General features: G+C 63.1%; 198 protein-coding genes, 5 tRNA genes, 3 other RNA genes, 15 pseudogenes and 1 riboswitch (2 of these 222 running past the window's edge). Of the genes and pseudogenes, 116 read left to right on the forward strand and 105 right to left on the reverse strand.

Annotation, left to right across the window (positions count from 1 at the left end; all coding sequences use genetic code 11):
- The 6 genes from dut to RBRH_RS02265 all read right to left on the reverse strand — a co-directional run.
- Positions 1–49, reverse strand: partial view of a dUTP diphosphatase gene (gene dut / locus RBRH_RS02240; RefSeq protein WP_041753076.1) — the 5' end (the start) only. It extends 398 nt beyond the left edge of the window; the window shows 49 of its 447 coding nt (coding positions 1–49); it begins with the start codon at positions 47–49; the stop codon falls past the left edge of the window.
- Positions 50–158: 109 nt separating this feature from the next.
- Complete coding sequence (locus tag RBRH_RS02245; protein ID WP_013434306.1) at positions 159–386, reverse strand: luciferase-like monooxygenase; 228 nt, start codon at positions 384–386, stop codon at positions 159–161.
- A 68-nt stretch (positions 387–454) separates the two neighbouring features.
- Entirely contained in the window at positions 455–1,657 is a 1,203-nt protein-coding gene (coaBC, locus tag RBRH_RS02250) for a bifunctional phosphopantothenoylcysteine decarboxylase/phosphopantothenate--cysteine ligase CoaBC (RefSeq protein WP_041753078.1), read from the reverse strand.
- 59 nt (positions 1,658–1,716) lie between these two features.
- The gene (lspA, locus tag RBRH_RS02255; protein ID WP_013434308.1) at positions 1,717–2,223 is read right to left on the reverse strand and encodes a signal peptidase II; all 507 of its coding nucleotides are present in this window, start codon (positions 2,221–2,223) and stop codon (positions 1,717–1,719) included.
- Positions 2,224–5,061 carry an isoleucine--tRNA ligase gene (gene ileS, locus RBRH_RS02260; RefSeq protein ID WP_013434309.1) on the reverse strand — a complete coding sequence of 946 codons (2,838 nt, stop codon included), beginning with the start codon at positions 5,059–5,061 and terminating at the stop codon, positions 2,224–2,226.
- A 147-nt stretch (positions 5,062–5,208) separates the two neighbouring features.
- Entirely contained in the window at positions 5,209–6,321 is a 1,113-nt protein-coding gene (locus RBRH_RS02265) for a bifunctional riboflavin kinase/FAD synthetase (RefSeq protein WP_013434310.1), read from the reverse strand.
- A 110-nt stretch (positions 6,322–6,431) separates the two neighbouring features.
- Between RBRH_RS02265 and purN the strand changes: the two genes are divergently transcribed.
- Genes purN through RBRH_RS02280 form a run of 3 tightly spaced genes read left to right on the forward strand, consistent with a single transcriptional unit; the run spans position 6,432 to position 9,731 of the window.
- The gene (gene purN, locus RBRH_RS02270) at positions 6,432–7,073 is read left to right on the forward strand and encodes a phosphoribosylglycinamide formyltransferase (protein ID WP_013434312.1); all 642 of its coding nucleotides are present in this window, start codon (positions 6,432–6,434) and stop codon (positions 7,071–7,073) included.
- Complete coding sequence (locus RBRH_RS02275; RefSeq protein ID WP_013434313.1) at positions 7,070–8,356, forward strand: RsmB/NOP family class I SAM-dependent RNA methyltransferase; 1,287 nt, start codon at positions 7,070–7,072, stop codon at positions 8,354–8,356. The genes purN and RBRH_RS02275 overlap by 4 nt, the downstream gene beginning before the upstream one ends.
- A gap of 1 nt (position 8,357) precedes the next feature.
- Positions 8,358–9,731: a mechanosensitive ion channel family protein gene (locus tag RBRH_RS02280; RefSeq protein ID WP_013434314.1), complete on the forward strand. Its 1,374-nt coding sequence runs from the start codon at positions 8,358–8,360 to the stop codon at positions 9,729–9,731.
- 55 nt (positions 9,732–9,786) lie between these two features.
- On the opposite strand, the gene RBRH_RS19615 is transcribed toward RBRH_RS02280, so the two are convergent.
- On the reverse strand, positions 9,787–9,981 hold the full coding sequence (locus RBRH_RS19615; RefSeq protein ID WP_162145537.1) for a hypothetical protein: 195 nt from the start codon (positions 9,979–9,981) through the stop codon (positions 9,787–9,789).
- On the opposite strand from RBRH_RS19615, the gene RBRH_RS02285 reads away from it, so the two are divergent.
- The 3 genes from RBRH_RS02285 to nadC all read left to right on the forward strand — a co-directional run bounded on the left by RBRH_RS02285 (position 9,968) and on the right by nadC (position 13,391).
- Positions 9,968–11,164: a DesA family fatty acid desaturase gene (locus RBRH_RS02285; protein WP_013434316.1), complete on the forward strand. Its 1,197-nt coding sequence runs from the start codon at positions 9,968–9,970 to the stop codon at positions 11,162–11,164. The two genes, RBRH_RS19615 and RBRH_RS02285, sit on opposite strands and share 14 nt — an antisense overlap.
- A 167-nt stretch (positions 11,165–11,331) precedes the next feature.
- Positions 11,332–12,471: a quinolinate synthase NadA gene (gene nadA, locus RBRH_RS02290; RefSeq protein ID WP_041753079.1), complete on the forward strand. Its 1,140-nt coding sequence runs from the start codon at positions 11,332–11,334 to the stop codon at positions 12,469–12,471.
- Positions 12,468–13,391, forward strand: a complete 924-nt coding sequence (gene nadC / locus RBRH_RS02295) for a carboxylating nicotinate-nucleotide diphosphorylase (protein ID WP_013434318.1) — start codon at positions 12,468–12,470, stop codon at positions 13,389–13,391. The genes nadA and nadC overlap by 4 nt, the downstream gene beginning before the upstream one ends.
- A gap of 39 nt (positions 13,392–13,430) precedes the next feature.
- On the opposite strand, the gene nadB is transcribed toward nadC, so the two are convergent.
- From nadB to radC, 4 genes are all read right to left on the reverse strand, one after another.
- Positions 13,431–15,029: an L-aspartate oxidase gene (nadB, locus tag RBRH_RS02300; protein WP_041753082.1), complete on the reverse strand. Its 1,599-nt coding sequence runs from the start codon at positions 15,027–15,029 to the stop codon at positions 13,431–13,433.
- 210 nt (positions 15,030–15,239) lie between these two features.
- Positions 15,240–15,407 carry a 50S ribosomal protein L33 gene (gene rpmG, locus RBRH_RS02305; protein WP_013434320.1) on the reverse strand — a complete coding sequence of 56 codons (168 nt, stop codon included), beginning with the start codon at positions 15,405–15,407 and terminating at the stop codon, positions 15,240–15,242.
- An 11-nt stretch (positions 15,408–15,418) separates the two neighbouring features.
- Positions 15,419–15,652 (reverse strand): 50S ribosomal protein L28, encoded by a 234-nt coding sequence (gene rpmB / locus RBRH_RS02310; protein WP_041753083.1) that lies wholly within the window; start codon positions 15,650–15,652, stop codon positions 15,419–15,421.
- A 133-nt stretch (positions 15,653–15,785) separates the two neighbouring features.
- Complete coding sequence (radC, locus tag RBRH_RS02315) at positions 15,786–16,505, reverse strand: RadC family protein (protein ID WP_013434322.1); 720 nt, start codon at positions 16,503–16,505, stop codon at positions 15,786–15,788.
- Between the two features lie 91 nt (positions 16,506–16,596).
- Here radC and RBRH_RS02320 point away from each other — a divergent pair, with 91 nt between their 5' ends.
- The 7 genes from RBRH_RS02320 (at position 16,597) to RBRH_RS02350 (ending at position 22,653) form a co-directional block, all read left to right on the forward strand.
- Positions 16,597–17,052 (forward strand): FKBP-type peptidyl-prolyl cis-trans isomerase, encoded by a 456-nt coding sequence (locus RBRH_RS02320; protein WP_041753084.1) that lies wholly within the window; start codon positions 16,597–16,599, stop codon positions 17,050–17,052.
- A gap of 8 nt (positions 17,053–17,060) precedes the next feature.
- Entirely contained in the window at positions 17,061–18,014 is a 954-nt protein-coding gene (gene ispH, locus RBRH_RS02325) for a 4-hydroxy-3-methylbut-2-enyl diphosphate reductase (RefSeq protein ID WP_013434324.1), read from the forward strand.
- A 579-nt stretch (positions 18,015–18,593) separates the two neighbouring features.
- Positions 18,594–18,758, forward strand: a complete 165-nt coding sequence (locus RBRH_RS18595) for a hypothetical protein (protein ID WP_157864323.1) — start codon at positions 18,594–18,596, stop codon at positions 18,756–18,758.
- A 205-nt stretch (positions 18,759–18,963) separates the two neighbouring features.
- The gene (locus RBRH_RS02335; protein WP_041754047.1) at positions 18,964–19,914 is read left to right on the forward strand and encodes a branched-chain amino acid ABC transporter permease; all 951 of its coding nucleotides are present in this window, start codon (positions 18,964–18,966) and stop codon (positions 19,912–19,914) included.
- Between the two features lie 22 nt (positions 19,915–19,936).
- A complete protein-coding gene (locus RBRH_RS02340; protein ID WP_013434327.1) occupies positions 19,937–21,115 on the forward strand; it encodes an ABC transporter permease subunit in 1,179 nt (392 codons plus the stop codon).
- A 19-nt stretch (positions 21,116–21,134) separates the two neighbouring features.
- Positions 21,135–21,911, forward strand: a complete 777-nt coding sequence (locus RBRH_RS02345; protein WP_041753087.1) for an ABC transporter ATP-binding protein — start codon at positions 21,135–21,137, stop codon at positions 21,909–21,911.
- A gap of 25 nt (positions 21,912–21,936) precedes the next feature.
- The gene (locus tag RBRH_RS02350; RefSeq protein ID WP_041754048.1) at positions 21,937–22,653 is read left to right on the forward strand and encodes an ABC transporter ATP-binding protein; all 717 of its coding nucleotides are present in this window, start codon (positions 21,937–21,939) and stop codon (positions 22,651–22,653) included.
- Between the two features lie 178 nt (positions 22,654–22,831).
- Here the strand turns inward: RBRH_RS02350 and RBRH_RS02355 are convergent, their stop codons facing one another.
- Together RBRH_RS02355 and RBRH_RS02360 are read right to left on the reverse strand one after the other, a co-directional pair.
- On the reverse strand, positions 22,832–24,019 hold the full coding sequence (locus RBRH_RS02355; RefSeq protein WP_013434330.1) for an acetylornithine transaminase: 1,188 nt from the start codon (positions 24,017–24,019) through the stop codon (positions 22,832–22,834).
- Between the two features lie 303 nt (positions 24,020–24,322).
- Positions 24,323–25,354 carry a CDP-6-deoxy-delta-3,4-glucoseen reductase gene (locus RBRH_RS02360; protein WP_013434331.1) on the reverse strand — a complete coding sequence of 344 codons (1,032 nt, stop codon included), beginning with the start codon at positions 25,352–25,354 and terminating at the stop codon, positions 24,323–24,325.
- 666 nt (positions 25,355–26,020) lie between these two features.
- Here RBRH_RS02360 and RBRH_RS20050 point away from each other — a divergent pair.
- A complete protein-coding gene (locus RBRH_RS20050) occupies positions 26,021–26,641 on the forward strand; it encodes an NAD-dependent epimerase/dehydratase family protein (protein WP_232509323.1) in 621 nt (206 codons plus the stop codon).
- Positions 26,642–26,648: 7 nt separating this feature from the next.
- On the opposite strand, the gene RBRH_RS02370 is transcribed toward RBRH_RS20050, so the two are convergent.
- The 3 genes from RBRH_RS02370 to RBRH_RS02380 all read right to left on the reverse strand — a co-directional run bounded on the left by RBRH_RS02370 (position 26,649) and on the right by RBRH_RS02380 (position 29,225).
- A complete protein-coding gene (locus tag RBRH_RS02370; protein WP_041754049.1) occupies positions 26,649–26,840 on the reverse strand; it encodes a hypothetical protein in 192 nt (63 codons plus the stop codon).
- A 135-nt stretch (positions 26,841–26,975) separates the two neighbouring features.
- The gene (locus RBRH_RS02375; RefSeq protein ID WP_013434336.1) at positions 26,976–28,352 is read right to left on the reverse strand and encodes an IS4 family transposase; all 1,377 of its coding nucleotides are present in this window, start codon (positions 28,350–28,352) and stop codon (positions 26,976–26,978) included.
- A 171-nt stretch (positions 28,353–28,523) separates the two neighbouring features.
- Positions 28,524–29,225, reverse strand: coding sequence for a 16S rRNA pseudouridine(516) synthase (locus tag RBRH_RS02380; RefSeq protein ID WP_041753089.1), 702 nt, complete (start codon positions 29,223–29,225; stop codon positions 28,524–28,526).
- Between the two features lie 217 nt (positions 29,226–29,442).
- On the opposite strand from RBRH_RS02380, the gene RBRH_RS02385 reads away from it, so the two are divergent.
- Positions 29,443–30,753 carry a hemolysin family protein gene (locus tag RBRH_RS02385; RefSeq protein ID WP_013434338.1) on the forward strand — a complete coding sequence of 437 codons (1,311 nt, stop codon included), beginning with the start codon at positions 29,443–29,445 and terminating at the stop codon, positions 30,751–30,753.
- 1,061 nt (positions 30,754–31,814) lie between these two features.
- Here RBRH_RS02385 and RBRH_RS02395 read toward each other — a convergent pair.
- Positions 31,815–32,759: a CysB family HTH-type transcriptional regulator gene (locus RBRH_RS02395; RefSeq protein ID WP_013434340.1), complete on the reverse strand. Its 945-nt coding sequence runs from the start codon at positions 32,757–32,759 to the stop codon at positions 31,815–31,817.
- 217 nt (positions 32,760–32,976) lie between these two features.
- Between RBRH_RS02395 and RBRH_RS02400 the strand changes: the two genes are divergently transcribed.
- The 6 genes from RBRH_RS02400 to cobA are packed head-to-tail and all read left to right on the forward strand — an operon-like array spanning position 32,977 to position 39,199.
- The gene (locus RBRH_RS02400; RefSeq protein WP_013434341.1) at positions 32,977–34,659 is read left to right on the forward strand and encodes a nitrite/sulfite reductase; all 1,683 of its coding nucleotides are present in this window, start codon (positions 32,977–32,979) and stop codon (positions 34,657–34,659) included.
- Positions 34,660–34,667: 8 nt separating this feature from the next.
- The gene (locus tag RBRH_RS02405) at positions 34,668–35,237 is read left to right on the forward strand and encodes a DUF934 domain-containing protein (protein ID WP_041753090.1); all 570 of its coding nucleotides are present in this window, start codon (positions 34,668–34,670) and stop codon (positions 35,235–35,237) included.
- Entirely contained in the window at positions 35,234–35,998 is a 765-nt protein-coding gene (locus tag RBRH_RS02410) for a phosphoadenylyl-sulfate reductase (protein ID WP_013434343.1), read from the forward strand. Before RBRH_RS02405 ends, RBRH_RS02410 begins: the two co-directional genes overlap by 4 nt.
- Before the next feature lie 26 nt (positions 35,999–36,024).
- Positions 36,025–36,987 carry a sulfate adenylyltransferase subunit CysD gene (gene cysD, locus RBRH_RS02415; RefSeq protein ID WP_041753091.1) on the forward strand — a complete coding sequence of 321 codons (963 nt, stop codon included), beginning with the start codon at positions 36,025–36,027 and terminating at the stop codon, positions 36,985–36,987.
- Between the two features lie 46 nt (positions 36,988–37,033).
- Entirely contained in the window at positions 37,034–38,350 is a 1,317-nt protein-coding gene (locus RBRH_RS02420) for a sulfate adenylyltransferase subunit 1 (protein ID WP_013434345.1), read from the forward strand.
- A 45-nt stretch (positions 38,351–38,395) separates the two neighbouring features.
- Positions 38,396–39,199: a uroporphyrinogen-III C-methyltransferase gene (gene cobA, locus RBRH_RS02425; RefSeq protein ID WP_083813420.1), complete on the forward strand. Its 804-nt coding sequence runs from the start codon at positions 38,396–38,398 to the stop codon at positions 39,197–39,199.
- A gap of 141 nt (positions 39,200–39,340) precedes the next feature.
- Here cobA and RBRH_RS02435 read toward each other — a convergent pair whose 3' ends face one another.
- The 3 genes from RBRH_RS02435 to lptF all read right to left on the reverse strand — a co-directional run bounded on the left by RBRH_RS02435 (position 39,341) and on the right by lptF (position 42,059).
- Positions 39,341–39,739 (reverse strand): sirohydrochlorin chelatase, encoded by a 399-nt coding sequence (locus tag RBRH_RS02435; protein WP_013434347.1) that lies wholly within the window; start codon positions 39,737–39,739, stop codon positions 39,341–39,343.
- Positions 39,740–39,809: 70 nt separating this feature from the next.
- On the reverse strand, positions 39,810–40,958 hold the full coding sequence (gene lptG, locus RBRH_RS02440; RefSeq protein ID WP_013434348.1) for an LPS export ABC transporter permease LptG: 1,149 nt from the start codon (positions 40,956–40,958) through the stop codon (positions 39,810–39,812).
- Between the two features lie 3 nt (positions 40,959–40,961).
- The gene (gene lptF, locus RBRH_RS02445; RefSeq protein WP_013434349.1) at positions 40,962–42,059 is read right to left on the reverse strand and encodes an LPS export ABC transporter permease LptF; all 1,098 of its coding nucleotides are present in this window, start codon (positions 42,057–42,059) and stop codon (positions 40,962–40,964) included.
- A 220-nt stretch (positions 42,060–42,279) separates the two neighbouring features.
- Between lptF and RBRH_RS02450 the strand changes: the two genes are divergently transcribed.
- Positions 42,280–43,797 carry a leucyl aminopeptidase gene (locus RBRH_RS02450; protein WP_013434350.1) on the forward strand — a complete coding sequence of 506 codons (1,518 nt, stop codon included), beginning with the start codon at positions 42,280–42,282 and terminating at the stop codon, positions 43,795–43,797.
- A 55-nt stretch (positions 43,798–43,852) separates the two neighbouring features.
- A complete protein-coding gene (locus RBRH_RS02455; RefSeq protein WP_013434351.1) occupies positions 43,853–44,269 on the forward strand; it encodes a DNA polymerase III subunit chi in 417 nt (138 codons plus the stop codon).
- A 195-nt stretch (positions 44,270–44,464) separates the two neighbouring features.
- On the opposite strand, the pseudogene ilvD reads toward RBRH_RS02455, so the two are convergent.
- Positions 44,465–46,139: pseudogene (gene ilvD, locus RBRH_RS02460) on the reverse strand (dihydroxy-acid dehydratase).
- 117 nt (positions 46,140–46,256) lie between these two features.
- Here ilvD and RBRH_RS02465 point away from each other — a divergent pair.
- Both RBRH_RS02465 and lgt read left to right on the forward strand, forming a co-directional pair.
- Positions 46,257–47,177 (forward strand): LysR family transcriptional regulator, encoded by a 921-nt coding sequence (locus RBRH_RS02465; protein ID WP_013434354.1) that lies wholly within the window; start codon positions 46,257–46,259, stop codon positions 47,175–47,177.
- Between the two features lie 26 nt (positions 47,178–47,203).
- Complete coding sequence (lgt, locus tag RBRH_RS02470; RefSeq protein WP_013434355.1) at positions 47,204–48,115, forward strand: prolipoprotein diacylglyceryl transferase; 912 nt, start codon at positions 47,204–47,206, stop codon at positions 48,113–48,115.
- 108 nt (positions 48,116–48,223) lie between these two features.
- Here the strand turns inward: lgt and RBRH_RS02475 are convergent, their stop codons facing one another.
- The 5 genes from RBRH_RS02475 to RBRH_RS02490 all read right to left on the reverse strand — a co-directional run bounded on the left by RBRH_RS02475 (position 48,224) and on the right by RBRH_RS02490 (position 50,618).
- Positions 48,224–48,988 (reverse strand): SIMPL domain-containing protein, encoded by a 765-nt coding sequence (locus tag RBRH_RS02475; protein WP_049786338.1) that lies wholly within the window; start codon positions 48,986–48,988, stop codon positions 48,224–48,226.
- A gap of 182 nt (positions 48,989–49,170) precedes the next feature.
- Positions 49,171–49,638 (reverse strand): EVE domain-containing protein, encoded by a 468-nt coding sequence (locus RBRH_RS02480; protein ID WP_041753095.1) that lies wholly within the window; start codon positions 49,636–49,638, stop codon positions 49,171–49,173.
- A 62-nt stretch (positions 49,639–49,700) separates the two neighbouring features.
- A non-coding RNA gene (gene ssrS, locus RBRH_RS16670) (6S RNA) lies at positions 49,701–49,882 on the reverse strand.
- A 68-nt stretch (positions 49,883–49,950) separates the two neighbouring features.
- Positions 49,951–50,271, reverse strand: coding sequence for a cell division protein ZapA (locus RBRH_RS02485; RefSeq protein ID WP_013434358.1), 321 nt, complete (start codon positions 50,269–50,271; stop codon positions 49,951–49,953).
- A complete protein-coding gene (locus RBRH_RS02490; RefSeq protein WP_013434359.1) occupies positions 50,268–50,618 on the reverse strand; it encodes an ATPase in 351 nt (116 codons plus the stop codon). Before RBRH_RS02490 ends, RBRH_RS02485 begins: the two co-directional genes overlap by 4 nt.
- Positions 50,619–50,737: 119 nt before the next feature.
- Positions 50,738–50,993: riboswitch (cobalamin riboswitch) on the forward strand.
- Between the two features lie 91 nt (positions 50,994–51,084).
- Here RBRH_RS02490 and RBRH_RS02495 point away from each other — a divergent pair.
- From RBRH_RS02495 to RBRH_RS21245, 4 genes are read left to right on the forward strand one after another with little or no spacing between them, the layout of a single operon-like run.
- A complete protein-coding gene (locus tag RBRH_RS02495) occupies positions 51,085–53,112 on the forward strand; it encodes a TonB-dependent receptor plug domain-containing protein (protein ID WP_041754054.1) in 2,028 nt (675 codons plus the stop codon).
- A 17-nt stretch (positions 53,113–53,129) separates the two neighbouring features.
- Entirely contained in the window at positions 53,130–54,152 is a 1,023-nt protein-coding gene (locus RBRH_RS02500; protein WP_232509324.1) for a FecCD family ABC transporter permease, read from the forward strand.
- Entirely contained in the window at positions 54,149–55,006 is an 858-nt protein-coding gene (locus tag RBRH_RS02505) for an ABC transporter ATP-binding protein (protein ID WP_013434362.1), read from the forward strand. Before RBRH_RS02500 ends, RBRH_RS02505 begins: the two co-directional genes overlap by 4 nt.
- On the forward strand, positions 54,987–55,127 hold the full coding sequence (locus RBRH_RS21245) for a hypothetical protein (protein WP_157864324.1): 141 nt from the start codon (positions 54,987–54,989) through the stop codon (positions 55,125–55,127). The genes RBRH_RS02505 and RBRH_RS21245 overlap by 20 nt, the downstream gene beginning before the upstream one ends.
- A 101-nt stretch (positions 55,128–55,228) precedes the next feature.
- On the opposite strand, the gene RBRH_RS02510 is transcribed toward RBRH_RS21245, so the two are convergent.
- The 3 genes and pseudogenes from RBRH_RS02510 to RBRH_RS02515 form a co-directional block, all read right to left on the reverse strand.
- Positions 55,229–56,242: a cobalamin-binding protein gene (locus tag RBRH_RS02510; protein ID WP_013434363.1), complete on the reverse strand. Its 1,014-nt coding sequence runs from the start codon at positions 56,240–56,242 to the stop codon at positions 55,229–55,231.
- Positions 56,239–56,343: pseudogene (locus tag RBRH_RS16970) on the reverse strand (bifunctional adenosylcobinamide kinase/adenosylcobinamide-phosphate guanylyltransferase); the annotation flags it as partial. The pseudogene RBRH_RS16970 and the gene RBRH_RS02510, both read right to left, overlap by 4 nt.
- An 11-nt stretch (positions 56,344–56,354) precedes the next feature.
- Positions 56,355–56,606, reverse strand: a pseudogene (locus RBRH_RS02515) (PaaI family thioesterase); the annotation flags it as partial.
- A gap of 114 nt (positions 56,607–56,720) precedes the next feature.
- On the opposite strand from RBRH_RS02515, the gene RBRH_RS02520 reads away from it, so the two are divergent.
- Entirely contained in the window at positions 56,721–57,344 is a 624-nt protein-coding gene (locus RBRH_RS02520) for a ParA family protein (RefSeq protein WP_041754058.1), read from the forward strand.
- A gap of 36 nt (positions 57,345–57,380) precedes the next feature.
- Here the strand turns inward: RBRH_RS02520 and panD are convergent, their stop codons facing one another.
- The 4 genes from panD to RBRH_RS02540 form a co-directional block, all read right to left on the reverse strand.
- Positions 57,381–57,773, reverse strand: coding sequence for an aspartate 1-decarboxylase (gene panD, locus RBRH_RS02525; protein ID WP_041753098.1), 393 nt, complete (start codon positions 57,771–57,773; stop codon positions 57,381–57,383).
- Between the two features lie 108 nt (positions 57,774–57,881).
- On the reverse strand, positions 57,882–58,715 hold the full coding sequence (gene panC, locus RBRH_RS02530) for a pantoate--beta-alanine ligase (protein WP_013434367.1): 834 nt from the start codon (positions 58,713–58,715) through the stop codon (positions 57,882–57,884).
- A gap of 29 nt (positions 58,716–58,744) precedes the next feature.
- Positions 58,745–59,620, reverse strand: a complete 876-nt coding sequence (locus tag RBRH_RS02535; protein WP_013434368.1) for a segregation and condensation protein A — start codon at positions 59,618–59,620, stop codon at positions 58,745–58,747.
- Position 59,621: 1 nt separating this feature from the next.
- Positions 59,622–59,807, reverse strand: coding sequence for a DUF3460 family protein (locus RBRH_RS02540; RefSeq protein ID WP_013434369.1), 186 nt, complete (start codon positions 59,805–59,807; stop codon positions 59,622–59,624).
- Between the two features lie 217 nt (positions 59,808–60,024).
- Here RBRH_RS02540 and RBRH_RS02545 point away from each other — a divergent pair, with 217 nt between their 5' ends.
- Both RBRH_RS02545 and RBRH_RS02555 read left to right on the forward strand, forming a co-directional pair.
- Complete coding sequence (locus tag RBRH_RS02545) at positions 60,025–61,845, forward strand: autotransporter assembly complex protein TamA (RefSeq protein ID WP_013434370.1); 1,821 nt, start codon at positions 60,025–60,027, stop codon at positions 61,843–61,845.
- Between the two features lie 253 nt (positions 61,846–62,098).
- On the forward strand, positions 62,099–66,025 hold the full coding sequence (locus tag RBRH_RS02555) for a translocation/assembly module TamB domain-containing protein (RefSeq protein WP_157864325.1): 3,927 nt from the start codon (positions 62,099–62,101) through the stop codon (positions 66,023–66,025).
- A gap of 24 nt (positions 66,026–66,049) precedes the next feature.
- Here RBRH_RS02555 and metG read toward each other — a convergent pair whose 3' ends face one another.
- Both metG and RBRH_RS02565 read right to left on the reverse strand, forming a co-directional pair.
- Positions 66,050–68,164: a methionine--tRNA ligase gene (gene metG / locus RBRH_RS02560; protein ID WP_041753101.1), complete on the reverse strand. Its 2,115-nt coding sequence runs from the start codon at positions 68,162–68,164 to the stop codon at positions 66,050–66,052.
- A 295-nt stretch (positions 68,165–68,459) separates the two neighbouring features.
- Complete coding sequence (locus tag RBRH_RS02565; protein WP_041753102.1) at positions 68,460–69,122, reverse strand: YiaD family glycine zipper/OmpA-like lipoprotein; 663 nt, start codon at positions 69,120–69,122, stop codon at positions 68,460–68,462.
- A 333-nt stretch (positions 69,123–69,455) separates the two neighbouring features.
- Between RBRH_RS02565 and apbC the strand changes: the two are divergent.
- The 4 genes and pseudogenes from apbC to RBRH_RS02590 all read left to right on the forward strand — a co-directional run bounded on the left by apbC (position 69,456) and on the right by RBRH_RS02590 (position 74,225).
- Positions 69,456–70,545 (forward strand): annotated as a pseudogene (gene apbC / locus RBRH_RS02575) (iron-sulfur cluster carrier protein ApbC).
- 89 nt (positions 70,546–70,634) lie between these two features.
- Positions 70,635–71,162, forward strand: a complete 528-nt coding sequence (locus RBRH_RS02580; RefSeq protein ID WP_013434377.1) for a superoxide dismutase family protein — start codon at positions 70,635–70,637, stop codon at positions 71,160–71,162.
- A 102-nt stretch (positions 71,163–71,264) separates the two neighbouring features.
- Entirely contained in the window at positions 71,265–71,834 is a 570-nt protein-coding gene (gene dcd / locus RBRH_RS02585) for a dCTP deaminase (RefSeq protein ID WP_013434378.1), read from the forward strand.
- A gap of 105 nt (positions 71,835–71,939) precedes the next feature.
- Positions 71,940–74,225, forward strand: coding sequence for an arginine/lysine/ornithine decarboxylase (locus RBRH_RS02590; protein WP_041753106.1), 2,286 nt, complete (start codon positions 71,940–71,942; stop codon positions 74,223–74,225).
- Between the two features lie 73 nt (positions 74,226–74,298).
- Here RBRH_RS02590 and argH read toward each other — a convergent pair.
- The 3 genes and pseudogenes from argH to ppc all read right to left on the reverse strand — a co-directional run bounded on the left by argH (position 74,299) and on the right by ppc (position 79,863).
- Positions 74,299–75,709, reverse strand: a pseudogene (gene argH, locus RBRH_RS02595) (argininosuccinate lyase).
- Between the two features lie 64 nt (positions 75,710–75,773).
- Complete coding sequence (locus tag RBRH_RS02600; protein WP_370645061.1) at positions 75,774–76,733, reverse strand: helix-turn-helix transcriptional regulator; 960 nt, start codon at positions 76,731–76,733, stop codon at positions 75,774–75,776.
- Positions 76,734–76,887: 154 nt separating this feature from the next.
- On the reverse strand, positions 76,888–79,863 hold the full coding sequence (ppc, locus tag RBRH_RS02605) for a phosphoenolpyruvate carboxylase (protein WP_041754060.1): 2,976 nt from the start codon (positions 79,861–79,863) through the stop codon (positions 76,888–76,890).
- 131 nt (positions 79,864–79,994) lie between these two features.
- Here ppc and hemC point away from each other — a divergent pair, with 131 nt between their 5' ends.
- From hemC to ppa, 4 genes are all read left to right on the forward strand, one after another.
- Complete coding sequence (gene hemC / locus RBRH_RS16135) at positions 79,995–80,963, forward strand: hydroxymethylbilane synthase (protein WP_157864457.1); 969 nt, start codon at positions 79,995–79,997, stop codon at positions 80,961–80,963.
- Entirely contained in the window at positions 80,935–83,310 is a 2,376-nt protein-coding gene (gene hemDX / locus RBRH_RS02610) for a fused uroporphyrinogen-III synthase HemD/membrane protein HemX (RefSeq protein ID WP_255743447.1), read from the forward strand. The genes hemC and hemDX overlap by 29 nt, the downstream gene beginning before the upstream one ends.
- Before the next feature lie 3 nt (positions 83,311–83,313).
- A complete protein-coding gene (locus RBRH_RS02615) occupies positions 83,314–84,507 on the forward strand; it encodes a heme biosynthesis protein HemY (protein ID WP_013434384.1) in 1,194 nt (397 codons plus the stop codon).
- Positions 84,508–85,024: 517 nt separating this feature from the next.
- Entirely contained in the window at positions 85,025–85,555 is a 531-nt protein-coding gene (ppa, locus tag RBRH_RS02620) for an inorganic diphosphatase (protein WP_013434386.1), read from the forward strand.
- 158 nt (positions 85,556–85,713) lie between these two features.
- On the opposite strand, the gene RBRH_RS02625 is transcribed toward ppa, so the two are convergent.
- From RBRH_RS02625 to RBRH_RS02635, 3 genes are all read right to left on the reverse strand, one after another.
- On the reverse strand, positions 85,714–86,169 hold the full coding sequence (locus RBRH_RS02625) for a DUF3331 domain-containing protein (protein WP_041753107.1): 456 nt from the start codon (positions 86,167–86,169) through the stop codon (positions 85,714–85,716).
- A gap of 152 nt (positions 86,170–86,321) precedes the next feature.
- On the reverse strand, positions 86,322–86,585 hold the full coding sequence (locus tag RBRH_RS02630) for a GIY-YIG nuclease family protein (RefSeq protein ID WP_049786340.1): 264 nt from the start codon (positions 86,583–86,585) through the stop codon (positions 86,322–86,324).
- A gap of 1 nt (position 86,586) precedes the next feature.
- On the reverse strand, positions 86,587–87,813 hold the full coding sequence (locus RBRH_RS02635; protein WP_013434389.1) for a GNAT family N-acetyltransferase: 1,227 nt from the start codon (positions 87,811–87,813) through the stop codon (positions 86,587–86,589).
- Positions 87,814–87,822: 9 nt separating this feature from the next.
- Between RBRH_RS02635 and RBRH_RS02640 the strand changes: the two genes are divergently transcribed.
- Together RBRH_RS02640 and RBRH_RS02645 are read left to right on the forward strand one after the other, a co-directional pair.
- Complete coding sequence (locus RBRH_RS02640) at positions 87,823–89,502, forward strand: NAD+ synthase (protein ID WP_013434390.1); 1,680 nt, start codon at positions 87,823–87,825, stop codon at positions 89,500–89,502.
- A gap of 140 nt (positions 89,503–89,642) precedes the next feature.
- Positions 89,643–89,981 carry a P-II family nitrogen regulator gene (locus RBRH_RS02645; RefSeq protein WP_013434392.1) on the forward strand — a complete coding sequence of 113 codons (339 nt, stop codon included), beginning with the start codon at positions 89,643–89,645 and terminating at the stop codon, positions 89,979–89,981.
- A 45-nt stretch (positions 89,982–90,026) separates the two neighbouring features.
- On the opposite strand, the gene RBRH_RS02650 is transcribed toward RBRH_RS02645, so the two are convergent.
- The gene (locus RBRH_RS02650) at positions 90,027–90,806 is read right to left on the reverse strand and encodes a Smr/MutS family protein (RefSeq protein ID WP_013434393.1); all 780 of its coding nucleotides are present in this window, start codon (positions 90,804–90,806) and stop codon (positions 90,027–90,029) included.
- Between the two features lie 49 nt (positions 90,807–90,855).
- Complete coding sequence (gene trxB, locus RBRH_RS02655; RefSeq protein ID WP_041754062.1) at positions 90,856–91,851, reverse strand: thioredoxin-disulfide reductase; 996 nt, start codon at positions 91,849–91,851, stop codon at positions 90,856–90,858.
- 494 nt (positions 91,852–92,345) lie between these two features.
- On the opposite strand from trxB, the gene RBRH_RS02660 reads away from it, so the two are divergent.
- The 5 genes from RBRH_RS02660 to RBRH_RS02680 all read left to right on the forward strand — a co-directional run bounded on the left by RBRH_RS02660 (position 92,346) and on the right by RBRH_RS02680 (position 98,532).
- Positions 92,346–94,661 (forward strand): DNA translocase FtsK, encoded by a 2,316-nt coding sequence (locus RBRH_RS02660; RefSeq protein ID WP_041753108.1) that lies wholly within the window; start codon positions 92,346–92,348, stop codon positions 94,659–94,661.
- Positions 94,662–94,765: 104 nt separating this feature from the next.
- Positions 94,766–95,440 (forward strand): outer membrane lipoprotein chaperone LolA, encoded by a 675-nt coding sequence (gene lolA, locus RBRH_RS02665; protein WP_232509327.1) that lies wholly within the window; start codon positions 94,766–94,768, stop codon positions 95,438–95,440.
- A gap of 106 nt (positions 95,441–95,546) precedes the next feature.
- Complete coding sequence (locus RBRH_RS02670) at positions 95,547–96,863, forward strand: replication-associated recombination protein A (protein ID WP_013434398.1); 1,317 nt, start codon at positions 95,547–95,549, stop codon at positions 96,861–96,863.
- Between the two features lie 172 nt (positions 96,864–97,035).
- A complete protein-coding gene (gene serS / locus RBRH_RS02675; RefSeq protein WP_013434399.1) occupies positions 97,036–98,328 on the forward strand; it encodes a serine--tRNA ligase in 1,293 nt (430 codons plus the stop codon).
- A 113-nt stretch (positions 98,329–98,441) separates the two neighbouring features.
- Positions 98,442–98,532: transfer RNA gene (locus tag RBRH_RS02680), tRNA-Ser, on the forward strand.
- A 596-nt stretch (positions 98,533–99,128) separates the two neighbouring features.
- Here RBRH_RS02680 and RBRH_RS02685 read toward each other — a convergent pair.
- Positions 99,129–99,758, reverse strand: a complete 630-nt coding sequence (locus RBRH_RS02685) for a DUF3005 domain-containing protein (RefSeq protein WP_013434401.1) — start codon at positions 99,756–99,758, stop codon at positions 99,129–99,131.
- Between the two features lie 166 nt (positions 99,759–99,924).
- On the opposite strand from RBRH_RS02685, the gene minC reads away from it, so the two are divergent.
- From minC to minE, 3 genes are all read left to right on the forward strand, one after another.
- Positions 99,925–100,707, forward strand: a complete 783-nt coding sequence (minC, locus tag RBRH_RS02690; protein ID WP_041753109.1) for a septum site-determining protein MinC — start codon at positions 99,925–99,927, stop codon at positions 100,705–100,707.
- A gap of 77 nt (positions 100,708–100,784) precedes the next feature.
- Positions 100,785–101,600: a septum site-determining protein MinD gene (gene minD / locus RBRH_RS02695; protein WP_013434403.1), complete on the forward strand. Its 816-nt coding sequence runs from the start codon at positions 100,785–100,787 to the stop codon at positions 101,598–101,600.
- A 9-nt stretch (positions 101,601–101,609) separates the two neighbouring features.
- Positions 101,610–101,864: a cell division topological specificity factor MinE gene (gene minE / locus RBRH_RS02700; RefSeq protein WP_013434404.1), complete on the forward strand. Its 255-nt coding sequence runs from the start codon at positions 101,610–101,612 to the stop codon at positions 101,862–101,864.
- 63 nt (positions 101,865–101,927) lie between these two features.
- Here the strand turns inward: minE and RBRH_RS02705 are convergent.
- A pseudogene (locus tag RBRH_RS02705) lies at positions 101,928–102,354 on the reverse strand (chloride channel protein); the annotation flags it as partial.
- Positions 102,355–102,705: 351 nt separating this feature from the next.
- Between RBRH_RS02705 and RBRH_RS02710 the strand changes: the two are divergent.
- Together RBRH_RS02710 and RBRH_RS19735 are read left to right on the forward strand one after the other, a co-directional pair.
- Complete coding sequence (locus tag RBRH_RS02710; RefSeq protein WP_013434406.1) at positions 102,706–103,923, forward strand: OpgC domain-containing protein; 1,218 nt, start codon at positions 102,706–102,708, stop codon at positions 103,921–103,923.
- Between the two features lie 535 nt (positions 103,924–104,458).
- Complete coding sequence (locus tag RBRH_RS19735; protein WP_173362418.1) at positions 104,459–104,617, forward strand: hypothetical protein; 159 nt, start codon at positions 104,459–104,461, stop codon at positions 104,615–104,617.
- A gap of 106 nt (positions 104,618–104,723) precedes the next feature.
- Here RBRH_RS19735 and RBRH_RS02715 read toward each other — a convergent pair.
- The 6 genes and pseudogenes from RBRH_RS02715 to rph all read right to left on the reverse strand — a co-directional run.
- Positions 104,724–104,915 (reverse strand): annotated as a pseudogene (locus RBRH_RS02715) (porin); the annotation flags it as partial.
- A gap of 67 nt (positions 104,916–104,982) precedes the next feature.
- Positions 104,983–105,396 (reverse strand): hypothetical protein, encoded by a 414-nt coding sequence (locus tag RBRH_RS02720; protein ID WP_013434409.1) that lies wholly within the window; start codon positions 105,394–105,396, stop codon positions 104,983–104,985.
- A gap of 385 nt (positions 105,397–105,781) precedes the next feature.
- Positions 105,782–105,869 (reverse strand) — tRNA-Ser (locus RBRH_RS02725).
- 189 nt (positions 105,870–106,058) lie between these two features.
- Complete coding sequence (gene hemW / locus RBRH_RS02730) at positions 106,059–107,339, reverse strand: radical SAM family heme chaperone HemW (protein ID WP_013434411.1); 1,281 nt, start codon at positions 107,337–107,339, stop codon at positions 106,059–106,061.
- Entirely contained in the window at positions 107,333–107,953 is a 621-nt protein-coding gene (rdgB, locus tag RBRH_RS02735) for an RdgB/HAM1 family non-canonical purine NTP pyrophosphatase (protein ID WP_013434412.1), read from the reverse strand. The genes hemW and rdgB overlap by 7 nt, the downstream gene beginning before the upstream one ends.
- Entirely contained in the window at positions 107,950–108,681 is a 732-nt protein-coding gene (rph, locus tag RBRH_RS02740) for a ribonuclease PH (RefSeq protein ID WP_013434413.1), read from the reverse strand. Before rph ends, rdgB begins: the two co-directional genes overlap by 4 nt.
- 191 nt (positions 108,682–108,872) lie before the next feature.
- Between rph and RBRH_RS02745 the strand changes: the two are divergent.
- From RBRH_RS02745 to RBRH_RS02760, 4 genes and pseudogenes are all read left to right on the forward strand, one after another.
- Positions 108,873–109,816: pseudogene (locus RBRH_RS02745) on the forward strand (YicC/YloC family endoribonuclease).
- 9 nt (positions 109,817–109,825) lie between these two features.
- Positions 109,826–110,509 (forward strand): guanylate kinase, encoded by a 684-nt coding sequence (gene gmk / locus RBRH_RS02750; protein WP_013434416.1) that lies wholly within the window; start codon positions 109,826–109,828, stop codon positions 110,507–110,509.
- A gap of 25 nt (positions 110,510–110,534) precedes the next feature.
- Positions 110,535–110,738: a DNA-directed RNA polymerase subunit omega gene (rpoZ, locus tag RBRH_RS02755; protein ID WP_013434417.1), complete on the forward strand. Its 204-nt coding sequence runs from the start codon at positions 110,535–110,537 to the stop codon at positions 110,736–110,738.
- A 50-nt stretch (positions 110,739–110,788) separates the two neighbouring features.
- Positions 110,789–113,257 (forward strand): RelA/SpoT family protein, encoded by a 2,469-nt coding sequence (locus tag RBRH_RS02760; protein ID WP_013434418.1) that lies wholly within the window; start codon positions 110,789–110,791, stop codon positions 113,255–113,257.
- 161 nt (positions 113,258–113,418) lie between these two features.
- Here the strand turns inward: RBRH_RS02760 and RBRH_RS02765 are convergent.
- A tRNA-Arg gene (locus RBRH_RS02765) sits at positions 113,419–113,495 on the reverse strand.
- 162 nt (positions 113,496–113,657) lie between these two features.
- Here RBRH_RS02765 and greB point away from each other — a divergent pair.
- On the forward strand, positions 113,658–114,218 hold the full coding sequence (gene greB, locus RBRH_RS16680; protein ID WP_013434419.1) for a transcription elongation factor GreB: 561 nt from the start codon (positions 113,658–113,660) through the stop codon (positions 114,216–114,218).
- Between the two features lie 160 nt (positions 114,219–114,378).
- Here greB and RBRH_RS02775 read toward each other — a convergent pair whose 3' ends face one another.
- Positions 114,379–115,482: a porin gene (locus RBRH_RS02775; RefSeq protein WP_041754070.1), complete on the reverse strand. Its 1,104-nt coding sequence runs from the start codon at positions 115,480–115,482 to the stop codon at positions 114,379–114,381.
- A 1,319-nt stretch (positions 115,483–116,801) separates the two neighbouring features.
- Between RBRH_RS02775 and RBRH_RS02785 the strand changes: the two genes are divergently transcribed.
- Both RBRH_RS02785 and RBRH_RS21250 read left to right on the forward strand, forming a co-directional pair.
- Positions 116,802–117,005, forward strand: coding sequence for a cold-shock protein (locus RBRH_RS02785; RefSeq protein WP_013434424.1), 204 nt, complete (start codon positions 116,802–116,804; stop codon positions 117,003–117,005).
- A 174-nt stretch (positions 117,006–117,179) separates the two neighbouring features.
- A pseudogene (locus tag RBRH_RS21250) lies at positions 117,180–118,467 on the forward strand (exonuclease domain-containing protein).
- On the opposite strand, the gene RBRH_RS20070 reads toward RBRH_RS21250, so the two are convergent.
- The 6 genes from RBRH_RS20070 to pepN form a co-directional block, all read right to left on the reverse strand.
- Positions 118,437–118,775 carry a chorismate mutase family protein gene (locus RBRH_RS20070; protein ID WP_049786344.1) on the reverse strand — a complete coding sequence of 113 codons (339 nt, stop codon included), beginning with the start codon at positions 118,773–118,775 and terminating at the stop codon, positions 118,437–118,439. The pseudogene RBRH_RS21250 and the gene RBRH_RS20070 overlap by 31 nt on opposite strands.
- Positions 118,756–119,055, reverse strand: a complete 300-nt coding sequence (locus RBRH_RS20075; RefSeq protein WP_049786345.1) for a chorismate mutase family protein — start codon at positions 119,053–119,055, stop codon at positions 118,756–118,758. Before RBRH_RS20075 ends, RBRH_RS20070 begins: the two co-directional genes overlap by 20 nt.
- A 264-nt stretch (positions 119,056–119,319) precedes the next feature.
- Positions 119,320–119,466 (reverse strand): hypothetical protein, encoded by a 147-nt coding sequence (locus RBRH_RS19740; RefSeq protein WP_013434428.1) that lies wholly within the window; start codon positions 119,464–119,466, stop codon positions 119,320–119,322.
- A gap of 505 nt (positions 119,467–119,971) precedes the next feature.
- A tRNA-Thr gene (locus RBRH_RS02805) sits at positions 119,972–120,047 on the reverse strand.
- Between the two features lie 117 nt (positions 120,048–120,164).
- Positions 120,165–121,187, reverse strand: coding sequence for a class 1 fructose-bisphosphatase (locus tag RBRH_RS02810; protein ID WP_013434429.1), 1,023 nt, complete (start codon positions 121,185–121,187; stop codon positions 120,165–120,167).
- Positions 121,188–121,388: 201 nt separating this feature from the next.
- Positions 121,389–124,097 (reverse strand): aminopeptidase N, encoded by a 2,709-nt coding sequence (pepN, locus tag RBRH_RS02815; protein ID WP_013434430.1) that lies wholly within the window; start codon positions 124,095–124,097, stop codon positions 121,389–121,391.
- A 231-nt stretch (positions 124,098–124,328) separates the two neighbouring features.
- On the opposite strand from pepN, the gene RBRH_RS02820 reads away from it, so the two are divergent.
- Positions 124,329–125,060, forward strand: a complete 732-nt coding sequence (locus RBRH_RS02820; RefSeq protein WP_049786440.1) for a DUF4136 domain-containing protein — start codon at positions 124,329–124,331, stop codon at positions 125,058–125,060.
- Between the two features lie 60 nt (positions 125,061–125,120).
- On the opposite strand, the gene RBRH_RS02825 is transcribed toward RBRH_RS02820, so the two are convergent.
- The 7 genes from RBRH_RS02825 to RBRH_RS02850 all read right to left on the reverse strand — a co-directional run bounded on the left by RBRH_RS02825 (position 125,121) and on the right by RBRH_RS02850 (position 131,915).
- A complete protein-coding gene (locus RBRH_RS02825; RefSeq protein WP_041753115.1) occupies positions 125,121–125,702 on the reverse strand; it encodes a TMEM165/GDT1 family protein in 582 nt (193 codons plus the stop codon).
- 86 nt (positions 125,703–125,788) lie between these two features.
- The gene (gene guaD / locus RBRH_RS02830; RefSeq protein ID WP_049786346.1) at positions 125,789–127,126 is read right to left on the reverse strand and encodes a guanine deaminase; all 1,338 of its coding nucleotides are present in this window, start codon (positions 127,124–127,126) and stop codon (positions 125,789–125,791) included.
- 23 nt (positions 127,127–127,149) lie between these two features.
- Entirely contained in the window at positions 127,150–128,520 is a 1,371-nt protein-coding gene (locus tag RBRH_RS02835; RefSeq protein ID WP_013434434.1) for an NCS2 family permease, read from the reverse strand.
- A 32-nt stretch (positions 128,521–128,552) separates the two neighbouring features.
- Complete coding sequence (locus RBRH_RS02840) at positions 128,553–129,590, reverse strand: adenosine deaminase (RefSeq protein ID WP_041753117.1); 1,038 nt, start codon at positions 129,588–129,590, stop codon at positions 128,553–128,555.
- Positions 129,587–129,715: a hypothetical protein gene (locus RBRH_RS20080; protein ID WP_370645060.1), complete on the reverse strand. Its 129-nt coding sequence runs from the start codon at positions 129,713–129,715 to the stop codon at positions 129,587–129,589. The genes RBRH_RS02840 and RBRH_RS20080 overlap by 4 nt, the downstream gene beginning before the upstream one ends.
- Positions 129,716–129,949: 234 nt before the next feature.
- Positions 129,950–130,468, reverse strand: coding sequence for a disulfide bond formation protein B (locus RBRH_RS02845; protein ID WP_013434436.1), 519 nt, complete (start codon positions 130,466–130,468; stop codon positions 129,950–129,952).
- A gap of 55 nt (positions 130,469–130,523) precedes the next feature.
- Entirely contained in the window at positions 130,524–131,915 is a 1,392-nt protein-coding gene (locus RBRH_RS02850; protein WP_041753118.1) for an amidase, read from the reverse strand.
- Positions 131,916–132,118: 203 nt separating this feature from the next.
- On the opposite strand from RBRH_RS02850, the pseudogene RBRH_RS02855 reads away from it, so the two are divergent.
- Positions 132,119–133,207 (forward strand): annotated as a pseudogene (locus RBRH_RS02855) (gamma-glutamyl-gamma-aminobutyrate hydrolase family protein); the annotation flags it as partial.
- A gap of 28 nt (positions 133,208–133,235) precedes the next feature.
- On the forward strand, positions 133,236–134,522 hold the full coding sequence (tcuC, locus tag RBRH_RS02860) for an MFS transporter (RefSeq protein WP_041753120.1): 1,287 nt from the start codon (positions 133,236–133,238) through the stop codon (positions 134,520–134,522).
- Here the strand turns inward: tcuC and RBRH_RS02865 are convergent.
- Positions 134,519–135,445, reverse strand: a complete 927-nt coding sequence (locus tag RBRH_RS02865) for a glycosyltransferase family 9 protein (RefSeq protein ID WP_157864326.1) — start codon at positions 135,443–135,445, stop codon at positions 134,519–134,521. The two genes, tcuC and RBRH_RS02865, sit on opposite strands and share 4 nt — an antisense overlap.
- Before the next feature lie 112 nt (positions 135,446–135,557).
- On the opposite strand from RBRH_RS02865, the gene RBRH_RS02870 reads away from it, so the two are divergent.
- Positions 135,558–137,387 (forward strand): FAD-dependent oxidoreductase, encoded by a 1,830-nt coding sequence (locus RBRH_RS02870; protein ID WP_041754076.1) that lies wholly within the window; start codon positions 135,558–135,560, stop codon positions 137,385–137,387.
- 3 nt (positions 137,388–137,390) lie between these two features.
- On the opposite strand, the gene crcB is transcribed toward RBRH_RS02870, so the two are convergent.
- From crcB to RBRH_RS02895, 5 genes are all read right to left on the reverse strand, one after another.
- On the reverse strand, positions 137,391–137,771 hold the full coding sequence (gene crcB, locus RBRH_RS02875; protein WP_041754077.1) for a fluoride efflux transporter CrcB: 381 nt from the start codon (positions 137,769–137,771) through the stop codon (positions 137,391–137,393).
- Positions 137,772–138,021: 250 nt separating this feature from the next.
- A complete protein-coding gene (locus RBRH_RS02880) occupies positions 138,022–138,279 on the reverse strand; it encodes a formate dehydrogenase subunit delta (RefSeq protein ID WP_013434443.1) in 258 nt (85 codons plus the stop codon).
- A 12-nt stretch (positions 138,280–138,291) separates the two neighbouring features.
- Positions 138,292–141,231, reverse strand: coding sequence for a formate dehydrogenase subunit alpha (fdhF, locus tag RBRH_RS02885; RefSeq protein WP_013434444.1), 2,940 nt, complete (start codon positions 141,229–141,231; stop codon positions 138,292–138,294).
- A 42-nt stretch (positions 141,232–141,273) separates the two neighbouring features.
- Positions 141,274–142,890, reverse strand: a complete 1,617-nt coding sequence (locus tag RBRH_RS02890; RefSeq protein ID WP_041753121.1) for a formate dehydrogenase beta subunit — start codon at positions 142,888–142,890, stop codon at positions 141,274–141,276.
- Entirely contained in the window at positions 142,890–143,468 is a 579-nt protein-coding gene (locus RBRH_RS02895; RefSeq protein ID WP_013434446.1) for an NAD(P)H-dependent oxidoreductase subunit E, read from the reverse strand. Before RBRH_RS02895 ends, RBRH_RS02890 begins: the two co-directional genes overlap by 1 nt.
- 126 nt (positions 143,469–143,594) lie before the next feature.
- Here RBRH_RS02895 and RBRH_RS02900 point away from each other — a divergent pair, with 126 nt between their 5' ends.
- Positions 143,595–144,671, forward strand: a complete 1,077-nt coding sequence (locus RBRH_RS02900) for a substrate-binding domain-containing protein (protein WP_041753124.1) — start codon at positions 143,595–143,597, stop codon at positions 144,669–144,671.
- A gap of 146 nt (positions 144,672–144,817) precedes the next feature.
- On the forward strand, positions 144,818–145,633 hold the full coding sequence (locus RBRH_RS02905) for a hypothetical protein (RefSeq protein WP_157864327.1): 816 nt from the start codon (positions 144,818–144,820) through the stop codon (positions 145,631–145,633).
- Positions 145,634–146,093: 460 nt separating this feature from the next.
- Here the strand turns inward: RBRH_RS02905 and ssrA (RBRH_RS16690) are convergent.
- Together ssrA (RBRH_RS16690) and RBRH_RS18605 are read right to left on the reverse strand one after the other, a co-directional pair.
- Positions 146,094–146,452, reverse strand: a transfer-messenger RNA (tmRNA) gene (gene ssrA, locus RBRH_RS16690).
- A gap of 135 nt (positions 146,453–146,587) precedes the next feature.
- Positions 146,588–146,791: pseudogene (locus RBRH_RS18605) on the reverse strand (HAD family hydrolase); the annotation flags it as partial.
- 42 nt (positions 146,792–146,833) lie between these two features.
- Here RBRH_RS18605 and RBRH_RS20085 point away from each other — a divergent pair.
- On the forward strand, positions 146,834–147,058 hold the full coding sequence (locus RBRH_RS20085) for a hypothetical protein (protein ID WP_041753128.1): 225 nt from the start codon (positions 146,834–146,836) through the stop codon (positions 147,056–147,058).
- Positions 147,059–148,257: 1,199 nt separating this feature from the next.
- On the opposite strand, the gene ssrA (RBRH_RS16695) is transcribed toward RBRH_RS20085, so the two are convergent.
- From ssrA (RBRH_RS16695) to ompA, 4 genes are all read right to left on the reverse strand, one after another.
- Positions 148,258–148,616: a transfer-messenger RNA gene (gene ssrA / locus RBRH_RS16695) on the reverse strand.
- Positions 148,617–148,729: 113 nt separating this feature from the next.
- On the reverse strand, positions 148,730–149,443 hold the full coding sequence (locus RBRH_RS02920; RefSeq protein ID WP_049786441.1) for an HAD family hydrolase: 714 nt from the start codon (positions 149,441–149,443) through the stop codon (positions 148,730–148,732).
- Positions 149,444–149,454: 11 nt separating this feature from the next.
- Positions 149,455–150,159: a bifunctional 2-polyprenyl-6-hydroxyphenol methylase/3-demethylubiquinol 3-O-methyltransferase UbiG gene (gene ubiG, locus RBRH_RS02925; RefSeq protein WP_041753129.1), complete on the reverse strand. Its 705-nt coding sequence runs from the start codon at positions 150,157–150,159 to the stop codon at positions 149,455–149,457.
- Positions 150,160–150,394: 235 nt separating this feature from the next.
- Complete coding sequence (ompA, locus tag RBRH_RS02930; protein WP_013434457.1) at positions 150,395–151,126, reverse strand: outer membrane protein OmpA; 732 nt, start codon at positions 151,124–151,126, stop codon at positions 150,395–150,397.
- Positions 151,127–151,696: 570 nt separating this feature from the next.
- On the opposite strand from ompA, the gene gyrA reads away from it, so the two are divergent.
- The 16 genes from gyrA (at position 151,697) to cysM (ending at position 169,682) form a co-directional block, all read left to right on the forward strand.
- Positions 151,697–154,300, forward strand: coding sequence for a DNA gyrase subunit A (gene gyrA / locus RBRH_RS02935; protein ID WP_013434460.1), 2,604 nt, complete (start codon positions 151,697–151,699; stop codon positions 154,298–154,300).
- Positions 154,301–154,382: 82 nt separating this feature from the next.
- Positions 154,383–154,982 carry a DUF2059 domain-containing protein gene (locus tag RBRH_RS02940; protein WP_041754081.1) on the forward strand — a complete coding sequence of 200 codons (600 nt, stop codon included), beginning with the start codon at positions 154,383–154,385 and terminating at the stop codon, positions 154,980–154,982.
- A 187-nt stretch (positions 154,983–155,169) separates the two neighbouring features.
- Entirely contained in the window at positions 155,170–156,252 is a 1,083-nt protein-coding gene (serC, locus tag RBRH_RS02945) for a 3-phosphoserine/phosphohydroxythreonine transaminase (protein WP_041754082.1), read from the forward strand.
- Between the two features lie 45 nt (positions 156,253–156,297).
- Positions 156,298–157,380 carry a prephenate dehydratase gene (pheA, locus tag RBRH_RS02950; RefSeq protein WP_041753130.1) on the forward strand — a complete coding sequence of 361 codons (1,083 nt, stop codon included), beginning with the start codon at positions 156,298–156,300 and terminating at the stop codon, positions 157,378–157,380.
- Between the two features lie 242 nt (positions 157,381–157,622).
- Positions 157,623–158,543 carry a prephenate dehydrogenase gene (locus RBRH_RS02955; protein WP_013434464.1) on the forward strand — a complete coding sequence of 307 codons (921 nt, stop codon included), beginning with the start codon at positions 157,623–157,625 and terminating at the stop codon, positions 158,541–158,543.
- Between the two features lie 14 nt (positions 158,544–158,557).
- On the forward strand, positions 158,558–159,874 hold the full coding sequence (gene aroA / locus RBRH_RS02960) for a 3-phosphoshikimate 1-carboxyvinyltransferase (protein WP_041753131.1): 1,317 nt from the start codon (positions 158,558–158,560) through the stop codon (positions 159,872–159,874).
- Between the two features lie 79 nt (positions 159,875–159,953).
- Positions 159,954–160,685 carry a (d)CMP kinase gene (gene cmk, locus RBRH_RS02965; RefSeq protein ID WP_013434466.1) on the forward strand — a complete coding sequence of 244 codons (732 nt, stop codon included), beginning with the start codon at positions 159,954–159,956 and terminating at the stop codon, positions 160,683–160,685.
- A 178-nt stretch (positions 160,686–160,863) separates the two neighbouring features.
- Positions 160,864–162,597, forward strand: a complete 1,734-nt coding sequence (gene rpsA / locus RBRH_RS02970) for a 30S ribosomal protein S1 (RefSeq protein ID WP_332415119.1) — start codon at positions 160,864–160,866, stop codon at positions 162,595–162,597.
- 6 nt (positions 162,598–162,603) lie between these two features.
- Positions 162,604–162,933 carry an integration host factor subunit beta gene (locus RBRH_RS02975; RefSeq protein WP_013434468.1) on the forward strand — a complete coding sequence of 110 codons (330 nt, stop codon included), beginning with the start codon at positions 162,604–162,606 and terminating at the stop codon, positions 162,931–162,933.
- A 302-nt stretch (positions 162,934–163,235) separates the two neighbouring features.
- On the forward strand, positions 163,236–163,529 hold the full coding sequence (locus RBRH_RS02980) for a LapA family protein (RefSeq protein WP_041753133.1): 294 nt from the start codon (positions 163,236–163,238) through the stop codon (positions 163,527–163,529).
- Between the two features lie 36 nt (positions 163,530–163,565).
- The gene (gene lapB, locus RBRH_RS02985) at positions 163,566–164,741 is read left to right on the forward strand and encodes a lipopolysaccharide assembly protein LapB (protein WP_013434470.1); all 1,176 of its coding nucleotides are present in this window, start codon (positions 163,566–163,568) and stop codon (positions 164,739–164,741) included.
- A gap of 85 nt (positions 164,742–164,826) precedes the next feature.
- Entirely contained in the window at positions 164,827–166,227 is a 1,401-nt protein-coding gene (locus tag RBRH_RS02990; protein ID WP_013434471.1) for a UDP-glucose dehydrogenase family protein, read from the forward strand.
- Entirely contained in the window at positions 166,196–167,254 is a 1,059-nt protein-coding gene (gene rfaE1 / locus RBRH_RS02995) for a D-glycero-beta-D-manno-heptose-7-phosphate kinase (RefSeq protein WP_083813422.1), read from the forward strand. The genes RBRH_RS02990 and rfaE1 overlap by 32 nt, the downstream gene beginning before the upstream one ends.
- 42 nt (positions 167,255–167,296) lie before the next feature.
- On the forward strand, positions 167,297–168,283 hold the full coding sequence (gene rfaD / locus RBRH_RS03000; RefSeq protein ID WP_013434473.1) for an ADP-glyceromanno-heptose 6-epimerase: 987 nt from the start codon (positions 167,297–167,299) through the stop codon (positions 168,281–168,283).
- Positions 168,284–168,363: 80 nt separating this feature from the next.
- Complete coding sequence (locus RBRH_RS03005; RefSeq protein ID WP_049786348.1) at positions 168,364–168,693, forward strand: ComEA family DNA-binding protein; 330 nt, start codon at positions 168,364–168,366, stop codon at positions 168,691–168,693.
- 86 nt (positions 168,694–168,779) lie between these two features.
- Positions 168,780–169,682: a cysteine synthase CysM gene (gene cysM, locus RBRH_RS03010; protein WP_041754087.1), complete on the forward strand. Its 903-nt coding sequence runs from the start codon at positions 168,780–168,782 to the stop codon at positions 169,680–169,682.
- A 3-nt stretch (positions 169,683–169,685) separates the two neighbouring features.
- Here cysM and mltB read toward each other — a convergent pair whose 3' ends face one another.
- Positions 169,686–170,879, reverse strand: coding sequence for a lytic murein transglycosylase B (mltB, locus tag RBRH_RS03015; protein ID WP_049786349.1), 1,194 nt, complete (start codon positions 170,877–170,879; stop codon positions 169,686–169,688).
- A gap of 294 nt (positions 170,880–171,173) precedes the next feature.
- Here mltB and RBRH_RS03020 point away from each other — a divergent pair, with 294 nt between their 5' ends.
- From RBRH_RS03020 to RBRH_RS03045, 6 genes are all read left to right on the forward strand, one after another.
- A complete protein-coding gene (locus tag RBRH_RS03020) occupies positions 171,174–172,097 on the forward strand; it encodes a histone deacetylase family protein (protein ID WP_041753134.1) in 924 nt (307 codons plus the stop codon).
- Positions 172,098–172,392: 295 nt separating this feature from the next.
- Positions 172,393–173,427, forward strand: coding sequence for a methionine ABC transporter ATP-binding protein (locus tag RBRH_RS03025; RefSeq protein WP_041753135.1), 1,035 nt, complete (start codon positions 172,393–172,395; stop codon positions 173,425–173,427).
- A complete protein-coding gene (locus tag RBRH_RS03030; protein WP_013434479.1) occupies positions 173,417–174,070 on the forward strand; it encodes a methionine ABC transporter permease in 654 nt (217 codons plus the stop codon). The genes RBRH_RS03025 and RBRH_RS03030 overlap by 11 nt, the downstream gene beginning before the upstream one ends.
- A gap of 88 nt (positions 174,071–174,158) precedes the next feature.
- Positions 174,159–174,953, forward strand: a complete 795-nt coding sequence (locus RBRH_RS03035) for a MetQ/NlpA family ABC transporter substrate-binding protein (protein ID WP_013434480.1) — start codon at positions 174,159–174,161, stop codon at positions 174,951–174,953.
- A 406-nt stretch (positions 174,954–175,359) separates the two neighbouring features.
- Positions 175,360–176,109: an electron transfer flavoprotein subunit beta/FixA family protein gene (locus tag RBRH_RS03040; protein WP_041753137.1), complete on the forward strand. Its 750-nt coding sequence runs from the start codon at positions 175,360–175,362 to the stop codon at positions 176,107–176,109.
- A 24-nt stretch (positions 176,110–176,133) separates the two neighbouring features.
- Positions 176,134–177,066, forward strand: coding sequence for an electron transfer flavoprotein subunit alpha/FixB family protein (locus RBRH_RS03045; protein ID WP_013434482.1), 933 nt, complete (start codon positions 176,134–176,136; stop codon positions 177,064–177,066).
- Between the two features lie 187 nt (positions 177,067–177,253).
- Here RBRH_RS03045 and RBRH_RS03050 read toward each other — a convergent pair whose 3' ends face one another.
- Complete coding sequence (locus RBRH_RS03050) at positions 177,254–178,546, reverse strand: D-amino acid dehydrogenase (protein ID WP_041753138.1); 1,293 nt, start codon at positions 178,544–178,546, stop codon at positions 177,254–177,256.
- A gap of 128 nt (positions 178,547–178,674) precedes the next feature.
- Here RBRH_RS03050 and RBRH_RS03055 point away from each other — a divergent pair, with 128 nt between their 5' ends.
- Together RBRH_RS03055 and RBRH_RS03060 are read left to right on the forward strand one after the other, a co-directional pair.
- Entirely contained in the window at positions 178,675–179,163 is a 489-nt protein-coding gene (locus RBRH_RS03055; RefSeq protein WP_013434485.1) for a winged helix-turn-helix transcriptional regulator, read from the forward strand.
- A 37-nt stretch (positions 179,164–179,200) separates the two neighbouring features.
- Positions 179,201–180,367, forward strand: a complete 1,167-nt coding sequence (locus RBRH_RS03060; RefSeq protein ID WP_041753139.1) for a PA0069 family radical SAM protein — start codon at positions 179,201–179,203, stop codon at positions 180,365–180,367.
- Between the two features lie 46 nt (positions 180,368–180,413).
- Here RBRH_RS03060 and RBRH_RS03065 read toward each other — a convergent pair whose 3' ends face one another.
- Positions 180,414–180,923, reverse strand: coding sequence for an NINE protein (locus tag RBRH_RS03065; protein WP_041753140.1), 510 nt, complete (start codon positions 180,921–180,923; stop codon positions 180,414–180,416).
- Between the two features lie 97 nt (positions 180,924–181,020).
- Positions 181,021–181,389: a hypothetical protein gene (locus RBRH_RS18610; protein ID WP_013434488.1), complete on the reverse strand. Its 369-nt coding sequence runs from the start codon at positions 181,387–181,389 to the stop codon at positions 181,021–181,023.
- Between RBRH_RS18610 and rpsP the strand changes: the two genes are divergently transcribed.
- The 6 genes from rpsP (at position 181,379) to RBRH_RS03100 (ending at position 185,542) form a co-directional block, all read left to right on the forward strand.
- On the forward strand, positions 181,379–181,633 hold the full coding sequence (gene rpsP, locus RBRH_RS03075) for a 30S ribosomal protein S16 (protein WP_013434489.1): 255 nt from the start codon (positions 181,379–181,381) through the stop codon (positions 181,631–181,633). The genes RBRH_RS18610 and rpsP overlap by 11 nt on opposite strands.
- 93 nt (positions 181,634–181,726) lie before the next feature.
- Positions 181,727–182,386, forward strand: coding sequence for a ribosome maturation factor RimM (gene rimM / locus RBRH_RS03080; RefSeq protein WP_013434490.1), 660 nt, complete (start codon positions 181,727–181,729; stop codon positions 182,384–182,386).
- Positions 182,387–182,397: 11 nt separating this feature from the next.
- Positions 182,398–183,171: a tRNA (guanosine(37)-N1)-methyltransferase TrmD gene (gene trmD / locus RBRH_RS03085; RefSeq protein ID WP_041754088.1), complete on the forward strand. Its 774-nt coding sequence runs from the start codon at positions 182,398–182,400 to the stop codon at positions 183,169–183,171.
- A gap of 124 nt (positions 183,172–183,295) precedes the next feature.
- Complete coding sequence (rplS, locus tag RBRH_RS03090) at positions 183,296–183,685, forward strand: 50S ribosomal protein L19 (protein WP_041753143.1); 390 nt, start codon at positions 183,296–183,298, stop codon at positions 183,683–183,685.
- Positions 183,686–183,748: 63 nt separating this feature from the next.
- The gene (locus RBRH_RS03095; RefSeq protein WP_013434493.1) at positions 183,749–184,423 is read left to right on the forward strand and encodes a CoA pyrophosphatase; all 675 of its coding nucleotides are present in this window, start codon (positions 183,749–183,751) and stop codon (positions 184,421–184,423) included.
- 180 nt (positions 184,424–184,603) lie between these two features.
- The gene (locus RBRH_RS03100; protein WP_041753145.1) at positions 184,604–185,542 is read left to right on the forward strand and encodes a CobD/CbiB family protein; all 939 of its coding nucleotides are present in this window, start codon (positions 184,604–184,606) and stop codon (positions 185,540–185,542) included.
- A 40-nt stretch (positions 185,543–185,582) separates the two neighbouring features.
- Here the strand turns inward: RBRH_RS03100 and RBRH_RS03105 are convergent, their stop codons facing one another.
- From RBRH_RS03105 to RBRH_RS03115, 3 genes are all read right to left on the reverse strand, one after another.
- Positions 185,583–185,906 carry a putative signal transducing protein gene (locus RBRH_RS03105; protein ID WP_013434495.1) on the reverse strand — a complete coding sequence of 108 codons (324 nt, stop codon included), beginning with the start codon at positions 185,904–185,906 and terminating at the stop codon, positions 185,583–185,585.
- Positions 185,907–186,041: 135 nt separating this feature from the next.
- Positions 186,042–187,016: a ribosome small subunit-dependent GTPase A gene (gene rsgA, locus RBRH_RS03110; RefSeq protein WP_013434496.1), complete on the reverse strand. Its 975-nt coding sequence runs from the start codon at positions 187,014–187,016 to the stop codon at positions 186,042–186,044.
- Positions 187,013–188,266 carry a M48 family metallopeptidase gene (locus RBRH_RS03115; RefSeq protein WP_013434497.1) on the reverse strand — a complete coding sequence of 418 codons (1,254 nt, stop codon included), beginning with the start codon at positions 188,264–188,266 and terminating at the stop codon, positions 187,013–187,015. The genes rsgA and RBRH_RS03115 overlap by 4 nt, the downstream gene beginning before the upstream one ends.
- A 110-nt stretch (positions 188,267–188,376) precedes the next feature.
- Here RBRH_RS03115 and orn point away from each other — a divergent pair, with 110 nt between their 5' ends.
- Positions 188,377–188,991: an oligoribonuclease gene (orn, locus tag RBRH_RS03120; protein WP_013434498.1), complete on the forward strand. Its 615-nt coding sequence runs from the start codon at positions 188,377–188,379 to the stop codon at positions 188,989–188,991.
- A 46-nt stretch (positions 188,992–189,037) separates the two neighbouring features.
- Here the strand turns inward: orn and mog are convergent, their stop codons facing one another.
- A complete protein-coding gene (gene mog / locus RBRH_RS03125; RefSeq protein WP_370645063.1) occupies positions 189,038–189,670 on the reverse strand; it encodes a molybdopterin adenylyltransferase in 633 nt (210 codons plus the stop codon).
- Positions 189,651–190,280, reverse strand: coding sequence for a ribosome biogenesis factor YjgA (gene yjgA / locus RBRH_RS03130; protein WP_041753148.1), 630 nt, complete (start codon positions 190,278–190,280; stop codon positions 189,651–189,653). Before yjgA ends, mog begins: the two co-directional genes overlap by 20 nt.
- A gap of 67 nt (positions 190,281–190,347) precedes the next feature.
- On the opposite strand from yjgA, the gene pmbA reads away from it, so the two are divergent.
- Complete coding sequence (gene pmbA, locus RBRH_RS03135) at positions 190,348–191,730, forward strand: metalloprotease PmbA (protein WP_013434500.1); 1,383 nt, start codon at positions 190,348–190,350, stop codon at positions 191,728–191,730.
- Positions 191,731–191,743: 13 nt separating this feature from the next.
- Here the strand turns inward: pmbA and RBRH_RS03140 are convergent, their stop codons facing one another.
- The 5 genes from RBRH_RS03140 to RBRH_RS03160 all read right to left on the reverse strand — a co-directional run bounded on the left by RBRH_RS03140 (position 191,744) and on the right by RBRH_RS03160 (position 198,315).
- A complete protein-coding gene (locus RBRH_RS03140) occupies positions 191,744–192,241 on the reverse strand; it encodes a dihydrofolate reductase (protein ID WP_041753151.1) in 498 nt (165 codons plus the stop codon).
- Positions 192,242–192,411: 170 nt separating this feature from the next.
- Positions 192,412–193,248, reverse strand: a complete 837-nt coding sequence (locus RBRH_RS03145) for a thymidylate synthase (RefSeq protein WP_013434502.1) — start codon at positions 193,246–193,248, stop codon at positions 192,412–192,414.
- A 227-nt stretch (positions 193,249–193,475) separates the two neighbouring features.
- Positions 193,476–194,873, reverse strand: coding sequence for a class II fumarate hydratase (gene fumC, locus RBRH_RS03150; protein WP_041753153.1), 1,398 nt, complete (start codon positions 194,871–194,873; stop codon positions 193,476–193,478).
- Positions 194,874–194,937: 64 nt separating this feature from the next.
- Complete coding sequence (locus RBRH_RS03155; protein ID WP_370645064.1) at positions 194,938–196,539, reverse strand: phospholipase D family protein; 1,602 nt, start codon at positions 196,537–196,539, stop codon at positions 194,938–194,940.
- Between the two features lie 369 nt (positions 196,540–196,908).
- Positions 196,909–198,315 (reverse strand): MATE family efflux transporter, encoded by a 1,407-nt coding sequence (locus RBRH_RS03160; RefSeq protein WP_013434506.1) that lies wholly within the window; start codon positions 198,313–198,315, stop codon positions 196,909–196,911.
- A gap of 317 nt (positions 198,316–198,632) precedes the next feature.
- On the opposite strand from RBRH_RS03160, the gene RBRH_RS03165 reads away from it, so the two are divergent.
- Positions 198,633–199,034, forward strand: a complete 402-nt coding sequence (locus tag RBRH_RS03165; RefSeq protein WP_049786350.1) for a hypothetical protein — start codon at positions 198,633–198,635, stop codon at positions 199,032–199,034.
- Between the two features lie 202 nt (positions 199,035–199,236).
- The gene (locus RBRH_RS03170) at positions 199,237–199,434 is read left to right on the forward strand and encodes a hypothetical protein (RefSeq protein ID WP_041753154.1); all 198 of its coding nucleotides are present in this window, start codon (positions 199,237–199,239) and stop codon (positions 199,432–199,434) included.
- Positions 199,435–199,672: 238 nt separating this feature from the next.
- Here RBRH_RS03170 and RBRH_RS03175 read toward each other — a convergent pair whose 3' ends face one another.
- Positions 199,673–200,149, reverse strand: a complete 477-nt coding sequence (locus RBRH_RS03175) for a CreA family protein (RefSeq protein ID WP_370645065.1) — start codon at positions 200,147–200,149, stop codon at positions 199,673–199,675.
- A gap of 552 nt (positions 200,150–200,701) precedes the next feature.
- Between RBRH_RS03175 and RBRH_RS03180 the strand changes: the two genes are divergently transcribed.
- A complete protein-coding gene (locus RBRH_RS03180; RefSeq protein WP_041754091.1) occupies positions 200,702–200,950 on the forward strand; it encodes a hypothetical protein in 249 nt (82 codons plus the stop codon).
- Positions 200,951–201,598: 648 nt separating this feature from the next.
- Here RBRH_RS03180 and RBRH_RS03185 read toward each other — a convergent pair.
- The 5 genes and pseudogenes from RBRH_RS03185 to fdxA all read right to left on the reverse strand — a co-directional run.
- Positions 201,599–202,236, reverse strand: a pseudogene (locus tag RBRH_RS03185) (transposase); the annotation flags it as partial.
- Between the two features lie 107 nt (positions 202,237–202,343).
- Positions 202,344–203,114 (reverse strand): hypothetical protein, encoded by a 771-nt coding sequence (locus tag RBRH_RS03190; protein ID WP_157864328.1) that lies wholly within the window; start codon positions 203,112–203,114, stop codon positions 202,344–202,346.
- Positions 203,111–203,701 carry a hypothetical protein gene (locus RBRH_RS18615; protein ID WP_013434515.1) on the reverse strand — a complete coding sequence of 197 codons (591 nt, stop codon included), beginning with the start codon at positions 203,699–203,701 and terminating at the stop codon, positions 203,111–203,113. The genes RBRH_RS03190 and RBRH_RS18615 overlap by 4 nt, the downstream gene beginning before the upstream one ends.
- Before the next feature lie 777 nt (positions 203,702–204,478).
- Positions 204,479–204,554: transfer RNA gene (locus RBRH_RS03195), tRNA-Asn, on the reverse strand.
- 106 nt (positions 204,555–204,660) lie between these two features.
- Positions 204,661–204,984 (reverse strand): ferredoxin FdxA, encoded by a 324-nt coding sequence (fdxA, locus tag RBRH_RS03200; protein WP_041753157.1) that lies wholly within the window; start codon positions 204,982–204,984, stop codon positions 204,661–204,663.
- Positions 204,985–205,256: 272 nt separating this feature from the next.
- Between fdxA and pncB the strand changes: the two are divergent.
- The 5 genes and pseudogenes from pncB (at position 205,257) to RBRH_RS03225 (ending at position 210,614) form a co-directional block, all read left to right on the forward strand.
- Positions 205,257–206,453, forward strand: a pseudogene (gene pncB, locus RBRH_RS03205) (nicotinate phosphoribosyltransferase).
- A gap of 205 nt (positions 206,454–206,658) precedes the next feature.
- Entirely contained in the window at positions 206,659–207,321 is a 663-nt protein-coding gene (locus RBRH_RS03210; RefSeq protein ID WP_041753159.1) for a LutC/YkgG family protein, read from the forward strand.
- Between the two features lie 23 nt (positions 207,322–207,344).
- The gene (locus RBRH_RS03215) at positions 207,345–208,766 is read left to right on the forward strand and encodes a sodium:proton antiporter (RefSeq protein WP_041753161.1); all 1,422 of its coding nucleotides are present in this window, start codon (positions 207,345–207,347) and stop codon (positions 208,764–208,766) included.
- A gap of 139 nt (positions 208,767–208,905) precedes the next feature.
- Positions 208,906–209,124: pseudogene (locus tag RBRH_RS03220) on the forward strand (D-glycerate dehydrogenase); the annotation flags it as partial.
- Positions 209,118–210,614, forward strand: coding sequence for a DNA recombination protein RmuC (locus RBRH_RS03225; protein WP_013434522.1), 1,497 nt, complete (start codon positions 209,118–209,120; stop codon positions 210,612–210,614). The pseudogene RBRH_RS03220 and the gene RBRH_RS03225, both read left to right, overlap by 7 nt.
- A gap of 110 nt (positions 210,615–210,724) precedes the next feature.
- On the opposite strand, the gene RBRH_RS03230 is transcribed toward RBRH_RS03225, so the two are convergent.
- The 5 genes from RBRH_RS03230 to RBRH_RS03250 all read right to left on the reverse strand — a co-directional run bounded on the left by RBRH_RS03230 (position 210,725) and on the right by RBRH_RS03250 (position 217,813).
- Positions 210,725–211,000: a hypothetical protein gene (locus RBRH_RS03230; RefSeq protein ID WP_013434523.1), complete on the reverse strand. Its 276-nt coding sequence runs from the start codon at positions 210,998–211,000 to the stop codon at positions 210,725–210,727.
- A gap of 142 nt (positions 211,001–211,142) precedes the next feature.
- Positions 211,143–212,438, reverse strand: coding sequence for a molybdopterin molybdotransferase MoeA (gene moeA, locus RBRH_RS03235; protein WP_041753164.1), 1,296 nt, complete (start codon positions 212,436–212,438; stop codon positions 211,143–211,145).
- 56 nt (positions 212,439–212,494) lie between these two features.
- The gene (gene mobA, locus RBRH_RS03240) at positions 212,495–213,169 is read right to left on the reverse strand and encodes a molybdenum cofactor guanylyltransferase MobA (RefSeq protein WP_013434525.1); all 675 of its coding nucleotides are present in this window, start codon (positions 213,167–213,169) and stop codon (positions 212,495–212,497) included.
- 27 nt (positions 213,170–213,196) lie between these two features.
- A complete protein-coding gene (gene moaA / locus RBRH_RS03245) occupies positions 213,197–214,288 on the reverse strand; it encodes a GTP 3',8-cyclase MoaA (RefSeq protein WP_041754092.1) in 1,092 nt (363 codons plus the stop codon).
- A 222-nt stretch (positions 214,289–214,510) separates the two neighbouring features.
- Positions 214,511–217,813 (reverse strand): Rne/Rng family ribonuclease, encoded by a 3,303-nt coding sequence (locus RBRH_RS03250; protein ID WP_013434528.1) that lies wholly within the window; start codon positions 217,811–217,813, stop codon positions 214,511–214,513.
- Between the two features lie 718 nt (positions 217,814–218,531).
- Here RBRH_RS03250 and RBRH_RS03265 point away from each other — a divergent pair.
- The 4 genes from RBRH_RS03265 (at position 218,532) to RBRH_RS03280 (ending at position 221,664) form a co-directional block, all read left to right on the forward strand.
- The gene (locus tag RBRH_RS03265; RefSeq protein WP_013434530.1) at positions 218,532–219,542 is read left to right on the forward strand and encodes an RluA family pseudouridine synthase; all 1,011 of its coding nucleotides are present in this window, start codon (positions 218,532–218,534) and stop codon (positions 219,540–219,542) included.
- Positions 219,523–220,182, forward strand: coding sequence for an HAD-IA family hydrolase (locus tag RBRH_RS03270; RefSeq protein WP_013434531.1), 660 nt, complete (start codon positions 219,523–219,525; stop codon positions 220,180–220,182). Before RBRH_RS03265 ends, RBRH_RS03270 begins: the two co-directional genes overlap by 20 nt.
- 70 nt (positions 220,183–220,252) lie before the next feature.
- Positions 220,253–220,651 (forward strand): Rieske (2Fe-2S) protein, encoded by a 399-nt coding sequence (locus RBRH_RS03275; RefSeq protein WP_041753168.1) that lies wholly within the window; start codon positions 220,253–220,255, stop codon positions 220,649–220,651.
- Complete coding sequence (locus RBRH_RS03280; RefSeq protein ID WP_013434533.1) at positions 220,648–221,664, forward strand: S49 family peptidase; 1,017 nt, start codon at positions 220,648–220,650, stop codon at positions 221,662–221,664. Before RBRH_RS03275 ends, RBRH_RS03280 begins: the two co-directional genes overlap by 4 nt.
- Positions 221,665–221,779: 115 nt before the next feature.
- Here the strand turns inward: RBRH_RS03280 and RBRH_RS03285 are convergent, their stop codons facing one another.
- Together RBRH_RS03285 and RBRH_RS03290 are read right to left on the reverse strand one after the other, a co-directional pair.
- The gene (locus RBRH_RS03285; RefSeq protein ID WP_013434534.1) at positions 221,780–222,490 is read right to left on the reverse strand and encodes an SAM-dependent methyltransferase; all 711 of its coding nucleotides are present in this window, start codon (positions 222,488–222,490) and stop codon (positions 221,780–221,782) included.
- Positions 222,487–223,273: pseudogene (locus tag RBRH_RS03290) on the reverse strand (Maf family nucleotide pyrophosphatase). Before RBRH_RS03290 ends, RBRH_RS03285 begins: the two are co-directional and overlap by 4 nt.
- A 70-nt stretch (positions 223,274–223,343) precedes the next feature.
- On the opposite strand from RBRH_RS03290, the gene RBRH_RS03295 reads away from it, so the two are divergent.
- The 6 genes from RBRH_RS03295 to fabG form a co-directional block, all read left to right on the forward strand.
- Positions 223,344–224,018 carry a YceD family protein gene (locus RBRH_RS03295; protein ID WP_157864329.1) on the forward strand — a complete coding sequence of 225 codons (675 nt, stop codon included), beginning with the start codon at positions 223,344–223,346 and terminating at the stop codon, positions 224,016–224,018.
- A 118-nt stretch (positions 224,019–224,136) separates the two neighbouring features.
- The gene (gene rpmF, locus RBRH_RS03300) at positions 224,137–224,316 is read left to right on the forward strand and encodes a 50S ribosomal protein L32 (protein WP_013434538.1); all 180 of its coding nucleotides are present in this window, start codon (positions 224,137–224,139) and stop codon (positions 224,314–224,316) included.
- Between the two features lie 117 nt (positions 224,317–224,433).
- Positions 224,434–225,576: a phosphate acyltransferase PlsX gene (gene plsX, locus RBRH_RS03305; protein ID WP_013434539.1), complete on the forward strand. Its 1,143-nt coding sequence runs from the start codon at positions 224,434–224,436 to the stop codon at positions 225,574–225,576.
- The gene (locus RBRH_RS03310) at positions 225,576–226,565 is read left to right on the forward strand and encodes a beta-ketoacyl-ACP synthase III (RefSeq protein ID WP_041753170.1); all 990 of its coding nucleotides are present in this window, start codon (positions 225,576–225,578) and stop codon (positions 226,563–226,565) included. Before plsX ends, RBRH_RS03310 begins: the two co-directional genes overlap by 1 nt.
- 80 nt (positions 226,566–226,645) lie before the next feature.
- Positions 226,646–227,578: an ACP S-malonyltransferase gene (fabD, locus tag RBRH_RS03315; protein WP_013434541.1), complete on the forward strand. Its 933-nt coding sequence runs from the start codon at positions 226,646–226,648 to the stop codon at positions 227,576–227,578.
- A 49-nt stretch (positions 227,579–227,627) separates the two neighbouring features.
- Positions 227,628–227,690: the 5' end (the start) of a 3-oxoacyl-ACP reductase FabG gene (gene fabG, locus RBRH_RS03320; protein WP_013434542.1), read on the forward strand. Its footprint extends 687 nt past the window's final position; the window shows 63 of its 750 coding nt (coding positions 1–63); its start codon is at positions 227,628–227,630; its stop codon lies beyond the right edge, outside the window.

Raw genomic sequence — 227,690 nt, forward strand, 5'->3', positions numbered from 1 at the left:
GCAGGGCATCGCGCATGCGCGGGTCGAGAATCTTAAGGTCGATGTTCATTAGTGAGTAGTGAGAGCAGCGTGCTGGCATCGCGGTATGCGTTATGACGCGCCGTCGCGGTGCTGGCGCGGTACGACGCGATGGCACCGCAAGCACGCAAAAGACTCGATTATGCCGTCTCGTGCGTTTGTGCGGCTAGATCGAATGCTTGTGCAAGCAATTCATACGAGCGCAGCCGTGCCTTATAGCTGGCCGCGACGGTGAGCACAATCAACTCGTCGGCGTTGAACTGCTGCTGAACGGCAAGCTGCGCAAGCTCGACGGTGGCGGCAATGGCGTCGGCGACCGAATAGCCGTCGATCACCGGCGTTTGATCGAGTACTGACAGTCGAGTCATGTGAGAACAAGATAGCGAGCCGTACGCGTGGCGGGCCGAGACCAGGACGCCGCCCGCGCGGGCGTGACTTACGCGAAAAGACTGCCCGGCACGCGCTGCGCAATCTCGTCGACCAACGTGCGCGCGAGTGATTGCTTGTCCGCGCGCGGCAACGGTGTCGAGCCAGTTGTTTCGAATAGTACGACTTCGTTGTCATCCTTGCCGAATGTCTTTGGCCCCAGGTTGCCAATCAGCAGCGGGACGTTCTTGCGCCGCCGCTTCGCTTCACCGTTCACGCCAAGCTCGCTACTTTCCGCCGCGAAGCCGACGCAGTAAGGCGGCGAGGGTAGCGCGGCGACACTAGCGAGGATATCCGGGTTCTCGATGAAGTCCAGCGGCGGCGCCGGCTGACCGGCAGCCTTCTTCAGCTTGTGCTTGGATACCTGAGCGACACGCCAGTCGGCGACCGCGGCGACGGCGATGAAAATGTCGGTGTCGGCGACGGCCGCCATGACCGCGTCGTACATTTGCTGCGCGGTCTGCACGTCCTCGCGGCTCACGCCCCACGGCGTGGCGAGTGCGACCGGGCCGGCGACCAGGTGCACGTGCGCACCGGCCTGCGCCGCGGCGCGCGCGAGCGCGAATCCCATCTTGCCGCTCGAACGATTGGTGATGCCGCGGACCGGATCGATCGGCTCGAACGTGGGGCCCGCCGTGATCAGCACGCGTTGTCCCGCCAGCTTCTTCGGCTGAAAAAAGGCGATGATCGCTTCGTACACCGCTGCAGGTTCGAGCATGCGGCCGTCGCCGATCTCGCCACACGCCTGTGGGCCGGAATCCGGACCGAGCACTGTGATGCCATCCGCGCGCAACTGGGCGACGTTGCGTTGCGTCGCTGGGTTTTGCCACATCTGGCGGTTCATCGCCGGCACGACCAGCAACGGGCAGTCGCGCGCCATGGCCAGCGTGGACAAGAGATCGTCGCACAGCCCATTGGCTAGCTTGGCGATGAAGTCAGTCGACGCGGGGGCGATGACGATCGCGTCCGCACGGCGCGACAGATCGATGTGCGGCATGTTGTTATCGATCCGTGCGTCCCACTGGCTGGTGTAGACCGGATGGCCGGACAGCGCCTGCATCGTGACCGGCGTGATGAATTGCGTGGCCGCCTGCGTCATCGCCACTTGGACGGTGGCGCCGGCTTGGGTCAGCATGCGCGTAAGCTCGGCCGACTTGTAGCATGCAATGCCGCCTGTCAGTCCAAGCACCAGGTGTTTGCCCGCAAGGTCCATATCGTTCCTTCCGCTATTGCGTGTGTCCGGTGCCGGCATTGTTTCTTGATCCGGGTTTTTCAGCGTGCCGCGCGCACGCGCCTAAGCTCGTCGAGCACCAGCAGTACCGCACCGATCGTGATGCCGCTGTCAGCAATGTTGAACGCCGGCCAATGCCAGCCGCCGACATGAAAATCAACGAAGTCGATCACATGGCCGTGCACCAGCCGGTCAATAACGTTGCCCAGCGCGCCGCCAAGAATCAGCGCCAGCGCGGTGCAAAACAGTTTCTGCCCGCTATGGCGCTTGAGCAACCAGGCGATCACCAGCGCGGCGACGATGCCCAAGGCGGTGAACGCCCAGCGCTGCCAGCCGCCGGCGGTCGCCAGAAAACTGAACGCGGCGCCGCGGTTATAAACCAGCATTAGATTGAAGCATGGCGCAACCGGATGCGGGTCGCCGTACACGAACAGGCGCGATACCGCGAGCTTGGACAACTGGTCGAGCAGGATCACGATTAACGATATGCCTAGCCACGGCATGAGCGTTGCCGAACGGGCGACGTTGCGGGATAAGATCTTCGCCATTTATGCAATGCTCCGGTGTTCGCCATCCCCGAATAGGTTCGCCGTGCAGCGCCCACACAGCGTCGGATGCTCAGCGTTCGCGCCCACTTCCTCGCGGTAATGCCAGCAGCGCTCGCACTTCAGGTACCGGGACGCGACCACGTCGATTGCTTCGTCGGCCTCGTTGTCGACCTTGATCACCCGCGCCGCGGAGGTGATTAGCACGAACTTCAAGTCGTCACCCAGGCTCGCGAGGGTATCGTAGCGTGCGCCATGCGCACGGATCTCGACTTCGGCCTGCAACGACGAGCCGATCCGGCCGGCTTCGCGCGCCGCTTCGAGCGCCTTGGTGACATCACCGCGCAATTGGCGCACGAGCGCCCATTTATCTAACAACGCCGCCCCTTCGGGCAGCGGCGGATAGACGTAGTACGTTTCAGTAAAGATCGTCGTGTGCCCCGGCTGGAAGATCTTCCACGCTTCCTCCGCGGTGAACGACAGGAAGGGCGCGATCAGCCGCAGCAGCCCCTGCGTGATGTGGTACAGCGCCGACTGTGCGCTGCGTCGCGCGGGCGAGTCAACCGCCGACGTATACAACCGGTCCTTGAGCACATCGAGATAGAAGCCGCCGAGGTCCTCTGAGCAGAAGGTTTGCAGCTTGGCCACGACCGGGTGGAATTCGTACGCGTCGTAGTGGTCGAGCACCTCCTTTTGCAGCGCGGCGGCGCGCGCGAGCGCGTAGCGGTCGATCTCGAGCCACTGCTCGGACAGCACCCTGTTGCGGTTCGGGTCGAAATCCGACAGATTCGCCAGCAGAAAGCGCAGCGTGTTGCGGATCCGGCGGTAGCTTTCCACCACGCGCTTTAGGATCTCATCGGAGATTGACAGTTCGCCGGAGTAGTCGGTCGAGGCCACCCACAGGCGAATGATTTCGGCGCCGAGCTTGTTTGAGACTTCTTGCGGCGCGATCACGTTACCGACCGATTTCGACATCTTCCGGCCCTGTCCATCGACCGTGAAGCCGTGCGTCAACAGCGCCTTGTAGGGGGGCCTGCCATCGAGCATCGAGCCGGTCAGCAGCGACGAATGGAACCAACCGCGGTGCTGATCCGAGCCTTCGAGGTACAGGTCGGCGGGCCACTGCAGCTGCTGGGCGTGCGAGCCGCGCAGCACATGCCAGTGCGTCGTGCCGGAATCGAACCAAACGTCCATTGTGTCGCGGTTCTTTTCATACAGGTCAGCGTCGTCGCCGAGCAGCTCGCGCGCATCGAGCGACTGCCAGGCCTCGATGCCGTGTTGCTCGACGCGTTGCGCGACCTGTTCGAGCAATTCCAGCGTGCGGGGGTGCAGCTGGCCCGTCTCCTTGTGCACGAAGAAGGCCATTGGCACGCCCCACTGGCGCTGGCGCGACAATGTCCAATCGGGTCGATGCGCGATCATGTTATGCAGTCTCTGCTTGCCCCACGCCGGATAGAACGTGGTGGCCTCAATGCCGTCGAGCGCGGTCTCGCGCAGCGTCTTGCCGCCACCGACGGGCGTCAGGTCCATGCCGGCAAACCATTGCGACGTCGCGCGGTAGATGATCGGCGTCTTATGCCGCCAGCAATGCATATAACTGTGCGCGTAATGGTTCGTGTGCAGCAATGAGCCGGCATCGCGCAACGCGTCGACGATCCTCGGGTTTGCCTCCCAGATCGACAGGCCGCCGAACAGCGGCAACGATTCGATATAGCGGCCGTCGCCCATGACCGGGCTTAGGATGTCGCCATCGTCGATGCCATGCGCCTTGCACGACTGGAAGTCCTCGATGCCGTAGGCCGGCGACGAATGTACGACGCCGGTGCCGGAGTCGATGGTCACGTAGTCGCCGAAATAGACCGGCGCAGTGCGCTTGTAGCCCGGGTGCAGGTTGGCGAGCGGATGGTGGAAGCAGATCCCGCCAAGCGCGGCGCCTGGCGCCGACGCGATCACCGTGCCGTCCAGGCCGTACGTAGCCAGGCACGGCTCGACGCGCTCGGAAGCCAGGATCAGCAAGCCGCGCGGCGTGTCCACGAGGCTGTACGACAGTTCGGGGTTCACGTTCAGCGCTTGGTTCGCGGGAATGGTCCACGGCGTGGTGGTCCAGATCACGATCGCGCCGTCGGCACTGGGCAGCGACGGCAGCCCGAATGCGCCGGCGATCCGGTCGGGCTCGGCAAACGGAAACGCGACGTCCACGGCGGGATCGACACGGTCCTTGTATTCGACTTCTGCCTCGGCAAGGGCCGAGCCGCAGTCAAAGCACCAGTTCACCGGCTTCAAGCCGCGAAACACATAGCCTTTCTCGAGGATGCGCGCGAGCGCACGGATTTCGTTCGCCTCGTTCGCGAAGTTCATCGTGCGATACGGGTTGTCCCAATCGCCGATTAACCCAAGCCGGCGAAAATCGGCCTTCTGGCGCTCGATCTGCTCGGCGGCATACTCGCGTGCGTTACGTTGCACCAGCTCAACCGGCAGCGACTTGCCAAAGCGCTTCTCGATCTGGATTTCGATCGGCATGCCATGACAATCCCATCCGGGCACATAGTCCGCGTCAAAGCCGGCCATGTTGCGCGCCTTGACGATCATGTCCTTTAGGATCTTGTTGACTGCGTGTCCGATATGGATATCGCCGTTCGCATAGGGCGGGCCGTCGTGCAGCACGAACTTTGGCCGTCCCCGGCTGGCCTCGCGAATCGCTTCGTACACCTTGTTCTGTTGCCATTCTTGGACCCATTGCGGTTCGCGCTTGGGCAAGTCACCGCGCATCGGAAACGGCGTGTCGAGCAGGTTCACAGGGTATTTGGAAGGCTGCTTGGAATCGGTTTTCTTGTCACTCATGATCGGGATGGTGGAGAAGTTCGGTGGCCGCTAATGGCGCATGCCGGCCGCATCAGCGAAGCACGGCATGTCGCGCGGGCACGGGGCACATGTCGTCGGCCCCGACACGCGTCGCCGCGCACCTTACCGGTACGCGACGACCCAGCGCTATCTAATTCGGTCGGTGGCGGAGGTCGCAAAATCGCCGCCTGGGCCGGGGCCGCCACGCTGCTCGGGCTGCGTGGCGGGGTTGGCCGGCGCCGCCGTCCAGTCGGCGTGGGTCGGCGCTGCCGCCCGGTCGCCTTGTGTGGCGAAGTATTCACGGGCGGCGGCGACATCGCACGCGATCGCGCGGCCGAGCGCCTCCAGATCCACAAACTTCTGTTCGTCGCGCAATTTTTCAAGAAATTCGACCCGCACCAGCTTGCCGTATGCGTCGCCATGCCAGTCCAGTAGATGCACTTCCAACAGGACGCGGCCGGAATCGTCCACGGTCGGGCGCCAGCCCAGGCTGGCTACGCCAGGCAACGGGCCCGCCTCGATGCCGTGCACCCGCACGATAAAGATGCCGGCCAGCGCGGGACGCTTGTGCGAGATCGGCAGATTCAGCGTCGGAAAGCCTAGGTCGCGTCCCAGTTTCATGCCATGCACGACGTGGCCGCTGATCACGATCGCACGGCCGAGCGCAGCGCGAGCCGCCGCGAGGTCGCCCGCCACGAGCGAGGCGCGCACGGCCGAGCTGGAGATGCGCGCGCCGCACGGGTCCGCCACAGTGGGCATCTGCTCGACCTCAAAGCCATACTGCGCGCCGGCCGCCTTCAGCGACAGGAAGTCACCGGCGCGCTTTGCCCCGTATCGGAAATCATCGCCGATCATCACCCAGCGCGCGTGCAATCCGTTGACGATGATGTGCTCGACGAACGCGGCCGGCGACTGGCTGGCGAACGTGTGGTTGAAATGCTCGACCACGATCCGGTCCACGCCGTTGCGCCGCAATGCCTCGAGCTTGTCGCGCAGCATCGTGATGCGCGGCGGTGCGCCGGCTGGATCGAAGAACTCGCGGGGGTGCGGTTCGAACGTCATCACGCAGACCGGTAGCGCGCGCGCGGTGGCAGCGGCGCGCACCTGCGCCAGCAACGCCTGGTGGCCGCGATGCACGCCGTCGAAGTTGCCGATCGTCAACGCGCAGGGCGCGCGGCTCTCGGCATTTGGAAGACCCCTGAAGACTCTCACGATGATTGGCCGGTCGGGCTGCGGCGTTGGATGGCCGCGCCGACGCATCGCGCCGGCACGTTGCCGCAAAGCCCATAATTATAAACGCTCGCACCCGATTTCGGCGGGAACCGGCGGATCGGCGCAGGCGGCAGGGGTGCCGATGATAAAATCCATGGATGAAAAAACTCGTTATCCTGATTTCCGGACGCGGCTCCAACATGGAAGCGATCGTGCGCGCGTGCGCCGCGCAGCGGTGGCCGGCGCGCGTTGCCGCGGTCGTGTCCAACCGACCCGACGCCGCGGGCTTGGCGTTCGCTGCCGCGCACGGCGTCACCACGGCGGTTGTTGACCACACACGGTTTGATGGGCGCGAGGCGTTCGACGCGGCGCTGGCGCAGGTACTGGACGCGCACGAGCCGGACCTCGTCGTGCTGGCCGGCTTCATGCGCGTGCTAACGCCAGCGTTCGTTGAGCGCTATGCGGCTCGCATGATGAACGTGCATCCATCGTTGCTCCCCAGCTTCACGGGTCTGCATACGCATCAGCGTGCGCTGGACGCCGGCGTCGCGGTGCATGGCGCCACGGTCCATTTTGTGACCGCTGAACTGGACCATGGCCCGATCATTGCGCAGGGCGTGGTGCCGGTGCTTGCCGGTGACGACGCCGCTGCGCTTGCTGCACGGGTGCTGCGCCTGGAGCACGCGCTTTATCCGCGCGCGGTGCGCTGGTTTGTCGAGGACCGGCTGCGCGTGCGTGACGGCCGGGTGGAGCTGGCGGCCGCCGAGCCGCGGCTGGTGTTTGGCGGGGATACAGTATGAAGCTACATGGATTTTTGATCGGCCAGACCGAGACGTTGCTCGCCGACGTGCTGAAGTTTGCCGGTCCGGCTGACGCGGCCGCGAGCCGATTCTTTCGCGCGCATCCGAAGCTCGGCCACGCCGAGCGCGGGGTGATCGCCGAGACGGTATTCGCGGTACTGCGCCGCAAGATGGAATATGGGCATTTGGCCGAGAGCGGCAGCGGCACGCCGGCACGTCGGCTGACGCTGCTCGGCCTGATGCAGATCGCCGGCCTGAACGCATTGCGTGCGCATCTGTCGCCACAGGAATTTGCGTGGCTCGACCATGTGTCGAAGATCGATCCGGCGAGCCTGCCGGCGCGCGTGCGCACAAACCTGCCGCTCTGGATCGAGTCTGCGTTGGGCGCCCGTTTGGCCACTCCCGATGCCGGGCCGGATGCGGTGGCGCAGGAGTTGGCGCGGCTCGCTGCGGCGCTGAACTATCCGGCGCCGCTGGATCTGCGTGCCAATCCGATCCGCACCAATCGCGATGCGGTGCTCGCCGCGCTGGTGGAGGCTGGCGTGCAGGCGGAGCCGACGCCGTATGCGCCGCTGGGCATTCGGGTGGCCGGCAAGCCCGCGATCCAGACGTTGGCCGCTTTTCGGCAAGGATGGTTCGAGGTACAGGACGAGGGCAGCCAACTGCTGTGCCAGCTGGTCGCGCCGCGCCGCGGCGAGATGGTCGTCGATTTTTGCGCCGGAGCGGGCGGCAAGACGCTCGCGTTGGGTGCGATGATGCGCTCGTCCGGACGGCTGTACGCGTTCGATGTGTCCGACAAGCGGTTGGGCAAGCTCAAGCCCAGGCTCGCGCGCAGCGGCTTGTCGAACGTGCACCCGGTCGTCATCGACAGCGAGCATGATGTGAAGATCAAGCGGCTGGCCGGCAAGATCGATCGCGTGCTGGTCGATGCGCCGTGCAGCGGCTTGGGTACGCTGCGCCGCAACCCGGATCTCAAGTGGCGCCAAACGCCGCAATCAGTCGCTGAGTTGGCGGTGAAACAGGCATCGATCCTCGCCGCCGCCGCGCGACTGCTCAAGCCGGGCGGGCGGCTTGTCTACGCGACGTGCAGCTTGCTTGGTGACGAGAACGAGGGCATCGTCGAGCCATTTCTCGCCGCTCACCCGATGTTCGAGCGCGTGCCGGCGAGCCAGGTGCTGGCCGAGCAAAAGATCGCGCTCGATACGGGCGATGACCTGACGCTGTGGCCGCACCGGCACGGTACCGATGGCTTCTTTGCGACGGTGATGCAACGGGTAGCGTGACATGCAGGATCAAGTACTGACGCACCTGTTCGGCGACTTAATGCGCGAGATCGGCCAGCCGATGCGTGACCTCGGCCAGCCGGCGGTGCTTTGGCAAGTCGTTGCGCTGATCGGCGCGCTAGCGCTGGCATGGGTGCTTGCCGGTTACGCGCGCCAGCGGCTGGACGCGTATCGCCGCGCCCGCAACGCGGCGGTGCGCTTTGGCGCGGATGGGCTGAACAAGGCGTTGTTTCCGTTCCTCGGCTGGTTGATCGTTGACGGCACGGGGCTCGTGCTGGGCCAGGCGATGAAAACGCCACTACTGGACCTGGCGCGGGTGCCGCTGTTCGGTATAGCGCTGATCTATGTGGCGTTGTACCTAATGCGCCGGGTGTTTTCCCAGGACGGGCACCTGCACGGGCTCGCGTACCTGGTTGAGAAAATCGTCACCGTGCTGGTATGGGCCGGCATGGCGCTGACCGTGGTGGGCATTCAGCACGACGTGCTGCACTGGATGGCCAGCGTGGAGTTTCGCGTGGCCAACGCGCATTTGACGCTGCTGTCGCTGTGCAATGGCTTGCTGTGGGTCATGATCACGTTGATCGGCGCGCTGTGGGCTGGCCGCACGCTGGACGAGCGGCTCATGCAGGCCAATTCACTCGATGCGAATCTGCAGGTTGTGCTATCGCGCCTCGGCCGGGCGTCATTGATTCTGGCCGCGGTGCTCGTGAGCCTGTCGATCGTCGGCATCGATATCACCGTGCTCGGCGTATTCGGCGGCGCGCTTGGCGTCGGGCTGGGCTTTGGCTTGCAGAAGATTGCCAGCAACTACGTGTCGGGGTTTATCATCCTGCTGGACCGCTCACTGCGGCTCGGCGACACCATTTGCGTGGGCGGCCTGCAAGGCCGGGTCACGCAGATCCGCACCCGCTACACGGTGGTGCGCAGGCTGGATGGCGTTGAGACGCTGGTGCCGAACGAAAAGCTGATCACCGACATTGTGCAGAATCAGTCGTCGTTCCTCACGCGCGGCTGGACTAAGGTGTCGGTCCAAGTGGCGTATGGGACGGACGTGGATCTCGCGATGCGCGTGCTCGTCCAAGCTACGCAGGGCGTGGAGCGCGTGTTGCAGGATCCGGCGCCTCGCCCTTATCTTGCCGGATTCGGTGCCAACGGGATCGACCTGGAGCTAGGTTTCTGGATCGCCGACGCGGCGCTCGGTACCGCGTCGGTGCGCTCGGCCGTCAACTACAATATCTGGGCGGGGTTCAATGCGCACGGTATTCGTGTTCCGCGCGCGCAGCGCGAGGTGCGCATACTCAATGCCGCGGCCATCGAACCGTTGTCTGCTGCTATTGAACCGATGCCGGTTGCCGCAGTCGAAACAGCCAATTAGCTTGATTCCTCTGATTTCTCCTTTCCTATGCCATGCACTAGTCCGATGTCATGCACTAGCGTATGTCGCGCCTCAAGGGCTGCGACTGTGTGCCGCGCAACAGGGAATCATTTTGTGACAGGCACTTGCGGCTGATCAGGTAGAATCTTGAATCAGCCCTTTCGCGGCCGCCGCGATAGGTCACGTCCGATACTCCAATCGGGCGTTTTTTCCGATTTTGTTTTCCGGGTATTAATTTGCTGAATTTCATGCTTGATTTCGTTGCACATGGCCTGCTGAACTGGTCTTGGTGGCAAATCGTGCTGTATACGCTCGTGATGACGCACATCACGATCATCGGTGTCACTGTTTACCTGCATCGGCACCAGGCGCACCGCGCGTTGGACTTGCATCCGATTGCCAGCCACTTCTTCCGCTTCTGGCTATGGTTGACCACGGGCATGGTCACCGGCCAGTGGGCGGCGATTCATCGCAAGCATCATGCGAAATGCGAGACCGACGAGGATCCGCACAGTCCGCAGACGCGCGGGATATGGAAAGTGCTGCTCGAGGGCGCCGAACTGTACCGCACCGAGGCGAAGAACGAGCAAACGCTGAAGAAGTATGGGCACGGCACGCCGGACGATTGGCTCGAGCGGCATGTCTACGCCAAACATGCGGTGCTCGGCGTGACGATCATGGCGTTGATCGACTTGGCGCTGTTCGGCATCGTTGGCATTTCGGTGTGGGCCATCCAGATGGTGTGGATTCCGTTCTGGGCCGCTGGCGTGGTCAATGGCCTCGGCCATTTCTGGGGCTACCGCAATTTCAACTGTGCGGACGCGAGCACGAACCTGTTCCCATGGGGCATCCTGATTGGGGGGGAGGAGCTGCACAACAATCACCACACCTATGCGACGTCGGCAAAGTTGTCGAACAAGTGGTACGAGTTCGACATCGGCTGGATGTACATCCGACTCATGTCGGCATGCCGACTCGCGAAGGTGAAGAAAATTGCGCCGACGCCGAAGCTGGCGGCGCGCAAGGCGGTGCCCGACCTAGACACATTGCACGCGGTGCTGGCCAACCGCTACGAGGTGATGGCGCGCTACGCGAAAACGGTCAAGCGGGCGTACCGGCAGGAGTTGGCGCACTTGAAGGAATTGGGCGCGCGTGAGAAGTACGCGCTGATCAAGGGCGCGCGCGAGTGGATTCACAAGGATGAGGCCGGCCTGGACGAGCCGCAGAAAAGGCAACTGATGCAGATCTTCGCCAGCAGCCAGCGCCTGCGCACGTATTATCAGTTGCGGGTGGAACTGGCGCAGATATGGGATCGCTCGAACGCGTCACGCGAGCAATTGTTGTCGCACTTACAGGATTGGTGCCATCGCGCGGAGCAAAGCGGCATCAAGGCATTGCAGGAGTTCGCACTGCGCCTGCGCCGCTACGCGTAAAGGCGGGCATCGGTAAATTCCGTTACACTTGAAGTCCGTCTTGCCACAAAAACCCCGCATAGGCGGGGTTTTTCGTTTCGGCACACCATGCGGCCACCAGCGTGCGTTAATTGGGAGGCTCGCGGGTGGTGGCGCGGGCGGTCATACTGAGCCGTGAGAGGATGACAATGAACCAGCGTTCAATTAGGACGGTCGAGTTCGACAAGCCGGTGATGCCTGGCGGAGCTTGCAGCGTCGGGCAAGCTTGGGCGCGCGTGCCGCACAGCCTATCGGCGGCCGAGCGCGCCGAGCTGCGCGTGCGTGTTCGCGAGTTGCTGGCGCAGCAGCAGGCCGTGCTGGTCGCCCATTATTATGTTGATCCGGAGCTGCAGTCGCTCGCGGAGGAAACCGGAGGGTGCGTCGCCGATTCGCTGGAAATGGCCCGGTTCGGCCGTGATCACGATGCCCGTACACTGGTCGTGGCCGGTGTGCGTTTCATGGGCGAGACCGCGAAGATCCTGAGCCCCGAAAAGCGTGTGTTGATGCCGGACCTAGATGCGACGTGCTCGCTCGATCTAGGCTGTCCTGCCGACCAGTTTGCCGCGTTCTGCGATGCCCATCCCGACCGCACCGTCGTTGTCTATGCGAACACGAGCGCGGCGGTCAAGGCCCGTGCGCACTGGATGGTGACTTCGTCAATTGGGTTGGATATCGTTGCCGCGCTGCATGCGCGCGGCGAGAAGATCTTGTGGGCGCCGGACCGCCATCTGGGCAGCTACATCCAGCGCAAGACCGGCGCCGATATGCTGATGTGGCAGGGCTCGTGTCTCGTGCACGACGAATTCAAGGGGATCGAGCTTGACTTGTTGCGCGCCGAGCATCCAGACGCTAAGGTACTCGTGCATCCGGAGTCGCCGGAATCGGTCGTTGCGCAGGCCGACGTGGTCGGCTCGACCACGCAACTGATCGACGCGGCGAAGGCGCTTGACGCGACCCGCTTCATCGTGGCCACCGACCAGGGCATCCTGTACAAGATGCAGGCGGCGGCGCCGGGCAAGACGTTTATCGCCGCGCCGACCGCGGGCAACAGCGCAACGTGCAAAAGCTGTGCGCATTGTCCATGGATGGCGATGAACAGCCTGACCAATCTCGCCGCCGTGCTGCAGTCCGGTGCAAACGAGATATTGGTCGATCCGGCCATCGCTCAGCGTGCGCGGATGCCGATCGACCGCATGCTGGACTTCGCGGCGCAGAAAAAGCGCAATGTACGAGCGAGCGGTGACCTGGCGCGCGATGATGCGTTGTTTCGACATATGGGGGCGGCGTGATGGGCGTTACCGGGAGCCGCGAGATCCGCACGGTGGCGGTGCCGCAGTGGGACGGCTATGAGCAAATCTGTCAGCACTACGGCGACGCGTTCACGGCCGCACTGCACCGGAACGTGCAAGACGCGCTGGCCGAGGATGTGGGCGCGTGCGACTGGACGGGCTTGCTCGTGCCCGCCCACGACGTGTTCGACGCTCGGATCATCGTGCGTGAGTCCGCCGTGCTATGCGGTGTACTCTGGTTTGTTGAAGTGATGCGCCGTGTCGATGCCCGTATCGAACTGTCATGGCATTATCGTGAAGGCGAATGGATGCACGCCGATACGCCAGTGTGCTCGTTGCGCGGCCCCGCGCGCGCGCTGTTGACGGCCGAGCGCAATGGCTTGAATTTTCTGCAATTGCTGTCCGGCGTCGCGACGGCCACGCGCCGATATGTCGATGCGATTGCCGGTACCCGGGCGCGGATTCTCGATACGCGCAAGACGCTGCCTGGCCTGCGGCTGGCGCAAAAATATGCTGTTCGGGTTGGCGGCGGCGATAACCAGCGGCTGGCGCTGTATGACGGCATCCTAATTAAGGAAAATCATATTGCGGCCGCGGGCGGTGTTGCCGCCGCGCTGCAGGCGGCGTATGCGTTGCAGGCGAGCGTGCCGGTGCAGGTCGAGGTCGAGACGCTCGAACAGCTACAGGTGGCACTGGCGCATCGTGCTCAATCGGTGTTGCTAGACAACTTCACGCTGGACATGATGCGTGATGCGGTTGCGCTGAACGATCATCGGGCCCTGCTTGAGGTCTCCGGGGGCGTTGGCTTGGACACGGTGTGCGATATCGCGGCGACCGGCGTGGATCGGATATCGATTGGCGCACTGACCAAGGACGTGCGCGCGACCGACTATTCGATGCGGATCCTCGATCGCGCGTAGCCGCCGGCGCCAGGCCGTCGCGGGCGCGGCCACGGGCAATCAGATCGAGTGGTTGCGGACTCGCTTCGGGCTCAGCACCGTTGGCATTGCTTTAGGTAACACCTGCTCCCAGTCGCGGCTGAAATGTAAGCCGCGGCTTTCGTGCCGGGAGCGGGCACTGTCGACGATCAGTAACGCAACATCGACTAAGTTACGCAATTCAAGCAGGTCGCGGCTGATACGAAAATTCGCATAGTACTCGTGGATCTCATCGCGCAGCAGTGCCAGCCGGTGCTTCGCCCGCGCCAGCCGCTTGTCGGTTCGCACGATGCCGACATAGTTCCACATCAGCCGCCGCACCTCATCCCAGTTGTGGGCCACGACGACCTCTTCGTCGGCATCGGATACGCGGCTCTCATCCCACTGCGGCAATTTGAGGCTGTGCACGGCATGAAACCCTGCGTCTTCGATGACTCGTGCCGCGGCCCTGCCGATTACCAAGCACTCCAGCAGCGAATTGCTTGCAAGCCGGTTGGCGCCATGCAAGCCCGTATAGGCGGTTTCACCGACCGCGTAGAGTCCGGCGAGGTCGGTTCGGCCGGCCAGGTCGGTCACAATACCGCCGCATGTGTAATGGGCGGCCGGCACGACGGGGATCGGGGCGCGCGTGATATCGATGCCGAACTGCTGGCATCGGGCAAGGATTGTCGGGAAATGCTTGTGCAAGAATGCAGCCGGTTGGTGACTGATATCGAGATAGACGCAATCGATACCGCGCTTTTTGATTTCAAAGTCAATTGCGCGGGCGACGATGTCGCGTGGTGCCAATTCCGCGCGCTCGTCATGCTGCGACATGAAGCGGGTACCGTCCGGCAGCTTCAGCAATCCGCCTTCGCCGCGCACCGCCTCGGAAATAAGGAACGAGCCGGCATACGGATGGTACAGGCAGGTCGGATGGAATTGAATGAACTCCATGTTCGCCACCCGTGCGCCGGCCCGCCAGGCCATCGCAATGCCGTCGCCGGTCGCGGTATCCGGATTCGTCGTGTATAAGTAAACTTTGCCGGCGCCGCCGGTGGCTAGCACGGTGTGCGGTGCCCCGATCGTCAGTGTCTTGCCGCTTTCAATGTCCAGCACGTACAGCCCGAGGCAATGCCGGCCCGGCAACCCGAGCCGGTCTGACGTGACCAGGTCGATTGCGCAGTGATGCTCGAGCAGGGTGATGTTTGGGCGTCGGCGGGCTTGTTCGACAAGCGTTGACAGCACCGCATGGCCGGTGGCATCGGCCGCATGAATGATGCGCCGATGGCTGTGTCCGCCCTCGCGCGTCAGGTGAAACCCCAGTTCGGCGTTATCGTCTTTGGTGAACGGCACGCCTTCGCCGACCAACCATTCGATCGCCGAGCGTCCGTTCTCGACGATGAAGCGCGTCGCGGGCTCGTCGCATAGGCCTGCGCCGGCGACCAGCGTATCGCGGACATGGCTCTCGATGCTGTCTGCCGAGTCCAGTACCGCTGCGATGCCCCCTTGCGCCCAATTGCTGGCGCCGTCGGACAGGGCCCGCTTCGCGATGACGGCGACCCGGCAGGTGGGCGCCAGATTCAGCGCCACGCTCAACCCAGCCAGCCCACTACCGACGATGACGACGTCGAAATTCATTGGGATGGTCTCCTCATACCATACGTGACGGGCCCGAACCCGTACGCGGAAACGAAGGAGCATACCCCGATGCGACACGACGTGCAAAAAGACGTGCAAAAAGCAAAAGACCCCGGAGACCGGGGTCTTTTGCTCTTCGTCAGGCTCCACAGTCTTGAGAGAGACGTTGAGCTTCCGACCGGCGGGCCGATCGGAGGTCCCGCAGATCTATTACTTGATCTTCGTTTCCTTGTATTCCACGTGCTTGCGCGCGACCGGGTCGAACTTCATGATCGCCATCTTTTCAGGCATCGTGCGCTTGTTCTTCGTCGTGGTGTAGAAGTGACCGGTTCCGGCCGTCGATTCCAGCTTGATCTTGTCGCGAGCGCCTTTGGCCATGTCGCAGCTCCTTAAGCTTCACCGCGCGCACGCAGGTCTGCGAGCACGGGATCGATGCCATTCTTGTCGATCAGGCGCAGGCCCGCGTTCGAAACGCGCAGTCGCACCCAGCGATTTTCGCTTTCCACCCAGAACCGGCGGCTTTGCAAGTTCGGGAGGAAGCGACGCTTGGTCTTGTTGTTCGCGTGGGAAACATTATTGCCGACCATCGGCGCTTTCCCAGTAACTTGACATTTGCGTGCCATCAGAGCACTCCTAATACGCTTAAATTCGGGTGATACGAAAGGGTTGGTACGGGCAAACCGCAATCCTAGCAGAAAAAGACAAGGAAAATCAACCCGTTTTGTGTCATCTGCGCTGGCCGTCGCGCGCGTCCGGCTATAGTAGTCCGTGGCGCGCGAGTGACAGAATGGTGTCCGATGTCACAATGAAATGATCGAGCAGCTTGATGTCCATCAAGCACAACGCATTCTTGAGCGTGCGTGTCATCGACAGGTCCGCTGCACTGGGCTGCGCCGCGCCAGATGGGTGGTTATGCGCGATGATCAACGCGGCGGCGTTGGTCTCCAGCGCGCGTCTGACGACTTCGCGCGGATAGACTGCGGCATGCGACAAAGAGCCGCGGGACAGCTCTTCCGCATGAATCATGCGCAGCCGAGTGTCGAGGAACAAGCAAACAAACACCTCATAGGGCCGGGTGCCAATCATCAGGCGCAGATAGTCTTCGACGATCTCGGGGTGATCCAGTGTCGCTTGCTCGCGCGATTGCTCGCCCAGCGCGCGTCGCGCGATCTCCGTGGCCGCCTGCAATCGTGCGATCTTTGCCGGTCCGATGCCGGTGACCTGAATCAACTCGTCATGGGACGCGCTGAACAACCCGCGCAGTGAGCCAAAGCGCGCCAGCAATTGCTGACCCAGTCCGACTGCATCGCGCCCGCGACTGCCGCTGCCCAGGTATAGTGCGACCAGCTCCGCATCGCTCAAGGCACTCGCACCGGCAACGAACAATCGCTCCCGTGGCCGCTCATGTTCCGGCCATTGGCGGATCGGGATCGGCACATGTCGGCGCGCCGTCGGGTTGTCGGTTCCGGGTTGCATTGATTAACCTCCCTGTTGGTGTCGCTGCGGTGGCTTACAATGACAGCTTGCGCGGTCGCAGTCCGCGACGCGCGGTATTCGAAATTTGCGCATGAGCATCATTGATATTTCCGAGGTGAAGCCCGGTTCCCATGTCACGCTGCACTACCGGCTTTCGCTGGAGGGGGGCGCGGACATCGTCAACACGTTCGACGACAAGCCTGCGACGCTGTTGCTCGGCGCGGGACAGCTCGCGGGACCACTGGAAGACATTCTGCTCGGCATGAAGGTTGGGCACCACTCGACCATTCGGCTAACACCGGAGCAGGCATTTGGCTTGCGTAATCCGGAACTGGTGCAGAAGGTTTCGCTGGCCACGCTGCGCGAAAATTCGATGATTGGCGAGAATTTCTCCCCTGGCGATTTGGTCGAATTCAACGCCCCTAGTGGAGCGCGCTATGCCGGCGTGCTCAAGGAGGTCGGCGAGACGTACGCGCTGTTCGACTTCAATCACCCGCTGGCCGGCCAACATCTGACCTTCGAGGTCCAGATCATCGGCATTCTGTAGGAAGCGCCATGACCGCAACAACCGGATACCCGAGCGAAATACTGCTGGCACAGCCGCGTGGATTCTGCGCGGGCGTTGATCGGGCGATCGAGATCGTCGAGCGTGCGTTGACGCTGTTCGGTTCGCCGATCTACGTGCGTCACGAGATCGTGCACAACGCCTATGTCGTGGATGACCTGCGTCGCAAGGGCGCGATATTCGTTGAATCGCTCGACGATGTCCCGGACGGCGCGACGCTGATCTTCAGCGCGCACGGCGTGCCAAAGGCAGTGCGCACCCGCGCGATCGACAGAGGATTGCGGGTCTTTGACGCCACTTGCCCGCTGGTCACCAAGGTGCACATGGAGGTGGCCAAGCTGCGTGCCGAAGGCTTCGAGATTGTGATGGTGGGCCATCGCGGCCATCCGGAGGTCGAAGGTACGATGGGGCAGGCCAGTGCGGGCATGCACCTAGTCGAGACCGCGGCGGACGTTGCTGCGCTAAAGCTCGCCGATCCCGACCGGCTTGCATACGTGACGCAGACCACGCTGTCGATCGACGATGCAACGGAGGTGATCGGCGCGCTGAAGGCGCGCTTTCCCGCCATTCGCGAGCCGAAGAAGCAAGACATCTGCTACGCGACGCAGAACCGGCAAGATGCGGTGAAATTCATGGCGCCGCAGTGCGATGTCGTGATCGTCGTCGGCAGTCCGAACAGTTCCAACTCGAACCGTCTACGCGAAGTAGCGCAAAAGCGTGGCGTGCCGGCCTACATGGTTGATGCGCCGGAGCAAATCGATCCGGCTTGGCTGGACGGCAAGCAACGCGTCGGCGTGACGGCGGGCGCYTCGGCTCCCGAGGCACTGGCGCAGGCGGTTGTCGAGCGGCTGCGTCAATTGGGTGCTTCCTATGTCCGGACGTTGGATGGCGTCCAAGAAAACGTCTCCTTCCCGTTGCCCAAAGGACTGGCGCTGCCAGCCTAAGCGCACTGCGCCGACGCTTTGCGCCTGAGGCGGGCGTCGCGCGTAGTGTTTCGCGTGCGGCCTTGTGTGCCGCCAGCAAACTTCGCCGCCGCATGGGTGCTGGATTCATTCTCTAATCAAATGACTTCAAAGAAAGCCCCGCTTATCGAATACGGTGGTGCAATTGCGCTCGATATGGGTGCGGCTTGGGCGCAGCTTTAGAGATGAATTGAGTGCAACCAAGTTGCACGTTTTTCTGCTTATGGCGCACAAAATTAAGGTTGCAATGCAGGAAAACCCTGGCAGTTTTGAATATTGCCCGATGCGGAAATGGAGTTACAATGCGCGCGTTCGTGACCCGCTCAGGGGCGAAAGTCGTCTTGCTATCAGGCGCGGGAGACCTTCTTAATGCAGAATCGATTTGCTGGCACGGTATCCGGGACGCGCTTGCGGTGCAGACCAATCGCATGCAGCAGAATAAAGCGAAGGCTGGCAAATTTTGCGGCATCGTTCTATTCGGAAAGTAGGACTGCTATTCGCACGAGGCAGAAAATCCGTTGCCCCCTGCCGAAAATGGCCTGTCACTTAAATGCTGCCCCAGTGGCTCATCGGGCAATCGGCATTGAGCTAGCCCGTCGCAGGTTATGCGTGCGCAGCGGTTTTTGGGCCGCTGCCTACATGCAGATCGCGGCGTCAGGCCGTGTGCGGTTCACTGACTACAGCGGGGTGATGCGCCACATCGAACTGGCTGGCAACGGCGTATAACGCTGCGGCACTGAGGTAGCCCTCGGTGCCGTTTTCGTATCCGCCATGCACATTCGCGTATTCCCATGATGAATACGTCCATGTCGCCGGCGGTAGATCATGATCGGTTCATTTAGGGTACCAGGAGCACCGTGCGCTTCGCCTCGCCATGCCGCATCACCTGCGGCCCGGCTGCGTGCCTGGCGTACAGTCCAAGGAGCATTCGATGGATATTTTCATCCAACAGATCTTGAACGGTCTGGTGCTGGGCAGCGTCTATGCGATCATTGCGTTGGGCTATACGATGGTGTATGGGATCCTGGGCATCATCAACTTCGCGCATGGTGACGTACTGATGGTGGGCGCGATGGTCGCGCTCTCGGCGATCAGCGTGCTGCAGACACATTTTCCCGGGCTGGGCAATGTACCCACGTTGGTCATTGCACTGGTGATCGCCGCAGCCGTATGTGCGTGCCTCGGTATTACGATCGAAAAGGTGGCGTACCGGCCGCTGCGTCGTGCGCCGCGACTGGCTCCGCTGATTACCGCCATCGGCGTTTCCATCCTATTGCAGACGTTAGCGATGGTCATTTGGGGACGCAATCCGCTGTCGTTCCCGCAGTTGATTTCCACCGATCCGATCAATGTCATCAAGGCCACCGATACGTCGCCCGGCGCCGTGATCTCGCCCACAGAAGTGGTGATCATCGTCACGGCGTTTGTCGTGATGGTCGCTCTGCTGCTGCTGGTGCACAAGACCAAGCTCGGACGGGCAATGCGCGCGATCGCGGAGAACCCGAATGTGGCCAGCCTGATGGGCGTGAACCCGAACTTCGTGATCTCGGCGACGTTCATGATCGGCTCGGCGCTGGCTGCATTGGCTGGCGTGATGATCGCCTCCGAGTACGGCAACGTGCACTTCTACATGGGCTTCATTCCGGGCCTCAAGGCATTCACGGCAGCGGTGCTAGGGGGCATCGGCAATCTGGGCGGCGCAATGGTGGGGGGCGTGCTGCTGGGGCTGATCGAGCAACTGGGCGCCGGTTACATCGGCGATTTCACTGGCGGAGTGATTGGCAGTAACTACCAGGACGTGTTCGCGTTCGTGGTGCTGATCCTCGTGCTGGTCTTGCGTCCGTCCGGCTTGTTGGGCGAGCGCGTTGCCGATCGTGCTTGACGCGTCTTGAGGAGCAGTCGATATGCGTTCCATTCAACCTATCGAGCCGTCCATGACACGGGTTTCGATCAAGAAGACGGCGAAGGACCATGTGGTCATGCTGCTGGTGACAGCGTTGGTCGTGTGCGCGCCACTGCTCATTGGCGCCGCAGGCGGGCCTTACTGGGTGCGCGTGCTGGACTTCGCGATGCTATACGTGATGCTGGCGTTGGGGCTGAACGTGGTGGTGGGGTTCTGCGGACTGCTGGACTTGGGCTATATCGCATTCTATGCCGTGGGCGCTTATACGGCCGCACTGCTGTCCTCGCCTCATCTCACCACCCAATTCGAGTGGATTGCGCATCTGGCGCCCGGCGGGCTGCACGTATCGATTCTGCTGATCGTGCCGGTGGCGATGGCTTTGGCCGCCGTGTGCGGCGTGTTGCTCGGCGCGCCGACGCTGCGTCTGCGGGGCGACTATCTGGCGATCGTCACGCTGGGCTTTGGTGAAATCGTGCGGATCTTCATGAACAACATGGATCGTCCGGTGAATGTGACCAACGGTCCAAAGGGCATCACGGGCATCGATCCGGTGCAGATCGGCGGCTTTAATCTCGCGCAGACCCACGAACTGTTCGGCCTGAAGTTCCCGACGGTCTACCTGTATTACTACTTGTTCGTGCTCTGTTCGCTGTTCGTGGTTTTCGTCTGCACGCGGCTGCAGCACTCGCGTATCGGCCGCGCGTGGGCCGCGATTCGGGAAGATGAGGTCGCCGCGAAGGCGATGGGCATTAACACACGCAACGTGAAGTTGCTGGCGTTTGCAATGGGTGCCTCATTCGGCGGGCTGTCCGGTGCGATGTTCGGTGTGTTCCAGGGATTTGTGTCACCGGAGTCGTTCACCTTCTGGGAATCGGTAGTGGTGCTCGCGTGCGTGGTGCTTGGCGGCATGGGGCATATTCCCGGCGTGATCCTCGGCGCGGTGCTGCTCGCGGTATTCCCAGAATTCCTGCGCTCGACGATGGGACCGTTGCAGAACGCGATCTTTGGCCATCCCATCCTCGACACGGAAGTGATCCGACAGTTGCTATACGGCCTGGCGATGGTGGTCATCATGCTGTATCGGCCGGAGGGGCTGTGGCCGGCGGCCAAGCATGAGGACAAGCTCGCCAAGCCTGCGCGGCGCAACGGCAAGAAGGCCTTGCGCGCGTGGCGCGCCTAGAGACACGGAGTCAATAGCAATGAGTGAGCAAACGATTCGGCTATCCGTGAAGGGCGTCAACAAGCGCTTTGGCGGCCTGCAGGCACTTTCCGATGTGGGGCTGGAGATCCGCTCGGGCGAGATTTATGGGCTGATCGGCCCGAACGGAGCGGGCAAGACCACGTTCTTCAACGTGATTACCGGGTTGTACACGCCGGATTCGGGCGAGTTCGTGCTGGACGGCCGTCCGTACACGCCAACCGCGGTCTACCAGGTGGCCAAGGCCGGCATCGCGCGCACTTTCCAGAACATCCGGCTGTTCGGCGGGATGACGGCGCTGGAGAACGTGATGGTCGGGCGTTACGTGCGGACGCGCCACGGGTTGATCGGCGCGATATTGCAAACGCCGGCCGAGCGGCAGGAAGAGCGCGAGATCAAGGCGCGCGCGCTGGAACTGCTGGATTATGTGGGCGTGCTGCAGTACGCCGACTACACGGCCCGCCATTTATCATACGGTCACCAGCGGCGGCTGGAGATTGCGCGGGCGCTGGCGACCGACCCGAAGCTGCTGGCCCTGGACGAGCCGGCCGCGGGGATGAACGCGACCGAGAAAGTCGAACTCACGCGACTGCTGGAGAAGATTCGCGACGATGGCAAAACCATCTTGCTGATCGAGCACGACGTGAAGCTGGTGATGCACTTGTGTAACCGCATGACCGTGCTGGATTACGGTAAGGTCATCGCGCATGGTCTGCCGCAGCACGTGCGGAAGGACCCGAAGGTGATCGAAGCCTATTTGGGCGCAGGAGTGCATTGAGATGGCCGCGAGCGACGTGCGCACAATGAACGGGGCAATGCTGGAGATCCAGGGACTGCGGGTGGCCTACGGGGGCATTCAGGCGGTCAACGGAGTGGACCTGAAGGTCGGGCAGGGTGAGCTGGTCACGCTGATTGGTGCCAATGGCGCGGGCAAGACCACGACGATGAAGGCGATCGCCGGGATCAAGGAATGGGCCGGGGGCGATATCCTCTATCTGGGGCAGTCGATCAAGGGCGTGCCCACGCACGAATTGCTCAAGCGGGGCTTGGCGATGGTGCCGGAGGGCCGGGGCATCTTCGCGCGCATGTCGATCCTGGAAAACATGCAGATGGGCGCGTATCTGCGTACCGATTCGGATGGCATCAAGGCCGATGTAGAGCGCATGTTCGGTTTCTTCCCACGCTTGAAGGAGCGCGCCACGCAGTTGGCGGGCACGCTGTCGGGCGGCGAGCAGCAGATGCTGGCGATGGCGCGCGCGCTGTTGTCGCGGCCCAAGCTGCTGTTGCTCGACGAGCCGTCGATGGGCCTGTCGCCGATCATGGTGGAGAAGATCTTCGAGGTGGTGCAGGCGATTTCCTCGGAAGGCATGACGGTGTTGCTAGTCGAGCAGAACGCCCGCCTCGCGCTGCAGGCGGCCAACCGCGGCTACGTCATGGACTGCGGTGCGATTACGATGTCGGGCGACGCCAAACAGATGCTGGACGATCCCAAGGTGCGCACCGCCTACCTCGGTGAGTGAGCCAACTGGGCACCGGCCGAGCCTCGACGTGTGGCCCGCGCCGGCACTTCGGGCCGGCGCGGGTGGGCATCCCACCGATACCGCGGGTGGATCCCATTGATTTTTAAGGACGAGGGGCGCAGCCCATACTGCCGGCAATCGGGCGCCGGCCCGCATATCGGCCTCGCCCCCCCTGGGCTCACAGCACCTGGTCCAGCACGTTGTCGAGCATCGTGAGCATCTGGTCGATCTCGGCGCGCGTCACGTTCAATGCCGGCATGAAGCGCAGCAGGCTAGGGCGGGCGGCATTCAGTAGCAGGCCTTCCGGCGCCAACTCGCGTGCTTTCTGGACGATTTGTGGCCCGACGTCCCGGCCGAGCAGCAACGCGCGCAGCATGCCTTCGCCACGCTCGCCGGCCAGCCCGCGCGCGTCGGACAGCGCGAGCAACCGCTCGCTCAGGTAGCGGGCGTTCTCGCGCACGTGTTCGAGAAAGCCCGGCGCGACGAGCTGCGATATCACCGCTTCGCCGACCGCGGTCATCAACGGGTTGCCGTTATACGTGCCGCCCTGGTCGCCGGCCTCGAAGCACGCAATCTCGTCGCGGGCGAGCAACGCGGCCAGCGGCACGCCACCGCCGATACCCTTACCCAGCGTCATGATGTCCGGCTCAATGCCGCTGAGCTGATAGGCGAACAGCGTGCCGGCGCGGCCGCAGCCGCTTTGCACTTCGTCAACAATCAGCAGCACGCCCCGTTCGCGCGTGAGGGCCCGCAATTGCTGCATGAACTCGCGCGACGCGGGAACCACGCCGGCTTCGCCTTGTATCGGCTCGAGCATCACCGCAACGGTCTTGTCGGTGATCAGCTTCTCGACGGAGCCGATATCGTTGAACTCGGCCTTCGGAAAGCCGGGTACCTGCGGCGCATATAGCGTATCCCAGCCGGGCTTGCCGCTGGCCGACATCGTCGCCAGCGTGCGACCGTGGAAGCCGTGGTGGAACGTGATGATTTCGTAGGCGCCGCCCTTGAACTTACGGCCCCACTTGCGCGCGAGCTTGATCGCACCCTCATTGGCTTCGGCGCCGCTGTTGGCGAAGAACACTTTGTCAAAGCAACTGTTGTCGGTCAGCAACGTCGCCAGCCGTGCCATCGGTTCGTTGTAGAACGCCGGACTCGGGTTGATCAACAGTCGCGCCTGCCGGTTCAGCGCGTCGATCATCGCGTCGTTGCCGTGCCCAAGCGCATTGACCGCCCAGCCCTGGATGAAGTCCAGATAGCGCTTGCCATTGTTGTCGTATAGCCACGATCCGTTGCCGTGCGTGAAAACGATATCGGGACGATCGGTGATGTACATCAGCGACTGGATTGGGTAATCCTGGAAATTCATGGCAAGTCTCTCCGCTCAACGGGAATGCGATCGCACGCAACGACCAACGGGAACAAAGGATCCGGAAAAAACAAAAGCCACGGAAGTCCGTGGCTTGGTAATCCGGTGCGCGGCAATTCTGCGCGACAGTCCGGGACGAGCCAGCGGCTTCCCTATAGAAGCAGCAAGCAACGACGTCGCAGATGGGCTTGAGCGCGAATCWYCCGCGAAGAATACGCGACGCAAGCGCCGGTTGTAAACCGGAAATTGCGTCGCGCTTGCTCAGCATGCGGCTCGGTGCGGGCACGCCGCCATGCGACCCGGTCAGACCGCGTTCGCCAGATCCGCTGCGCTGGTGAACGAGTCTGCATAGAACTCGTCGGCTGGCAAGCCGTGATGCGCGGTGAAATCGCGCTGCGCGGCCTCGACCATCACCGGGGCGCCGCATGCATATACTTGATAGCCCGACAAGTCTGGCAGATCCTCGACAACGGCACGATGAACGAAACCCGTGCGGCCCTGCCAGCCGTCGGCCGGATCGGGTTCGGAGAGCACCGGCACGAACTTGAAGTTGGGCACGTCGCGTGCCCATTGCTCGGCCAGGCTTGCCAGGTACAGATCGCCGCGCCGGCGGCCGCCCCAATACAGCGTCATGGGCCGTGTCATGCCCTTGAAGATGGCATGCTCGATAATTGCCTTGATGGGCGCAAAGCCGGTTCCAGAGGCGAGCAGCACGATCGGCTTGTCGGCGTCCTCGCGCAGGAAGAATGTGCCGAGCGGACCCTCGAAGCGAAGGATGTCGCGCTCCTTCATCGCACCGAACACGTGGTCGGTGAACACGCCGCCCGGCATGTGCCGGATATGCAGCTCGAGCGGGCCTTCATGGTGTGGCGCGCTCGCCATGGAATAGCTGCGGCGTGTGCCGTCCTTCAAAATGAACTCGATGTACTGGCCCGCCAGATATTGCAGCCGTTCATTGGCCGGCAGTTGCAGCTTGAGCACGATCACGTCGTGCGCCACGCGCTCCAGTGCATTGACGCGGCACGGCAGCTTCTTTACTTGCATGTCGCCCACGCCGGCGATCTCACGGATATCGATTTCCAGGTCCGATTGCGCGGTGGTGCAACAAAATAGCGCCATGCCGCGGGTTCTTTCGTCGTTCGACAGCGCCGATGACGAATGCGAACGCTGCTCGATACTGCCGCTCACGAGCTGGCCCTTGCATGAGCCGCATGCGCCATTCTTGCAGCCGTACGGCAAGCCGATACCCTGACGCAGTGCCGCGCTCAAAACCGGTTCGTCGGCTTCGACCTGGAATTGCTTGCCGCTTTGTCGGATCGTTACGTTGAATGCCATAGTTCAATCGAGTAATAACAAAAACGTCTGATCGGCCGGCCCGTTACAATGTACCCGATGACCCTTTCTAGCCGATCTTTCCAATCGTGCGCCACGCCGCCGCACGTAGTAGACACTGCTTCCGCCGCCGCCTCGCCCGTGCGCAGCGGCGGTGGCGCGCCTGTGCGGCCAGCCGTGCTGCCGCGCCGCCGTGCTTTTGGCCGCCCCCGCATCCTGGTGGTCGGCTGCGGCGATATCGGGTTGCGCTGCGCAGCATGGCTGCGCGAACGCTTTTCGCGTGTTCGCCCTGACGACTCARCCGGCCCGTTTCGCCTCGCTGCGCTCGGCCGGGCTCGTGCCGCTGGCTCGGCGATCTTGACRACCGGGGCTYGCWRGCGCGTTGAACGCRAKYKKGSCGSKRSMRRWRCYSSATWYGCGCGCCAGCCTGCTCAGCGTGGYACGGGTRCGMYWGATCGCCGCACTGCCGCGCTATTGGCTGCGTTGGGCGCGCGGCGGGGTCCGCGGCGCGCTACCCGCGCACCGCGCGTCGCCATCGGTGCGCCAAAAGTCGTGACGCGTCTGGCCGGTGGCGGGTCGCACACAACTGCCAGACGCGGCACGACCGAGAGCGTCATTGTACCCGAGCGGCCACCGCGTGCCGCGTGGCACCGGCGGTGGCAGCCGGGTATGCTGCGCCAGCCGTCGCCGGTACGCATTGTCTATATGAGCACCACAGGGGTCTATGGCGATTGCGATGGCGCGCTCGTCGATGAAACGCGGCCCGTGCGGCCGGTCAACGCGCGCGCGGTGCGCCGTGCATCAGCTGAGCGCCAATTGCGTCGCGCCGGCTCACGAGGGGTTGTTAGGGTGTCGATTCTCAGGGTGCCCGGGATCTACGCCCTCGAGCGGCTGCCCGTGGAGCGGCTGCGACGCGGTACGCCCGCTTTGTGCGATGTGGACGACGTCTATACCGGTCACGTCCATGCGCACGACCTCGCCACTATCACGGTCCGGGCGTTGTTCCGCGGCCGAGCGCAGCGCGTCGTTCACGCGGTCGACACTACGCATTGGAAAATGGGTGAGTACTTCGATCGTATCGCCCGCGCATGCGACTTGCGCCCGGTGCCGCGCATCACGCGGCAACAGGCCGAGACCACACTGGATGCGTCATTATTGTCGTTCATGCGCGAATCCCGCCGCCTGGCTAACCGACGTTTGCGCGATGAACTCATGGTTAAGTTGCGCTACCCGAGTGTCGAGGACTTTTTGCGCGAGCACGCGCGCCAATTGTCGAGCGTGCACCGCTGAACGCCGTTCACGATGCGAGCATCGGCATGGCCTCAATGATCGCGAAACACAGCAGTGCGCCAAGGATCGCGCCGATCAGATTGGGATGGTACTTGCGCTTTAGATGAAGTGCGGTCAGCAGTGCCCCGATCAGTATTGCGCCGAGCAACGCGAACGCAATCGTGATATAGGTGATCTCGAAGGTGTCGCTGATGATCATGGTGCCGTCCCTCCACAGCGTACGCCTGATGGCGTTCTTACTGGTCAGTATAGACATATGACTGCGGAAAGCATGTTGCGGTGCAGCAATGGCACCCCCGGGCTGACACATCTGAGGTTTACCCACAAATATGGGTCACTCGTTTTGCCTGAAGATGCGATACATCTTGGTGACTTCGTGCAGGATGAGAAAGCCACGCCACAGAACAGTTGGCCCGGGGGGACGATCATGCTTGCGCGCGAGATAGCCGCCGAGCTTAGCGACCCAGCGCACCACTTGCGCCAGCGATGGAGGCTCGTTGGGCAGTTTGGTGGTGCTATGCACGCGGCAATACAGCGCGCGCCACTCGATAGGCTGGAACAAGACTTCGCACGACAAGTGGCCATCCAGTCGGGCCAGCAACGTTGCATACAAGATACGCCAACTGATCACGGCAAACAGCGCGGTCGCCCGTACGAATCGATCCAAATTGCCGAATTGGCGTGCCTCGACGCGACAGCCGCTTTTGAGCACGCGATGCCACGATTCGATCGTCCAACGACGCGCGTACCACGCCAGGCGCTCCAGCGCTTCTTCATGAGTATGGGTGGGCACCGACGTCAGTAACATCCATTCAAGCGGCTCGAGCCCTTCGGGCACCGCTGCTTCCAGGACATGGATCACAAAGACTTCAACATCCGATACGCCTTTGCAGCGCCGGTAGCGCGGCGGGCGCAAGCGCACCTGAGCGCATCGCAGCCTCAGGCGTGCAGTGCGCGCTATCGTGCGGCCCGAGCCCGGGATCTGCAATTCGGTTTGGCCCACCAACGGCGCTGTGGCCATCGCTTCCCACAAATACTTCTCGGGATGATCCACGCTGCGATTCCAACTCGCGCGAACCAGCCAATCAACGCCAGCGGGGCGTTCGGCGACAAATACATCATAGACATCGCCCTCGCGATCGCATACACCAACGATATGCGTTTGAGGGCAATGCTCTTTGAGCGCCGACAGATGTTCAAAGCCCTCGAGCCACTTAACGCTTTCCTTATCGCCAATGGTGCGCTGCTTACGCGACAGCCCTTTGCCAAGTTCTTCGGGTGGGCGAATCCAAGTCTTCATGCCCAGCACACCGAGCGGCAAGCCCTGTGGTGTCACGGCCAGCACGCTATGCATCATGAAGCCGCGCAGATTATGTCCGCTGCCATAGCCCAGGCCTTCCGTTGCCGGCAGATGACTGAGGTTGAATTCAGTCGTGTCTTGCACGGCCAATACAATTGGCACCTGCCGCATGCGGCCCAGTGTTTGGCCAATATGCGGATTGAGCACGCCGTCGGTGTCGACCTTCGGATTGTCAAAAAAGCGGTACCCGGCTTTGAGTTCGGCGACATCCAGGCACTGCGGAAACGAGCTTTGTGGAGCGTGCGAGAGCCGTTGCGCGAGTGCGATCAGACGCCGCCTCAGGCGAGCGTCGCCCAACTGCGCGGCGCCAAACTCATCACTGGCCCAGTCATCATCGTTCGCGTCAGACAATGTCGCTCTTCACCCAAAGAAAATTGTCCAAGAGAAAAGTTAACATCGGGCGCGCCAGCTTACAAGCCGCGCCACGCCGAGATGTGGGTAAAGATCAGGCTGACACATACGGGTGGTCCATAGTTTGCTAGTGTGCCGAAGTTGGATCGAAGTTCGGTTATACCGCTCGTTTCATCCCGTCAACATGCCCAGTTCGTCGGCTTCGAGCCACCACCACTGCCCCGGCGCGAGCGCCGCGGGCAGTACGAGTGCTCCGATGGCTTCGCGATGGAGTTGCTCGACGCGGTTGCCGGCGGCGGCGATCATCCGCTTGACCTGGTGGTATTTCCCCTCGGTGAGCACCAACTCGATCGTGTGTTCATCACGCAGCCGTGCCGAGCGCGCCACGCTCACCGCTGGCTCGCCGTGCAATTGCACCCCCTGACGCAGCGCATCAAGTTGGGCGTCCCGCACCGGATGGCGCGTGGTGGCTACGTACGTCTTCGGTATCTTGTGCTTGGGCGAGCTCAGCCGATGGATGAAGGCCCCATCGTCGGAGAGCAGCAATAAGCCCGTCGTATCCGCATCGAGGCGGCCCACGCATTGCACACCGCGCGTGATCAGCGCCGGGGGAAGCAGGCTATAGACGCTCGGATGGTGCTGCGGTGCGTGCGAGCACTCATACCCAGGTGGTTTGTGCAAGACCAGATAAGCCTGGTGCCGATACGCCCAGCGTACGCCGTCCACGTGGAATACCAGCCCTGCCGGCTCGAAGACGGCATCCGGATCGTCACAGCGCTGCTCGCCAATCGTGACCGCGCCTCGGATGACGAGCGCTCTGCACTCGCGCCGCGATCCGAAGCCTTGGGAAAAAAGAATGTTCTCGAGGTTCATGCGTTGGAATTCTAACAATGCCATCGTCGCGACGCGGTTGGTGTAGGCCGCGCCCGTTATCGTGTGCGTGGGCACCGGCGCGTCGCGGCTTGCCGGTGTGCGGGCCGTGTCAGCGACTGCGCAACACCTGTGCGCTAGGCCGATCCAACATCGTCACCGCGCTGACATACAATGGCCCTTTGTTCCCGCGCGTCGGTGAGCTGTTTCGATTTTTCTGATGCAGACATTTCTTGCGTTTGTCGCCGCCCTACTGCTGGTCTTTCTCAATGGTTTCTTCGTTGCCGCGGAATTCTCGCTGGTCAAGCTGCGCGGCACGCGGGTCGCGGCCATTTCCCGGCACTACGGCTGGCGGGGCCGCGTATTGGCGCGCGTGCATGCCCACTTGGATGCTTACCTGTCGGCTTGCCAACTCGGCATCACGCTGGCATCGCTTGGGCTGGGCTGGTTGGGAGAGCCGGCGTTTGCCCATTTGCTGGCCCCGCTGTTCAGCATGCTGCAAATCGTGCCGCCGCTTGCCGACGCGATCGCGCTGGCGCTAGCGTTCCTGATCATTTCGTTTCTGCATATTGTGGCAGGTGAGCTTGCGCCGAAATCGCTCGCTATCCGGATGCCGGAGCGCGCCGGCCTGCTGACTGCCGTGCCGCTATACCTGTTCTACTGGATCATGTATCCGGCCATTGCATTGCTCAATGTCAGCTCGAACCGGATGCTCGCGTGGTTTGGCCTGTCGGATGCCGGACAGGCCGAAGCGCCGTATGGTCGTGACGAGCTGAAGCTGATCGTGCGCGCGAGCCGGTCGCATCGGCAGTTCTCGAGCGACGAGCTGAGTACGTTGTCGCACTCGCTGGAGTTCGGCGAGCTGACTGCATCGGACCTGATGCGTCCGTTGCGCGACGCGGTGAGCTTTAACGTGGGTCTGTCATTCGACGCAAACCTGGCGTTGGCGGCAAAGAGTCGCTACAGCCGGTATCCGCTATTCGACGAAAGTGGCGACAAGGTGCTTGGCATGGTCGACGTGAAAGACTTGCTGTTTCGTCGTCTCGAAGGGCATACATCGCGCGACCTACGCGAGCTTGCGCGCCCCGTGCTCGAGGTGTTGCCGGAGATGCCCGCGCTCGAGTTGCTGCGGCGCTTTCGCTCGGGTGCGCCTCACTTTGCGGTGATTGGGCGTCCCGGGCTCAAGCCGGTCGGTTTCGTCACGTTGCCGGACCTGCTTGCGGCGCTGGTCGGCCAAATCCGGGACGATACGCGCGCCACTGACGTGGAATGGCAACGGCAGCCGGATGGCAGCGTGATCGGTCGCGGCAGCCTGTCGATCGTCTCGCTCGAGCACCTGTTGGGCGTGGACTTTGGTGAGCAGTCGGCCGAGTCGGTCGGCGGCATGATCCTGGACAAACTGGGCGAATTGCCGCAGCAGGGGCAGAGCGTGGACTTTGGCTCATGCCTGATTACCGTCAACGAACGGGTCGGTCCGCGCATCGTGACGGTCAAGGTCTGGCCGAAAGCGCCGCAGGGCGCGCAAGCTTAGCAGCGCCGATCGCCATTGATCCCGTCAGCCTGCCGGGTTTCACGCCGCCGGCCGGGCCATCGAGTTGGCACATCGACGAAAGAAAACCCCGTGAGACGTTGATCTCACGGGGTTTGTCCGCATACTGCGGCCTATGCCGAAATACTGTTGGTGCCCGGGGCCGGAATCGAACCGGCACGCCTTGCGGCGGGGGATTTTCTTCCCACTTCGGCTTTCGCCGCCGCCCACTCGGAGAGAGGACGTTCGTGGTCTGGAGCACGCCTTCACCTTAGCCTATTGGCCTTAGGTGCCCGCSGTCTGCTCTCTACACCTTCCAAGACGCCTCACGGCGCCAAGGCTTGGCTCGGCATTAGCTCGGACTCGCGTCCAGGGCCTTCACCGAGTTTGACGGGCTTCACCTCCGGGGTTTCCCCCGAAGGGCTCAAATTTGGTCTGAGTCCCCTGCGTCTACCAATTTCACCACCCGGGCAAAACGGTGAAGCAGCTTGCAACACTACCTCACACTCACTATCCGTGAGCGATGCTGATCCGCGTAGGATCGAAGTCACCACGCGGCGCAAACCGTGATTATGTCGTAATTCGACACGCTCGGCAAGCATGTCGGTCATGAGTGTCGTGAGCCCATGCATTGTCCGGGTCTGTAGCACGTCATGTGTCCGGTTTGGAGGGGCATAGGGCGCCACCGGTGAGCGGGGCACGTTGCTGAAAGGAAACCCGGAAGATGAGATTCGAAGCAGTCTACAGCGACTGGTAGAACAAGCGGCTCACGCAGGCTGAGGAGGCGGCACGGCTATTGAGGGTTGGCGAGTGCACGTTTGGGCGGCAGAGGGGCGCGACGAGGCCGATGGCCTGCACGGGCTAATCGACAAACGACTATGTCAAGTCTCGCACAAACGCTTACCGGCGCATGCGCCAGTGATCAGCGACAACCCGTTGCTTTGTGCTGCGGTATGGCGTCACCGTACGGCGCCTTTTGTTGTATTCAGTCATGCGGTTTTCCTGAGGATGGCGATGGCGTGTAGCGCGATGTCGCGCGAAGCATGACGCGGTAAGAGGCCCGCTCACCATGCATACAAATCGGCGTTGCCCCGCATCGCCTGCTCAATCAGCTTGCGGTTCAGTGTCGGCGAGAGCAATTCGATAAATGTATAGATGTAGCCGCGCAGGTAGGTACCTTGCTTCAATGCAACCCGTGTGGTGTTGGTGCCGAACAGGTGGCCAACAGGAATCGCGCGTAGCGGCCGGTCGCGCTGCGCGTTGAATGCGACGTCAGCCATGATCCCCACGCCCAGGCCCAGTTCGACATAGGTCTTAATGACATCCGCGTCGATCGCCTCAAGGATGATGTCGGGTGTGAGTCCACGCAAAGCGAACGCTTGGTTAATCTTCGAGCGCCCCGCGAACGCGTTGTCATAGGTGATCAACGGAAATTGCGCGAGATCGTCCAGCGTGATCTGCTCCTTTTTGTCAAGCAACGCATGTTCGGGCGGTGTGACCGCCAAATGATGCCACTGGAATGCCGGCAGCGAGACCAGGTCCTTGTACGTTGAGATGGCCTCGGTTGCGATGGCTAGGTCAGCCTGGTCGTGCAGGACCATTTCGGCGACCTGGGTCGGGTTGCCTTGCAAAATCGACAGGTGCACCTTCGGAAACCGCTTTTTGAATTCGGCCACCGCCCGCGGCAGTGAATACCGCGCCTGCGTGTGGGTAGCGGCGATCACCAGATTGCCTTGGTCCTGCGCTGCGTAATCCTTCCCGACTCTTTTTAGGTTTTCGACCTCTTGTAGGATTTTTTCCACCGAGGACAAGATGATCCTGCCGGGTTCGGTCAACGAGCGCACGCGCTTGCCGTGCCGGGTGAAGATCTCGACGCCAAGCTCGTCCTCCAACTCGATGATCGCCTTCGATACGCCGGGCTGCGAAGTGTACAAGGCCTTGGCCGCCTCAGTTAAGTTGAAATTCTGACGGACGGCCTCGCGCACGAACCGGAACTGATGCAGGTTCATATATAACCCTTCCGCATAAGGACAGAATTTTTTAGTCGTTTGACGTATAAAGCGAGTCTATTACGATTTCCCAGTTTTCCCAATATCGATATCTGTTTTTGTGCTTTGCAAATGGCGGATTATTCGAACGGGACGGCGGCGCGCAGGGGGTCCCAGGAAGGGTGGACCGGCGCAGTGCACCGTCGGCGCGCAACGCACATGAAAGACTGGGGCCCCCATGTATCAATACGACCAGTACGACCAGACAAGCGTCGACGAGCGTGTCCGGCAGTATGCCGACCAAGTCCGCCGGCGTTTGTCTGGAGAACTGACCGAGGAAGAATTCCGCCCGCTGCGATTGCAAAACGGGTTGTACATGCAGCGGCACGCCTATATGCATCGTATTGCGGTTCCGTACGGCAACCTGCGCAGCGACCAGCTGCGGATGCTGGCGCGCATTGCACGCGAGCACGATCGCGGCTACGGCCATTTCTCGACGCGCTCGAACATGCAGTTCAACTGGATCAAACTGGAGGAAACGCCGGAGATCCTGAGCAAGCTCGCGTCGGTGCAGATGCACGCGATCCAGACCTCGGGCAACTGTATCCGTAACATCACCGCTGACCAGTTCGCCGGCGTCGCGCCGGACGAGATCGTCGATCCGCGGCCATGGGCCGAGTTGCTGCGCCAATGGTCCACATTCCATCCCGAATTTGCGTGGCTGCCGCGCAAGTTCAAGATCGCCGTTGCCGGCGCGACGCAGGATCGTGCCGCTGTGCAGTTGCACGACCTAGGCGTTTATCTGAAGCGCGATGCTGATGGCGAGGTGATGTGCAGCGTGTTGGTGGGTGGCGGCATGGGCCGCACGCCAATTCTGGGCTCGATCATCAAGGAAGATCTGCCGTGGCAGCACCTGCTGACGTATTGCGAGGCCGTGCTGCGGGTGTATAACCGGTTCGGCCGTCGCGATAATTTGTTCAAGGCTCGGATCAAGATCCTAGTTAAGGCGCTCGGCAAAGACAAGTTTTCGCAGCAGGTGGAGCAGGAGTGGCAGCACTTAAAGGACGGCCCGTCGACGCTGACCCGCGACGAGGTGCAGCGCGTCGCGCAGCATTTCGCGCCGCCCCCGTATGAAAAGCTGTCCGATACCGACGCGTCGTTCGAACAGCACTTACTGGAGAACCGGGCATTCGCACGCTGGGTCGAGCGCAATGTGTCCCCCCATCGCGTGCCGGGCTATGCCGCGGTGACGTTGTCGTTGAAGCCTGGCGCCATGTGGAATTATCAGCCGCCGGGCGACGTGACCGATACGCAGATGGAAGCGCTCGCCGATTGGGCCGATGTGTACAGCTTCGGTCAGCTGCGCGTATCGCACGAGCAAAACCTGATCCTTGCGAACGTGAAGCAGCGCGATTTGTACACGCTATGGGAAAAGGCCCGCGAAGTCGGCTGCGGCGCGCCGAACGTCGGGTTGCTTACCGACATCATTGCCTGTCCGGGCGGTGATTTCTGCTCGCTGGCCAACGCGAAGTCGATCCCGATCGCGCAGGCAATCCAGCAGCGCTTCGACGATCTGGATTACGTGTACGACCTGGGCGAGCTGTCGTTGAACATCTCCGGCTGCATGAACTCGTGCGGCCACCATCACGTCGGCAATATCGGCATTCTGGGCGTGGACAAGGATGGCTCCGAGTGGTACCAGGTCTCGCTTGGCGGTGAGCAGGGCAACGCATCGGCACTGGGCCGGGTGATCGGGCCGTCGTTCGCCGCCGACGAGGTGCCAGAGGTCATCACCAAGGTGATCGATACGTTCGTCGAGCATCGTGTCGAGGACGAACGTTTCATCGATACGTATAAGCGGATCGGCATGGCGCCGTTCAAGCAACGGGTGTACGCGGCGCGTCAACCGGCGCATGCGTGAGGTGGAAGATGACTCAAGCCATTGAAAAAATCATCCGACAACGCCAGGTCGTGGACGACGACTGGAGCGTCGTGCGTGTCGCGCAGGACGGCTCGCTGCCGGTCGTCCGGTCATTGCCGGCGGGCCGCGTTATCGTGCCGCTGCCCTACTGGCAAGCCGAGCGTGACGCGTTGCTCGCCGCACGCGACAAGTCGCAGCGCGGCGTGTGGCTCGCGCCGGACAGCGAGCCGGCCGAGTTGGCCGACGACCTAGAACACATTGCGCTGGTCGCCGTGGATTTTCCGGTGTTCCGTGACGGGCGGGGCTATAGCATCGGGCGGCTGTTGCGCGAGCGCTATGGCTGGAAGGGGCAGTTGCGGGCGATCGGCGATGTGTTGCGCGATCAACTGCTGTACCTGTCACGCTGCGGCTTCGATGCGTTTGCGGTGCGTGCGGACAAGGATATCCATGACGCGTTGAAGGCGTTCGACGAGCTGAGCGTATGCTATCAGGGCGCGTTCGACGAGCCGCGCCCGTTATTCCGGCGCCGCGCGCAAGCCGCGGCGGTCAGCCACGCGAGCGCGGTGGGCCAGCCATGAGCGAAACCGTCGTCACGTTCGGGCGTGCGGCGCCGAGCGATCCGCTCGTACACGCCGAGTCGCTCACGCCGCAGCGCGAGCAGCGCATCGAGAGGCTCGATGCGCTGCTCGCCACGATTGCGGCGAGCCACACGTGTGTGAAGTTTGCCAGTAGCCTGGCCGCCGAGGACATGCTACTGACCCATGCGATTCTGTCGCGCAACCTGCCGATTATCATTTTCTCGCTGAATACGGGCCGGCTGCATGCCGAAACGGTCAGCATGATCGAGCAGGTCCGGCAGCGTTATGGCTACGTCATCGAACAATGGCATCCGCAGCAGGGGGCGGTCGACGCGTATATCAGCGAGCATGGGCTGAATGCGTTTTACGACAGCATCGAGCTGCGCAAGCGGTGTTGCGAGATCCGCAAGGTCGAGCCATTAAATCACGCGCTGGCTGGCGCGCAAGCGTGGGTGACCGGGCAGCGGCGTGAGCAATCGGTCACCCGTGCGCAACTGCCTGAACGAGAGCAGGATGGGGCACGCGGCATCGCAAAGTACAACCCGCTCGCCGACTGGACCGAGGCCGACGTCTGGGCCTATCTGAAGGCGTACGACGTGCCGGTCAATCCATTGCATGCGCGCGGTTACCCAAGCATCGGCTGCGAGCCGTGCACGCGCGCGATCCGCGCCGGCGAGGATCGTCGCGCCGGACGCTGGTGGTGGGAAAGCCGCGACTCGAAGGAGTGTGGGCTGCATCCGGGCGCGCCAGCCCGAGCTTGAACCGAATCGAAGCATTGAGGACGACTATGAGCACGTTGCTCGAACCGACGGACACCACCCCGCGCCACAACACGGCCACGCGCCTAGACCACCTGGATTGGCTTGAGGCGGAATCGATCCATATTCTGCGCGAGTTAGTGGCCGAATGCGCAAGGCCGGCGCTGCTGTTCTCCGGCGGCAAGGATTCGGTCGTCGTGCTGCATCTCGCACTCAAGGCCTTCGGCCTCGGCTCCGGGCGCCGCACGCAGTTGCCTTTTCCGCTGGTGCATATCGACACGGGGCATAACTACCCCGAGGTCATTGAGTTCCGGGACCGCCGGGCCGCGCAGATCGGCGCGCAACTGGTCGTGGGCCACGTCGAGGACTCGATCCGGCGCGGCACGGTGCGGCTGCGGCACGAAACCGATTCGCGCAACGCCGCGCAGGCGGTGACGTTGCTGGAGACGATTGACGCACACCGCTACGACGCGATGATCGGCGGCGCGCGCCGCGACGAAGAGAAGGCTCGGGCAAAGGAGCGGATTTTCTCGTTTCGGGACGAGTTCGGCCAATGGGACCCGAAAGCGCAACGGCCGGAGCTGTGGCGCTTGTTCAACACGCGCCTGCATCCGGGCGAGCACCTGCGTGTGTTCCCGATCTCGAATTGGACCGAACTTGACGTGTGGCAGTACATCGCGCGTGAAAACCTCGAATTGCCGTCGATCTACTATGCGCACGAGCGCGAGATCGTTCGCCGCAACGCTCTGCTGGTGCCGGTCACACCGCTCACGCCCAAGCGCGACGGAGAAACCAGCGAGTCCTTGCGGGTGCGATTTCGCACCGTCGGCGACATCAGTTGCACCTGCCCCGTCGCCAGCGACGCGGACACGGTCGAAAAGATCATTGCCGAGACCGCGGTGACGCAGATCACCGAACGCGGCGCGACCCGAATGGATGACCAAACCTGCGAGGCGGCGATGGAGCAGCGCAAGAAGCAAGGATATTTTTGAGTGCCTGACTGGTCCCCTGACCCGATACGAATTGACGTAAAACACCATGAGCCTGAACCAGACCGAAGACCTCGGCGTACTGCGTTTCATCACCGCCGGCAGTGTCGATGACGGCAAGAGCACGCTGATCGGGCGCTTGCTGTATGACAGCAAGGCCGTATTGTCCGACCAGTTGTCGGCCCTGTCGCGCGCGAAGAACAAGCGCGCCGTCGGTGAGGACATCGACCTGTCGCTGTTGACCGATGGACTGGAGGCCGAGCGTGAGCAGGGGATCACGATCGATGTGGCATACCGGTACTTTGCCACTGTCAAGCGCAAGTTCATCATCGCGGACACGCCGGGGCATGAACAATACACGCGCAACATGGTGACGGGTGCGTCAACCGCACACGCGGCGATCATCCTGGTAGACGCGACGCGGGTGAGTGTGAACGATGCGGCGCGCACGCAGCTGCTGCCGCAGACCAAGCGCCATAGCGCGATCGTCAAGTTGCTGGGCTTGCCGCACGTGATCGTCGCGGTCAACAAGATGGATCTAATCGAGTTTAGCGAGGCACGCTTCAATCAGATTCGCGATGCGTACGTTGAGCTGGCCGCGCAGTTGGGCCTGGCCAACGTGCGCTTTGTGCCGGTTTCGGCGCTCAAGGGCGACAACGTTGTCGCCGCGAGCGAGCGCATGCCGTGGTATGCCGGCGAGCCGCTATTGGATATGCTGGAGTCGCTGCCGGTGGACCAGCAGGTGAACGCGGCGCTGCGTCTGCCGGTGCAGTGGGTCGCGCGGCAGGACGGCGCGCAGGCGGACGATTTTCGCGGCTACATGGGGCGCGTCGAATCTGGCGAGATCGAGGTCGGGCAGACCGTGGCCGTGTTGCCGGCCCAGCGCCGGGCGAGCGTGGTGCAGATCATCGTGCCGGTGTCAGGTGGCACCGCCTCGGTTGACCGGGCGTTTGCTGGCCAATGCGTGACGGTGTGTCTGGCCGAGGATATCGACGTATCACGTGGCGATACGCTGGTGGCCGCGGACGATGTCCCGACGCCGGCCCGCAAGCTGCAGGCGGACCTGTGCTGGTTCGACGACGCGCCGTTGTCGCTGCAACGCAAGTACCTGCTCAAGCAGACGAGCGCGACCGTGTTTGCACGCGTCAGTGCGATCGAGCGGGTGCTCGACGTGCATACGTTGTCGCATGCCACTGGGCGGGATGCATTGGCAATGAACGATATCGGCACGGTGTCCCTGACGCTGCAAAAGCCGGTAGTCGTGGATACGTACGATAGTCATCCGGGTACCGGGGCGTTCGTGCTGATCGACGAGGCGACCCACCAGACGGTCGCTGCTGGCATGATCCGTGCCTATTCGGCGTGATGTATCCTATTGTGATCCGGTGATCGCGAACGGACAGGAGCGATGATGGGTAAAGTGTACTTGATCGGTGCGGGACCCGGTGCGTCGGATCTCATCACGGTGCGCGGCGCACGCATGCTGGGCATCGCCGATGTGGTGCTGCATGATGCACTGGTCGAGCCGGGCATGCTCGAGCACGCGCCGCAGGCCCGTAAGATCGCGGTCGGTAAGCGGTGCGGCCAGCGCTCGAGTGCACAGCATTTCATCAACAAGCAGCTCATCGATGCGGCGCGCGAATACGCACGGGTCGTGCGGCTCAAGGGCGGCGACCCGATGCTGTTTGGCCGCGCCGACGAAGAAATCCGTGCGCTGGAGGCAGCTGGCATCGACTACGAGATCGTGCCCGGTATCACTGCTGCACTGGCCAGCGCGGCGACGTTGCGCCGGTCATTGACGCTGCGCGGTGTCGCGCGCAGCGTCGCATTCGCCACGCACAGCCGGGCGCCCGGGTCCGACGAGATCCGCGAGCGCGTCAATGCGGATTCGCTGGTCTACTACATGGGACGCGACAGTGCCGCGACGATTGCGCGGCAACTGATCGATGCCGGCCGTTCGCCGTGCACGCCGGTGACGATCGTCGAGGCGGCGACCACCGAACGTGAGCGTACGCTGACATTGACGCTTGGCGAGATGGCGCACGGCCGCGCGCAGCCTTGGTTCGACCCTTCCCAGCCGAGCCTGCTGATGATTGGCGACGCGTTTGCGCCGCGCGAGGCCTTCGGTACAGGCGGCGTCATCGATACCGCATCGCAGGCACGGCCGGTCACACCGCCGGCACTGCCACTGCCGGTGCTGCAATTCGCCGCATGAGCCGCGTGTTCGGCGGCATCATGCCCGGCATGAGCTTGCCGCTGTTCGCGCACCGCCGCACCGGCGCGGTGACGCTTCACTCGTTGCACGCTTCACCGGTGGTACGTGCTTGCGCGGTGCTACGTCGCGTAGTGGTTAGCGTTAGCGGGATTCGTGCAGGGCGCGCTCGCAGCATGCCGCGATCGCGAGCAACACCGCTTCGTCCTCGCCGATGGACGACGCGCAATCGATCCGCACGTGCGGATGGGTGAGGCGAGCCTGATTGAGCAACGGCGGCAAGTCGCGTCGCACGTGGCCGCCCTGGCCCATCAACACCGGCACAATGACGATCCGGTCGCATCCGCGAGCGACCTGCGCTGCAATCGCGGCCTGAAGCGACGGTTGCATCAGTCCCAAGAATGCGAGTGACACCGGGCCCTCGTCCTGCTGCGCGCGGCGGCGCGCCCTCACTAGCGACGCGACCCGCTCGAACGGCTCGGCCCAGCGCGAATCGCGTGCGCCGTGGCCGAGCAAAATTAATCCGCTACTTGATGCTGACATGACGATACTCTTAGTCGATCACGTACCGCGCCGGCACGATGATGCTATCGAGATGACACCGGCGCGGGCGTCAGTGGCGATCGGCCCAGCGCAGCGCGAATAATCCCAACGCAAGATAGATCAGGCCGGGTGTTGCGGCGGTCAACGGCGCGGGCCAGGTGTTGAGTGTGCCGATGTGCGAGAACAGCGTGTTGAACAACTGGAAGCTCATGCCAAGCATGATGCCGCCGAATACCTTGACGCCGACGACGCCCGCACGCGTATGCAGGTAGGCAAACGGCAGCGACAGCACCAGCATTACCAATACGGCGAACGGATAGAGCACCTTGCGCCACAGCGCAATCACATAGCGTTGCGCATCCTGGTGATTCTCGCGCAAATGCTGCACGTACGAAAACAGGTTGGTCATCGACATCCGGTCCGGCGCGACCAGCAATACCGACAGGATCTGCGGGGTCAGCTCGGAGCGCATCGGGTACTCCGGCATCGAGACCTGCGCGGACTTATACACGGGATTGAGCACGTCCTTGGCTGTCGCGGCGGCTGGCGCCACATCATGCAGCTGCGTTTCCGTCACGCCCTTGAGCAGCCACTGGCCCGGCCGCATGTAGCGGCCGCTCTGCGCCGTGCGCACGTCCGCAAGACGGAATTGTGAATCGAATTCATAGATCCGCACGTTCGAAATGGTCGCGTCCGGCTTCAGTTCTCCCACGTTCACGAACCGCGTGACCTGTGCGGTGGCGCCATTGCCCGGCACTGTATCCTTGACCCACACGCCCGATTGGAAATTGCTTGATACCGACGAGCCGAGCGCCTCTAGGCGCACGCGCTCGGACAACTGGTCGGTGTAGGGGCCGATGATTTCGCCGATCACGAAGGTCAGCACGACGATCGGCACGCCGATTTTCAGCAATGAGCCGAGCGCGCGATGCGTGGACAGCCCTGAGACGCGAAAAATCGTGAATTCGGAACTGGCCGCCATCTGCGCGAACACGTAGATGGCGCTGATCAGTGCGGCGACCGGGATGATCTCGTAGAACCGCGACGGCGTCTGCAGCATCACGCGCAGCACCGCATAGCTGAACTTGTAGTTGCCGTGCCCGACGGCGTTCAGTTCGCTGATCAGGTCGAAGAAGAAAAACAACCCTGAGAACGCGAACAGGATGAATGCAAAGGTTAGGTAGACCTGCTTGGCAAGGTACCTTTCGTAGAGGCGCATCGTTCAGCCTCCGGATGCCGCGCGCAGCGCCGGGCGCCGCAGCAGCGGACGGTTGCGCACGCGCAACCAGAATACGAAGACGACGATTGCCGAGACGATCACGTGCAGTCCCAGCAGCCCGGGCACGAACGCGACCTTGCCTTGCTCGATCCAGGCCTGAACCAGGTTCATCAGGTTCGAATACGTTAGGTAGATAAGCACTGCGAGCACCAGATTGATTGTGCGGCCGCGCCGCGGGTTCTGGTACGCGAGTGGAATGGCCAGCAGCATCAGGTTCAGCGCAGTCAACGGCAGGCCGGCCCGCCACGCGAACTCGGCCAGATGGGTAGGGTTGGGCTCGCGCAGCAGCGTGGCCGTCGGCAGGCTGGTGGTCGTCGGCCGGTTCACCAGTTGTCGGCTTTGGATCTTCACCCCGTAGCGCGCGAATTCCATGATGCGGAAATCGGGTTTGCCCGGCTCGCCATCGTAGCGGCGTCCGTTCTCCAACACGACGAAGCGGTCGCCATTCGGGTGGATTTCCGTATGGCCGGTCTTGGAGACAACGACGTTGACTTTGCCGTTTTCCGTGCTCGTCACAAATACGTTTTCGACGCGTCCTTGATCGGGACTCATCTTCTCGATGAAGAACACCCGATGGTTCGCGGCGGATTCGCGAAATTGGCCGGGCGCGAGCAGCGACACCTCGTCGCGCTGCTGAAAGCGCTCGCGGATCAGCTTGCTTTGCTCGTTCGCCCACGGCCAGCCGACGAAGGCAAAAAAGGCGATCAGCACGACGATCGGCGCGGCAAACGTGGCGATCGGCTTGATCAGCCGGGTCAGGCTCACGCCGCACGAAAGCCAGACCACCATCTCGGAGTCGCGGTACCAGCGCGTGAGCACGAACAGGATTGACACGAACAGCGTCGCAATCAGCATCACCGCCACATAGCTGATCATCGTCAAGCCGATCAGCACGACGACATCGCGGGGATCGATCTGGCCCGAGGCGGCAAAGCCGACGATGCGGATCATCATCGTCGTCAGCACGAGGGTGAGCAGCACGAGGAAAACCGCGCCGGCCGTATAGGCGAGTTCGCGCTGCAAGGAGCGTTCAAGAATCATCTGGTCACATCATGTTCGTGTCCCGGCTGCCGGCTTGGACCACGATGGCGAGTCGGGATTCACCGCCCGTCCACGACGGGCGTTTGCACGCGCGTGACGCACGTGGACCGGTCCATCGAAGGAGGAGATCCGGCGCCAGCCACGCCGCGGCAGGAAAAATAGCGGATAATTGCGGCTTGGTTTGACTAACAGCCCAGGATTCTAGCCAAGGACGAGCGCGATGGACTTTAGCACAAAAGCTTGTGATTGGAACAAAGCCGCGGACAGCGCGTTGCTGAACGCAAAGTCGGATTGCATCGTGGTCGGCGTATTCGATGCGCGGACGCTGTCCGGCGCCGCACAAAAGCTTGATGCCGCGACCCAGGGGCTGGTCAGCCGCCTGGTCAAGAGCGGTGACCTGGATGGCAAGGCCGGCTCGACGCTGATGCTGCATGCAGTGGCCGGCATTGGCGCGTCGCGCGTGTTGCTAGTGAGCCTAGGCAAGCAGGACGCGCTGGGCCCGAAGACGTTCACCGATGCGGCGCGCGCGGCGTGGCGTGCAGTGTTGGCCACGCGCGCGGTGAGCGTGACATGGGCGCTCGCGCAGGTGGCGGTCAACGACCGTGAGGCCAGCTGGAGCGCGCGTGTGAGCGCGTTGACGCTGCGCGAGCTGACCTATCAATACACGCAGACTAAGTCCAAGTCGGCGACCGACGCGGCCCATGGCGGCGCAGTGAAGAAGGTGATCGTGGTGGTGGACCCGGCACACGAGAAGGCGGCGCGCGTCGCGTTGAAGCAGGGCGTGGCGATCGCTAATGGCATGGATTTGACCCGTGAACTGGGCAACCTGCCCAGCAATATTTGCACGCCAACGTACCTGGCCGGTGTCGCGAAACAACTGGCGAAGGACTGGAAGCTAAAGGTTGAGGTGCTGGGCCAGAAGCGGATCGAGGCGCTGAAGATGGGCGCGTTTCTGTCGGTCGCCAAGGGCTCGGCGCAGCCGCCGCAGTTCATCGTGCTGCAGCACCATGGCGCTGGGGCGAAGCAGGCGCCGGTGGTGCTGGTCGGCAAGGGCATCACATTCGACTCGGGCGGCATCTCGATCAAGCCGGGTGAAGGCATGGACGAGATGAAATACGACATGTGCGGCGCCGGCTCGGTGCTCGGCACGTTCCGCGCGATCGCCGAGATGGGGCTGAAGCTGAACGTCGTCGGCCTAATCCCGACGTGCGAGAACATGCCCAGCGGCAGTGCGAACAAGCCGGGCGACATCGTGACCAGCCTGTCCGGCCAGACGATCGAGATCCTGAACACCGACGCCGAGGGACGGCTAATCCTGTGCGATGCGCTCACGTACGCGGAGCGCTTTAAGCCGGCTGCCGTGATTGACATCGCGACGCTGACGGGCGCCTGCGTGATCGCGCTGGGACACCATAATAGCGGCTTGTTCTCGAAGGATGACGCGTTGGCCGATGCGTTGCTCGCGGCCGGCCGTCACGCGTCGGATCTCGCGTGGCGGTTGCCGCTGGACGACGAATACCAGGAGCAGTTGAAGTCGAATTTCGCGGACATGGCCAACATTGGTGGGCGGCCAGCCGGCAGCGTAACGGCCGCGTGTTTTCTCGCGCGTTTTGCGCAGGCCTACCCGTGGGCGCACCTGGACATCGCCGGCACCGCGTGGAAGAGCGGCAGCGCAAAGGGCGCAACGGGCCGCCCCGTGCCGCTGCTCACGCAATTTTTGATCGATCGCGCGAAGTGATGCTCGCCGAAGCACACCGCGCCGCATCCATGAACCAGCGAGGGTTGGGCTGTCGATGACCCGTGTGGACTTTCACACCCACGTCGCGGATCCACTGAGCTATGCGTGCCGGCTGGCGCGCAAAGCCTACCAGGCCGCGCAGCCGCTCGTCGTGCTGGGCGAGCCCGCCGTGCTGCGCGCCTTCGACGAGCGGCTGTGGACGTTCTCGCCGCTGGACTTCATCCCGCATTGCATGGCCGACTCGGCGCTGGCCGGCGAGACGCCGGTGGTGCTGACCACTGATCTGGATCAGGCGCCGCACTACGCAATTTTGCTCAACTTAGGCAGCGCGGTGCCGCCGCAATTCGCGCGCTTCGAACGGTTGCTCGAGGTTATCGGCAATGACGAGCACGGGCTCGCGGCTGGGCGCGAACGGTACCGTTTCTATCGGGACCGCGGCTACACGTTGAACATGTACAAGCAAGGCGAGTGACGCACGCATTGTGCCGCCGCATGCGCCCGCGCGATGCACATGACACGGGCAGTGCAACGCGCAGCAACGCTGGAAGCGGTCCAATGCGCGGGATGCCGATCAGCGCTTTCGTCATTCCCCGTTTTATTGTGGTCGGTGGTGTGACGTGAGGATACGGGTCCCGGCGCGAGGCCGCCGGAACCTGCGCTGCGCGGTTCAGCCGGTGACCGCGCCTTTGTCGGCCGGGCGCGCGAGCGCGGCATACTTGGCCAGCACGCCGCGGGTATAACGTGGCTTGGGCGGAGTCCATGCGGCGCGGCGACGCGCCAGTTCGGCCTCGTCGACGTTTAATTGCAGCAGGAGCTGGTGCGCGTCGATCGTGATCGAGTCACCTTCCTGTACCAGCGCAATTGTGCCGCCTGCGAAGGCTTCCGGCGCTACGTGGCCGACCACCATGCCCCAGGTGCCGCCGGAGAAGCGTCCGTCGGTGATGAGCCCGACCGATTCGCCCAGCCCCTTGCCGATGATGGCGGAGGTCGGCGCGAGCATTTCCGGCATGCCGGGCCCACCCTTGGGGCCGAGATAGCGCAGCACCATTACGTCACCGGCCTTAATCCGGTCCGCCAGAATCGCCTCGAGCGCACTTTGCTCGTCATCGAACACGCGGGCTGGCCCCGTGATGACGGGGTTTTTCAGGCCGGTGATCTTCGCGACCGCGCCGGACTCGGCCAGATTACCTTTCAGGATCGCCAGATGCCCCTCGCTATACAGCGCCTTGTCGATCGGGAAGATCACCTGCTGGTCCGTGCGGGGCTGGCTCGGCACGTCCTTCAGTTCGTCAGCGATCGTCTTGCCGGTGATCGTCATGCAGTCGCCGTGTAGCAGGCCGGCGTCCAGCAAGATCTTCAGCACTTGCGGAACGCCGCCGGCGCGATGCAGGTCGGTCGCCACGTATTGGCCGGACGGCTTCAGATTGCAGAGCACCGGCACGCGCTTGCGGATGCGCTCGAAGTCATCGATCGTCCACTCGACCTCGGCGGCGTGCGCGATGGCCAGATAGTGCAGCACCGCGTTCGTCGAGCCGCCGGTCGCCATGATCAGCGAATACGGCGTTCTCGATCGATTGGCGCGTGATGATGTCGCGCGGCTTCAAGTCGTTTTTTACCGCTTCGACGAGCACGCGCGCCGATTCGGCAGCGGACGCGACCTTCTCGTCGTCCGGATTGGCCATCGTCGACGAGTACAGCAGTGACATGCCCAGCGCCTCGAACGACGAACTCATCGTGTTCGCGGTGTACATGCCGCCGCACGAGCCGGTGCTCGGACAGGCGTTGCGCTCGACCCCGTCAAAGTCCTTTTGCGTCATGCGTCCCGCGGTGAACTCGCCGACCGCTTCGAACGACGACACGATCGTCAAATCCTTGCCTTTCCAGTGACCCGGACGGATCGTGCCGCCGTAGACATAGATGCCTGGCACGTTCATCCGGGCCAGCGCCATCATGCCACCCGGCATGTTCTTGTCGCAGCCGCCGATGACCACCACACCATCCATCCACTGCCCCTGCACGCAGGTCTCGATGGAATCGGAGATCACTTCGCGCGACACCAGTGAGTACTTCATGCCTTCCGTGCCCATCGACATGCCGTCCGAGATCGTCGGCGTGCCGAACGTCTGCGCATTGGCGCCGGCGTCCTGGATCGCGCCGACTGCCGCGTCGGCGAGCCGTTGCAGTCCCGCGTTGCACGGCGTGATCGTTGAATGCGCGTTGGCAATGCCGATCATCGGCTTGTCAAAATCTTCCTTCTTATAGCCGAGCGCGTAATACATCGAGCGGTTTGGCGCACGGGCGACGCCTTGAGTGATGTTCTTTGAACGACGGTTGTACGGCATGGGGGCACCTCCTATAGCTTTGCGTGACAGCATGCAGCGTCGCGAATCAAATGTCCAATATATTATTTGAGGCTAATAAAGTCGTAAAATGTATCAGTTTCCACTCTGCCTTCGCGTATGTCCTTCGATTTGCGCCAATTGCGCTACTTTGTCACGCTGGCCGAGGAACAGCACTTCAGCCGGGCGGCGGCCCGGCTCGCGATGACCCAGCCGCCGCTGTCGCAGGCGATTCGCTTGCTGGAGGACGCACTCGGCGTGCGTCTGTTCGAGCGCACCAAACGCTCGGTCGAGTTGACCCCGGTGGGTGCCGCGCTGCTGCCCGAAGTGCGGCGGGTGCTGGCCGCCGCCGATGCGTTGGCGCCGCTCGCGCGCAGTCTGGCGCAGGGCGAGACCGGGGTGCTTGCGCTGGCGTTCGTGTCGAGCGCCGACTATGGGCTGCTGCCCGGCCTGTTGCGGCAATTCGGCGAACGTTTTCCGCGCGTCAGGCTTCAGTTGCTCGAGGCGACCAGTGATGTGCAGATTGACGAACTGGTGGCCGGACGTATCGACGCGGGCATTGTGATCCCACCGATTCCGCCCCGTCATGCGGCCGCGCTGTCGTATCTGCCGATCGCGCGTGAGCCATTGATCGTCGCCATGTCGTGCGACCTGGCCCAGGCGCTGGACACGGCGCACGACCAGGCGGAAATCGAGTTGGCGCAGTTCGCCGACGTGCCGCTGGTGATTTTCCCGCGGCGTTTGGCGCCCGCGTTTTATGACATCATAATGGGCTGCTACAAGGCTGCGGGCGTCGTGCCGCGGATCGGCCAGGAAGCGATCCAAATGCAGACGATCGTCAGCCTTGTGTCGGCCGGCATGGGCGTTGCGCTGGTGCCGCAATCGCTTCACAACTTGCGGCGCACGGGCGTCGTCTACCGAGCGCTGCGCGGTGCGCTGCCGGTCGTCGAAACGGGCCTGGTATGGCGCACGGGCGATGTCAGCCCGGTACTGGCGGGCTTCATCGACGTCGTGCGCGCGCATGCGCTATCGATCCCTTGACCTCCCACTGATCTCAGATTCCTATCGTGCTGATTCATCCGAATTTCGACCCCGTCGCGATCCACCTCGGTCCGCTCGCGGTGCGCTGGTACGGGTTGATGTACCTGGTCGCGTTCATCGCGGCGATCGTTGTCGGCCGGTTGCGGCTGCGCCTGCCGCATGTCGCGGCGCAAGGCTGGACGTTGCGCGACATCGACGACATGCTGTTCTATGGCGTGCTAGGCACGATCTTCGGTGGCCGCCTCGGCTACGTGCTGTTTTACAAAGCCGACTTCTATCTGGCCCATCCGCTTGACATCTTCAAGGTTTGGGAGGGTGGGATGTCGTTCCACGGTGGCTTTCTCGGCGTGACGCTCGCGATGGCCGTGTTCGCGTACCAACGCAACCGCACGTGGCTGCAGGTCACCGATTTCGTCGCGCCGATGGTGCCGACGGGGTTGGCAGCCGGTCGGTTTGGCAATTTCATCAACGGCGAACTGTGGGGGCGTGTTACGGCACCGGATGCCCCGTGGGCGATGGGATTTCCCGGCGCGGTCAATGAAGATCTGGGGTGGCTCGCGTCGCATCCGCTGCAAGCCGCGCAATGGCACTTGCTGGAAGTGTTCCAGCGCTACCCTATGCTGCCGCGCCATCCGTCACAGCTTTATGAGGTCGCGCTGGAGGGCGGTGTGCTGTTCGTTGTGCTCTGGTGCTTCACGCGCAAGCCGCGTCCGATCGGCGCCGCCTCGGCGCTCTTCCTGCTCGGCTATGGCATGGCGCGCTTCACGGTCGAGTTCGCGCGCGAGCCAGACGACTTTCTCGGATTGCTCGCGTTCAACTTATCGATGGGGCAGTGGCTTTCCCTGCCGATGGTCGTTGTCGGCGCACTGTTGCTCGTCTGGTCCTACAAGCGGGATGCGCGTTTGCTCAGTGCCCGCTCAGCGGACTCGGCCGGCTGACGCACGCTGCGCCGCGCACACGCCCGGGTGCTGGCGCCACGACACGCGTGCGCGGCGAGGGCAGGGGCGGGGGCGGGCAGCGGGCCGGCCGGCGATGATACGTCAGCCTTAGCGCGTCATCTGGATCGAGCCGGATACGTCGACCGTCACCATGCGCTTGCCCGCCTCGATCGGCAGCGGCGCTGTGGCCTTCGCTTCGGCTCTCGCGGGCGCGGCCATCATCATGAACGGTCGCGGGCCACCGCCGGCGCCCCGGTTGATGCGCACTTCCCGGATCGTGTAGCCGCCATAGCCGAACGCTTGCGCGGCGGCTTGCGCCTGGTCGCGGAACGCCGCAATGGCACCCGAGGTCAGCTTGGTTTCCGCGTCGCGGCGCGCCTGCGGTGATAACGAGAACGCCACATTATCCACTTGCATCGTATTGCTCAACTGGCCCGCGAGCCGCGACGCGGCACCGAAGTCGCACGATTCGAGCACGATCTCGGTTCGACCGCGCCAGGCGGCGATCTTGCCGTCGTGGTTAGTCGACGGATAGATCGTGAAGGCGCCGGTTTGCACGGTCACGTTGCTGTCGCGGCGCGCCTGCCGCAGCGCATCGTTGGCGTGCTTGTTCAGTGCCCGGGTCAGGGCGGCAGCATCCTGGCCCTCTTGCTCATAGAACAGTGTGATGCGCACGACGTCCTCTTGCACGTCGATGCTTTGCTCGACGCTCAGCGACAGCACGCCGGATGGCTGTACCACTGGCGCGGCCTGCGCAAGCGCGGCGCCGGGCGCTAAGCTCAGCGTCAGCGGAACACTCACAAGCGCGCATGCAGCCACGATGCCGCGCACACGACGCGCGAGGCGCCGCGAGGGTATGGACTGATTGATCATTCTTAGACTCCCAACGAGGTTGTCGGCTCCGTCGCAGCCCATGCGGCGGACTGTGTCCTATTAGGCAATGCGTGCGGCGGATCGTGCGCTATGAGTTGAGCGTGCGCGATGCGAAGTTCCACGAAACAAAGGCGGGGTCGCACTGCGCCGGTTTTGAGCGGGTGTGGTGCCTCGCGATCTCGCTATCTGGCCTTAGCCAGCGTGTCGGTGATATAGCGCCATTGATCGGGCGTAACTGGCGTAATCGACAGACGGTTGCCGCGCGCCAGCACCTGCATGTCGGCCAGTGCCGCGTGCGTGCGCAACTCGCTCAGCGGAATCAGTCGCAGCTTCTTGACGAAGCGCACATCGACCAGTAGCCAACGTGGTGCGTCACGACGCGACTTGGGATCATAGTAAGGACTGGCGGCATCGAATTGTGTCGGGTCCGGATACGGGCCCGACGCAACTTCGGCCAGGCCCGCGATGCCCGGTTCGGCACAACTGCTGTGATAGAACAGCACGCCGTCGCCGGGCTGCATGCCGTCGCGCATGAAATTACGCGCCTGGTAGTTGCGCACGCCGGTCCACGGCAATGTGCGGGTAGGAGACGCGGCAAGATCGTCGATGCTCGCTTCGTCGGGTTCGGACTTCATCACCCAGTAGTGCATCGCCGTGGGGGACGCTCGAATGAAAAAACGGCATCGAACCACAAAGTTCGATGCCSCCGAATAAGGTCCCCGCCTTGGCCGCTAGGCCGGCATCCTGAACCTAAGGTTCAGAATTGGTCGCAGTTAGCAGCACTTCGGGTACGTCAGACAGAGTGACGCGCACGCCCATGCTGCAAATTTCCGCAACCGTGCACATGGCATTGGTTCAAGGAGTCTATGACCTTGGCGAACCAGGCAGGGAAGCCAAAAAGAACGTATAAGCCGTATCGCTCGTGAACCGCGGTCTGCACAAGCTACGCAACGTGGCGCGGCCTATGCTTGCGTCAAATCATGCTGGCGGATGACTGCCGCGAGCTGATCATTCATTTGACGCATTGTACGCTGGATTTCCTCCGCGGGGAATGCCTCACCGTGCCGCACGCTCTTTTGCAATTGCAGTAGTTCAGAGGCGATCGACAGGGCGGCCATCACCGCGATTCGGTCATGGCCGCGCACGCTGCTCGCGGCGCGGACCTTGTTCATTTCTCGGTCCACGCGCTCGGCCGCCTCGCGCAGCGCGGGCTCGTTTTCGGGCGAGGTAGCGAGCCGATATGATTGGCCGAGAATCGACACTTCGATCTGTTTCGTCGTCATGCGGTTTCTCCTTGGCGATCGTTTCCGGGCGCGGGCGACGGTATGTCACTGGCTTGCGATGGCTGCACATCGAGCGGGGGATCCGGCAGTCGCGGGTGCGGCAGTTTTTCCAGGATCGCGTTCAAGCGGACCTGGGCATCGTCAATCTTCGCGGACAACGTGTCACGTTCGATGCGCAGCGCGTCGCGTTCGCGCTGCGCCTGTTCGAGTTGTGCCCGCAGTGCGTCGCGTTGCGCACGTGCGGCCTCGAGTTGCTGTTCGACGGCTAGCCGCGCTTGACGGTTCCGGTCGCTGATCTCGACCAGTCGACCGATGTTCTGGGACAAATTTTCAAGTTCGGTGAGCATCGTTGCGTCCTCTGCAGAACCGGCATTTTAGCGCGGTTCTGGTGGCGCTCGATGCCCTAGCTCGTATCCAGACGTAACAGTGGCGTGTTTCAGCCATTGACGCCCTGCATGGTGCTACCTACACTTGCGGCACTTTCGGTGCCCATGCGCACGGTTCACGCGCGGGGTTAAACGGGAAACAGGGAGCGAAGTTCGCCACGAACTGGCCAACCTGTGCTGTCCCCGCAACGGTAAGCGACCCGCTTTTTTTGCACATCGAACCGCCCACCGCCGCACGCGTTAGCGTGCGGCGGTGCGTGCCACTGCGCGTAGAGCGTGGGAAGGCCGGGCCGATGCGTCGCCAGCCCGGATACCGGCCGAGAGCGCGAAGCGCATGGTGTGGCGGTGGATTGCCGCGCCGCGCTTCATGGTAGCGCGTGGCCCGCGGGGGACGGGCGTCGCGCAGTCGCACAACAAGGAAAATATTATGCGTACGCCTATTGCAGCGGCAGCGCTGCTCGCGTTCGCCAGCTTGCCGCACGTCGCCACGGCGCAGCTTGTCCAGACTATCGACGATGACCGCCGGACAGGTGCGGGCGCAGACAGTGAGCTTGGCTCTGCCACGCGCTCCGGCATGGCGGCCCACGTCGATCCAGCGAAGGATGCCGACACTGCGGCGAATGCCGGCACTGCTGTGAGCACCGGTGCCCCGGCAACCGAAGCCCGGTCTTGCGCCGGTGATGACGCGGCGCGGCACGGCGCGCTGGTGCCGATTGTGGTGAGCGCCGCGCGCAATGCGCAGGCGTTGCCGGACGCGCTGCCGCAAACGACGCTGTTCGACCGGCGTGCCATCGAGGACAGCAGCGCGACGGATCTAGCCGGGCTGCTGCAATTCGCGCCGGGTGTGCAGATTACCCGCAACGGCGGCGCGGGCCAGGCGGCGGGGCTGTTCATGCGCGGCGCGCCGATCGCGCAGACATTGGTGATGATCGACGGCGTGCGCGTGGACTCCGCGGCGCTAGGCGCGACGCAAATCGCTCAGATTCCAATGGATCAGGTCGAGCGCGTCGAGGTCGTCAACGGCAACGTGTCGGCGCTGTACGGATCGAGTGCGATTGGCGGCGTCGTGCAGGTATTCACGCGTGACGGTGGCAATGATCCGCCGCGCTTCACGCTGGATGGTGAGTATGGCAGCTATCACACGCAGCGCCAGCATGTGGGTGTGAACGGGGCGCTCGACGTGGCCGGCGTGACAACGCTCAGTGTCGATGCGTCGCGCATGAAGACCGATGGTTTTTCTTCGATTGATCCGAACCGGGCCTCGGTGAATCCGAATGCGAACGGCACGTTCAACGAGAGCGTGAGTGCGTCGTTGAAGCACCGCTTCAGCGCGGGCTGGGACGCGGGTATCCGCTACTTTCAATCATTCTCAAAGACCAGTTTCGACAATCCGTTCGGCATGCCAACCAACTTGAACGAAGAGCGAGATCGCGTCGGGCAAGTCTCCGTATTTGTTAATGGCGGCCTGACCGAGCGTTGGAGCACGCATCTGAGCGTCGCGCAGGGCACCGACCGCTCGCAGATCCTCGTGAACGGGCGGCAGACTAGCCGCTACGACACGATGAATTACCAACTGGATTGGCAGAACGACTATGCCATCGCCGCCGGCCACAAGCTGGTGTTCGGCTACCAGCACGTCAATCAGGACCTGGACGCGTCGGACTTCACCACGCCCGCGCGGCGCGTGAATTCCGGCTACGTCGGCTATAACGGCGAGCTGGGCCGCAACGAGGTGCAACTGAACCTGCGGCGCGATCAGTATTCGGATTTCGGCGGCGCCAACAGCTACTTCATCGGCTATGGCTACCGATTCACCGATCACTGGAAGACCATTGTCAACTATTCCGATGCATTTCGCGCACCGACCTTCAACGACCTGTATTTTCCCTTTTCCGGTGACCCGAGCTTGAAACCAGAGCAGGCGCATTCGCTCGAAGCGGCGTTGCAATATGCGTCGCCGGTGTTTGGCGTGGCGCGCGTCACCGCGTTCCAGACCCGCTATCGGAATCTAATCCAGTACGCGCTTGCGGACCATGGGCGGTATGTTGCGCAGAATGTGGGCCGGGCAAAAGTCCAAGGTATCGAGGCCTCATGGGCGGGGCAGATGGGCCGTACCGACGTGCGCGCCAGCTTCACGTTCCAGAATCCCGTCGACGAGGTTTCGGACCGGGATTTGACGCGGCGGCCACGTCGCTTTGCCACCGTGTCGGCGAACCATAGCTTCGACGGTTGGCGGGTCGGCGGGCAATGGCTGTTGACTGGCGCGCGCCACGACAACGGCCAGCCGCTGGGCGGATATGGCGTGGTCAATCTGAGTGCCCGATACAATATCACTAAATCGTGGTATGTCGCGGCGCGCGTCGAGAACCTGTTCGATAAGGATTATGAGACGCTCTATACGTACAACACGCCAAAGCGTGGCGCGTATCTCACGCTTGGTTGGCAGCAGCAATAGCGCGGGGCGCGCGAACCATGAGCGCGGGGTCTAGCGGCAGCGCCCGCCCGATGTCGCCGCGCCGCGCGGCGGCGATTTGGCTCGCGCTGGCCGCCGCCGCCGGCTTGCTGCTGGTGATCTCGCTTGCCACGGGCAGCGTGCGGATTGCGCCAGCGCGCGTGCTTGCCGCATTGGCCGGCAACCCCGGCTTTGACGCGGATATTGTGCGCACGCTGCGGCTGCCGCGCGCGCTCGCGGGCTTTGCCTGCGGCGCGCTGCTGTCGCTGGCCGGCGCGTTGCTGCAGGTGCTGTTGCGCAATCCGCTTGCCGATCCGTACGTGCTTGGCGTATCGGGCGGCGCGGCGGCATTCGCGGTGGCCGCGATGTTGCTGGGCGTGCCGTGGTGGGGCACGCAGGTGGCCGCGTTCGCCGGCTCGCTGGCGTCGATGGGCATCGTGTTCGGCCTTGCGCGCCGCGCGTTGTGGCTGGGTGAGCCGCGCGACGCCTCGCCGCGGCTGCTGCTGACCGGCGTCATCGTGGCCGCGGGCTTCAGTGCGGCCACCGCTTTAATGATGACGTTCAGCCCCGAGCGCGCATTGCGCGGCATTGTGTTCTGGCTGCAAGGCGATTTGAACGGCACTGGCATGCCGTGGTTCGCGCTGGCCGTGCTGGCGATGCTGGTCGCCTCGTGCGTGCCGGCCACGCGCCAACTCAATGCGCTGGCCCGCGGCGATCAGTTTGCGCAGGCGCTGGGCGTGCCGGTCGTGGCGTTGCGCGCGCGCGTTTATGTGATGGCGTCGTTGGCTGCGGCGGCGGCCGTTACCACGGCCGGCACGCTTGGCTTTGTCGGTCTGGTGGTGCCGCATTTGGTGCGGCTGGCGTGGGGCAACGACCAGCGTATGCTGGTGCCCGCGTCGATGCTCGGCGGCGGCGCTGCCGTGATGGGCGCGGACCTGGTCGCGCGCAGTGCCTTCGCGCCGGCGCAATTGCCGGTGGGCGTGGTGACCGCGTTGGTCGGCGTGCCGCTGTTCCTCTGGATGTTGTTGGGGCGCAGACGATGAATCGGGCGGGCGGGTCGGGGCCGGGGTCGGCGCCGTTGAGCGTACAGGCACTGACGCTGCAGGTGGGCAGCCGCACGCTGCTCGACGCACTATCGCAGCGCTTCGAGCCCGGCGAGCTGTGGTGCATTGCCGGACCGAACGGCGCCGGCAAGTCAACCTTGTTGATGACCCTCGCCGGATTGCGTACCCCCACGCGCGGCAGCGTCGCATTCGATGGCGTGCCGCTCGCTCAGTGGCCGGTCCATCGGCTCGCGCGGCATCGGGCGTGGATGACCCAGCAGCTTCACGATGCGTTCAGCGCAACGGCCCTCGATACGGTACTGCTGGCACGCTATCCCCACCTGTCGGGCTGGGGCTGGGAGCGCGACGTGGATCGCGCCGCGGCCTATGAGGCACTGGCGGCGGTCGGCCTAGCCGGGTTTGCCGCGCGCGACGTGCTGTCGCTGTCCGGCGGCGAGCGGCAACGTGTGGCCCTTGCCGCCGCCCTCTGCCAGGACGTGCCACTGCTGTTGCTGGACGAGCCGCTGGCGCATCTGGATTTGCACCATCAGATCGATGCGGTGACATTGCTGGCGAAATGGGTGGGCGCAGCGCCCCGCACAGTGGTGTTCTCGTGCCACGATCTTACGCTGGCACGGCGGTTTGCAACGCACGCGTTGTTGATCGACGGGCGGGGGCGCGCGTGGGCTGGGCCCGTGCGTGACGTGCTGACACCCGCCCTTGTCAGTCACGCGTTTGGCTATCCGCTGGTGCTGTTGCGCGACGGCGCGCACGAGGCGCTGATACCTGCGCTGGCGCCGGCGCGGGGCGATGCACCTGTTTTGAGTGGGCGAGATGGCAATGATCTCTGGTGAGGCGCCCGCGGCGATCGAGCCGCTCGACCCATCTGGCACTGCGCTGCATACGTCGCTGCAACGCGCATCGGCGGCGATACCGGCGATTGCCTGCGCCTTGCGCGGCAGTTGTTCGAGTTGACGATCTACGTGATGGCTGCCGCATGGACGTCGTCCTGATGCATCATCCCGCGGTCGTGGTGCCGGCCCCGCTTTCGCGTTGGAGCTGGGCTGCTGGAACCGTTAGGGGTGGCGTGAGCCGGCGGGGCTTCGCGACGGGGCGCGCTGGCGGACTTGTTCTAACTGCTGGCATAGCAACGCTGTGGCGTCGGCTAACCGTGGGCCGGGACGGCTGATCAGGTCCGCCTCGACGGTGAACAGGCTGCCGCGCGCGACCGCGCGCATGCCCGGCCAGCGCTGCCATCCGCGCAGCGCTGGGTCGTCGCCGCTTGGATTCGTGGGCTGCGCAACCCGGTGCGCGCGTGCAGGTTCCGGCCGTGTGGCAATGATTGCGTCAGGATCGACTGCAATTACCGCTTCGGTTGACACCGTCGGCACCTGTTCGCTCAGCGAGCCGAACAGATTACGCCCGCCGCAGACGCAGAGCACGTCGCTGATGATATGCGTGCCGTTCAGCGTCATCAGCGGGTCATCCCATATTTGGAAAAAAACCGAGACGGGTGGCCGGCTCGCGTAGCGCTGTCGCAGCGCGGCGATACGCGTGTCAAATGCCCGGGCGGCCTCGCGCGCCTGCGGCTCGGTGCCAAGCAGCGTGCCCAAGCGGATCAGCGTCGAGCTAATGTCGGCCAGCCGATGCGGTTCACTGTAGAACAGCGGTACGTGCAGCGCCTTCAACCGTTCGACCTGGCGCTGTGGATTGCCGTGCCACCAGACGACGATCAAATCCGGGTGCGTCGCCGCAATCCGTTCGAGGTCCAGTGCCGTGTTGCTGCCGATGACCGGCACGTCGCGAGCGGCGCTCGGGTAATCGCTGAAGCTGACCGTGCCGACCAGCCGGCTGCCGCCGCCGGCTGCGTAGATCAGTTCCGTGACGCTGGGCGCCAGGCTCACGACGCGCCGTGCCGGCGCATTCAATGTTACGCGCGCACCGCTGTCGTCTAACACTTGCACTGGTGCGGCCGCGCAAGCCACGGGTGTGCCGGCGCCTAACAGCGCGAGCAGTAGACTCACCAACACGCCGCTTGCGCGCCGTGTGCGGCGCCGGGGCCACACGACAGGGGACCGACGGGCGATCATGCCTTCACCATGACTGGAATGCTGGCGACCATTAGCGTGACCCGCGTGGCCAGTGCGGCGACGCGCGGGTTCAACCGGCTCAGCTCGTCAACATACTGGCGCATGCTGGCCTCGTCGTGAACCCGCGCGCGTTCTCCGGCAGTTGCGCAACGCACGCATAGCCGCATGCGGTGTCCGCCAGCCCAACGACCGTGGCAGCATGCCAGTACCCGTTCGGCGCGAGCAGTTCCGCGCGCACCGCCAACTCGGCGACCAAGCGGTCCTGCTGCAACTCGCGCACGCGCAGGCCGAGCAGTTCGGGAAGCCGGCCTTGCTGGCGCGCCGCCAGCGATTCGATAAAAACGTCCGGGCACAATGAACTCATTAAAGATCCTGAAAGAAGTGCCGAATGGGTCAAGTTCTTTGATAATAGCTGGATTCGGCTGAGTAATTGGATGGGCCTAACGGCTATGTCAAGCCATTGATCCTGGGGGAATTCATGACGGTCATCGTTGTCGCTAATCCCAAAGGCGGTGTGGGTAAGAGCACGCTGTCGACGAATCTAGCAGGCTATTTCGCGTGGCGCGGCGAGTGGGTGGCGCTTGCCGATCTGGACAAGCAGCAATCATCGCGATTATGGCTGGATCTGCGGCCCGACACGCTGCCCAGGATCGAGCCGTGGGACATGAGCGGGGAGCGCAGTACCCGGCCGCCAAAGGGATTCGAGCATGCGGTCGTCGATACGCCGGCCGGCTTGCACGGCCCACGCCTGAACCTGGCGCTGTCCGTCGCCGACAAGGTGTTGGTGCCGCTGCAACCGTCGATGTTTGACATTCTCGCCACACAGCACTTCCTGCAGCGACTGGCGCATGAGAAGGGCGGGCGTAAGGGCGGCATCCAGATCGGCGTGGTCGGCATGCGCGTGGACGCCCGCACCCGTTCGGCGGAGCAGTTGCATCGATTCGTCGACGGGCTCGGCCTGCCGGTGCTTGGCTACCTGCGCGATACGCAAAACTATGTGCAGCTGGCTGCGCATGGCCTGACGTTATGGGATGTGGCGTCGAGCCGGGTCGACAAGGACCTGGAGCAGTGGCAGTCGGTCGTCGCGTGGGCCGAGCAATGAGCCGCAGGGATGGCGCGGGACGCCCGGCCGCATCGCTCAGCGCGCGTCCCAGTTCTGCGTCGGTACGTGGTCCCGGGTGTCCTTGATCGTATTGCGTTCGTCGCAGAACACCAGGTTCGGCTTGAAGCCATGACGCACGTCGGCGTCGTCGACCAGCGCGAAAGCGGCGATGATGATGAGGTCGCCCACCTGCGCGCGGCGCGCGGCGGACCCGTTCAGTGAGATCATGCCGCTGCCCCGTTCGCCGCGGATCGCGTAGGTGGTCAAGCGTTCGCCGTTATTGATGTTCCAGATGTCGATCTGCTCGTTTTCCGCGATGTTGGCGGCCTCGAGCAGATTTTCGTCGATCGCACAGGAACCTTCATAGTGCAATTCACAGTGCGTGACGGTGGCGCGGTGAATCTTCGATTTGAGCATCGTACGTTGCATGAGGGTCTCCGGTAAGGGGGGGCTCCGGTACTGCGGTGTGCCCCGTGCCGTGCGTTTCGGATAGGGCACGGCGCGCGAGCAAAGGGGCCAGCGGATCGGCGTGGGCGGTCAAATCTCCAGGTTATCAATGAGCCGGGTCGCACCAAGCTGTGCCGCGGCGAGCACGACCAGCGGTTCATGCCCTTCGTGCGGTTGCGGCGAGCGCAGATTGGCGCGCTTGCGAATCGCAATGTAGTCGGGCTTCCAGCCGCGCTTGATCAACGTCTCGAACGCGGCTAGCTCGATCTGAGCAAAATCGCGGTGACCCGCGAGCACACTGTCGCGCACGTGCTGCAGTGTGCGATACAGGGTTGGTGCCTCGGCACGCTCCGATGGCGTCAGATACACATTGCGTGACGACAGCGCGAGCCCGTCCGTGTCGCGCACCGTCTCGGCGGCGACCACTTCGACGGGCAGCGCGAATTGCTCACACATCTGCCGCACGATCATCAACTGCTGGTAGTCCTTCTTGCCGAACACCGCGACGCGCGGCTGCACGCACGACATCAGTTTCATTACAACTGTGCAGACGCCGTGAAAAAACCCCGGTCGGAACTCGCCCTCGAGAATGTCGCCCAGATCATGCGGCGGATGCACGCGATATTCCTGCGCACGCGGGTACATGTCCTGCTCGGTCGGCGCGAACAGCACGTAGACGTTTTCCCGCTGCAGCTTGTCGATGTCGGTCTCGAGCGTGCGCGGATACTTGTCGAAATCCTCGTTCAGCCCGAATTGCAGCCGGTTCACGAAGATGCTGGCGACCACGGGGTCGCCGTGCTGGCGCGCCACGCGCATCAGCGACAGGTGCCCTTCGTGCAAGTTGCCCATCGTGGGCACGAACGCGACGCGGTTCTGCCCGCGCAGCTGGTCGCGCAATTCGTTGATCGAGCTAATGACTTTCATGTAGCGAAAAAGGATCGCTGAGCGGATCCTTAGGTCGGTGAGTACGCCAGCCGGACGTAGATCGGTGCGAATGGCTCGGCCTGCGTGATTTCGAGCAACGATTCGCGGGAAAGCTCCAGCATCGCAATGAAGTTGACGACCACCACGGGCACGCCACGCGATACATCGAACAGTTCGGTGAATTCCATGAAACGCGCGTGCTGCAGCTTGCGCAGGATTTGGCTCATGTGCTCGCGCACCGACAGTTCCTCGCGGGTGATCTTGTGATGCTGCACAAGCTTGGCGCGCTTGAGCACGTCGGCCCACGCGCCGCGCAAGTCATCCGCGTTGACGTCCGGCCAGCGTGGCGTCAGATTTTGCTCGATATACACTTGCGCGCGCAGGAAGTCACGCCCATGCTGCGGCAGGCGGTTCAACTGCTGCGCGGCAAGCTTCATTTGCTCATACTCGAGCAGCCGGCGTACCAACTCGGCGCGCGGGTCCTCGGCATCCTCGCCGGTACCGGCCTTTTTCACCGGCAGCAACATCCGTGACTTGATCTCGATCAGCATGGCCGCCATTAGCAAGTATTCGGCCGCCAGCTCCAGGTTCGTCGCGCGGATTTGGTCGATGTAGCCCAAGTACTGCGCGGTAACGTCCGCCATCGGAATGTCGAGCACATTGAAATTTTGCTTGCGAATCAGGTAGAGCAGCAGATCGAGCGGACCCTCAAATGCTTCTAGAAAGACTTCGAGCGCGTCCGGCGGGATGTACAGGTCCTGCGGCACCTTGAACAGCGGCTCGCCGTATAGGCGCGCGAACGCGACGCCGTCGACCGTGCCCGGCGTCGAGTCAGTGGCCGGCGCGCACAGCACGACCTCGGATGCCTGCTGGCCCGCCTCGTCCGGTGCCGGAACGGCGCTCACGTTAGAAATTCTGGTAGTACACGTAGGGCGTCTGCGGCACGCGTGCCTGTTGCTGGCGCGTGCGCTCGTCCAGATCGATCGGCGCCTTATCCCACAGCAGTGCGCGGCCGTTGCGTTGCTGTTCCTCGAGCTCCGGATGTTGCTGTTTGAGCTGGGTCAGGAATTGGGTGATGTCCGACTGATACATGACAATACTCCGCGAACCAAAAAATCCGATCCCAGATTTTACCGCAAGCTTCCAGGCCCGGAACAAAGGGGGCGGGCTGCTGCTCCAATGGCGCAACCTGGCACCGGCCAGCGCAGGGCGTCGGTCATGCCTGAGCTCCTGGCGCGTGTGGTATGTTTCAATATAGGTTTGTCCATTCGCGCCACCACCGCTGCCACGCTGACCGCCATGCTCAACGATGGAGTTCGATTTGCCACGTAGTTCTCCCGGGCTGCCTTGCGGTGTCACGCGATGCGTGCGAGCAATACGCACGCGAACGCATGCGGCGTGCCGGGCGCTGCGATGCGCTGCAATGGTCGTGCCACTGATGGTGCCTGGCGCCGCCTTGGCCAAGTACGACGTGGATATCGACGCGCCGTCCCATTCGCTGCGCAAGCTGCTGCGCGCTCACCTGGATGTGTCGCGTTTCGCTAAGCGAAATGACATCTCGGATGAGCAATTCGAATTTCTCGTGACGGCGGTGCCGCAGCAAGTGCGCGATCTACTGTCCACTGAAGGGTATTTTGAGCCGGTGGTGCGCACTGATGTGCGCGCTGGCAAGCGTCGCGCGGTGACCGTGTATGTGGAGCCGGGCCCGCGCACGCATGTGTCGGCGATCGAATTGTCGTTCACTGGACCGATGCTGACCGAGGCGCCCGAACAGGAAAAGGCGGTACGCAGCGCATTCGGGTTGACCCGTGGCGAGCCGTTCACGCAGGCGGCGTGGGACGAGGCCAAGAAAGCCTCGCTCAAGACGCTGCAGTCGTACCGTTACCTGGGCGCGACGATCGCACATTCGCAAGCGCGGATCGACCCTCGTACCCACGAGGCGCGATTGAGCATCACGTATGAGAGCGGGCCGACGTTTACCCTCGGGCCGCTTGATGTGTCCGGCACGCGGCGCTATCCGCAATCGATTATCACGAACGTCAACCCGCTGGGTCCCGGCGAAATCTACAGCGCCGAGCGCATCGCCGAGCTGCAGCGGCAAGTGCAGAACACGCCGTACTATGCCAGCGTCGGCATCTCGGTCGATGACGACGTCAGCAAGCCGCAGCACACGCCCGTGCACGTCAAGGTCAGCGAATACCAGTACAACGCGGTGCGTACCGGCATCGGTTATTCGTCCGATACCGGCGGACACATCCAGGGGGCATACTCGTACCTCGATATGTTCGGTGCTGCCTGGCCTTTCAGCTTCTCGGGCCGGTTGGACCAAACGCAGCAATATGGGCAGGTTCAGTTGTCGATGCCACCGGGACCGCGCGCGTGGACCAACACGCTGCTCGGCTCGTACACGCGCACCGACGTGTCGGGCACCGATATCCATAGCGCGCGGGTCGGCGCACAGCGCACGCGCACGTCGCAGAATATCGACTACAACTACCAGGTGCTGTTCTACCTGGATCGCCTGGACCAGAACAGCGCCGGACCCACCGTGAGCCGCGCGCTCGTGCCGTCGTGGTTGTGGACCCGACGGAACGTCGACGATCCGGKGTTCCCGCGAGCGGGTAGCCTGCTGCGCCTGGAGGCCGGTTTAGCGATTAAGGGCGTGATGACGGATCAGACGTTTGGGCGGGCCTACACGAACGCACGGCAGTACGTGCCGATCGGCCGGCGCGACATCGTGCTGCTGCGGCTGCAAGCCGGTGGCGTATTCACGGCTGGCGGCTCGCGCGGCGTGCCGGCATCGCTGCTATTTCGCGCCGGCGGCGCGGAGACGATACGCGGCTATGGCTATGACAGCATTGGCAACAATGTGGGCGGCTCGGTGTTGCCGACCAAATACCTGCTCAGTGCCGGCACCGAGTACCAGCACTGGATCAACCACGACTGGGGCGCGGCGGCCTTCTGGGATATCGGCACGGCGACCGATAACTGGGCCGAGAAGATTTTTTACCAGGGCGTGGGCGTTGGCGCACGCTGGCGCAGCCCCGTCGGGCCGATCAATCTCGACCTGACGTATGGCCTGCGCAATCATAGCTGGCGCCCCTATTTGACGCTGGGCATCGCGTTCTGATTCACCTTATGGCACTCCCCAATTCTTGACGCATGAGCGACGACGAGCACAAGTCTGCCGACCGTGACCCCTCCCGCCCCGGCGGCGCGCCGCGCGCGGGTGGCGCTGCCGGGCAACACGGCGATTGCGCGCCAAGACGACGTGGTCGCGGCCGGCGCGCGCTGCGCTGGGCCAGCTGCCTGGGGTTCGGTCTCGTGCTGGCGGTGCTCGTGCTGCTGGTGGCCGTGCATACCGAGTTGGGCACGCGCGTGCTGTGGCAGATCGCGATGGTCGGGCCACGGCGGGTGCGTTCTCCGGGACACTCGACGGGGGCACGCTTGCGCACGGGCTGCGGGCGCGCGACGTCAGGTGGCAGCGCGCGGGCACGCATATCCGGCTCGATCGAATCGACGGACAGTGGGGGGTGACGCACTTACCGTGGCGCTTGTCCGTCCAATCGCTACGGATCGGCACTGTCGATGCTCGGCTCGCCCCGGCTGCCAAACCCGCCACACGTCCGACGCTGCCGCAGCGGTTGACCGTGCCGCTGCCACTGCAGATCCATTCGCTGGACGTGGCCGCGATCCGCCTCCACGAGCCGGGATCGACGATCGAGCTATCGGCGTTGCACGCGCACGGCAGCAGCGACGGGCGGCGTCACCATCTTGTGCTCGACAGGCTGCGGACACCGTATGGCTCGCTTCATGCGGACGTGGCGCTGGACGGCGTACGGCCGTTCGCCGTGCGTGGCGATGCAGGGCTGTCAGGCCAGTTCGACGGGCAGGAGATGCGGCTTGGCGTGCAGCTGTCCGGTTCGCTGCAGGCGCTTGTCGCCGACATGCAGGCGAGCGGCATGCAATCGAACGGCACGCAGTTGAACGGGGTCGCGCATGTGGAGGCGACCCCATTTGCTGACGTGCCGCTGAAGGTCGTCACGCTCGACGCCGACCATCTCGATCCACGGGTTTTTAATCCGGGCGCGCCGCATGCGGACCTGTCGGTACGCGCCCGCTTGCGCCCGGTTGAGCCCGCGCCGAGCGCGCAGGCGCGCGGCGGCGCTGCTCCCGGCATGCCGCTGGTCGTCGCCGGTGAAGTATCCGTCGTCAATGCGGTGCCCGGGCTGCTTGCACAGCAACGCCTGCCGCTGATCGACGTACGTACCAACGTGCGCCTGGACGCGAGTCGGCAAGCCCTCTGCGCGCTGAAGGTCCGTCTGCTCGGCGGCGCGACGGTGAGCGGAGCAGGCACGCTGGAGCATGGCCGCGGCCGTGTTGCGCTGCGCACCGCTGACCTGGATCTGAGCGTGTTCAGCGCCACGTTGCGCGCGACCCGGCTTGCCGGACCCATCGGCGTCGAGCTCGATGCCGGTCGCCAGCAGGTGCAAGTTGATTTGGCGGACGCCGACGCCAAGCTGCGCGTGCAGGGGGCCGTTGCGATCGATCCCAGGCAGATCGCGCTAGAGCGCGTGAGGCTGACGGCGGGCGACGGGCACGCAAAGCTTGTCGGTGTGGTGCGTCGAGATGAGCACTCCAGCTATGAATGGAAGGCCACGCTGGCGGCGCTCGATCCGTTCGCGCTGCTGGCGCGTGACAGCATGCAGATAGGCCGCATGGGCCGGTCGGTCCAGCACAACGGCAGCCGTATGGCGCCCAAGACGGCCGGCAGCGGTTCGGGCAAGGGCGTTGGTAAGGATGCCGGCGAAGGTATCGGCAAGGGCGCCGTCCAGCGGCTCGATGCGCGTGTGACCGGCACGCTCAACGCAAAAGGCACGTTGACGCCGACGCTGACCGTCCAGGCCGACTTTGCATTGCACGATAGCGTCTACAACGGCTTGCCGCTGAGCGGCGGCGGGACGCTGGCGCTGGCCGGTACGCGGATCATGCCCAGTGACGTGCGCGTAAGCGTGGCCGGCAACGACATCCAATTACGCGGTAGCTTCGGCGCGGCCGGCGACCGGTTGCTGTTCCACGTCGATGCGCCCGCGCTGGAGCGGCTTGGCTTTGGCATGGCGGGCGCGGCGCACGCCAATGGCGATGTGACCGGCTCTCTCGCGCATCCGAATGTGGTCGCTAGCTACCAGGCAAATGGCGTGGTCATGGGGGACAAGTGGATTGGCCATGCCGCGGGCCGTGTCGAGTTGCGTGATGGGGCGCAGGGCACGATGATCGCCACCCTTGACGCGCGAGCGGTAACCACGCCGCAGGTGCGATTCAATGCGCTGTCGCTACGGCTGGACGGGGTGCGTGCGCACCACACGCTGGTTGCCAGCGGTAGCGGCAGTGTTGGTGGACAGCCGGTCGATTTCAACGTGGCGGCGAGCGGCAAGTTGACCGACGCGCGGGGCGGCATCGGCTGGAGTGGCACGATCAGCCAACTGGAAAACCGCGGCCTGCCCGAGATCAAGCTGGCCGCGCCGGCGACCGTGAACGCCAGCGCCGGGCATTGGGTGATCGGCGCCACGCGCTTGAGCGTGGAACGCGCGCTGCTGGACTTGAAGTCGTTCCAGTATGCGGGCGGGCGCTTGCAATCGAGCGGCTCGCTGACGCATATCGACGTGGCGCGACTGTTGCAGCTTCGCGAGCAACTCACGCACCAACCGGCGTCGTTCAGGACCGATCTGGTGTTCGATGCGCAGTGGGACGTGTCGTTCGGGCAGCGCGCCGCGGGCTATGCGCAGATCAAGCGGCGCTCAGGGGACGTCACGATCGATGCGGGACGCGGCATTGCGTCGCTGGGCGTCAGCGACGCAATGGTGCGTATCGACTTCGCAGCGCACCGCCGCCTGAATGCGACGGTCCATGCGGAGGCCGAGCGCCTTGGCACGCTGGACGCGACGCTGCGCATGCCGGTTACCGTGCAGGATGGCGTGCCGGCGGTGGCCGGCGACGCACCGTTGGACGGCACGGTTGTGTTCGAGCTGCCGTCGCTGCGTACCACCGGCGGGCTGCTCGGACCAAGCTACCGACTCGATGGGCAGATGTTGCTGAAGCTGGCGATTGCGGGTCAGGCATCGCACCCGAAGCTCTCCGGCACGCTGACCGGCGACGGTTTGTCGGCGACCGTCGTCGACCAAGGCATCACGCTCAAGGACGGTATCGTGCGCGTGGTGCTGACCGAGAACCGGGTCGAATTCCGACAGGTCCAGTTCCATGGTGCTCAAGGCACGCTGCGCGCCACCGGTAACGTGATGCTCGACCAACAAAACCCTGATTTAAGCGCGCATATCGTGGCCGACAAGCTTGAGTTGTTCGCGTCGCCGTATCGCCAACTGTCGTTGTCCGGTGACGCGACGGTGGCCAATGCCGGCGCGCAGGGCGGGATGGCGATCAATGGCCGGTTTTTCGTCAACAAGGCGCTGTTCGATTTGCCGGAGCAATCGGCGCCAAGCTTGTCCGATGACGTCGTGATTGTGCGCTCGGACGGCACGGTCGAGGGCGAGCACGCCGCGTTGTCCGCCGCCGGCGAGCCGGCGGGCCCGTTCGCGCCGCGCGCCAACATCGACGTCGACCTCGGTCGGGACTTTCGCTTTCGCGGTGCGGGCGCCGATTTGGGGCTGCGTGGCGTGATCAACGTCGTCAGCGCGCCGAACCAGCCGTTGCGCGCCGTGGGCAACGTGCGGGTCGTGGAGGGCTCCACCTATACCGCGTTTGGCCGCAAGCTGGGTATCGAGAACGGCTATTTCACGTTCAATGGGCCAGTCAGTGACCCGGGCATCAATATTCTCGCGATGCGGCGCAACCAGGAGGTCGAAGCCGGTGTACAGGTGACCGGCACTGTGCAGTCGTCTAAGGTCAAGCTGGTGTCGGAGCCCAACGTGAACGATAACGAAAAGCTGTCATGGCTGCTGCTCGGGCATGGTACCGATACCGGTGCGAACCTTGGGCAGCAGAGCACGATGAATGCGGCGATCGCGCTGCTTGGCAGCGCGACTGGCAAGCGGATCGCGCAGACCTTCGGGCTGGACGAAGTCTCGGTCGGCCAAAGCGAGGTCGGCCTGACGGACCCGCAAGTGGTGACGCTCTCGAAGGCCATCACCGAGCGGCTCGTGCTCGGCTACGAGCAAGGCATTGAGACGTCGAACAACGCGTTCAAGGTGACGGTGAACCTGTCTCGGTTCTGGGCCATCATGTCCTACGCCGGCACCTATAACGGCGTGGACCTGCAGTTCACCCGCCGCTTCGACGGCTTTTGGAAAAAGTAGCGGCGCGCCGCGCGCGCCAGCGCACTATTTGACTCGCATGCCGGGCTTTGCACCGCTGTGCGGCTCGAGCACGTAGATGCCGGGTTCCTTTTTCTCATCCGCCGCCGACGCGGCCAATACCATGCCTTCGGACACGCCGAACTTCATCTTGCGCGGTGCGAGGTTCGCAACCATCACGGTCAGCTTGCCGATCAACTCCTCGGGGCGGTAGGCCGCCTTAATTCCGGAGAATACATTGCGCGTGCTCGCCTCGCCCACGTCCAGGGTCAGGTGCAACAGTTTGTCGGACCCTTCCACCGCCTTGCAGTCGACGATGCGCGCAATGCGTAGGTCGATCTTTGCAAAATCGTCGATCGTGATGAAGCCCTCGCCGTTTGCTGACGTGTCGTGGGCGCCGCACGACTTGACCGTGCCCGCCGTGGTGGCGGCCGTGGCCGTGTCCGTGGCCGGCTGCAATGACTGGCGGTTGGCGGCAAGCAGCGCGTCGATCTGCTTGGGGTCCACGCGCCGCATGAGATGCTGGTACGGCCGGATCGGCCGCGCCGACGATAGCGGCACTGAGACGTCGGCCCATTTGAGCGGCTCGATCGAGAGGAATGTCTCGACCGATTCGGCGAGTTTCGGCAATACGGGCTTAAGCGCCAGCGTGAGCAACCGGAATGCCTCGAGACTGACGCTGCACGTCTCGTGCAACGCCACCGCATTGGCGGGATCCTTGGCCTGTTCCCAAGGCTTGGCGGCATCCACGTACGCGTTGACGGCGTCTGCTAACTCCATCGTTTGGCGCAGTGCGCGGCTGTATTCGCGGCTTTCGTAGTGCGCCGCGATCGTCGGGATTGCGTCGCGCAGCCGGACCAGCAGCGGATGGTTCATCGCGCTGTCCTGCACGCGTGCATCAAACCGCTTAACCAGGAAACCGGCGGCGCGGCTCGCGATGTTCACGTATTTGCCGACCAGGTCGCTGTTCACACGCGCCTGGAAGTCGTCGAGGTTTAGGTCGATGTCCTCCATCGTGCTGTTAAGCTTCGCGGCGAGGTAGTATCGCAGCCATTGCGGATCCAAACCGGTCGTGATGTAGCTGTTCGCGTTGATGAAGGTACCGCGCGACTTGGACATCTTCGTGCCGTCCACGGTCAGGAAGCCATGCGCGAACACGTTGGTCGGCGTGCGGTGGCCGGAGAATTGCAGCATGGCAGGCCAGAACAGCGTGTGGAAATACAGGATGTCCTTGCCGATGAAGTGGTATTGCTCGGTGGTCGAGCCCGGACGGACCCATTCTTCAAAGTTCAAGCCACGCCGCTCGCACAGGTTCTTGAAGCTGGCATAGTAGCCGACCGGTGCATCGAGCCACACGTAGAAGTACTTGCCGGGCGCGCCCGGGATCTCGAAGCCGAAGTACGGTGCATCGCGTGAGATGTCCCAGTCGGCGAGCGTCGCGTCGCCGTCCTCGCCGAGCCACTCGCGCAGCTTGTTGGTCGCCTCCTGCTGCGCGAGCTGGCTGACCCAACCGCGCAGGAAAGTCTCGCAGCGCGGATCGGACAGCTTGAAGAAATAGTGCGTCGACGTTTTTTTCACCGGCGTCGCGCCGGACAACACTGAATACGGCTTGACCAGTTCGGTCGGCTGGTACGTCGACCCACACACCTCGCAACTGTCGCCATATTGATCCTTCGCACTGCATTTCGGGCATTCGCCCTTGATGAAGCGGTCTGGCAGGAACATCTCCTTGACCGGGTCATACGCTTGTTCGATATCGCGCGCCGCGATCAATCCGGCATCGTGAAGTGCGGTGAAAATGGTCTCGGACAACACCCGGTTCTCGTCCGAGTCCGTCGAGTAGTAATTGTCGAACGAGATACCGAAATGGTCGAAATCGCGCTTATGTTCCTGCCAGACGCGCTCGATCAACTGCCGTGGCGTGATGCCCTCGGACTGCGCGCGCAGCATGATCGGCGTGCCATGAGTATCGTCCGCGCCGACGTAGTACACCTCGTGACCGTGCATTCGCATCGCGCGCACCCAGATGTCGGTCTGGATATATTCAACAAGATGGCCGATATGGATTGGGCCGTTCGCGTACGGCAGCGCGGAGGTGACGAGCATGCGGCGCGGCGCGCCGGCGGAGACGGGAGCTGACATGGCGGATAGAGCGTTTGATTCGACGAAAACGGGATGGAGCGCCGATTTTAGCAGGCGTGACTGCGATGACACGGTCGCAAGAGCGGCTGTGCGATGCTAAAAAAAACCGGGGCTTCGAGCCCCGGAGCAACAACGACAAGAGGAGAATGGTGACGTAACGGTATCGCCGCCACGCACCATATGAACAGACATTGAATCGGCTGCGGAGTTCGAAAAAATTTAAAATTAACAACGGCCGGTTTGCCGCCGCGTGTCGCGGCGGCTGACATTGCGGAGACAAAAAATTAGGGTTTTATCACCCGCGCGGTTGTAACGTAGCCCGCAGGTAGATTTCCACGCGCCGGTTCTGCGCGCGGCCAGCCTCCGTGCTGTTGTCCGCAATCGGCTGTGACTGTCCGCGGCCCTCGGCGGCCAGCCGCTGCGCGGCGACGCCGTGCAGCGCCAGGTATTGCGCGACGCTTTGCGCACGTTCCTGCGACAGCATCTGGTTGTAGCGCGGCTGGCCGGTGCTGTCGGTGTGTCCGACCACGTGTGCCACCAACTCGGGATGCTGGGTCAGGGTCTGCGCCACCTGGTCGAGCACGGGTGTAAATGAAGGTTTGATTGCGTAGCTGTTTGTGTCGAAGGAGACCGAGCTTGGGATATTGAGCTTCAGCGAGCCGTCCGGTTGCTCGGACACCTGGGTGCCGGTGCCCGCGGTGGCGCCCGACAGCTTGTTCTTGATCGCTTGCCAGTTGTACCCGGTCATGCCTCCGACCGCGGCGCCGGCCGCAGCGCCGATCGCTGCCCCCTTGCCGCCGCCAAAGATTGCACCGAGTCCGGCGCCAGTGGCCGCGCCGACGCCGGTGCCAACCGCCGCGTTGCCGCCTTGCGGCGTCTGGCAGCCGGCCAGCAGCGCGCCCGCCACCGCGAGGACCGACCATTGCAGCGGAAGGCGGAGGGTGAGTTTCGCGTTCATATGACACCTCATGGGTTAAATGGATGGGACCGATGTGCACAGCACACCGCCGGGAGCGACGCTTGCGTGTGGCATTGAAGCGCGATTTCCCGACGGGCGCGCCCCAAGCCTCGCAGGCAGGCTTCATGCCACTACAATGTCAGAACAGCTGCTGATCCATGTCGGAACAGCCGCTGGTTGCGCAGCGTGCCGCGTGAAGCGCCGTTTGGCAACGCCACGCAACAATTTTTTGCAATTTCCGGCGTAAGGTTCGACGCGACCCCGCGCGCAAGGTTCGATGCACACGGCAGGTGTTGGACGAGCGGATGGAACACTTTAAGTAACGGAGCAACGATGACAATCGACAGGGCCCAGATCGACGCTGTGCTGCACGGCGTGATCGACCCGAACACCGCAGAGCCGATAACGGCGGGCAAAGGCGTGCGCAACGTCGCGATTGACGGCGACACGGTATCACTCGAGGTCGTGCTGGGCTACCCGGCCAAGAGCCAGTATGCGCTGATCCAAGCGCGTGTTGAACAGGCGCTGCGCGCCGTGCAGGGCGTGGCGCATCTGCACGTGGCGGTATCCCATCAGATCGTGGCGCATGCGGTACAACGTGGTGTGCAGTTGCTGCCGAACGTGCGCAATATCGTCGCGGTCGCCTCCGGCAAGGGTGGGGTCGGCAAGAGCACCACGGCCGCGAACCTCGCGCTTGCGCTGGCCGCCGAGGGCGCGTCGGTCGGCGTGCTGGACGCGGACATCTACGGCCCGTCGCAGCCGACGATGCTCGGCATCGACGGCCGTCCGGCATCCGAGGACGGCAAGACAATGATTCCGCTCGAAGGCCATGGTGTACAGGCTAATTCGATCGGCTTCTTGGTCGAGCAGGACAACCCGATGGTGTGGCGCGGGCCGATGGTCACGTCCGCGCTCGAGCAGTTGTTGCGGCAGACGAATTGGCGCGACCTGGACTATCTAATCGTCGACATGCCGCCCGGCACTGGCGATATCCAGCTCACGCTCGCGCAGCGGGTGCCGGTGACCGGTGCGGTGATCGTCACGACGCCGCAGGACATTGCGCTGCTGGACGCGCGAAAAGGCCTGAAAATGTTTGAGAAGGTCGGCGTGCCGATTTTAGGCGTCGTCGAGAACATGAGCATCCATATCTGCTCGCACTGCGGCCACGCCGAGCCGATCTTCGGCGCCGGTGGCGGCGAGCGCCTCTGCGCACAGTATGGCGTGCCGTTCCTAGGCAGTTTGCCACTGGATATCGGCGATCCGCGAGCAGGCCGATGCGGGGCGTCCGACGGTGGTCGCCGACCCGCACGGACGCATCGCCGGTCTGTATCACGACATGGCCCGCCAGGTCGCAATCCGGATTGCGAAGCTGTCGCGTGACATGAGCTCGAAGTTCCCGACCATCGTCGTCCAGAACACCTGACGCGGTTCTGTGACCTCCTCTAGTGTGGACGCCTCGCCAGATGTGCCAGACGCGGTATCATTGCGGCTTGTTCAGTACCCTGAGGCTTAATGGAACCGCGATTGGGATGGCGTCTTGCCGGCACGATCATCACGCTGCTCGCGACCAGCGTGATGCTGGCCGGGTGTGCGTTGCTCTTCGGCAGTCACGACAAGCGTGCCGACGTCCAGATCGTGCCGGCGGCCGGCCATGCCGCACGCGGCACGGTCACGTTGATCGAGCATGCTGACGGCGTGCAGGTGACCTACAACCTGAGCGGGCTGCCGCCGGACAGCGATCATGCGCTGCAGATCCATGAGCGCGGCGACTGCCATTCGCCGGGCGCCGCAGGTGGGGTGTTCAGCCCCGGGGCTGAGCGCCTGAAGCAGGGGATCCGGCTCGAAGGTGACCTGGTGAACTTGCATGCGGACGCGAATGGCGTGGCGGCCGGGTTCATCGTGTCGCCGGACGTGTCACTGGACGGCGTGCGCTCGGTGGTCGGCCGCGCGCTGATCGTGCACCGCGACGCGCAGGACTATTATGCGTTTCCGCCTCGCGACGCCGGTCCCGCGCTGGGCTGCGGCATCATTCGCAAATAATGGTCACGCTGCGATGAGATGGCCACGCTGCGATGAGGCGGCGGCGCCAACCCCCGTTCGCTCGTTTTCAACCCGCGGCCCTGCCGCCTTTCGATTGCACGTATGACGATCAAATCCGATAAATGGATCCGGCGCATGGCCGAGCAGTACAGCATGATCGAGCCATTCGCGCCGGATCAGGTGCGCGTCGCGCCGGATGGCCATAAGATCGTCAGCTACGGCACGTCGAGCTACGGCTACGACATCCGCTGTGCGGACGAATTCAAAATCTTCACTAACATCAACTCGACGATCGTCGATCCGAAGAACTTCGACGAGAAGTCCTTTGTCGACTTCAAGGGCGACGTGTGCATCATCCCGCCGAACTCGTTCGCGCTGGCACGCACCGTCGAGTACTTCCGCATTCCGCGCAACGTGCTGACCGTGTGCCTGGGCAAATCAACGTATGCGCGCTGCGGGATCATTGTCAACGTCACGCCGTTCGAGCCCGAATGGGAAGGGCACGTGACGCTGGAGTTTTCTAACACGACACCACTGCCGGCGAAGATCTACGCGAACGAAGGCGTGGCGCAGGTGCTGTTCTTTGAGAGCGACGAAGTCTGCGAGACATCCTATGCGGACCGTCGCGGTAAGTACCAGGGCCAGCATGGCGTCACGCTGCCCAAGACCTGAGTTTTCGCGCGCCGCCGCGCTACGCGGCGTGGCGCATTCCGGCATGTTGCGGCCGCTGCTTACTCGAACGATAGAGTGCAGCGGTTTGTTTTTGGAGAGTCACCGATGAAGTTTCGCTACCCTGTCGTCATCATCGACGAGGATTTTCGCTCGGAGAACATCTCCGGCTCGGGTATCCGCGCGCTGGCCGAGGCGATCGAGCGCGAGGGGGTCGAGGTGCTTGGCCTGACGAGCTACGGTGATCTGACCTCGTTCGCGCAGCAATCCAGCCGCGCGTCTTGCTTCATCCTGTCGATCGATGACGACGAGATTGCGCTGGTCGACGAGGTCGCCGCGACGCACGACCAGGTGCCCGAGCTTGCCAACGCGATCCTGGCGCTGCGCTCGTTCGTCGCCGAGGTGCGGCGTCGCAACGCCGACATCCCAATTTTCCTGTACGGCGAGACGCGCACGTCGCGTCACATTCCGAACGACATCCTGCGCGAGTTGCACGGCTTCATTCATATGTTCGAGGATACGCCTGAGTTCGTTGCGCGGCATATCATTCGCGAGGCGAAGGTGTACCTGGATTCGTTAGCGCCGCCCTTCTTTAAGGAGCTGGTCAAGTACGCGGACGAAGGCTCGTATTCGTGGCATTGCCCGGGTCATTCCGGAGGCGTCGCGTTCCTGAAGAGTCCGCTTGGCCAGATGTTTCACCAGTTCTTTGGCGAGAACATGCTGCGCGCGGACGTGTGCAACGCCGTAGACGAGCTTGGGCAACTACTGGACCATACCGGGCCGGTGGCCGCGTCCGAGCGCAATGCGGCGCGCATCTTCAGCGCCGATCACCTGTTTTTTGTGACTAACGGCACGTCCACGTCGAACAAAATCGTTTGGCACGCCACCGTCGCGCCGGGCGACATCGTTGTGGTGGACCGCAACTGCCACAAGTCGATCCTGCACGCGATCACGATGACTGGCGCGATCCCGGTTTTCCTGACGCCCACCCGCAACCATTTCGGCATCATCGGGCCGATCCCGCGCGATGAGTTCCAACCGGAGAACATCCGCCGCAAGATCGACGCGAATCCGTTTGCGCGCGAGGCGCTCGCGAAAAACCCGAAGCTTAAGCCGCGGATTCTGACGATCACGCAAAGCACCTACGATGGCGTCCTCTACAACGTCGAGATGATCAAGGACCTGCTTGGCGACACGATCGACACACTGCACTTTGACGAGGCCTGGCTGCCGCACGCCGAGTTCCACCCGTTCTATCAGGACATGCATGCGATCGGGCAGAGCGCCCGCCGGACCGACGCGCTGGTGTTCGCGACCCATTCGACGCACAAGCTGCTGGCTGGCATCTCGCAGGCGTCGCAGATCCTGGTGCAGGATTCGCAGTTGCCGCGCTTTGATCGGCATCGCTTCAACGAGGCGTACCTGATGCACACCTCGACCAGCCCGCAATACGCGATCATTGCGTCGTGCGATGTGGCTGCGGCGATGATGGAGCCGCCCGGCGGCACCGCGCTTGTCGAGGAGTCGATTGCCGAGGCGCTTGATTTCCGTCGCGCGATGCGCAAGGTCGCTGCCGAATATGGCGACGATTGGTTCTTCAAGGTGTGGGGGCCTGATCAGCTCGTCACCGAGGGCATTGGTTCGCGCGAGGACTGGATATTGCGGCCGAACGACCGCTGGCATGGTTTCGGCAACCTGGCCGAAGGCTTCAACATGCTGGACCCGATCAAGGCGACGATCATCACGCCGGGGCTGGACGTGGACGGCGAGTTCGGCGAAACGGGCATTCCGGCGGCGATCGTCACCCGCTATCTGGCCGAGCACGGCATCATCGTCGAGAAGACCGGGCTGTACTCGTTCTTCATCATGTTCACGATCGGCATCACCAAGGGCCGCTGGAACTCGATGGTCACCGAATTGCAGCAGTTCAAGGACGACTACGATCGAAACCAGCCGCTATGGCGCGTGTTGCCGGAGTTCGTTGCGCAGTATCCCATGTACGAGCGCGTCGGGCTGCGCGACCTGTGCGAGCAGATTCACAGCGTGTATCGTGACAATGACATCGCGCGGCTGACGACCGAGATGTACCTGTCCGACATGGAGCCGGCAATGCGCCCGACCGACGCGTTCTCGAAGATCGCGCACCGCGAGATCGATCGCGTGCCGATCGACGACCTCGAGGGCCGCGTCACCAGCATCTTGCTTACGCCGTATCCGCCGGGCATTCCGCTGTTGATTCCAGGTGAGCGGTTCAACGAGACCATCGTGCGCTACCTGAGGTTCGCGCGCGACTTCAATGCGCGGTTCCCCGGCTTTCATACCGATATCCACGGGCTGGTCACCGAAGTGGTCGGCGGCAACGTCAAGTACTTTGTGGATTGTGTGCGGCCCTGAGCGGGGCGCCGGCCCTCGGGCCGGCGGGCGGTGCCGATGGCGCTAGCCAGCCAATAGCCGCCGCGCGCCGCCGTTAATGAGACAGCGCGGCGCGTGCTGTTGCGATCGCGGCCCGCACCTGCTGCGGTGCTGTGCCACCCACGTGATTGCGGCTGGCGACCGAGCCTTCCAGTGTCAGGTAGTCGAACACGTCGTCACCTAGCAGCGCCGCGACTTTGGGCAACTCGACGCGCAACTGATCGAGCGTCAGGTCCGCCAGGTCACAGCGCCGGTCCACGCAAACTCGTACCGCATGCGCCACCGCCTCGTGTGCGTCGCGAAACGGCAAGCCACGCTTGACGAGGTAATCGGCCAGATCAGTCGCCGTCGAAAAGCCCTGCAGCGCCGCGGCCCGCATCGTATCCGGCTTGACGGTGATGCCGGCGACCATTTCGGTGAAGATGCGCAGCGTGTCGGCCACCGTGTCAACGGTATCGAACAGCGGCTCTTTGTCTTCTTGATTGTCCTTGTTGTACGCGAGCGGCTGGCCCTTCATGAGCGTGAGCAGCGCGATCAGGTGGCCGTTCACGCGGCCGGTTTTGCCGCGTGCTAGCTCCGGCACGTCGGGGTTTTTCTTCTGCGGCATGATCGACGAGCCGGTGCAGAAACGGTCGGCCAGATCGATGAAGCCGACTCGCGGGCTCATCCACAGCACCAACTCCTCGGACAGCCGCGACACGTGCGTCATGATGAGCGCCGCGGCTGCCGTGAATTCGATCGCGAAGTCCCGGTCCGACACCGCATCGAGCGAATTGGCGCAGACGCCGTCAAAGCCGAGCGTCCTGGCGACTTGCTCGCGCTCGATCGGATAGCTGGTGCCCGCGAGCGCCGCGGCGCCCAACGGCAGCCGGTTGACCCGCTTACGGCAGTCGAGCATCCGCTCGGTGTCGCGCGCAAACATCTCCACGTACGCTAGCAGATGGTGGCCGAAGGTCACCGGTTGCGCGACCTGCAGGTGCGTGAAGCCCGGCAGGATCGTGTCGGCATACCGTTCCGCAAGCTCGAGCAGCGCGCCTCGCAAACCCTTGAGCAGCGCGCTGATCCGGTCAATCTCGCCGCGCAGCCAAAGCCGGATGTCGGTGGCGACCTGGTCGTTGCGCGAGCGCCCAGTGTGCAGCCGCTTGCCCGCGTCGCCAATTAGCGCGGTCAGCCGGGCCTCGATGTTCAGGTGGACGTCTTCGAGGTCCAGTTGCCATTCGAATTCGCCGCGCTCGATCTCGCCGCGGATCTGTTCCATGCCTTTGCGGATCGCCGCGACGTCGTCGTCGCTGATGATCCGTTGCGCGCCGAGCATCGCCGCGTGCGCGAGCGAGACCCTCGATGTCGACGAGCGCGAGCCGCTTATCGAAGAACACGGACGACGTATAGCGCTTGACGAGTTCTGACATCGGCTCGGAAAAACGCGCCGACCAGGCTTCGCCCTTTTTGTGCAATTGGGAAGTCATGACAGGATGCCGCAATAGTGGAGGGTGCCGCTCGCCGCACCGCCGTGCGGCAAAGACAGGCATTTTAGCATCGCGGCAGCGTGGCACCGGCGTCGTGCGCGACGGCCGCGGTGGTGGCTTCGCGGCGCGGTTCATGTTGCGCGATCAGCACCACGAGTTTCATGTCGTCGCGCTGGGCCGGCACGAAGGTGATCTGATCGTAGGCGATGCGCCCGCGCACCGGATGATCGAATTCGCGCCGGCCGCCTTCGCGCTCAAACACGTCCTGCGATGCCCAGAAGCGCGCGAACGGGTCGCATTGCGCCACCAACGTGTCGAGTAGCGTGCGCGTGGGTGCATCGTTCAAATGTCGGATTGAGTCGGCGCGGAATTCGGCGACGAGCCGGCGTGCACGAGTTTCCCAGTCGACGATTAGCGTGCGCGCGGCCGGCGAGGTGAAGGTATAGCGCAGCAGGTTGGTGCCGCTGCCTTGCGCGTCCCGGGGAACCAGCACGCCGGCGGTCGCGGCCGGCTTGGCCGCGTCGAGCCAGCCGATGAACAATTCCGCCGCCGCCGCGTTCCAGGCGAGCGCGTTCCACTGCGGGTCCAGCACGTAGGCGGGGGCGGCGATCAGTCCGACGCTGGCCAGCAGTGCCGCGGGCACGTCGGTTGCGCCCGCGTCCGGCTCGGCGGGATCGCGCTGCGCGGCAAGCTCGAACAGATAGGCTCGTTCCGCGCGCGACAGCCGCAATGCGACGGCGATCCGCGCCAGCGCGTCGGCGGATGCCGATACGGGGCGGCCCTGCTCGATCCACGTGTACCAGGTGGCGCTGACGTCGCACAACTGCGCCACTTCCTCGCGCCGCAGGCCCGGCGTGCGGCGCCGCGTCCCGCGCGGCAGGCCGACGTCGGCCGGCGTGAGCCGTTCACGATGCGAGCGGATGAAGTCGCCGAGCGCGCGCGCGGCTGACGCGTCGGCGCGAGAAGTGGATTCGCGGGCGCCGCGACGCGCGGCACCCGATGCAGCAGGCAAAGCGGTCGCCATGATCCGGGAAGTCATCGATACGGAATAGTAAGCGATCTTGTATCGGTACAACGCAGAGGCGTATTGTATAGGCTCACGTCGTATGTACAGGCTCATGCCCTATGCGGGTTCACGTCATACGCAGGTTCACGCCGTATCGGCCAGCATGCCGGCGTCAGCCCGTATTACGCAACCCTGCGGCGATCCCATTGATCGTCAAGTGAATGCCGCGGCGCAGTCGTGCGTTCGTGGTGCCCGCGCGGTGCCGGCGCAGCAGTTCGACCTGCAAGTGGTTCAGCGGATCGAGGTACGGGAAGCGGTTCTTGATCGAGCGGGCGAGCAGCGGATTGTCCGCCAGCCGCGACGAATGGCCGGTGATCTGCGCGAGCGCGTCCGTGGTGCGATGCCATTCGGCGACGATCTGGCCGAATACCTGCTTGCGAAGCTTCTTGTCCGGCACGAGTTGCGCATAGCGCGACGCGACCGCCAGATCTGACTTAGCGAGCACCATGTCCATGTTGGACAGCAGGTTCGAGAAGAACGGCCACGTCTTGACCATTTTGCGCAGCAGCGCCACGCGCTTTTCCCGGTCCAGCGCATCCGGCGCAGCATCCAGGTACGCGCTAATCGCGCTGCCAAAGCCGTACCAGCCGGTAAGCAGCAGCCGGCATTGACCCCACGAGAAGCCCCATGGAATCGCGCGCAAGTCCTCGATGCGGCGATGCTTGGGATCGTGCAGCTTGCGCGAGGCGGGGCGGCTGCCGATATTGAGTTCTGCAATCTCGGCAATCGGCGTGGACTCGAAGAAATAGTCGGTGAAGCCCGGGGTCTTGTACACGAGCGTGCGGTATGCTGACATCGCCGCGTCTGACAGCGTCTGCATCAGGGCCTCGAACTGCGGCAGCGCGCGCGGTGACTGGGCATGTGGCTGCAACGTCGCCTCCAGCGTCGCGGCTACCACGGTCTCAAGATTGCGGCGGCCGATTTCCGGATTGCCGAACTTGCTGGCAATCACCTCGCCTTGCTCGGTCAACCGGATCTGCCCATCCACTGTGCCCGGTGGCTGCGACAGGATCGCCTGATAGGTCGGGCCGCCGCCGCGCCCAACTGTGCCGCCCCGGCCGTGAAACAGTCGTAGCCTCACGCCGCGCTCGCGGAACAGCGCGACCAGCGCCAGTTCGGCCCGATACAGTTCCCAGTTCGACGTGAGGAAGCCACCGTCCTTGTTGCTGTCCGAGTAGCCGAGCATCACTTCCTGTTCGCCGCCCTGGTGGCGCACGATCGAGTCCATGCCCGGCAGCGCCAGCAGCGCTTGCATGATGCGCGGCGCGTGACGCAGGTCGGCGATTGTCTCGAACAGGGGAATCACCATTAAACTGACGCGCGGCGCACCCTGCCCAGCATGGGTTGCGTGCTGGCCATTGCCCGCCGCGGCCCCGCAGGCGGGCATGCTGCCGTGCATCAGGCCGGTTTCCTTTTGCAGCAGCATCACTTCGACCAGGTCCGATACGGTCTCGGTATGGGAGATGATGTAGTTGCGCACGGCCCGCTCGCCAAAGCGCTGCCGTATCACACGCGTGGCCTCCAGCACGGCAAGCTCGCTGTGCACCAGCGGCGAGTACTCCGCGTACGGCAGGCGCAAAGCGCGCGGCTGCGCCAGTTCAGCCAGCAGCAGCGTCAGCTTGTCGTCCTCGGACAACGCGGCATAGTCGTCGACCACGCCGGCACGGGCAAACAGCTCGGTCAGCACGGTTTCGTGGACATCCGAACTTTGCCGCAGGTCGATGCTCGCAAGATGAAAGCCGAATACTTCGACCGCGCGGGCGAGCGGTGACAGCCGCGGGGCGGCAAGCGACGCGCCGTGGCGCGCCTGCAGTGAGTCGATCAACACCTGCAGGTCGGCGCGGAATGCGTCGGGCGACGCATAGGGCGCCGCGTCGCGGTGCTCGCCACGGATCGAGACGGCTGCGTCGCCGAGCAGCGCGCGCGCAGTCGCGGCCAGCCGTGCGTAGACACCGATCAGCGCGCGCCGATACGGCTCGTCTACGCGGTGCGGCGAGGTATCGGGCGAGGTATCCGCCAGTTGCTTCAGCGCGTCGCTGGAGCCTGCGAGCAACTCGGAGACGGACAGCTCCGCGCCGAGCCGGTGCACCTGTTCCAGATAGTGTTGGAAGAGCACCGCCGCCTGGCGCGTAATCGCCCGCTCGAGCGTGGCCGCCGTTACGTTCGGATTGCCGTCGCGGTCGCCGCCGATCCAACTACCCATCTGGAAGAACGGGGGCAGTCGAGTGGGCAGGCCGTGCTCGGCCAGTGCCTGTTCGATGTCCGCGTACAGTGCCGGGATCTCGTCCAGGAAGGTCGTGCGATAGTACGACAGCGCGTTTTCGATCTCGTCGGCGACCGTGAGCCGTGAATCACGCAGCATGCGGGTTTGCCACAGTGATGTGACGCGGGCGCGCAGCAGCGCTTCGTTGGCCGCGCGCTCGCGCGCGGTGAGCGGCTGGTCATGCTCGGCCAGCAAGCGTGCGATGTCGTGCTGCGCGTCCAGGATGCTCTTGCGCTGCACCTCGGTGGGATGTGCGGTGAGCACCGGCACGATCAGCCCGGTGTCGAAGAACGTCTTTAGCGCGGACAGCGATTCGCCACCACTTTTAGCCAGCCGTGCAAGCGCGTAGGCGACGGTGCCTGCCTGTGGTGCGGAGCCGGCCAGCGCATGGATGCGCCGGCGGCGATTATGGTGGCGATCCTCGGCGATGTTTGCTAGATGTGAAAAGTAGCTGAATGCGCGCACCACGCTGACCGTTTGCTCCGGCGTGAGGGCCTTGAGCATCTTGTCTAGCTTCTTGGCCGCGTCGATGTCGTCCTCGCGGCGAAATTTCACCGCCGACTGGCGGATCGTCTCGACCACGTCGAATACGGCGTCACCCTCTTGCTCGCGGACCACGTCACCAAGCAGTCGGCCAAGGAAGCGGATGTCCTCGAACAGCGGCCTGTCCTTGTCTTCGCGGGTGCGGCTGCGTGTGGGCGATGCCGTGGCGTGCGCCGTCGGCGTCCCCACGGTCGGGGTCGGCCGTGCGGGCGCGGTGCGGGAGGCCGTAGCGGCGGTCTTGGCGTTGCGGCGCGCGGCAGCGGCCGATCCGGAAGTAGTCACAAGCCATTCCCCAAACTGGCGATTGAAGGGTTCCGGCATCCGCGCGCAGCATCGGGATGCCGAAGGGTGCGTGCTACCATTTGATTCGTTATCACATCCCGATTGGGTACGAGGTCAACTTGAGTCTCGAGATGCAATGCGCGATACCGCCCGCGACGCTGGTGATCGCCTCGCGTGAGAGCCGGCTTGCGCTGTGGCAAGCCGAGCATGTGGGCCGTGCGCTGCACAAATTATATCCGTCTTGCGACGTAAAGATCCTCGGTATGACCACTCGCGGCGATCAAATTCTGGATCGCACGCTGTCCAAGGTGGGCGGCAAGGGGTTGTTCGTCAAGGAATTGGAGAATGCATTGGCGGATGGTCGCGCGGACCTGGCGGTTCACTCGCTCAAGGACGTACCGATGAGGCTGCCCGATGGCTTCGCGCTGCCGGTTGTCCTCACGCGGGAAGACCCGCGTGATGCGTTCGTGTCGTCGCAATTTACCTCGTTGGCGCAATTGCCAGCGGGCGCCGTGGTGGGGACATCGAGCCTGCGCCGCGAGGCGATGTTGCGTAGCCGCTATCCGCATCTGGTGATCAAGCCGCTGCGCGGCAATCTGGATACCCGGCTGGCCAAGCTCGACCGGGGCGACTACGCGGCGATCATCCTCGCGGCCGCTGGGCTCAAGCGGCTTGGCCTCGCAGCGCGGATCCGCACGCTGCTGGATCCCGCCGACAGCCTGCCGGCGCCCGGTCAGGGGGCGCTCGGCATTGAGATCTGCGCCTCGCGCGCCGATCTGCACCCGTGGCTGGCGCCGTTGTGCGACATGCGCACGGCGCTGGCCGTGGAAGCCGAGCGGGCCGTGTCGCGCGCACTCGGTGGCAGCTGCGAGGTGCCGCTCGCCGCGTATGCGCAGTGGCAGGGTGATGTGCTGCAACTGCGGGCGTCGGTTGCCACGCCCGACGGCAGCCGCGTACTGGCCGCGCAGGGCAGCGCGGCGCCGACGGATACGGCCGGTGCGCTGGCGCTTGGCTTGCACGTGGTACAGCAGTTGCAGGCGCAGGGTGCGATGCAAATCGTGCAGCAACTGCTTGACGCGTCGCGCGACGGAGCCGCGTGATGGGGGGCGGCCAATCGTGACGCAGGCGTCGCTTCCTCCCACGTCGCAGTCGGCGGCCGCGGGCGACGCCGGCGCTCCTGTCGCGGCACGTCCGACTGTGGTGATTACGCGCCCGGCAGGACAGAGTGCTGAACTGCTGACCGCGCTTGCCGCAACTGGGCTTGATGGCTTCGAGTTTCCGCTGATCGACATTACTGACGCAACGGACAATGCGCCGCTGGTCGATGGGTTGCTCGACCTCGAGCGTTATGCGCTGGCGGTATTCGTCTCGCCAAACGCGGTGGATCGCGCATTCGCGGCGCTTGCCGCCGCGCGGCCGAAGGCATCGCCGGAAAGCGCATCCCCAGTGGACGTACCGCCCGCGGATGCATTGTCGGCGGACGCCTCGTCAGCCGATACGCCGTCGGCGCATGCGTCGGCCGCCACCGTGCCGCCGCCCGCTTTCTCGTGGCCGACCACGGTACCGGTCGCTGGCGTGGGTCCAGGCACGGTGCGGGCGTTGGCGCGCCACGGCGTGCAGCCGCACACGCATCGAATCATCGCACCCGGCGATGCGGTGCGCGTCGCGCTGCAGGCGCCGGTGTACGACGGTGGCGCGGGTGTTTCCTATGCTGGCGAGCCGCCGCGGCGCGACGATACCCCTGCGGTGCAGGTCTCGTCCGACTCGTATGCGAGCGGCGATGCGCCGCGCTACGATTCCGAGGCGTTGATCGACGCGCTTGCCACCGCCTTTGCGCCGCACGGGCTCACCGCGTTGCAAGGGCGGCACGTGTTGCTGGTGCGCGGCGACGGCGGCCGCGAGTTGCTCGCCGAGACGCTGCGTGCGCATGGCGCGATCGTCCAGGCGCTCGGTGCGTACCAGCGACGGCTGCCCGAACCGAGCTTTGACGCGTGGCAACGCGTGCACGCGCTGCTTGCCGGCCAGCCGCACGCCTGGGTATTGACCAGTTCGGAAGGCGTGCGCAACCTGGAGGAGCTGGCGCGCGAGCATCTGAATCGCGACGAGATTGTCGCGCTCAAGCGCGCCCCGATTGTCACACCCCATCCGCGCATCGGCGATACGGCGCGCAAAGCGGGTTTTGATACGATTACGGTGTCCGGTGCCGGCGATCAAGCGATCGTCGGCGCGCTGCGCACGGTGTTTTCACCGATCACTCAAGCCGCTTCCTTCTCGAAGACTCAATCGCAATCGGCTCAATTAAGCATGACAGATTCTAAAGATTCCCAGCCAGCGCCAGGTGGGGCGCCGCAAGCAGCGCAACCGGCGCGCCCTGCCGCGGCCAACGTCCCACCGGCTGCACCCTTTCCCCCGTACGAATCGAAGCGCCGCCGCCGCTCAGTCAGCACGGCGCTCGCCTGGATCGGCGCGGTGTTGGTGCTGGCGGGCGCAGGCGCAGGCGGCTACGTGCTCGAACGCAAGGTCGAGCGGCTGCAGCAGCAACTTATCGTGCGCCAGCAGGCCAGCGACGCGCAAAGCCGCGACACTCGGCTCAAGGCCGACGAGGCCGCGAGCGCGGTACGCCAACTCGATTCGCAGCTGGCCCAACTCGCCGGCCGGGTCGGCGACGTGCAGACGCAGCATCAGGCCCTGCAGGCGTCGTTGCAGGACTTGGCAAAGGACCGCGACGATTGGACGCTGGCCGAAGTCGAGCAGACAATTTCGTCTGCTAGCCAGCAACTGCAATTAACCGGCAATGTCGGCTTGGCGTTGTTGGCGTTGCAAAGCGCGGACACGCGGCTCGCGGCATCAACGGGCGCGCAGGTCATCGCGGTGCGCAAGGCGATCGCGCAGGATATCGACAAGCTGAAGGCTGCGCCAAGCGTCGACCTGGCGGGACTCGCGATCAAGCTCGACGATGTGATCGCGCAGGTGGACGCCTTGCCGTTGGCCGGCGAGGCGCCGGCTGTGCCGCTCAAGTCGCGTACCGGCACGCCGGCGGACGTGGCGCAGGTGGCCGCTGCCAATGGCGAGCCGCGCTGGAAGGTATGGTGGCATACATTCGCGGCCGACGTCATGGCGCAACTCACCGGTCTCGTACAGGTGCGCCGCATCGACAACGCGGACGCGATGCTGGTCGCGCCAGACCAGGGCTATCTGTTGCGTGAGAATGTGAAGCTGCGGCTGCTGTGCGCGCGCGTCGCGCTGCTCTCGCGCGACGAGAAGCTGATGAAGGCGGACTTGCAGGCCGCGCAGCAGGCGCTCGCGCGGTACTTTGATCCGTCGGCACAGGCCACGCATAACGCGCGTGAGCGGCTCGATCAGGTTCAAAAAGGTGCGGCGCACATCGAGTTGCCGAACCTGGAGGCGAGTTTGAATGCCATCCATCAGAACAAGGGCCGAGGCTGAACGATGGCAATTCGAGCAATCTTGTGGTTGATGGCACTATTCGCGACCGCCGTGCTGCTGGCGCTTGTCGGCGCACACGACGCGGGGCAGGTGCTAATCATTTGGGCGCCTTATCGGATCGATATCTCGCTGAACTTGTTCGTGGCGGCGCTGGTCGTGTCGTTCGTCGTGCTCTATATCGTCGTGCGCTCGATTCGCGCGGTGCTGAAAATGCCCGAACGAGTCGCGGCGTACCGGGCACGCGTGCGGCTTGCCAACGCGCACCAGGCGCTGCGTGAGGCGATTGGTAACTTGTACGCGGGGCGTTTTTCTCGCGCGGAGAACGCCGCGCGCGAGGCCAGTGCATTTGACGCAAATAAGGCGCCAGCCGGCCTGATCGGTGCAGCCGCCGCACATCGCATGCGCGAATTCGCGCGTCGCGATGAATGGCTGGCGCAGGTGACCGACAACGATTGGCAAGAGGCGAGGTTGATGGCCAGCGCCGAATTGCGCGCGGATGCGCGTGATGCCGACGGGGCGTTGGCGGCATTGACCGAGATGCGTGCGCAGGGTGGGCGGCGCATCCATGCGTTGCAAATCGCGTTGCGTGCGCAGCAGCAGCTGAAGAACTGGGCGGAAGTGCTCAAGCTGGTGAAGACCCTGGAAAAGCGCGAGGCGATCCACCCGGCGGTGTCGGTGCACCTGAAGCAACTCGCCGCCGAGCATCTGCTGCGTGATCGGCGTCACAACCCCGACGCGCTGCTGCAACTATGGCAATCGCTGAGTGCGGCCGAGCGCCAGTCGCCCCGTATCGCGGACTTGGCCGCGGAATTGTTGATCGCGCTGAACCGCCCGGCCGATGCGCGCAAGATCGTCGAGGAGGCGCTCGCGCATCATTGGGATCCTAGGCTGCTGCGCCGCTACGCCGACTGCGCGGACGACGATCCATTGCCGTTGATTCAGCGCGCGGAAGCCTGGCAGAAGGAGCGTCAGGACGATCCCGACCTGTCCTTTACGCTGGGACGCCTGTGCCTGCAGCAAAAGCTGTGGGGTAAGGCACAAGCCTTCCTCGAGCAGGCGCTTAAGCTCGCCGCGGACAATGAGCCGCTGCAGATTCGTGCGCACCGGGCGCTCGCACGCCTGCATGAGCAGTTGGGCAACGCGCAGCAGGCCGCCGAGCACTACCGTGCCAGCGCCACGGCGATGAATGTTGTTTAGCTGGCGCCGCGGCGATGGCCGTATTGGACCGCTGGCGGATCGTATGCACGGGTTGCCAGTGGCGTGCGTGCTCGCTTGCTGACGGCGGCCGTATTCAGTGGCTGGCGCCCCCGCCATGCTGACCCGTGGGCGATGGCAGTCTGCGCGTGCCGGCGACGGCTGTCCTGTACCGCCGCGCCCGCTAGCGCGATACGAGGCGCTTGGGCACGCTGAGCGTCACCAGCGAGCCGAGCACTATGGAACCCGCCACCCAGTCCATGCCGGAATCCGTGCTGCTGGTCAGGTCTTTGAGTCAGCCGATGAGGGACGGGCTTACGAAACCGGCTGACTGCCTAACGAGTTGATCATCGCGAGGGCTGCGGTGTGCTGACCATTATCGCGCCGAGTTCGCGATGATCGGACGAAAGCCAAGCCGTGCAGCCGGATCGGACACCTCGTTACCCGATCGCAGCAGGTCGGTTGATATAATCGGGCTTTCGCCTCCATCGTTCGTTCTATCGTTAACAGGAAATTCGACATGAGCTTCGATCACGTCCCACCCGGCAAGGACCTGCCGCACGATTTCAACGTCATCATTGAAATTCCGGCGCAAAGCGACCCAGTCAAATACGAGGCGGACAAGGATCTGGGCCTGCTCGTCGTAGACCGTTTCATCGGCACGGGAATGCGCTATCCGGCCAACTACGGGTTCATCCCGCGAACGCTCGCCGGCGATGGTGATCCGGTCGATGTGCTGGTGATCACGCCCTTTCCGTTGCTGGCGGGCTCAGTCGTGCGCTGCCGCGCATTGGGCATGCTGAATATGACGGACGAATCCGGCCAGGATGCGAAGCTGATTGCTGTGCCGGCCGACAAGATCTGTCCGATGACCGCGCACCTGAAATCGGCTGACGACGTACCGGCTTATCTGAAGGACCAGATCAAGCATTTCTTCGAGCAGTACAAGGCGCTCGAAAAAGGCAAGTGGGTCAAGGTCGAAGGCTGGGAAGATATCGCCGCCGCACACAAGGAGATTACCGACGGCATCGCGAACTTCAACGAGCAATAAACGACGCGCCGTGCCGGCGGCGTTGGCCGACACGCCTGTCGATGACAACCCGCCGGGGTCGGACCGACTCGGCGGGTTTTTTGCGGGTGCGGCGAGTTCGTGTGGGATCGCGGCGGCGCGCGCCGCCCGGTCGTTCAGACGAGACCGGCCGCAGCCGCCTAAGCGGCTTCGGCTTCGACCGTCTGCGGCATCGCGCTAGCGAGGATCATGGCGTCGACGTTGCGGGGCCTGGGCTCGCGTTGTGCCGGCCGGTACACGAGATCACCGCGCCGCACCGGCTGGCCGCTCAGCGCGCATTGGCCATCCTGTTCCGCGGTGGCGACACGCCAGCCCTGGTAACCATAGTGGCAGGTCGCCGCATCGGACCAATACACGATGGCGGTGACGCTGCTAGGCCGGTCGATGATGCGGATGATCGGCTTGCCGGCCGCGACCTGCCGCCCAAGCGGCACCACGGCGGTATGCTTGCCGCGCTGTGCCGGGCGTGTGCGGCGGGTGGTCTGGAGCGGGGGGACGGCGACAGCGGGGCGGTCGGCAGCGCTCTCGCGCGCACGGGCGCCGAGGCAGCGGACGGTCTGCTGCCAAGGATCCGCGTGTTTTGCAATAGCAGTCATGGCGATGGTTCCGAGCATTCTCTAGCACGGACGTTACGCCGCAGGCCCGCTCGGATAAAGATCATTATTGTGAATTCTCTGTCTTGCCAGCGCAAACAATCGGCGTGAGCGCCGCGCGGTGGGCGTTGCGGCGAGGCCAGGCGCGGCCCTTGCTACGCGTGCGGCAACGGACGGCGGCCCTGCGCAAGTGCCCGCTTCTCGCTGGCGGATAACCGTTTGACGTGATATTCGACGCGTGACGCGCTGGAGCGGTCAGCCATTGCGAAGGTAGCGAGCAGTCGCACGGGTTTGTGCGAGCGTGTATAGCGGGCGCCGGTGCCGTCCTGATGCTTGGCGAAGCGAGCCTGCACGTCGACGGCGATGCCCGTGTAGATGCTGCCGTCCGCGCATTCGATCAAATATAGGTGCCAGGTCATGTCAGTATGCCGTGTCGGCGCCGCGCCGGAACGGATCGTGTTCGCGCAACTCATCCACATAGCGGTGTATGCCGCCCGCCTCGCTGTTCAGGAACTGGGCGACAGCGTCCGCGAATGCGGGATGCGCGAGCCAGTGCGTCGAATGGGTGACGGTGGGCAGGAAGCCGCGCGCCATCTTGTGCTCGCCTTGGGCGCCGCCCTCAAATGTGGCGATGCCGGCCTCGATGCAAAATTCTAGCGGTTGGTAGTACGCGGTCTCGAAGTGCAAACATGGGATGTGCTCGAGCGCACCCCAGTAGCGTCCGTACAACGTGCCCCGGCCTTGCCCTCGCGACGCGGATGTATCGCGGTCATAGACCAGTAGCGCGCTGGCGATCGGCGCGCCAGCGCGCTCGGCGATCACCAGCAGCAGGTTGTCAGGCATCGTTGCGCCGATCATCCGGAAAAAATCTAGATTCAGGTAGGGGCTCGAATGATGCTCGCGATAGGTCTGCCGATAGCACCGCGAGAAAAATGCCCATTGTGTGGCGGTGATGGCCTCGCCGGGCACGCGGCGCAGCGTGACGCCGGCGTCACGCACCTGGCGGCGCTCGGCACGGATGTTTTTGCGCTTCTTTTGCTCCAACGTGGACAGGAAGTCGTCAAAATTCCGATAGCCTTGGTTGAGCCAGTGGAACTGGACGCCCTCGCGCAGCAGCATGCCCATCTCGACCAGCAGTTCGGCCTCGCGCGGCGAGGGGTACAGCACGTGCAGCGACGACACGTGGGCCTGCTCGGCCGCGGCCAGCAGCGTGGCCGCCAGATGGCGGCGCGCATCGTCGTTGTCCGCGAGCAGCCGCGTGCCCTGCACCGGCGTGAACGGCACTGCGCACAGCAGTTTCGGGTAGTAATGCAGTCCGTGCCGCTGGTAGGCATCGGCCCACGCCCAGTCGAACACATACTCGCCGTAGCTATGCTGCTTCACGTAGAGCGGCGCGGCTGCCGCAAGCACCTCGCGCGACTCCGGGCCCTCGTTGCGCCACAGCGTGACGAATTGGGCCTGCCAACCGGTGTCGGCCACCGCGCATTGCGTTGCATCCAGCGCATGGAGGAATTCATGTCGCAAGAACGGCGTGGGCTGTGCCTGCCGCGCGAGCAGCGCATTCCATTGGCATGCGTTGACCTCGTCCAGTGACGCGAGAATCCGCGTGCGATAATCGCCCATGCGCTGTGAAGCCAACTCGCTCATCGTTCGTCCATGAAAATCGCTCTTGCCCAGATCAACGTGACCGTCGGCGACTTTGCCGGCAATATCGCGAAAATCGTCGCCGCCGCGCAAACCGCCCATGATGCCGGCGCGTCGCTGATGATCGCACCGGAACTGGCGCTGTCCGGCTATCCGCCCGAAGACCTGTTGCTGCGTCCGGCGTTTTACACGGCAAGCCATGCGGCGCTCAGCGAGTTGGCCGCTCAGCTCTCGCGCTTTGCCGGACTGCGCGTGTTGGTCGGCCATCCGTATCGCAGTGCACCGACAGGCGATGTTAATCCAAATAGGCCGCTCGAGCGCGGCGTGCCGCCGGTGGACACGTTTAACGCAGCATCGCTGCTGGCCGAGGGTCGAATTGTGGGCACCTACCGGAAGCAGGAACTGCCCAATACCGAGGTGTTCGACGAAAAGCGGTATTTCGCGTCGAATCCGCAACCGTTCGTGTTCGAGCTGGAGGGCGTGAAGTTTGGCGTCATCATCTGCGAGGATGCGTGGCATCCATCGGCCGCGTTGCTGGCGAAGGCGGCGGGCGCCCAGGTGCTGCTTGTGCCCAATGGCTCACCGTATCACGTGAACAAGGAGGATGTGCGCGTCGATATTCTGCGCGAGCGCATTCGCGAGACCGGCATGCCGGCCGTCTACTTAAATCTGGTCGGCGCGCAGGACGAGCTTGTGTTTGACGGGGGCTCGTTCGTGCTCGATGCGCATGGCGAGCTAATGGCACGCCTGCCGCAATTCGTCGAGCAGACGGCGATTGTCGAGTTTGACGGCGCACAGGCGCAACGTGGCGAGATTGCGCCGCGCGAATGCGTCGAGGCGCAGGTTTATGCTGCGCTGGTGCTCGGCGTGCGTGATTACTTGAACAAAAACGGATTTCCAGGAGCGATCATCGGGCTGTCCGGCGGCGTGGACTCGGCGCTGGTACTGGCCGTCGCGTGCGACGCATTGGGTGCCGAGCGCGTGCGCGCGGTCATGATGCCGTCCCGCTATACCGCGGATATGTCCATGTCCGATGCAGCGGAGATGGCGCGGCGCGTTGGCGTGCGCTACGACGAAATTGCGATCGGTCCGATGTTCGACGCGTTCCGCGCATCGCTGGCTGCGCAATTTGCTGGCTTGCCCGAAGACGCCACCGAGGAGAACATTCAGGCCCGCATTCGCGGTACGCTGCTAATGGCGCTGTCGAACAAATTCGGCTCGATCGTGCTGACCACCGGCAACAAGAGTGAGATGGCCGTGGGCTATTGCACGTTGTATGGGGATATGGCGGGTGGTTTTGCGGTGATCAAGGATATCGCCAAGACACTGGTGTATCGGCTGTGCCGCTATCGGAACGCGGCGACCACGTTTGCCACGCGCGACATTATCCCGGAACGGATCCTGACCCGGGCGCCATCGGCCGAGCTGCGCGAGAACCAGACCGATCAGGACAGCCTGCCGCCGTATGAAGTGCTGGATGCGATCATGCGAATGTACATGGAGGAGGATCGGTCGCTGGAGGGCATCGTTGCGGCCGGCTATGCTCGCGACGATGTCCAGCGGGTCACGCGGCTGATCAAGATCAATGAATACAAGCGGCGCCAGGCGCCAATCGGGATTCGCGTCACGCACCGCGCATTTGGTCGGGATTGGCGCTATCCGATTACATCACATTTCAGCGAGGCATCCTGAGCATGCGCGGCAACGGCGCGGCACCGCCACGGTGCGCGATGCGGTGCTGCGGGCGGTGGGGTCGTGCATGCGCTCGCGCGCCCCGCGCGCGCTGGTTAGAATAACTTCATTCCATTTCAAGCGGACAGGCGAGGCACACCATGAAGCGTATCACTGCAATCATCAAGCCGTTTAAGCTCGACGAGGTGCGCGAAGCGCTCGCACAGGTGGGCCTGACCGGACTGACCGTGACCGAAGTCAAAGGCTTTGGTCGGCAAAAAGGGCATACCGAACTCTATCGCGGTGCGGAGTACGTGGTCGACTTCCTGCCGAAGGTAAAGATCGAGGTCGTGGTCGCAAACGACCAGGTCGATCAGACGCTCGATGCGATCATCGGTGCCGCGCGTACCGGCAAGATCGGCGACGGAAAAATCTTCGTCGCTGACATTGAACGGGTGATTCGGATACGCACCGGCGAAGAGAACGAGGCGGCGGTCTGATTGACATCACCTGCGCTGCGTGGCATGCAGGCGACATGGCCCCCCTCAGCCACGCGGCTCCGGCTGCAGCAGCACGAGTACGGCACCGGCTCCGCCATCGTGCGCCCGGGCCTGGCAAAAGGCAATCACCTCGGCCTTTTGCGCCAGCCAACTGCGTACTTTGCCCTTGAGCACCGGCTCCTTGCCGATCGAGCCCAAACCCTTGCCGTGGATCACGCGCACGCAGCGCAGCCCCCGCTTGATCGACGCACGCAGAAAATCCGCCAGGGCTTCGCGGGCCTCATCGCGGCGCAGTCCGTGCAGGTCGATCTGCGCCTGCACGACCCACGTGCCACTGCGCAGTTTGCGTACGACGTCGGTCGCCACGCCCGGCCGGCAATAAGACAACGATTCATCGACGTCGAGTAGCGCTTCCGGATCGAATTCGTCGGACAGTGCCTCATCGAGCACGGCTTGTTCGTCGCGCTGCGTTTGCAGCGGCACGGGGGGCGGCTGCACGCGGTGCAGCGGCGCGCGACCGGAGGGCTTGAGCGGCGTGATGTCGCCAATCTCGCAGCGGAATTCGGTGGCGGCCGCTTGCGCGGCGCGCTGCTCGCGCTCGGCGTGGCGACGCGCCTGCTCGCGGGCCGTGGCGTCACTTTTGAGCATGTCGCGCAGCACGCCGAGCGATGCTAGGCTGGACAGGCGGCGCATGCCGGCGGCAGGGCCGGCAGAGATCGGCGCGGGTACCACCGCGCCAAGCGCGGCTCCCGCGATGGCGGATGGGGCAGCGGGCGTTGGCCGCGCCCGCACGCGGTCATTCGGATGGGTTTTTTCCTTTGGCATGGGTCGCCCTCGACTTTAATGCTGTCGCTGCGACGGTATCGCGCGACGCTCAGCGGTTGGCTTCGTGGCTCATCACGTGTGGCGCGGTCGTCTCATGGATGCTTTCCAGATAACGCTGTGCGTCCAGCGCGGCCATGCATCCGGTGCCCGCGCTAGTGATCGCCTGCCGATAGATGTGGTCCTGCACATCGCCCGCGGCGAACACGCCGGCGATCGACGTGGCGGTCGCATTGCCGTTCAGGCCGGCGTTCGTGACGATGTAGCCGTTACGCATTTCCAATTGGCCCTCGAAGATGTCGGTATTCGGCTTATGGCCGATCGCTACGAACAGGCCGTGCACCGCCAGGTCGGCGCTCTCGCCAGTCTTTGTATGCTTGATGCGCAGGCCGGTCACGCCCGAATCGTCGCCGAGGACTTCATCGAGCACGTGGTTCCACTTGATTTGAACGATGCCTTCCTGCTCCTTCGCGAGCAGTCGATCGATCAGGATCGGCTCGGCGCGGAACTTGTCGCGACGGTGGATCACCGTGACCTTCTTCGCGATGCCCGACAGGTACAGCGCTTCCTCGACGGCGGTGTTGCCGCCGCCGATCACCGCGACATCTTGATTCCGGTAGAAGAAACCATCGCAGGTCGCGCATGCGGACACGCCCTTGCCCATGAACTGCTGCTCTGACGGCAGGCCCAGGTATTGGGCCGACGCGCCAGTCGCGATGATTAGCGCATCGCACGTGTACTCGCCGGAGTCGCCGATCAGCCGCAGCGGCCGCTCATCGAGCTTCGCGGTGTGAATGTGATCGAACACGATTTCGGTATTGAAGCGCTGCGCGTGCTCGAGCAGCCGCTGCATCAGTTCCGGACCCTGTACGCCGTTCGGGTCGCCGGGCCAGTTCTCGACGTCGGTGGTCGTCATCAACTGCCCGCCTTGTGCGAGGCCGGTAATCAGCATCGGCGATAGATTGGCTCGCGCCGCGTAGACGGCGGCGCTGTAGCCGGCCGGGCCGGAGCCGAGAATCAGGACTTTCGCGTGCTTGCGTTCGGACATGGCGGTCGATCCTTGTAGGACGGCGGTGCGCAAAGCCGCACCGCGCGGCAATGCGTGGGTGATGTCGGACCTAACATTATAAAGGGGCTGGCCGGCATTGGCCTGATTGCTCTTTTGCATCGGTGTGATAACCCCGGCGCCCATCGGCACGATGTTTTGCCACCTATCGGCGTGATAGCCCCGGCGCCCATCGGCGCGATGTTCCGCCACCTATCGGTGTAATACTCCGCCACTCATCGGCGCGATACCCCGCCACTCATCGGCGTGATACCCCGCCACTCATCGGCGCGATACCCCGCCACTCATCGGCGCGATATCCTGCTACCCCTTGGCGCGATGCCCCGATGTTCGGCGGTGCTTGGGCGGCTCGCGCAGCACGCTGGTGCGCGCTTGCAACACCGGCCTTACAACTTGTTGCGCGGCGCGCCGGTCCGACCGTTTACAATGAAGGCGCTCGAACTCCGGCGGCTGTATGTCGCTCTCTTGTCGATTCAATGGCGAAATCCACGTATTCTCCCGGGACACAAGCTTTACCGCATCGTCTGTCGCGTTTGCTGAGCGAGATCCGCTGGCTGCTGCAGGTCGCGCTCGGCCTGTTCCTGTTAATGGCGCTGGTCAGCTACAGCCGGCGCGACCCAAGCTGGACGCATGCTGTGCAGGTGGACCGGATCGCGAATTGGGGTGGCCGTGTCGGTGCGTGGACATCCGACATTCTGCTGCTACTGTTCGGCTTGTCCGCCTATTGGTGGATCGTGCTGCTGGGACGGCGCATCGCCGACAATTACCGGCGCATCACGCGTCACGACGCGCTAGACGAGCCGGCTGCGCCGCGCGAAGGCGGCTGGTTGGCCGAGATGCTGTCGTTCGCGCTCGTGCTCGTGGCCAGCGACGGCCTCGAGGCATTGCGGATGTGGTCGCTCCAGGCCCAATTGCCTCGGGCACCCGGCGGCATCATCGGCGACGCGGTGGCCCGCGGCGTGCAGCACGCGCTTGGGTTCACCGGCGGCACGCTGGCGTTGCTGCTCGCGCTGGCGATTGGCCTGTCGCTGTTTTTCCGCTTTTCGTGGCTGTCGGTGGCCGAGCGCGTCGGCGAGGCGATTATCAACGCGGTTATGCTCGCGCAGTTGCGGCGCGACGAGAAGCGCGACCGCAAGGCTGGCCAGCAAGCGGCGGTCAAGCGCGAGGGCAAGGTCGAGCGCAGTCGGGTGCGGCTCGAGGAGCAGGAGCCGGTGACGATCGTGCCGGCCGTGGTGACGCCGACCAAGTCCGAGCGCCTCGAAAAGGAAAAGCAGGTGCCGCTGTTCCAGGACCTGCCGGGCGACGGCACGTTGCCGCCGCTTGCACTGCTCGACGCGCCACCGGCCACGCGGGAAACCGTATCGGCCGACACGCTCGAGTTTACGTCACGGCTGATCGAAAAGAAGCTGAAGGACTTCGGCGTCGAGGTCAGCGTGGTGGCCGCCTATCCCGGTCCAGTGGTCACTCGCTACGAAATCGAGCCGGCGACCGGGGTCAAAGGCAGCCAGGTTGTCAACCTTGCGAAGGACCTCGCGCGCTCGCTGTCACTCGTGTCGATCCGCGTGGTCGAGACGATTCCCGGCAAGAACTACATGGGCCTGGAGTTGCCGAACCAGCGCCGCCAAACCGTGCGGCTGACGGAAATCCTGGGCTCCGAGGTCTATGCGAGTGCGCCATCGCTGCTGACGATGGGGCTGGGCAAAGACATCGGGGGCAATCCAGTGTGTGCGGACTTGGCCAAGATGCCGCACCTGCTGGTGGCTGGCACGACCGGCTCGGGTAAGTCGGTCGGCATCAACGCGATGATTTTGTCGCTGCTGTACAAGGCCAGCGCGGAGCAGGTCCGCCTCATCATGATCGACCCGAAGATGCTCGAGTTGTCGGTCTACGAGGGTATCCCGCACCTGCTGTGTCCGGTCGTCACCGACATGCGGCAGGCCGGCCACGCGCTGAACTGGGCGGTCGGCGAGATGGAGCGGCGCTACAAGTTGATGAGCAAGCTCGGTGTGCGCAACCTGGCCGGCTACAACAGCAAGATCGACGACGCCGCCAAGCGCGACGAGAAGATTCCGAATCCGTTCAGCCTGACGCCCGATGCACCGGAGCCGCTCGAGAAGCTGCCGTTCATCGTGGTGATTATCGACGAGTTGGCCGACTTGATGATGGTCGTCGGCAAAAAGGTGGAGGAGCTAATCGCGCGTATCGCACAGAAGGCGCGGGCGGCCGGCATCCACCTCGTGCTCGCGACGCAACGGCCATCGGTCGATGTGATCACCGGGTTGATCAAGGCGAACGTGCCCACGCGCATTGCGTTTCAGGTATCGTCCAAGATCGATTCCCGCACGATCCTTGACCAGATGGGCGCTGAGTCGCTGCTCGGCCAAGGCGACATGTTGTATCTGCCGCCGGGCACCGGCCTGCCGATCCGCGTCCATGGCGCGTTCGTCTCCGACGAAGAGGTTCACCGTGTCGTCGAGAAGCTCAAGGAGCAGGGCGAGCCGAATTACATCGACGGCATTCTGGAAGGGGGCTTGGCTGGCGAAGGTGACGAAGCAGGCGGCGCGGGAACTGGCAACGCGGATGGCGAGTCCGATCCGTTATATGACCAGGCTGTCGAAGTCGTGCTCAAGCAGCGCCGTGCGTCGATCTCGCTGGTGCAGCGTCACCTGCGTATCGGCTACAACCGCGCCGCGCGGCTGCTCGAACAGATGGAGCAGTCGGGGCTGGTCTCGGCAATGGCGTCCAATGGCAATCGTGAAATACGGGTGCCGGCGCGCGGCGATGACGACTAAGTGCCTCGAGCGGTGCGAGGGCAAAGGTCGGCATGGTTGCCGCCGGGTGCCACGGACTGTGCCGGATGCGTTACGTGCATGAAATCAACACAGGAAACGCTTTGATGATGGGATCGCTTTTTCGCGCCACGCGGGCCGCGGCGACAGGCGCATTGATTGCCTTGGCCGCCGTGCCGTGTGCGCATGCCAGCGGCACGGCGCAATTGAAGGCGTTTGTGGCACAGGTGCGTTCGGCCGATGGCGAGTTCGTCCAGCGCCAGGTCAAGGCAGCCGGCGGCAGTGCGTCGCAGGCGCAGGGCCAGGCGGCACGCACGTCGATGGCCACGTCGAGCGGCACATTCCGCTTTGCGCGGCCGGGCAGGTTCGTGTGGGCGTACCAGAAACCGTATGAACAACTGCTGCAGTCCGACGGCGACAAGCTGTATGTCTGGGACAAGGATTTGAATCAGGTGACTGCGCGGGCACTCAATGGCGTGCTGGGCGCCAGCCCGGCTGCCATCCTGTTCGGCAGCAACGACCTGGAAAAGAACTTCACGCTGCGCGATGCGGGCGTCAAACAAGGCATCGACTGGCTTGAGCTGGTCCCGAAATCAAGGGATACGCAGTTCGAGCGCGTCGGCATTGGTTTTCGCGACGGCAACCTCGAGGCGATGGAGTTGCATGACGTGTTCGGCAATGTGACGCTGCTCACGTTCTCAAACATCCACAAGAATCCGGCGCTGCCCGCCAATACATTTAAGTTCACGGTGCCGAAAGGCGCCGACGTGATCAATGGTTGACCGGTGCCGGGCGAATTTGCGGCGGCGCGCGGCGGGCGTGCCCACACGGGCGTATTGGCGGCTGCCATAATGCCTGCACGTCGTTGCGAAGTGATCCGGTAAGTCCATGTTCGAAGATACCCGCACCGCCGTCCCGCTGGCAGAACGGCTGCGCCCGAAGACGATCGACGAGGTCATCGGCCAGCGCCACCTGCTTGGCGAAAATAAGCCGTTGCGGGTGGCGTTTGAGTCCGGCGAGCCGCATTCGATGATACTGTGGGGGCCGCCTGGCGTGGGCAAGACGACGTTGGCGCGCTTGATGGCCGCCGCATTCCACGCCGAATTCATTGCGCTGTCCGCTGTGCTCTCCGGCGTCAAGGATATCCGCGAAGCGGTCGATCTGGCGCAGGCCCATCGCGCGCGTGGGCGGCAGACATTGGTATTTGTCGACGAAGTCCACCGCTTCAACAAGAGCCAGCAGGATGCCTTTCTGCCGCACGTGGAGTCCGGCTTGTTCGTGTTCGTCGGCGCCACGACCGAGAATCCCTCGTTCGAGGTCAACAGCGCCTTATTGTCCCGCGCGGCGGTCTATGTCCTCAAGAGCCTGGACGATCATGAGCAGCGCGCATTGCTCGAGCGTGCGTTCGCCGAATTGGGCGGCGGGTTGACCATCACGGACAGCGCGCGCGACGCGCTGATCGGCTCTGCCGACGGTGACGGACGCAAGTTGCTCAACAACGTCGAAATCGTCGCACGCGCCGCATACCGTGCGAAGACTACGTCGATCGACGATACACTGCTCGGCGCGGCGTTGGCCGACAATCTGCGCCGCTTCGACAAGGGCGGCGATGCGTTCTACGACCAAATCAGCGCATTGCACAAATCGGTGCGGGGCAGCCACCCCGACGGTGCGTTGTATTGGCTGTGCCGGATGCTCGACGGGGGCGCCGATCCGCGGTATCTTGCGCGCCGCATCGTGCGTATGGCCTGGGAGGACATCGGGCTGGCCGATCCCCGCGCCGCGCGCATCGCGCTGGATGCGTCGGAAACGTACGAGCGGCTGGGCACCCCCGAAGGGGAGCTTGCCCTCGCGCAAGCGGTGCTGTATTTGGCCGTCGCGCCCAAGTCGAATGCCGGCTACAACGCATACAATGCGGCGCGACGGTTCGTCTCGCAGGACAGGTCGCGGGCGGTGCCGGTGCATCTGCGCAACGCGCCGACCAAGCTGATGAAGGAACTCGGCTATGGCCATGCATACCGCTACGCGCATGACGAGCCCGACGCTTATGCAGCGGGCGAGACATACTTGCCGGACGGCATGCGCGAGCCCGGCTGGTATGCACCTGTGCCGCGCGGACTGGAGCAGAAGATTGGTGAAAAGCTAGAGCGCCTGCGCGGGCTGGATCAGGCGTGGCACCGCGAGCACAAGCACGGGGAAGGTTGAACATAGGCTTGGTGCGCAGGCGCTGCACGTTGCGGCGTGATGGCAGTGCAGCACGCCGACACGCCGATACGTCGGCGCGGGGGCGTGACCGCACCCGGCCTCTGGGCTGCCGCGCTTCGTGCCGTCGGTAAGGTAAAATCTGCAGTTCATCCAACGTATTGCAAAGCTCCCCATGCTCGACATCACGCTGCTCCGCAAGGACATCGACGCGGTTGCCCAACGGTTGGCCGATCGCGGCTACACGCTGGACGTCGCCGCGTTCCAGGCGCTCGAATCCGAACGCCGTCGGCTCCAAACGCACACCGAGGACCTGCAGTCGCGCCGCAACAGCCTGTCCAAGCAGATCGGTGCGATGAAGGGACGCGGCGAGGATACTTCCGCAGTGATGGCGCAAGTCACGGGTATCGGCGACGAGATGAAGGCGTCGGCGCTGCAACTGGAGGAGGTCCAGGCGAAGTTGTCTGAGCTGATGCTTGGCATCCCGAATCTGCCACACGAGTCCGTGCCGGTCGGCGCGGACGAGGCGAGCAACGTCGAGGTGCGGCGCTGGGGCACGCCGCGCACGTTTGATTTTGCGGTAAAGGATCACGTGGACATCGGTGTGCCGCTGGGCGTTGATTTCGAGGCAGGCGCAAAGCTGGCCGGTGCGCGTTTCACGGTGCTGCGCGGCCAGGCGGCGCGCCTGCATCGTGCGCTCGCGCAGTTCATGCTCGATACGCACACGCAGACGCATGGCTATACCGAGTGTTATACCCCCTACATCGTGAACCCGGAGAGCTTGTACGGCACCGGCCAATTGCCCAAGTTCGCCGACGACATGTTCCGTGTCGAGAAGGGGGGCGGCGACAACAAGGTCACGCAATACTTGATCTCGACGTCGGAGATCTCGCTGACCAACACGGTGCGCGACAGCATCGTCGATGCGGATCGATTGCCGATCCGGCTGACCGCGCATTCGCCGTGCTTTCGGTCCGAAGCCGGCGCGTACGGGCGCGATACGCGCGGCATGATCCGGCAGCATCAGTTCGACAAGGTCGAGATGGTGCAGATCACGTCGCCGGACAGCTCATACCAGGCGCTGGAGGAAATGGTGGGGCATGCCGAAACGATCCTGCAGCGGCTGGAGTTGCCGTACCGCGTGATTACGCTGTGTACCGGCGACATGGGGTTCTCAGCGGCAAAGACGTACGATCTTGAGGTGTGGCTGCCGGCGCAGCGCGCCTATCGCGAGATTTCGTCGTGCTCGAATACCGAGGCGTTCCAGGCGCGCCGCATGCAGGCGCGGTTTCGCAACGCACAAGGCAAGCCCGAATTGGTCCACACGTTGAACGGTTCCGGGCTGGCAGTCGGTCGCACGCTGGTGGCGATTCTGGAGAACGGCCAGAACGCCGACGGGTCGGTCACGATTCCAACGGCATTGCGCCCCTACATGGGCGGCATCGCGCGGCTGGAGCCCGGCGCGTGAGCAGATAGGTGTAAAAGCCTGGCGCGTAAAAATCTGCTTGGAATTGCTCGACGGATTGTCTATAATCTTTGACTTCGCTGAGTAGCGACCCGATTGGCGAAGATCCAAATCTAGGAAAGGTGGCAGAGTGGTCGAATGCGCCGGACTCGAAATCCGGTATACGGTTCTCCCGTATCGAGGGTTCGAATCCCTCCCTTTCCGCCACAGACAAGGCCTTCAGCCGGATAAAGCCGCCCCCGTAGGCGGCTTTTCTATGCGTTGTGTCAAGCGCGCATCACAATGACCAAACACGGCGCCACTGTGTATGAATCAATTCCAACATTGATCATTTTGCTGGCAGCACTGTGTCGTACATTGAGTCAATGCTTTTCAAGGAAACCACACGTCGTATGCCTTTCAACGCTACGTAACGGCCCGGCATGCGTTGCCGGACCGCCTCGATTCTGAATATTAAATAAATACGCCGCGCCTTGAACACGCGCCCCTTAGTAAGCGGCGGACAATGCCCACCGGCGCGGCTGTGCAGGGGCAACTCACGAACCTTTCTTTACCTGTTCCTTCGCATCGCCCCACGTTTTCTGGGTCTTGCCGGCGGCCTGCTGAACACTCGCCTTTAMTCTCSTGGGCCTTGTTTCCGGTCACCTTCCCGGCAACTTCGTTGGCTTTTCCCTTGACTTGCTCGGTGACGCCTTTGATTTGGTCCTTGTTCATAGATTTCTCCTGTTTGATTGCCCGGCCTAATCGCAGGCCGGTATGTTGGTGGTGTTGCAAGCACCGTTCCTGCCCGGCTTGAACTACCGTCAGTGCCTTGCGCCGCTGCGCAGGCGGATTTCAATCAGGCGCTCGGGCCGAAGCCGATGGGCGGCGTACGATTCGCCGCGCGCTGCGGCCGCGGTGGCAAGCGACTCCCGGTCGGTCATCGTCGACTCGAGCGCTGGGTGTGGCGATTCGACTGGTGTGACAACGCCATGGTCCACCAGCTCGTAGTTATCGCGCAGCGCAATGAGCGGCAATTCGCCCCCGATGCGGCTGTCGAAGCCGCCAAGTCCACGGGCCGGCGTGGGGACAGCGTTGTCCAGCGTGGCCTGCGACACAATGGCCTGGATGTTTTGGCCTGTCTTCTTCGCCTCCGCGTTCTTGCCGTCGGTGTCCACCGTGTTATCGGTGGCATCGTTGTTGCGCAGGTCGGTGCCGCGTGGATGAGCCAACTGCACGGGGTCTGCGCGACCGTCGATGCCTGCGCGAGGCTCGTATGGCGTCGCACCGGGCGACGATGTGGATTGGCCCAAGCCGGCTTCTTTTCCGCTCGACGCGCGCTCGATGTCGTTCACTTGCGCGTGCGCCGTTTCAGTCTCGGGCTTTTTCAACAGGCTTTCGGCTGCCTGGCGTCGTTGCTCGGGCTGGGGCGGGTTTTTGTCTGTTGAGTCCATTGGATCGCTCCCATCGAATAATCACCCTCTTCGTGTAGCAAGCCTCGTTCCACTACAGTAAGCGAAGCCACGAGCTGTCACGCCATCTTTTGGGGCAAATGCGGCCAATCTTTCACGGCGTAGCCTCGTAGGCCTGTAAAATAGGGCAAATTTTTTGCAATCTTCTATGTCGGCCAAGAAATCGCCCTTTTTCGAACTGCGCAGCGGTACGCTGGACACGCTTCTGTTCGTCGTGAAGACGACCGATCTGGCCGAGATGCGTGCTGAACTGAGTCGACGCTTTGACGCGACACCGGAGTTTTTCGCCAACGACGTGGTGGCGATCGACCTGCGGCGCCTGCCGGTGGACCAACGCGTACCGGTCGCAGAAGTGGCCGAGATGCTGAAGGCATTCCGAATGCATCCGGCCGGCATCGTCGCAAACGACGCACAACGGTCGTGGGCACAACTTGATGCACTGCCGTTCGTCGAGTCATCTGAACGGCGTGCGGTCCGCAGCGACGAGCCCGCGGCCGGGGCGTCGCCACAGGCCGCCTCGACGGTGCCGCAGGCCGCCTCCTGCGACATGATGGCCCAGGGCGACGCCGCAGCCGACACCGAGCGGGGCGGCGGCAATGTGACACGGGTGATCGACAAGCCGCTGCGTTCGGGGCAGCAGGTCTATGCAAAGGGCGACCTCGTTGTGCTGGGCCTGGTCAGCTACGGTGCGGAAGTGATTGCCGAGGGCAACATCCACATCTATGCGCCGCTGCGCGGACGCGCACTGGCGGGCGTGCATGGCAACCACGGCGCGCGGATCTTTTGCACGTGCTTGGAGCCGGAACTGATCTCAATCGCCGGTATCTACCGAACCACCGAGACGCCACTCGGGCCCGATGTGCTTGGCAAGTCGGTACAGATCCGGTTGGCGGACGAGAAGTTGATCATCGAGCCGCTGCGGTTGACGTAGCGGCAATCCGTATTAGAAGACAGGAAGACATCCGTCCCGACAGTGGCGGAGCACATTGACGAATACAAGGTAACGGTATGGCAAAAATCATTGTGGTGACTTCGGGCAAGGGCGGGGTCGGCAAGACGACGACGAGCGCAAGCTTTGCGTCCGGACTCGCGCTGCGCGGGCACAAGACGGCCGTCATCGATTTCGATGTGGGCTTGCGCAATCTCGATCTCATCATGGGCTGTGAGCGTCGTGTCGTGTACGACCTGATCAACGTGATCCAGGGTGAAGCGAACTTGCACCAGGGGCTGATCAAGGACAAGAAATGCGAGCAGTTGTACATCCTGCCCGCATCGCAGACGCGCGACAAGGATGCGTTGACGCTGGAGGGCGTCGAGAAGGTCATCAACGACTTGATCGAAATGGGCTTTGAATACATCGTTTGCGACTCGCCGGCCGGCATCGAGTCCGGTGCGTTGATGGCGATGCACTTCGCGGATGAAGCGCTGATCGTCACGAACCCCGAAGTATCGTCGGTTCGGGACTCGGACCGCATCCTCGGGATCCTGGCATCCAAGACGCGCCGCGCGATCGAGGGTCGGGAACCGGTCAAGGAGCATTTGCTGATTACGCGCTATAACCCAAAGCGGGTCAGCGAAGGCGAGATGCTGTCGCTGGACGACATCCAAGAGATTCTGCGGATCCCGTTAATCGGCGTGATCCCGGAATCCGAGTCGGTGCTGCATGCGTCGAACCAGGGCGTGCCGGCAGTGCATTTAGATGGGACCGACGTGGCCGAGTCGTACAAGGACGTGATCGCGCGTTTCCTTGGGGAGCAAAAGCCGCTGCGGTACATTGATTACCAAAAGCCGGGCTTGTTGCAACGCCTGTTCGGCAGCAAGTAAGGGGGGGAAATGTCGATTCTTTCTTTTCTGCTTGGCGAGAAACGCAAGTCTGCGTCGGTTGCGAAGGAGCGCTTGCAACTGATCATCGCACATGAGCGTGCGGCCGGACGGGCGCCGGCCGACTATTTGCCGGCGCTGCAACGCGAGCTTGTCGCGGTGATCTCAAAATACGTGAAGATCTCGAACGACGACATCAGGGTTCATCTCGAGCGGCAGGACGATCTCGAGGTGCTTGAGGTCAAGATCGAGATTCCGCAGCCTTGATCGTACAGGTCGTGCGTCGCGACGCACGCGGTCCGCGCATGGCGGGTGCGTATGCGCCGTCGCGCGGTGCAGGCTGAACATCAGCGCGGCGCCAACCTGAACGGTCGGTCCTTCGCGTTTGATCGTGAAGCCTCCCAACATTGCAACGAACGACACGAGCACCTTGCCAGCCAGTAGCCGGACTGTGAGCAGGCGCGCCCCCCAGCGCAGCGGTATCGCCGTGCAGTGTGGCGACCACTTGCGCAATGCCGCTGCCTTGCGCGCCGCGCAAGAAACGCCGCGTCAATGCCACGCACAGCGCGCCTACCGCGGGCGTGACGATCAGCGCGAGCCATGGATGACGATCGAAGCCGGCGCGAAACAGGCTGTAGCCAAAATCGATCAGCCACGCATACAGCACCGCGAGCAGACCGACCGCGATCGCGCCTGACCAGAACACACCATAGTGCAGCCACAATCTGCGTGCGTGGCGCGCGGTTTTCTGATCCATCGGTCCGGTAGCGCGCAATGTACGTGCAGCGGCCCAATGTAGGTGTAGCGGCCAAGCCGCTGAGTATACCGCGACGCGTCGGCCAGGTATTGAGAGTGCATGCGATAGGGGGCCGCGTTGCTCGCCGTGCCCGGCCGTTGGCCCATCAAACCGTGCTCCTTCGGTGCGGCCCGGCTGGAGCCGGCGAATAATGTTGCCGTATCGGCGTCCCACCCGCACGATTGCGTCATTAAGCGCAGCGTTCCTATGTAATCTAAAACTTTCCTGGAATCTTTTCGAGCCGATCCGACTCCACGACGTGAACCGGGCAATGGGGCACAGCGGTTGATGATGGCAATGCGGGAGCGGTGAATGACGACGCCTATACGACGCTCAATCGAGGTTGATTTTCTTCGGGGCGTGGTACTGATTGTGATCGCGATCGATCACATCTGCGGCAGCTCGCTTACCAAGTTCATGCTGCATAACTACGCGTTTTGTGACGCCGCGGAAGTGTTCGTGTTTCTGGGTGGCTATGCGTCAGCGGCTGCCTATGTGACGATCGACGCGAACCGCGGCGGGCGGGCCGCGTCCCTGCGCTTTCTATCGCGCAGCGTGCAAATCTATCGTGCCTATTGGCTGACCGCGGCATTGATGCTTGCTTCGGGAGCGATGATCGCCGCGCTGCGCTTGCGCACACCGATGCTCGCCGAGAGCGAATGGCCGTTGTTCGCGGCGCAGCCGTGGTCGATGATCCGTGACATCGCGTTGTTTCGGCACCAGCCATATTTGGCCGCCGTGCTGCCAATGTACGCGTTCTTTGCACTCGGCGCCAGCGTTGCGGTGCCCTACGCACGCCGTGCACCCGTTGCCACGTTATTTGCTAGCCTCGTGGTATGGCTGTCCGCGCCGGTGCTAGGGCCGCTACTGCCCAGCGCCAGGGCGGGCGGCTGGGGATTCAATCCGTTCGCGTGGCAATTCATGTTCGTTTGCGGGATGCTGGCACGGCTGCATCCTGTGCCCTCAGCGTTTCATGCGTCGTGCACGGCTCGCGGATTGACGCGGCTCGCCCTCGGCATCGCGCTCGGCTTTGCGTTCTCTAAACTGGTGCTGCAAACCCAGCCGATGCCGGGCATCATGAAACAAAACCTTGCGCCGCTGCGGATCGTCAGCTTTGCCGCGTTGGCGTGGCCCGTGGCCGTCGCGGTCCAGCGCGGCTGGCTCCGTGCGCTGGCCAGCCGGATGCGGGACGTCGTCAACGTGGGACAGCAAGGGATGCCGTGCTTCGTGGCTGGCGCGTTCATATCGATCGTCATCGATACGGCGCTGCGGGTCAGCGGCCCGCACCGGATGCCGTTCGTCGCGGGACTATGCGGCGACGCGCTGGCGATCAGCGCGGTAATCGCCACGGCGCGGCTGGCCCGGGCGCTGAAGCGGCGCGCGGTGGCCACGCGCGGCGGGCCCGCCGTGTCGCGGTCTGGACAGACGGCGACGATGCCGCCCGGTATCCGACCCACTCAAGCCCGGCAGGGGAGCGAAGCCGGCGCGGGCGGACCATGGCCACGCCGGCAGCCGGACGCATCGCGCTGAACCGGCGTATGCCAGCGTCTGCTTCAAGGGCTGCCTTGCCGGGACGATAGCGTGCCGAGTTGAAAATGAGCGTTGGCAATGACCGTTGTCGTTGAACGGCCACGGCTCCATCAGCGTGCGCTGCCCGTTGACATCCGGCAGCGACGGCGGCGAAGCGGGAAGTGGCACGGCGCGGCGCACAGTGGCCAAGGCGGTGCGCTTTGCGTCGTCCTCACCGTTGGTGCAATACACCGCCGAATTCAACTCATGCTTGTTGCGATACACCGCCAGTGCAAACCATGCTTGCGTACGTCCACCGCGAAGGACACCACTACTGAGCGCAGCGTCCGCTGCAGATCGATTGTCTCGACTAGGCTTGCATTGGCTGGGTCGATGTGTCGGACGAGCCTCATCTTGCATGCCGACACCGTCGAGGCGGTGGGCCGGGAATGCGCGCGCATGCATAGTGGCGCGCATTCGTGTCGGCGGGAGCGGCGCTTGCTAAAGATTCGCTACACGATGGACGGTGCGCGCCGTTCCGCAATCGGGAGAAGCCATGATGGAAAACGATGCGCCGACGAAACATCCCACACCCGCGCGTCATAGCGACAACGAAAAGAGCAGGATGCCAGAGCGTCACGACAGTGGCCGCAAGCAGGCGCCGCATGACCAGCCCGGCAAGGCGCCGGGCGAAGGGGAATTGCCGGTCGGCTGACGATCGGCGCCGGTGGCTGTGCATCAAGCCGACTTGTATCGAGCCGCAGTCCCGGTGCAGGCCGGCGTTGTGCAGTCTATCGCGCGCGGCGCGGTCGCGGTGTCAATCAGAACTTGTGACGGATGCCCACGCGCGCGGCGAACGGGTGGCTTGCGCCCGCGGAAGTGCCAAAGTAGCTCGTACTCGAGCCGATCTGCGCATCGATCGGCACCATCTTGCCAGCGATCGTGTTGTTGCCGAATGCTTTCTGGTAGATCACGAGCAGGTACATATCTGTGCGCTTGGACAACGCGTAGTCGGAGTCGTCCACAATGCTAATCGGCAGTTTGACCGCCATGTTAACGGGCCATTGCGCTGGTTTTTTTCTACCCCGTAGAATCCTTTCGCGACATAATCGCGTTCGGAACATAAGCATCGAAATGATTCCGATACCAATGGCTCATACTCTGTATTGCCGCTTTGGCGGGCGGATGGTCGCCAGCGCCGACAAGTTCCGCGCAAGCCGCCGCAACCGCATTCAGAACGCGTGCCGTTTCCGGCACGTAGGGAAGATCAATTTCGCTGTCGTGCCGTGCCCTGATGATATGGTATCGGACTCGCTCAGGCATCGTCCACGCGCTAATTAGGAACGCTTGCACGGTGATCGGCTTGCCGTCCACATCGATGGTCAATGTTCGGTGTTGTTCATCGTAACCTGCTTGCTCCAATGCTTCGCAACTGTCGATTGCGGCATTCAGCGTGTCACGAATGAGACTCCAATCAGTTTTCATGTTGTACATTCCCGCAGTTTAAAACGATTGCAGTATAGTTGTGACAGCTCATTATCGGACTGGTCACGGTCGAATGCCGTTCTGTTATCGCCTGCTACGTGGGTCTTGTCGTAACCGGTGCCAAATCGATGTCAACGTGATGCCAAAGGCGAGTAATAAACGGTTGCAAAGACGATATACAGCACCATGAACTCAACCGAGTTGCGCAGCAGCATCGCAAGCACAACAAAGAATGCTAGTGTGCCGAACAGGGCTTATCGCACGGCCGAATCATGGAGTCGAACGTCGCTAGGCTGATTTGGGTTGGAGAGGCCGTTTTGCTTGCACAAACTAAGTTACAAGCATTCGACTTTTTCTTTGAAATCCTTTTAAATCAAGGACTTGAGAATGAGGTTGGCGGAAGCGGTGAGATTCGAACTCACGGACGGTTGCCCGTCGCTGGTTTTCAAGACCAGTGCCTTAAACCACTCGGCCACGCTTCCCGGAACGCGCTATTGTAGCCGATTTGCTGCGCGTGCAGAAAATCGGCCGGCAGGCTGCTGCACATCGCTCATCCTGGCCAGCTGGCACGAGGCCTGAGGCCATGAGGCCATGAGGCCATGAGGCCGCGCGCACGTCGTTTCATGCCGCCAAGATGGGCGATGCGTGCCAGTTCACGTCATCCTTTAGAATCACGCGTCATCCTTCAAAAATAATGCCTGCAAGTCGTTCAGGAAACGTTGTCCGAGCGGCGTCGGCGCGATACTCGCATGATCGCGGCGGATCAAGCCACGGCGTTCAGCTTGCGCAAGGGCGGGCTCGATCGATGTCATCGTCAGCCCGGTCCGCTCAATGAAACGGTGCACTGGGAAGCCCTGCGTCAGCCGCAGCGCATTGAGCATGAATTCGAACGGCAGATCTCGCACCCCAACTTCGTGCTGTTCCTGGATCGGTGCGCCCGCGGCGGTCTGCGCCAGATAGGTGGCGGGGTGTTTGTAGCGCATCTGTCGCACAATCCGTTCCGGGAAGGACAGTTTCGAATGCGCGCCTGCGCCGATACCCAGATAATCGCCGAATTGCCAGTAATTCAGGTTGTGCCGGCTTTGCCGGTGCGTTCTGGCGTACGCTGACACTTCGTAGCGGTTGTAGCCGGCTTCATGCGTGCGTGCATGGATCCACTCCTGCATGTCGGCCGACGTGTCGTCGTCGGGCAGCGCAGGGGGGTACTTGTGGAAATAGGTGTTCGGCTCCAGCGTGAGGTGGTACAGCGACAAATGAGGCGGCGCGAATGACAGCGCGGTCTCCACGTCTGCCTGGCATTGCGCCAGCCTCTGGCCCGGCAGTGCAAACATCAAGTCCAAATTGAAGTTGTCAAAGCTAGAGTGCGCGATTTCTACCGCGCGGCGGGCTTGCGCCGCGTCGTGAATGCGGCCCAGTGCCTGCAAGTGAGCGTCGTTAAAACTTTGGATGCCGATCGAGAGCCGGTTGATGCCGCTGCTGCGAAAGCTCGCGAACTTGGCAGCTTCGAACGTGCCGGGATTGGCCTCGAGCGTGATTTCTGCATCTGCGTCCAGTGGCAGCAACGCGCGTAGGTCTGACAACAGCCGGTCAATCGCCTGTGCCGACAGCAGGCTTGGCGTTCCACCGCCGATGAACACGGTATGGACCGGCCGTCCCCAGATCAACGGCAACGCCGCTTCTAGGTCGGCACGTAGCGCGTCCAGATACTCGGTTTCAGGAAACTGTGCGTCGTTTGGGCCGCGTGTGAATGCGTGCGAATTGAAGTCGCAATACGGACACTTGTGCACGCACCATGGAAAATGCACATACAGGGACAGCGGCGGCAGTGCGGTGAGCCGGATGCGTCCCGGCGCAATGAACGCGGACACCGTGCCGCCCGATCCCGGCGCGTCGGCGTGCGCGAGCGGTAAGAAACGTGCGGATGCACGTCCCGCTATGGGATGATTCACCATGTGTCCTTCAATCGACGGATCAACTCTGCCAACGCCAGCGCGCGATGGCTATGGGCGTTCTTCACTTCCGGCTGCAACTGGGCGGCGCTTGCTTGCAGCGCGGGGACATAGAACAGCGGGTCGTAGCCGAAACCGTGCCCGCCGCGGGCCTCGGTGAGGATTTCGCCGTGCCAGCGACCGTCGGCGATCAGCGGCTCGGGATCGTCGACATGGCGCACCAGCACCAACACGCAATAGTAGTAGGCGCGCCGGTCGGCATGCGCGCGCAACACGTCGAGCAGGCGCGCGTTGTTGGCCGCATCGGATTTTTCGCCACCGGCCAATTGCGCATAGCGGGCTGAATAGACGCCCGGGGCGCCGCCCAGCGCATGCACGCATAGTCCCGAATCGTCGGCGAGCGCGGGCAAGCCGGTGACGCGTGACGCGTGACGCGCTTTTTCCAGTGCGTTCTCGATGAACGTCGGATGGGGCTCGGGCGCCTCGCCCACGCGCAATGCGTGCTGCGGCACGAGATCGATGCCAAACGCGTTCAGCGCAGAAAATTCGCGCAGCTTGCCAGCGTTGTTCGACGCTAGCACGATGCGCGACAGCGCAGGTCCGAGGTGGCCGCTCATGGCTGCAGCGCCTTTTTCTGCAACTCGATCAGTCGCGTGATGCCGGATTCGGCCAGACCGAGCAGTGCGTTCAGCTCGTCGCGGCTGAACGGTTCGCCTTCGGCTGTGCCTTGCACCTCGACGAAGCGGCCGGCCCCGGTCATCACCACATTCATGTCGGTGTCGCAGTGCGAGTCTTCCGCGTAGTCCAGATCGAGCACCGGCGTTGCGCCGTGGATGCCAACCGACACCGCCGCGACGTGATCGAGGATCGGCGTCGCGGTGAGCTTGCCGTGCGCCAGTAGCGTGTCCACCGCATCGTGTGCGGCGATGAATGCGCCAGTGATGCTCGCACAACGTGTGCCGCCGTCGGCCTGGATCACGTCGCAGTCGATATGCAGCGTGCGCGGGCCTAATTTCTCCAAGTCGAACACCGCGCGCAGTGCACGACCGATGAGTCGCTGGATTTCTTGCGTGCGGCCGCTCTGTTTGCCACGCGCCGCCTCGCGATCGCTGCGCGTGTGCGTCGCGCGCGGCAGCATGCCGTACTCGGCGGTGAGCCAGCCGCGCCCGCGATCGCGCAGGAATTCGGGTACTTTTTCCAGCACGCTAGCGGTGCAAATCACTTTCGTGTCGCCGCATTCGATCAACACGGAACCTTCGGCATGCTTCGTATAGTGGCGTGTGATGCACACGTCGCGCAGTGCGTCGGCGGCGCGGCCGCTGGGCCGCGAAGTCGAAACTTTCATAGTGGAACAGTCGGAAAGTGGATGCGGTTGAAGGTCAGCTGTGCCGACCCGAAACCCGCATCTTAGCGCTAAACGCGGATTGTCCTCGGTGAGCTGGATGCGCGCGCTCCATGCCGACCGCCGTTGCCGGGGGCAGGTAGGCGTTCAGTGCGATAATTGTCGTTTTACCGGAACTTTTCGCGAGACGCACAATGATCTACAGCATGACGGGCTATGCGAGCGTGACGCGGGAACTGGTCGCCGACGGCGCATCCGAGGTCGGCAGCAGTACCCATACTGCCAGCGTATCGGTCGAGTTGCGCACCGTGAATTCACGGTTTCTCGACCTCAATTTCCGCATGCCTGAAGAGGTGCGCGCGTGCGAGCCGACGTTGCGTGAAATGCTGATGAACCGCCTCTCGCGCGGCAAGGTCGATATCCGTATCAACGTGCAACGCAGCGAGCAGGTGGCGCTGGCCGGGTCGCTCAATCGCGACGCGCTGCTGCAACTGGCGGCACTGGAGCGCTCCGTGCTCGATGTGTTTCCTGGCGCGGGTGGCCTGCGCACGGGTGAAATCCTGCGTTGGCCCGGCGTGATCGCCGATAGCGGCCTGTCGGCCGCATTGCTGCGCGACGCAGTGCTGGCATGCGGTAAGCAGGCCGTGGACGAGCTGGTCAACGTGCGCGGCCGCGAAGGGGCGCAATTGGCCACGATGCTGTTGGCCAACGTGACCGAGATGGAGGCGATTGTCACCCGTATTACGCCGTTGGTGCCCGAACTGGTCGCGCGTCACCAGCAAAAAATTGTCGAGCGGCTGCAAGCAGCACTCGGCGTGGCGGCGCCGGACGGCTCGCCACAACTAACGWMTCACGTGAGGAAATCGCTGAACGGATCCGCCAAGAAGTGACGATGTACGGCATCCGAATCGACATCGCTGAGGAGCTGTCGCGGCTGGGTGCGCATTTGGCTGAGACTCGCCACGTGATTGAAAAGGGTGGCCGGGTAGGTAAGCGGCTCGATTTCATGATGCAGGAACTGAACCGGGAAGCGAACACGCTGGGGTCCAAGGCCGCGGCGAAAGAACTGGCCGACGCGTCGATGACGCTGAAGCTGCTGATCGAGCAGATGCGCGAGCAGGTTCAGAATTTGGAATAGTCCAACACGATGACGAACAATCGCAATCCCTACGCCGGAGAATATCCCGGTAACCTGTTCATGGTGGTCGCGCCGTCCGGCGCGGGCAAGTCCACGTTGGTCAACGCGCTATTGGCGCGCGACCCGTCGATCCGGCTGTCGGTGTCGTACACCACCCGGCCGCCGCGGCCGAACGAGACGAACGGCGTTCAGTATCATTTCATCCCGGCGTCCGACTTCCTCGAGCGTCATGCCCAGGGTGAATTTCTCGAGAGTGCCGAAGTCCATGGCAATTACTATGGTACGTCGCGCGTGTGGATCGAAGAGCAGATGAGGCGTGGCGTAGACGTGCTGCTCGAAATCGATTGGCAGGGCGCGCAGCAGGTGCGTAAGCAGTTCCGAAACGCGGTCGGCATCTTTATTCTGCCGCCGTCGCTTGACGCGCTCGAGGAGCGTCTGCGCAAGCGTGGGCAGGACGAGCCGAACGTGATTGTGCGCCGGCTGCTGGCCGCCGGCAGCGAGATCGCGCATGCGCCCGAATTTGAATATGTATTAATCAACGAGCATTTCGATCGTGCGTTGACCGAAATACAGACCGTGGTCGCCGCGACGCGGCTGCGTTTCGCATCGCAGCGCGCACGCCACGAGAAGCTGTTCGTCGAGCTGGGCATCCACTCATCGCAGGCGGATGGATCGCGCGGTGAGTTAAAATAGATTTATAGCAACAAGGAATTCCAATATGGCTCGCATTACCGTCGAAGACTGCCTGGAACATATCCCGAACCGCTTCGAGCTTGCGCTTGCGGCGACGTATCGTGCGCGCCAACTCGCGCAGGGCCACACACCGAAGATCGAAAGCAAGGATAAGCCGACGGTACTCGCGCTGCGCGAGATTGCCGAAGGAAAGGTCGGCATCGAGATGTTGAAGAAAGTGCCGGTCTGACCGGCACATCCGCCATGTGACGACACAACGCAACAGACCTGGAGGCGCAAATGAGTTCCAATCCATCGCACGCCTCCACGTTGTCGTGTGCCGCGCGCGCGGCTGACGAGGCCGCGGCACGGCGCCCACAGGCCGGGGCGAAACGCCCGTGCGCGTCGCCGGCCGGCGTGGACGCTGCGGGCGGCGCTGGCGCGGCGACCAAAACGTCGTCTGCACGCGCGTACATCGATGCGGTGCTCGAACAATCGTTTCGGCACTTGTTCGGTCCGACTGCGACGCCCGAGCAGCCACGCAAGCACGAAGTCGTATCGATCGCCAAGCTGACCGAAGAGTTAGGCTCGTACATGACACCGGCCGAGATCAAGGAGATCAAGGCCGCGTTTCACTTCAGCGACGAGGCCCACCTGGGCCAATACCGGCAAAGCGGCGAGCCGTACATCACGCACCCGGTGGCGGTGGCCGAGATCTGCGCCGGCTGGAAGCTGGACGCGCAGTCGATCATGGCCGCGTTGCTGCACGACGTGATGGAGGACCAGGGCGTCACGAAGGCGGAACTGGCTGAGCGTTTCGGGCCGAAGGTAGCCGAACTGGTCGACGGGCTGTCCAAGTTGGACAAGATGGAGTTCCGCAACCGCGAGGACGCGCAGGCGGAGAATTTCCGTAAGATGTTGCTTGCGATGGCGCGGGACGTGCGCGTCATCCTGATCAAGCTTGCCGACCGGCGGCACAATATGCGCACGCTTGGCGCAGTGCCAACTGAGAAGCGTCGGCGGGTGGCACGCGAGACGATCGATATTTACGCACCGATTGCGCATCGGCTCGGCCTCAACAATACGTATCGTGAGCTACAGGAACTCAGTTTCGCGAATTTTAATCCGCGCCGGTATGCGACCCTCGAGAAGGCTGTTAAGGCGGCGCGCGGCAACCGGCGGGAGGTGGTTGGCAAAATCCTCGAGGCGGTGCAGCGTTCGCTGGCCGACGCGAAAATCGATGCTGACGTGACCGGGCGTGAAAAAACGATTTACAGCATCTATCGAAAGATGCGCGACAAGCAGTTGTCGTTCTCGCAGGTGCTCGACGTGTACGGTTTTCGTGTGGTCGTCGACACGCCGATGGAGTGCTATATGACGGTCGGTGTACTGCATTCGTTGTACAAGCCGGTGCCGGGCAAGTTTAAGGACTACATTGCGATACCGAAGGTCAACGGATACCAGTCACTGCATACCACGCTGGTCGGCCCATTCGGCACGCCCATCGAGTTTCAAATCCGCACGCTGAAGATGCATGAGATCGCCGAGGCGGGCGTTGCGGCACATTGGATGTACAAGAACGGCAGCGCGGATCTGAACGACGTACAAAAGCGGGCGCATCAATGGCTCAAATCGTTGCTCGACATCCAGAGCGAGGCAGGCGACTCCAGCGAGTTCCTCGAGCACGTGAAGATCGACCTGTTTCCAGACGCGGTCTACGTGTTCACGCCTAAATCGAAGATCATGGCGCTGCCGCGTGGCGCGACGGCGTTGGATTTCGCGTATTCAGTGCATAGCGATCTGGGTAACCAGTGCGTTGCCGTCAAGATCAACAACGAGTTGTTGCCGTTGCGCACCGAGCTTAAGAGTGGCGATATCGTCGAGGTCATCACGGCGCCGTACTCAAAACCGAATCCCGCTTGGCTGGCGTTTGTGCGGACCGGCAAGGCGCGTTCGGCAATTCGCCATTACCTGAAGACGATGCGCTTGAACGAGTCGGTGCAGCTCGGTGAGCGGCTCGTCGAACAGGTACTCAAGGCGTATGGGTTGTCACTTGCCGAAGTCACGCCGGAGATCTGGGACAAGATCGCGCACGCGACCGGCAATAAGTCGCAGCAAGAAGTATTCGCCGATATCGGGTTGGGACGTCGCGTTGCAGCGGTGCTCGCCAAGCGGATCGAGTTGTTGCTCAGCGGCCGCGATGGGGACTCCGACGAAAACTCGCGCCCCGATGCGCCGGCGCATGCCAGCGGCGGGCCGCCGGTACTGATCACTGGGACGGAGGGGATGGCGGTGCAACTGTCGCCTTGCTGCCGGCCGATTCCCGGCGACGACATCATGGGCTACATTGGGATGGGCCTCGGCATGTCGATCCATACGACCGATTGCCGTGTCGCGCAGCGTATTCATCGGCGCGATCCCAGTCGCTGGATCGATGTCGCGTGGGCGCCGCAGCCGGGACGATTGTTCGATGTGGCGGTTAAGGTGCTGGTCAAGAACACGCGAGGCGTTTTTGCACGCGTGGCCGCTGATATCACGGCCGCCGATGCGAATATTGTGCACGTGGCGATGGATGAGGATCTGGCCCAGGAATCGATGGTGTTGCGCTTTTTGATCCAGGTCAGTGACCGGGTCCATTTGGCGAATGTGATCCGACGGACCCGGACCAATTCCGATGTGATCCGGATTGGTCGAGAGCGGGCGTCCGACGACGGCCACCCTCGGCACGACGGTGGAATGCGCATCGAGCGCGACCGTGGTGACTATTGACGCGTAACGGGACGGCGCGCGCCCCGGCTGTTCTTGGCACATTGCCCCCAGTGCTACGGGCTGCCGCAGGACCGCCAGACGATGACTTGTGCGGTGCGATGTCCGTCCATGTCATGCAAAGCAAAAAGGCCTTCCGATTGGAAGGCCTTTTTCTGAAGAAGTGGCGCGGCTGGCAGGATTCGAACCCACGACCCCTTGGTTCGTAGCCAAGTACTCTATCCAACTGAGCTACAGCCGCGCGAAGAAGTGGAATTATAGCAACTTCTTCGAAGATGTGAAGCCCCTGTCGCGATTTTTTTTGCATGCCGGTGACGAGCAGACGCCGGATGTCGGCCATGAGGCGTTTGCCCGTTCGTATAATAGTCAAAAGGTATTCCATGATTTCAATCGAGCTTGCACAATGAACAAAGCATTTGTGAAGGAAAGCGATGATTCGGCGCAAGACGACGAGCTGCCGCAACCGGAAATGCCGGCTGGCGCAAAAAATTATATGACGCCCGAGGGCTACCGCCGCTTGAAGGACGAGTTGCTGCAGTTGATCGACGTTGAGCGGCCCGAGGTCGTGCGCATGGTATCGTGGGCCGCGTCCAACGGCGATCGGTCCGAAAACGGCGACTACATCTATGGCAAGCGGCGTCTGCGCGAGATCGACCGGCGCATCCGTTTCCTGACCAAGCGGCTCGACTTAGCCGAGGTCGTTGACAGCAGCCGACAGGAAAACACCGACCAGGTGTTCTTTGGTGCAACGGTCCACTATGCAACATCCGACGGCGCTGAGAACCAGATTACCATTGTCGGCGTCGATGAGGTGGACCTGGACCGGGGGCGAGTTAGCTGGATCTCGCCGATTGCGCGGGCGCTGTTGAAAGCGCGGATCGGGGACACCGTGCCACTCCACACCCCAGGCGGGATTGAGCAAATCGATATCCTCGACGTGCACTATCCGGCCGCTACGCACTGAGTGCGTGCGGGTGTCGCTGCACGCGGGCTATTGTCACGAGCGCTCGTGGGCTGCTGTCACGACAGCGCTCGCGGCAGAGTGATAGTAGATCGTAAAAAAGGCGCCCGAAGGCGCCTTTTGGGCTGGTGCACAGGACGACTAGCGTCCTGTCCGCTTAAGCTTAGAAGCGGTGACGCAGGCCAGCGGTCACAGCCACTTGCTTGTCGAACGACGACGGAGCCAGGCCGTTGATGGTTGCGGTGAAGCCGGTCTTGCTTTCGACAACTTTTTGGTACTCACCTTGCAGGTACACGTCGGTACGCTTGGACAGCGCGTACGCGGTTTGCAGGCTGAATTGATGCCACTTCGGCGATTCGCCGTTGAGCTTGCCGTCGGTGTACGTGTACGCACCCGCGACGCTCAATGCCGGCGTCAGGTTGTAGCGACCGTTGACTTCATAGTTGTTGAAGCGCAGGTCGCTGTTGGTGCCTAACAGATTGTCAAGCTTCGTTTGCGTGTACACAAAGCCTGCCGTTGCCGGGCCGAACGCATAGTTCAGGCCTGCACCCCAAGTGCGCTGGCGGCCAGCGGCGAACTCTTGTTCGTCCGAGGAGACGGCGCCCAGCGAGTTCGATACCGCACCGTTGGTGAACGTGTTGTTCAGCTGCAGGTAAGCCGCCGCCACATTCAACGGACCGTAGTTGTACGATGCGCCGACGCTATACGCGCGGTTGTTCGCGAAGTTGCCCGCCTGGTTCGAGAAGCCGTACAACGCGCCGAACTTGAAGCCGTCGAAGTTCGGGCTTTGATACTTCACCGAATTGTTGACGCGCAGCGAGTTGTCCAGATTGTCGTTGTCGAACGGGTGCGCGAACTGCGTGCCGCCGTATTGCGTGCCGGTCAATGCCAGCGGGCCGAGGTAGTCAACGACGGAGTCATATTGCCGACCCAGCGTGACGGCGCCGTACTGATCCGACGCAAGACCGACGAAGGCTTGGCGACCGAACAAGCGGCCTTTTTGGCTTGTCTCGCCATTGCCAATGTTGAACCCATTCTCCAGCGTGAAGATCGCCTTCAAACCACCACCCAGGTCTTCAGCGCCACGCAGGCCCCAACGGCTGCCATTCACCGAGCCGCTGGTTTCCTGCCAGTTCGAGCGACCGTCTTGGCTGTTCGTGTACGTGATGCCAGCGTCGATCAAGCCATACAGCGTCACGCTGCTCTGCGCGTGGGCCGCCGTCGCGAACATGCCCGACAGGGCCGCAACCATGAGAGTCTTTTTCATCTTTGTGAACTCCAAATACGTATGGGAAACCTTACCCAAGCTTTGAGGAAACGAGGCCACCGGTGAGTCGGCAGCATGTATTTCAAGTGGTGCGGCATTCAAACGATTAGCCAGATGACGCACCTGTTTCCTGGAAAGGCAAAGTGTAAAGACCCGGTCGTGATGCGACCATTCCTAATCTTGCAACAATATATTGACGATTATGAAATGATTGGTGGCGTCCCGCAGAGCCTTATGTAGCAAGGCTGAGCAGCGATTCAACTCAATTTCGACAAGAGTGGACGAGCGCTTGACGTTGTGTTTGTACGACAGCTGAATGAAGGGAACCAATGGGCAATTAATGAGTCGCGACTATTGTTTCGGCGGCTACAATAAATGATTGCCGAATAAATTAACATGGGATGCGCCGGTTTCGCTATACTGCAATCACTGCTTTCCCTAGCAGCTTTTTCTTCTGAAAAAGATCTCCAAACCTTCAGCGCGGTCGTCTTGATCGCGCTTTTTTTGCGCCGTCGCTCACCGCATCGGCGCGCCAGTGCGTCATTGCACCGGTGGCCGGGTCGTTGTGGCTGGCATGCCGGGCATCAAGCCGGTGTCGATGCCGTTGGTTCATTCCGGTGAGGCGCGACGGCGCTAGGCACCCGCCGAGCGGTGCAATGTCCAGAACGAATCAAKCCTCGGTCACGTAATGACGTGCATCCATGAGCGGCGCCGACAACAGGTTGTGCCAGTGATCGCCGTGCCAAATCATATCGAAGCGGGGCAAGACCGAGGGGGCGGGCGCGGTGATCGGCACAGGGCTGGGCCGATCTGCAGCATGGTGGGAATCATGCCGTGGCCAGCCGAAAAGGTGCTTAAGGGGCGTCAGCGACATATTGCCTCCCTGCTACATCGAATGGTTCCTATAAATAGTCGCGTGAATCGCTTCGGAATAGAATCAGCGTAAACACTTACAATTTGTTGCATGTGTTGTTGCACGGGTGCGGTAAAAATTTCTGTCAATGCGTAATTTAATATCGCGATTCAAGTAAAAACGACTGATGCAATTTGACTAAAGGAAGCTGTAATGACATCGTTGCACATTTCGCCCAGTGGGCTGCTGCGGCCCACTGCGCGGGCCTGCCCGGGGGATTGATAAAAGTGGGACAATCGCGCGGCTACCTATTTTCTGCTTGACGTACAGTCCTGTTTCTATTTATAACAACACCGCTGGATTTTCAGGATGCGAGGTTGCCGCATAACGCGGGAACCCTTGTTTCATGATTTTCTGCATATGAACGGAAGCTTGTTACGTCAACACTTGAGGGGAAGCACGATTTATGGAAACGGGTATCGTCAAATGGTTTAACGATGCTAAAGGCTATGGCTTTATCACTGCGGATTCGGGGGGCGAGGACCTGTTCGCACACTTCTCCGAAATCCGCGCGGAAGGGTTCAAATCGCTGAAGGAAAGCCAGCGCGTATCGTTTGAAGTGAAGAATGGCMCGAAGGGTAAGCAAGCGGCGAACATCCGGCCGTTGTGACACGGTGCCCGATCCGGGACCGAGGCCGCTGATGTATGTCGGCGGCAGCTCAAAGCTCCGCGCGTCGGGGCTTTTCTTTTCTCGGCCGTGCGCCGTGCAACGACGACGCGCGGATTCGGTCATTTCAGGCGACAATGGGCGCGTTTGCGTTCCTTATGCCACTGTTGCATTGCCATGACCGACCTTGCTAGCCTGATCCACGATGCCGATGCACGACCACTCGCGTTTGTGGATTTGGAGACGACGGGCGGGCGCCCTGGACTCGACCGCATCACCGAGGTGGGCGTGATCGAAGTTGACCGTGATGGCGTTCGCCGCTGGAGCACGCTGGTCGATCCGCTGCAGCCTATCCCGCCATTTGTGCAGCAGTTGACCGGTATCACGGACGCGATGGTCCGCGGTGCACCGACATTTGATGCGCTCGCCGCTGAACTCGCGCGCCGACTCGATGGCAAGTTGTTTATCGCGCACAACGCGCGCTTTGATCACGGGTTCCTGAAGAAAGCGTTCGAACAGATCGGCATCCGCTTCGATCCCGATGTACTGTGCACGGTGCGGCTGTCCCGCGCCCTGTTTCCGCGCGAAAGCCGGCACGGGCTCGACGCACTCGCGCAGCGGCTGGACCTGAGCGCGTGTGGTCGGCATCGGGCGCTGGCTGACGCTGATTTGGTGTGGCAGTTTTGGCAGCGTGTCCATGCCCTGCATCCACGCCCCGCCATCGAGGCAGCGCTGCGCCGCCTGATTCGCGGGGGCGGGGGCCGACGCGATGACCGATGCGTTGCCGGCCGGTTCGGGCGTCTACGCATTGTTCGACAGCGACGGCGTGCCGTTGTATGTAGGCAAGAGCGCCAAGCTGCGGCAACGCGTGCGTATGCAGTTGTTTGGCGAGCGCCGCTCGAGCCGCGATGCGCAACTGGCCGCGCGTGTGCATGAGGTGCGCGTCTATCCGGTGGTGGGCGAGGTTGGGCTGTTGCTGGCGGATGCGCATTGGAGTGCTGTGCTGCGCCCGAGGTTCGGCCGTCGCGTGGCGGCAACGGTGCAGCTACCGCGTGGCGCGATGCCGTGGCCCTACGACGGACCTATCGCATTGATTGAGCGCTCAGGCCACGATCGTGCGCAGGGAGTACATCTGCTAGACGCGTGGCAATATCTCGGATCCGCCGCCGACTTGGATCGCGCACGCTCGTTGCTCCATGCACATCGGCAGCCCCGCATAGCGTGCCGCGACGCACGCGATATTGTCCAGCCTGCGCAGGCCGCGATGGCTCAGCCCGGCCTGCTGGGCGTTGTGGAGCCGACTTTCAATGCAGCGATTGCCCGGATTCTTGCGCAGCGGTTGGCGCGGGGCGGGTTGGTCGTGGAACGGCTCGCGGATGTGGCACCGGTCGAGGGTCGCCATGGCAAGCTGGCGCTGCCAGACGCTGCTTCACCCTACTGTGCCGATGCCGCCGCTCGCGCATAGACGGGACATCGCGTTGCGCAGCGCGATGCGTCATAGACCGTCATCATTTTCCAGTCGACCAGTGCCCGGGCCACGCGGATCGGGCAATCCGGCGTGCCGCGTCGTGCCTGCACGCACGCCAGCACCGGCAGCAAGGTGGCGTCGAGCGCATCGAGCTGGGAGTGGGTCACCGTGGCGAGGTCGGGGCCCGGGCCGTCGGGCGGCGTATCGCGCCACTGTGCGAAAAGCGCTGCTTGCAACTGCTCGCCCGCAGCCATCTGGTCCTCGAAGAGCTGTCGGGCAAAGTTCTCATCGATGCCGTGACGCACGGCGCGCTGCGGTGATGCCGAACAATAGCGCCTGCTTCCGCGGTGCGCCCTGGATCGGTCGGTGGTGAACCCACTTCCATTTCGCGACGGGCTCCGCAAGGGCCAGGCGCCGCGCGGCCAGCGCAACCACATTGGTCATCGCTGGGTCAGCATTGGTGTTGGTATTCGACGCAACGGGCATCAGCGCGAACAAGCTGCCGACGATTGTGGCCAATGCCGCGGCGGGTAGGGCGCGTGACGGGGCTGGAGCGGGATGCGACGACGGACGCAGGATCTTCATGCTGGACGATTGAAACGCATGGGCTGGGTCACGGATGGAGTGAATCCGGGGGGGCGGCAGCAGTGGACCGAGATGCAACGGCGTGCACCGGCAGGGCGAGGCCAGAATGATTGAGGAGACGGCAGGCACAACAATGGCCCGGCGGGGCATGCGAACATACGGCAAACGAGCGTCGCCGATTAACCACGTTGGACGCAGGTGGTGCTCACACGCGGGCAGCTAAATGGCACCGACGTGACAAGAACCGAGGCGCGTAGCGCGCCCTTACTGCGTGTTGCCGGACTTGCGTTGTTCGTCAAAGAATGCGCGGACGTGCTCGGGCAGGTCTGCGAGAAACTCGACGCCCACCGGTTCCGGGTCTGGGCTAGCGACCTTGTCTGGCGACGGAATCTTGGTGGGTTTGGCTTCCATGGTGACTCTCCTTATCGTGAATCGATTATCCGCTTCGGGTCCGATCGTGTGTTAGTGCCACGTGGCCACGACGCGTTTTTCTCTCCCTTCTGTTGCTATAACAGCACAGCAGCCCAATAGAAAGCAGTGCGACTGGAAAATATCCGCGTACATTGCATCAAGCAGGGAAACAGTGTGGCAACGCGCCGCGTTTCGTGCGGCGAATGATCAATTGTTGGTGATTGGCGGGCGGTTGACTGGGCGCTACCGTACCGAGGCCTTCACCGAACATCGGTACCCGACATTGACGCCGTCTGTGCCGCGAGACGATTGAACGTATCGCAACGGTGGCCGACCAACGGACGGCCGTGCCGGCGGTGTGCGGCATGCAGGCGAGGCGTTGCATGCGCGCGAGTTAGGAGGAGCACGCGGCGACGCATGCTGTCCGCGGAGGGTGGCGACGCGCCACGTGAGAAGCGGAGACACAAAAAAAGCCCGCAAAACAAAGTTTTACGGGCTAAATCCATGGTGCCGGAGAGAAGACTCGAACTWMCGAMCTTCGCATTACGAATGCGCTGCTCTACCAACTGAGCTACACCGGCAACAGAAGCGAGATTATAAGAGTGGATGATGGGGGTTGGCAACCCCCGCTGACACCCTGTGCCCGCCTCCCTGCCCACCACTGCGGTGTCAGGAGCGCTCGCATCCGAATAACGTACTCAGCCCTCGACGTGGTACCGTGTCACGCGATCAACTTCATTCTTGGAGCCGAGGAACACGGCGACACGCTCATGCAAACTCTTGGGCTGGATGTCCAGGATCCGCTTTTCGCCGTTGGTCGCGGCGCCGCCCGCCTGTTCGACGATGAACGCCATTGGATTTGCCTCGTACATGAGGCGCAGCTTGCCGGGCTTGTCCGGCGTGCGCTTGTCGGCCGGATACATGAAGATGCCGCCGCGATGCAGAATGCGGTTCACGTCCGACACCATCGATGCGATCCAGCGCATATTGAAGTCCGTTTTGCGGGGGCCGTCCACGCCCTGCGTCAGCTCGCTGACATAACGTTGCACGGGTGCATACCAATGGCGCTGGTTCGACGCATTGATCGCATATTCGCGCGTGTCCACTGGGATGCGCAGGTCGCGATGCGTCAATACCCATGAGCCGAGTTCTCGATCGAGCGTGAAGCAGTTGACGCCGTGGCCCGTGGTTAGCACGAGCACCGTTTGCGGGCCGTACACCGCAAAGCCGGCCGCCACCTGACACGAGCCCTTTTGCAGGAATGATTGTTCGGTCGGGTTGGTGCCATCAGGGCAGCGCAGAACCGAGAAGATCGTGCCGATTGACACGTTCACGTCGATGTTGGACGAGCCATCGAGCGGATCGAACAGCAGCAGGTACTCGCCTTTGGGGAAGAACGTGGGGATCGGATGAATGTTCTCCATTTCCTCCGATGCCATCGCGGCGAGGTTGCCACCCCACTCGTTGGCCTCGAGCAAGATTTCGTTGGACAGGATATCGAGTTTTTTCTGTACTTCGCCTTGGACGTTCTCGCTGCCGGCGCTGCCGAGCGCCTCACCCAGCGCGCCCTTGCTGACGTGATAGCTAATGAGCTTGCAGGCTCGCGCCACGACCTCGATCAGCAGCCGCAGATCGGCCGGGATGCTGTTATGTTCGCGCTGTTGTTCGATTAGGTATTGGGTGAGAGTCGTGCGGCGTAAGGTGTGCCGGGTCGCTTCCATAATAAGCTCCGAAAAACGCTATTCGAGAGGCGCGATCGCTGTCTTGGGACACTGTCGTTAGCACCGCGCCGCGATCTGCATGGCCGCCATTCTACATGGGCGGTGTTGCACGACAGCCCGACCGCCGCGCTGACCACCACTGTACCGCACCGCGTGAGCGTCGGCTGCGGCACCGCACCCCGCCGACGCTTTAAGCAACGGCTACGCCAGGGCCTTGTCAACGATTTCACGCACGTCTTTCGAACTTGCGTCGGCGGCGACCTTTTCCAGCGCCGCGCGCATCGGCTCGCGCAGCGCCGGCACGAACTTGCGCCAGCGCTCCAACGAGCGGGTCAAGCGGGCGGCCACCTGCGGATTGATTGCGTCGAGCGCGATGACCTGCTCGGCCCAGAACGCGTAGCCGGAGCCGTCCGATAGATGGAATTGATCCGGGTTGGCCGCGCAGAAGCTGAAGATCAACGCGCGGGCCCGGTTCGGATTTTTCAGGTTGAAGGCCGGGTGCCGCATCAGCTCACGCACCGTGTCGAGCGTGCGTCGGCCTGCGCCGCCGCGTTGCTGAGCCTGCAGCGCGAACCACTTGTCGATCACCAGCGCGTCGTCCTTGTGGCGGCGGTAGAATGCGTCGAGCGCGGCTTGTGCTGCAGCTTGCGCTTGGGCGGGCGCGTTCGCGCGCAACGTGATCAGCGTGGCGAGCGCGGCAGCGCGGTCGGTCATGTTGTTGGCCTCGTCGAACTGCGCACGGGCGAGCCGCAACGCGTCCGTCGGATCGTCCAGTTCTGCAAGGTAGTGTAGCGCCAAGTTCTTTAGCGCACGCTTGCCGGCATCGGCCGGGTTCGGGTCGTACTCGCCTGGTGTGCGGTGCCTGTCGTACGCGGCGAGCCAATCCTCGCGCAGCGCGGTCGCCAGCCTGCGGCGCACAAATTGCCGCGCCTGGTGAACGGCGGCCGGATCGGCTTCGTCCATTTGCTCGGCCAAATAGGTCTCGGATGGCAGGGTCAGCGCTTGTTCGCGCAGCGCCGGCGACAACGATGCGTCGCGCAGCACGGCGCCGAATGCGGCAATGAACGCCGCCGGTAGCTCGAGCGGCTCGTGCTGCTGCACTTGTGTGGCCAGCGACAGCAGCGCGCGCGTGGCCAGGCGCTGCCCGGCCTCCCAGCGGTTGAACGGATCGCTGTCATGCGCGAGCAAAAACGCGAGTTCGTCGGATGTATAGTCGTATTCGACGATCACCGGCGCGGAGAAATTGCGCAACAGCGACGGCAGTGGCTTCTCTGCGATGTCGACAAACGTGAAGGACTGCTCCGTGTCGGTGAGCTCGAGCACGCGCGTGGTCGCCGCACCGGCGTCGGCCGGTTCACCTTGCAGGCGTAGCGGCATGTCGCGCCCTTGCGCGTCGAGCAGGCCGAGTGCGAACGGGATCAGCAGCGGCCCCTTTTGCGTTTGCGCCGCCTGCGGCGACGATTCCCCATAGTGCTGTGCCAGCGTCAATGTCAAGGTGCGGGCCATCGGATCATACGCGGTGCGCACCGCCACGCGGGGCGTGCCGGCCTGGCTGTACCAGCGCTCGAACTGGGCCAGATCCCGGTGGTTCGCGTCAGCTATCGCAGCGCGAAAATCATCACAGGTCACCGCCTGGCCATCATGCCGTTTGAAATACAGGTCCATGCCTCGGCGCAAGCCGTCGCGTCCGAACAGCGTCTGGTACATCCGCACGACTTCCGCTCCTTTCTCGTAGACGGTGACCGTGTAGAAGTTATTGATCTCGACATAGCTTTCCGGTCGCACTGGATGCGCCATCGGGCCGGCATCCTCGGCAAACTGCATCTGCCGCAGCACGCGTACATCGTCAATGCGCTTAACTGCGGCAGCGGCCGGATCGGTGGCGCCGCCCGCCATGTCGGCGGAGAACTCCTGGTCACGGAATACGGTGAGTCCTTCCTTGAGGCTGAGCTGGAACCAGTCACGGCAGGTCACGCGATTGCCAGTCCAGTTATGGAAGTACTCATGCCCGACGACCGATTCGATGTTCGCGAAGTCGATGTCGGTCGCGCTCTGCGCATTCGCGAGCACGTACTTCGTATTGAAGATGTTAAGTCCCTTGTTCTCCATGGCGCCCATGTTGAAATCGCTGACGGCGACAATCATGAAGCGGTCCAGGTCCAACTCGAGCCCGAAGCGCTGCTCATCCCAGCGAATCGCGTGCACCAGCGAATCGAGCGCGTGACCGGTCTTGTCTAGGTCATGCGGCTCGACCCATACTTGCAGCAGCTTTTCCTTGCCCGAGCGCGTCGTCATCGTTTGCTCGCGGGCAACGAGCTTGCCGGCGACCAGCGCGAACAAGTAGCTCGGCTTGCGGAAAGGATCCTCCCACTTCGCATAATGCCGGCCGTGCGGCAGCGTGCCGCTGTCCACCAGATTGCCGTTGGACAACAGCACCGGATAAGCGGCTTGGTCGGCGCGTAGTGTGACGCGGTAGGTCGCCATCACGTCGGGCCGGTCCAGGAAGTACGTGATGCGACGAAAGCCCTCGGCTTCGCACTGGGTGAAAAAATTGCCGTTGGAGACGTAAAGGCCCGACAATGTCGTGTTGGTGGCGGGGCGGCACGCGTTCTCGATTACCAGTTCAAACGCCTCCGGCACGTTCGACACGACGAGCCCGCCGTCGTGCACCGTTACCGCATCGTGCGCGCGGGCATCGACGGTCAACGACAGCAACTCCAATGCCTCGCCGGCCAATTCGAGGTCGGCAGCCGCGTCGCCGGCCTGCGGATTGCGCCGCACGCGCAATGTGCTGCGCACCAGCGTGCGTTCTGGCACGAGATCGAATTCGAGTTCCACGTTATCGATTAGGAACGCGGGCGGTGTGTAATCCGCACGGCGGATAACGGTGGTTTCAGCAGGTTTGGACATGGCGTATCCGTCGAAAGGCGGTTCAATGGCAATGGACCCGGGCCGCGCCGTCGCATGGCGTCAAGAGCCGCGTCGGGAAAGAATGGCGTGAACCGGTGTCTTATGTTTCAGGTGACCGCGGCGAGGCCGTGGACATGTTGATCCGATGATTGTACAAAATAGATAATGAACTTGCGTCGCGGGCGTTTCGCCGGGCGGCCGGCACGAAAGCCAAATCTAAGGAAAACCATGATGTTCAGACGATTTTTGCAGTGCATGACACGTGGGCGCCCATGGGCGGCCGGCTGGCTTGCGATGCTGGTGCTGTCGGGGTGCGCCAGCTATGTGACTTCGGATGTGATCGCGTTCAATGCGTGGAGTACCAGCGCCTCGGACCGTGACCGCACTTTTGCATTCAAGCGTGATGCGCAGCAGCAGAACAGTATTGAGCAGCGCACCTATGAGGCGCAACTCGCTGACGAGTTGTCACACTACAATTTCCGACAGGTGGCGCCGGCCAGTGCCCACTATGACGTCGAACTGGCCTATGGCACGCACGCCGGCAGCATTGTCGTGCAGCAACCCATCTATACTGATCCATGGTGGCCAGGATGGGGGCGATTCGGCCCGTGGGGGCCGTTCGGCATGATGCCGACCTACGTCGATACGGCACTGCCCGTGTTCATGCAGCGCTTGACGATCCGCATAACAGAGCGCGCGAGCGGCAAGGAGCGGTACAAGGTCACGGCGACGACGCCGACCGCGCGCCAGGCGCTGCCGCTCGCCATGCCATACCTGATACGCAGCGCGCTGGCCGACTTCCCGTTGCAAAACGGCACGACCCGGCAGGTGCGCTTGCCTGCCCAGTTGCACGGACAGGCGGCGGGCGACGCGCCGTCGTCCAACGAGAAGGCTGCAGTGGCGGCGTCTCCGATGCGCGACGAGCAGCCGGCCTCGGCTGCGTCACCGAGTGTGGGGCGCTGAGCGCAAGTGCGGGGCACCGAGTGCTTGCGGCTTAACGGGGTCATGGACCACCCAACGGGGTTATTGGCTGCTAAGGTCGATGCCGCACAGTGCCAGCACGCCGAGCACGATGAACATGACCGCGGCCACCGCGTGCACTGCGGTGGTGGGCAACCGGTGGGCAAAACGCTCGCCTAGGAAAATCGCTGGCACGTTGGCAAGCATCATGCCGAGCGTGGTGCCGATGACCACGCTCGGCAGGTCGTGAAATCGCGCGGCCAGTGCGATCGTCGCAATCTGCGTCTTGTCGCCCATTTCCGCGATAAAGAACGTGAGCACCGTCGTGCCGAAAATGCCCAGCCGGGTCTGCGCGGGCCGCGCGTCTTCGGCGCGCAATCTATCTGGCACCAGCACCCACGCGCCCATTGCGATGAACGACAGCGCGAGCGCCCAGCGCATCGCGTCGGGCGTGAGCAGCGACGACAACCACTGGCCGAGCGCGCCTGCGCCGGCATGGTTCGCCAGCGTGGCGGCCAGCACGCCGAACACGATTGGCCAGGGCTTGCGATAGCGGGCGGCGAGCACGAGGGATAGCAGCTGTGTCTTGTCGCCGATCTCGGCGAGTGCGACGCTGCCGGCGCAAACGAGGAAAGCTTCGGTCATCAATGAGGTTATCCGCAGGCCGTGGATGCGCAAACGACGATTCACGCGCTGCCCGGCCTGTTCCGGCAGTTCGTGGATTATCGGTCTTATCGCAGCTGGACCGCGAGTTCGGGCGGCGTGGCCCTTGAATGGACCAGGCGGCCTGCGGCATACGTGTGCGCGACCGCACGATCATCGCCGAGCAGCGCGAACGCGAATAGCAGCGCCTCGAGCGAGTCCGCCTGCGCGGTGCGGCGCGCGAGCAGCGTGGTGGCGGCCGGGTCCAGCACGATAAAATCCGCCTCGCTGCCCGCCGCCAGCGTGCCAATGTGCCCGGCCAGCTCAAGTGCGTGAGCGGCCGCAGCGGTGGCCAGCCAGAACATGCGCAACGCGCTTAGATGGTACCCGCGCAGGCGCGCGATCTTGTGGGCTTCGTTCATCGTCTGCAGCATCGAGAACGAGGTTCCTGCGCCGACGTCGCTACCCAAAGCGACCGGCATGTTGGTGGCGTCGGCCGCCTCAAAGTCGAACAGGCCGCTACCCAGGAACAGGTTTGAGGTCGGGCAGTGCGACGCGAGCGCGCCGCAGGCGGCCATGCGTGCGCGGTCGACGTCATCCAGGTGGATGCAATGGCCGTAGATCGCGCGGCGCCTTAGCAACCCGTAGTGCTCGTAGACGTCTAGGTAGCTGCGGTGCCCGGGAAACAGCTGCGCGACCCAGGCGATCTCGTCGGTGTTCTCGGCCACATGGCTTTGGATGAATACGTCCGGATGGGCGGCGGCCAGCGTGCGGCATGCGTCCAGTTGTGCCTGTGTCGAGGTCGGCGCAAAGCGCGGCGTCAATGCGTACAACTGGCGTCCGGTACCGTGCCAGCGTGTCATTAGCGCTAAGCTGTCGTCATAGCCGCTTTGCGCGGTATCGCGCAGAAACGGCGGGCAGTTGCGGTCCATCAGTACCTTGCCGGCAATCAGCCGCAGGTTCCGCGCGTGGCTGGCCTCGAACAACGCGTGCACCGATTGAGGATGCACGCTGCAATACACTGCCGCGCTGGTCGTGCCGGCCGCCAGTAGCTGGTCCAGGAAAAAGTCGGCGACCTCGCGCGCGTAGGCCGCGTCCTCGAAGCGGCGCTCGGCCGGGAAGGTCCACGTCTGCAACCATGGCAGCAGGCTAGGCGCGGGCGAGGCGATGATCTCAGTTTGCGCAAAGTGCAGATGCGTGTCGATGAAACCGGGCACGATCAGCTTGTCGCGCAACGAGATGACGCTCGCCTGCGCGGTGATGCGCGGTGCGACGGCATCGTAGGCGCCGCTGGCGACGACGCGGCCATGCTCGACGAGCAGCGCGCCGTCCTCGTTGAAGCTCGCCCGTTGCTCAGCGCCCGGATAGATACCATCGAACGGCGCATCGAAGACGAGGAGCCTGGCGCGATAAACAGTCTGGGCCATGGTTGTCCTGCGGTCAAAGCAAATCAGAGTTGGGCCAGCATCAACCCCGACAGCGCCGCGCTCGCCCACATGGCTGGCTTGACCTCGCGGGCCCGGCCGACGAACAGCTTCAGCACGACAAAGGCCAGAAAGCCATACGCGATGCCAGCGGTAATCGAGTACGTGAGCGGAATTAGGATCATCGCGATGAACGCGGGTATCGCCTCATCGAAACGGTGCCATTCGATCCGCGTAATCGGCTCCATCATGAACACGCCGACCAGCACGAGCGCCGGGGCGGTGGCAATCGCCGGCACCAGCGACAGCAGCGGAGAAAGGAACAGAAAGGGCAGGAAGCACACCGCGGCGACCACCGCAACCAGCCCGGTGCGCCCGCCCGCGGAAATGCCCGCAGCCGACTCGATGTAGGCGTTGGCCGGCGACGTGCCCAGCGGCGCGGACACCAGTGCCGAGAACGCGTCGACGATCATCGATTGCCGGATGTTGCGCGGGTTGCCATCGGCATCCAGCAGGTTGCCGGCGTTGGACACGGCCATGAATGTGGACAGCGCATCGAAAAACGAAGTGAACAGCATCACGAAGATAAACGGCCAGTATGCGACCTTCAGCGCCCCGACCAGGTCCAGTTGAAACAGCGCGGAGAAGTCCGGCGCTGCGACCAGGCCGTGCCAGTTCACCAGCGTGGGCATGGCCATCGCCGCCGGCCAGTACGCGCTGCCGTCGCCCCACAGGCGCCCGATTGGGATCGCCAGGATCGTCGTGACGACAATGCCGATCATCAGCGCACCGGTGACGCGACGTGCCACCAGCACCGTGGTGACCGCCAGGCCGGCGAGGAACGTAACGATCACCGGGTTCAGCGACGCGGCACGCACGATGGTCACCGGATCGGAAATCACAAATTTCGCATTGACCAGCCCGATCAGCGAGATGAACAGACCGATGCCGCACGACAGCGCGTGCCGCAGATTGGCCGGGATCGCGTCGACCACGAGCCGACGCACGTTGAAGGCGGCCAGCACCGCGAAGATCACGCCCGCCCAGAACACGCAGCCCAGCGCCGTTTGCCACGGCATCTTGCCGGCGTGCACCATGACGAACGCAAACAGCGCATTCATCCCCATGCCGGGCGCGACCAGCACCGGGTTGCGCGCGTACAAGCCCATCGCACAACTGCCGGCGAAGCTAACCAGCACCGTGGCGCTGAGCGCGGCCGGAAATGGGATGCCCGCCTGTGACAGGATGGCAGGATTGACCACGATGATGTACATCGACGTCAGAAACGTCGTGATGCCGGCCACCACCTCGGTGCGCACGCTCGAACCGTTCTCGCGCACGCCGAAGAAGCGCTCCAGCAGCGAAGCGTTGGCTGCCGCGCCGCGTTGACTTTCCATAGTTTGTTTCTCCTAAGTTCCGCTTCAGTGCGTTATGGCTGGGCTTGCGGCGTATGCCAGTATGCGTCCAGCAATGACAGGTAGGCCGCGCGTTGCGCGTCGGTGATGAACGATGCCTCGAATCCGTTGCGGATGATCTTGTACAACTCGTCGTCGGTCAGCTTCAGCGCGTCGGCGATCGCCAGGTAATTCTGGTTGATGTAGCCGCCGAAATAAGCCGGATCGTCGGAATTGATCGTCACCATCACGTCGGCATCCAGCAGCCGCTTCAGCGTATGCTCGGTCATGTCGTTGACGACGCACAACTTCAGGTTTGACAGGGGGCACACGGTCAGCGCAACACGCGCGTCCGCCAGCCGCGCGACCAATGCCGCGTCCTCGATGCTGCGCACGCCGTGGTCGACGCGATGTACGTCCAGTACGTCGAGCGCCTCGACGACGTATGCCGGCGGCCCCTCTTCACCCGCGTGGGCGACCAGCTTCAAGCCCCGCTCCTTCGCGAGGGCAAACACGCGTGCGAACTTGGACGGAGGATGACCGTACTCGGATGAATCTAGTCCAACGCCGATCAGCCTGTGCCCATACCGCTCGAACATCGGCAGCGCGGCATCGAACGTCTGCAACGCATGTTCTTCCGGCAGATGGCGCAGAAAGCACGGGATCAGCTTGCTGGAAAGCCCCCGCGCGTCGGCCTGCGCCAGCGCCCGCTCCATGCCGGTCACCATGGTCTCGATCGACACGCCGCGTTCGATATGTGTCTGCGGGTCGAAGAAGATTTCCGCATGGACGACGTGATCGGCCATGGCGCGTTCGACGTACGCCGCAGTCATGTCGTAGAAGTCCTGTTCGTGCAGCAGCACGCTTGCGCCGGCGTAATAAATATCCAGAAACGACTGCAGGTCGGTGAACGCGTACGCGTCGCGCAGCGCCTGGATTGTCGGGTACGGCAGCGCAACGCCGTTGCGGCGGGCCAGCTCGAAAATCAATTCTGGCTCCAGCGAGCCCTCGATATGGATATGCAGCTCCGCTTTCGGCGCGTGCGTGATCTTGTCTGCGAGGATCGGGTTCATGGCGACTGTGACATCGTGTAGGGATGGCGTTGTTCTACCACACGCAACAGTTGTGCCGCTACGGCGATCGCCATCGACGTGGGCGCCTTGCTTGCCACGCCCTCGATACCGATTGGGCACGTCATCCGAGCCAATTGGGTAGGCCCGATGCCTCGCGGATCGCTCCGCGTGGGGGCCTGTTGGCCGCTGCGCAGGCACGGGCAAAGCAGCGCCGATGAAAGGACTTCCGCAATGGCGTATGGAGCGATGACGGGGGATGGCCAGGTGGCATCGCGCAACAGTGTTCGGTGCTGCGCGGATCAGCGCTCACCCGGATATTAGGCGCTCAGCATCACACCTCACACCTCACGCATCGCGCCTCATGCTTGGCGCGATGCGCGCAGCTTGCGGGTGCGCCATAGACTGCGCGAGACGAGCACGAACATGAGGCCGAACGCGATCAGTCCCCATTGTGGCAGGCTCAAGCCAAGGATCGGCGGGTACGGTATCTCGCACAGTCCCGCGACCTTGAACGCGCCGGGCCACAGCTTGGCGAGCGGCAGCGCATCGACGATCGGCTCGAGTGCGTCGAAGCCGCAATTGAACGACGGATTGGCCTGGACCTCGATATGCTGGATCGCGGCGGCCATCCCGCCGGCCGCCGCAACGACGATCAGTGTCTCCAATACCGCGATGCCGCGCCACCCCCGTAGCGTCGCGCCGGTGAATGCGAACACGGCGATCAGCAAGAAGAAGTAGCGCTGGATGATGCACAACGGGCAGGGATCTTCGTGTTTGAAGTACTGCAGATACAACGCGCCGCTGATGAGGGCGACGCAGGCCAGTCCCAGCAGGACCAGTAGGCGTCGCTCACGGCGCACTCTCAAAGAATCATTCATAGTGTTTTACCCAGTGAGGACACGTCGGGGCACGTCGCACAAGGCCGGCATGCGGTCATCGCAGCGGTGCGAGCACGGCTTCGACCGCGCGGCCCAGCATGAGCAGCGCAGTGTCGCGACCAGTGCCTGAGGCCAGCATCAGGCCGACCGGCGCTTCGCCATGACGCGAGCACGGCAACGACAGCGCGCAGCCGTCGAGGTAATTGATCAGGCTCGGGTTGCGCAGTATCGTTGCGTTGACGCGCGCATAGACAGCGTCATCCGCTTGCAGTTCCGCGATGCGCGGCGGCTCGATGGGCACGGTCGGACAGACGATGGCATCGAAGCTGTGCCATAGCGGCTCGGCCTGCGCGATGATGTCGGCTCGCTCGCGCAGCAACTCGATATAGTCGGCCGCGCTAGCGTGCTCGCCCTTGCGGATGCGGGCCAGTACGCGCGGGTCATAGTCGCTGGCACGGTTTTCGATCAGCTTGCGGTGCCATGCGAACGACTCGATCGATGGCAGGTTCAGCCGGTTGATGTGCGCGAGGCGCTCGAGCGGCGCGAAACGCAGTTCGCTGACCCGCGCGCCGGCCGCCGAAAGGTGCTGGAGGGCGTCGTCATAGGCGCGCGCCACGCTCAGGTCCATGTCGTCGAGCATCAGGTGGGTCAGCGCGCCGAGCCGCACGCCTTCGATGGGCCGCGCTGGCGGCACGACAGGTGGCAGGCCGGCCAAGATCCGGTCGGTGAGGGCGCAGCAGGCGACCGACGAGCCGATGGGGCCGACCGAGTCGAGCGACGAGGACAGGGGCAGCACGCCATCGGTCGGAATGCGCCGCGCGGTTGGCTTAAAGCCGGTCAACCCACACAACGCGGCTGGGATGCGGACCGAGCCGCCGGTGTCCGTGCCGAGCCCAACCGCAGCCATCCCGTCGGCAACGCACGCGGCCGCCCCCGACGACGAGCCGCCGGCAATGCGGCGTTCGGCGTCGTCGGCGGTGCGCTGCCATGGCGAGGCCGGCGTGCCGTAGTGGGGGTTCAGTCCCAGGCCGGAGAAAGCGAACTCGGTCATGTTGGTGCGTCCGATGATGACCGCGCCGGCTTGTTGCAGCCGTGCGACCGTGCTCGCATCGGTGCGAGCGGGCGGCGCGTCAGACAACACGACCGAGCCCGCGCGCGTGACCTGGCCGGCGATGTCGAACAGGTCCTTGATCGAGACCGGCACGCCCATCAGCGGCGACAGCACCGTGCCGGCGGCGCGCAGCTTGTCCAGCGCATCCGCGCATTGGCGAGCCGCCTGCGCGTGCACCTGAATGAACACCGAGCGGCCTTGCCCGTGCGGCGCGGCGATCCGCTCAAGTGTGGTCTCGACCAACTCGCGGCTGGTGCTCGTGCCGGCCTGCAGCGCGGCGGCAAGTGCCGACAACGGCGGCAGCGGCGTGAAATCAGCGGTGCGGGAAACTGTCATGATCGAAGTCCATCCGGCAAGCAATGTGGGGTCGTGGCGTCGTCGTGGAAAACATCGTGCCGTGCACGCATTGTATGCGAATGAAGGCCGTTGTTTGCCCGTGCGCGGTGAACGGCGGATAATGCGCGAACCCTGGCTGAAAATGTGCGGTTCTGCACGTCTGACGATTCACCATGAGCGAACACTCGACTCCCCGCTTCGTTGAATCCGCGGCCGTCGCCCCTGTGGCGCAAGGCGCGGCGCCAGCGCCGCCGGCCGCCGATGCCTTCTGCGTCAAGCCGCAACCCGAGGCCGAAACGGCGGGCGGCGTGCCCTCGGGCGCGCCGCCCAAGGATCTCTATCAAACGGTGCCCGACTTCGGCACGCCCTCTCATCCGCCGCCGCAGGCGTATGCGCGTGAGCCGGCGTCGCGGCCCAATTACCTGAAACAGTCCGATTCGGCGTGGAGCGTGTTCGGGCGCATCATCGCCGCGCGTGCACGGCAACTATTCGACCGTGCCGGCCAGCGCATCACGCAGCGTACGCTGCGCATCGGGGTGTCGGCGCGCATCTTCCATCCCGAGCCGGGCGGCAAGGGCCTGCGCGGTAAGACGCTGCAATACCTGGAAGAGTCCGTCGCGCATTGGGTGATGTCGCGCGACGTGCTCGTGATGATGATCCCCACGGTCGGGCATGCCGGCATGCTGCATCCTAGCAACATCAGGCTGCGCGATTATGCCCGTCACCTGGATGGTCTGGTGTTGCAAGGCGGCGCCGACGTGTCGCCGCAAACCTATGCAGACAGTGGCGCGCGGCTCGAGTGGCCGGGCGACCGCGTGCGGGACATGTACGAACTGGAACTGCTGCACGAATTCATCGAGTCGGGCAAGCCGGTGCTGGGCATTTGCCGAGGATGCCAATTGATCAACGTCGCGTTCGGCGGCACGCTGTACCAGGACATCGCCACGGACCTGCCCAACGCCGTGCCTCATGTGAACGAGCAATACGACCGGCATCGTCATGCGATCCTATTTCCGGAAGGCTCGACGCTGGCCAGCCTGTTCCCCGGCAAGCGCGACGCGCTGGTCAACTCGATTCACCACCAGGCGGTGAAGACTGTCGGGCGTGACCTGAGCGTCGAGGCGATCTCGGCCGACGACGGCCTAGTGGAGGCCGTGCGCTATCGCCGCTCGCCGTTCGTCGTCGGCGTCCAGTGGCATCCCGAATTCCACCGCGCGGGCGGCGCCGAACTGCTTGACTGTACGCCGCTGCTCGATACGTTTCTGCGCGCGGCGCGCGAGACCCGCTTCTAACCGTCGATGTTTTTCCTCAGGAGGCCAGATGACTGCGACAACCGTGTCAGAATCGAAAGTGCGTGCCGTATTCCGCGTGACCAGTGGCAATTTCTTGGAGATGTACGACTTCATGGTCTACGGCTACTATGCGTCGGCGATCGCGAAGACGTACTTCCCGGTTGGCAGTGCGTTCGCGTCGCTGATGCTGTCGTTGTCGGTGTTTGGCGCCGGCTTCCTGATGCGCCCGCTCGGGGCGATCGTGTTAGGGGCGTACATCGATCATCATGGGCGCCGCAAGGGCCTCATCTTGACCTTGTTGCTGATGGCGGTTGGGACCGCGGCGGTGGCGCTCGTGCCCGGCTATGCGACGATCGGGCTGGCGGCACCGGCACTGGTGCTGGCCGGTAGGCTGCTGCAAGGCTTCTCCGCCGGGGTCGAGCTTGGTGGCGTATCGGTCTATCTGGCGGAGATCGCAACCAAGGGGCGCAAGGGCTTCTACTGCGCGTGGCAGTCGGGTAGCCAGCAGGTGGCGGTGGTTTTTGCCGCGTTGCTCGGCGTGATCCTGAACCGCGTGTTGCCGACCGACCAAATGGGTGAGTGGGGCTGGCGGATACCTTTCCTAATCGGTTGCCTGATCGTTCCGTTTCTGTTCCTGATCCGGCGATCGCTGACGGAGACTGACGAATTTTTGGCGCGCAAGCATCGCCCGACGATGGGCGAGATCTTCGCATCGATGGTCGCGAACTGGCGCACGGTGATCGCCGGCATGGGCCTGGTCATCATGACCACGGTGTCTTTTTATCTGATCACCGCGTACACACCCACCTTCGGCAAGGAGGTGCTCAAGCTGTCTGCTGTGGATACGCTCGTGGTGACGATTTGCATCGGCCTGTCGAATTTGTTCTGGCTGCCGGTCAGTGGCGCACTGTCGGACCGAATCGGGCGCCGTGCGATCCTGGTTGCGTTCACGCTGATCGCCCTGGTGAGCGTGTATCCGGCGATGCAATGGCTGGTTGCGCGACCCTCGTTCGAGCGGTTGCTGGCGGTGCAGCTGTGGCTCTCGTTCATCTACGCATGCTATAACGGCGCCATGGTGGTCGGCTTGACCGAGGTGATGCCCGTTGAGGTGCGTACCGTCGGGTTTTCGCTCGCGTACAGTCTGGCCACGACCATCGGCGGCTTCACGCCGGCGATCTCGACCTACCTGATCCATGTGACCGGCAACCAGGCGGCGCCGGGTTTGTGGATGTCGGCCGCCGCGCTGTGCGGCCTGATCGCGACGCTGGCCCTGTACCGCAGCGAGGCGGCACGCAATCGGTACAAGCTGGCTTAGGCGTGTGTGCGCGCCGTCGTGGCGGCGATCTCGTCCCGGACCCGGGAGATCACATCCTCCCACTGGCCGGCTACGCGTTGCCGTACCAGGCGCGCGCGCGGATACCACGGCGTGCGGTGCGGGTCCTCGAACCAGCGCCAGTCGGCCGCGAACGGCAGCATTAACCAAAGTGGTGCGCCCAGCGCGCCGGCCAGGTGCGCGATCGACGTGTCGACCGATACCATGGCATCCAATTGCTCGATGATGGCGGCAGTGTCGGCAAAATCGCCGATCGCTGCGTCCAGCCGATGCACGTGCGTAGCCTGCATCGCGTTGAACGCGTCGAGATCGGCGCGAGTCCAGTCACATTGCAGCACGAACCAGTCAATCTGCGGCAGTGTCAGCAACGGCTTGAGCACATCGAACGGCACTGCTCGGGTTTCGTTCGGCTGTATGCGGCCGGACCAGGCGAGGCCAATCCGGCTCGGTGCGTGGCGTGTGAGGCGGCCTTGCCACTTGTGCTGATACGCGAGCGGCACTTGCAGATACGGCACGCTGGTCTCGTGCAGCGTCTGGTCATCCAGGTTTAACACTCGTGGCAGGCTCAGCAATGGAACATGGCAGTCGCAGGGGGGCAGCCGCGTGCCATCATGCACGAGCGTGATGCGATGGCGCGCGCAGAACGGCTCGAGCAGGCGTGCCAGTTCGACTTGTACTTGCAACACGACGTGCGCGGCAAGTGGCACCAGCCGCGGCACATAACGCAAAAAGTGCAACGTGTCACCGAGCCCTTGTTCCGCGTGGACCAGCAGCGTTTGGTCCGCCAGCGGCACATCGCCGAGCCAGCGCGGCAAGTCGATCGTGTGGGGCGTCGCCAACGTTGCATGGCGCCACTCATAGGCGCGCCAGCCGCGTACGAAATCGCGGCGGGTTAGATACATCATCGCCAAATTCAGGTGCACGCTGGGCTAGGCGCGTTGCTTGCTGTCGCGCTGCCGCATGGGAAGCGCCGCCGAATGGTCTAAACTGAACCGAACAGCAGTGATGGAGTGCAGCATGGCCCATTCTTCGCTACAGCCACCGCAGGTGCTGATCGTGGGCGCCGGCCCGACGGGACTGGCCGCCGCAATGAGTCTAGCGCGCGCGGGTATTGCGGTGCGCGTCATCGACCGCGCGCCGTGTCCCGCCACCACCTCCCGCGCGATCGGAATTCAGGCGCGTACGCTTGAATTGTTCGAGTTGCATCGCGTGGTGGAGCCGTTCATCGAGATCGGGCATCGGGGCCGCGCTGCCCATCTGTACTCGAATGGGCAAACGCTGCTGCGGCTCGATTTTGACCCGCTGCAGACCCGCTATCCTTACCTGCTGTTCGTCGATCAGTCGCAGACGGAGCGGATTCTCGCTGAACATCTGCACACATTGGGCGTGGACATCGAGCGCGGCGTCGAGCTGATCGGGCTGCAGCAGGACGTAGCCGGGGTTGACGCGACACTGCGGCTGCCCGATGGGCGCGTGCAAACGCAGCGGGTACGGTATCTGGTTGGTGCCGACGGCGCACACAGCACGGTGCGCCACTTACTGGGCGTCGCGTTTGCCGGCGAAACGCTTGACCAGTCATTCCTGCTGGCGGATTTGCGCGTGGATTGGACATTGCCGGTCGATGAATTCCAATTGTTTGCCACGGCTGACGGATTGGCAGGGGTCTTTCCGCTGGGCGGTGATCGCTACCGGCTGATCGCGGACCGGCCGCCGCTTGGCGCGGCGCACCAGGCTGCAGTGCGCACCGGGCTGCTACCTGCCACATCGGCGCCGGCTGCCGGGGCGGGCATGCAGCGCGAACGCCGCCGCGCTGGAGACTACTCGGCACAGCTCGACGATGTCGAGGATCGGCAACGCGGGACGGACGATGGCAACGGTCCCTCGCTCGACGAATGCCAGCAGTGGGTCGAGCGCCGCATTCATGTGCCGGTGCGGCTGTCGCAACTAGCGTGGTCCTCCTATTTCCACATTCACAGCCGGATGGTGGCGCGGCTGCGCACCGGCAACGTGTTCCTGGCCGGAGACGCCGCGCACGTGCATAGCCCAGCGGGTGCGCAGGGGATGAACACCGGGATCCATGAGGCACTGAACCTAGGTTGGAAACTGGCGCAGGTGCTCAACGGCGGTGCTCCGGATCACTTGCTCGAGACGTACCATCTCGAGCGCAATCCGATTGAGCGCGGCGTGCTGCGGCAGACCAGCTTCGCTACGCATCTGGTCGAGGCCGATCACGGCGTACTGCGGCTCGTGCGCGACCGGCTGATGCCGCTGATCGCTTCGCTCGGGCCGGTTCGTGATGCTGCGCGCCGCGCCGTGAGCGAGCTTGCGATTCAGTACCGGCGCAGCCCGCTGACGTTGGAGTGCCCACTCGACGGGGGCGTGCGCGCTGGCGAGCGGGCACCGGACGCATTGGTGCATGTGATGGATGGCCCGCTCGGCCAAGTGCCGTATGTGGCTCGCCTGTTCGACTTGTACGATCCGGCGAGTTTTACTTTGCTGATGCTTGTGTCGGCTGACGATGACGAGTCGCGCGCGCGTGAAGAGGCCGGCGCCTTGGGCGGTTTTGCTGCCAAGGTCGAGGCATTGCTTCGTGCGCGCGTGCGGACATGGCGGGTGAGCGATACGCAACAGCCGTGCGATGTAGCGGGCGAGACCGCCTCATCGCTGGCCTTTAGCTACGGACGCACGCGCCCGTGCTTCTACCTGGTTCGTCCGGACGGCTACGTTGCGACCCGCGGACGGCTGCTGAGCGATGCGCCCGCGCTGCTGCGCTATTGCGAGGATTGGTTTGGCGCGCTGCCGCAAACGCAGCGTGCGGGCGAACCGACGGAAGCATCGCCCCGCTAGCCGCTAGCGGCGAAGCCATATGACGCTGGCCAGCCCGGCCAGCGTCATCAGCACCGAGCCGGCGAGATGGATCGCGGCCTCGCCGGCGGCCCAGCCGATGCGCCCGGCTTGCAGATGCGCGGTGATTTCGGCGGAGAACGTCGAAAACGTCGACAAGCCACCCATCAAGCCGGTGATGACGAATAGCCGCCATTGCGGCGCGAGATCCGCATGCTTGCCGAAGTACGCAATGGACACGCCTATTACATAACCGGCGATCAGATTCGAGGCGAGCGTGCCGAGCGGCAACGCGGGAAGCAGGGGGTTGTAGCGCGTGCTGAGCACCCAGCGCAGCAGCGAGCCGAGCGCGCCGCCTAGCGCGACTGCGGCTATCGATGAAAGCATCGCGGGTTCCATTCGGGCGCTGCCCGGTAGACTAAATCCTGGATTCTAGCGGATACGTCGTCCGTCGCCATGGTGTGGTGTACAGGAGTGCGGCGCACAGTCACAGGACGCACACGTGAAGGCCTGCGCGCGCGCTGCTCGGCGCGCACATGGCCCGCGTCATGACACGTGCAGCTGCAGCCGCAGCTGCATGCCTGTCAAGCGCATTGTGCGCGCAAGCGCCTCCCCCGGCTGCGGGGGGGAGCGCGGGTTATGCCGGCGCGGCGGCCGGCATTAACCTGTCACGATAGCGAACAAGGGCCTCGCGCGCGATCGGCATCAACTCGTCCAACGCCGGATCCATGCCGCGATCGAGCGCGTCGAGCAGTGTGCGCCGCATGCGCGGCTCCCAAAAGCGCTTTAGATGATCGGCGATACCTTCGAGCGCGGCGTGCCGATCGGGCATCGATTCGAAGAACTCTCCAATGCGGTTGGCCATGTCGACCAGGGTGTGCAGCGGCATTGCCATTGTCGACTCCTCCTATTGGGCCGTCGCGACGCCCGATGCGTCCAGTAGGGTACGTTCTTTCAGCAGCGCCAGTTGCTGGTCGCTGAAGCGGGCATAGCGCTGCTGCCAGTCCGATAACTGACCGACAACCGGCGTGACCTGCACCGCGGTCACTTTGTACTCTGGGCAATTGGTCGCCCAGTCGGACGAGTCGGTGGTTACCACGTTGGCGCCGGATTCCGGAAAGTGGAACGTCGTGTAGACGACGCCGGGCTGCATCCGCGTGGTCACCAGCGCGCGCAGGACCGTGTGTCCCGCGCGCGACGCGACGCCGACCCAGTCGCCGCTCTTGATTCCCCGGTCCTCTGCGTCCACCGGATGGATCTCCAGCCGGTCCTCTTCATGCCAGCGCGAATTGTCCGTGCGGCGGGTCTGCGCGCCGACATTGTACTGCGACAGGATTCGGCCCGTGGTCAGCAATAGCGGGAACCGGCGGGTGACCTTCTCGCGCGTCGGGATGAACTGCGTGATCACGAAGCGTCCCTTGCCGCGCACGAAGGTGTCCACGTGCATGGTCGGGGTGCCGTGTGGCGCCGCTTCATTGCATGGCCACTGGATGCTGCCCAATTCGTCCAGCCGCGCGTACGATACGCCATGGAAGGTGGGCGTGAGCCGTGCGATTTCGTCCATGATTTGGCTCGGATGGGAATAATCCATCGCGTAGCCCAGCTTGGCGGCCAGCTTGATCGTCACTTGCCAGTCGGCCATGCCGGGTAGCGGGGGCATCACCTGTCGCACGCGGGAAATCCGGCGCTCCGCATTCGTGAACGTGCCATCCTTTTCCAAAAATGACGTGCCCGGCAGGAAAACGTGCGCGTACTTGGCCGTCTCGTTCAGGAAAATATCCTGCACGACGATGCACTCCATCGACGACAGCGCCGCGGCGACATGCTGCGTGTTCGGGTCCGATTGCGCGATGTCCTCGCCCTGGCAATACAGGCCCTTGAACGTGCCGCTCAGCGCGGCATCGAACATGTTCGGAATGCGCAGACCCGGCTCGGGTTGTAGCGTGACGTTCCAAGCGGCCTCGAACAGGCTGCGCGTGGCGGCGTCACCGATATGCCGGTAGCCCGGCAACTCATGCGGGAACGATCCCATGTCGCAGGAGCCCTGCACGTTGTTTTGCCCGCGCAGTGGGTTGACACCGACGCCTTCACGGCCGAGGTTGCCAGTGGCCATCGCCAGATTCGCAATGCCCATCACCATCGTGGAGCCCTGCGAATGTTCGGTGACGCCTAACCCGTAATAAATCGCCGCATTGCCGCCGGTGGCATACAGACGAGCGGCTTCGCGCACCTGCGCCGCCGGCACGCCGGTGATCGACTCGGTGGCTTCCGGCGCGTTCTGTGGCTGGGCCGCGAAATCCCGCCATTGCTCGAATGCGAGCGGCTCGCACCGCTGGGCGATGAAAGCCGTGTCGAGCAGGCCCTCGGTGACAATCACATGCGCGAACGCATTGATGATCGCGACATTCGTGCCCGGGCGCACGGGTAGGTGATACTGCGCGTTGACGTGAGGTCCCTGGACCAGATCGATGCGGCGCGGGTCGATCACGATCAGCTTCGCGCCTTCGCGCAGGCGCCGCTTAAGCCGTGAGCCGAATACCGGATGGCCATCAGTCGGGTTGGCGCCGATTACCATGATCACGTCGCTATGCGCGACCGATGCGAAAGTCTGCGTGCCGGCCGATTCGCCAAGCGTGGTCTTCAAGCCGTAGCCGGTCGGCGAGTGACACACGCGGGCGCAGGTGTCGACGTTGTTGTTGCCAAATGCCGCCCGCACGAGTTTTTGCACTAGGTACGTCTCTTCGTTCGTGCATCGTGACGATGTGATGCCGCCGATCGACTCGCGTCCGTACTTGTCCTGGATGCGCCGGAACGCGCTGGCCGCGTAGTCCAGCGCCTCATCCCAGCTGACTTCGCGCCACGGCGCGTCGATCGACGCGCGGATCATCGGCCGCGTGATGCGGTCGCGGTGCGTCGCATAGCCCCATGCAAAGCGCCCCTTCACGCAAGCATGGCCCTCGTTGGCGCGGCCGTCCTTGTGCGGCACCATCCGTACCACCTGATTGCCCTTCATCTCGGCCTTTAGCGAACAGCCGACACCGCAATAAGCACAGGTCGTGACGACGGCGTGCTCCGGTTGGCCCAGTTCGGCAATCGATTTTTCGTGCAACGTCGCGGTCGGGCAAGCGGCCACGCACGCTCCACACGAGACACACTCCGATGCCATGAACGAGACGCCTTCGCTTGCCGCAACGCGCGACTCGAAGCCGCGTCCCGCGATGGTCAGCGCAAAGGTGCCTTGCGTTTGCTCGCACGCGCGCACGCATCGGTTGCACACGATGCACTTGCTGGCGTCATAGGTGAAGTACGGGTTCGATTCGTCCTTCGCGTCGCGCAGATGATTGGCGCCATCGTAGCCGTAGCGGACCTCGCGCAGCCCCACGACGCCCGCCATGTCCTGCAACTCGCAACGCCCGTTGGACGGGCACGTCAGACAGTCTAACGGGTGATCGGAAATGTACAACTCCATCACGTTGCGACGCAGCGCCTGCAGCTTGTCGCTTTGCGTGCGCACCTTCATGCCCGGCTCGACCGGCGTCGTGCAGGAGGCCGGATAACCCCGGCGGCCTTCGATCTCGACCAGGCACAGCCGGCACGAGCCGAACGCCTCTAGAGAATCGGTTGCGCATAGTTTCGGCACGCGAACGCCGGCGTGGATCGCCGCGCGCATGACCGATGTGCCTGCCGGCACATCCACCTGCACGCCGTCGATCTGCAGCGACACGCTTGGGCCGTGGCGGGCCGGCGTACCGAAATCGACGTCGTCCAGCGGTACATTGTTCGCGCGGCAAGCGCACGATCCGGACCCGCACCCACCACGAAGGCCATCCTGGCTCATGTCATTCATTGTCTGCTCCTGCGCGTCGCGTGAAGCGGCGCGCGTCTGTCATCATGCCGCGGCGCTGCGTTCAGGCTCGCACGGCGCGTCGCCTTCGGCGCTCGCAAGGCCGAAGTCTTCAGGGAAATGGTCCAGCGCGGACAGCACCGGGTAGGGGGTCATCCCGCCCATCGCGCACAGCGAGCCGTGCAGCATCGTGTCGCACAGCTCGCGCAGCAACGTCACGTGGTGCGTGCGCGCGCGCGCGTCCTGCTCCGGGGCACGGAGCTTGTCGATGACCTCCGCGCCGCGCGTGGAGCCGATCCGGCACGGCGTGCACTTGCCGCACGATTCAAGCGCACAGAAGTGCATCGCATAACGCGCCAGCTCGGCCAGGTTGGCGGTGTCATCGTGGACCACGATGCCGCCGTGGCCCACGACGGCGCCGATCGCCGTATAGGCTTCGTAATCCAGCGGCACGTCCCACTGGCTCGGCGGCAGATAGGTGCCGAGCGGGCCGCCGACCTGGATCGCGCGTGCGGGGCGTCCACTCGCCGTGCCGCCTCCGAATTCGAACACCAGTTCGCGCAGCGTGACGCCGAACGCAACTTCGACCAGCCCGCCGCGCTGTACATTGCCGGCGAGTTGGAACGGTAGCGTGCCACGCGAGCGCCCCATGCCGAAGTCTCGGTAGAACGCATCGCCGCGCGCGAAAATGATCGGCACGGACGCCAGCGTGATCACGTTGTTGATCACCGTCGGCTTGCCTCGGTAGCCGGCCAACGCGGGCAGCGGTGGCTTGGCGCGCACGATGCCTCGCTTGCCTTCGAGCGATTCGAGTAGCGCCGTCTCCTCGCCGCAGACATACGCGCCGGCGCCTTTCGCGACGAACAGATCGAAAGCCCGACCGGAGCCCAGCACATCTGGGCCGAGCCAGCCGGCGGCGCGCGCACGGGCGATCGCCGCGTTCAATCGCGCGATCGCCAACGGGTATTCGCTGCGCACGTAGAGGTAGCCTTGCGTCGCACCGGTCGACACGCCGGCGATGATCATGCCTTCGATCAGGCCAAATGGGTCACATTCCATCGACAAGCGGTCCGAGAACGTGCCGCTGTCACCTTCGTCCGCGTTGCAGACTACGTATTTTTGGTCTGCCTGGGCTTGCAGTACCGTGCGCCACTTAATACCTGCCGGAAACGCGGCGCCGCCGCGTCCGCGCAGTCCAGCGTCAATCAGTAACTGGCAGGCGGCGGCTGGCGCCATCTGCAACGCGCGGTGCAGGCCTTGCAGGCCACCGTGCGCAACATAGTCGTCGATCGATAGCGGATCGATGAGGCCGATCCGGGAAAAGGTCAAACGCTGTTGCTTGCTTAGGTAGGGGAGGGCTTCGACGAGGCCGACGCATTTCGGATGGGCCGCTGCCCGTGCTTGCGCAGCGTCGTCGGTGTGGAAACCCGAGTCGAACAACGCGTCGATGTCCTGCAACGCAACGTTAGCGTAGCCGATGCGGCCGGCGGCCGTGCCGACCTCCACGAGTGGCTCCAACCAGGACAATCCTCGCGAGCCGTTGCGTACCAGCTCGATGTCGAGCGCGCGTCGCGCGGCTTGTCCCGCGATGGCCTGCGCGATCTCGTCTGCTCCGAGCGCGATCGCTGTCGTATCGGACGGCACGTAAATGCGAATCGCCATTAGCACGCTCCCCGTTGCGCGTCGCCGATCGCCGCGGCGAGCACTGTATCGAGCTTCTCCGGCGTGACGCGGGCGTAGGGCTTGCCATTGACCATCATCGCCGGGGACGTGCTGCACAAGCCCAGGCAGTACGCGGATTGCAACTCAACTGCCGGGTGGCCGGCGAGCGGTGCGGCCGGTGGCGCCGCGCGATGGTCGTCGCCGTGGCGACACGCATCGAAGCGGTGACCCGTGCGGGTCTCGGCATGCCGCGCCAGCGCTTCGCTGCCCATCGCGCGACAGGATTCGGCGCGGCACAGCTGGACTGTCACGGCGGCCGGTGGCGATGTGCGAAAGTGATGGTAATACGTGATCACGCCATGGACTTCGGCGCGCGACAAGTTCATTGCCTGGGCAAGCGGGGCGATGACACTGTCGGGGATGTAACCAGCATCGTCCTGGATTGCGTGCAAAACGCTTAATAGCGAATGTCCCGGTACGGCGCGCGCTGCCGCACTCGTGTGGTGCGCGACAAGCCGAGCTGCCGCGTCCGGCGCCAATGCGGCGCCCGTTGCACGGCCGGTAGAGGGTTCTGCCAAGGGGCCTCCGGTGGGGGAGTAGTATATGATTTATCCGTTCATATACCGTTCGTTGGATTGATGTCTTTTTCGAACGTTAGTCGTTGCCGGTGTCGATTTCAATAGGAAAATAAATTGCATATGAGTATGCCCAGGATCGAAGCGGTGTCCGAATGGCGGATCGCGGGTACGGATCACGCGGGCGGGCGCTTGTCGGACGTGATCCTGCTGCTGACGCGACTGGTCGAGCTGGGCAGCATTGCGAGCGCGGCGCAAGCGCTCGGTCTGTCGTACCGGCACGCATGGGGCGTGCTGCGTGCGGCCGAACAGCGCCTTGGCGGCCCATTGCTGATCAAGGTTCGAGGCCAAGGTTCGCTGCTGTCCCCGCTCGGCGAAAAACTGCTGTGGGCCGAGCGCGTGCGTATCGAACGGCTGGAGCCGCTCGCGCAGTCGCTCGGCGTCGAAGTCACCGAGGAAATCCGGCGATTGCTGGCCCCAGAGCGGCGTGACGTGCGGATTCACGCGTCACATGGATATGCCGTCGCGGCGCTGGTACAAGCGCTCGCCGAAGACGGCACCCCGGTGGAGATCCGGTATCGGGACAGTGCGGACGCCGTCGCGTCGTTGTCGCGCGGCGAATGCGACCTGGCCGGTTTCCACTTGCCGATTGGACCATTCCGCGCAGTATGCGCGGCCGTCTACCGGCCATGGCTGGACGACAGGCGACACGTGCTGATTCACCTGGCGCGCCGCAAGCAGGGGTTGTTCGTGCCGAAGGGCAATCCGCAGCACATCGGCGGCCTTGCCGACCTGTCCCGCGAAGGCTTGCGCTTTGTCAATCGTCAGCCAGGCTCCGGCACGCGCATGCTGCTCGACCTGATGCTGCGCGATATCGGTATCGATCCGACGCGCATCAACGGCTACGCGTCAACCGAACTGACGCATTCGGCGATCGCGGCGTTCGTGGCGAGCGGTAAGGCCGATGTCGGGTTCGGCGTTCAGCCGGCGGCTGCGTATTTCGGACTGGACTTCATTCCGATAGTCGATGAGGATTATTACTTCGCGTGCGAGCAAGCCGCGCTTGATATGGCACCGTTATCGACGATTGTCGATGAGTTGCGCGGCGACGCGTTCAAAGGCGCGGTCGCGCAACTGCACGGGTACGATGCCGCGCGCTGCGGCGACTGCGTTCCGCTTCAGGAGGGCGTGGGGCCGCGGAATTGATCCGGATATCTTATTATTTAAAGGGCGTCAGGACGGTGGGGAGCGAGGCCTTCGCGCACGGCAATATGTGATCGCGTACCTGAATAGCCTGAGTTGTGCATTGGTGTAGTGTGCGGTTTCAGCATGATAGAAGGATGTCAAGCGCTATGACCAAGGTGCACTCACTGCAGCAGCTTTCCCTGACCGACTTGCCGACGGACAGCGGCTTGGATCGTTTTATTAAAGATATAGATTCGCTCACACCGAAGAGTCGGGGCGGGGCGTCAAGTACCGGGCGGCCGGGTGAGCTGGCAGGCCTGCGTTCCCGGCATCGCGCAAGCGAAGAGTCAAGCAAGGTGACGCACTCGCCTGCTGAATCGAGCAAGAAATCCTTCGACAGTACGAGTTCATCGAAGTCGGGGAGCCGGTTCACTGAACTACTAGAAGAGAATTGGCCTCAAAAAGCTGAGAATTTGAAGCAAAAAACGGCTGTGGAGCCGTTTGTTAATCATCTGGACGTTGGGCAGACAAAGTCAAAGACGGCTACGGCGCGGTTTGCCGATGATCATCTCGCAGGAGAGGAGGCGAAGCTAAAGACGGATGCCGAACGATTCATCGGTCACCTCGTCAAGGGAATCGATGCACAATACGATGCGCTTACCAAGTTTTTCGATGARACCTATAGTGACTGGAAAAAGAACTTTGTAAAACATGACGTCCAACCCGAGGAGCCCAAGCAGCGGGGTAGGCGCCGTGAAGGTACCTTCAGTCGCTTGACCGACTCGCTGAAAAATATAGGGCGACGACGCTCTAACTCGACTCAATCGATGGGAGTAAAACAACCCAGCCGGGCCAGGTGTTGCTGCCTCGGCTGCGGATGCAACGCCTGTTTCGTCAGCGAAACGGGCGCCCAAGCTTCGTGCGCGCAGCGCGTCGGCGGAAAATATCCGCAACGGTTTTTCGACGTTGACGAGAAAACTTAGTGTGAAGCGCCGTAAGTCGATGTCGGATACCGCCGCCACCTCGGGGGCCGCCGATGGGTCGTCTGTTCCGCCGGTCCCCCCGCTGCCGGACCGCGTCAAGGTCCGCAAGCCGAAGCGCTGATTCAGCGGTTACTGACCCCGGCTTAAAACGGCTACGCGCTCGCGGACTCGAGCTGTGTGGCAATACGTCGATGCGTCGGCTGGCTTACGCTCGGCGTCACCGCCCGACGAATGACACGCGACCCGGCACGCCGCCGTGGCGCTGCGCGATCGCCGCTGCACCGGTGATATTTTGCTTAAGAAAGTTGGGTGGCGGGACACTCGCCCACCACTAACAGTTGCATGAACGTACGCATGCCAGACCATGCCAGTCGGAGCGGGCGTTCGCGCCCCATCTACAACGAGCGCTTGGCGGAAGCACATAAAAAAAACCAACCGAGCGTGGTTGGGGCTTGAATAGTGGTGGAGCCGGCGGGAATCGAACCCGCGTCCGTAAGCACTCTACAACCAGTTCTACATACTTAGTCCAGTCTTTTGCTTTAACCGCACCGACGCGGACGAACACGCTTCGCTACGGCGAGTCACTGAGTTTTCGGCCCCGGCGCCGTGACCTCACCGGGGATTAGCTGACGTGAATGACCTCGCGCGGTCTTGCGACCCTAGCCCGTCAGCGAGCTAGTGCGAGGCAGGCCGGTGTTAAGCGGCCAGTGCGTACGTTTCGTCGTTCGCAGTTACTTAAGTCCCATTGATTTACGAGGTGACGGGTCCTCGGTATGCCCTGTATTGCTTCGCTACCCACGTCGAAACCAGGTCGGCCCCAAAAAGTAGGTGATCATTATCTCACAGACTATAAGATGTGGTCGATGGGTCGGCTTCAAGTAACGGGCACGTCCAGCACAAGTAACGGGCGCATCCAGTACACCGCGTTCGTGTTACTGCGACATGACCCCCGAACAGGCGCTGCAGTTCCGTTGTTGTTTCGACCACGTGATCAGCCCCCCAATTGGACAGGGCCACGTCGCTGCCGCAATAGCCATAGGCCGCCACGACGGCCAGCATGCCGGCCGCCTTGCCGGCCTCGATATCGCGCAGGTCGTCGCCGATGTAGACCGCGCTGGTCGGCACGATGCCGAGTCGCTGTGCAGCCAGCAACAGCGGCTTGGTGGCCCATTGCTGGTCAAGGTCCATGGTCAAAGTTTAGTGCTGCCGCCACTAGGTGAAAAGCTGCTTTGGGCCGAGCGTATGCGGGTGGAGCGGCTCAGTCCACAGTTGCTGAGCATCGAAGGAGCGGACGAGATTGGGCGGCTTATTACGCCGGCGCGACGCAGTATGCAGATCCATGCATCACATGGGCATGCGATTGCGGCATTCGTTGCAAGTGGCAACGTCGATGTCGGATTCGGCGTGCAGTCGGCAGCTGCCTAATTTGGCTTAGAGTTCATACCAATAATTGATAAGGGATACTACTTTATTTGTCACGGGGATACAACTTATACGTCACCCTTGGCGATGATCGGCGACGAGTTACGCAGTGGTGACTTTCGACACATGGTTGCCCAACTGGACGGATAGGAGGCTTACTGCCGCGGCAATTGCGTGGTGGTTCATCCAGTATTGGGAATTCAATATTAATTAGGGATGTTGCAGGTCATTGAAGAAACGCAGGATGTTCGCTTGTTTCGCCAATGCTAATGTGTGATCGTGTATGCGCCTCGATTGTCTGCGATCTGGGGTAGTGTGAGTTTTCGCTAAGAGATAAGGTCTAAACGCAATATGACGATTCAGTCGGATCCACGGAGCCTATATTCCACCGGGAATCTCAAGTACCACCAACAATCGAGCAGTGTCAGCGACTCGTCGACATCGGAAGCAGACGATACTGTGCCGTTAGCAAGCCTGTATCGCCACCGGCTTATCGCTCCCAGCACGCGGCCCGGGACAGGATTACTCGCGCAGCTTAGGGCGGATCAATGTCCTGTTAAACCTAGGCAGTCACCGACGCAATTTATAGAAGAGCAATTTTACAATGGAAACATACGTACTTCTAATTTAATTAAGGACATTAGGGATACGTGTGCCCAATGGAATACGCAGTATGTGAACGCAGGATCTCACAAGACTGCAAAGGAGTCGATCCCGCCAACAGTCAGTACTCGATCTTCGGATGGAAGTTATACAAAAGAGCCGCAGTCTGCAGAAGAGGCAGCGGATCGGTACTTGCATCGAGTCGAACCCGCTTGGTGTTAGCCGGGAGGCCGTGCTTGAGTATTTCTGTGCCACGTATCCTAATCGCGCCAATCGGACGACGAAACCCATGCAAAGCTCGCCTCAGAACGTACCGGTGAGCGGCAATACGACACCGGTCATGCGCCATCGCGCTATCGGGCGCAGTCAATCGATGTCAAACGCCCCGGAACGCCCCCCTGTTTTGCTTGAGGCAACCCCAGTGCCGCCGTTGCCCGAACGCCAGCGTCCGTCTGTGCTGAAGCGCTGGATTTCCAGCGTCTCGCTAGGCAAGCGTCATCGACGGCATAACAATGTGTCGGCGTCCTGAAATATCGTTCGTGCGGTGATTCTACTGCCGATGTGCTACTCCAGCAGGCACTGCTGGAGCGCGCGCGTATTGGTGGAGCCGGCGGGAATCGAACCCGCGTCCGTAAGCACTCTACAACCAGTTCTACATACTTAGTCCAGTCTTTTGCTTTAACCGCACCGACGCGGACGAACACGCTTCGTTACGGCGAGTCACTGAATTTTCGGCCCCGGCGTCGTGACCTCACCGGGGATTAGCTGACGTGAATGACCTCGCGCGGTCTTGCGACCCTAGCCCGTCAGCGAGCTAGTGCGAGGCAGGCCGGTGTTAAGCGGCCAGTGCGTACGTTTCGTCGTTCGCAGTTACTTAAGTCCCATTGATTTACGAGGTGACGGGTCCTCGGTATGCCCTGTATTGCTTCGCTACCCACGTCGAAACCAGGTCGGCCCCGAAAAGTAGATGCCTATTATCACACAGACCATAAGATGGGGTCGATGGGTCGGCTTCAAGTAACGAGCGCGTCCAGCACAAGTAACGGGCGCGCCCAGTACATCGCGTTCGTGTTACTGCGACAAGACCCCGAACAGGCGCTGCAGTTCCGTTGTTGTTTCGACCACGTGATCGGCCCCCCAATTGGACGGGGCCACGTCGCTGCCGCAATAGCCATAGGCCGCCGCGACGGTCAGCATGCCGGCCGCCTTGCCGGCCTCGATATCGCGCAGGTCGTCGCCGATGTAGACCGCGCTGGTCGGCGCAATGCCGAGCTGCTGTGCGGCCAGCAATAGCGGCGCAGGGTGGGGTTTCGGGTACGGTGTGGTATCGCCGCCGATGACGCACCCGGCGCTGGCGCCCAGGCCCAGCCGGGCGACCAGCGGCAATGCCAGCCGTTCGACCTTATTCGTGACAATGCCCCACTGAATGCCGCGCGCGGACAGTGCGTCAAGCAATGGACGAATGCCGTCGAACAGCGTCGTGTCGATGCAAAGATCGGCCTCATAGTGGGCGAGGAACTCTTCCCGCATTGCGCTGAAATCGGGGTCGTGTGGCCCAATGCCGAATGCACCGCCGAGCAGCCCGCGTGCACCGGCCGAGGCCAACGGACGCAGCCTCTGCAGCGGCACCGCCGGTAAGCCGCGCCCGCGGCGCATCTTGTTGACTGCTGCCACTAGATCCGGTGCGGTATCGGCGATCGTACCGTCCAAGTCGAACAAGACCGCGCGGCAAGTCGCGAACACGGCGGCGGGTATTGGGCCGGTCGGCGAGACAGTGTCTGTCATGTCGTTGCGGTTCACGTGGCGCGTTGGCACGCAAGCATGTAATTGACGCGGGTATCGTCGGTCAACGCGAAGCGCTGGCCGATCGGGTGATAGGCTACCCCTTTGAATTCGTGCGCGAGCAATCCGGCGTCACGAACGAACTTGGCAAGCTCCGATGGCTTGATGAAGCGCGTATAGTCGTGCGTGCCCCGCGGCAGCATCTGCATCACGTATTCAGCGCCGATTACCGCGAACAAATAGGCCTTTAGATTTCGGTTCAGCGTCGAGAAGAACACCCAGCCGCCTGGCTTCACCAACTGCGCGCAGGCGCGCACGATGCTCACCGGTCGCGGGACGTGTTCCAGCATCTCCATGCAGGTGACCACGTCATATGTCGCCGGCTCGCGATCGGCGAGTGCCTCCGCGGAGATTGCTTCATACTCGACGTTTGTCACGCCGCTCTCCAGGCTGTGCAGGTCGGCGACGCCGAGTGCGTTTTCGGACAAATCGATTCCCTTGACCGACGCGGCGCCCAGTTGCGCAATCGACTCCGACAAGATGCCGCCGCCGCAGCCGACATCGAGCACCCGTTTGTCGAGCAAATGGGCGTGCGAGTCGATCCACGCCAGTCGCAGCGGGTTCATGTCGTGAAGCGGTTTGAATTCGGCTTTGGGATCCCACCAGCGATGAGCGAGATCGCTGAATTTTTGCAGTTCGTGTGGATCGGCGTTGGTCATGTCGGGCAAGGCAGGGGCGGCAGCAAGGCGGCGCGGCGCGCCGCCGCGAACTGCTCACGCGGCTAATAGTTACCAGTATATCGGGCCGCTGACGCGCCGGCAAAGCGGTGCCTGCGCGATTATTGCCGCGACTGGCATCGAGCGGAACGTGCGGCGCCGTGGGTAATGCTCGGATGAGGGCGAAAAAAAGCCCTGCCGATGCAGGGCTAGGTACCTCGGTTGCAAGCGAGCCGACTTATTGCTGCGGCTGGCTCGACGTACCGACGACAGGCTGGTTCGACGTATCGATGGGTTGGCTCGACGTATCGACGGGCAGGCTCTTCGTACCGACGACTTCCACTTCCACGCGGCGGTTCGGTGCCAGGCATGCGATCAGCGCCTTGCGGTTCTTCTGGTTGCAGTCCGTCACGACCGGATTACGCTTGCCCTTGCCTTCCGTGTAGATGCGGTTGGCCGGGATGTCCTTGCTGACCAGATACGCTTTCACCGCTTGCGCACGGCGCAGCGACAGATGGTCGTTGTACTTGTCCGAGCCGATCTTGTCGGTATAGCCCGTGGCGACGACCACTTCGAGGTTCAAGTCTTGGATCTTCGATGCCAGATCATCGAGCTTTTCCTTGCCAGCCGGCTTCAGCACCGCCTTGTCGAAGTCGAACAGCGTGTCCGCCTGATAAGTGACTTTCTGGCTCGTGATGACCGGTGCCGGTACGACCGGCGGGGGGGGCGCCGGCGGCGTCGGAGCCTGAGCCACCAGCGCGCCGTCGCATTTCGCGTTCGCCGTGGCCGGGGTCCAGAACGCATCGCGCCAGCAAAGCTCGCTCGTGCCGTTCATCCACACGTATTCGCCGGTGCCGTTTGCCCAGTTGTCGTTGGCGGCTTGTCGCGAAGCCGGCACCGACTGTGCCGATGCGGATGCAGCCATGACCGCGGTAGCTGCAATGAACGCGAGCTTTGAAAGTTTATTCATATTTCTCCTCTCGAAATTGAGATTACCGCAGCTTTACTGCGAGCCTGTTGACGAAGACAAGTCAGACATTGCGCGAAGTATAACATTATGGCAATGCGGAAAACCGATGTATACACTTCGAACAGGGTCTGGCTTCTGCGCCACATTTTGCCATATTGGTACTATCCAACGATAAATTTCTCCTCCTCGCTAGGCCCTAATCCGGCAATTGTGGTTTGCTCGCAACAGTCGCCGAAGAACACTGTCCAGCTTGGCTGTGCGGCATTGTCGACAGGATTTCGTGACGCCGTCGAGAAGGGGGGGATGAATCGGCCGGCGAGAATCGGCATTCACGCGCGAGCCGTCGCGGCCGGTGGCTCCCTAGCGCGGCACGCCGCTTTAAGTTCGGGACTCACGCGCCGGCCGCGCTGTGTGCCCGCTTACGCGCTGCGCTGCGCGCTGGGGCCGCCGGGCTCACATGCTAGAATCGCGTGATACGCGTTGTCCTCCACCGCCACATCGGCACATGCGCCCACGCCACGCCCGCGGCCTGGGGCAGGCACCGCCAGAGTTTGTCACAGACACCAATAAATGGATCAATTCGCCAAAGAGACCCTGCCCATTTCTCTCGAAGAGGAAATGCGCCGCTCCTACCTCGACTACGCGATGAGCGTGATCGTGGGCCGCGCGCTGCCCGATGCGCGCGATGGGCTCAAGCCGGTGCATCGGCGCGTGCTCTATGCGATGCATGAGCTGAACAACGACTGGAATCGTGCGTACAAGAAGTCCGCGCGGATCGTCGGGGACGTGATCGGTAAATATCACCCGCATGGCGACAGCGCGGTCTACGAGACGATCGTGCGCATGGCGCAGGATTTCTCGTTGCGCTACATGCTGGTGGACGGGCAGGGCAACTTCGGCTCGGTCGACGGCGACAACGCCGCGGCGATGCGCTACACCGAGATCCGGCTTGCGAAGATTGGCCATGAGCTGCTGGCTGATATCGACAAGGAGACCGTCGACTTTGAGCCGAACTACGACGGTAGCGAGACCCAGCCGCAGGTGCTGCCGGCGCGGATCCCGAACCTGTTGATCAACGGCTCGTCCGGTATCGCGGTCGGCATGGCGACGAACATCCCGCCGCATAACTTGAACGAAGTCGTCGACGCGTGCCAGCATCTGCTAAACCATCCGCAAGCGTCGATCGACGAGTTGATCGAGATCGTCCCGGCGCCCGACTTCCCGACGGCGGGGATCGTCTACGGCGTGCAAGGCGTGCGCGACGGCTATCGTACCGGCCGCGGCCGCGTCGTGATGCGCGCCAAGACCCACTTCGAGGAGATCGACCGCGGCCAGCGCATGGCGATCATCGTCGACGAGTTGCCGTACCAGGTGAACAAGCGCTCGCTGCTCGAGCGCATCGCCGAGCTGGTCAACGAGAAGAAAATAGAGGGCATCTCCGATATCCGTGACGAGTCCGACAAGAGCGGCATGCGCGTGGTGATCGAGCTTAAGCGCGGCGAGGTGCCGGAGGTCGTGCTCAACAATCTGTACAAGAACACGCAACTGCAGGATACGTTCGGCATGAACATGGTCGCGCTGATCGACGGTCAGCCGAAGCTGCTGAACCTGCGCGAGTTGCTCGAGTGCTTCCTGTCGCACCGGCGCGAAGTCGTCACGCGCCGCACCCTCTATGAGTTACGCCGCGCGCGCGAGCGTGGCCACGTGCTCGAAGGCTTGGCGGTGGCGCTGGCGAACATCGACGAGTTCATTGCGATCATCAAAGCGGCACCGACGCCGCCGATCGCGAAGCAGGCGTTGATGACGCGCGCATGGGACTCGGCGCTAGTGCGCGATATGTTGTCACGCGCGCAAGGCGAAACCCCGGGCGGGCGCGATGCGTTCCGCCCCGATGGGCTGGCGCCCATCTTCGGCATGCAATCCGATGGGCTGTACAAGCTGTCGGACACGCAGGCGCAGGAAATCCTGCAGATGCGCCTGCAGCGCTTGACCGGCCTGGAGCAAGACAAAATCACCGCCGAGTATCGCGAGGTGATGGCGCAGATCGCCGATCTGCTAGATATCCTGGCCAAGCCGGAGCGGATCCGTACGATCATCGCCGACGAGCTGGTCGCGATCAAGGCGGAATTCGGCGACCCGAGGCGCTCGCAGATCGAATTGAACGCCACCGAGCTTGGCACCGAAGATCTAATCACGCCGCAGGACATGGTCGTCACGATGTCGCACGCCGGCTACATCAAGTCGCAGCCGCTGTCCGAGTATCGTGCGCAAAAGCGCGGTGGCCGCGGCAAGCAGGCGATCGTGATGAAGGACGACGATTGGATCGAGACGTTGTTCATCGCGAATACGCATGATTATATTCTGTGTTTCTCGAACCGCGGGCGCGTGTACTGGCTCAAGGTCTACGAGGTGCCGCAGGGCTCGCGCAACTCGCGCGGCCGGCCGATCGTGAACATGTTCCCGCTGCAAGAAGGCGAGAAAATCAACGTGGTGCTACCGGTCAAGGAATTTTCGGCCGACAAGTTCGTATTCCTCGCCACGTCGCTTGGCACCGTGAAGAAGACGCCGCTGGAGGCGTTCTCGCGGCCGCTGAGAAAGGGCATTATCGCGGTGGGGCTCGATGATGGCGATTTCCTGATCGGCGCGCAGATCACCGACGGGCAGCATGACGTGATGCTGTTCTCCGACGCCGGCAAGGCGGTGCGCTTCGACGAGAACGACGTGCGGCCGATGGGGCGGGAGGCACGCGGCGTGCGCGGCATGCAGCTCGAGGAGGGCCAGCAGGTGATCGCGTTGCTAGTGGCCGGCGGCGAGTCGCAATCGGTACTGACCGCAACCGAGAACGGCTACGGCAAGCGCACGCCGATTGCCGAATACACGCGGCATGGGCGTGGCACGAAGGGTATGATCGCGATCCAGACCTCGGAGCGCAATGGCCGGGTAGTCGCCGCGACGCTGGTCGAACCGGATAGCGAGATTATGCTGATCACGACCGCTGGTGTGCTGATCCGTACACGCGTTTCTGAAATCCGCGAGATGGGCCGTGCAACGCAAGGTGTTACACTAATCAGCCTTGACGAGGGCACCAAGCTGTCGGGCTTGCAGCAGATCGCTGAGACCGACGCGGAAGCCGACGCCGAGTCCGATGCGGATACCGGTGGCGCCGACGAATGACGGCTGGCTGCATGTATGTCGGCCGGGTGTGGCTGCTGAGCGAGCGCCGGGTCGACAGAACAACTTTTTCATGGGAGTCGTGATGCAAAAACAATTCAAGCAGTGGATGTTGCTGGCCCTTTTCGTGCCGACGTTGGCGATGGCACAGGCGCTGCCTGCCCAGGGCAGCGCGGCTTCGACCTCCAGTGCAGTGCCGATCGATCCGGCCAAGCAGGCCGCCATCAAGGATCTGCTCGATGCGATCGACGCGCCGAAGCTGGTCGGTGCCATTGCCAACAGTGCACAAATGCAAGCCAAGCAACTGGTGCCGGCGATCCTGTCCGACGCGCTGACCGAGAACAAGGCGCTCAACGACAAGCAGAAGCAGGCTGCCGTGCCGGCGCTGCAAAAGAATGCCGTGCCCAAGCTCGTGGAATCCGCCGGCACGGTATTCAACAGCGAGCCATTCCGCCAGGATGCGATGCAGGCGCAGTATGACGCGTATGCGAAGTACTATTCGGCATCGGAAATCAAGGACCTGACGGCGTTCTATAAGAGCCCGACCGGCCGCAAGTTCATCGAGGTGCAAGATCAGGTGGGCCGCGACGTGGTCAGCGGCTTGATGCAGAAGTACATGCCGGCATCGATCAAGGCGACGCGCGACCAGGCCGACAAGGAAGTGGCTGCGGTCAAGACGAAGTAACGTCGGCCGCGGATGCGCGCTGCTACGCGGGTGACGCGTCGGCGCGTGAGCGGCGGGCTGGGCGCCGCCAGTTGCTTGGCGGTGCCGTGATGGCGATGCCATAATGGCCGTTTGCGATGCTGCAAGCGGCCATTGCTTTTTTTCGACGCAGACGCGTTGTTTGCGTCCGTTTCAGCCAGAGTCCCAGATGCGAGCGTTCAATTTTTCGGCGGGCCCCGCGGCACTGCCTGAAGAGGTATTGCAACAGGCTGCCGACGAGATGCTCGATTGGCACGGCTGCGGCATGGGCGTGATGGAAATGAGCCACCGCGGCCGTGAGTTCTCGTCGATCCACGAGCGGGCATTGCTCGACCTGCGGGAACTGCTGGCGGTGCCGGCCAGCCACCAGATCCTGTTCCTGCAAGGCGGCGGGCTCGGCGCAAACGCGATTGTGCCGATGAACCTGCTCGGCTCGCGCTCGAGCGCGGATTTCGTGTTGACTGGCGCTTGGACGCAGAAGTCCTATCACGAGGCAAAGAAGTATTGCAGTGCGCATATTGCCGCATCGGGCAAGACCGAGGCGGGCTTCACGCGGATGCCGGCAGTGTCGGAATGGCAGCTTGGTGATGATTCCGCGTACGTGCATGTGTGCTCGAACGAAACGATTGACGGCGTCGAAATGTTCGAGTTTCCCGACCTGGGCAATGTGCCGCTGGTGGTCGATGCGTCGTCGCACATTCTGTCGCGTCCGATGGATGTGACCAAGTGCGGCGCGTTGTTTGCCGGCGCGCAGAAGAACATTGGCATTGCCGGCTTGACGATCGTGATCGTGCGCGAGGATCTGCTAGATCGCTCGCTCGCGATTTGCCCGTCGGCGTTTGAGTGGAAGACGGTTGCCGCAAACAACTCGATGTACAACACGCCTCCCACGTATGCGATCTATGTCGCCGGGCTGGTGTTCCAATGGCTGAAGCGCCAGGGCGGGCTTGCCGCGATTGAGGCGCGCAATATCGAGAAGGCCACACTGCTGTATGACTTCATCGACAGCAGCGATTTTTACTCGAACAAGGTCGAGCGCGGGTCGCGCTCGAGAATGAACGTGCCGTTCTTTCTTGCTGACGAATCGCGCAACGACGATTTCCTGGCCGGTGCGAACGCGCGGGGGCTATTGCAACTGAAGGGCCACAGGTCCGTTGGCGGCATGAGGGCATCGATCTACAACGCGGTGCCGTTGGGCGGTGTAAAAGCGCTTGTCGAATACATGAAGGAATTCGAGCAACGCCGCGCCTGAGGTCGCGTGGACCCAAGACTGGTTTTTTCACGAGCCGATGTTGCGATGGACGAAGAACTGAATTTGAAGCTCAAGCCATTGCGCGAGCGCATCGACGAGATCGACCGGCAATTGATCACGCTGCTGAACCAGCGCGCGCAAATTGCTCTCGAGGTCGGCGAGGTCAAGAAGGCGTATAACGCGCCAGTGTTTTGGCCGGAGCGCGAGCAGCAGGTGATCTCGCGTCTGCAGGCGTTATCCACCGGGCCGCTGGGCGGCGAGCATATCGCGTTGATCTGGCGCGAGATCATGGCGGCGAGCCGCCAACTCGAGAAAGCGCAGCGGGTGGCGTATCTGGGCCCGCAGGGCACCTATAGCGAGCAGGCGATGCTCGGCTATTTCGGCCAGTCGATGACCGGCCTGCCGTGCGTGTCGATCGACGAGGTGTTCCGCTCGGTCGAGGCGGGCGCAGCCGATTTTGGCGTCGTGCCCGTCGAGAATTCGACCGAAGGTGCAGTGTCGCGCACGCTGGACCTGTTGCTGGAGACGTCGCTGCAGATCAGCGGTGAGCTATCGCTGCCGATCCAGCATCATCTGCTCACGCAAAGCGGCACGTTGCAACGGGTCACGCGGGTGTGCGCGCACGCGCAAGCGCTCGCGCAGTGCCAGAATTGGCTCTTTGCCAACGCGCCGCTGCTCGAGCGTCAGGCAGTGTCAAGCAATGCCGAGGCTGCCCGGGTGGCGGCGGCGGATCCCACCGTCGCGGCGATTGCCAGCGAACGCGCCGGGACGCAGTATGGCTTGCAAACCGCGTTCGCGTTGATTCAGGACGATCCGCGCAATCGCACGCGTTTCCTGATCATCGGCGGCGATTCGCCGGGTGCAACGGGTTGTGACAAGACATCGGTGATTTTCTCGGTGAAGAACGAACCGGGTGCCGTATTCCGGATGCTCGAGCCGCTGGCACGGCATGGTGTATCGATGAGCCGTTTCGAGTCGCGCCCGGCGCGCAGCAGTGCGTGGGAGTATTTTTTCTATATTGATCTTGAAGGCCATCGGCAAGACGCGGCGGTCGCGGCCGCGCTCGCGGAGCTGGAGCATACCGCAGCCTATGTGAAGATACTCGGCTCCTATCCGCGGGCCCGGTAGGGTCCGCGCCGGTGGGCCATCCGGTGGCGGCTGACGTGTGAACGTCATCGCCTGCCACGGCCGTTGGCCAACCTCGTCGTCATTTGTCTGGAGCTTGAACATCATGTCAGCCATGCAATACGGTCCGCCCCACGTGCGTGCGCTTGCCCCCAAACGAAGTGTTCCTGGCCGCGCTGCAAAAGGCGCTGGCACCGTCCTGATCCCGCAGGCGCATATCGTGCACCTCATTACGCTATCGTATCGTGGCCGCGTTCTCGTTTAATAAACTCGTCGTCGTCGGCGTCGGGCTGATCGGCGGCTCATTGGCGTTGGCGCTGCGCGAGCGTCACGGCGGCACCGGCACGATCGTCGGTGTCGGCCGCGGCGCTGGCTCGCTGCGCACGGCGCTCGAGCGGCGCGTCATTGATGAGGCGATCGTGGTCGACGATGACGCCGCGCTGGCCGGCGCGTTGCGCGGCGCGGATTGGGTCGTGCTGGCGGCGCCCGTCGCGCAGACCCGTGCGCTGCTTGGTGCCATCGCGCCGCACTTGGAGCGATCCACGATCGTCACCGACGCGGGCAGCACGAAGCAAGACGTCATTGCCGCTGCCCGCGCCGCGCTAGGCACGCGGCTCGCGCAGTTCGTGCCTGGGCATCCGATCGCTGGACGCGAATCCAGCGGGGTCGAGGCGGCGCTTGCCGACCTGTATGTGGGGCGCAAGGTGGTGTTGTGCCCGCTCGCGGAGAACCCACGCGCGTTGGTGGACCGGGTAGCCGCCATGTGGGAGGCGAGCGGCGCCTCGCTGCATGAGATGACTGCGCAGCAGCATGATGCGGTTTTCGCCGCCGTTAGCCACTTGCCGCATGTGCTGTCGTTCACGCTCGTCGAGACGATCCTGCGCGCGCCGGATGCGGCGTTGAAGCTCTCGTTCGCCGGCGGGGGCTTTCGCGACTTCACGCGGATCGCGGCGTCGAGTCCGGAAATGTGGCGCGACATCTGCGTGGCCAACCGTGATGCGCTACTAGACGGGATCGACGCTTACTCGGCCGTACTTGCGACAGTGCGTGCGGCGATCGCTGCGGGCGATGGTGCGATGCTCGAAGCGCTGTTCGCGCGTTCGCGCAGCGCGCGGGTGCAATGGGGTCACGAGCGTGATGCGGCGTCCAAGCTCAAGCAGTGCTAAAAGGAGCTTCTATTATGGAATACCTCGACCTCGGACCCTACACGCGCGCGACCGGCACGGTGCGCCTGCCTGGCTCCAAGAGTATTTCGAACCGCGTACTGCTGCTGGCGGCATTGGCTGAGGGCGTCACGACGATCGACAACCTGCTCGATTCGGATGACACCCGCGTCATGCTGGCCGCGCTCGAACAACTGGGCGTCACGCTGCAGCATGACGCCGCGCAGTGGCGTTGCACCGTGACAGGCGCTGGGAGCGTGTTTCCGGTCAAGCGGGCGGCGTTGTTTCTCGGCAACGCGGGAACCGCTGTGCGGCCGCTAACCGCGGCGTTGGCAGTCATGGGCGGCGAGTATCGACTGCATGGCGTACCGAGAATGCACGAGCGTCCGATCGGTGACCTGGTCGATGGCCTGCGGCAGCTCGGGGCGCGAATCGACTATGAAGGCAATCCGGGTTATCCGCCGTTGCTCGTGCATCCGGCGTCGCTTCGCGCGAATGCGCCGATTCGCGTGCGCGGTGACGTATCGAGCCAGTTTCTGACTGCGCTGCTGATCACGCTGCCGCTGGTGGAGACGGCTGGCGGCGAGGCGGTGGTCGAAGTCGAGGGCGAGCTCATCTCCAAGCCGTATGTTGAGATCACGATCCGCTTGATGGAGCGCTTCGGCGTGCACGTGCAGCGCGACGGTTGGCGGCGCTTCATCGTGCCGGCCGCCGGCTGCGCGCGTTACCGCTCGCCGGGCCGGATCGTCGTCGAAGGCGACGCATCGTCGGCGTCCTATTTCCTCGCGGCCGGCGCGCTCGCCCATGGGCCGGTGCGTGTCGAAGGAGTCGGGCGGGCCAGCATCCAAGGCGACGTGCAGTTTGCCGACGCGTTGGTCCGCATGGGGGCGAATGTGATGATCGGCGACGATTGGATCGAAGTGCGCGGGGTCGAATCAGATGATGGCAGGCTGCAGCCGTTGGACATGGATTGCAATCTGATTCCGGATGCCGCGATGACGATTGCAGTCGCCGCGTTGTTTGCCAGCGGCATGACCACGCTGCGCAACATCGGCAGCTGGCGGGTTAAGGAAACGGACCGGATCGCCGCCATGGCCACCGAGCTGCGCAAACTGGGGGCGCACGTCGAGGAAGGCGCGGACTACTTGCGTGTGGCGCCGCCTGCCGCGCTGACGCCTAATGCCGCAATCGACACGTATGATGACCATCGGATGGCAATGTGTTTCTCACTGGTCAGTCTGGGCCATGTTCCGGTGAGGATTCACGATCCCAGTTGCGTCGGCAAGACGTTTCCCGATTATTTCGACAGATTTGCCGCGATTACCCGCGCTTGATCCAGTGCCGGCGGCCGGCCGGTCCGCATACGTGCGGTCGGTCGTTTCGTTTCAAGTATTTTAGTCTTCAAATAGAGTAATGAAGTCCAATCGTCCATTTCATGAACCCGTGCCGGTCATCACGATTGACGGGCCGACGGCATCTGGCAAAGGCACGGTCGCGCAATTGGTGGCGGCACACCTGGGCTTTCATTTGTTGGACAGCGGCGCGCTGTATCGGCTGGCGGCGCTGGCGGCGCAGCGCTACGGAGTGGGCAAGGACGACGTCGCCGCGCTGGTGGCGCTGATCGATGACCTGCATATCACCTTTCGCGAAGGCTGTGCGCAATTGGATGGTGTGGACGTCTCGACCGAGATTCGGCAGGAGGCCATCGGCAAGCTGGCCTCGGCGATCGCGGTACACGCGCCGGTGCGCGGCGCGCTGGTGGCCCGACAGCGCGCGTTTCGCAAGCCGCCCGGCTTAGTCGCGGACGGCCGCGACATGGGCACGGTGATTTTTACCGACGCGGTATTGAAGGTGTTTTTGACGGCAAGCGCGGAGGCCCGCGCGCAGAGGCGTTATAAGCAATTGATACAAAAAGGGTTTTCTGCTAATATCGATGACCTTCTGCGGGATCTGCGCGAGCGTGACGCGCGCGATGCGAATCGCGCAAGCGCGCCGCTCAAGCCAGCGGCGCATGCGCGCCTGCTCGACACGTCCACGTTGTCGATCGGCGAAGCGGTTGACCGGGTCGTGGCTTGGTACCAGCAAATCGAGCCGGCCACCGGTGCCACGAACGCGGGCCATGGCCGGCAAGGCCCGCAGGCATGAGCGTTGCGGCTATACCGCGACGGATCGGGCAGTCATGCATCGGCGGTGAGGCTTCGTAGTGCCCGATGCAATGGTAGTGAATAGCAGTACCGTAGGTATTCCACGGTGACGTGGGATGTATTTTCAACCCTTAACCCCGCATGCGGTCGCTGGCGATCATGAAGCCGAGTCCCGCCCCATGCACCATTTCATTTTTATGTCCGACCTGCAAACCTCTAACCCGAATACTGAATCTTTTGCGGCTCTGTTCGAAGAGTCGCTGACCCGCCAGGACATGCGCGCAGGCGAAGTGATCTCTGCCGAAGTCGTGCGCGTTGACCACAATTTTGTGGTCGTCAACGCGGGTCTGAAGTCTGAAGCCTACATTCCGATCGAAGAGTTCCTGAATGATCAGGGCGAGGTTGAGGTGCAGGCGGGCGATTTCGTATCGGTCGCGATCGACGCCCTCGAGAACGGCTATGGCGATACGATCTTGTCGCGCGACAAGGCCAAGCGCCTTGCTTCGTGGCTTGCGCTTGAAAAGGCGCTGGACAACAACGAGCTTGTGACCGGCACGATTACCGGCAAGGTTAAGGGCGGCATGACCGTGATGGTCAACGGCATCCGTGCGTTCCTGCCCGGCTCGCTGGTTGACACCCGTCCAGTCAAGGACACGACGCCGTACGAGGGCAAGACGCTCGAGTTCCGCGTGATCAAGCTGGACCGTAAGCGCAACAACGTCGTGCTGTCGCGCCGCGCGGTGATCGAAGCCACGCAAGGCGAAGAGCGCGCGAAGCTGCTCGAGACGCTGAAGGAAGGCGCGATCGTCAATGGCGTCGTGAAGAACATCACTGACTACGGTGCGTTCGTTGACCTCGGCGGCATCGATGGCTTGCTGCACATCACCGACATCGCGTGGCGTCGTGTGCGTCACCCGAGCGAAGTGCTGTCTGTGGGCCAAGAAGTGACCGCGAAGATCCTGAAGTTCGATCAGGAGAAGAATCGTGTGTCGCTTGGCATCAAGCAGCTCGGCGACGATCCGTGGGAAGGCATTTCGCGTCGCTACCCGTCCGGCACGCGGCTGTTCGGCAAGGTCACAAACATTACCGACTACGGCGCGTTCGTCGAAGTCGAGTCGGGCATCGAAGGCCTCGTGCACGTGTCCGAGATGGACTGGACCAACAAGAACGTCGCGCCGAGCAAGGTGGTGCAGCTCGGTGACGAAGTGGAAGTCATGGTGCTCGAGATCGACGAGGACCGCCGCCGTATCAGCCTTGGGATGAAGCAATGCAAGCCGAATCCGTGGGATGACTTCAGCCGCAACTTCAAGAAGGGCGACAAGATCACCGGCGCAATCAAGTCGATTACCGATTTCGGCGTGTTCATCGGCCTGCCGGGCGGGATCGATGGCCTGGTGCACTTGTCGGACCTGTCGTGGAGCGAATCCGGCGAGGAAGCGGTCCGCAAGTACAAGAAGGGCGACGAGGTCGAGGCCATGGTGCTCGGCATCGATGTCGAAAAAGAGCGCATCTCGCTGGGTATCAAGCAGCTGGAAGGCGACCCGTTCAGCAACTTCGTGGCGATGAACGACAAGGGTTCCATCGTCGATGGCACGGTCAAGGCCGTCGATCCGAAGGGGGCCGTGATCCAGTTGAGCGTCGAGGTCGAAGGCTATCTGCGGGCGTCGGAAATCGCGCAAGATCGTGTCGAGGACGCACGCAATGTGCTGAAGGAAGGTGACAAGGTCAACGTGATGGTCATCAATATTGACCGCAAATCGCGCGGCATCCAGCTGTCGATCAAGGCGAAGGACTCCGCGGAGCAGCAGGAAGCGATGCGTGGCCTGCACGCCGACAGCAGCGCGGCTGCCAGCGGCACGACCAATCTCGGTGCGTTGCTCAAGGCAAAGCTGGACGGTCAACAGAACCAGTAAGGCAGCATGACCAAATCCGAGTTGGTCGCTCAACTGGCGCTGCGATTTCCGCAACTTGTCCTAAAGGATGCGGATTTTGCAGTCAAGGCGATGCTCGACGCGATGTCCGACGCGCTTGCCAATGGTCATCGCATTGAGATACGCGGCTTTGGCAGCTTTGCACTGAATCGTCGTCCGGCCCGGGTCGGACGCAACCCCAAGTCTGGCGAACGAGTCCAGGTCCCGGAGAAATGGGTGCCGCACTTCAAGCCGGGCAAGGAGTTGCGTGAGCGGGTCGACGGCAAGGCCGGCCAACCGATGAAGGCCGACAGTGTCGAGGCGTCGGACGACACATGACGTCAATATCGGGATAAGGCCTGCTGTTTCGGCAACCATGGAAAAAGCGCCAAATGGCGCTTTTTCTTTTATTAGCATCGCACGATGCCGGCGGCTTTGGCGGCCAGGTGTGGCCAAACAAGCACGCCGTTGGGCGCGCCAGTAGGTGAGTGCGAGCGCTTCCATTACAATACGGGCACTTTTCCCGGCCCCCGGCCACGGTCCGGTTCCCTGTCACGGCCCGGCCACCCGATGCGCGGGTGCGGGGCGTTTGTCCAATTCGCTGGCGATTCGCTGTCCGGTCGCCGTCATCGAGATTGCCCATGAAGCTCATTGTCTGGCTGATCCGCGTCATCGTATTCGTGTTGCTGTTGGTGCTGGCGCTTGCCAACACGCAAGGCGTGACACTGAACTTCCTGGCCGGCTATACGTGGAATGCGCCGTTGATCGTGATCGGGCTCGCATTTTTCGTGGTCGGCTTGCTTGCTGGGCTGATGTCGGCGCTGCCGGCGGTCCTCCGGCTGCGGCTCGAAAACGGCCGGCTCAGGCGCGAGCTGAAGACGGCCCGGCAGACGCCGGCGACGGTGGACGAGCCGCCGATGCCGCCGATCATCTGACGCGTCCGGCACGCGCATGCTCAACGAATCACATTCATGGATCTTGATTTTTGGTGGTTGCTCATCATTCCGGTGGCCTTCGGGCTGGGCTGGGTCGCGGCCCGCTATGACCTGAAACACCTGTTGTCCGAGAGCGCGAACTTGCCGCGCTCTTACTTCCGGGGCTTGAATTTCCTGCTCAATGAGCAACCGGATCAAGCCATCGATGCGTTCATCGAAGTGGTGAAGCTAGATCCGGAGACGACCGAGCTTCACTTTGCCCTAGGCAATTTATTTCGTCGGCGCGGCGAGACGGAACGCGCGATCCGGGTTCATCAAAACCTGCTTTCGCGCGAGGACTTGCCAGCCAACGAGCGCGACCATGCGTTGTACGAGCTTGGCCAGGACTTCCTGAAGGCCGGGCTGCTCGATCGGGCGGAAGAGACCTTCCAGCGGTTGCACAGTGGCGGCTACGCACTCGGTGCGTTGCGGGCATTGTTGACCATTTTCGAAATCGAGAAGGACTGGCACAAGGCGATCGAGGCGGCGCAACGGATTGAAGCGATGGGCGTGCCGCCGCTGGACAAGGAGATTTCGCAATTCCACTGCGAGCTTGCGCAGGAAGCGTTGCAGCACAAGCGGATAGACGAGGCACGCAACGCATTGCAGCAGGCGCTGCGGTGCAACCCGCAGAATGTGCGCGCGACGATCCTGAGCGGCGATGTTGAGATGGCGTGTCACGAGCCGACGCGGGCGCTCGAGCATTGGCGACAGGTTGAGCAGCAGAATCCCGCCTACTTGCCACTGGTTGCCGACAAGCTGATGCAAGCGTATGCGGCGACCGGCCAGTCGGCGCAGGGCGCCGCGCTGTTGACGCGCTATGTCGAGGCGTATCCGTCGAACGATCTGCTCGACGCCGCCTACAAGCACATCGCCGAGTTGCGCGGCGCGCAGGCCGCGCATGCGCTGGCGCGTACGCAGATGCAAAAGTCGCCCAACCTGGCGGGCATGACGCGGCTGCTCGAAGCGCAGATCGCGGTGGCCGACGAGCCGCGCAAGAGCGAACTGGAACTGATGCGCACGTTGATCCAGCAGCGCACGAAGAACCTGCCGCGATATACGTGCCAGAATTGCGGTTTCCGGGCGCGGCTATTTTACTGGCAGTGCCCCGGCTGCAGCGGCTGGGAAACCTACGCGCCGCGGCGGGTCGAGCCGATCGCGTCGGCCAACTGACGATGCGCGACACGCCGATTGTAGTCGGCGTGACGGCGCGCGGCCCTGGCAAAAGGACCGTGAACCTCATCGGATTTGAATAAGCATGAAAATCACCATAATCGGCACGGGCTATGTTGGCCTGGTCACTGGCGCATGCCTGGCGGAGCTGGGTAACGATGTGTTCTGCCTGGACGTGGATCCGCGCAAGATCGAGACTTTGAATGGCGGGGGCGTGCCAATCCACGAGCCGGGGCTCAAGGAGCTGATCGATCGCAACCGCGCGGCGGGGCGGTTGCGGTTCTCCACGCAGGTGGAGGCAAGCGTGGCGCACGGGGATGTGCAGTTCATCGCGGTGGGCACGCCGCCGGACGAGGATGGCTCGGCGGACCTCCAGTACGTGCTGGCGGCGGCGCGCAATATTGGCCGGCACATGCAGGGTTTCAAGGTGATCGTGAACAAGTCAACGGTGCCGGTAGGCACGGCCGAGCGGGTAGGGGCGGTGGTGGCCGATGAGTTGGCGCGGCGCGCAGTGGGACACGGTTTCTCGGTGGTGTCGAATCCGGAGTTCTTGAAGGAGGGCGCGGCGGTGGACGATTTCATGCGCCCGGACCGGATCGTGATCGGCAGCGACAAGGACGAGGCCGGCAAGTACGCGCGCGAGCAGATGAAGCGGCTATACAAGCCGTTCAACCGGAACCACGAGCGCACGATGTACATGGACGTTCGCTCGGCGGAGTTCACCAAGTATGCGGCCAATGCAATGCTGGCTACGCGGATCTCGTTCATGAACGAGCTGGCGAACCTGGCGGATCGGGTGGGCGCGGACATCGAGGCAGTGCGCCGGGGGATCGGTTCGGACCCGCGCATCGGTTACAGCTTTCTGTACGCGGGGGCGGGCTACGGTGGCTCGTGCTTTCCGAAGGACGTGCAGGCGCTGATGCGCACGGCGGGCGAGTATGGGTGCCCGCTGCGGATCCTGGAGGCGGTGGAGGCGGTGAATGAAGCGCAAAAGAGTGTGCTGGTGGACAAGATCACGGCGCGGCTGGGACAGGACTTGAGCGGGCGCGCCGTGGCGGTGTGGGGTCTGGCGTTCAAGCCGAATACGGATGACATGCGCGAGGCGCCGAGTCGCACGTTGATCACGGCGCTGCTCAGGCGCGGGGCGACGGTGCGCGCGTACGACCCGGTGGCGGTGCAGGAGGCGCGGCGGGTGTTGGCGCTGGATCTGCGGGATGAGCCACAAGCGCAGGCGCGGCTGTCGTTCGCCAACACGCAAGCCGAGGCGGTGGACGGCGCGCACGCACTGGTGATCATGACCGAGTGGAAAGCGTTTAAGAGCCCGGACTTCAACGCGCTTAAGCGTGCGCTGCAGGCGCCGTTGATATTCGACGGACGCAACCTGTACGAGCCCAATGCAATGGCCGAGCTTGGCATCGAATACCACGCGATTGGTCGCGGTGCGGTACCGGCCAATGCGATGCCCGGCGAGGTGCAGCGTGTCTGATCAGCCGATTTCGCGTTCCACGCTGCATGCCGCGACCGAAGCGGCTACCCACGACGCGGCGCACGCGTCGCAGCAAGTGCCGACCGTGCGGCGGCCACGGCTCGCCGCGTCGCGCGTGCTGGTCGTCGGCGACGTGATGCTGGATCGTTATTGGTTCGGTGATGTCACACGAATCTCGCCGGAGGCGCCGGTGCCCGTTGTCCACGTGCAGCGCACGGAGGATCGTCTGGGCGGTGCCGCGAATGTCGCGCGCAACGTATCGGCGCTTGGCGCCCAGGCGGGGCTACTGTGTGTGGTGGGACACGACGAGCCGGGCGAGCGTATCGTCGAGTTGCTCGGCCAGAGCAGCGTGAACGCCCATCTGGAGCGCGATCCCGCGTTGCCAACGACGATCAAGCTGCGCATCCTGTCGCGCCAGCAACAATTGCTGCGGATCGATTTTGAAAAGACGCCGGCACATGAGGTATTGCTGGCGGGACTGGTGAAGTTCGAGACGCTGCTGCCCGGCCATGACGTCGTGTTGTTGTCCGATTACGCGAAAGGCGGCCTAACCCATGTGACGCGCATGATCGAGACCGCGCGGGCGGCGGGTAAGCCCGTGTTGGTCGATCCGAAGGGGGATGACTGGGAGCGCTACCGCGGTGCTACGCTGATCACGCCGAACCGGGCGGAGTTGACCGAGGTCGTTGGCCGCTGGAAGTCCGAAGCTGACCTGCATGCGCGCGTGGATGCCTTGCGCGCCTCACTGCAGCTTTGTGCATTGCTGCTGACCCGTTCGGAGGAGGGCATGACGCTGTTTACCGATGCCGGCGTACTGCACGAATCGGCGCGCGCACGCGAAGTGTATGATGTGTCGGGCGCGGGCGATACGGTCATCGCGACGCTGGCGGCCATGCTCGGCGCCGGCGTGCCGCTTATCGAGGCGGTTCGCCATGCGAATCGCGCCGCCGGCATCGTGGTCGGCAAGCTCGGTACCGCGACCGTGAGCGACGACGAACTGTTTCCCGACCCGCCGGCATTGGCCTAGTGTACGGCCCATGCCTGACCTAATTCCACGGATACGCAATTTATGACCATCATCGTTACCGGCGCGGCCGGTTTCATTGGCAGCAATATCGTCAAGGGATTGAACGAGCGCGGCGAACGCCGGATCATCGCCGTTGACAATCTGACGCGCGCGGACAAGTTCCGCAACCTCGTCGATTGCGAGATCGATGACTACATCGACAAGCGCGAGTTTGTCGAGCGCTTGCGCCGTCATGACTTCGGCAAGGTGCGTGCGGTATTCCACGAAGGCGCGTGCTCCGACACCATGGAGACGGACGGGCGCTACATGATGGACAACAATTTCACGTACAGCCGCGCGGTGCTGGAGGCTTGCGTCGCGCAGCGTGCACAGTTCCTGTATGCATCGTCTGCAGCGATCTACGGCGGCTCAACGACGTTTGTCGAGGAGCGGGGTGCTGAAAGCCCGTTGAACGTCTACGGCTATTCGAAGTTTCTGTTCGACCAAGTCGTGCGACGCATGCTGCCCGAGGCAGCAAGCCAGATTGTCGGCTTTCGCTATTTCAACGTCTATGGTCCTCGCGAGACGCACAAGGGACGCATGGCGTCGGTGGCGTTCCACAACTTCAACGAGTTCCGTGCGCAACGCCACGTTAAGCTGTTCGGTGAATACAACGGCTATGCGGCCGGCGAGCAGACACGGGATTTCGTGTCTGTCGAGGATGTCGTTAAGGTGAACCTGTTCTTCTTCGATCATCCGGACAAGTCGGGCATTTTCAATCTTGGCACGGGCCGTGCGCAACCGTTCAACGATATCGCGATGACGGTTGTGAACACGTTGCGCGAGCTTGATGGCAAGCCGGCGTTGCCGCTTCCCGAGCTGGTTCAGGATGGCACGATCGAGTACATCGCATTTCCGGACGCGCTGCGCGGCAAGTACCAGTGCTTCACACAGGCCGACCTCACCAAGCTGCGTGCCGCCGGCTATGACGCGCCGTTCCTGACCGTGCAGGAAGGGGTGGCGCGCTACGTGCGCTGGCTGAACGGCTGACTGCGGCGGCACCGTCGTCCTGCGTAGACTGGCATCCTGTGCCGGCGATGTCCGCCGGCACAAGTTCGTTGGGGGATTCGATGGGTACGCTTCTCAATACGCTGAACGCGTCGCGCATGGCGGTGGTGCTGTGGCTGGCCGCGAGCCTGGCTGTGGCGTCGCCCCGCGTGGAGATTAACGCTGCGGATGACGCGATGCTGCAGGCGATCCACGGGATCGGTCCGTCCACTGCGCAGGCAATCATCGAGGCCCGGGACGCGCAGGGTCCGTTTAGCAGTGCGGACGACCTTGTGCGACGCGTCAAGCGCGTGGGGGCGAAGTCGGTGGCGAAGTGGCAGGCACAGGGCCTGATTTTCGATGCCGCGCCGCCGCAGTGGCACTGCGCGCCCGCGAGTGCGGCCGCGCGGTAACCCGCACGGCGGCAACGGGGCGCGAGCGAGCGCACGCGGTTCCGCTTTACAATAAAAAATTGCCACATTCCCGTGCAAGTGCAGCGATGGCTTATAAAACAATTCAAGACACAATCGGCAACACGCCGCTCGTTCAACTGGCCAGGCTGCCTGACGACGATATCCGCAGCCGGGGCAACGTGATTTTGGCCAAGCTTGAGGGAAACAATCCCGCTGGATCGGTGAAGGACCGTGCCGCGCTGTCGATGATCAGCAAGGCTGAGCAACGTGGTCGCATCCAGCCCGGGGATACGCTGATCGAGGCGACTAGTGGCAATACGGGCATCGCGCTGGCGATGGCTGCAGCGATTCGAGGCTACAAGATGGTGCTGTTGATGCCGGAGGATCTGTCGGTCGAGCGCCAGCAGAGCATGGCCGCGTATGGCGCGCAGATCGTGCTGACGCCGGTCAAAGGCGGTATGGAGTATGCACGCGATTTGGCCGAGCAAATGCAGCGCGACGGCAAGGGCGTGATACTCGACCAATTCGCCAACCCGGATAACCCGGTTGCACATTATGAGGGCACCGGGCCGGAGATTTGGCGTGATACCGATGGGCGTGTCACGCATTTCGTCTCGGCCATGGGCACCACCGGCACGATCATGGGTGTGTCGCACTACCTGAAGGAGCAGAACGCGCGCATCGAAATCATCGGTGCGCAACCGGACGAGGGTTCCCGTATCCCGGGCATTCGCAAGTGGCCAAACGCGTATTTGCCGAAGATCTTCGACCGCGCGCGCGTGGACCGCATCGAGCACGTAAGCCAGTCGGCATCGGAGGCGATGGCGCGCCGGATGGCCGCCGTTGAAGGCATTTTCTGCGGCATTTCATCCGGTGGGGCCTGCGAGGTGGCGCTGCGCATCGCGCGGCAAACGCAGAACGCGACCATCGTGTTCTGCGTTTGCGACCGCGGCGACCGGTACCTGTCGACAGGCGTGTTCTCCGTATAGCCGCTACTGCAGCGCGGACGGTGTGGCAAACGCCGCTGGCCGAGGGGTCGTCGCGCAAAGGGCTTGCATCTGCGCCTTGATCCGTTCGCCCAGTTGATACACCGCCAGTGCATAAAAGAAGCTGCGGTTGTAGCGGGTCAACACGTAGAAATTCCTTAACCCGAGCATATACTGCGTGGGTTGTCCAGGGGTGGGCAACTCGACCACGGTCACGGGTGTTCCAGCTTCGCTCGCCGTATCGATGCCGCGTTCATCGAGCAGCATGCCGGCGCGCAACAGTTGTTGCAGCGCCCAACGGGGTTCGGCCTGCCCGTCCGCGGCGGCCTGCGCAATGCCAATGCTGCCGGCATCCGAGCGAATATGCCATACAACCGGCCGGCCGCTTTCCCAGCCGTGCTGTTTCAGATAGTTGGCGACGCTGCCGATGGCATCGGCCGGGCTGTTGCGCAAGTCGATACGGTGATTGCCCTCGTAATCAACCGCGTATCCGATGATGCTGGTCGGCAGGAACTGCGGGATGCCGATCGCGCCCGTATAGGAGCCCAGCACCGTGGTCGGCTCGATGCCGGCACTGCGAGTCCAGACCAGAAAGTCTTCTAGGTTCTTGCGGAACAACGCCATGCGTTGCGTGCGATTGGGTGTGCCCGGATAATCGAACGCGAGGGTGGTCAGCGCATCGAGCACGCGGAAGTTGCCCATGTACCGGCCATACAATGTTTCGACGCCGATGATGCCGACAATCACTTCCGGCGGCACGCCGAATTGTTCGCTGGCCCGTTGTAGCACCGCCGCGTTCTGCTGCCAGAACTTCACCCCCGCGTTGATACGCACCGGTTCAATGAAGCGTGCTTGGTATGCTTGCCAATTCTGGATCGTCGGCGTCGGCGCGGGAAGCACTAGCTTGACTGCGGTTTTCGAATACACGGCCTGGTTGAACAGCGCGTGCAGCGCGTTTGAATCGAAGTCGTATCGGGCGACCATGTCGTTGATGAACGCATCGACATTCGGATTGGCCGCATAGCGCTGCGGCACGATTTCCTCCTCGAACGTCTGACCTGGTGGCACCGGCGCCTCCGGTTGCGCCTGGGCGACGATCATCGGCCGGGAGTCGCTCGGCGCCGCGCTGATCGGCGCGGCGAGCGCTGCACCCTGCGCGGTGGCGAGCCAGAGCAGCAACGCCTGCGGTCCGCGGGTCATCACGCGGCTGGATCTCGATTGAGAACGGGGACAACGGCGGCACATCAGTAGATCGAGCAAGACGGTCATGGCAAGGCGTGGCAAGTAAAGCGGCGAACGAATACGGCAGTGCGTCGGTGTTGTCCAGGCAATGCGCCGATGCGCAAAGGGCGGCACGCCGGTTGGACAGGGTCAACGCAGTATAACCGAGGGTGGTGTGGTAACTTAATCAGAGGGTCGCCGCATGCGGTGGCCGGGACCCACAAGAAGGCGGCGCGTCGCGGGCGCGTTCATGACCCAACCGACCGTATTGCGATGGCAACAGGTTTTTTCACCCACCCGGAGTGTCGGCTGCACGAAATGGGGCAGGGGCATCCGGAATGCCCGGCGCGCTTGTCCGCGATTGAGGATCAGCTGATCGCCAACGGCATCGATCCGCTGATCCAACACGAGTTGGCCCCATTGGCAGACGAAGCGTCGCTTGCGCGGGTCCATACGCGCGCGCACATCGATTTCGTGCGCGACACCGCACCTGAGCAGGGCTATGCGGAAATCGATGCTGATACACAGATGAATCCTCATAGCTGGCGGGCGGCGCTGCGCTCCGCCGGTGCATCGGTGGCGGCCACGGACGCGGTCATGGCGGGCCGCTACGACAATGCCTTTTGCAGTGTGCGCCCGCCCGGCCATCATGCCGAACCGGCTCGGGCAATGGGTTTTTGCTTCTTCAACAATGTCGCGATCGCGGCGCGTCATGCGTTGGACGTGCACGGGCTGGCGCGTGTGGCGATCATCGACTTCGACGTCCATCACGGCAACGGAACCGAAGCTGTATTCGCCGGCGACGAGCGGGTGTTGATGTGTAGCTTCTTCCAGCATCCTTTCTACCCGTTCAGTGGTTTTGACAATCAGGCGCCGAACATGGTGAACCTGCCCCTGCCGGCTCGCACGCGGGGCATGGAGGTACGCGAGGCAATCGACTTAATCTGGCTGCCACGGCTTGATGCGTTCCGACCGCAGATGATATTCGTATCGGCCGGCTTTGACGCGCATCGCGAGGACGAACTTGGCAACATGGGGTTGGTCGAGGATGACTACGCATGGATTACTCGGCAAGTGCGCGATGTCGCCGTGCGTTACGCGCATGGGCGTATCGTCAGTTGCCTGGAGGGCGGCTACAGCTTGTCGGCGCTCGGCCGCAGCGTCGTCGCACATCTGAAAGCGCTGGCCAATCTGTAGCGCCTATCATCCATGGATCGGCGGCATGCGCAGCCATGGACCGTGCCGAGCCTTGCCTCAAGCCAGTCCAGCAGTGACCCGATTACTTGCGCGCGGCTAAGATCATTCCTCATACTACGCGGCCGTAGCGTGACGGATGTCAGTGCACGCGCTTAATTTCTAGAAGTTATAAATGGGCTAGAAACAATTATGCCCAGCTATGTGGCAGTTTGATAGAATCGTCAGTCGAAAAAACGGATCACTGCGGCGGCGGACTGTGGCAACGAGACGGTCGTCCGCCGTTTTTTCATTTGCCATGATCGAACTGCACAATATCTCGCAGCGCTTCCCTGGACCTCGCGGGTGGGTAGAGGCGCTGCACAACGTTACGCTCACGGTGCCGCCGCGCCAAGTGTTCGGCATCATCGGACGCAGCGGCGCGGGCAAGAGTACGCTGGTGCGCACCATCAACCTGCTGACGCGACCCAGCGAGGGCCGCGTGATCGTCGACGGTCGCGACTTGACTGCGTTGCCTGCCGATGGCCTGCGCGCGGCACGGCGTGAAATCGGCATGATCTTCCAGCATTTCAACCTGCTGTCCTCGCGCACAGTCTATGACAACGTCGCGTTACCGCTGGAGTTGGCGGGGAAGCGGCGCATGGAGATCGACAAGGTCGTGTTGCCGTTGCTGGAGTTGGTCGGATTGTCCGCGCAGCGGGACCGGTACCCGGCGCAGATCAGCGGTGGGCAGAAGCAACGTGTTGGTATTGCGCGGGCGTTGGCGAGCCGGCCAAAGGTGTTGCTGTCGGACGAGGCGACGTCGGCGCTGGACCCGGAAACCACACGCTCGATATTGGAACTGCTGCGCCAGATCAATCGGGAGTTGGGGTTGACGATCGTGCTGATCACTCACCAGATGGATGTGATCAAGCAAGTGGCCGATCGCGTCGCGGTACTCGACGCGGGGCGCTTGGTCGAGCAGGGCAACGTGATTGACGTCTTTCTGAAGCCGCACCACGAAGTCACGCGCGCGTTGATCGGCGACGTGATCGCGCAGGAACTGCCGCCTGCGCTCAAGGCTAGGGTCCAGCAGCGGCTGGAGGCGGGGCGCGACCATTTGTTAAGGCTCGCGTTCTCGGGCCGCGGCGTCGAGCAGCCGGTGTTGTCTGAGACGATTCGGCGATATGCGCTCGATTTCAGCATTCTGCATGGCCAGATCGACGAGATCCAAGGTCAGACGTTCGGCTCGCTTGCCGTGCTTGCCAGCGGCGAGCCCGGCAATGTCGGAAAGGCGATAGCTTTTCTGCGCGAGCAAGGTGTCATCGTTGAGGAGCTGAGCTATGTGGAGTGAGATGTTCGACATGTTCGTGCAGTCGTTCTGGGAAACGCTAATCATGGTCGGCATTTCCGGGGTGATCGGCGGCGCGATCGGCCTGCCGCTCGGCGTGCTGCTGCACTTGAGCGAGCGTGGCGGCGTGCTGCAAAACGTGCTCCTCAATCGTGTGCTGGGCATGACGATCAACGCGGTGCGCTCCACGCCCTTTATTATCCTGCTGGTGGCAGTTATTCCGTTCACCCGCCTGGTGGTCGGCTCGTCGATCGGCACCGTCGCCGCCGTTGTGCCGCTGACGATCGCCGCCGCACCGTTCGTTGCGCGCTTGGTCGAGACCGCGCTGCGCGAGGTGGATCGTGGCCTGATAGAAGCCGCACAGGCGATGGGGGCGACTACCTCGCAGGTTGTGTTCAAGGTCCTATTGCCCGAGGCCTGGCCCGGTATCGTCGCGGGCTTGACGTTGACGTTCGTATCGCTGGTTGGCTACTCGGCGATGGCGGGGGCGATCGGCGGTGGAGGCCTGGGCGACCTGGGCATCCGCTATGGCTATCAGCGTTTCCTGCCCGAAGTCATGTTCGCCGTGGTGCTCGTGCTGATCGTCTTCGTGCAGTTGGTGCAGTCCTTTGGCGATTATCTGGTGCGCCGGCTTAGCCACAAATAGCGGTACGGCGCACAAGCGTGGCGGCGCGGCCAGCACGCGCCGCCACGGGGTGAGAAGTCCCATACTGACTTAGAGAAAAGGGAAATCGATGCAACGCCGTTTCATGATCAAGTTGGTTGCGGCACTGGGGAGCGCAGCGCTCTTCATGGGTGCCGCGCGCGCACAAGACCGGATCAAGGTGGGCGTGACCGGCGGCCCGCACGCGCAAATCCTCGAGGTCGTGAAGAAGGTCGCAGCCAGGAGCGGGCTGAATCTTCAGATCGTTGAATTTTCCGACTACGTGCAGCCCAATGCCGCCCTCGCCGCCGGCGACCTCGACGCGAACAGCTACCAGCATCAGCCCTATCTCGACGCGCAGGTCAAGGATCGCGGCTACAAGATCGTCAAGGTCGCCGATACGGTGATGTTCCCGATGGGCATCTACTCGAAAAAGGTCAAGTCGCTGAAGGATTTGCCCAGTGGCGCGCGGATTGCGATGCCGAATGACCCGACCAATGGTGGGCGGGCGCTGCTGTTGTTGCAAAAGCTCGGCACGTTGAAGCTGCGCGCGGACGCGGGGCTGAAGGCCACGCCGCTGGACATCGTCGAGAACCCGAAAAAGGTTAAGCTTATCGAATTGGATGCGGCGCAGATCCCGCGCTCGCTGGCCGATGTCGATGCGGCCGCGATCAATACGAATTTCGCGTTGGAGGCAGGCCTGCAGCCCAGGCGGGATGCGATCGCGCTCGAAGACGCGAATGGTCCATACGCGAACATCCTCGCGGTGCGCCAGGCTGATCGCGACAAGCCATGGGTCGCGAAGCTGGTTGCTGCGTACCATTCGCCGGAAGTCAAACAGTACATTGATAGCCAATACGGCGGTGCCGTAGCGGCCGGGTGGTGATCCCATTGGGGAACGCCCGTCGTTGGCCTACGCGTGTAGCAACGGCGACTACGGCTGCGGCTGGGTCGGGGCTGTGGTTGGGTCAGGGCTGCGGCTGGGTCGGGACTGTGGCTGCCTTGGGGCTGCGGTTGCCGCTGGTGCCGCGGTGAATCCGCACTGGCCTGTTGTGGCTGACATGATCGGGCGTTTGGATTAGAGCTTTGTGTCAGGCTGGCGGCTTCTCGCCGGTCTTTTTTGTTATTAAAATAGAACGACCGTTCTTTAAAAGTGCGGTGATGGGCGCGTGTGAGGCGCATTGCCGCATGGCCCCAATCCTCGGAAAGCCTGATGTGTCGGGATTCGCACGACCGTCCGTCGTTATAATGGCCGTTAATGGATTGCCGTATTCGTAACTTTGGAGCGTGGAATGAAAGTTCTTGTGCCGGTCAAGAGAGTGGTCGACTACAACGTGAAGGTCCGCGTGAAATCGGACGGCACGGGCGTGGATGTGGCGAATGTGAAGATGTCGATGAACCCGTTTGACGAGATCGCGGTGGAAGAGGCGGTGCGGTTGAAGGAAGCGGGCGTGGCCACGGAAGTGATTGCCGTATCGGCGGGGGCGGTGGCGTGCCAGGAGACGCTGCGCACCGCGCTGGCGATCGGCGCGGACCGGGCGATCCTGATTGAAGCCCAAGAGGAGTTGCAGCCGCTGGCGGTTGCCAAGCTGCTCAACGCGCTGGTCGCGCGGGAGCAGCCGCAACTCGTGATCCTTGGTAAGCAGGCGATCGACGACGACTCGAATCAAACCGGGCAAATGCTGGCCGCGCTGGCCGGCTGGCCGCAAGCCACGTTTGCCTCGAAGGTGACGGTCGAAGGCGGCCGCGCCACGGTGGCGCGTGAAGTGGACGGCGGCGCCGAGACGCTGTCATTGACGCTGCCGGCGGTGGTGACCACCGACCTGCGGCTGAACGAGCCGCGCTATGTGACGTTGCCCAACATCATGAAGGCGAAGAAAAAGCCGCTGGAGACCGTGACGCCGCAGGCCCTGAGCGTGGACGTGGCGCCGCGGCTCAAGACGCTGAAGGTGGCCGAGCCGCCCAAACGCAGCGCGGGCGTGAAGGTGCCGGATGTCGCCACGCTGGTCGACAAGCTCAAGGGCGAAGCAAAAGTACTGTAACGGACAACGCGCAAAGAGGCAGACATGGCGATACTGGTCATTGCAGAACACGACAACGCGGCGCTCAAGGCAGCGACGCTAAACACGGTAGCGGCCGCGCAGCAATTGGGCGGCGAAATCCACATACTAGTGGCGGGGCACAATGCACGCGGCGCAGCCGACGCGGCGGCCAGGGTGGCCGGGGTCGCGAAGGTGCTGTTGGCCGATGCGCCGCAGCTCGGCGAAGGATTGGCGGAGAACGTCGAGGCGACGGCGCTGGCGATCGCGCGCGAATATACGCACATCGTGTTGCCGGCGACCGCATACGGCAAGAACGTGGCGCCTCGTCTTGCCGCCAAGCTGGACGTTGCCCAACTGAGCGACATCACGGCCGTGGTGAGCGCGGACACGTTCGAGCGGCCGATCTATGCGGGCAACGCGATCGCAACGGTGCAGTCGGTGGATCCGATCAAGGTCATCACGGTACGGGGCACGGCGTTCGATCCGGTCGCTGCCGACGGCGGCAGCGCGCCGGTGCAGGCGATCGACGCGGCGCCGGCGGCGCCCGGTGTAAGCTTTGTGGGCCGTGAGTTGACTAAGCTGGAGCGCCCGGAATTAACCAGCGCGCAGATCATCGTGTCGGGCGGACGGGGGCTGGGCAGCGGCGAACACTATACGCAGGTGCTCGGGCCGCTGGCCGACAAGCTCGGCGCTGCGCTGGGCGCCTCGCGCGCGGCAGTCGATGCGGGATACGTACCGAACGACTACCAGGTGGGGCAGACCGGCAAGATCGTTGCGCCGCAGCTGTACATTGCGGTAGGGATTTCCGGGGCAATCCAACACGTGGCCGGCATGAAGGACAGCAAGGTCATCGTGGCGATCAACAAGGATCCGGAGGCGCCGATTTTCAGCATCGCCGACTACGGCCTGGTAGGCGATCTGTTCACGCTGGTGCCGGAACTGGTCAACGCGTTATAAGCGGTTGACACGTCGCGTGATGCGCGCGACGGATCTTGGCAGAAAGGGCGTATCGTGCGCCTCTTAGTTGTCTTTGCACTGCCATACGACGAGACGGCACTTCGACTAAGCGGGGCAGCGATGCGTTATGTGCCACCCGTCAATGACAGGTGGCTTGTGATCGATCGATGGCGCCGGCTCTGCACGCTCACGCGCCGGCGTAGGCGGGGCGGCGCGAGCCGGCCCCGTCGGCGAGATAGCGATGCACGGACAGGTCGTCGGCCTGGATCGCGGGTCGCTTGCCGGACATCAGATCGGCGAGCAATTGCCCCGATCCGCACGACATGGTCCAGCCGAGCGTGCCGTGGCCGGTATTGAGGAACAAGTTGGGCACCGGCGTGCGGCCGACGATCGGTGTGCCGTCGGGGGTCATCGGCCGCAAGCCGGTCCAAAAGCTGGCCTGCACCGTGTCGCCGCCCCCCGGGAACAGGTCGTTGACGCACCTCTCGAGCGTGCGGCGGCGCGCTTCGCGCAGCGACGTATCGAAACCGACGACTTCGGCCATGCCGCCAACGCGGATCCGGTCATCGAACCGGGTGATGGCAACCTTGTACGTCTCGTCCAGCACAGTTGATACCGGCGCACGGGCAGCGTCGACGATCGGTGCAGTGATTGAATAGCCTTTGAGCGGATAAACCGGGATCTTGACGATGCCGGCCAGCAGGCGGGTCGAATACGCGCCCAGTGCGACCACGTAGGCGTCGGCGCGCAGCAGCTCGGAACCGCATTGCACGCCAGTGATCCGGCCGCCGGCGATCGCGAGCGAGTCGATTGGCGTGTCGAACCGGAATTGCACGCCCAGCGACATGGCCAATTGCGCTAGTCGCGTCGTGAAAAGCTGGCAATCGCCGGTTTCGTCGTTAGGCAGCCGCAATCCGCCGGTCAACGTGTGCGCGATGCGCTGCAGCGCTGGTTCGGCCTGGCTCAGTTCGGCGCTCGACAACAGTTCATATGGAACGCCTGCGTCCTCGAGTACCGCGATGTCCTTCGCGGCACCGTCCAACTGCGCCTGTGTGCGAAACACCTGCAGCGTGCCGCCTTGGCGCCCTTCATACGCGATGCCGGTCTGCGCGCGCAGCGCTTGCAGGCAGTCGCGGCTGTACTCGGCCAGTCGCACCATCCGGCTCTTATTGGTCGCGTACCGGCTGGCGGTACAGTTCTGCAGCATGTGCCACATCCATTTGAGCTGGAATGTGCTGCCATCAAGTCGAATGGCTAGTGGCGCGTGCTGCTGAAACATCCATTTGAGCGCCTTCAGCGGCACACCCGGCGCTGCCCACGGCGCGGCATAGCCCGGCGAGATCTGGCCAGCGTTGGCGAAGCTGGTCTCCAGGGCGGGGCCCGACTCGCGCTCGAGCACGGTGACTTCATGGCCTGCCCGCGCCAGGTAATAGGCGCTTGCCACGCCAACCACGCCGCTGCCCAGGACGATGACACGCATGCGATGCTCCGATTCGCTTGTATCCCGACTCAGTACTGCAAGTCGGCAGATTGGTAGTAAACGCGCCTATCCTATTGCGAGCTATCCAGGTATTGTTATTGTATTTTTACGATATTTAGTAAAAAATCATGAGAACGCAAAGGCAGCCCGTGCGGGCGCTCGACAAGCTCGACCACAAGATATTGAATCTATTGCAGTCCGATGGACGCATGGCGATGAAGGATCTTGCCGAGCGTGTCGGATTGTCGATTACGCCGTGTATCGAGCGCGTCAGGCGCATGGAGCGCGACGGTGTGATCACCGGCTACTATGCCCGGGTGGATCCGGCTAAGCTTGGCGCCGGCCTGCTCGTCTTCGTCGAGATCACGCTGGATCACAAAAACGGCAACATGTTCGGCCAGTTCCGACGCGAGGTCGAGCGCATTACGCAGGTATTGGAGTGCCACCTGGTCTCCGGCGAGTTCGACTATTTGATCAAGGCGCGCATCGGTGAGATGTCCGACTATCGGAAGTTACTCGGTGACATCCTGCTCCAATTGCCCGGGGCGGTGCAGTCCAAGAGCTATGTCGTGATGGAGGAAATCAAGGAGACGTTGACGGTTGCGGCGGGTGAATGATACTGTATTTTTATACAGTACTGAGTCGCATGAACCGATGGAATCGCCTGCTGATGACGCGTGTCCAGTGGTGCCACTGCTGCCACGTAAAGGTCGCGGTGCCATCACGAACCTGCCTGGCCGCTACGAGGTGGACGAGCGGCAACCGATTGACGACGGCTGGCTGCACGTGGCCGCCGATCGCGACGGCGACGGCATCGCACCCTTGAAGACGCGCGTGTTCAACGAGCGGGCAAAGCGCATTCTGACGCGCAATGCATCGCCCGATATTCCATTCAGCGTATCGCTGAACCCATACCGAGGCTGCGAGCACGGCTGCATCTATTGCTTCGCGCGGCCCACGCACAGCTACCTCGGGTTGTCGCCCGGCCTGGATTTCGAGAGCCGTATCTACGCGAAAGTCAACGCGCCCGAGTTATTGCACGCCGAACTGGCCAAGCCATCCTATATGCCCGAGCCGATCGCGCTGGGCGTTAGCACGGACGCCTATCAGCCGGTCGAACGGGATCTGCGGATCACCCGTCGCGTGCTCGATGTCTTGGACAGACATCGGCATGCGGTGGCGGCGATCACGAAGTCATCGCTGATCGAACGCGATATCGATCTGCTCGCGCCGATGGCGCACCGTGGTCAGGCGTTGGTCGCGATAACGGTCACCACGTTGGATGCCAACGTCGCGCGCACGCTCGAGCCGCGGGCCGCGACGCCGTTGCGCCGGCTGCGCACGATCCGGGTGCTGGCCGATGCGGGTATTCCGGTAGGAGTGAGCATCGCGCCGGTCATTCCGTTCATCACCGAGCCGGATTTGGAGCGGGTGCTTGACGCTTGCGCGCAGGCGGGGGCGAGCAGCGCGTCTTATATCGTCTTGAGGCTGCCGTGGGAAGTTGCACCGCTGTTCAAGCAATGGCTCGATGTGCATTTCCCTGGCCGGGCCGAGCGCGTGATGAACCGGATTCGCGAGATGCGCGGCGGCAACGACTATGACGCGTCGTTCGGCACGCGGATGAAGGGCCAGGGGGCGTGGGCTGAGCTGCTCAAGCAGCGTTTTGAACGGGCGGCGCGCAAGCTGGGGCTTGCCGGGCGTCAGCACGGGATATTGGACATGTCCGCGTTCGCGCCGCCCGCGGCGCGGACTGCCCGCCGTCACGTCGCCAAGCCCGCGGTCGGTCTTTGCAGCGATGCCCAGATGAGCCTGTTTGACTGATTTGACTGATCGCGGTGCCGTCATGAGTGGCACCGCGATCAACCGATCAACCGATCACGTCGAGGCCCACACGGCTCAACGGTTGAACCGTTGCCTCGAAGTAGGTCTGGAACGCTAGCGCCAGCGCGCCCATCAGCAACATCGCGCCGATGAACAGCGACAGGATCACAACAAACACGACACCCCAGCCGGAATGGCTCCGGCGGTCGCCGTGCGGGTTGAAATGGGTGTCCCACTTATCGTCCGGCCGCAGGCCATAGACGATTGCGGCGAGGAACGCAGCCAGCAGCGAGATGGCACCGGGCACCGATAGCCACCACCCGGCGACTGACGTTCGCTGCGTCGCGACGAGCCATTGCACGCCGACGACGCCGAGCGCCGTCGCGGCAATATGCAAGTACGCTAGCGCGTCGCGTGGGCCATATAGATAGAACCGGTGTGCGCCGAGTGAACCGAGCACGAACGCGGCAAGGGCGGCGCGGGTCTTAGACTTGAACCGGGTTGGCGGGGCCGGCGGCACGCAGCCGTCGGAGCGCAGGCGGGAAGAGGCGGACATGGCGGGCAAGGAATACGATGACAGGGTCGATATTGTACGTCGCGCCGTCAGTGCTTCGCGTAGGTGACGCGATAGATGGCACTGGCACCGTCGAGCGTTACCTGCGCGACGCGGTGGCCGACCTTGGTGCTGTGGCTCCACGAACCGCGCTTGGCAATGAAGAGAAGATGGTGTGATGATATTGCGGCGGGAGCATCGGTTCATCGTGGCGACCAGTGCATCTCGATTGCGGTCGGGCGCGTAAATGGTTGTACGGTGCGTCGATTGGCACCCGGATCGCGTTCACGGGCAGCGTCGCGGCAAGGCGGCACGCAAGCATGTCGGCCACCAGCGCCGTCACCGACACGGTAAGTATTTGTTGGAGCGCTATTTTCAGGTTATAATCGCGCGTTTCGGCAGATCGAAAACCCGGGTGTTGCTGGTCAATACCCAGGCTATTTAGGTAAGGACACAGCATGGTCATCATCCGCTTGGCTCGTGGCGGCTCGAAGAAGCGCCCGTTCTACAATATCGTTGCAACCGATTCGCGCAATCGCCGCGACGGCCGTTTCATTGAGCGCGTCGGTTTCTACAATCCGGTTGCGACAAAGGGCGAATCGCTGCGCATCGTGCAAGACCGCCTGACGTACTGGCAAGGCGTCGGCGCGCAGCTGTCGCCGACCGTGGCTCGCCTGGTCAAGCAGGCGCAAGCTGCGCAACCGTCCGCGTAACCCGTTGCATGCAGGCCGGCATTTGCCGAGTGCGGTATCGCGGCATCTGCCGGAGTCCTGTGCGCGAGTGGTCAAACGCTGGGGGATGAGCAGATGGCAACCCGTGTATCGTCGCCACCCCGGCCTGTGTCGTTTGGCCATTTTGTGCGTCGTCCAGTGAAGGCGGGCGGCCGTGCGGGCTCGCCCGAGTCCGGCGTCGAGAGCGTGGCGTCGTTGCCGGACGATGCGATCGAGGTCGGTGCGGTCGTCGATGCCTACGGCGTCAAGGGCTGGTTGAAGATCACGCCGCATGCCGGCGTCGGTTCGAGTGGCGGTGCGCTGCTGCGCGCAAGATCCTGGTGGCTCGTCAAGGGCGGCGTGTGCCGTGCGGCGCAGGTCGTGTCGAGCAAGGCGCATAGCGCTACCGTGGTCGCGCAACTTGCCGGGTGCGCGGACCGCGATCAGGCCTTTGCGCTGCGCGGCGCCACGGTGCACGTGCGCCGCGCGGATTTTCCGGCGCTCGAGCGTGACGAGTACTACTGGGTTGATTTGATCGGCTTGGCGGTCGTCAATGAGTTCGGTGACGCGCTGGGCCAGGTCGTGGCCCTGATGGATAACGGCGCGCACTCAATCCTGCGTGTGGAGTACGACGAGGTCGGGCGGGACGGGCGCATCAAGAAGGCGCAGCGGCTGATTCCGTTTGTCGACGCTTACGTGAAAACGGTCGAGCCGTCGGACCGCCGCATCGTGGTCGACTGGGGAATGGACTATTGATGGCGCGCGCGATGCAATTCGATGTCATCACGCTATTCCCGGAAATGTTTGGCGCCCTGACCGACTGGGGGATTACCAGCCGGGCCGCCAAGCAACAGCGTTATACGTTGCGCACGTGGAATCCTCGCGACTTCACGACGGACAACTACCGGACGATCGATGATCGTCCGTACGGTGGTGGTCCAGGCATGGTAATGCTGGCCCGGCCGCTTGCCGACGCGATCGCCGCCGCCCGGAAGGCGCAATATGCGGGTGAGGCCGGGTCACTGCCGCATCGCGCGCGCGTCGTGCTGATGTCGCCGCAAGGCCGGCCGCTGGATCACGCCAAGGTGATCGAGTATGCGGCGCTGCCTGGGTTGATCGTGTTGTGCGGCCGATACGAGGCGATCGACCAGCGGCTGATTGATCGCGAGGTGGACGACGAAGTGAGCCTCGGCGATTTCGTGCTGTCGGGTGGTGAGTTGCCTGCGATGGCACTGATGGACGCGGTGATTCGGCAGTTGCCCGGCGTATTGAACGATGCGCAGTCGGCTGTGCAGGACAGCTTCGTCGATGGGCTGCTCGACTGTCCGCATTACACGCGCCCGGAGGAGTATGACGGCGTGCGGGTGCCGGACGTGCTGCTCGGCGGGCATCATGCACAGATTGAGCAGTGGCGGCGTCGCGAGGCGCTGCGCAATACATGGGTCAAGCGCCCCGATCTGATCGAGCGCGCCCGGCGTAACAAGATGTTGAGCCGTGCCGATGAGGCATGGCTCGCAACCCTCGTGGCATCGGAGCATTGATGGCCGGTGTGCGAGGGCAAGGCGGTGGCCGGAGCCGGCTGCCGGAAGTCAATCCATCCTCTACCGGGACCTCGATCGTGATCGGGGTAAGAAAACGCCGGCAAGATGGTCACAGGAGTCAATCATGAATCTGATTGCAAAACTCGAGCAGGAAGAAATCGAGCGCGTGCTCGCGGGCAAGACCATCCCGGCCTTTGCGCCGGGTGACACGGTCGTCGTCAACGTGAACGTGGTCGAAGGCAATCGTAAGCGTGTTCAAGCGTATGAGGGCGTGGTGATTGCGAAGCGCAATCGTGGCCTGAACTCGTCGTTCATCGTCCGCAAGATTTCGTCGGGCGAAGGCGTCGAGCGGACGTTTCAAACGTACTCGCCACTGATCGCAGGCATTGTCGTGAAGCGCCGTGGCGACGTGCGCCGTGCGAAGCTGTACTACCTGCGCGAGCGTTCGGGCAAGTCCGCTCGGATCAAGGAAAAGCTGTCGTACAACAAGGAACGTGCAGCGTCCAAGGAGTAAGGGCAGCACCGGAAAAAAGCACCCCCGCTGGGGTGCTTTTTTCGTTGGTGGTCCTATTGCACCATGAGCCGGCCGATCTTCAATCCTGAGTTACTGCCTGTCGAGTCGAGCGATACGCGCTTGGCGCCGGTCGCTCCGGGCCGGTTGACGCCGCGCGGCTTGCGTGAGCGGTTCCAGCAGGAACTCACCTGGACTGCGGAGCCGCATGAGGTGCGCTGGACACGCGGCGACCCGCGGCAGGCCGCGGTGCTGGTGCCGTTGGTGGTTCGCGACGACGTCACGGTGTTGTTGACGCAGCGCGGAGACATGCTGACCGACCATGCCGGGCAAGTCAGTTTTCCGGGCGGGCGACACGAGCCGGATGACGCAGACGCGACAGCGACGGCCTTGCGTGAGGCACGGGAAGAAGTTGGCCTGCCGGGGGATCGCGTCGAGGTGTTGGGGACATTGCCCGAATACCTGACCGGCACGGGATTTCGCGTCACGCCGGTCGTCGGCTTGGTCCATCCGCCCTTTTCGACAGTGGCCGACGGCTATGAAGTGGCAGAGATTTTCGAGGTGCCGCTCGCCTTTCTAATGGATCCGTCCCATCATCAAGTACGCGTTTTTCGTTCGGAAAATGCCGAGTACCGTTTTTTTGCGATGCCGTACCCACGATTGGACGGCCGCGGTGACTATTTCATCTGGGGCGCCACCGCAGGTATGCTGCGCAACCTGTATCGGTTCCTAGCCGCTTAGCAGCGCGCGTCCCGTCGCGCGCCGCACGGCTGTATCGTATCGTGGCCAGCGTTGTCCATCTGCTGTCTATCGTGTCTACGTAACAAGTTCCAGATCAATGAGCGCCGAGCCAAGGCACTGTGCTATCTTTACGCCATCTTTATCGGTACGCTTGTACCAAACCGTATTACGGCGCTGCGCATGACCTTTTTTTCCGTATTGCTGGCTCTGATCATTGAACAGTTGCGGGCGCTGTCGCCGCACAATCCCGTGTCGATGCTGCTTCACTATCACGCGGCCAGTGCGGGGCAAGCGTTCGATGCCGGCAAGCGCAAGCACGGATTGCTTGCGTGGCTTTCCGTCGCTGTTCCATGGACCTTGGCGGTCGCGCTGATCTACTACCTGTTGTATCGGATCAGTTTTGTACTGGCGTTTCTCTGGAATGTGGTGATCGTCTATTTGACGCTCGGCTTCCGACAATTCAGCCATTATTTCACCGACATTCATCTCGCACTGAACAACGATGACGTGCCGCGCGCGCGTGAAATCCTCGCGCAGTGGACGGGCCTGGACACGGTGGACATGCCGGTTAGCGAGATCGTGCGCCATACGCTGATTCGCGCGGTGATCGCGTCGCACCGGCATGTGTTTGGCGTGTTCTTCTGGTTCGTCGTGCCGCTCGGACCGGCCGGTGCCGTCCTCTATCGGGTGGCTGAGCATTTGGCGCGGACCTGGAACGATACGGTATCGGACCGCACGCCAGCATTCGCCGCGTTTGCGCGGCAGGCGTTCTTTTTCATCGACTGGATGCCGGCGCGGCTGACCGCCATGGGTTTCGCGATCGTGGGCAACTTCGAGGACGCGATTTACGCTTGGCGCAATACCGCGCAGCAGTGGCCGGATCCGAACGAGGGCGTGTTGCTGTCCGCCGGCAGCGGCGCACTAGGGGCACGGCTGGCTGGCCCGCTAGCTGAGCCGTCCAGCGTCGACGCGTTGTCCTCCACCGATGGCAGCCCGGTGCCGGTGGGCGAGGATTGCACGCCGCGGACATTGCAATCGGCGGTGGGCCTCGTCTGGCGCGCCGTCATCCTGTGGATGCTATTGTTGCTGATGCTGACCGTGGCGGTGTGGGTCGGCTAGGCTAGTAGCACTAGCCGCATCGTGACGCACCCGCGCTGCATCAACCGTCGCGTAGATCGCGAGGGGTGCCGCACTGCCAGCACAGCGTGAATTGTGCTTCAAGCGTCTCGCCACAGCGTGGGCAGCGCCATTGCGGCTGTCGAACACCGGCATTGTTCGTCACCGCGAGCAGAATGTGTCGCGCAAGCGGCGCATCGCGCTCATCGACGAGCCATAGCTCCGGCGCGCATTGATCGGCCGGAATCTCGCCGAGCGCCCCGTGCAGATATCGATTGTGCATTTCACAGCGGATGCCTGCGGTCGACAGCACATTGATCCAGTGCTGTGCGATCACCACATTAGGCGCTTTCGTCAGGATGACCATTCAAATCTCCTGCGGCAGTCAACGTGGCATGGCGCGGGCGCGCTGGCATCTACCGGCTCGACGCACGGTATCGAACCACACCCACGGCGTGCTATCGAACCACCTACGGTGCGCTATCGAACCACTCACGGCGTGCTATCGGACCACCTGGCTTGCTTCGTGCAGCAGTTGCGCATACAACGCATGGCGTGCCGGTGCGATGCGGCCTTGCGCCACCGCGTCCAGTATCGCACAGCCCGGCTCGTGCAAATGATGGCAATTGTAGAAGCGGCAACCGCCGAGTAGCGGGCGGAATTCGGGAAAGGCGCGTTCGAGTTGGCCCTCGGTCAAATGATACAGTCCGAACTCCTGAAAACCTGGCGAGTCGATCAACGCCCCACCGCTCGGTAACGTATACCAGCGAGTGAACGTGGTGGTATGACGGCCGCTGTTCAGCGCCGATGAAATGTCGCGCGTCGCGGCGTTCGCGTACGGCACCAGCAGATTCACCAGCGTTGACTTGCCCATACCGGACTGGCCGAGCAGCAGCGTAGCGCGATGGGCGAGCAACGGTGCGAGCGTGGCGTGCGTGGCATCGGCGGCACTGGTCGCGGACACCTCGACGATCCGGTAGCCGAGTGCCGCGTAGGATGCGACACGTTTGCGGGCAAGCGGCAGTGCGGCGAGTAAGTCGGCTTTGTTCAACAGTACCACCGGCTCGAGCTGATGGGCTTCGGCCGCCACCAGCGCGCGGCCAAGTAGGTCCTCGCTGAAATGCGGCTCGGTGGCCAGTACGATCAGCAATTGATCGAGATTGGCGGCAAAGAGCTTCGACTTGAACTGGTCCGAGCGAAACAGCAGGTTGCGTCGTGCATCGGTCGCGACGATGACCCCCTGGTCCGCGGAGGTCGTCTCGAAGCTGACGCGGTCGCCCACGGCGACTTCACTCTTTTTGCCGCGTGGAAAGCACTGCAGTAGCGAGCCACCACTGTCGGGCTGAACCACATAGTGCCGGCCATGTGCGGCGATGACCCGGCCCTTGCCGGGCCCCCCTATCTGGTCGTGATCGTTGCCGCGTTGTGTTGTCGGGCCCGTGTGACGCGGTGCGCCGCGCGCTGCGTGGCTGCTCATGTACGCGCGTGCGCCAGCAGCCGTTCGATGCGCTGCGCCGCGGGCGGGTGGGAGTAATAGAATGCAGAGTAGACCGGGTCGGGCGTCAGCGTCGACGCATTGTCCTGATAGAGCTTGACCAGCGCGCTGATCAAATCCTGCGCGCGTGCCTGCGTCGCAGCGAAGGCGTCGGCCTCGAACTCATGCTTGCGCGACGATAGGCTGGTGAGCGGCGTCACAAAAAACAGGAAGACCGGCATCACGAGACAGAACAGGATCAAGGCAAGTGCGTCGTTCGAGCCGGTCATCGACGGCGTCACGCCCAGGCTCGTGTAGAACCACGGACGTTGGGCGAGCCAGCCGAGCAACGCAAGCAGCACGAATGACAATGCAAATGTGATGATCATGCGTTTCAGCACGTGCCGGTGCTTGAAATGACCGAGTTCGTGCGCCAACACCGCCTCGATCTCGCTGCCATCGAGCCGGCTGAGCAGCGTGTCGAAGAACACGATCCGCTTGGCCGTGCCAAAGCCGGTAAAGTAGGCATTGCCATGCGCGGAGCGCCGGCTGCCGTCCATCACGAACAGCCCTTTGGCGGCGAAGCCGCAGCGGTGCATCAACGACTCGATGCGCTCACGCAACGATGCGTCGGTCAGCGGCTCGAACTTGTTGAACAGCGGCGCGATTACGCTTGGGTATAGGACCAGCACGCCGACGCTGAACGTGACCCAGACGAGCCAAGCCCAGATCCACCACATCGCGCCGGCCTGCTGCATCAGCCACAGCACGACGAACAACAGCGGCAGGCCGATTAGCGCGCCGAGCAACGTTCCCTTCACCAGGTCGGCAAAAAAAAGCTTGCGCGACATCCTGTTGAAGCCGAACCGTGCCTCGATGACAAAGTGCCGCGCATAGTCGAACGGCAAATCGACCAGTCCGATGATGACAGCGACCGTGGTCACCAGCGCAATCTGACCTGCATAGCCGCGACCCAGCCATCCACTGAGCAGGGTATCCAACCATTGCAGGCCGCCCAACAACGTCAACGCGACCAGCAACGCGCCGCCCACGCCGAGCTCCAGCATGGCGAGCCGTGTCAGCGATATCGTATAGTCGGCCGCGCGCTGGTGGGCCTGCAGCGAGATCGTGTCGCGGAATCCGTCCGGGACCGCATGGCGATGGTTGGCGACGTGCCGGATCTGTCGGCTTGCGAGCCACAGCCGGGTGGCGATCATGGCGACGAGCGCGACGACAAAGAGGAACGTAAACATCCGTTATCCGTGGGAACGCTGTAATGCATCTATTCTCGCACGTTCGCCGCGGGTGTCGCCGCTGCGGCGCTTCGGGCAAAATAGCGAGGAATCCATTTTAAGGCGTTTGAATGAGTCCCGACCTGCAGCAACCTGGCGGCCAGCCCGTGTTGGCCAAGAGTGAATTCAACTTGATCTGGCTGGATATGGAGATGACCGGCTTGCTGCCGAACACCGACCGGATCATCGAGGTCGCGGTGGTGGTCACCGATTCGAACCTGACGGTGGTCGTCGAAGGTCCGGTACTGGCGATCCATCAGTCGGATTCGACGCTGGATGCGATGGACCAATGGAACAAGAACACGCATGGCCGCTCGGGCCTGATCGAACGGGTTCGTGCATCGTCGGTCACCGAAGCTGATGCGGCCGCGCAATTGCTCGCGTTCCTGTCGCAATATGTGCCGGCTGGCAAGTCGCCGATGTGTGGCAACTCGATTTGCCAGGACCGTCGTTTCATGGCGCGCTGGATGCCGGAACTCGAGGCGTTCTTTCACTATCGCAATCTCGACGTGAGCACGCTGAAGGAGTTGTGCCGCCGCTGGCAGCCGGCGGTCTACAAGGGATTCCAGAAGCGTGCCTTGCATACCGCGCTGGCCGACATCCATGAGTCGATTGACGAATTGAAGTACTACCGCGAGCATTTCCTGCGCGCGCCCGACGCCGCCGTGATGCCGCAAGTGGGCTGACGAGCCGGCTGCGCCGCACAAGCGGCCGGGTCCGCGCGGCCTGCGCTCAGGTTGCGGCCGGCGGCTTTTGCCGGATCGCGCTCTTGGGCCGGAATGCGATCACATGCGCCGGGTCGGTTTCGATATACGGGCCGCCAATCAGGTCGATGCAGTACGGCACGGCGGCGAAGATGCCATTGACGATCACGTTCCCCTGCGCGTCGCGCACGCCCTCGAGTGTTTCACGGATCGACTTCGGCTGGCCGGGCAGGTTCACAATCAGCGCCGCATGATCGGCCGTTTCGCGAATGACCGCCACTTGGCGCGACAGAATCGCCGTCGGCACGAAATGCAGGCTGATCTGGCGCATTTGCTCGCCAAAACCGGGCATCGTCCGAGTGCCCACCGCCAGCGTGGCCTCCGGCGTGACGTCGCGCCGGGCGGGGCCGGTGCCGCCCGTGGTGAGCACGAGGTCGCAGCGGGCCTCGTCCACAAGCTCGGTCAGCGTGCGTGAGATGGTGGCTGCATCGTCGGCGATCAGCCGCGTGTGTGCCTGCCACGCACTCGTGAGCGTGTCGCTCAGCCATGCCTGTAGCGCGGGGATGCCCTGGTCCTCATAGACGCCGGCACTGGCACGGTCGCTAATCGAAACCAGGCCGACGACCAGTTTGTTGGCACGGTCATGCGGTGTCGTCATCATCTTGCTCGTCGTCGGAAGAAGCGGGGATCCCGGCGTGTTCGGCGCGCGGATCCGCATCACCGGCCACTTCTTTGATCCACTGGAACAGTTCTCTAAAATAGCGCGGCGGCTTGCCTTGGGCCGCCTCGCGCCGCGCATTGCGGATCAGCGTGCGGCCTTGCTGGACGTCGGCGCCCGGATGGGTGCGTAAAAACTCGGTCAACGCCTCGTCGCTCGCGAGCAACTGCGCGCGGGTGCGCTCGATCCAGTGCAATCGCGCCGTCTCGGCTTTGTTCGTGCCGTTATATGTGTCCAGCGCGTTGCGCAGCGCCGCCACGTCGGTGGCTGGCAGGCCGCGCATCAGTCGCCCCACATACTGCAATTGCCGCCGCTTGCCCTCATGGTCGGTGATGCGGCGCGCTTCGCGTATTGCATCGGCTAGGTCCTCGGGTAACGGCATGCGCTTAAGCGCATCCTTGGGCAGGTCAACAATCTCGGCGCCAAGCGCCTGTAGCGCCGTCATTTCCCGTTTGAGTTGCGATTTGCTCGGCCGCGTGTCATCGCGGCCGCCCTGGTGGTCGGCGAGCGGTTGCGGCTGCGTTGCTGTCGTGGTTCGTGTCTTGCGCGTCATGCGCGTATTTTAGCGCGTACCGCGTGCCGTCCTCGCGGTTGGGCAAACGGCTTGTTATGATCGCATCATGAAAACCGAGGATCGAACTGACATGGCAGCACACCAGCGCGTGTTTCCGCACACCCAGGCGCAACTGAAGGACATCGCGGCGGACATACTACGGCACGCAAAAGCGCTCGGCGCAACCGATGCCGCGACCGAGATCTCAGAAGGCGACGGCTTGTCGGTGTCAGTACGGCGAGGCGAGGTCGAGACGATCGAGCACAACCGCGACAAGACGATGGGGGTGACCGTATTCATCGGCAACAAGCGCGGCAACGCGAGCACCTCCGATTTCTCGCCGGCAGCACTGCGTGATACGGTATCGGCCGCGTACAACATCGCGCGGTTTACCGCAGAGGACAACTGCGCCGGGCTTGCCGAAGCGGAGTTGCTCGAGATGCACCCGCTGGATTTGGATTTGTTCCACCCGTGGGAGCTACATGCCGACGACGCGGTCGAGATCGCGCGCCGCGCCGAACAGGCGGCCTTCGACACCGACCCGCGGATCCGCAACAGCGAAGGCGCGAGCGTGTCGGCGCAGCATTCGCAGTTCGTGCTGGCTACCTCCCGCGGTTTTGTCGGCGGCTATCCGTATTCGCGGCACGCTATCGCATGCGCGCCGATTGCCGGCAGCGGCCAGCAGATGCAGCGTGACGACTGGTACACGTCACGCCGCTGCGCAGCGCAATTGGCCTCGCCCGAAGCGGTGGGCCGCTATGCTGCCGAGCGTGCGTTGGCGCGTATCGGCGCGCGCCGGCTCGGGACTCGAAAATGCCCGGTGTTGTTCGAGGCGCCGCTCGCCGTCGGGCTGCTGGGTGCGTTCGTGCAGGCGACCAGCGGCGGGGCGTTATATCGCAAGACGAGCTTTCTGACCGACTCGCTGGGCAAGCCTGTATTCGCGCCGCACGTGCAGGTGCGCGAGGATCCGCATGTGCCCCGCGCGCTGGGCAGTGCCCCGTTTGACGAGGAGGGTGTACGCACCACGCGGCGCGATGTCGTGCGCGACGGCGTCGTACAAGGGTATTTCCTGTCGACGTATTCGGCTCGCAAGCTGGGCATGAAAACTACCGGCAATGCCGGCGGCTCGCACAATCTGTCATTGACCAGCACGTTCACGCGCGAAGACGACGATTTCCGCGCGATGTTGCGCAAGCTCGGCACGGGGCTGCTGTTGACCGAGTTGATGGGGCAGGGGGTGAACTATGTTACGGGCGACTATTCGCGTGGCGCGTCCGGATTCTGGGTCGAGAATGGCCAGATCCAGTATCCGGTCGAGGAGATCACGGTCGCCAGTACGCTGCAGCAGATGTTTGCGCAAATCGTCGCGATCGGCGCCGACAAGATCGTGCGCGGAACGAAAGAAACCGGCTCGGTGCTGATCGAGCAAATGACGATTGCTGGCCAGTGAGTCCCGCGGCGTATCAGCGGATCCTTTCGTATTCGACGAACGCGTAGTCGAAGTCGTTCGGTGGGGCCGCGCGATGGGTTTCGCGCGACACCTCCCGCCAGTGCTCCGGTGACGGCGCGGCAAACGTCGCGTCGCCTTCGAACGCGTGATCGATCTCGGTGACGATCAATCGCCCGGCGCGTCCGATGCCCTCGCGATACAACTGGGCGCCGCCGATCAGGTAGGCAAGCGGTGCATGCAGCGTTTCGCACAGCGCGAGCGCCGCGTCCAGGCTCGTGACGGTGTCACAGCCCTCGAAACGTCGCGTCGCATCGTGCGTCACGACGATGTTGCGGCGGCCCGGCAGCGCGCGCCCAATCGACTCGTGGGTCTTGCGCCCCATGATCAGCGGCGCACCCATCGTGGTGCGCTTAAAGTGCGCAAGATCCTCGGGCAGCCGCCATGGCAGCGCGTTGTCGCGTCCGATCACGCCGTTGCGTGCGCGCGCGACGATCAGGTAAAGCGTCGTCATTGATCCACCGTGAGTTGGACAGGCAGGGGCGCGGGGCTCGCCCCGCGTGCCCGATTGTAGCTGACTGCGGCTCAGCATTCGGCGAGCGGCGGCGGACATGAACACGGCCGTCGCGGTTGACGCCGCTGGCCGGCCCGGGCTGGGATCGCTCACCCCCCGGTGCCGTCAGGCTACACCGCGATCGGTGCGGCAATATGGGGATGCGGGTCGTAGCCGGCGATCTCGAAGTCTTCGAAACGGTAATCGAACAGGGTGTCCGGCTCTCGCTTGATGATCAGCCGGGGTAGCGGCCGTGGCGTGCGGGTGAGCTGCAGCCGGGCCTGTTCGACGTGGTTCAGGTACAGGTGAGCGTCACCGATTGAATGGACGATTTCGCCGGGCTGCAAGCCCAGTTGCTGCGCGATCATATGGGTGAGAAACGCCACCGACGCGCAGTTATATGGGATGCCGAGGAACCAATCGCCGGAACGCTGGGTCAGCATGCAGCTCAGCTTGCCCTCGGCGATGTAGAACTGGTACAGGATGTGACACGGCGGCAGCGACATGCGGCCCTCCAGCGCATTTTGCTCGGGGGACTTCGACTCGTCGGGCAGAAACGACACGTTCCATGCGTTAAGGATGTGCCGGCGGCTGTCCGGCTTCGTGCGCAGCGAGTCGAGCAGCGCCTGTACCTGGTCGGTCCGGGTGCCGTCGGGATTGCGCCACGACCGCCACTGCGCGCCGTACACGGGGCCGAGTTCGCCGTCGGGCGTGGCCCATTCGTCCCAGATCGTCACACCGTTCTCATGCAGGTAGCGGATGTTCGTATCCCCGCGCAGGAACCATAGCAACTCGTGCAGGATCGAGCGCACGTGCAGTTTCTTGGTGGTCAGCAGCGGGAAACCGGTGGATAAGTCATGCCGGTACGACACGCCGAACAGTGAGCGCGTGCCCGTGCCGGTGCGGTCGCTCTTGAGCGTGCCGCGTTCGAGCAGATCCTTGAGAATAGACAGGTACGGTGCATCCATGGTCTGGAACCGGGTTGCAGGCCCGGTCGGGGAAAGTGGCTGGAAACGGCAAATGCACTATTTTACGTGACCGGGGAAAACGCGCCGGTTGAACTCAAATCGTGTGCTTGTCCAGCCATCGCCGTCATGCGGTCGTTGTGTCGAAAGAACGCTTTGCGCTGCTTGCCGTGGCCTGCGTGGCCGTGTGTTGCAGCGGCTGCGCGCGGCCGGACAGCAGGTCGGTTCGGCTAGTCGCGCGTGCCGACCATGTCCCGCGGTCGAACCCACTCATCGAACTGCTCAGAAGTCAGATAGCCGAGCGCCAGCGCGGCGGCCTTCAGCGTGGTGCCTTCGTGGTGTGCCTTCTTGGCGATGTGTGCCGCCTTGTCATAGCCGATGTGCGGGTTCAGCGCGGTGACCAGCATCAGCGACTCGTTGAGCAGCGCGTCGATCCGTGCCCGGTTTGGCTCGATGCCGCTCGCGCAGTGATCGTTGAAGCTCAGCATGCCGTCGGTCAGCAGCCGAATCGATTGCAGCACATTGTGCGCAATCATTGGCCGGAAAACGTTGAGTTCAAAATTGCCGCTCGCGCCGCCGAAATTGACGGCGACGTCATTGCCAAAGACCTGGCAGCACAGCATCGTCAGCGCTTCTGCCTGGGTTGGATTGACCTTGCCCGGCATGATCGAGCTGCCCGGCTCGTTTTCGGGGATTGTGATCTCACCCAACCCGCAGCGGGGTCCCGACGCGAGCCAGCGGATGTCGTTGGCGATCTTCATCAGGCTGGCGGCGAGCGTTTTCAGCGCGCCGTGTGCGGCCACCAGCGCGTCGGCTGCGGCCATCACCTCGAACTTGTTTGGTGCGGTGACGAACGGCAGTCCGGTGAGCCGGCCGATGGCTGCAGCGACCTTTTGCGCGAATTGCGGATGGGCGTTCAATCCGGTGCCGACTGCGGTGCCGCCAAGCGCGAGTTCGTACAGATGGGGCAGCGTCGCGTCCAGATGGCGCATCCCCTGGTCGAGTTGGGCGATGTAGCCTGAAAACTCCTGGCCCAGCGTCAGCGGCGTGGCATCCTGCAGGTGCGTGCGGCCAATCTTCACGATGTCGGCAAAAGCGGCGCACTTGTGCGCGAGCGTGTCGCGCAGCTTAATCAGCGCCGGCTTGAGCCGTGTCACGATGCCTTGCGCGGCGGCGATATGCATCGCGGTCGGGAACACGTCGTTGGACGACTGGCCGCGATTCACGTCGTCGTTCGGATGCACCAGGCGCGCCTCGCCGCGTTCACCGCCCAGATGCTCGCTCGCGCGGTTGGCGATCACCTCGTTCAGGTTCATGTTAGTTTGCGTACCTGAACCCGTTTGCCAAACCGCTAGCGGGAATTGCGCCGCGTGCTCGCCGGCGAGGATCTCATCTGCCACGGCAATGATTGCGCTTGCCTTGTCGGCGGGCAGCACGCCAAGCGCTTCGTTGACTTCAGCTGCGGCGCGTTTGACGATCGCCAGCGCGTGAATTAGCTCCGCTGGCTGCTTCTCCGTGGAGATCTTGAAATGTTGCAGCGATCGTTGAGTTTGCGCCCCCCACAGCCGGTCGGCAGGCACGGCGATGGCGCCAAACGTGTCGCGTTCCATCCTGACGTTCTCTGTCATTTTATGCTCCAGCAATGCGGACACGGGGTCCATGGTGATCGAACAGGGCTGCCGTGGTGGCCGTTCACAGTTGTTCACGCAGCGGCAGGACGAAAAACAAACCGGTGAGCACATTGCGTGCGAGGCCGGCGTTCGGGTCGAAGTTGTACGTGACGACATGCCCATCCTCGACGTCGGTCCAGATGAGCGGTGAAGCCGGCGCGCCGATGGTGCGCAACTGGGCCTGTTCCTCGGGCGTGGCCAGGCGCAGCTGGTAGCTGAATGCGGGGGCGATCGCGCGTTCGAACAGCCGCGCCTGCTGCTCGGCGAGCGCCTTGCTATGGATGAACAACGCTAACTCCGTATTCAAATGGATTGAGCGAGGGTCGAGGTTCATCGAGCCGATGACCAGTGTCTCGCGATCGATCACATAGGCTTTCGTGTGCAGGCTCGAGCGGGAGCGGGAGCCGCTGATGCCGGGCGTTGCACGGCCGTTGCGCGCGGTCGACTTGAATTCGTAGAGCTGTGCGCCGGCGCGCAACAGCGGTTCGCGGTACGGTGCATAGCCTGCCTGCACGGCGGGGGCGTCGGTCGCTGCTAGCGAATTAGTCAGTACCGCCACCCGCACGCCACGGCCGACCAATTGACGCGTCAAGGCGACGACGCTATCGTGGGGCACGAAGTACGGCGAAATCGCCAGCACTTCGCTGCGCGCGGCAAGAACCCGTTCCATCAGGCGCTTGATCGGTGCACTCTCATAGTGCCCGACCGGCAGCTTCGCCTTGCGCGGGGAATCAACAGCGAGTTGTGCAGGCGCCCACGTCAGGCCCAACTGGCCAAGACGGATCTGCTGCGCGAGCGGCGTCGCATTCAGCGGCCTTGCGCCGAACGCATTGGCAGCCTGCCGCCAGTGCTGACGCAACTCCACGCGCACCTTCTCGATATCGCGCGCAGCGAAGTGCTGCCGGTTCAGCGCCTTGAGTGGATAGGCCAGGTCGCTGTTCCAGTACTCGTCAAAGCTTGCCGAGATCCCAGCGACGATCGGGCCGGCGGCGAACACGTCCAGATCTCGGAAGTCCAGATCTGCGCTGGCGTTGAAGTAGGCATCGCCAAGATTGCGTCCGCCGATGATCGCGATCTGGTTGTCGGCGATCATCGCCTTGTTATGCATCCGGTGTGTCAGCTTGTCTAGGTTCGTCAGCAGGTTCGCCATTTTGTCCAGCAAGCCGGCATCGGCGCACGAGAACGGATTGAACACACGGATCTCGATGCTCGAATGCAGGTTCAGCGCGGCCATCGTCTTGTCGATGTCCTTAAAATTCAAGTCATCGACCAGCATGCGCACGCGCACGCCATGATCGGCCGCGTAAAGCGCCGTGGCCAGCAGCAGCTTGCCAGTGTTGTCTTTTTCAGCGATGTAGTACTGCAAATCCAATGTGCGCGTGGCCGCGTGCGCGAGTGCAATGCGCATTCGCAGCGCGTCGGTGCCGTCGGCGAGCAAGCGGAATCCGTCCAGGCCGCCATGGGCCGACGAGGCTGCCCGCACGACACGTGACAGTGGCGTGACGGTGTCGCCAGACAGCGCACGGGTCACCGGCGCTGCACGTGCACCAGGCTGCGGCAGATGCGTCGTGCAGCCGGCACACAGCATCGATGAAATCGCGAGCAGCAGCATGGCCAGCAGCATCGCCCGCCGTCGTGCCGCCGCGCCGGTCGTAGCCACATATGTCGCCGTGACCGGCTGGCGCATCCGGGGGACCCGGGTGTGAGCCGGAAGGCCCATGGTTCGACACCCGCTTGCGCTCACGTTTGCTCCGATCTGGCCGGCGCTCGCCGGCGTATTGGTTGCAGCCCGCCGGTACTCGAGCGGTGCCGTCTGCTGCCGCGCCGCTTCACGCTGTACCCCGCTGTGCACTGCTGCATGGCGCTGAGTGGCGCTGCGCGCGGCGGTTCCGCGCGGATATTCATTTTATTTGAATTTGGCCCGTTGCCGGTATGGCTTGCCGGCTGGTGTGCGCGTGACGCGCGGGCGTCGCCGGGGCGATCCGCCACGCCGTTATGCCGCGGGGCCACGTCCAAGCGCTCGGCTTTTCCAGTAAAACCGGGCGACCATTAGGCACGCGACCGTAGCCAGCCCCGCGGCCAGGCCCCACCATAATCCCTTCGCGCCTAGGCCGGCATGGAAGGTGAGCCAATAGCCGGTCGGATAGCCGATGCCCCAGTAGCCGGTGGCGGCCAGCAGCATGGGCACGCGCGTGTCGCGCAGTCCACGCAGGCAACCGGCTCCAACGGTTTGTAGTCCGTCCACGATCTGGAACACGGCTGCCACCGCCAGCAGCGACGCGGCCAGCGAGATCGTCGCCGCATTGGACGGCTCCTGCGGGTTTAGATAAAGCGCGATGATGCCGTGCGGCACCCACGTTATCACGGCGCCGGACGCCGCCATGAAGCCGCCCCCCAGCGCCAGCGCGACGAACCCGGCGCGGCGGGCCTCGACGGGATGGCGTGCGCCCGCCCAGTACCCGACCCGAACATTGGCGGCCTGCGCAATGGCCAGCGGCACCATGAAAGTGATCGATGCGACGTTCAGCGCAATCTGGTGCGCCGCGAGGGCGGCTGCGCCGAGTGTGCCCACTGCCAGACTCGTCGCGAGGAACAGCATCGTCTCGACACCGTACGTCACGGCGACCGGCCAGCCAACTGAGAGCAATTCGGACATCACGGACCAGCGCGGGCGGCGCGAGCCGGCGACGAAGGGCCGGAATCGCTCGGGCAGGTGCAACAGCGCGAGCAGCACGAGCGCGGTCAGCCAGATCGTGATCGTCGTGGCCGCCGCGGAGCCGAGAAACCCCATGCGCGGCAAGCCCCACGCGCCCTGGATCAACCCGTAGTTCAAGAAGCCGTTCAACGCGACGCCCCCCACCGATACCCACAACAGCCGTCGCGCTGCGCCGATCGCTGGCAGGAACGCGCGCATCATGCCGATGCCGATCAGGCTGCCCAGTGCCGCCCAACGCAACACGCGCGCGTATTGGCCGACAGGTTCAGCCAACGCCGACGGCTGGCCTGCTGCTACCAGCAGCGGTGTTGCGAAGCTCAGCAGCACGAATGCCGGCACCGCCAGTACCAGCGATAGCGCAAGGCCCGTCCAGTAGATCGACGGCACGCGATGCTCTGCCTGGGCTCCGCGCGCTTGTGCGACCGTCACGCTGACCGACTGGAGCACGCCTTGTAGCAGGGTCATGGTAGTGAAAAACAGCGCGGCGCCGAGTCCGCCGGCTGCCAGCGCGTCGGGACCCAGCGAGCCAAGCAGGATCGTGTCGGTGACGCCCATCGCCATTTGCGACAGCTGCGCGATGGCGAGCGGCGCTGCCAGGCGCGCCGTCTCGGTCGCATGATGGGCGAGCGTAGGCTTGCCGTGATGGCGTGCCGGCGTGCGCTGGGCAGTACCAATATGGGTCATTAAAAGCGAATCGGAAGTTAATTACTCATCTTTCATCTTAACAGCGTACTCTACTGAGGAAAAAGCCCCGGTTTGGTGTGTCCGCAATACGAAATGACGGGGTCGGTCGTCGGTTGTAAGTAAACGCTGGTAAACGAAACGACAGGTAACAATCCAAACCGTGGCGAACCTCCCGCTGTAGCGCGGGTCAGTTCAAAGGTCCGATGCGTGCACGCTGTGCCAGGTTGTCACGCACGGGCACGTCGGCAGGCGCGTGGGAGTCGTTGCCCATGCGGCCTTGCGCCGTTTCATTGATCGACTTCGTAGGGAGGCATCCAATGACTGCAATTCGTCAAATCCGTTGTATCACGCTGGGCGCTGCGCTGGCCGCCGCCACTGTTGCCGCCTTTGCGCAAGCGCCGGTTCAAGGCGGCGGCGAGACCGCTGGTGTAGCCGTTGGCGTGGGCGCGCACAGCGCGGATTCCACGACGGGCAGCGGTGGCACGGGCACCGGCCAGCGTATTGTCGCACCGGGCCCAGTCGATCCGCTCGTGCAGAAGCGCGATGCGGAAGCGGCAGCCAACGCGGAGTACAGCGCCAACAAAAAGGCGCTCAAGCAGGAGTACCATAGCCAGTTGAAGGCGGCCAAGCAACAGCGCAAGGCGGCCAAGCGAGATGCGGCCCAGACGCTCAATGAGCAAACGGGCGGCGCGGCGGCCGACAAGGGCGCGCAAAACTGATTGGCGTTGCGGGTGGCGCCGCCGTCGCCGGTGCGCGCCAACCCGTCGCCTGCTGCGCCGACCTCCTTGGAGTGGCCCGGCATCGGCCCGGCGATTGCCGCACGAGTCCTCGATGGGCTGGCGGCGGCGTTGTCCCCGATGGGCTGGCGGTGGCGTTTGATCCGTCGCGCACATTGGCCGACTGCATCCTGCCCGCGCGTGGTTGGCAAGTGCCGCGCTGATCGTCGGCTTACGCGCGCAGCACGGCGGCCGGCCCGGCGCGCTCATTGCGGTGCACCACTGGTACGAGCCTGCGGCGCACCGCTGGTACGAGCCGATGCTGCGGTCCCACTATGACGACGCGGCGGCCCGCACGGTCAAGCTTGCGCAACTTGCGCAGTTTGCCGCCCGTTATTTCTAGGCGGAGCGGCTCCTGACCGAACTGACGCTTGATCCGCCCGAGGCGACGAGCGGGGAGGTCGGCATGCCGCAGCACTTTTCTCTTTTCAGCAGACGCCCGGGGATCGGCACGTGTATGCACCACGCACGTGCTTTATCTTGGCTCAATGGCTGCACTACTTCGATTCGTACAGCTGGCCTGCGAGACTGTGCCAATAGCGCGCGGTGTCGGCCGCAGGAGGATCGGCACCGGGCATGGGTCATCTGAGCGGGATGGATTGACCCTGCACCGGTACAGCCGTCACGCTGTTCTTCGCACTGCCAGACACGACGCGATCGCTGTAGGTCAGATAGACCAGCGCATTACGCTTGCGGTCGACTACGCGCACGACATGCAATGTTTTGAAGATCAGCGATATCCGTTCCGAAAAGATGTCGGCTTGCAGCGGCAGTGGCACCTTGAATTGCAGGGCGGCAACCTGTCGGCAGGCAATCGACGTTTCGGTCGGATCCTCGGCAACGCCCAGCGTGCCCTTAACCCCGCCGGTACGCGCGCGCGACACGTAACAAGTGACACCGTTGACGGCTGGGTCGTCATAGGCTTCGACCACGACCCGGTCCGATCCGGTAATCCGGAAATTCGTATTGACCCTGCCAATTTCTTCTGCGTCGGTCGGCGCGCACCAGCACAGCAGTGCGGCGGCGGCCAGCGCGATACCCGTTGTCGTTCGCTTGATGCTTGACGAAGCCATCGCAAGGTCCGCCCGCACGGCGTTCGGCGCGCGGACCTGAGCAGCGGCGACGGCGGTGGCTGGATCGGACGCCGTGCGCGCCCTCCCTGGGGCGTCAGGCGGTCGGGCGGGGAAGAACGCAAAGCACGGTATCGAAAGGCAGGACGGCGTCATGGTCACCCGCAACAAGTTAGCGATCCCGGGCAGCGCACGGGTATATTTTCCAATTTACCACCAATGTCGCAACGATCGACACCGATGACGCGAGTAACCTCGTGTAACGTGAAACCGGCCCCGGCGTTTTTGGCCAACGGAGCGGCGCCGCCGTTCTTCCGTTACGCTATGGCCTCAGTTCGCTGCGCATGCGGGCCGCAACAAGTATGCGGCGTCATGCCATGCATGCGGCGCTGATCGAAACCGCCATTTTTCTTGTTTGCCACCATGCGTGTGTTCAACCGATTGTCGCTTTGTTCCGTCAACATTCCGCTTCCGTATCGGCGTGCGCCGCGTCAGCCTTCTCCTGGTGGTGCACCGCGCCGCGGGCACTCGAGTGCCGCTCTGCTCGCCTACGCGGGCGTCGCGGCCCTCGCGTTGAGCTTGCCAGTTGTAGCGTGGGCACAAAACAAGCCTGGCGTGCCGGGCGGTATCCTGATCGATCAGTTTCGCTTCAACGAGCACCCGCAGATGCAGTTTGCCGCTTCTGCGCCGGACCCGAAGTTCCAACATGGTTCGCCGGACGAGCGGCGGCGGCGGGCCGATCGCGGCGATCCGTCCGGCGATGCGTGCAATCTGAAGTGCGGCAAATGAGCCGATCAGCGCGCCGCAGCACCGGTAAGCTGGTGAGTTGTGGGTAAGCTGGGGATAACTGGCCTGCTCGCGGTGCATAACTCCGTGGAAAACCGCTGGATAACGCGTGGACAACCTGGGCGGCGGCGTGAGCCGTACGGGGCGGCGTGTGGCTAGATACTTAGCGGCGCGCCGCGCGTAGGGTTATCCAAACATCGGCCGCTGGTTCGCAGATGTCGGCATGGTTGAGCAAACCTGTGCACAGGTGCTGCCGGTGACAAGTCATTGATAGCACCGTGGGCCTTAACCAGCCCGATTCAATTGGAGCACATATAGTCGCAGGTGTCCGTAGCCAACCGGTTAGGGGGTGACCATAGATTCTGTGTGCTGAGGTCGGTTAAAAAATCTTAGCTGATGGCGCAAGTGAATCGTTCGCCGAACAGGATCGCGAACTAATTGGCGGCTTGCTGCCAGGTGATAGGTGGCATCTTCCAGTCCTTTTCGATGTTGCGCAAGGCCAGATTAGCGTTTGTAACTGGCATGATGAACCGATGCCCCGCGTGTTCCCGCCGCGAAGTTTTAGGCGTATGGTACGACCATCCGGGACAGGGGCATCGGGGAGCACTTCGGGTGGGTAGGCCGTTCGTATATACGATTCGACGCACCTGGGGGCGGATAGGCGAAAAAGGGTATGACCTGTTCCCATTGGCGCTGCCACATGGCCGCGACGGTAGGGAATTTGCGGCCCCACTCGCTGTGCCAAAGCGTCGAGCGCCGCTGCCGCCGCCTCGGCCGTGACGGCCTGATAGATCGGCTTGATCGCGGCAGCCAGAGGCTGGCGCTCCTTCCAACTGGCCAGCTTCAGCGAATTGCGGATCAGATGAACAATGCAGGTCTGAATTTGCGCAGCCGGATACACCGCCTTGTTCTTGACCGTGCCTTCGTCGCGGATCTTCAATTGAAGCGCGTCAAAATACACGATCGGATACATCGCCTCGAGTGGTCGCTGTTGCCACTGCTCGAGCTCGGCCAGTACTTCGTCGGTGACGCTCGAAATCAGATCGGGCGACACCTGAAGGCCATACAGTTCTAGCAAATGGCCTTGGATCTCGCGCACGCTCATGCCGCGCGCATACAGGCTAATGACGTGATCGTCAAAACCGGGCAGCCGGCGCTAATATTTACCCACCCGCTGTGGCTCGAACCTGGCCTGCCGAGCACGGGGGATAGCCAAACTTCAGTTCGCCGCTGGGCGTGATCACCGTCTTGGGGCGGCTCCCGTTGCGATGATTGCCATCCTTACCTTGCTCGACTTTGCTTTCCAGATGGTGCGTCAGTTTTTTGGTCAGCCTCACTGGATGAGCCGGTAATAGACATGCACCATTTGGCATTGAGTACATGCAATGTGCTAAGGTTAATTCATCAATTGTTCGGCAAACTGTATGATTTCCTCGGGTTGCCACTCGGTGTCACGCTCTGTAGTTTTGGCATCTTCGAGGTACAATTCGTAATCTTCGGTATCAGTTGTCCATCCTAGTGACCAAAGGCGTCGATCATCGTTCGGCGCTTTGCCTAATGCAAGAATAGCTGGCGCTTGGCCGACGCGTTGACGAGCGAAATCGGCGTAAAGTATGATCTTCCCGCCATCGGCTGCATAATCCCATACGCTTAACATACCAAGTTTTCCATTCTTCATTTTGAATACGATAGAGCCTCGTCTGCCGCCATCCGGCAGTTGGCCCAGCAGTTCCATACCGACCGTTCTCAGATTATCAGTGCGCTGGATGATTGCTGCAAGACCTTGAGATCCGGCAGACCTAATATTCAATTTTTGATGAAGCAGCGCGTAAGCCTCACGCACTAACCCGAGGCGTTCAGGCGGACTTAAATTCGTCCTGAATTGGTCATTTTTTTCCAAAACGTTCTGATACAACATTGCCCTCACTTCGGGCGTAGGGTCTTTAGAAATAGTCAGTGCTGCGCTCGCGTTTTCCACTTCATCCCACATGTCGCTGACTACTTTTTCGCTTTGGTGTAGCGTATTGCTCACCCCATTCGCTGCTTTGCTTGCTGGCTGAACCGGGCTTATTCTATCCGTGTTCGCCTCATGTACCGGGCTTGCTGTATAGGCTTGTACCTGCCCACAAAAAACAGTCACTGTTAAAGCTAAAAAAATGGATTTCATGGCAACCACCCCACACTCAAGTTACAATCTTCAGCCAGAGACTCGCCCAGTTTGATATTTTTTCCTCTTTCAGGATCATAGTAGCGGTGTTCGCCTTGGACTCTCCATCGGTTACTGTACGGCGAAGCGCCAGGAATATACTCGGTTTTCTCAACAATCTCAGGTGATCCTGCGCGAGCACTATAAAGAAACCGGCGATTGTGCTCGAATCTCATGGCGTTGCTGTTGTGCCCCCAAACAGGCAGCCCTTCAGTATAAAAGGGTGACGTTCGAGTCATTGCTCCGATCCACCCCGAAATATTTGCCCATGTATGCCATTGTGTAATTGTTTGTTTTGCATAGAGATAATATCTGGATTGAAAGTAATCGGTTGTAATCGATTCCAAAATCCAATATCGATTCAGATCTGGCTGAGCCCAAATATTTTTAACCCATAAGGGCGCGCCTAAGAGGTAAAAAAATTCTGTTGCTACGCCTCGTAATGGACCTGGTATTTGGTCGACTCGACACGCTCGACTGAAGTAACCGATGGCGTATGCTTGGGATGCAAGCAAGAAAATAGCACACGAGAAAAATAGTTTTTTCATACCCTATCCCACCATAAAAATTAATATAGTGATATTGGATTAAGGTCCGCAACCCTCGGCCATAATGATGACACTTAAAACTCTTGAAATCGTTGTGCAAAGCATAGTCTATGAAAACGGTATGTCAAGGACGCTTTGGTCGTCGTGGATAACCCCATCGACATCAAGGTAAAAACGGCAGTGGAATTTTTGCATGCGGCACATGGCTTGCGACTTGCCCCATGGGCTGACGGCGGTCAGTCACTGAAGTTGGCCCACGCGCGCGTTCAGCCAACTGGGCAAGCATCTGGACGTATCGATCGTTTAGCGTCAGTGCGGTCCCTCAAATTTGGAGAGACTACCGGACTGCCTTTCACAGGGTGGTCCTTCTTCAAATTGAAGATGGCCCTGAAGAGGGCTCGATAAGCTTCCCGCGCCAAAACAGCGCTGAAAACAGCAAAAACAGCCACAGGCCCACAATTTTTCACAATATGAAAAATTGATTCAAGGGAGTCAAACGGCGTAATGGCAGTTGAGCAAAATTATGTCTGCCGGAAAACCATCGCCAACTCGTTGAACGTAACTGCCGCTTGATGGGCGCGGGTCAGGGCGGGATGTCGCGCCAAGACCGACCCTATGTCGGTTTTTCCTACCTGCGCCAAAGCGAAACGGATTGCCAATCACGGACTTTAATTTTCCGGCCCCGCCGCGTTGACCGGGAATGCCTACAGGGTGCCTACATGGAGACCAGAAAGCAAAAAGCCCAACCTCGAAGGCTGGGCTTTTTGATTGATTTTTTGGCTCCCCGACCTGGGCTCGAACCAGGGACCTACGGATTAACAGTCCGGCGCTCTACCGACTGAGCTATCGGGGAACAGCAGAGAAGTGGAATTCTATCGGCGTCTTATCGTCTTGTCAACAGGTGGCGCGTCGAAGCGTGGTGTCATGGATTATCGACGAACCCGGCGCGCGCGCCCTGCTCATCGCTCGAGCAGCTTCAGCTTGTCTTTCACGTCTTTCCATTCCACCGCGTCCGGCAGAGGAGGCTTAGTCCGTGTGATGCTGGGCCAGTCCTTCGCCAGTTCCGCGTTCAGTTGGATGAATTGTTGCTGGTCGCCGGGGACGTCTTCTTCCGCATAGATCGCATTGACCGGGCATTCCGCTACGCAAACTGCGCAATCGATGCACTCGTCCGGGTCGATCGCGAGGAAGTTCGGACCTTCGCGAAAGCAGTCCACTGGGCATACGTCGACACAGTCAGTATAGCGGCACTTGATGCAGCTTTCGGTCACAACGTGAGTCATTGATGAAGCTCCTGCACTCTGTGTATAGCGATGTGGGCGCGCAATGAAGCCAGGGACGCCACCATTTTGCAAAACAGTTATTGTAGCGCACCGCGTCGCCGCTTCGCTGCCCCCCGCCCGAGGCTGTTATACACTTTGGTGATGTCTTTATATGCGACGCGCGGTTTGCTGCGTACGTGCCGCGGCCTCGCTTACGCTAACTTTAGCAGGAGGTGTCGCGTCAAACGGCCGCGGCGCGTCCGAGCTTCCGGCTTGTGCCTGGCTATGCGACCATGATCATCACTTCGTTACTCGATACCGATCTCTACAAATTCACGATGATGCAGGTCGTGCTGCATCATTTTCCTGCCGCCAGCGTCGAATACCGGTTCCGTTGCCGCACGCGCGGCATCGACCTGGTGCCCTATGTGGACGAGATCCGGGAGCAGATCGGTCGCCTGTGCCAGTTGCGTTTCACCGACGACGAGCTCGACTATTTGCGCCAGTTGCGCTTTATTAAGAGCGACTTCGTTGACTTCCTTGCGCTGTTCCAACTCAATGAGAAGTACATTCACGTCTGGCCGTCGCCGAAGGCCAATGGTGAGATCGAGATCGTTGTGTGCGGGCCGTGGCTGCATACGATTCTGTTCGAAATCCCGGTACTGGCGATCGTCAACGAGGTCTATTTCCGCAATACGCAGCGCTCGCCGGCATACCACGAGGGACGTGAGCGGCTGATTGACAAGATGGCGATGCTCGGCGCGAGGCCCGACTACGCCGATTGCAAGATTGCCGACTACGGCACGCGGCGACGCTTTTCGAAGCAGTGGCACGAGGAGGTCATCCTGACGCTGATGGCGGGGCTTGGCGAGCAGTTTGCCGGCACCAGCAATGTCTATTACGCGATGAAGCACGGGTTGACGCCACTTGGCACGATGGCGCACGAGTACCTGCAGGCGTGCCARGCGCTGGGGCCGCGGCTGCGCGATTCGCAGATCTTCGGTTTTGAGAGGTGGGCCAAGGAATATCGCGGCGATCTTGGCATTGCGTTGTCCGACGTCTACGGCATGAAAGGCGTTCCTGCGCGATTTCGATATGTACTTCTGCAAGCTGTTCGACGGCGCGCGGCACGATTCGGGAGACCCGTTCGAATGGGGTGAGCAGCTATTGAAGCACTACGAGTTGAATCGCTGCGATTCCCCCGCACCAAGATCCTGGTCTTTTCCGATGCACTTGATATCCCGAAGGTGTTGCAACTGTACGAGCGTTTTCGCGGCCGCTGCAAACTGGCATTTGGCGTGGGCACCAACCTGACCAACGACCTGGGCTATCCGCCGCTGCAGATCGTGATGAAAATGGTCCGCTGCAATGGCCAGCCCGTTGCGAAATTGTCCGACTCGCCGGGCAAAAACATGTGCGACGATCCCGCGTACATCGCGTACTTGCGGCAGGTGTTCGAGATCGACACGCCGTTGGAGGCGGGCCACTGAACCAGGTGAGGCCGGCACGCGCAGCGGCACGTACGCGGCGCCCCGTGGTCGCATCGCTCTGCGTGGCGCAGGTGGCGTCCCGCTGCAGGCTGGATGCCACCACGGCCATCGGGGTCGCCGATGGCCATCCGGCCAATGGCTGCGCTGCGCCCGCCGGTATAATCTGCGCGCAGGCGTGGCCAACGCGCTATCAGAGGATCGCTCCATGGACACTTCGGCGGCTCGCCGTAACATCATTGCTCGCATCCGCGCGGCGCAGCGCCGGCCGGCGCTGCCGGCGGCGGCCGAGCGCGAGGCGCTCACCGACTATCTGGCGCGGCACCCGGTCGGCCCGCGTCCTGATCTGCCAGGCGATCTCGTCGAGTTGTTCGTCACGCAATCGCGCAAGATGGCGACCAGTGTCGCGTGCGTCGATGGGCCGCAGCAGGTGCCGGCTGCGGTGGCGGCCTATCTGCACGAGCACAAGCTTGCCACGACCGCAGTCGCGTGGCCCGCGCTCGCTGATTACGGATGGGCGGATGTCGGCCGCCAACTCGAATTCAGGATGCCGCGCGACGGCGACTTGACCGGCATTACCGGGTGCTTTTGCGCGGTGGCCGAGACCGGTACGCTAGCGCTGTTGTCGGGCGAGGACGAGTTCGTGTCGGCGGGCCTGTTGCCGCAGACGCATATTGCAATCGTGCCGGCGTCGCGCGTCGTCGGCGGCCTCGAGGACGCGTTTGCCTTGATGCGTGCCGAGCGCGGCGAATTGCCGCGCGCGGTCAACTTCATTTCAGGTCCGTCGCGTACCGGCGACATCGAACAAACCATTGTGCTAGGTGCGCATGGTCCTTATCGCGTTCATGCAGTCGTTGTGCGTGACGCGTGATTCCTGTTTTTCTAATACGACATATGACGAGGTTTTTTGCCTTTCTGCCGGCGGGTGTAGTACTCGCCTGTATTCCGCTTGCCGCGTGCGCGGCCGACGTCGATGGCTCGCAACTAGGCCTGCATTGGGCGCTGCCGTTTGCTGGCATGCTGCTGTCGATCGCGTTGCTGCCGCTGCTGGCTCCGACGTTCTGGCACCGCCATTTCGGCAAAATCGCGGCGGCTTGGGCGCTGGCCTTCCTGGTGCCGTTCGCCGCGTCGTTCGGCGCCGGCGCAGCACTTGCGTCGCTCGCCCATGCCGCAATTGCTGAGTATGTGCCGTTTATCGTGTTGCTGGCCGCGCTGTATACGGTGGCCGGCGGCATCTGCGTGCGCGGCAATCTACATGGATCACCCGTGCTCAATACTGGTCTGATTGCGCTTGGCACGCTGCTAGCAAGCATCATGGGAACGACGGGCGCGGCGATGCTGCTGATCCGGCCGTTGTTGCGGGCCAATGACAATCGCCGGCATGCTGCGCATGTGGTGGTGTTCTTTATTTTCCTGGTCGCGAATGCGGGCGGCGCGTTGTCACCGCTCGGCGATCCGCCATTGTTTCTCGGCTTCCTGAACGGTGTCGATTTTTTCTGGACAACTGTGCATTTGGCGTTGCCGGCCCTGTTCGTCACCGCCACGGTGCTGTCGGTGTTCTACGTGCTGGATAGCTATTATTTCAGGCGTGACGGCAACCCGGGGCCGGCGCGGGTGAAGCTGACACCGGACTTGCGCGGCGTTGCGATCGACGGCAAAGTGAACTTCGCACTGCTGGCGTGCATCATCGTCCTGGTGCTGATAAGCGGCGTCTGGAAACCTCGCGTGCAATTCGACGTTTTCGGCGTGCCAGTCCAGTTGCAAAACATGCTCCGTGACGCCGGACTGTTGGTCGTGCTGTTCGTGTCGCTGCGCGTGACGCCATCCTCCGCGCGCGATGGCAATGGCTTTAGCTGGGCGCCAATCGATGAGGTCGCCAAGCTCTTCGCCGGCATCTTCGTGACGATTGCACCGGTAATCGCGATGCTGCATGCCGGACAGCGGGGCGCGTTCGCCGACGCGGTGCAGTGGACGCTGCAGGACGGCCAAGCCACCGTACCCCTGTATTTCTGGGTGACAGGGTTGTTGTCATCGTTCCTGGACAATGCGCCGACCTACCTGGTGTTTTTCAACATCGCGGGCGGCGACGCGCAGACGTTGATGACCTCCGGTGCGTCGACACTCGCGGCGATTTCCGCTGGCGCGGTATTCATGGGAGCGAATACGTACATTGGCAACGCGCCGAACTTCATGGTCAAGGCCATTGCCGAGTCGCGCGGTGTGCGCATGCCGAGCTTTTTCGGCTTCATTGGATGGTCGGCCTGCGTACTGTTGCCGGTATTCGCGATGACGACATGGCTCTTTTTCTGGCATTGAGTGCCGGACGCAAACTTGGACTGGAACGGTGATGAAGCAGGAGATTTGGGTGGCGCGGATGATCTTCCCGGACGTACTCGAAACGCTTGAGCAGTATTTCGATGTCAATATGAATTGCGATGGCCATTTATTCACGCGCGATGTGTTCGACGGCGAGCCAAACGTGCATCCGGACTTGTTGCAAGTGCCCAACGTGGTGTTGATGCCCCACATGGCAAGCGCGATCGAGACGACGCGGCGGGCGGTGGCGGCACGGGCGGCCGATCATTTGATCGCAGCGCTTGGCTGCGGCCCGCAAGCCAATCACCCGCTGACACCGATCAACCTTGACGTGCTGGGGGCAATGCACGCATGCTGACGATTATCCTAGCCGTCGCAGTGGCCGTATTGGCCGCCGCGCTGCTCGTTGTCGCGGCCGCGATGCGGCAACGCGATGCCGGCAACGCGACCGAGGCATCGCTGCAAGCGCTCACGCAGCGGGTAGGCGAACTGGGCGACACGCACGCGCGCTCCCAGGAAAGGCTGGAGCGCGAGTTGCGCGCGGAGCTGATCGACAGCGCCCGCGTGTCGCGCGCCGATGCTGGCGCCGGCGTCGCGCAATTACAACAGGCGCTCGCGGCGCAACTCGCGAGTATCGCTACGGTGCAAAACAACCAGATTGACGGCTTCGCGCAGCAACTGGCCAAACTGACGCAGAGCAATGCGCAGCAGCTCGATGCGTTTCGCTTGTCCGGCCAACAGCAGGCGCAACATGCGCGCGAGGAGCAGGCTGCTGCATTGAAGCGATTCGGCGATACGCTGAACCAGCAATTGGCCGTGCTGTCGGAGAGCAACGAGCGGCGTCTTGCCGAAGTGCGGGCGACGCTCGAGCAAAAGCTCAAGGATATCGAGGCGAACAATGCGGCCAAGCTCGATGAGATGCGGCGCATTGTCGATGAAAAGCTTCATGCTACGCTGGAGCAGCGCCTGGGTGAATCGTTCAAGTTGGTGTCGGACCGGCTCGAGCAGGTCCATCGTGGCTTGGGCGAGATGCAGACGCTTGCTGCGGGCGTCGGCGACCTGAAGAAGGTGTTGACCAATGTCAAGACGCGCGGTACCTGGGGCGAGGTTCAGCTCGAGGCGCTGCTCGAGCAGATGCTCACGCCCGATCAATATGCGAAGAATGTGGCGACGGTGCCGCGCAGCAGCGAGCGCGTCGAATTCGCGATTCGGCTACCGGGCCGGGGCGAAAGCGAGCACCGCAATGCGCAGCCGGTATGGCTGCCGATCGATGCGAAATTCCCGCGTGAGGACTACGAGCGGTTGATCGACGCACAAGATCGGGCTGACCCTCTTGGCGTCGAGGAGGCGGCCCGCGCGCTGGAAACGCGTATCAGGTTGGAGGCCAAGGCAATTGCAGACAAGTATGTGTCGCCGCCGCATACGACGGACTTTGCCCTTTTATTCCTGCCGACCGAGGGACTCTATGCGGAAGTCCTGCGCCGGCCTGGGCTGACCGATGCATTACAGCGCGACTATCGGGTCACGATTGCCGGACCCACCACGCTGACTGCGTTGCTGAACAGCTTGCAGATGGGTTTTCGTACGCTGGCGATCGAAAAGCGCTCGAGCGAAGTATGGCAGGTACTCGGCGCGGTGAAGACGGAGTTCGGCAAGTTCGGCGACGTCCTGGCGAAAACGAAGAACCAGCTTGCGACCGTTGCCCGGTCTATCGAACTGGCCGAGACCCGGACACGGCAAATGCACAAGAAGCTGCGCGACGTCGAGGCGCTATCTGGCGAGCAGGCTGCCGAACTGTTGGGCGATGACGGGCAAGCGCAAGCGACGCCAGACGACAGTAGCGAATAAGCGGGTGCGGCCCTGGCAGCGACCGTAGATCAGTGCGTGCACCGCGGACACGCCGGCCGGTGTTGCATGGCGGGGCGTCGTGTCGTCCGACAGCGTGGCCAATGGCGAAGTCATGCCTCCTCCGGTGCATCGGAGAGCATGATCTCGATGCCGCCGAAGCGCGATGCCACCCAGTTGTATGCGTGGCAGGCGATCCATAGCAGGATGAAGCCAAGCACGGCGTTGAGTATCAACGCGCTGAACACCGTCGACAGTTCAACAGAGCCATAGCGCACGAATGCCACTAGCACGCCGAGCAGGACGATCGGCACGCTGAAGGTTAGGTACACGAAGATCAGCGCCTTGGCGGTTTGCCCCGGGGCAATGTACGAGATTTGTTTTTTCATATCGAAGCGTCGGCGCTCATTCGCGATAAAGGGTCGCGCGGGGCACGCGCGGAAGTTGTATGAAAACGTCGAGTATGGGTGAGATTAGTCCGTCAAAGGGTTAGCGCAACCCGTCAAAAGGCCAGGTCAGCCCGTCAAAAGGTTAAATCAGTCCATCAAAAGGCATGATATCGACCGTGTCGCCCACGGCCACTGGCCCTCGTTGGTGATCCAGAATAACGAAACAATTGGCGTCGCTCATCGAGCGTAGGATACCGGAGCCCTGCGCGCCGGTCAGCGCGACTTCCCAGCGCCCGTCGTCGCGCCGGCGCGCGATGCCTCGCTGATATTCGGTCCGTCCGGGGCGTTTGCTGATCGAATCCAGCGTGCTTGCCGTGATCAGCGGCACGGGCCGGGGCAGCGCACCGGTCATCGAAATCAGTGCGTCGCGCACGATCTGATAGAAGGCGACCATTGTGGCAACCGGGTTGCCTGGCAAGCCGAAGTAGAGCGCATCGTGGCCTTCGCCCGCGCGCCCGCCTGACCAGATGCGGCCGAATGCGAACGGGCGTCCTGGCCGCATCGCGACATTCCAGAATGCGACGTCGCCCAACCGACCCATCAGCTCACGCGTGTAGTCTGCGTCGCCGACCGACACGCCGCCGGAACTGAGTACGACGTCCGCTGACGCCGCTGCGTTGCGCAGCGCTGCTTCCAGCGCGAGCCGATCGTCGGGCACCACACCGAGATCGATCACCTCTACGTTCAGGCGGCGCAGCATCCCGTACAGCGTATAGCGATTGCTATCGTATATGCATCCAGGCGCAAGCGGTTGCCCCAGTGAACGCAATTCGTCGCCGGTCGAAAAGAAGGCGGCACGCAAGCGGCGCCGCACCGGTACTTCGCCAAGCCCGACGGAGGCGAGCAGGCCCAGATCGGACGCGCGCAGCACACGTCCGGCCAATAGGGCTGCATGTCCGCTGCGCAGGTCTTCGCCGGCGCGTCGGCAGTTGGCGCCGCGGGCCAGCGCGGCGGCCGAAAATTGGATCGATCCGGCCACGTCGATTGCCACCTGCTCCTGCGGGACTACGGTATCGCAGCCGGCCGGCAATACCGCGCCGGTCATCACGCGGATGCAATCGCCGCTGCGTACCCGTGCATCGTACGCGCGTCCGGCCAGCGCCGTGCCTGCCACGCGTAACCGGATCATGCCGCCGCGCTCGAGCGCGGCGCCGTCGAACGCATAGCCGTCCATGGCGGAATTGTCGTGTGCTGGTACGTCTAGCGGCGACACCACGTCGTCAGCCAGCACGCGATCCAAGGCGTCACGCAGCGCGAGCCGCTCGATGGTGGCCACCGGCGTTGCCCACTGGTTCACGATGGCCCGGGCGGCATTCACCGGCAGTGCGTTCGGGTCATAGTCGGCGATACAGCTTGCGATTGTTTGCAGCGAGGTCATGGCACGGGACGGAGAAAACGGGGCGGGCGCAATCGGGCAAAGGACGCCGGGCACGCTCATCGCCCGATGTCCGGCCGCTCGAGTTTGTATAATTCTTGCAGCGAGTTGACATTGTAAAACGCGCGCTCGTCGGCGAATGGCACGCGTACTGCCATGTGGCGTGCGTACCACGCGTGCACCCGGCGCTCGCCCTGGGTTAACTGCGTTGCCAGATCGTCTGCCAGCCCAGCGCGCAGCAGCGCGAATACAAAATGAGCACGCCCGGCTGCCGGCATGTCGGCCGACGATGCAGGCGGGGCATGCGTGTTCGGCACAGCTGCATCGGGCAATGCGGTGCATGCATAAGCAATCGGTGCGTGCGTGACTTCCAGCGCTTGGGCAAGGCGCTGCGCCAGATTCAACGGCACGAACGGAGAATCGCAGGGCGCGACCAGTAGCGCGCCGTGCCTCGGCGCCTGGCGCTCGAGTGCATACAGCCCTTCGAGAATGCCGGCCAGCGGGCCGGGGAAATCGGGTGTGGTGTCCGTCAGCACCTGATCGGCAAACCGGGCATACTGGTCAACGTGGCGATTGGCGCTGATCATCAGGTGCGACACCTGTGGCCGCAAGCGCTGTGCGACATGCTCGACGAGTGGGTGCCCATGCAGCAGTTGCAGTCCTTTGTCTCGCCCACCCATGCGCGTGCCGCGGCCGCCAGCGAGAATCAGTCCGATGGTGCTGGCGCGCGACATCACGTGCGGATCACGGTGTGCATCGGTCTAGCCGCCGATATATGACATTTCGACGCGCGGGCCGCCAGCGGCTTGCCCGCGCAACTGCGAATAGCGGTCCTCGCGGGCTTGCCACAGCCGCGCGATTGCATCGGCGATCTGCTCGTCGGTGACGCCGCCGCGCAACAGCGCGCGCAGATCGTGACCCGTGCCGGCGAACAGGCATAAATACGCCTTGCCTTCAGTGGACAGCCGTATACGCGTACAACTGGCGCAGAAGGCGCGCGTGACGCTGGAGATCACGCCGATCTCCCCGGCGCCATCCGCGTATTGCCAGCGTTGCGCGGTCTCGCCCGGATAATGCGCGTCCAGTGGCACAAGCGGCCAATGCGCGTTGATTCGGTCGATGACGTCGGCGGACGGCAGCACTTCGGTCATGTTCCATCCATTGGAGTGGCCCACGTCCATGTATTCAATGAAGCGTAATACGGTGCCGGATCCGCGAAAATGTCGGGCCATCGGCACGATTTCGCTGTCGTTGGTGCCGCGCTTAACGACCATGTTGATCTTCAGCGGGCCAAGACCTGCCGCATGCGCGGCCTCGATTCCCTCCAGTACGCTCGAGACCGGGAAATCGGCATCGTTCATGCGTTTAAACAACGTATCGTCCAGTGCGTCGAGGCTGACTGTCACGCGCGTGAGTCCGGCGTCTTTCAGCGCACGCGCCTTGCGGGCGAGCAGTGCGCCGTTCGTCGTCAGTGTCAGATCGAGTGCCCGCGCGTCGGGCGTGCGCAACGCGGCAAGGCGTTCGATCAGGCGTTCGAGATGCTTGCGCAACAACGGTTCGCCGCCGGTTAGGCGGATCTTCTCGACCCCCTGCGCAACAAACAGCCGCGCCACGCGCTCAATTTCTTCAAAGGTCAGCAGCGCGCTGTGTGGCAGAAACGGGTAGTCGCGGCCAAAAACGGTTCGCGGCATGCAGTACACGCAGCGAAAATTGCAGCGATCGGTGACCGAGATACGCAGGTCGCGCAGCGGGCGGGCGAGGCGGTCAATGACATGCCCGCGCGGCGCTCCAGGGGCGCTCGAGAACGCTGGGACGGCGCTCAGTTCGTTCAGCGGGATGACACGTCGATTCATGGTTGCCGCACAAGCCAGTTCAACCAAGGATTTTATCCGAATGCGCCGAGTACGGCGTTGCTGTGGCGCAATATCCTATATCGCGGCTGCGATGATCGGTGGCAGCACGACCCGCGAGCCCGCTGGATAACCGAGAAGGCCAATAAAAAGCCCTCGCCGAGGCGAGGGCCATCGATGATGCACCGCTTTGCGACGCACGACGGGGGCGACGCGCCCGTCTAGTTACACCCCGTGCCGGGTCTCGACCTGCTGCATCGGTTCCGTGGACGGCGATGGCAACGGCTTGCGTTCACGGCCGATGCGCAACGGCTCCTGGGCAGCTTGCGCAGCCTGCTGCGCCGCGCGCAGCTTGTCGGTATCGGTGTTGACCCACACCAGTCCAGCGGATTCTAGGATCGGCGCCAGCGTGTCGATCGACAACGTGCCTGCCGACGAAGCCATTGGGGCGGGTGTGGCGATCGAGGCCGGTTCGTCGGCGCTGCGCGGTTGGGATGGCGCTTCGCGCTCGCCCGCCGGTGTGCTGCCAACAACGGCTTGCCCATGGCTCGCTCCGGCGCGGCCGGTTACCACCGTGTCGTCCGATTGCGCGCCTGGGAGCTGAGTCGACGCAACCGGCGCGTGGGTGTGCGCCGGCTGCGCCGATGTCGGCTCGTCCGCCCTTTGCGGGCTGACCGGTGTCGGCTCATCACCTCGTACCGGCGCCGGCTCGTCGCGTCGTATCGGCGCTGATTCGAGTGGCTCCACCGTCGCGGCGGTGGTCACCATCGTTGACGCCACCGATGGTTGAGGAGGGGGCGCTTGCTGCCGTGTGACCTCACCGGTGACGCTAGGATCTGCACTTGAGTCATGCGCCGACTCAACGATTCGCGGCTGCGGCTGCGCCGCGACCGCAGCCGGTTGCACGGGCTTGGCTACCGGTACCTGCTCCATTTCCTGGCGTCCGCCAGCCTCGTTGGCCTCTCGCGGCGCGGGGGACTGGGTCGCGGCGTGTTCGACCGCCGCTTCTGATCCTGGTGCTGGCGTGTGCTCGCGGGCCATCACTGCGTCGCCTGTTGTCGCGGTGGGGGCGCCAGCCGCGGCGCTCGGTGCAGTGGCACCCGTTTCGCCTTCTCCTTCAGCCACGTCCGCGGCATGAGTCAGGTTGACGCTGTCCTCGTCGCGTTCACGGCGACCGCCGCGGCGTCCGCGCCGGCGGCGGCGGCGCTCCTCGCCGTCACGCCCGACATCGGTTTCCGGGGCGGCGCCGGTACCCGGCGCCGACTCCTGACCCTGTTCAAATGTCTGCTCGTCACGTAATGACTCGACCGGCGGCTGCTCAAGCTGCTTGCGCTCACTACGCTCGGCCCGGTCCCCACGGTCGTGGCGTTCACCGCGTTCGCCCCGATCCGCCCGTTCGCCTCGTTCAGCGCGCTCGCCCCGCGCCGCCTCGTTGCGGTCACGGCGCTCACCGCGCTCGGTACGTTCAATACGCGGCGGCCGTTCGGTGCGCGCCGGTTGCTCTGCCTCCACGCGGGCCTCGAGCTGCCGCTCCTGGCGGGGGACTCGCGTATCGCGCACGCTCCGCTCGTCGCGCGCAGCGCGTTCGTCCCGCGTATCGCGTTCATCGCGACGCCCACGGACCGGTTGAGCAGCAACGTCGCGTGGCGCCGCGTCACGGCTACCGGATTGCGGGCCGCGCCGATGGGGCCGGTTGCGCTCCGTGCCTTGACGAGCCTCGCTGCCGGCACGTCCCCCTGTCGGCCGTGCGGGCGTGGCTTTGACGGTGGCCTGGGCCGGCTGGGCGGGAGGCTCGCCACTGAAGATGCGCTTGAGCCATCCAATGAATCCGCCACTTGCCGTGGCCGCCGGTGTGACCGGTGCGCTCGGCCGGGCTTGCGGCGGCACTGGGCGTGGCGTGGCGCTGGGCGCTGGCATATCCGGCGTAATACCCTTGACGGCGGCTTCTTGCTTCGGCTTCGCGTCGCTGTCGCGCTTGCTGTAGCCGGTTTCCGATTCCAACTCGCGCGCCGCTTCCTCGGCCATGCGCCACGACGCGCGCGGCTCGTCGAGTCGCACGTCGTCATGACGCAGCCGCTCGAGCTTGTAGTGCGGCGTTTCGAGGTGCTTATTGGGAATGAGCACCACGTTGACCTTGAAACGCGATTCGATCTTATTGATTTCCTGGCGTTTTTCGTTCAACAGGAAGGCGGTTACCTCAACCGGCACCTGGCAATGGATGGCCGCGGTGTTTTCCTTCATCGCTTCTTCTTGAATGATCCGCAGCACTTGCAGCGCGGACGATTCGGTGTCGCGGATGTGGCCAGTGCCGTTGCAGCGCGGACAAGTCACATGGCTGCCCTCGGACAGCGCAGGACGCAGCCGCTGGCGCGACAACTCCATCAGGCCGAAGCGGGAAATCTTGCCCATCTGGACCCGGGCCCGGTCGTGCTTGAGCGCGTCCTTGAGCCGTTGCTCGACTTCGCGCTGGCTCTTGCTCGCCTCCATGTCGATGAAGTCGATCACGATCAGCCCGCCCAAGTCGCGCAGCCGCAACTGGCGCGCCACTTCATCGGCTGCCTCCAGGTTCGTGCGCAGTGCTGTTTCCTCGATGTCGGCGCCCTTGGTCGCGCGAGCCGAGTTCACGTCGATGGCGACCAGCGCTTCCGTGTGGTCGATCACGACGGCGCCGCCGGATGGCAGCGGCACGGTACGGGAGTAGGCGGTCTCAATCTGGTGCTCGATCTGAAACCGGGAGAACAACGGCACATCATCGTGGTAGCGCTTGACCTTGCCGAGATTGTCCGGCATTACCACTTCCATAAACGCGCGAGCCTGATCGTGGATATCCGGTGTATCGATCAGGATTTCACCAATATCGGGCTGGAAGTAATCCCGGATCGCGCGGATCACCAAGCTCGATTCAAGATAGATCAGCAGGGGTCCGCGCGTGCCGTTCGCCGCTGCCTCGATCGCACGCCACAATTGCAACAGGTAGTTCAAGTCCCACTGTAGCTCTTCGGCGGAGCGACCGATGCCCGCTGTGCGCGCGATCATGCTCATGCCGTCTGGCAATTCGAGTTGCGCCATCGTTTCGCGCAATTCCTGCCGGTCGTCGCCCTCGATGCGTCGCGACACGCCGCCGCCGCGCGGATTGTTGGGCATCAGCACCAGGTAGCGGCCGGCCAGCGAGATGAACGTGGTCAGCGCAGCGCCCTTGTTGCCGCGCTCCTCCTTTTCGACCTGGACGATCAGTTCCTGGCCTTCGTGCAGCGCGTCCTGGATGCGCGCGGAGCGCATTTCGACGCCATCCTTGAAATATTGCCGGGCGACCTCCTTGAAGGGCAGAAAACCATGGCGATCCTCGCCGTAGTTGACGAAGCACGCCTCGAGCGATGGCTCGATCCGCGTGACGACTCCTTTGTAGATATTGCCTTTACGCTGTTCGCGTCCAGCGGTTTCGATATCGATGTCGATCAGCTTCTGCCCATCGACGATTGCCACGCGCAACTCTTCCTGCTGCGTCGCGTTGAACAACATGCGTTTCATTGAACGGCTCCAGTGCGGCTGCGCGTCCCGCCACGGTCCAGAGCGGAACCGAAACGGGCAGCGGCGCGCCGCCTCTTTTTGTCAAAAAAAGCACGCTGGAGCGGGAAACTCTGGCTGGGGAGAATTGCCTTGACCGGAACGCGCGCCAACCAAGGCGCGGCATGCCGCGGGCACCTGCGAATAGTTCCAAACTACGGCAAAACACGGCGGTGCAGCCGCGCATCGCGCAATGAAGCGCGTGACGCGCGGCCTCAAACTGTACGATGCACTGCTGCCGGCGGGCCGCCGTTGCACAATACGCGCCGCGCGCGAACCGAAACCTGCGCGGGTGCGCGGACCATTGGCGCCGTGGCCCGCGTGTCTCGCTCGTTCGCGCGCGCTGTCTCGATTCGACTGCTGCGCGCGTGTTATTCGCAATCCGTCCAGCTCGTGCGTGCCACGTCGGCCGACGTGGAGTGCGGCGGGCTGGACGCAAAAAATTCTTTATGACCAAAATTTCCGTTACCGGCTTGCCGTTGACGATGCCGAATCCGCCTGTGGGCGATATCCCTACACTGTGCAACGACGTGCGTGCAACTTGCTGCTCTCGCCTTCCAGGCGAGCAGCCGGCCTGGGGTGCAAGGTAAAATAACGCCCGAGGCGCTTGCACCGAAACAGTCCGTCGTGTGCCGGGCGGGTCGCCACCGGCGCATGGGCTGTTTAGCAAATTATATTCAGAATGAATGAGTTAGGCAAAATATCACAAAATGGTGCAGCCGCCGACCGTGTTTCATGGCTGAATGTGGACGACGCGTCGGCTGGTCAGCGCATCGACAATTTTCTTCTGCGCGTGTGCAAAGGGGTGCCAAAAAGCCATATTTATCGGATTTTGCGAAGCGGCGAAGTGCGAGTCAACAAGGGCCGGGTCGACGCCTCGTACCGGCTTGAGCATGGTGATATTGTGCGCGTGCCGCCAATACGGGTGGCACAGCCGGCGCACTCCCCGGTGAGCGCGCCGGCTGCGACGTTCCCGGTGTTATATGAGGACGACTGCCTGATCGCGCTGGATAAGCCGGCCGGCATTGCGGTGCACGGCGGCAGCGGGGTGAGCTTTGGCGTGATCGAGCAAATGCGCGCCGCGCGCCCCGGTGCCCGCATGCTGGAGTTGGTCCACCGGCTCGACCGGGAAACGTCCGGTGTGCTGTTGCTGGCCAAGAAGCGTGCTGCGCTCGTCGGTCTGCACGAGCAGATTCGCGAGGGCCGGCTGGATAAGCGCTATCTGGCGTGCGCGCGGGGCGCGTGGCCTGCGGATTGGGGCGTGCGCCGCGCGGTGAAGGCGCCGCTGCACAAGTACTTGACCGCTGACGGCGAGCGGCGGGTTCGCGTGCAGCCCGATGGACTGGGCTCGCATACGGTCTTCAACCTGCGCCAGCGCCTGGGTGACTATTTACTGCTGGAGGCGGAACTGAAGACCGGCCGGACCCATCAGATCCGGGTCCATCTCGCGCATCTAGGCTTGCCGATCGTCGGTGACGACAAGTACGGGGATTTCTCGTTGAACAAGAACCTGGCTCGTCCCGGTGTCCGGCCGGGGCTGCGCCGGATGTTCTTGCATGCGTGGCGGCTGAGCATTCAGCATCCGGCCAGCGGCGCGCCGCTGTCGTTCGAGGCGCCGCTGCCAGCCGAATGCGATAATTTTTTGCAACAATTGACGGATATGTTGAACACGGATGACGCGCAAACAATTTGACTTGATCGTGTTCGACTGGGACGGCACGCTGATGGACTCGACCGCGCACATCACGCGTAGCATCCAGCGGGCGTGCCGCGACCTTGGCTTGCCAGTGCCCGACGCGTTGTCGGCGAGCTATGTCATTGGGCTAGGGCTGCGCGACGCGTTGCAGATCGCCGCGCCCACGCTCGACCCGGTCGACTACCCGCGTCTTGCGCAGCGCTACCGGTTCCATTACCTGAGCGGTGATCCACATATCGAGCTGTTCGCCGGCGTGCGCGAGATGTTGGACGAATTACGCGGTGCGGGCTATCTGCTCGCGGTGGCGACCGGCAAATCGCGGGTCGGACTGAACCGCGCGCTGGACTCGTTCCGGTTGATGACGATGTTCGATGCGACCCGCTGCGCGGACGAGACGTTCTCGAAGCCTCATCCGGCAATGCTGCATGAATTGACGCGAGAATTGGGGCAGGGTGCCGCGCGTACCGTGATGATCGGCGACACGACGCACGACCTGCAGATGGCGGCCAACGCTGGGGCCGCCGCCGTGGCGGTGTCCTATGGCGCCCATCCAGCCGAGCAGCTGATCAAGCTGGAGCCGCGCTTTTGCGCCGCCGACGTCATGTCGCTGGCCGATTGGCTGCGCGAGCACGGATGACTGGCGCGCGCGCGAGTGGGTGCCCGTTGTCGCGTCGAGCCGGGATTGTCACAGACATTGCGCTGAACTCATGCAACCTGTTCGTATTTGCGCTTCGGATGAACTCGTCGAACGCGGCCGCGGCATCCGATGCGCCGCGCTAGCGGGTAGCGCGCCGGCCACCGTTTTCTTTGTCCGCTACCACGGCGTGGTTTACGGCTATCTAAACCGGTGCGCGCATGTGCCGATGGAGTTGGACTGGTCCGAGGGCGAATTCTTCGAGCGCTCGCGCCTATACTTGATGTGCGCGACGCACGGCGCAATCTATGCCCCCGACACTGGGCGCTGCGTCGGCGGCCCATGCCGTGGCGGCCGGCTGCGCCCGCTCCAGGTTCAGGAGCGCGACACGGCCGATGGGCCAGCCGTCTTTTGGCTGCCTGACAATGAAATTCGACCTCTTTCCCTTGAAGCAGGACCTGACTGCGCATGACCCACTATTCGACTGATGACAACCCGCGAACCCCCACGCCTGCCCAGCAGGGGCGAGCCGACGGCGCCGGCCGTGCGCCCGACGATTGGCAGCGCGATGCGCTCGAGCGCGTCGCGCTGGCGGCTATCCGCGAGCAGCGGGCGGCGCGCCGCTGGCGGATTTTCTTTCGCGGCGCGTTCCTCGCCGTGTGGATCGCACTCACCTGGAGCGTGTTCAGCCTGTTGGGCGAACGTTCGGTTTCGGCCGGACGCCATACGGCGCTGGTTTCACTGAACGGTGAGATCGCAGCGAACTCGAATGCGAGCGCGCAGAACATCGATGCTGCATTGCAGAATGCCTTTGACGACTCGAATACCGCCGGGGTGATCCTGCGGATCAACAGCCCGGGCGGCAGCCCGGTGCAGGCCGGCATCATTAACACCGAGATCCGCCGCTTGCGCGACAAGTATCCGTCCAAGCCGCTGTATGTGGTGGTCGAGGACATTTGCGCGTCGGGCGGCTACTACGTGGCGGCGGCCGCCGACAAAATCTACGTCGACAAGGCCAGCATTGTCGGCTCGATCGGCGTGCGGATGGACGGGTTTGGCGTCACCGGGCTGATGGACAAGCTTGGTATCGAGCGCCGGATGCACACGTCCGGCGAGAACAAGGGGTTCTACGATCCGTTTTCGCCCGAGAGCGACAAAATGAAGCAGCATGCGCAGCACATGCTGGATGATATCCATGCGCAGTTCATTGCCGCGGTGCGGCAAGGTCGGGGCAAGCGTCTGAAGGAAACGCCAGACATGTTTTCCGGGCTATTTTGGACCGGCGACAAGAGCGTCGAACTCGGGCTGGCCGATGGATTCGGCAGTACCGACTATGTCGCACGCGAGGTCATCAAGGCACCGGATATCGTCGACTATACGGTCAAGGAGAGCATCACCGATCGTGTCGCCCGCAAGTTCGGCGCGGCGGTCGGCGGCGCGGCGCTTCGTGTGCTGTCGCTCGGCGCCGCGCCAAGCCTACGCTGAGCCTGGCTGTCAACTCGGGGCGTTGGGCCGTGGACCGGGCACAGTCCTGCCACGCGTTGATTCGGACTCGGGATGGACACTTGGGGCCCGGTCGGCCCCGCACGCTGGGCTGCTGTCAGCTCGCCAGCATCAGGAAAATGGCTGGTCGTTTGTGCAGTTCGATCGGCTCCTTGCGCCACGCCGACACCGGCCGGGTGACGATTTGCTCATCCGGTAGCGTCAGATCAACGGCTACACACACGAGCGTGTCCGGCGCGCACGCGCCGGCCAGCGCATCGAGCAGCGCACGGTTGCGATAAGGGGTTTCGATAAAGATCTGTGTCTGCCGGGCCCGACGCGACTGCTGCTCCAGCTCGCGCAGCTTCTTCGTGCGTTGCGCGGCATCCACCGGCAGGTAGCCGTGAAAGGCAAAGCTCTGGCCGTTCAAGCCGGAGCCCATCAGCGCTAGCAGGATCGAACTGGGTCCGACCAGTGGCACGACTCGGATGCCGCGCTCGTGCGCTCGGCGCACCAGCAGCGCACCGGGATCGGCCACAGCCGGACACCCGGCTTCTGACAGCAGCCCGCCGTCGCGGCCTGCGATGATCGGTGCGAGCAGCGCATCGATTGCGCTCGCCGGCGTGTTGACGTTCAATTCGCGAATCTCGATGTCCTGGATCGGAAGCGTGCCCCCCGTTTTTTTTAGGAACGCCCGCGTGCTTTTCGCGTTTTCGCCGACATAGTAGGTCAGCCGCGCCGCGAGCGCGCGCACTGGTTCGGGTAGCACGCCCGCCAGCGCAGCGGCGTCGCCCAACGCATTGGGCACCAAGTACAGTACGCCGGTCATTGCGCTGGCTCCGGTGCTTCGGATGCGGCGTCGGCGGTGCCGAACAGCGTCACGCCGGCCTGGCGCAGCATGTCGGTCAGCGCGATCAGCGGCAGGCCGATCAAGGCCGTGGGGTCGTCGCTGTTGACCGCCTCCAGCAAGGCGATTCCGAGCCCTTCCGCCTTGGCGCTGCCGGCGACGTCGTAGGGCCGCTCCAGTTGCAAGTAAGCGCTCAGTTCCGTATCGGGCAAGTTGCGAAAGCGTACCCGTGTGACCACGTCCGTGCAGCGTGCGGTGTCGTCGCGCGGATCATAGAGGCACAGCGCGGTGTGAAACTCGACGTCGCGCCCGCGCATCGCGCATAGCTGCTCGAGCGCGCGCATGGTCGCCGGGCTTGCCGATCTGCCGGCCGGCGAGCGTGGCGACCTGATCCGAGCCGATGACCAGCGCATCGCCGCTGCGCGCGGCCACGGCGCGGGCCTTGGCCTCGGCCAGTCGCAGGGCGGTGCCGGCCGGCGCTTCGTGCGGCAAGGGTGTTTCATCGATGGCTGGCACGTCGACGTCGAACGTCACGCGCAACCGCTCGAGCAGTGCGCGCCGGTACGGGGAGCTGGAAGCGAGAATCAGCCGGCGCGCGGCGATTGAAGCGGGTATGGGCTGCATGGGCGGAAGCGGTCCAGGATGCGCGATTTGACCACGGCCGGCATCTGGCGCGTTGCGCGAACGCGCGCGGTGCTGGCTTAAGTGTTTGACGCGTAAAGACAAAAGCGATATGATACCGGGCTTTTCATCGGTGCGGTTCATAAACGTCGCGGCGCGGCGGCCGACAATACCGGCTGCACCTGTTGACGGGATGGCGCGGGAGGAGGTCCAGATGGCGGAGTCAACGGACAAGCAGGGCGCGTCGATGGGCCGTGCGGTGGCGCTCAACCTGCATGCGCTGGATGTGTTCGAGTTTGCGCGAACCGGTCGGCAAGCGGCGGGGCAGTTTGACATCGGCGAGTTGGCCCGGCTGGCAGCCGAAGTGCCCGCCGACGCGGTGACGCTCGACGATTATGATCCGGCATTGCACTGGCAGGCGCAGGGTGGATCGGTGCGCGAACTGCGGCCCGATGGCACCGTGCTTGACGAGCCGTACCTGCGGGTAACCGTGCATGGCGCGATCTGGTTGCAGTGCCAACGTTGCATGGAACCGTTTCGCGTGCCACTGGACATCGATGCCGAATACCGGATCGTCGAGCGTGACGACGAGGCGGATGAGCGTGCGCTCGACGACACGTCGTTTGATGTGATCGTAGGGTCGCGCCAATTCGATTTCGTCGAGTTGATCGAGGAAGAATTGTTGTTGTCGTTGCCGCTGGTGCCGAAGCATGAGGTTTGCACTCAGATACACGAGAGCCTGGTGACCGGCGCGGCGGGCGAGCATGCGCGCGATTCCGGCGATGAAGCTGACGAATCGCCGGCCGGTGACGAAGCGCAACGCGAGCATCCGTTCGCCGCGCTCGAGGCGCTTAAGGGCGGCGGGTCGAAGTCCGGGCCGACGCATTGAGTGGGCGGACGCGGTCTAGAGGCCAGGCCGGTCGTGCCGGCCTGTCATCGGCTCTCTGGCGGGTGGCGGGCGGGGCGTGGGCCTGTGTTAAAATTGACGAAATTTTTCTGGAGTTACCATGGCAGTTCAGCAAAACAAGAAGTCGCCGTCGAAGCGCGGCATGCACCGCTCGCACGATTTCCTGGGCACCGCGCCGCTGGCCGTCGAGCCGAGCACCGGCGAAGTCCATCTGCGTCACCATATCAGCCCGAGCGGCTACTATCGCGGCAAGAAGGTCGTCAAGACCAAGAACGATTAAGTGCCTGGCGGCAATGGTCGCCTGCCTCACCTTTTGTTCGCGATTGAATTGCCATCGGTTCGTCAAAAAAGCGGCATTGACCTGCCGCTTTTTTGTGCCTGAAATTCGCCGCATCCCATGACTGTAAAGATTACAATCGACTGCATGGGAGGCGACCACGGTCCAACCGTGACGGTTCCCGCCGCGGTCAGTTTCGCACGTGCGCATCCGGATGCGCAACTCGTGCTGGTGGGCTTGGACGACGCGATCCGCGCGCAGCTCAAGCGATGTAAGGCGCTCGACATGCCGACGCTGTCGATCGTCAATGCGAGCGAGATCGTCGCGATGGACGACTCCGTCGAGGTTGCGCTGCGCAAGAAGAAGGGCTCGTCGATGCGCGTCGCGTTGAACCTGGTGAAGGAGGGTCATGCGCAAGCCTGCATCTCGGCTGGTAACACCGGCGCGTTGATGGCGGTGTCGCGCTACGTGCTCAAGACGCTGGCCGGCATCGAGCGGCCGGCGATCGCGTTCGCCCTGCCAAACCAGCATGGCTACACGACAATGCTCGATTTGGGCGCGAATGTCGATTGTGAGCCGCAGCATTTGTTGCAATTCGCCGAGATGGGACACGCGCTGGTGTCTGCGATCGAGGGCAAGGATTGCCCGTCGATCGGGTTGCTGAACATCGGCGAAGAGGTGATCAAGGGCAACGAGATCATCAAGCGCGCTGGCGAATTGCTGCGCGCGAGCACGCTCAATTTCCGCGGCAATGTCGAGGGCAACGACATTTACAAGGGCACGGTCGATGTGATTGTTTGCGATGGCTTTGTCGGCAACGTCGCGTTGAAGACATCCGAAGGACTCGCGCGGATGCTGGCCGACATGATTCGCGAAGAGTTCAGTCGCTCGTGGGCCACGAAGCTGATGGCGCTGCTCGCGCTACCAGTGCTGTCGCGTTTCAAGAAGCGAGTCGATTCACGCCAGTACAATGGCGCCGCGCTGCTTGGCCTGCGCAACCTGGTGATCAAGAGTCACGGTTCGGCAGATGCGTACGCGTTTGAGTGGGCGATCAAGCGTGGGTATGATGCCGTGAAAAATGGCGTTCTCGAGCGCCTGACGCGGGCGCTGGAGGAAAATGCCGACCCGCTCGCTCGCGCGGCCGACGCCGCCTTGGGTGAACCTGACGTGTCCGGCGTCGCACAAGCACTTTCCAATACGACCACCGGCGGCACTGCGGGATCCGCGTCTGAGCCGTTGGCCGCGCTCTCCTCGAAGGTATGATGGCTCATTCCACTATTTACTCGCGCGTGCTCGGTACCGGCAGCTACCTGCCGCCGACGCGTGTCACCAACCAGGCGCTGGCCGAGCGGCTCGCGCAGCAGGGGATCGAGACGAGCGATGAATGGATCATGGCGCGCACGGGTATTCATGCCCGTTATTTCGCGTCGCCCGAGCAAGCCACCAGCGACCTTGCACGGGTGGCCGCGCAGCGTGCGATCGCAGCAGCTGGCATCGATTTGCAGGCGATCGAGCTGATCATTGTCGCCACGTCGACACCAGACTTCGTGTTCCCGAGCACGGCCTGCCTGCTGCAGGACAAGCTCGGCATCCGCAACGGCGGCGCGGCATTCGACGTGCAAGCGGTGTGTTCCGGGTTTGCCTATGCGCTGGCGGTGGCCGACGGGTTAATCCGCAGCGGCGCGCATCGCAACGCCTTGGTGATCGGTGCCGAAACGTTTTCGCGGCTGCTCGATTTCAAGGATCGGACCACCTGCGTGCTGTTCGGCGATGGCGCTGGTGCCGTCGTGCTCGGCGCCTCGGATCAGCCAGGGCTGCTGGCGAGCGCGCTGCACGCGGACGGCAGCCACGCGCACATCCTATGCACGCCAGGCAACGTCAACGGCGGTGTGATCCAAGGGAGTGCATTTTTGCACATGGACGGGCCCACGGTATTCAAACTCGCGGTGAACGTGCTCGAGGAGGTGGCGCTCGAAGCGCTGGCCAAGGCCGGCATGTCGGCGGACCAGGTCGATTGGTTGATTCCGCATCAGGCCAATATCCGGATTATGCAGGGCACGTGTCGCAAGCTCGGGTTGCCATTGGAGCGCATGATCGTGACGGTCGGCGAGCATGGCAACACGTCGGCCGCATCGATTCCGCTCGCGCTGGACGTGGCGGTGCGGGACGGACGCATCAAGCCCGGCGACCGGGTACTGGTCGAGGGCGTTGGCGGTGGATTTACCTGGGGTGCGGCAGTCATCCGCATGTAGATGCGTGTACAGCATGCGCAGGTGCGTGTTGCGCCGTCCGAGCGCATGCCGTTTCGCTGTTTTTTCTATTTGAGGACGATATGAAGTTCGCGTTCGTTTTCCCCGGACAAGGCTCGCAATCGATCGGCATGCTCGATGCATTTGGCGATCATCCTGTCGTGAAGGCGACGCTCGAGGAAGCGTCCGATGTGCTGAGCCAGGATATCGGCCGCCTGATCGCACAGGGGCCAGCCGACGAACTGAACCTGACCACCCATACGCAGCCCGTGATGCTCACCGCCGCCTACGCGATTTACCGCGTGTGGCAACAAGCCGGTGGCGTGGCACCGGCGGTCGTTGCTGGCCACAGCCTCGGCGAATACACGGCACTGGTCGCTTCAGGCGCGATCACGTTTCGCGATGCGTTGCCGTTGGTGCGCTTTCGCGCGCAGGCGATGCAGCAAGCGGTGCCGGTCGGGGCCGGGGGGATGGCTGCGGTTTTGGGGCTGGATGATGACGCAGTGCGCGCCGCATGCTCGGAAGCGGGGTCGGCCGGCATCGTCGAGGCGGTCAACTTCAATGCGCCGGCGCAGGTTGTGATCGCCGGCCACAAGACGGCCGTGGATAAGGCATGTGAGATCGCCAAGGCCAAGGGCGCGAAGCGCGCGGTGTTGCTGCCGGTGTCGGCGCCGTTTCATTCGTCGCTACTCAAACCGGCGTCCGAGCGCCTGCGCGAATATCTGGCCGACGTCGACGTGTGCGCGCCGCAGATCCCGGTGGTCAACAATATCGACGTGGCGATGGTGTCGGATCCGGCCGGCATCAAGGATGCGCTGGTGCGCCAGGCCGCCGGACCGGTACGCTGGGTCGAATGCGTGCGCGCGATCGCCGCGCAGCAGATCACGCATGTGATTGAGTGCGGCCCTGGCAAGGTGTTGGCCGGGCTGACGCGGCGCATTGATGCCAACCTGGTGGGCGGCGCGATCGTTGATCCGGCATCGCTCGACGATACGCTGAAACTGTTGCAGGGTTGAATGCCGGGCTGTCAACGGGATTCATCATTCGATTCGGAGCCAAGACGAGATGGAAAAATCGCTCGACAAACAGATTGCGCTGGTCACCGGCGCGTCGCGCGGCATTGGCCGT

The organism is Mycetohabitans rhizoxinica HKI 454 (assembly GCF_000198775.1).
Lineage (GTDB): Bacteria > Pseudomonadota > Gammaproteobacteria > Burkholderiales > Burkholderiaceae > Mycetohabitans > Mycetohabitans rhizoxinica.

Excerpts from the sequence above, each read along its gene's own strand:
- RBRH_RS03065 (WP_041753140.1), bottom strand. The coding sequence starts at position 180,923 with ATGTCCGCCTCTTCCCGCCTGCGCTCCGACGGCTGCGTGCCGCCGGCC.
- RBRH_RS02480 (WP_041753095.1), bottom strand. The coding sequence starts at position 49,638 with ATGCACTACTGGGTGATGAAGTCCGAACCCGACGAAGCGAGCATCGAC.
- RBRH_RS02890 (WP_041753121.1), bottom strand. The coding sequence starts at position 142,890 with ATGGCGATTCGCATTTACGTGCCGTCCGATACGACAGCGATCGCGCTC.
- RBRH_RS02625 (WP_041753107.1), bottom strand. The coding sequence starts at position 86,169 with ATGACTGCTATTGCAAAACACGCGGATCCTTGGCAGCAGACCGTCCGC.
- minE (WP_013434404.1), top strand. The coding sequence starts at position 101,610 with ATGTCGATTCTTTCTTTTCTGCTTGGCGAGAAACGCAAGTCTGCGTCG.
- fumC (WP_041753153.1), bottom strand. The coding sequence starts at position 194,873 with ATGACAGAGAACGTCAGGATGGAACGCGACACGTTTGGCGCCATCGCC.
- RBRH_RS02490 (WP_013434359.1), bottom strand. The coding sequence starts at position 50,618 with ATGCTCACCGAACTTGAAAATTTGTCCCAGAACATCGGTCGACTGGTC.
- RBRH_RS02920 (WP_049786441.1), bottom strand. The coding sequence starts at position 149,443 with ATGACAGACACTGTCTCGCCGACCGGCCCAATACCCGCCGCCGTGTTC.
- RBRH_RS03285 (WP_013434534.1), bottom strand. The coding sequence starts at position 222,490 with ATGACCGGCGTACTGTACTTGGTGCCCAATGCGTTGGGCGACGCCGCT.
- panC (WP_013434367.1), bottom strand. The coding sequence starts at position 58,715 with ATGAAAGTCATTAGCTCGATCAACGAATTGCGCGACCAGCTGCGCGGG.
- rsgA (WP_013434496.1), bottom strand. The coding sequence starts at position 187,016 with ATGAGCAGCCACGCAGCGCGCGGCGCACCGCGTCACACGGGCCCGACA.
- RBRH_RS03190 (WP_157864328.1), bottom strand. The coding sequence starts at position 203,114 with ATGAAATCCATTTTTTTAGCTTTAACAGTGACTGTTTTTTGTGGGCAG.
- ompA (WP_013434457.1), bottom strand. The coding sequence starts at position 151,126 with ATGAATAAACTTTCAAAGCTCGCGTTCATTGCAGCTACCGCGGTCATG.
- rpmG (WP_013434320.1), bottom strand. The coding sequence starts at position 15,407 with ATGGCCAAAGGCGCTCGCGACAAGATCAAGCTGGAATCGACGGCCGGA.
- plsX (WP_013434539.1), top strand. The coding sequence starts at position 224,434 with ATGACTGTAAAGATTACAATCGACTGCATGGGAGGCGACCACGGTCCA.
- lptF (WP_013434349.1), bottom strand. The coding sequence starts at position 42,059 with ATGATTCTTGAACGCTCCTTGCAGCGCGAACTCGCCTATACGGCCGGC.
- RBRH_RS02940 (WP_041754081.1), top strand. The coding sequence starts at position 154,383 with ATGCAAAAACAATTCAAGCAGTGGATGTTGCTGGCCCTTTTCGTGCCG.
- aroA (WP_041753131.1), top strand. The coding sequence starts at position 158,558 with ATGGAATACCTCGACCTCGGACCCTACACGCGCGCGACCGGCACGGTG.
- RBRH_RS02345 (WP_041753087.1), top strand. The coding sequence starts at position 21,135 with ATGAGTGAGCAAACGATTCGGCTATCCGTGAAGGGCGTCAACAAGCGC.
- RBRH_RS02510 (WP_013434363.1), bottom strand. The coding sequence starts at position 56,242 with ATGATCGCCCGTCGGTCCCCTGTCGTGTGGCCCCGGCGCCGCACACGG.
- RBRH_RS03095 (WP_013434493.1), top strand. The coding sequence starts at position 183,749 with ATGAGCCGGCCGATCTTCAATCCTGAGTTACTGCCTGTCGAGTCGAGC.
- RBRH_RS03140 (WP_041753151.1), bottom strand. The coding sequence starts at position 192,241 with ATGACGACGCTTTACCTGATCGTCGCGCGCGCACGCAACGGCGTGATC.
- hemW (WP_013434411.1), bottom strand. The coding sequence starts at position 107,339 with ATGGTGAATCATCCCATAGCGGGACGTGCATCCGCACGTTTCTTACCG.
- RBRH_RS02265 (WP_013434310.1), bottom strand. The coding sequence starts at position 6,321 with ATGCGTCGGCGCGGCCATCCAACGCCGCAGCCCGACCGGCCAATCATC.
- rpoZ (WP_013434417.1), top strand. The coding sequence starts at position 110,535 with ATGGCTCGCATTACCGTCGAAGACTGCCTGGAACATATCCCGAACCGC.
- RBRH_RS02435 (WP_013434347.1), bottom strand. The coding sequence starts at position 39,739 with ATGTCAGCATCAAGTAGCGGATTAATTTTGCTCGGCCACGGCGCACGC.
- RBRH_RS02685 (WP_013434401.1), bottom strand. The coding sequence starts at position 99,758 with ATGGACTCAACAGACAAAAACCCGCCCCAGCCCGAGCAACGACGCCAG.
- rfaE1 (WP_083813422.1), top strand. The coding sequence starts at position 166,196 with ATGCGATGCCCGGCGAGGTGCAGCGTGTCTGATCAGCCGATTTCGCGT.
- trxB (WP_041754062.1), bottom strand. The coding sequence starts at position 91,851 with ATGTCCGAACGCAAGCACGCGAAAGTCCTGATTCTCGGCTCCGGCCCG.
- RBRH_RS02720 (WP_013434409.1), bottom strand. The coding sequence starts at position 105,396 with ATGTACAACATGAAAACTGATTGGAGTCTCATTCGTGACACGCTGAAT.
- RBRH_RS02820 (WP_049786440.1), top strand. The coding sequence starts at position 124,329 with ATGTTCAGACGATTTTTGCAGTGCATGACACGTGGGCGCCCATGGGCG.
- RBRH_RS03055 (WP_013434485.1), top strand. The coding sequence starts at position 178,675 with ATGAGAACGCAAAGGCAGCCCGTGCGGGCGCTCGACAAGCTCGACCAC.
- RBRH_RS03215 (WP_041753161.1), top strand. The coding sequence starts at position 207,345 with ATGACGAGGTTTTTTGCCTTTCTGCCGGCGGGTGTAGTACTCGCCTGT.
- RBRH_RS02405 (WP_041753090.1), top strand. The coding sequence starts at position 34,668 with ATGACTCAAGCCATTGAAAAAATCATCCGACAACGCCAGGTCGTGGAC.
- RBRH_RS02635 (WP_013434389.1), bottom strand. The coding sequence starts at position 87,813 with ATGAGCGAGTTGGCTTCACAGCGCATGGGCGATTATCGCACGCGGATT.
- rdgB (WP_013434412.1), bottom strand. The coding sequence starts at position 107,953 with ATGAGCGGCCACCTCGGACCTGCGCTGTCGCGCATCGTGCTAGCGTCG.
- ppa (WP_013434386.1), top strand. The coding sequence starts at position 85,025 with ATGAGCTTCGATCACGTCCCACCCGGCAAGGACCTGCCGCACGATTTC.
- RBRH_RS03265 (WP_013434530.1), top strand. The coding sequence starts at position 218,532 with ATGAATGAGTTAGGCAAAATATCACAAAATGGTGCAGCCGCCGACCGT.
- RBRH_RS02865 (WP_157864326.1), bottom strand. The coding sequence starts at position 135,445 with ATGATGTATCTAACCCGCCGCGATTTCGTACGCGGCTGGCGCGCCTAT.
- pmbA (WP_013434500.1), top strand. The coding sequence starts at position 190,348 with ATGAAAACCGAGGATCGAACTGACATGGCAGCACACCAGCGCGTGTTT.
- RBRH_RS02410 (WP_013434343.1), top strand. The coding sequence starts at position 35,234 with ATGAGCGAAACCGTCGTCACGTTCGGGCGTGCGGCGCCGAGCGATCCG.
- RBRH_RS03020 (WP_041753134.1), top strand. The coding sequence starts at position 171,174 with ATGGCAACAGGTTTTTTCACCCACCCGGAGTGTCGGCTGCACGAAATG.
- RBRH_RS02990 (WP_013434471.1), top strand. The coding sequence starts at position 164,827 with ATGAAAATCACCATAATCGGCACGGGCTATGTTGGCCTGGTCACTGGC.
- RBRH_RS02640 (WP_013434390.1), top strand. The coding sequence starts at position 87,823 with ATGAAAATCGCTCTTGCCCAGATCAACGTGACCGTCGGCGACTTTGCC.
- panD (WP_041753098.1), bottom strand. The coding sequence starts at position 57,773 with ATGCAACGTACGATGCTCAAATCGAAGATTCACCGCGCCACCGTCACG.
- RBRH_RS02520 (WP_041754058.1), top strand. The coding sequence starts at position 56,721 with ATGACGGTCATCGTTGTCGCTAATCCCAAAGGCGGTGTGGGTAAGAGC.
- RBRH_RS19615 (WP_162145537.1), bottom strand. The coding sequence starts at position 9,981 with ATGAAATTCAGCAAATTAATACCCGGAAAACAAAATCGGAAAAAACGC.
- lspA (WP_013434308.1), bottom strand. The coding sequence starts at position 2,223 with ATGGCGAAGATCTTATCCCGCAACGTCGCCCGTTCGGCAACGCTCATG.
- RBRH_RS02840 (WP_041753117.1), bottom strand. The coding sequence starts at position 129,590 with ATGAACCCGATCCTCGCAGACAAGATCACGCACGCGCCGAAAGCGGAG.
- trmD (WP_041754088.1), top strand. The coding sequence starts at position 182,398 with ATGCAATTCGATGTCATCACGCTATTCCCGGAAATGTTTGGCGCCCTG.
- RBRH_RS03060 (WP_041753139.1), top strand. The coding sequence starts at position 179,201 with ATGGAATCGCCTGCTGATGACGCGTGTCCAGTGGTGCCACTGCTGCCA.
- RBRH_RS03310 (WP_041753170.1), top strand. The coding sequence starts at position 225,576 with ATGGCTCATTCCACTATTTACTCGCGCGTGCTCGGTACCGGCAGCTAC.
- RBRH_RS03050 (WP_041753138.1), bottom strand. The coding sequence starts at position 178,546 with ATGCGTGTCATCGTCCTGGGCAGCGGCGTGGTTGGCGTGGCAAGCGCC.
- RBRH_RS02245 (WP_013434306.1), bottom strand. The coding sequence starts at position 386 with ATGACTCGACTGTCAGTACTCGATCAAACGCCGGTGATCGACGGCTAT.
- RBRH_RS02355 (WP_013434330.1), bottom strand. The coding sequence starts at position 24,019 with ATGAATTTCCAGGATTACCCAATCCAGTCGCTGATGTACATCACCGAT.
- purN (WP_013434312.1), top strand. The coding sequence starts at position 6,432 with ATGAAAAAACTCGTTATCCTGATTTCCGGACGCGGCTCCAACATGGAA.
- rpsA (WP_332415119.1), top strand. The coding sequence starts at position 160,864 with ATGCACCATTTCATTTTTATGTCCGACCTGCAAACCTCTAACCCGAAT.
- ubiG (WP_041753129.1), bottom strand. The coding sequence starts at position 150,159 with ATGACCAACGCCGATCCACACGAACTGCAAAAATTCAGCGATCTCGCT.
- ileS (WP_013434309.1), bottom strand. The coding sequence starts at position 5,061 with ATGAGTGACAAGAAAACCGATTCCAAGCAGCCTTCCAAATACCCTGTG.
- RBRH_RS02280 (WP_013434314.1), top strand. The coding sequence starts at position 8,358 with ATGCAGGATCAAGTACTGACGCACCTGTTCGGCGACTTAATGCGCGAG.
- RBRH_RS02835 (WP_013434434.1), bottom strand. The coding sequence starts at position 128,520 with ATGGAAAGTCAACGCGGCGCGGCAGCCAACGCTTCGCTGCTGGAGCGC.
- rpmB (WP_041753083.1), bottom strand. The coding sequence starts at position 15,652 with ATGGCACGCAAATGTCAAGTTACTGGGAAAGCGCCGATGGTCGGCAAT.
- RBRH_RS02400 (WP_013434341.1), top strand. The coding sequence starts at position 32,977 with ATGTATCAATACGACCAGTACGACCAGACAAGCGTCGACGAGCGTGTC.
- RBRH_RS03115 (WP_013434497.1), bottom strand. The coding sequence starts at position 188,266 with ATGTTTACGTTCCTCTTTGTCGTCGCGCTCGTCGCCATGATCGCCACC.
- yjgA (WP_041753148.1), bottom strand. The coding sequence starts at position 190,280 with ATGACGCGCAAGACACGAACCACGACAGCAACGCAGCCGCAACCGCTC.
- moaA (WP_041754092.1), bottom strand. The coding sequence starts at position 214,288 with ATGAATCGACGTGTCATCCCGCTGAACGAACTGAGCGCCGTCCCAGCG.
- RBRH_RS02980 (WP_041753133.1), top strand. The coding sequence starts at position 163,236 with ATGAAGCTCATTGTCTGGCTGATCCGCGTCATCGTATTCGTGTTGCTG.
- pepN (WP_013434430.1), bottom strand. The coding sequence starts at position 124,097 with ATGTCCAAACCTGCTGAAACCACCGTTATCCGCCGTGCGGATTACACA.
- RBRH_RS02505 (WP_013434362.1), top strand. The coding sequence starts at position 54,149 with ATGAATCGGGCGGGCGGGTCGGGGCCGGGGTCGGCGCCGTTGAGCGTA.
- lolA (WP_232509327.1), top strand. The coding sequence starts at position 94,766 with ATGATGGGATCGCTTTTTCGCGCCACGCGGGCCGCGGCGACAGGCGCA.
- RBRH_RS02880 (WP_013434443.1), bottom strand. The coding sequence starts at position 138,279 with ATGGCAATGCCGCTGCACACCCTGGTCGACATGGCCAACCGCATTGGA.
- minC (WP_041753109.1), top strand. The coding sequence starts at position 99,925 with ATGTCGGCCAAGAAATCGCCCTTTTTCGAACTGCGCAGCGGTACGCTG.
- RBRH_RS02645 (WP_013434392.1), top strand. The coding sequence starts at position 89,643 with ATGAAGCGTATCACTGCAATCATCAAGCCGTTTAAGCTCGACGAGGTG.
- RBRH_RS02845 (WP_013434436.1), bottom strand. The coding sequence starts at position 130,468 with ATGAATGATTCTTTGAGAGTGCGCCGTGAGCGACGCCTACTGGTCCTG.
- RBRH_RS02590 (WP_041753106.1), top strand. The coding sequence starts at position 71,940 with ATGAAGTTTCGCTACCCTGTCGTCATCATCGACGAGGATTTTCGCTCG.
- RBRH_RS02275 (WP_013434313.1), top strand. The coding sequence starts at position 7,070 with ATGAAGCTACATGGATTTTTGATCGGCCAGACCGAGACGTTGCTCGCC.
- RBRH_RS02500 (WP_232509324.1), top strand. The coding sequence starts at position 53,130 with ATGAGCGCGGGGTCTAGCGGCAGCGCCCGCCCGATGTCGCCGCGCCGC.
- RBRH_RS02395 (WP_013434340.1), bottom strand. The coding sequence starts at position 32,759 with ATGAACCTGCATCAGTTCCGGTTCGTGCGCGAGGCCGTCCGTCAGAAT.
- RBRH_RS03270 (WP_013434531.1), top strand. The coding sequence starts at position 219,523 with ATGACGCGCAAACAATTTGACTTGATCGTGTTCGACTGGGACGGCACG.
- RBRH_RS20050 (WP_232509323.1), top strand. The coding sequence starts at position 26,021 with ATGCTGCGCCAGCCGTCGCCGGTACGCATTGTCTATATGAGCACCACA.
- RBRH_RS02975 (WP_013434468.1), top strand. The coding sequence starts at position 162,604 with ATGACCAAATCCGAGTTGGTCGCTCAACTGGCGCTGCGATTTCCGCAA.
- RBRH_RS19740 (WP_013434428.1), bottom strand. The coding sequence starts at position 119,466 with ATGGAAGCCAAACCCACCAAGATTCCGTCGCCAGACAAGGTCGCTAGC.
- RBRH_RS02600 (WP_370645061.1), bottom strand. The coding sequence starts at position 76,733 with ATGGCGACCGCTTTGCCTGCTGCATCGGGTGCCGCGCGTCGCGGCGCC.
- RBRH_RS02660 (WP_041753108.1), top strand. The coding sequence starts at position 92,346 with ATGGCGAAATCCACGTATTCTCCCGGGACACAAGCTTTACCGCATCGT.
- fdxA (WP_041753157.1), bottom strand. The coding sequence starts at position 204,984 with ATGACTCACGTTGTGACCGAAAGCTGCATCAAGTGCCGCTATACTGAC.
- RBRH_RS03160 (WP_013434506.1), bottom strand. The coding sequence starts at position 198,315 with ATGACCCATATTGGTACTGCCCAGCGCACGCCGGCACGCCATCACGGC.
- RBRH_RS21245 (WP_157864324.1), top strand. The coding sequence starts at position 54,987 with ATGGCAATGATCTCTGGTGAGGCGCCCGCGGCGATCGAGCCGCTCGAC.
- rimM (WP_013434490.1), top strand. The coding sequence starts at position 181,727 with ATGGCAACCCGTGTATCGTCGCCACCCCGGCCTGTGTCGTTTGGCCAT.
- fabD (WP_013434541.1), top strand. The coding sequence starts at position 226,646 with ATGAAGTTCGCGTTCGTTTTCCCCGGACAAGGCTCGCAATCGATCGGC.
- rpsP (WP_013434489.1), top strand. The coding sequence starts at position 181,379 with ATGGTCATCATCCGCTTGGCTCGTGGCGGCTCGAAGAAGCGCCCGTTC.
- RBRH_RS03005 (WP_049786348.1), top strand. The coding sequence starts at position 168,364 with ATGGGTACGCTTCTCAATACGCTGAACGCGTCGCGCATGGCGGTGGTG.
- hemC (WP_157864457.1), top strand. The coding sequence starts at position 79,995 with ATGCAATGCGCGATACCGCCCGCGACGCTGGTGATCGCCTCGCGTGAG.
- rph (WP_013434413.1), bottom strand. The coding sequence starts at position 108,681 with ATGAAAGTTTCGACTTCGCGGCCCAGCGGCCGCGCCGCCGACGCACTG.
- RBRH_RS02485 (WP_013434358.1), bottom strand. The coding sequence starts at position 50,271 with ATGACGACGAAACAGATCGAAGTGTCGATTCTCGGCCAATCATATCGG.
- mltB (WP_049786349.1), bottom strand. The coding sequence starts at position 170,879 with ATGACCCGCGGACCGCAGGCGTTGCTGCTCTGGCTCGCCACCGCGCAG.
- RBRH_RS03230 (WP_013434523.1), bottom strand. The coding sequence starts at position 211,000 with ATGAAAAAACAAATCTCGTACATTGCCCCGGGGCAAACCGCCAAGGCG.
- RBRH_RS02455 (WP_013434351.1), top strand. The coding sequence starts at position 43,853 with ATGACCCGTGTGGACTTTCACACCCACGTCGCGGATCCACTGAGCTAT.
- RBRH_RS03250 (WP_013434528.1), bottom strand. The coding sequence starts at position 217,813 with ATGAAACGCATGTTGTTCAACGCGACGCAGCAGGAAGAGTTGCGCGTG.
- RBRH_RS02565 (WP_041753102.1), bottom strand. The coding sequence starts at position 69,122 with ATGAACGCGAAACTCACCCTCCGCCTTCCGCTGCAATGGTCGGTCCTC.
- RBRH_RS02335 (WP_041754047.1), top strand. The coding sequence starts at position 18,964 with ATGGATATTTTCATCCAACAGATCTTGAACGGTCTGGTGCTGGGCAGC.
- pheA (WP_041753130.1), top strand. The coding sequence starts at position 156,298 with ATGGACGAAGAACTGAATTTGAAGCTCAAGCCATTGCGCGAGCGCATC.
- RBRH_RS03035 (WP_013434480.1), top strand. The coding sequence starts at position 174,159 with ATGCAACGCCGTTTCATGATCAAGTTGGTTGCGGCACTGGGGAGCGCA.
- RBRH_RS02775 (WP_041754070.1), bottom strand. The coding sequence starts at position 115,482 with ATGAAAAAGACTCTCATGGTTGCGGCCCTGTCGGGCATGTTCGCGACG.
- RBRH_RS02615 (WP_013434384.1), top strand. The coding sequence starts at position 83,314 with ATGGCAATTCGAGCAATCTTGTGGTTGATGGCACTATTCGCGACCGCC.
- RBRH_RS02825 (WP_041753115.1), bottom strand. The coding sequence starts at position 125,702 with ATGACCGAAGCTTTCCTCGTTTGCGCCGGCAGCGTCGCACTCGCCGAG.
- tcuC (WP_041753120.1), top strand. The coding sequence starts at position 133,236 with ATGACTGCGACAACCGTGTCAGAATCGAAAGTGCGTGCCGTATTCCGC.
- RBRH_RS03145 (WP_013434502.1), bottom strand. The coding sequence starts at position 193,248 with ATGGATGCACCGTACCTGTCTATTCTCAAGGATCTGCTCGAACGCGGC.
- RBRH_RS03280 (WP_013434533.1), top strand. The coding sequence starts at position 220,648 with ATGACCCACTATTCGACTGATGACAACCCGCGAACCCCCACGCCTGCC.
- dcd (WP_013434378.1), top strand. The coding sequence starts at position 71,265 with ATGACGATCAAATCCGATAAATGGATCCGGCGCATGGCCGAGCAGTAC.
- serC (WP_041754082.1), top strand. The coding sequence starts at position 155,170 with ATGCGAGCGTTCAATTTTTCGGCGGGCCCCGCGGCACTGCCTGAAGAG.
- gyrA (WP_013434460.1), top strand. The coding sequence starts at position 151,697 with ATGGATCAATTCGCCAAAGAGACCCTGCCCATTTCTCTCGAAGAGGAA.
- RBRH_RS02710 (WP_013434406.1), top strand. The coding sequence starts at position 102,706 with ATGACGACGCCTATACGACGCTCAATCGAGGTTGATTTTCTTCGGGGC.
- RBRH_RS02370 (WP_041754049.1), bottom strand. The coding sequence starts at position 26,840 with ATGATCATCAGCGACACCTTCGAGATCACCTATATCACGATTGCGTTC.
- RBRH_RS03275 (WP_041753168.1), top strand. The coding sequence starts at position 220,253 with ATGCAACCTGTTCGTATTTGCGCTTCGGATGAACTCGTCGAACGCGGC.
- cysD (WP_041753091.1), top strand. The coding sequence starts at position 36,025 with ATGAGCACGTTGCTCGAACCGACGGACACCACCCCGCGCCACAACACG.
- RBRH_RS02465 (WP_013434354.1), top strand. The coding sequence starts at position 46,257 with ATGTCCTTCGATTTGCGCCAATTGCGCTACTTTGTCACGCTGGCCGAG.
- cysM (WP_041754087.1), top strand. The coding sequence starts at position 168,780 with ATGGCTTATAAAACAATTCAAGACACAATCGGCAACACGCCGCTCGTT.
- RBRH_RS02320 (WP_041753084.1), top strand. The coding sequence starts at position 16,597 with ATGAGCATCATTGATATTTCCGAGGTGAAGCCCGGTTCCCATGTCACG.
- RBRH_RS02810 (WP_013434429.1), bottom strand. The coding sequence starts at position 121,187 with ATGGAAGCGACCCGGCACACCTTACGCCGCACGACTCTCACCCAATAC.
- nadB (WP_041753082.1), bottom strand. The coding sequence starts at position 15,029 with ATGAATTTCGACGTCGTCATCGTCGGTAGTGGGCTGGCTGGGTTGAGC.
- lptG (WP_013434348.1), bottom strand. The coding sequence starts at position 40,958 with ATGCGCCTCTACGAAAGGTACCTTGCCAAGCAGGTCTACCTAACCTTT.
- RBRH_RS02420 (WP_013434345.1), top strand. The coding sequence starts at position 37,034 with ATGAGCCTGAACCAGACCGAAGACCTCGGCGTACTGCGTTTCATCACC.
- RBRH_RS03210 (WP_041753159.1), top strand. The coding sequence starts at position 206,659 with ATGGACACTTCGGCGGCTCGCCGTAACATCATTGCTCGCATCCGCGCG.
- RBRH_RS02360 (WP_013434331.1), bottom strand. The coding sequence starts at position 25,354 with ATGGCATTCAACGTAACGATCCGACAAAGCGGCAAGCAATTCCAGGTC.
- RBRH_RS02340 (WP_013434327.1), top strand. The coding sequence starts at position 19,937 with ATGCGTTCCATTCAACCTATCGAGCCGTCCATGACACGGGTTTCGATC.
- RBRH_RS03045 (WP_013434482.1), top strand. The coding sequence starts at position 176,134 with ATGGCGATACTGGTCATTGCAGAACACGACAACGCGGCGCTCAAGGCA.
- RBRH_RS02870 (WP_041754076.1), top strand. The coding sequence starts at position 135,558 with ATGGCCCATTCTTCGCTACAGCCACCGCAGGTGCTGATCGTGGGCGCC.
- fdhF (WP_013434444.1), bottom strand. The coding sequence starts at position 141,231 with ATGAATGACATGAGCCAGGATGGCCTTCGTGGTGGGTGCGGGTCCGGA.
- crcB (WP_041754077.1), bottom strand. The coding sequence starts at position 137,771 with ATGCTTTCATCGATAGCCGCAGTCGCGCTAGGCGGCGCGCTCGGCTCG.
- RBRH_RS02760 (WP_013434418.1), top strand. The coding sequence starts at position 110,789 with ATGAGTTCCAATCCATCGCACGCCTCCACGTTGTCGTGTGCCGCGCGC.
- RBRH_RS03025 (WP_041753135.1), top strand. The coding sequence starts at position 172,393 with ATGATCGAACTGCACAATATCTCGCAGCGCTTCCCTGGACCTCGCGGG.
- RBRH_RS02630 (WP_049786340.1), bottom strand. The coding sequence starts at position 86,585 with ATGACCTGGCACCTATATTTGATCGAATGCGCGGACGGCAGCATCTAC.
- RBRH_RS03030 (WP_013434479.1), top strand. The coding sequence starts at position 173,417 with ATGTGGAGTGAGATGTTCGACATGTTCGTGCAGTCGTTCTGGGAAACG.
- mog (WP_370645063.1), bottom strand. The coding sequence starts at position 189,670 with ATGATGACGACACCGCATGACCGTGCCAACAAACTGGTCGTCGGCCTG.
- RBRH_RS02670 (WP_013434398.1), top strand. The coding sequence starts at position 95,547 with ATGTTCGAAGATACCCGCACCGCCGTCCCGCTGGCAGAACGGCTGCGC.
- metG (WP_041753101.1), bottom strand. The coding sequence starts at position 68,164 with ATGTCAGCTCCCGTCTCCGCCGGCGCGCCGCGCCGCATGCTCGTCACC.
- rplS (WP_041753143.1), top strand. The coding sequence starts at position 183,296 with ATGAATCTGATTGCAAAACTCGAGCAGGAAGAAATCGAGCGCGTGCTC.
- guaD (WP_049786346.1), bottom strand. The coding sequence starts at position 127,126 with ATGGCCCAGACTGTTTATCGCGCCAGGCTCCTCGTCTTCGATGCGCCG.
- serS (WP_013434399.1), top strand. The coding sequence starts at position 97,036 with ATGCTCGACATCACGCTGCTCCGCAAGGACATCGACGCGGTTGCCCAA.
- RBRH_RS02540 (WP_013434369.1), bottom strand. The coding sequence starts at position 59,807 with ATGTATCAGTCGGACATCACCCAATTCCTGACCCAGCTCAAACAGCAA.
- RBRH_RS03100 (WP_041753145.1), top strand. The coding sequence starts at position 184,604 with ATGACCTTTTTTTCCGTATTGCTGGCTCTGATCATTGAACAGTTGCGG.
- mobA (WP_013434525.1), bottom strand. The coding sequence starts at position 213,169 with ATGTCGCGCGCCAGCACCATCGGACTGATTCTCGCTGGCGGCCGCGGC.
- nadA (WP_041753079.1), top strand. The coding sequence starts at position 11,332 with ATGAACCAGCGTTCAATTAGGACGGTCGAGTTCGACAAGCCGGTGATG.
- RBRH_RS02580 (WP_013434377.1), top strand. The coding sequence starts at position 70,635 with ATGGAACCGCGATTGGGATGGCGTCTTGCCGGCACGATCATCACGCTG.
- cmk (WP_013434466.1), top strand. The coding sequence starts at position 159,954 with ATGAAGTCCAATCGTCCATTTCATGAACCCGTGCCGGTCATCACGATT.
- RBRH_RS03165 (WP_049786350.1), top strand. The coding sequence starts at position 198,633 with ATGACTGCAATTCGTCAAATCCGTTGTATCACGCTGGGCGCTGCGCTG.
- RBRH_RS03295 (WP_157864329.1), top strand. The coding sequence starts at position 223,344 with ATGGCGGAGTCAACGGACAAGCAGGGCGCGTCGATGGGCCGTGCGGTG.
- orn (WP_013434498.1), top strand. The coding sequence starts at position 188,377 with ATGAGTCCCGACCTGCAGCAACCTGGCGGCCAGCCCGTGTTGGCCAAG.
- RBRH_RS03040 (WP_041753137.1), top strand. The coding sequence starts at position 175,360 with ATGAAAGTTCTTGTGCCGGTCAAGAGAGTGGTCGACTACAACGTGAAG.
- RBRH_RS03225 (WP_013434522.1), top strand. The coding sequence starts at position 209,118 with ATGCTGACGATTATCCTAGCCGTCGCAGTGGCCGTATTGGCCGCCGCG.
- RBRH_RS03155 (WP_370645064.1), bottom strand. The coding sequence starts at position 196,539 with ATGCTGCTGGCCATGCTGCTGCTCGCGATTTCATCGATGCTGTGTGCC.
- RBRH_RS18610 (WP_013434488.1), bottom strand. The coding sequence starts at position 181,389 with ATGATGACCATGCTGTGTCCTTACCTAAATAGCCTGGGTATTGACCAG.
- RBRH_RS20080 (WP_370645060.1), bottom strand. The coding sequence starts at position 129,715 with ATGACGTGCCCAATCGGTATCGAGGGCGTGGCAAGCAAGGCGCCCACG.
- RBRH_RS02850 (WP_041753118.1), bottom strand. The coding sequence starts at position 131,915 with ATGACAGTTTCCCGCACCGCTGATTTCACGCCGCTGCCGCCGTTGTCG.
- rfaD (WP_013434473.1), top strand. The coding sequence starts at position 167,297 with ATGACCATCATCGTTACCGGCGCGGCCGGTTTCATTGGCAGCAATATC.
- rpmF (WP_013434538.1), top strand. The coding sequence starts at position 224,137 with ATGGCAGTTCAGCAAAACAAGAAGTCGCCGTCGAAGCGCGGCATGCAC.
- RBRH_RS19735 (WP_173362418.1), top strand. The coding sequence starts at position 104,459 with ATGATGGAAAACGATGCGCCGACGAAACATCCCACACCCGCGCGTCAT.
- RBRH_RS02900 (WP_041753124.1), top strand. The coding sequence starts at position 143,595 with ATGCCCAGGATCGAAGCGGTGTCCGAATGGCGGATCGCGGGTACGGAT.
- RBRH_RS02380 (WP_041753089.1), bottom strand. The coding sequence starts at position 29,225 with ATGAACCTCGAGAACATTCTTTTTTCCCAAGGCTTCGGATCGCGGCGC.
- moeA (WP_041753164.1), bottom strand. The coding sequence starts at position 212,438 with ATGACCTCGCTGCAAACAATCGCAAGCTGTATCGCCGACTATGACCCG.
- RBRH_RS20075 (WP_049786345.1), bottom strand. The coding sequence starts at position 119,055 with ATGAAGATCCTGCGTCCGTCGTCGCATCCCGCTCCAGCCCCGTCACGC.
- RBRH_RS02450 (WP_013434350.1), top strand. The coding sequence starts at position 42,280 with ATGGACTTTAGCACAAAAGCTTGTGATTGGAACAAAGCCGCGGACAGC.
- RBRH_RS02495 (WP_041754054.1), top strand. The coding sequence starts at position 51,085 with ATGCGTACGCCTATTGCAGCGGCAGCGCTGCTCGCGTTCGCCAGCTTG.
- RBRH_RS03105 (WP_013434495.1), bottom strand. The coding sequence starts at position 185,906 with ATGGTCATCCTGACGAAAGCGCCTAATGTGGTGATCGCACAGCACTGG.
- RBRH_RS02650 (WP_013434393.1), bottom strand. The coding sequence starts at position 90,806 with ATGCCAAAGGAAAAAACCCATCCGAATGACCGCGTGCGGGCGCGGCCA.
- gmk (WP_013434416.1), top strand. The coding sequence starts at position 109,826 with ATGACGAACAATCGCAATCCCTACGCCGGAGAATATCCCGGTAACCTG.
- cobA (WP_083813420.1), top strand. The coding sequence starts at position 38,396 with ATGGGTAAAGTGTACTTGATCGGTGCGGGACCCGGTGCGTCGGATCTC.
- RBRH_RS02350 (WP_041754048.1), top strand. The coding sequence starts at position 21,937 with ATGAACGGGGCAATGCTGGAGATCCAGGGACTGCGGGTGGCCTACGGG.
- RBRH_RS02385 (WP_013434338.1), top strand. The coding sequence starts at position 29,443 with ATGCAGACATTTCTTGCGTTTGTCGCCGCCCTACTGCTGGTCTTTCTC.
- lapB (WP_013434470.1), top strand. The coding sequence starts at position 163,566 with ATGGATCTTGATTTTTGGTGGTTGCTCATCATTCCGGTGGCCTTCGGG.
- greB (WP_013434419.1), top strand. The coding sequence starts at position 113,658 with ATGAACAAAGCATTTGTGAAGGAAAGCGATGATTCGGCGCAAGACGAC.
- radC (WP_013434322.1), bottom strand. The coding sequence starts at position 16,505 with ATGCAACCCGGAACCGACAACCCGACGGCGCGCCGACATGTGCCGATC.
- RBRH_RS18615 (WP_013434515.1), bottom strand. The coding sequence starts at position 203,701 with ATGAAAAAACTATTTTTCTCGTGTGCTATTTTCTTGCTTGCATCCCAA.
- minD (WP_013434403.1), top strand. The coding sequence starts at position 100,785 with ATGGCAAAAATCATTGTGGTGACTTCGGGCAAGGGCGGGGTCGGCAAG.
- coaBC (WP_041753078.1), bottom strand. The coding sequence starts at position 1,657 with ATGGACCTTGCGGGCAAACACCTGGTGCTTGGACTGACAGGCGGCATT.
- RBRH_RS02475 (WP_049786338.1), bottom strand. The coding sequence starts at position 48,988 with ATGATCAATCAGTCCATACCCTCGCGGCGCCTCGCGCGTCGTGTGCGC.